Annotated in this window: 199 protein-coding genes, 1 tRNA gene, 1 other RNA gene, 6 pseudogenes, 1 riboswitch and 1 other annotated feature (2 of these 209 cut by a window edge); of the genes and pseudogenes, 88 read left to right on the forward strand and 119 right to left on the reverse strand. The window is 50.9% G+C overall.

The window, feature by feature from the left end; all coding sequences use genetic code 11:
• Positions 1-1691 carry the 3' portion of a DNA topoisomerase III gene (locus H4F65_RS02380; protein ID WP_010275359.1) on the forward strand. 235 nt of this gene lie to the left of the window's left edge, so the window shows 1691 of its 1926 coding nt (coding positions 236-1926); its start codon lies off the left edge, out of view; it ends in the stop codon at positions 1689-1691.
• Complete coding sequence (locus H4F65_RS02385; protein ID WP_010275356.1) at positions 1688-1975, forward strand: YnjH family protein; 288 nt, start codon at positions 1688-1690, stop codon at positions 1973-1975. Before H4F65_RS02380 ends, H4F65_RS02385 begins: the two co-directional genes overlap by 4 nt.
• Positions 1976-2103: 128 nt before the next feature.
• Here the strand turns inward: H4F65_RS02385 and xthA are convergent, their stop codons facing one another.
• Positions 2104-2910 (reverse strand): exodeoxyribonuclease III, encoded by an 807-nt coding sequence (gene xthA, locus H4F65_RS02390; protein WP_010275354.1) that lies wholly within the window; start codon positions 2908-2910, stop codon positions 2104-2106.
• Positions 2911-3211: 301 nt separating this feature from the next.
• Positions 3212-3307: riboswitch (glycine riboswitch) on the forward strand.
• 21 nt (positions 3308-3328) lie between these two features.
• Here xthA and H4F65_RS02395 point away from each other — a divergent pair.
• On the forward strand, positions 3329-3955 hold the full coding sequence (locus H4F65_RS02395) for a trimeric intracellular cation channel family protein (protein WP_010275350.1): 627 nt from the start codon (positions 3329-3331) through the stop codon (positions 3953-3955).
• A gap of 183 nt (positions 3956-4138) precedes the next feature.
• Here the strand turns inward: H4F65_RS02395 and H4F65_RS02400 are convergent.
• From H4F65_RS02400 to H4F65_RS02415, 4 genes are all read right to left on the reverse strand, one after another.
• Positions 4139-4268, reverse strand: a non-coding RNA gene (locus tag H4F65_RS02400) — RtT sRNA.
• A gap of 47 nt (positions 4269-4315) precedes the next feature.
• Positions 4316-4400, reverse strand: a tRNA-Tyr gene (locus tag H4F65_RS02405).
• Between the two features lie 154 nt (positions 4401-4554).
• Complete coding sequence (gene purU, locus H4F65_RS02410) at positions 4555-5403, reverse strand: formyltetrahydrofolate deformylase (RefSeq protein WP_010275347.1); 849 nt, start codon at positions 5401-5403, stop codon at positions 4555-4557.
• A gap of 82 nt (positions 5404-5485) precedes the next feature.
• Positions 5486-5953 (reverse strand): YchJ family protein, encoded by a 468-nt coding sequence (locus H4F65_RS02415; protein WP_010275345.1) that lies wholly within the window; start codon positions 5951-5953, stop codon positions 5486-5488.
• Between the two features lie 132 nt (positions 5954-6085).
• Between H4F65_RS02415 and rssA the strand changes: the two genes are divergently transcribed.
• From rssA to galU, 3 genes are all read left to right on the forward strand, one after another.
• Positions 6086-6991, forward strand: coding sequence for a patatin-like phospholipase RssA (gene rssA / locus H4F65_RS02420; protein WP_010275342.1), 906 nt, complete (start codon positions 6086-6088; stop codon positions 6989-6991).
• Between the two features lie 118 nt (positions 6992-7109).
• Complete coding sequence (gene rssB, locus H4F65_RS02425) at positions 7110-8126, forward strand: two-component system response regulator RssB (protein WP_010275338.1); 1017 nt, start codon at positions 7110-7112, stop codon at positions 8124-8126.
• A 205-nt stretch (positions 8127-8331) separates the two neighbouring features.
• Positions 8332-9243: a UTP--glucose-1-phosphate uridylyltransferase GalU gene (gene galU, locus H4F65_RS02430; protein ID WP_010275334.1), complete on the forward strand. Its 912-nt coding sequence runs from the start codon at positions 8332-8334 to the stop codon at positions 9241-9243.
• 146 nt (positions 9244-9389) lie between these two features.
• On the opposite strand, the gene hns is transcribed toward galU, so the two are convergent.
• On the reverse strand, positions 9390-9797 hold the full coding sequence (hns, locus tag H4F65_RS02435; protein ID WP_010275331.1) for a histone-like nucleoid-structuring protein H-NS: 408 nt from the start codon (positions 9795-9797) through the stop codon (positions 9390-9392).
• A 663-nt stretch (positions 9798-10460) separates the two neighbouring features.
• Between hns and H4F65_RS02440 the strand changes: the two genes are divergently transcribed.
• Complete coding sequence (locus H4F65_RS02440) at positions 10461-11057, forward strand: thymidine kinase (RefSeq protein ID WP_039319566.1); 597 nt, start codon at positions 10461-10463, stop codon at positions 11055-11057.
• Between the two features lie 154 nt (positions 11058-11211).
• Here H4F65_RS02440 and adhE read toward each other — a convergent pair whose 3' ends face one another.
• The gene (gene adhE, locus H4F65_RS02445; RefSeq protein ID WP_010275324.1) at positions 11212-13887 is read right to left on the reverse strand and encodes a bifunctional acetaldehyde-CoA/alcohol dehydrogenase; all 2676 of its coding nucleotides are present in this window, start codon (positions 13885-13887) and stop codon (positions 11212-11214) included.
• A 1008-nt stretch (positions 13888-14895) separates the two neighbouring features.
• Between adhE and oppA (H4F65_RS02450) the strand changes: the two genes are divergently transcribed.
• The 6 genes from oppA (H4F65_RS02450) to oppF all read left to right on the forward strand — a co-directional run bounded on the left by oppA (H4F65_RS02450) (position 14896) and on the right by oppF (position 22327).
• Entirely contained in the window at positions 14896-16566 is a 1671-nt protein-coding gene (gene oppA, locus H4F65_RS02450) for an oligopeptide ABC transporter substrate-binding protein OppA (protein WP_010275320.1), read from the forward strand.
• A 191-nt stretch (positions 16567-16757) separates the two neighbouring features.
• Positions 16758-18395, forward strand: coding sequence for an oligopeptide ABC transporter substrate-binding protein OppA (gene oppA, locus H4F65_RS02455; protein ID WP_010275315.1), 1638 nt, complete (start codon positions 16758-16760; stop codon positions 18393-18395).
• Between the two features lie 53 nt (positions 18396-18448).
• Positions 18449-19369, forward strand: a complete 921-nt coding sequence (gene oppB, locus H4F65_RS02460; RefSeq protein ID WP_010275310.1) for an oligopeptide ABC transporter permease OppB — start codon at positions 18449-18451, stop codon at positions 19367-19369.
• 11 nt (positions 19370-19380) lie between these two features.
• On the forward strand, positions 19381-20289 hold the full coding sequence (oppC, locus tag H4F65_RS02465) for an oligopeptide ABC transporter permease OppC (protein WP_010275308.1): 909 nt from the start codon (positions 19381-19383) through the stop codon (positions 20287-20289).
• A gap of 11 nt (positions 20290-20300) precedes the next feature.
• Positions 20301-21296 (forward strand): ABC transporter ATP-binding protein, encoded by a 996-nt coding sequence (gene oppD, locus H4F65_RS02470; protein ID WP_010275307.1) that lies wholly within the window; start codon positions 20301-20303, stop codon positions 21294-21296.
• On the forward strand, positions 21293-22327 hold the full coding sequence (gene oppF / locus H4F65_RS02475; protein ID WP_010275305.1) for a murein tripeptide/oligopeptide ABC transporter ATP binding protein OppF: 1035 nt from the start codon (positions 21293-21295) through the stop codon (positions 22325-22327). Before oppD ends, oppF begins: the two co-directional genes overlap by 4 nt.
• Before the next feature lie 71 nt (positions 22328-22398).
• Here the strand turns inward: oppF and H4F65_RS02480 are convergent, their stop codons facing one another.
• Both H4F65_RS02480 and cls read right to left on the reverse strand, forming a co-directional pair.
• Entirely contained in the window at positions 22399-22722 is a 324-nt protein-coding gene (locus H4F65_RS02480) for an HI1450 family dsDNA-mimic protein (protein ID WP_010275303.1), read from the reverse strand.
• Between the two features lie 55 nt (positions 22723-22777).
• The gene (cls, locus tag H4F65_RS02485; RefSeq protein ID WP_010275301.1) at positions 22778-24238 is read right to left on the reverse strand and encodes a cardiolipin synthase; all 1461 of its coding nucleotides are present in this window, start codon (positions 24236-24238) and stop codon (positions 22778-22780) included.
• Between the two features lie 240 nt (positions 24239-24478).
• Here cls and H4F65_RS02490 point away from each other — a divergent pair, with 240 nt between their 5' ends.
• Entirely contained in the window at positions 24479-24655 is a 177-nt protein-coding gene (locus H4F65_RS02490) for a YciY family protein (RefSeq protein ID WP_085996914.1), read from the forward strand.
• 87 nt (positions 24656-24742) lie between these two features.
• Here the strand turns inward: H4F65_RS02490 and H4F65_RS02495 are convergent, their stop codons facing one another.
• Both H4F65_RS02495 and H4F65_RS02500 read right to left on the reverse strand, forming a co-directional pair.
• Complete coding sequence (locus H4F65_RS02495) at positions 24743-26416, reverse strand: Tar ligand binding domain-containing protein (protein WP_010275299.1); 1674 nt, start codon at positions 26414-26416, stop codon at positions 24743-24745.
• A gap of 131 nt (positions 26417-26547) precedes the next feature.
• On the reverse strand, positions 26548-26844 hold the full coding sequence (locus tag H4F65_RS02500) for a YciI family protein (RefSeq protein ID WP_010275292.1): 297 nt from the start codon (positions 26842-26844) through the stop codon (positions 26548-26550).
• Positions 26845-27110: 266 nt separating this feature from the next.
• Here H4F65_RS02500 and tonB point away from each other — a divergent pair, with 266 nt between their 5' ends.
• Positions 27111-27869: a TonB system transport protein TonB gene (gene tonB, locus H4F65_RS02505; protein ID WP_010275290.1), complete on the forward strand. Its 759-nt coding sequence runs from the start codon at positions 27111-27113 to the stop codon at positions 27867-27869.
• A gap of 102 nt (positions 27870-27971) precedes the next feature.
• Here the strand turns inward: tonB and yciA are convergent, their stop codons facing one another.
• The 3 genes from yciA to H4F65_RS02520 form a co-directional block, all read right to left on the reverse strand.
• Entirely contained in the window at positions 27972-28394 is a 423-nt protein-coding gene (gene yciA / locus H4F65_RS02510; protein ID WP_010275288.1) for an acyl-CoA thioester hydrolase YciA, read from the reverse strand.
• A 19-nt stretch (positions 28395-28413) separates the two neighbouring features.
• On the reverse strand, positions 28414-28983 hold the full coding sequence (locus tag H4F65_RS02515) for a septation protein A (protein WP_010275285.1): 570 nt from the start codon (positions 28981-28983) through the stop codon (positions 28414-28416).
• A 199-nt stretch (positions 28984-29182) separates the two neighbouring features.
• Positions 29183-29935: a YciC family protein gene (locus H4F65_RS02520; protein ID WP_010275282.1), complete on the reverse strand. Its 753-nt coding sequence runs from the start codon at positions 29933-29935 to the stop codon at positions 29183-29185.
• A gap of 349 nt (positions 29936-30284) precedes the next feature.
• Here H4F65_RS02520 and ompW point away from each other — a divergent pair, with 349 nt between their 5' ends.
• Complete coding sequence (gene ompW / locus H4F65_RS02525; RefSeq protein ID WP_010275279.1) at positions 30285-30917, forward strand: outer membrane protein OmpW; 633 nt, start codon at positions 30285-30287, stop codon at positions 30915-30917.
• A 209-nt stretch (positions 30918-31126) separates the two neighbouring features.
• Here ompW and H4F65_RS02530 read toward each other — a convergent pair whose 3' ends face one another.
• The 7 genes from H4F65_RS02530 to H4F65_RS02560 all read right to left on the reverse strand — a co-directional run bounded on the left by H4F65_RS02530 (position 31127) and on the right by H4F65_RS02560 (position 38854).
• A complete protein-coding gene (locus tag H4F65_RS02530) occupies positions 31127-31858 on the reverse strand; it encodes an oligogalacturonate-specific porin KdgM family protein (protein ID WP_010275276.1) in 732 nt (243 codons plus the stop codon).
• 385 nt (positions 31859-32243) lie between these two features.
• On the reverse strand, positions 32244-33050 hold the full coding sequence (gene trpA / locus H4F65_RS02535) for a tryptophan synthase subunit alpha (protein WP_010275272.1): 807 nt from the start codon (positions 33048-33050) through the stop codon (positions 32244-32246).
• The gene (trpB, locus tag H4F65_RS02540) at positions 33050-34243 is read right to left on the reverse strand and encodes a tryptophan synthase subunit beta (protein WP_172644790.1); all 1194 of its coding nucleotides are present in this window, start codon (positions 34241-34243) and stop codon (positions 33050-33052) included. Before trpB ends, trpA begins: the two co-directional genes overlap by 1 nt.
• Before the next feature lie 13 nt (positions 34244-34256).
• Positions 34257-35624: a bifunctional indole-3-glycerol-phosphate synthase TrpC/phosphoribosylanthranilate isomerase TrpF gene (trpCF, locus tag H4F65_RS02545; RefSeq protein WP_010275266.1), complete on the reverse strand. Its 1368-nt coding sequence runs from the start codon at positions 35622-35624 to the stop codon at positions 34257-34259.
• A gap of 7 nt (positions 35625-35631) precedes the next feature.
• Positions 35632-36630 (reverse strand): anthranilate phosphoribosyltransferase, encoded by a 999-nt coding sequence (gene trpD / locus H4F65_RS02550; protein ID WP_010275263.1) that lies wholly within the window; start codon positions 36628-36630, stop codon positions 35632-35634.
• A gap of 83 nt (positions 36631-36713) precedes the next feature.
• Positions 36714-37292, reverse strand: coding sequence for a glutamine amidotransferase-related protein (locus H4F65_RS02555; protein ID WP_010275261.1), 579 nt, complete (start codon positions 37290-37292; stop codon positions 36714-36716).
• Positions 37292-38854 (reverse strand): anthranilate synthase component 1, encoded by a 1563-nt coding sequence (locus tag H4F65_RS02560; protein WP_010275252.1) that lies wholly within the window; start codon positions 38852-38854, stop codon positions 37292-37294. Before H4F65_RS02560 ends, H4F65_RS02555 begins: the two co-directional genes overlap by 1 nt.
• A 31-nt stretch (positions 38855-38885) precedes the next feature.
• Positions 38886-38990: a sequence feature (Trp leader region), on the reverse strand.
• A 220-nt stretch (positions 38991-39210) separates the two neighbouring features.
• Here H4F65_RS02560 and rnm point away from each other — a divergent pair.
• The 3 genes from rnm (at position 39211) to rluB (ending at position 41912) form a co-directional block, all read left to right on the forward strand.
• Positions 39211-40095, forward strand: a complete 885-nt coding sequence (gene rnm / locus H4F65_RS02565) for an RNase RNM (RefSeq protein WP_010275248.1) — start codon at positions 39211-39213, stop codon at positions 40093-40095.
• 150 nt (positions 40096-40245) lie between these two features.
• The gene (locus H4F65_RS02570) at positions 40246-40866 is read left to right on the forward strand and encodes an L-threonylcarbamoyladenylate synthase (RefSeq protein WP_010275245.1); all 621 of its coding nucleotides are present in this window, start codon (positions 40246-40248) and stop codon (positions 40864-40866) included.
• Between the two features lie 161 nt (positions 40867-41027).
• Complete coding sequence (gene rluB / locus H4F65_RS02575) at positions 41028-41912, forward strand: 23S rRNA pseudouridine(2605) synthase RluB (protein WP_010275242.1); 885 nt, start codon at positions 41028-41030, stop codon at positions 41910-41912.
• 217 nt (positions 41913-42129) lie between these two features.
• On the opposite strand, the gene cobO is transcribed toward rluB, so the two are convergent.
• Both cobO and H4F65_RS02585 read right to left on the reverse strand, forming a co-directional pair.
• The gene (cobO, locus tag H4F65_RS02580) at positions 42130-42720 is read right to left on the reverse strand and encodes a cob(I)yrinic acid a,c-diamide adenosyltransferase (RefSeq protein WP_010275240.1); all 591 of its coding nucleotides are present in this window, start codon (positions 42718-42720) and stop codon (positions 42130-42132) included.
• 17 nt (positions 42721-42737) lie between these two features.
• On the reverse strand, positions 42738-43499 hold the full coding sequence (locus H4F65_RS02585; protein ID WP_010275238.1) for a YciK family oxidoreductase: 762 nt from the start codon (positions 43497-43499) through the stop codon (positions 42738-42740).
• Between the two features lie 353 nt (positions 43500-43852).
• Between H4F65_RS02585 and sohB the strand changes: the two genes are divergently transcribed.
• Complete coding sequence (gene sohB, locus H4F65_RS02590) at positions 43853-44899, forward strand: protease SohB (protein ID WP_010275234.1); 1047 nt, start codon at positions 43853-43855, stop codon at positions 44897-44899.
• 58 nt (positions 44900-44957) lie between these two features.
• Here the strand turns inward: sohB and H4F65_RS02595 are convergent, their stop codons facing one another.
• A complete protein-coding gene (locus tag H4F65_RS02595; protein ID WP_010275230.1) occupies positions 44958-45227 on the reverse strand; it encodes a YciN family protein in 270 nt (89 codons plus the stop codon).
• 369 nt (positions 45228-45596) lie between these two features.
• Between H4F65_RS02595 and topA the strand changes: the two genes are divergently transcribed.
• Both topA and cysB read left to right on the forward strand, forming a co-directional pair.
• Positions 45597-48197: a type I DNA topoisomerase gene (gene topA, locus H4F65_RS02600; protein ID WP_010275225.1), complete on the forward strand. Its 2601-nt coding sequence runs from the start codon at positions 45597-45599 to the stop codon at positions 48195-48197.
• A 379-nt stretch (positions 48198-48576) separates the two neighbouring features.
• Positions 48577-49551, forward strand: a complete 975-nt coding sequence (gene cysB, locus H4F65_RS02605) for an HTH-type transcriptional regulator CysB (protein WP_005968651.1) — start codon at positions 48577-48579, stop codon at positions 49549-49551.
• Between the two features lie 131 nt (positions 49552-49682).
• Here cysB and dtpA read toward each other — a convergent pair whose 3' ends face one another.
• From dtpA to H4F65_RS02660, 11 genes are all read right to left on the reverse strand, one after another.
• Positions 49683-51200, reverse strand: coding sequence for a dipeptide/tripeptide permease DtpA (gene dtpA / locus H4F65_RS02610; protein ID WP_072013581.1), 1518 nt, complete (start codon positions 51198-51200; stop codon positions 49683-49685).
• A 688-nt stretch (positions 51201-51888) separates the two neighbouring features.
• Positions 51889-52524, reverse strand: a complete 636-nt coding sequence (nth, locus tag H4F65_RS02615) for an endonuclease III (RefSeq protein WP_010275207.1) — start codon at positions 52522-52524, stop codon at positions 51889-51891.
• Positions 52521-53228 (reverse strand): electron transport complex subunit E, encoded by a 708-nt coding sequence (locus H4F65_RS02620; protein ID WP_010275205.1) that lies wholly within the window; start codon positions 53226-53228, stop codon positions 52521-52523. The genes nth and H4F65_RS02620 overlap by 4 nt, the downstream gene beginning before the upstream one ends.
• Entirely contained in the window at positions 53225-53854 is a 630-nt protein-coding gene (gene rsxG, locus H4F65_RS02625) for an electron transport complex subunit RsxG (RefSeq protein WP_010275201.1), read from the reverse strand. The genes H4F65_RS02620 and rsxG overlap by 4 nt, the downstream gene beginning before the upstream one ends.
• A gap of 10 nt (positions 53855-53864) precedes the next feature.
• Positions 53865-54920, reverse strand: coding sequence for an electron transport complex subunit RsxD (gene rsxD, locus H4F65_RS02630; RefSeq protein WP_010275198.1), 1056 nt, complete (start codon positions 54918-54920; stop codon positions 53865-53867).
• Positions 54921-57182: an electron transport complex subunit RsxC gene (gene rsxC / locus H4F65_RS02635; protein WP_010275195.1), complete on the reverse strand. Its 2262-nt coding sequence runs from the start codon at positions 57180-57182 to the stop codon at positions 54921-54923.
• On the reverse strand, positions 57175-57753 hold the full coding sequence (gene rsxB, locus H4F65_RS02640) for an electron transport complex subunit RsxB (protein WP_010275193.1): 579 nt from the start codon (positions 57751-57753) through the stop codon (positions 57175-57177). Before rsxB ends, rsxC begins: the two co-directional genes overlap by 8 nt.
• Positions 57753-58334 (reverse strand): electron transport complex subunit RsxA, encoded by a 582-nt coding sequence (gene rsxA, locus H4F65_RS02645; RefSeq protein WP_010275190.1) that lies wholly within the window; start codon positions 58332-58334, stop codon positions 57753-57755. The genes rsxB and rsxA overlap by 1 nt, the downstream gene beginning before the upstream one ends.
• A 216-nt stretch (positions 58335-58550) precedes the next feature.
• Positions 58551-58766, reverse strand: coding sequence for a transcription modulator YdgT (gene ydgT / locus H4F65_RS02650; protein WP_010275188.1), 216 nt, complete (start codon positions 58764-58766; stop codon positions 58551-58553).
• A gap of 289 nt (positions 58767-59055) precedes the next feature.
• Positions 59056-60561 carry an L-arabinose isomerase gene (gene araA, locus H4F65_RS02655; RefSeq protein ID WP_010275186.1) on the reverse strand — a complete coding sequence of 502 codons (1506 nt, stop codon included), beginning with the start codon at positions 60559-60561 and terminating at the stop codon, positions 59056-59058.
• A 36-nt stretch (positions 60562-60597) separates the two neighbouring features.
• The gene (locus tag H4F65_RS02660; RefSeq protein ID WP_010275183.1) at positions 60598-62283 is read right to left on the reverse strand and encodes a ribulokinase; all 1686 of its coding nucleotides are present in this window, start codon (positions 62281-62283) and stop codon (positions 60598-60600) included.
• Between the two features lie 372 nt (positions 62284-62655).
• Between H4F65_RS02660 and H4F65_RS02665 the strand changes: the two genes are divergently transcribed.
• The 7 genes from H4F65_RS02665 (at position 62656) to H4F65_RS02695 (ending at position 70466) form a co-directional block, all read left to right on the forward strand.
• Positions 62656-63639 (forward strand): arabinose ABC transporter substrate-binding protein, encoded by a 984-nt coding sequence (locus tag H4F65_RS02665; protein WP_010275180.1) that lies wholly within the window; start codon positions 62656-62658, stop codon positions 63637-63639.
• Between the two features lie 111 nt (positions 63640-63750).
• The gene (araG, locus tag H4F65_RS02670) at positions 63751-65274 is read left to right on the forward strand and encodes an L-arabinose ABC transporter ATP-binding protein AraG (protein ID WP_010275178.1); all 1524 of its coding nucleotides are present in this window, start codon (positions 63751-63753) and stop codon (positions 65272-65274) included.
• 18 nt (positions 65275-65292) lie between these two features.
• The gene (araH, locus tag H4F65_RS02675; RefSeq protein ID WP_039319560.1) at positions 65293-66279 is read left to right on the forward strand and encodes an L-arabinose ABC transporter permease AraH; all 987 of its coding nucleotides are present in this window, start codon (positions 65293-65295) and stop codon (positions 66277-66279) included.
• Positions 66280-66343: 64 nt separating this feature from the next.
• Positions 66344-67276, forward strand: a complete 933-nt coding sequence (araC, locus tag H4F65_RS02680) for an arabinose operon transcriptional regulator AraC (protein WP_010275170.1) — start codon at positions 66344-66346, stop codon at positions 67274-67276.
• A gap of 114 nt (positions 67277-67390) precedes the next feature.
• On the forward strand, positions 67391-68437 hold the full coding sequence (locus tag H4F65_RS02685; RefSeq protein WP_010275168.1) for an oxidoreductase: 1047 nt from the start codon (positions 67391-67393) through the stop codon (positions 68435-68437).
• A gap of 329 nt (positions 68438-68766) precedes the next feature.
• The gene (locus H4F65_RS02690) at positions 68767-69759 is read left to right on the forward strand and encodes a bile acid:sodium symporter family protein (protein WP_010275165.1); all 993 of its coding nucleotides are present in this window, start codon (positions 68767-68769) and stop codon (positions 69757-69759) included.
• 242 nt (positions 69760-70001) lie between these two features.
• Entirely contained in the window at positions 70002-70466 is a 465-nt protein-coding gene (locus tag H4F65_RS02695) for an SgcJ/EcaC family oxidoreductase (protein ID WP_010275161.1), read from the forward strand.
• Between the two features lie 79 nt (positions 70467-70545).
• Here H4F65_RS02695 and add read toward each other — a convergent pair whose 3' ends face one another.
• The 4 genes from add to manA all read right to left on the reverse strand — a co-directional run bounded on the left by add (position 70546) and on the right by manA (position 75576).
• Entirely contained in the window at positions 70546-71562 is a 1017-nt protein-coding gene (gene add, locus H4F65_RS02700) for an adenosine deaminase (RefSeq protein WP_010275157.1), read from the reverse strand.
• Between the two features lie 121 nt (positions 71563-71683).
• Entirely contained in the window at positions 71684-72661 is a 978-nt protein-coding gene (locus tag H4F65_RS02705) for an arsenic resistance protein (protein ID WP_010275153.1), read from the reverse strand.
• A 94-nt stretch (positions 72662-72755) separates the two neighbouring features.
• Positions 72756-74315, reverse strand: coding sequence for a YdgA family protein (locus tag H4F65_RS02710; protein ID WP_010275151.1), 1560 nt, complete (start codon positions 74313-74315; stop codon positions 72756-72758).
• A gap of 88 nt (positions 74316-74403) precedes the next feature.
• A complete protein-coding gene (gene manA / locus H4F65_RS02715; protein WP_010275148.1) occupies positions 74404-75576 on the reverse strand; it encodes a mannose-6-phosphate isomerase in 1173 nt (390 codons plus the stop codon).
• Between the two features lie 239 nt (positions 75577-75815).
• Here manA and fumC point away from each other — a divergent pair, with 239 nt between their 5' ends.
• The gene (gene fumC, locus H4F65_RS02720; RefSeq protein WP_010275145.1) at positions 75816-77213 is read left to right on the forward strand and encodes a class II fumarate hydratase; all 1398 of its coding nucleotides are present in this window, start codon (positions 75816-75818) and stop codon (positions 77211-77213) included.
• Between the two features lie 63 nt (positions 77214-77276).
• On the opposite strand, the gene tus is transcribed toward fumC, so the two are convergent.
• Together tus and H4F65_RS02730 are read right to left on the reverse strand one after the other, a co-directional pair.
• On the reverse strand, positions 77277-78212 hold the full coding sequence (tus, locus tag H4F65_RS02725; RefSeq protein ID WP_039319556.1) for a DNA replication terminus site-binding protein: 936 nt from the start codon (positions 78210-78212) through the stop codon (positions 77277-77279).
• Between the two features lie 166 nt (positions 78213-78378).
• Complete coding sequence (locus H4F65_RS02730; protein WP_010275138.1) at positions 78379-79647, reverse strand: MFS transporter; 1269 nt, start codon at positions 79645-79647, stop codon at positions 78379-78381.
• Between the two features lie 114 nt (positions 79648-79761).
• On the opposite strand from H4F65_RS02730, the gene H4F65_RS02735 reads away from it, so the two are divergent.
• The 4 genes from H4F65_RS02735 to H4F65_RS02750 all read left to right on the forward strand — a co-directional run bounded on the left by H4F65_RS02735 (position 79762) and on the right by H4F65_RS02750 (position 84446).
• A complete protein-coding gene (locus tag H4F65_RS02735; RefSeq protein ID WP_010275135.1) occupies positions 79762-80658 on the forward strand; it encodes a LysR family transcriptional regulator in 897 nt (298 codons plus the stop codon).
• A gap of 181 nt (positions 80659-80839) precedes the next feature.
• Positions 80840-82057, forward strand: coding sequence for a sugar metabolism global transcriptional regulator Mlc (gene mlc, locus H4F65_RS02740; protein ID WP_010275132.1), 1218 nt, complete (start codon positions 80840-80842; stop codon positions 82055-82057).
• A gap of 133 nt (positions 82058-82190) precedes the next feature.
• Positions 82191-82856: a dethiobiotin synthase gene (bioD, locus tag H4F65_RS02745; protein WP_010275130.1), complete on the forward strand. Its 666-nt coding sequence runs from the start codon at positions 82191-82193 to the stop codon at positions 82854-82856.
• A gap of 102 nt (positions 82857-82958) precedes the next feature.
• Positions 82959-84446 (forward strand): MDR family MFS transporter, encoded by a 1488-nt coding sequence (locus H4F65_RS02750; RefSeq protein WP_010275129.1) that lies wholly within the window; start codon positions 82959-82961, stop codon positions 84444-84446.
• Positions 84447-84494: 48 nt separating this feature from the next.
• On the opposite strand, the gene H4F65_RS02755 is transcribed toward H4F65_RS02750, so the two are convergent.
• The 10 genes from H4F65_RS02755 to H4F65_RS02800 all read right to left on the reverse strand — a co-directional run bounded on the left by H4F65_RS02755 (position 84495) and on the right by H4F65_RS02800 (position 94241).
• Positions 84495-84794, reverse strand: coding sequence for a DUF1161 domain-containing protein (locus H4F65_RS02755; RefSeq protein WP_010275127.1), 300 nt, complete (start codon positions 84792-84794; stop codon positions 84495-84497).
• Positions 84795-84898: 104 nt separating this feature from the next.
• Positions 84899-85516: a hypothetical protein gene (locus H4F65_RS02760; protein ID WP_010275125.1), complete on the reverse strand. Its 618-nt coding sequence runs from the start codon at positions 85514-85516 to the stop codon at positions 84899-84901.
• Positions 85517-85695: 179 nt separating this feature from the next.
• A complete protein-coding gene (locus tag H4F65_RS02765; protein WP_010275123.1) occupies positions 85696-86046 on the reverse strand; it encodes a DUF1283 family protein in 351 nt (116 codons plus the stop codon).
• A 288-nt stretch (positions 86047-86334) separates the two neighbouring features.
• Complete coding sequence (gene ydfG, locus H4F65_RS02770; protein ID WP_010275120.1) at positions 86335-87084, reverse strand: bifunctional NADP-dependent 3-hydroxy acid dehydrogenase/3-hydroxypropionate dehydrogenase YdfG; 750 nt, start codon at positions 87082-87084, stop codon at positions 86335-86337.
• 207 nt (positions 87085-87291) lie between these two features.
• Positions 87292-88476 (reverse strand): pyridoxal phosphate-dependent aminotransferase, encoded by a 1185-nt coding sequence (locus H4F65_RS02775; RefSeq protein ID WP_010275117.1) that lies wholly within the window; start codon positions 88474-88476, stop codon positions 87292-87294.
• A 309-nt stretch (positions 88477-88785) separates the two neighbouring features.
• Complete coding sequence (locus H4F65_RS02780) at positions 88786-90003, reverse strand: glycosyltransferase family protein (protein ID WP_010275113.1); 1218 nt, start codon at positions 90001-90003, stop codon at positions 88786-88788.
• 1 nt (position 90004) lies between these two features.
• Positions 90005-90859, reverse strand: a complete 855-nt coding sequence (locus H4F65_RS02785; RefSeq protein WP_010275110.1) for a mannosyl-3-phosphoglycerate phosphatase-related protein — start codon at positions 90857-90859, stop codon at positions 90005-90007.
• Between the two features lie 297 nt (positions 90860-91156).
• Complete coding sequence (locus H4F65_RS02790; protein ID WP_010275107.1) at positions 91157-91417, reverse strand: hypothetical protein; 261 nt, start codon at positions 91415-91417, stop codon at positions 91157-91159.
• Between the two features lie 66 nt (positions 91418-91483).
• Entirely contained in the window at positions 91484-93322 is a 1839-nt protein-coding gene (locus H4F65_RS02795; protein WP_010275102.1) for a coiled-coil domain-containing protein, read from the reverse strand.
• A gap of 28 nt (positions 93323-93350) precedes the next feature.
• Positions 93351-94241: a hypothetical protein gene (locus H4F65_RS02800; protein ID WP_010275099.1), complete on the reverse strand. Its 891-nt coding sequence runs from the start codon at positions 94239-94241 to the stop codon at positions 93351-93353.
• A gap of 239 nt (positions 94242-94480) precedes the next feature.
• Between H4F65_RS02800 and pptA the strand changes: the two genes are divergently transcribed.
• Entirely contained in the window at positions 94481-94711 is a 231-nt protein-coding gene (pptA, locus tag H4F65_RS02805; protein WP_010275095.1) for a tautomerase PptA, read from the forward strand.
• Positions 94712-94732: 21 nt separating this feature from the next.
• Here the strand turns inward: pptA and yddG are convergent, their stop codons facing one another.
• The 3 genes from yddG to H4F65_RS02820 form a co-directional block, all read right to left on the reverse strand.
• A complete protein-coding gene (yddG, locus tag H4F65_RS02810; RefSeq protein WP_010275091.1) occupies positions 94733-95644 on the reverse strand; it encodes an aromatic amino acid DMT transporter YddG in 912 nt (303 codons plus the stop codon).
• 131 nt (positions 95645-95775) lie between these two features.
• Positions 95776-97272, reverse strand: coding sequence for a pyridoxal phosphate-dependent decarboxylase family protein (locus H4F65_RS02815; protein WP_010275088.1), 1497 nt, complete (start codon positions 97270-97272; stop codon positions 95776-95778).
• A gap of 9 nt (positions 97273-97281) precedes the next feature.
• Positions 97282-98667: a diaminobutyrate--2-oxoglutarate transaminase gene (locus tag H4F65_RS02820; protein WP_085996913.1), complete on the reverse strand. Its 1386-nt coding sequence runs from the start codon at positions 98665-98667 to the stop codon at positions 97282-97284.
• Positions 98668-99076: 409 nt separating this feature from the next.
• Between H4F65_RS02820 and H4F65_RS02825 the strand changes: the two genes are divergently transcribed.
• A complete protein-coding gene (locus H4F65_RS02825; protein ID WP_010275082.1) occupies positions 99077-99310 on the forward strand; it encodes a type II toxin-antitoxin system Phd/YefM family antitoxin in 234 nt (77 codons plus the stop codon).
• 30 nt (positions 99311-99340) lie between these two features.
• Positions 99341-99676 carry a type II toxin-antitoxin system RelE/ParE family toxin gene (locus tag H4F65_RS02830; protein ID WP_010275079.1) on the forward strand — a complete coding sequence of 112 codons (336 nt, stop codon included), beginning with the start codon at positions 99341-99343 and terminating at the stop codon, positions 99674-99676.
• 48 nt (positions 99677-99724) lie between these two features.
• Here the strand turns inward: H4F65_RS02830 and H4F65_RS02835 are convergent, their stop codons facing one another.
• Positions 99725-101020: a glycoside hydrolase family 10-like protein gene (locus tag H4F65_RS02835; protein WP_039315001.1), complete on the reverse strand. Its 1296-nt coding sequence runs from the start codon at positions 101018-101020 to the stop codon at positions 99725-99727.
• Positions 101021-101025: 5 nt separating this feature from the next.
• A complete protein-coding gene (locus H4F65_RS02840) occupies positions 101026-101313 on the reverse strand; it encodes a VF530 family protein (protein WP_010275074.1) in 288 nt (95 codons plus the stop codon).
• 280 nt (positions 101314-101593) lie between these two features.
• Here H4F65_RS02840 and H4F65_RS02845 point away from each other — a divergent pair, with 280 nt between their 5' ends.
• The gene (locus H4F65_RS02845; protein ID WP_039319548.1) at positions 101594-102379 is read left to right on the forward strand and encodes a hypothetical protein; all 786 of its coding nucleotides are present in this window, start codon (positions 101594-101596) and stop codon (positions 102377-102379) included.
• On the opposite strand, the gene H4F65_RS02850 is transcribed toward H4F65_RS02845, so the two are convergent.
• Positions 102287-102967, reverse strand: coding sequence for a transglycosylase domain-containing protein (locus H4F65_RS02850; protein ID WP_146235394.1), 681 nt, complete (start codon positions 102965-102967; stop codon positions 102287-102289). The genes H4F65_RS02845 and H4F65_RS02850 overlap by 93 nt on opposite strands.
• Before the next feature lie 232 nt (positions 102968-103199).
• On the opposite strand from H4F65_RS02850, the pseudogene H4F65_RS02855 reads away from it, so the two are divergent.
• The 6 genes and pseudogenes from H4F65_RS02855 to H4F65_RS02880 all read left to right on the forward strand — a co-directional run.
• Positions 103200-103493, forward strand: a pseudogene (locus tag H4F65_RS02855) (transposase); the annotation flags it as partial.
• 1032 nt (positions 103494-104525) lie between these two features.
• The gene (locus tag H4F65_RS02860; protein ID WP_010275061.1) at positions 104526-105554 is read left to right on the forward strand and encodes an SMEK domain-containing protein; all 1029 of its coding nucleotides are present in this window, start codon (positions 104526-104528) and stop codon (positions 105552-105554) included.
• 288 nt (positions 105555-105842) lie between these two features.
• On the forward strand, positions 105843-106793 hold the full coding sequence (locus tag H4F65_RS02865) for an FRG domain-containing protein (RefSeq protein WP_010275054.1): 951 nt from the start codon (positions 105843-105845) through the stop codon (positions 106791-106793).
• Between the two features lie 142 nt (positions 106794-106935).
• On the forward strand, positions 106936-107649 hold the full coding sequence (locus tag H4F65_RS02870; protein WP_010275052.1) for a hypothetical protein: 714 nt from the start codon (positions 106936-106938) through the stop codon (positions 107647-107649).
• 773 nt (positions 107650-108422) lie between these two features.
• Positions 108423-108578: pseudogene (locus tag H4F65_RS02875) on the forward strand (transposase); the annotation flags it as partial.
• Between the two features lie 90 nt (positions 108579-108668).
• Positions 108669-112796: an NACHT domain-containing protein gene (locus tag H4F65_RS02880; RefSeq protein WP_010275047.1), complete on the forward strand. Its 4128-nt coding sequence runs from the start codon at positions 108669-108671 to the stop codon at positions 112794-112796.
• A gap of 201 nt (positions 112797-112997) precedes the next feature.
• Here the strand turns inward: H4F65_RS02880 and H4F65_RS02885 are convergent.
• The 4 genes and pseudogenes from H4F65_RS02885 to H4F65_RS02900 all read right to left on the reverse strand — a co-directional run.
• Positions 112998-113597: pseudogene (locus tag H4F65_RS02885) on the reverse strand (site-specific integrase); the annotation flags it as partial.
• Positions 113584-114978: a site-specific integrase gene (locus tag H4F65_RS02890; protein WP_010275043.1), complete on the reverse strand. Its 1395-nt coding sequence runs from the start codon at positions 114976-114978 to the stop codon at positions 113584-113586. The gene H4F65_RS02890 and the pseudogene H4F65_RS02885, both read right to left, overlap by 14 nt.
• A 252-nt stretch (positions 114979-115230) precedes the next feature.
• Entirely contained in the window at positions 115231-115638 is a 408-nt protein-coding gene (locus H4F65_RS02895) for a nuclear transport factor 2 family protein (protein WP_236146230.1), read from the reverse strand.
• 10 nt (positions 115639-115648) lie between these two features.
• The gene (locus H4F65_RS02900) at positions 115649-115984 is read right to left on the reverse strand and encodes a nuclear transport factor 2 family protein (protein WP_010275035.1); all 336 of its coding nucleotides are present in this window, start codon (positions 115982-115984) and stop codon (positions 115649-115651) included.
• A gap of 155 nt (positions 115985-116139) precedes the next feature.
• Between H4F65_RS02900 and H4F65_RS02905 the strand changes: the two genes are divergently transcribed.
• Entirely contained in the window at positions 116140-116406 is a 267-nt protein-coding gene (locus H4F65_RS02905) for a YjbD family protein (protein WP_010275031.1), read from the forward strand.
• Positions 116407-116447: 41 nt separating this feature from the next.
• Here H4F65_RS02905 and H4F65_RS02910 read toward each other — a convergent pair whose 3' ends face one another.
• The 7 genes from H4F65_RS02910 to H4F65_RS02940 form a co-directional block, all read right to left on the reverse strand.
• Positions 116448-117329, reverse strand: a complete 882-nt coding sequence (locus tag H4F65_RS02910; RefSeq protein WP_010275029.1) for an HTH-type transcriptional regulator ArgP — start codon at positions 117327-117329, stop codon at positions 116448-116450.
• Positions 117330-117513: 184 nt separating this feature from the next.
• Complete coding sequence (locus tag H4F65_RS02915) at positions 117514-119487, reverse strand: methyl-accepting chemotaxis protein (RefSeq protein WP_010275026.1); 1974 nt, start codon at positions 119485-119487, stop codon at positions 117514-117516.
• 156 nt (positions 119488-119643) lie between these two features.
• The gene (locus H4F65_RS02920) at positions 119644-120144 is read right to left on the reverse strand and encodes a GNAT family N-acetyltransferase (RefSeq protein WP_010275024.1); all 501 of its coding nucleotides are present in this window, start codon (positions 120142-120144) and stop codon (positions 119644-119646) included.
• A 137-nt stretch (positions 120145-120281) separates the two neighbouring features.
• Positions 120282-121478, reverse strand: a complete 1197-nt coding sequence (locus H4F65_RS02925) for an MFS transporter (protein ID WP_010275020.1) — start codon at positions 121476-121478, stop codon at positions 120282-120284.
• Between the two features lie 136 nt (positions 121479-121614).
• Positions 121615-122169 (reverse strand): TetR/AcrR family transcriptional regulator, encoded by a 555-nt coding sequence (locus tag H4F65_RS02930; protein WP_010275016.1) that lies wholly within the window; start codon positions 122167-122169, stop codon positions 121615-121617.
• Between the two features lie 106 nt (positions 122170-122275).
• Complete coding sequence (locus H4F65_RS02935) at positions 122276-122671, reverse strand: cytochrome b562 (protein ID WP_010275013.1); 396 nt, start codon at positions 122669-122671, stop codon at positions 122276-122278.
• A 306-nt stretch (positions 122672-122977) separates the two neighbouring features.
• Positions 122978-123406, reverse strand: coding sequence for an OsmC family protein (locus H4F65_RS02940; RefSeq protein ID WP_010275011.1), 429 nt, complete (start codon positions 123404-123406; stop codon positions 122978-122980).
• 319 nt (positions 123407-123725) lie between these two features.
• On the opposite strand from H4F65_RS02940, the gene H4F65_RS02945 reads away from it, so the two are divergent.
• The 9 genes and pseudogenes from H4F65_RS02945 to sodC all read left to right on the forward strand — a co-directional run bounded on the left by H4F65_RS02945 (position 123726) and on the right by sodC (position 134965).
• Positions 123726-124415, forward strand: coding sequence for an expansin EXLX1 family cellulose-binding protein (locus tag H4F65_RS02945; protein WP_010275007.1), 690 nt, complete (start codon positions 123726-123728; stop codon positions 124413-124415).
• 288 nt (positions 124416-124703) lie between these two features.
• Positions 124704-126110 (forward strand): SrfA family protein, encoded by a 1407-nt coding sequence (locus H4F65_RS02950; protein WP_039319543.1) that lies wholly within the window; start codon positions 124704-124706, stop codon positions 126108-126110.
• A 2-nt stretch (positions 126111-126112) separates the two neighbouring features.
• A complete protein-coding gene (locus H4F65_RS02955; protein ID WP_010275001.1) occupies positions 126113-129100 on the forward strand; it encodes a virulence factor SrfB in 2988 nt (995 codons plus the stop codon).
• Entirely contained in the window at positions 129097-131559 is a 2463-nt protein-coding gene (locus H4F65_RS02960; protein WP_010274999.1) for a putative virulence factor, read from the forward strand. Before H4F65_RS02955 ends, H4F65_RS02960 begins: the two co-directional genes overlap by 4 nt.
• Before the next feature lie 255 nt (positions 131560-131814).
• Positions 131815-132294 (forward strand): nuclear transport factor 2 family protein, encoded by a 480-nt coding sequence (locus tag H4F65_RS02965; protein WP_010274996.1) that lies wholly within the window; start codon positions 131815-131817, stop codon positions 132292-132294.
• Between the two features lie 29 nt (positions 132295-132323).
• Positions 132324-132443, forward strand: a pseudogene (locus H4F65_RS02970) (FAD-dependent oxidoreductase); the annotation flags it as partial.
• Positions 132436-133161, forward strand: a complete 726-nt coding sequence (locus tag H4F65_RS02975) for a DUF1365 domain-containing protein (RefSeq protein ID WP_010274988.1) — start codon at positions 132436-132438, stop codon at positions 133159-133161. The pseudogene H4F65_RS02970 and the gene H4F65_RS02975, both read left to right, overlap by 8 nt.
• Positions 133158-134387 (forward strand): SAM-dependent methyltransferase, encoded by a 1230-nt coding sequence (locus tag H4F65_RS02980; RefSeq protein ID WP_010274984.1) that lies wholly within the window; start codon positions 133158-133160, stop codon positions 134385-134387. Before H4F65_RS02975 ends, H4F65_RS02980 begins: the two co-directional genes overlap by 4 nt.
• A gap of 53 nt (positions 134388-134440) precedes the next feature.
• Positions 134441-134965 carry a superoxide dismutase family protein gene (gene sodC, locus H4F65_RS02985; protein WP_010274980.1) on the forward strand — a complete coding sequence of 175 codons (525 nt, stop codon included), beginning with the start codon at positions 134441-134443 and terminating at the stop codon, positions 134963-134965.
• 66 nt (positions 134966-135031) lie between these two features.
• On the opposite strand, the gene H4F65_RS02990 is transcribed toward sodC, so the two are convergent.
• Positions 135032-136351 (reverse strand): ABC transporter substrate-binding protein, encoded by a 1320-nt coding sequence (locus H4F65_RS02990; RefSeq protein ID WP_010274977.1) that lies wholly within the window; start codon positions 136349-136351, stop codon positions 135032-135034.
• A gap of 111 nt (positions 136352-136462) precedes the next feature.
• Positions 136463-137758, reverse strand: a complete 1296-nt coding sequence (locus H4F65_RS02995) for a Gfo/Idh/MocA family oxidoreductase (protein WP_010274975.1) — start codon at positions 137756-137758, stop codon at positions 136463-136465.
• Positions 137759-138303: 545 nt separating this feature from the next.
• On the opposite strand from H4F65_RS02995, the gene ogt reads away from it, so the two are divergent.
• The 3 genes from ogt (at position 138304) to uspE (ending at position 141011) form a co-directional block, all read left to right on the forward strand.
• Positions 138304-138831 (forward strand): methylated-DNA--[protein]-cysteine S-methyltransferase, encoded by a 528-nt coding sequence (gene ogt, locus H4F65_RS03000; protein ID WP_010274973.1) that lies wholly within the window; start codon positions 138304-138306, stop codon positions 138829-138831.
• A 289-nt stretch (positions 138832-139120) separates the two neighbouring features.
• On the forward strand, positions 139121-139867 hold the full coding sequence (gene fnr, locus H4F65_RS03005; protein ID WP_010274971.1) for a fumarate/nitrate reduction transcriptional regulator Fnr: 747 nt from the start codon (positions 139121-139123) through the stop codon (positions 139865-139867).
• 190 nt (positions 139868-140057) lie between these two features.
• Complete coding sequence (gene uspE, locus H4F65_RS03010; protein WP_010274968.1) at positions 140058-141011, forward strand: universal stress protein UspE; 954 nt, start codon at positions 140058-140060, stop codon at positions 141009-141011.
• A gap of 138 nt (positions 141012-141149) precedes the next feature.
• Here the strand turns inward: uspE and pntB are convergent, their stop codons facing one another.
• Complete coding sequence (pntB, locus tag H4F65_RS03015) at positions 141150-142538, reverse strand: Re/Si-specific NAD(P)(+) transhydrogenase subunit beta (RefSeq protein WP_010274967.1); 1389 nt, start codon at positions 142536-142538, stop codon at positions 141150-141152.
• Between the two features lie 10 nt (positions 142539-142548).
• Positions 142549-144078, reverse strand: a complete 1530-nt coding sequence (gene pntA, locus H4F65_RS03020; RefSeq protein ID WP_010274963.1) for a Re/Si-specific NAD(P)(+) transhydrogenase subunit alpha — start codon at positions 144076-144078, stop codon at positions 142549-142551.
• A 579-nt stretch (positions 144079-144657) separates the two neighbouring features.
• Between pntA and ydgH the strand changes: the two genes are divergently transcribed.
• Positions 144658-145611, forward strand: a complete 954-nt coding sequence (ydgH, locus tag H4F65_RS03025; RefSeq protein ID WP_010274959.1) for a DUF1471 family protein YdgH — start codon at positions 144658-144660, stop codon at positions 145609-145611.
• A 37-nt stretch (positions 145612-145648) separates the two neighbouring features.
• Here ydgH and H4F65_RS03030 read toward each other — a convergent pair whose 3' ends face one another.
• The 8 genes from H4F65_RS03030 to hemA all read right to left on the reverse strand — a co-directional run bounded on the left by H4F65_RS03030 (position 145649) and on the right by hemA (position 153539).
• On the reverse strand, positions 145649-146191 hold the full coding sequence (locus tag H4F65_RS03030) for an ankyrin repeat domain-containing protein (RefSeq protein WP_010274956.1): 543 nt from the start codon (positions 146189-146191) through the stop codon (positions 145649-145651).
• Positions 146192-146251: 60 nt separating this feature from the next.
• The gene (locus tag H4F65_RS03035; protein WP_199559761.1) at positions 146252-147745 is read right to left on the reverse strand and encodes a catalase; all 1494 of its coding nucleotides are present in this window, start codon (positions 147743-147745) and stop codon (positions 146252-146254) included.
• A gap of 427 nt (positions 147746-148172) precedes the next feature.
• Positions 148173-149027: a 3-deoxy-8-phosphooctulonate synthase gene (gene kdsA / locus H4F65_RS03040; protein ID WP_010274945.1), complete on the reverse strand. Its 855-nt coding sequence runs from the start codon at positions 149025-149027 to the stop codon at positions 148173-148175.
• A gap of 75 nt (positions 149028-149102) precedes the next feature.
• A complete protein-coding gene (gene sirB1, locus H4F65_RS03045) occupies positions 149103-149912 on the reverse strand; it encodes an invasion regulator SirB1 (RefSeq protein ID WP_010274939.1) in 810 nt (269 codons plus the stop codon).
• Between the two features lie 2 nt (positions 149913-149914).
• Positions 149915-150316, reverse strand: a complete 402-nt coding sequence (locus H4F65_RS03050) for a SirB2 family protein (protein WP_010274936.1) — start codon at positions 150314-150316, stop codon at positions 149915-149917.
• A gap of 5 nt (positions 150317-150321) precedes the next feature.
• Entirely contained in the window at positions 150322-151167 is an 846-nt protein-coding gene (prmC, locus tag H4F65_RS03055; protein ID WP_010274933.1) for a peptide chain release factor N(5)-glutamine methyltransferase, read from the reverse strand.
• Positions 151167-152249, reverse strand: coding sequence for a peptide chain release factor 1 (gene prfA, locus H4F65_RS03060; protein ID WP_010274927.1), 1083 nt, complete (start codon positions 152247-152249; stop codon positions 151167-151169). The genes prmC and prfA overlap by 1 nt, the downstream gene beginning before the upstream one ends.
• A 33-nt stretch (positions 152250-152282) precedes the next feature.
• Positions 152283-153539: a glutamyl-tRNA reductase gene (hemA, locus tag H4F65_RS03065; protein WP_010274925.1), complete on the reverse strand. Its 1257-nt coding sequence runs from the start codon at positions 153537-153539 to the stop codon at positions 152283-152285.
• Between the two features lie 232 nt (positions 153540-153771).
• On the opposite strand from hemA, the gene lolB reads away from it, so the two are divergent.
• The 3 genes from lolB to prs all read left to right on the forward strand — a co-directional run bounded on the left by lolB (position 153772) and on the right by prs (position 156356).
• Positions 153772-154395, forward strand: coding sequence for a lipoprotein insertase outer membrane protein LolB (gene lolB / locus H4F65_RS03070; RefSeq protein WP_039319536.1), 624 nt, complete (start codon positions 153772-153774; stop codon positions 154393-154395).
• Between the two features lie 3 nt (positions 154396-154398).
• Positions 154399-155271, forward strand: a complete 873-nt coding sequence (gene ispE / locus H4F65_RS03075; protein ID WP_010274919.1) for a 4-(cytidine 5'-diphospho)-2-C-methyl-D-erythritol kinase — start codon at positions 154399-154401, stop codon at positions 155269-155271.
• Between the two features lie 137 nt (positions 155272-155408).
• Complete coding sequence (gene prs / locus H4F65_RS03080) at positions 155409-156356, forward strand: ribose-phosphate diphosphokinase (RefSeq protein ID WP_010274915.1); 948 nt, start codon at positions 155409-155411, stop codon at positions 156354-156356.
• A 176-nt stretch (positions 156357-156532) separates the two neighbouring features.
• Here the strand turns inward: prs and ychH are convergent, their stop codons facing one another.
• On the reverse strand, positions 156533-156802 hold the full coding sequence (gene ychH, locus H4F65_RS03085) for a stress-induced protein YchH (RefSeq protein WP_010274900.1): 270 nt from the start codon (positions 156800-156802) through the stop codon (positions 156533-156535).
• A gap of 512 nt (positions 156803-157314) precedes the next feature.
• Between ychH and pth the strand changes: the two genes are divergently transcribed.
• Both pth and ychF read left to right on the forward strand, forming a co-directional pair.
• Positions 157315-157902, forward strand: coding sequence for an aminoacyl-tRNA hydrolase (gene pth, locus H4F65_RS03090; protein ID WP_010274897.1), 588 nt, complete (start codon positions 157315-157317; stop codon positions 157900-157902).
• Positions 157903-158031: 129 nt separating this feature from the next.
• Positions 158032-159123 (forward strand): redox-regulated ATPase YchF, encoded by a 1092-nt coding sequence (gene ychF, locus H4F65_RS03095; RefSeq protein ID WP_039314921.1) that lies wholly within the window; start codon positions 158032-158034, stop codon positions 159121-159123.
• Between the two features lie 181 nt (positions 159124-159304).
• Here the strand turns inward: ychF and H4F65_RS03100 are convergent, their stop codons facing one another.
• The 3 genes from H4F65_RS03100 to ycgZ all read right to left on the reverse strand — a co-directional run bounded on the left by H4F65_RS03100 (position 159305) and on the right by ycgZ (position 160331).
• Positions 159305-159583, reverse strand: coding sequence for a biofilm development regulator YmgB/AriR family protein (locus H4F65_RS03100; RefSeq protein WP_010274885.1), 279 nt, complete (start codon positions 159581-159583; stop codon positions 159305-159307).
• 39 nt (positions 159584-159622) lie between these two features.
• Positions 159623-159934, reverse strand: a complete 312-nt coding sequence (locus H4F65_RS03105) for a hypothetical protein (RefSeq protein WP_039319533.1) — start codon at positions 159932-159934, stop codon at positions 159623-159625.
• A gap of 157 nt (positions 159935-160091) precedes the next feature.
• Positions 160092-160331 (reverse strand): regulatory protein YcgZ, encoded by a 240-nt coding sequence (gene ycgZ, locus H4F65_RS03110; RefSeq protein WP_010274878.1) that lies wholly within the window; start codon positions 160329-160331, stop codon positions 160092-160094.
• 355 nt (positions 160332-160686) lie between these two features.
• Here ycgZ and H4F65_RS03115 point away from each other — a divergent pair, with 355 nt between their 5' ends.
• The 4 genes from H4F65_RS03115 (at position 160687) to H4F65_RS03130 (ending at position 165627) form a co-directional block, all read left to right on the forward strand.
• The gene (locus H4F65_RS03115; RefSeq protein WP_010274875.1) at positions 160687-161907 is read left to right on the forward strand and encodes a diguanylate phosphodiesterase; all 1221 of its coding nucleotides are present in this window, start codon (positions 160687-160689) and stop codon (positions 161905-161907) included.
• A 122-nt stretch (positions 161908-162029) separates the two neighbouring features.
• A complete protein-coding gene (locus tag H4F65_RS03120; protein WP_010274872.1) occupies positions 162030-162764 on the forward strand; it encodes a MerR family transcriptional regulator in 735 nt (244 codons plus the stop codon).
• Positions 162765-163264: 500 nt separating this feature from the next.
• Positions 163265-164464: an MFS transporter gene (locus tag H4F65_RS03125; protein ID WP_010274869.1), complete on the forward strand. Its 1200-nt coding sequence runs from the start codon at positions 163265-163267 to the stop codon at positions 164462-164464.
• A gap of 62 nt (positions 164465-164526) precedes the next feature.
• A complete protein-coding gene (locus tag H4F65_RS03130) occupies positions 164527-165627 on the forward strand; it encodes an SLC13 family permease (protein ID WP_010274864.1) in 1101 nt (366 codons plus the stop codon).
• A 215-nt stretch (positions 165628-165842) separates the two neighbouring features.
• Here H4F65_RS03130 and H4F65_RS03135 read toward each other — a convergent pair whose 3' ends face one another.
• Both H4F65_RS03135 and H4F65_RS03140 read right to left on the reverse strand, forming a co-directional pair.
• Complete coding sequence (locus H4F65_RS03135; protein WP_010274861.1) at positions 165843-166907, reverse strand: MBL fold metallo-hydrolase; 1065 nt, start codon at positions 166905-166907, stop codon at positions 165843-165845.
• A gap of 244 nt (positions 166908-167151) precedes the next feature.
• A complete protein-coding gene (locus H4F65_RS03140) occupies positions 167152-167745 on the reverse strand; it encodes a hypothetical protein (RefSeq protein ID WP_010274858.1) in 594 nt (197 codons plus the stop codon).
• A gap of 499 nt (positions 167746-168244) precedes the next feature.
• On the opposite strand from H4F65_RS03140, the gene H4F65_RS03145 reads away from it, so the two are divergent.
• Positions 168245-169129, forward strand: a complete 885-nt coding sequence (locus H4F65_RS03145; RefSeq protein ID WP_010274855.1) for an RNA ligase family protein — start codon at positions 168245-168247, stop codon at positions 169127-169129.
• Between the two features lie 5 nt (positions 169130-169134).
• A complete protein-coding gene (locus H4F65_RS03150) occupies positions 169135-170280 on the forward strand; it encodes an AAA family ATPase (protein WP_010274852.1) in 1146 nt (381 codons plus the stop codon).
• Here the strand turns inward: H4F65_RS03150 and H4F65_RS03155 are convergent.
• Positions 170277-170693 (reverse strand): hypothetical protein, encoded by a 417-nt coding sequence (locus H4F65_RS03155; protein WP_039319682.1) that lies wholly within the window; start codon positions 170691-170693, stop codon positions 170277-170279. The genes H4F65_RS03150 and H4F65_RS03155 overlap by 4 nt on opposite strands.
• A gap of 304 nt (positions 170694-170997) precedes the next feature.
• Between H4F65_RS03155 and aztA the strand changes: the two genes are divergently transcribed.
• The 4 genes from aztA to aztD are packed head-to-tail and all read left to right on the forward strand — an operon-like array spanning position 170998 to position 174833.
• Complete coding sequence (gene aztA, locus H4F65_RS03160) at positions 170998-171723, forward strand: zinc ABC transporter ATP-binding protein AztA (protein WP_010274845.1); 726 nt, start codon at positions 170998-171000, stop codon at positions 171721-171723.
• Positions 171723-172613, forward strand: coding sequence for a zinc ABC transporter permease AztB (gene aztB / locus H4F65_RS03165; RefSeq protein WP_010274842.1), 891 nt, complete (start codon positions 171723-171725; stop codon positions 172611-172613). The genes aztA and aztB overlap by 1 nt, the downstream gene beginning before the upstream one ends.
• 6 nt (positions 172614-172619) lie before the next feature.
• On the forward strand, positions 172620-173549 hold the full coding sequence (gene aztC / locus H4F65_RS03170; protein ID WP_010274839.1) for a zinc ABC transporter substrate-binding protein AztC: 930 nt from the start codon (positions 172620-172622) through the stop codon (positions 173547-173549).
• Between the two features lie 39 nt (positions 173550-173588).
• Positions 173589-174833 carry a zinc metallochaperone AztD gene (gene aztD, locus H4F65_RS03175; RefSeq protein ID WP_039319526.1) on the forward strand — a complete coding sequence of 415 codons (1245 nt, stop codon included), beginning with the start codon at positions 173589-173591 and terminating at the stop codon, positions 174831-174833.
• A gap of 52 nt (positions 174834-174885) precedes the next feature.
• Here aztD and zigA read toward each other — a convergent pair whose 3' ends face one another.
• Positions 174886-176109, reverse strand: coding sequence for a zinc metallochaperone GTPase ZigA (gene zigA / locus H4F65_RS03180; protein ID WP_010286368.1), 1224 nt, complete (start codon positions 176107-176109; stop codon positions 174886-174888).
• Positions 176110-176273: 164 nt separating this feature from the next.
• Between zigA and zinT the strand changes: the two genes are divergently transcribed.
• Entirely contained in the window at positions 176274-176960 is a 687-nt protein-coding gene (gene zinT / locus H4F65_RS03185; protein ID WP_039319679.1) for a metal-binding protein ZinT, read from the forward strand.
• A 109-nt stretch (positions 176961-177069) separates the two neighbouring features.
• On the opposite strand, the gene H4F65_RS03190 is transcribed toward zinT, so the two are convergent.
• The 4 genes from H4F65_RS03190 to ascF all read right to left on the reverse strand — a co-directional run bounded on the left by H4F65_RS03190 (position 177070) and on the right by ascF (position 181460).
• Positions 177070-177456 carry a VOC family protein gene (locus H4F65_RS03190; RefSeq protein ID WP_010286363.1) on the reverse strand — a complete coding sequence of 129 codons (387 nt, stop codon included), beginning with the start codon at positions 177454-177456 and terminating at the stop codon, positions 177070-177072.
• Positions 177457-177505: 49 nt separating this feature from the next.
• A complete protein-coding gene (gene hisN, locus H4F65_RS03195; protein WP_010286361.1) occupies positions 177506-178306 on the reverse strand; it encodes a histidinol-phosphatase in 801 nt (266 codons plus the stop codon).
• Between the two features lie 222 nt (positions 178307-178528).
• Positions 178529-179959 (reverse strand): 6-phospho-beta-glucosidase, encoded by a 1431-nt coding sequence (locus H4F65_RS03200; RefSeq protein WP_010286360.1) that lies wholly within the window; start codon positions 179957-179959, stop codon positions 178529-178531.
• Between the two features lie 40 nt (positions 179960-179999).
• A complete protein-coding gene (gene ascF, locus H4F65_RS03205) occupies positions 180000-181460 on the reverse strand; it encodes a PTS cellobiose/arbutin/salicin transporter subunit IIBC (RefSeq protein WP_010286358.1) in 1461 nt (486 codons plus the stop codon).
• Positions 181461-181832: 372 nt separating this feature from the next.
• On the opposite strand from ascF, the gene H4F65_RS03210 reads away from it, so the two are divergent.
• Both H4F65_RS03210 and H4F65_RS03215 read left to right on the forward strand, forming a co-directional pair.
• The gene (locus H4F65_RS03210) at positions 181833-182858 is read left to right on the forward strand and encodes a LacI family DNA-binding transcriptional regulator (RefSeq protein WP_039319522.1); all 1026 of its coding nucleotides are present in this window, start codon (positions 181833-181835) and stop codon (positions 182856-182858) included.
• Positions 182859-182967: 109 nt separating this feature from the next.
• Positions 182968-183291, forward strand: a complete 324-nt coding sequence (locus H4F65_RS03215; protein WP_010286351.1) for an NIPSNAP family protein — start codon at positions 182968-182970, stop codon at positions 183289-183291.
• Positions 183292-183425: 134 nt separating this feature from the next.
• On the opposite strand, the gene H4F65_RS03220 is transcribed toward H4F65_RS03215, so the two are convergent.
• The 4 genes from H4F65_RS03220 to H4F65_RS03235 all read right to left on the reverse strand — a co-directional run bounded on the left by H4F65_RS03220 (position 183426) and on the right by H4F65_RS03235 (position 186383).
• On the reverse strand, positions 183426-184046 hold the full coding sequence (locus tag H4F65_RS03220) for a DJ-1/PfpI family protein (RefSeq protein ID WP_010286349.1): 621 nt from the start codon (positions 184044-184046) through the stop codon (positions 183426-183428).
• Positions 184047-184405: 359 nt separating this feature from the next.
• Complete coding sequence (locus H4F65_RS03225; protein ID WP_072014200.1) at positions 184406-184633, reverse strand: hypothetical protein; 228 nt, start codon at positions 184631-184633, stop codon at positions 184406-184408.
• 182 nt (positions 184634-184815) lie between these two features.
• A complete protein-coding gene (locus H4F65_RS03230; RefSeq protein ID WP_010286347.1) occupies positions 184816-185322 on the reverse strand; it encodes a ClbS/DfsB family four-helix bundle protein in 507 nt (168 codons plus the stop codon).
• An 80-nt stretch (positions 185323-185402) separates the two neighbouring features.
• Positions 185403-186383, reverse strand: a complete 981-nt coding sequence (locus H4F65_RS03235; protein WP_010286345.1) for an LLM class flavin-dependent oxidoreductase — start codon at positions 186381-186383, stop codon at positions 185403-185405.
• Positions 186384-186809: 426 nt separating this feature from the next.
• On the opposite strand from H4F65_RS03235, the gene H4F65_RS03240 reads away from it, so the two are divergent.
• Positions 186810-188006: a M20 peptidase aminoacylase family protein gene (locus H4F65_RS03240; RefSeq protein WP_010286343.1), complete on the forward strand. Its 1197-nt coding sequence runs from the start codon at positions 186810-186812 to the stop codon at positions 188004-188006.
• Positions 188007-188342: 336 nt separating this feature from the next.
• On the opposite strand, the gene H4F65_RS03245 is transcribed toward H4F65_RS03240, so the two are convergent.
• The gene (locus H4F65_RS03245; protein WP_010286337.1) at positions 188343-188888 is read right to left on the reverse strand and encodes a flavin reductase; all 546 of its coding nucleotides are present in this window, start codon (positions 188886-188888) and stop codon (positions 188343-188345) included.
• 319 nt (positions 188889-189207) lie between these two features.
• Here H4F65_RS03245 and H4F65_RS03250 point away from each other — a divergent pair, with 319 nt between their 5' ends.
• The 6 genes from H4F65_RS03250 to H4F65_RS03275 all read left to right on the forward strand — a co-directional run bounded on the left by H4F65_RS03250 (position 189208) and on the right by H4F65_RS03275 (position 195062).
• Positions 189208-190536, forward strand: a complete 1329-nt coding sequence (locus tag H4F65_RS03250) for an LLM class flavin-dependent oxidoreductase (protein ID WP_039319517.1) — start codon at positions 189208-189210, stop codon at positions 190534-190536.
• Between the two features lie 22 nt (positions 190537-190558).
• Positions 190559-191494: an ABC transporter substrate-binding protein gene (locus tag H4F65_RS03255; RefSeq protein WP_010285693.1), complete on the forward strand. Its 936-nt coding sequence runs from the start codon at positions 190559-190561 to the stop codon at positions 191492-191494.
• A gap of 69 nt (positions 191495-191563) precedes the next feature.
• The gene (locus tag H4F65_RS03260) at positions 191564-192547 is read left to right on the forward strand and encodes an ABC transporter substrate-binding protein (protein WP_010285689.1); all 984 of its coding nucleotides are present in this window, start codon (positions 191564-191566) and stop codon (positions 192545-192547) included.
• 84 nt (positions 192548-192631) lie between these two features.
• Positions 192632-193186 carry a GNAT family N-acetyltransferase gene (locus H4F65_RS03265; RefSeq protein WP_010285686.1) on the forward strand — a complete coding sequence of 185 codons (555 nt, stop codon included), beginning with the start codon at positions 192632-192634 and terminating at the stop codon, positions 193184-193186.
• 82 nt (positions 193187-193268) lie between these two features.
• The gene (locus H4F65_RS03270; RefSeq protein ID WP_010285685.1) at positions 193269-194213 is read left to right on the forward strand and encodes an amino acid ABC transporter permease; all 945 of its coding nucleotides are present in this window, start codon (positions 193269-193271) and stop codon (positions 194211-194213) included.
• Positions 194214-194237: 24 nt separating this feature from the next.
• Positions 194238-195062 carry an amino acid ABC transporter ATP-binding protein gene (locus H4F65_RS03275; protein ID WP_010285684.1) on the forward strand — a complete coding sequence of 275 codons (825 nt, stop codon included), beginning with the start codon at positions 194238-194240 and terminating at the stop codon, positions 195060-195062.
• A gap of 79 nt (positions 195063-195141) precedes the next feature.
• Here H4F65_RS03275 and H4F65_RS03280 read toward each other — a convergent pair whose 3' ends face one another.
• The 10 genes from H4F65_RS03280 to H4F65_RS03325 all read right to left on the reverse strand — a co-directional run bounded on the left by H4F65_RS03280 (position 195142) and on the right by H4F65_RS03325 (position 208654).
• Positions 195142-195591: a hypothetical protein gene (locus H4F65_RS03280; RefSeq protein WP_010285680.1), complete on the reverse strand. Its 450-nt coding sequence runs from the start codon at positions 195589-195591 to the stop codon at positions 195142-195144.
• A gap of 73 nt (positions 195592-195664) precedes the next feature.
• The gene (gene urtE, locus H4F65_RS03285) at positions 195665-196363 is read right to left on the reverse strand and encodes an urea ABC transporter ATP-binding subunit UrtE (protein WP_010285678.1); all 699 of its coding nucleotides are present in this window, start codon (positions 196361-196363) and stop codon (positions 195665-195667) included.
• A 1-nt stretch (position 196364) separates the two neighbouring features.
• Positions 196365-197153, reverse strand: a complete 789-nt coding sequence (gene urtD, locus H4F65_RS03290; RefSeq protein ID WP_199559760.1) for an urea ABC transporter ATP-binding protein UrtD — start codon at positions 197151-197153, stop codon at positions 196365-196367.
• A gap of 76 nt (positions 197154-197229) precedes the next feature.
• The gene (gene urtC / locus H4F65_RS03295) at positions 197230-198306 is read right to left on the reverse strand and encodes an urea ABC transporter permease subunit UrtC (protein ID WP_039319674.1); all 1077 of its coding nucleotides are present in this window, start codon (positions 198304-198306) and stop codon (positions 197230-197232) included.
• An 11-nt stretch (positions 198307-198317) separates the two neighbouring features.
• Positions 198318-199907: an urea ABC transporter permease subunit UrtB gene (gene urtB / locus H4F65_RS03300; RefSeq protein ID WP_010285673.1), complete on the reverse strand. Its 1590-nt coding sequence runs from the start codon at positions 199905-199907 to the stop codon at positions 198318-198320.
• A 56-nt stretch (positions 199908-199963) separates the two neighbouring features.
• Positions 199964-201232: an urea ABC transporter substrate-binding protein gene (gene urtA, locus H4F65_RS03305; RefSeq protein WP_010285671.1), complete on the reverse strand. Its 1269-nt coding sequence runs from the start codon at positions 201230-201232 to the stop codon at positions 199964-199966.
• On the reverse strand, positions 201229-202002 hold the full coding sequence (locus tag H4F65_RS03310) for a GntR family transcriptional regulator (protein ID WP_010285670.1): 774 nt from the start codon (positions 202000-202002) through the stop codon (positions 201229-201231). Before H4F65_RS03310 ends, urtA begins: the two co-directional genes overlap by 4 nt.
• A 53-nt stretch (positions 202003-202055) precedes the next feature.
• Positions 202056-205670 (reverse strand): urea carboxylase, encoded by a 3615-nt coding sequence (gene uca, locus H4F65_RS03315; protein WP_010285669.1) that lies wholly within the window; start codon positions 205668-205670, stop codon positions 202056-202058.
• Positions 205663-207465, reverse strand: a complete 1803-nt coding sequence (gene atzF / locus H4F65_RS03320) for an allophanate hydrolase (protein WP_039319512.1) — start codon at positions 207463-207465, stop codon at positions 205663-205665. The genes uca and atzF overlap by 8 nt, the downstream gene beginning before the upstream one ends.
• Positions 207466-207646: 181 nt before the next feature.
• Positions 207647-208654, reverse strand: a complete 1008-nt coding sequence (locus H4F65_RS03325; protein WP_010285666.1) for a Gfo/Idh/MocA family protein — start codon at positions 208652-208654, stop codon at positions 207647-207649.
• 145 nt (positions 208655-208799) lie between these two features.
• On the opposite strand from H4F65_RS03325, the gene H4F65_RS03330 reads away from it, so the two are divergent.
• On the forward strand, positions 208800-208976 hold the full coding sequence (locus H4F65_RS03330) for a hypothetical protein (protein ID WP_010285665.1): 177 nt from the start codon (positions 208800-208802) through the stop codon (positions 208974-208976).
• Positions 208977-208985: 9 nt separating this feature from the next.
• Here the strand turns inward: H4F65_RS03330 and H4F65_RS03335 are convergent, their stop codons facing one another.
• Positions 208986-210746 (reverse strand): type III effector HrpK domain-containing protein, encoded by a 1761-nt coding sequence (locus H4F65_RS03335; protein ID WP_039319509.1) that lies wholly within the window; start codon positions 210744-210746, stop codon positions 208986-208988.
• Between the two features lie 768 nt (positions 210747-211514).
• Between H4F65_RS03335 and H4F65_RS03340 the strand changes: the two genes are divergently transcribed.
• From H4F65_RS03340 to H4F65_RS03350, 3 genes are all read left to right on the forward strand, one after another.
• On the forward strand, positions 211515-212333 hold the full coding sequence (locus tag H4F65_RS03340; protein ID WP_039319506.1) for an oligogalacturonate-specific porin KdgM family protein: 819 nt from the start codon (positions 211515-211517) through the stop codon (positions 212331-212333).
• Between the two features lie 132 nt (positions 212334-212465).
• Complete coding sequence (locus tag H4F65_RS03345; RefSeq protein WP_010285659.1) at positions 212466-213218, forward strand: oligogalacturonate-specific porin KdgM family protein; 753 nt, start codon at positions 212466-212468, stop codon at positions 213216-213218.
• 244 nt (positions 213219-213462) lie between these two features.
• On the forward strand, positions 213463-215169 hold the full coding sequence (locus tag H4F65_RS03350) for a pectate lyase (RefSeq protein WP_039319668.1): 1707 nt from the start codon (positions 213463-213465) through the stop codon (positions 215167-215169).
• 201 nt (positions 215170-215370) lie between these two features.
• Here the strand turns inward: H4F65_RS03350 and H4F65_RS03355 are convergent, their stop codons facing one another.
• The 7 genes and pseudogenes from H4F65_RS03355 to H4F65_RS22105 all read right to left on the reverse strand — a co-directional run.
• Positions 215371-216492, reverse strand: coding sequence for an ABC transporter substrate-binding protein (locus H4F65_RS03355; protein ID WP_010285654.1), 1122 nt, complete (start codon positions 216490-216492; stop codon positions 215371-215373).
• Positions 216493-216914: 422 nt separating this feature from the next.
• Positions 216915-217298 carry a hypothetical protein gene (locus tag H4F65_RS03360; RefSeq protein WP_010285653.1) on the reverse strand — a complete coding sequence of 128 codons (384 nt, stop codon included), beginning with the start codon at positions 217296-217298 and terminating at the stop codon, positions 216915-216917.
• Positions 217299-217347: 49 nt separating this feature from the next.
• A complete protein-coding gene (locus H4F65_RS03365; RefSeq protein WP_010285646.1) occupies positions 217348-217899 on the reverse strand; it encodes a hypothetical protein in 552 nt (183 codons plus the stop codon).
• Positions 217900-218032: 133 nt separating this feature from the next.
• The gene (locus H4F65_RS03370) at positions 218033-218452 is read right to left on the reverse strand and encodes an Imm63 family immunity protein (protein WP_010285643.1); all 420 of its coding nucleotides are present in this window, start codon (positions 218450-218452) and stop codon (positions 218033-218035) included.
• A 1-nt stretch (position 218453) separates the two neighbouring features.
• The gene (locus tag H4F65_RS22040; RefSeq protein WP_057295753.1) at positions 218454-220130 is read right to left on the reverse strand and encodes a glycohydrolase toxin TNT-related protein; all 1677 of its coding nucleotides are present in this window, start codon (positions 220128-220130) and stop codon (positions 218454-218456) included.
• A gap of 171 nt (positions 220131-220301) precedes the next feature.
• A complete protein-coding gene (locus tag H4F65_RS03380) occupies positions 220302-220607 on the reverse strand; it encodes an LSm family protein (RefSeq protein WP_010287179.1) in 306 nt (101 codons plus the stop codon).
• A 163-nt stretch (positions 220608-220770) separates the two neighbouring features.
• Positions 220771-220848: pseudogene (locus tag H4F65_RS22105) on the reverse strand (hemolysin); the annotation flags it as partial.
• Positions 220849-220883: 35 nt separating this feature from the next.
• Here H4F65_RS22105 and H4F65_RS03385 point away from each other — a divergent pair.
• A complete protein-coding gene (locus H4F65_RS03385; protein ID WP_010287166.1) occupies positions 220884-221000 on the forward strand; it encodes a SymE family type I addiction module toxin in 117 nt (38 codons plus the stop codon).
• Positions 221001-221067: 67 nt separating this feature from the next.
• On the opposite strand, the gene H4F65_RS03390 is transcribed toward H4F65_RS03385, so the two are convergent.
• From H4F65_RS03390 to H4F65_RS21980, 4 genes and pseudogenes are all read right to left on the reverse strand, one after another.
• Positions 221068-221325 (reverse strand): hypothetical protein, encoded by a 258-nt coding sequence (locus H4F65_RS03390; RefSeq protein ID WP_010287160.1) that lies wholly within the window; start codon positions 221323-221325, stop codon positions 221068-221070.
• A pseudogene (locus tag H4F65_RS22110) lies at positions 221312-222336 on the reverse strand (VENN motif pre-toxin domain-containing protein); the annotation flags it as partial. The pseudogene H4F65_RS22110 and the gene H4F65_RS03390, both read right to left, overlap by 14 nt.
• Positions 222337-222419: 83 nt before the next feature.
• Positions 222420-222917: a hypothetical protein gene (locus tag H4F65_RS03400; RefSeq protein ID WP_010287151.1), complete on the reverse strand. Its 498-nt coding sequence runs from the start codon at positions 222915-222917 to the stop codon at positions 222420-222422.
• A protein-coding gene (locus H4F65_RS21980; RefSeq protein WP_275899373.1) for a hemagglutinin repeat-containing protein crosses the window boundary here: on the reverse strand, positions 222914-230686 show its end. The gene runs 11682 nt beyond the window's last position; only the last 7773 of its 19455 coding nucleotides appear in the window; the start codon falls outside the window, past its right edge — the gene reads right to left on this strand; the stop codon is at positions 222914-222916. The genes H4F65_RS03400 and H4F65_RS21980 overlap by 4 nt, the downstream gene beginning before the upstream one ends.

Consider the following 230686-nt stretch of genomic DNA (forward strand, 5'->3'; position numbering starts at 1 on the left):
CCTCGGTCAGTAAGCAGCTCAACACCATAAAAAAGCTCCTGAATGATGCTACCGAAGTGATTCACGCGGGAGACCCCGATCGTGAAGGACAACTGCTGGTGGATGAGGTGCTGGAATATCTTTCCTTGCCGGAAGAAAAACGCCAGCAGGTGCGTCGTTGCCTGGTTAACGATCTCAATCCACAGGCGGTAGAACGTGCCGTTTCTCGTCTTCGCGAGAACCGAGAGTTCATCCCTTTGTGCGTGTCGGCGCTGGCGCGTTCCCGTGCAGATTGGCTCTACGGCATTAACATGACCCGTGCCTATACGATATTAGGGCGGAATGCGGGCTATGACGGCGTGCTGTCGGTTGGCCGCGTGCAGACGCCGGTGCTGGGGCTGGTGGTGCGACGAGATGAAGAGATAGAAAACTTCGTTTCCAAAGATTACTTTGAAGTGAAAGCCCATATTGTGACGCCTGCCGATGAGCGTTTTGTCGCGCTATGGCAGCCCAGCGAGTCCTGTGAACCTTATCAGGATGAGGAAGGGCGATTGCTGCATCGCTCGTTGGCGGAACATGTCGTCAAGCGTATCGAAGGCCAGCCTGCGATTGTCACCAGCTATAATGATAAACGGGAATCAGAAACCGCGCCGTTGCCTTATTCGCTGTCGACGTTACAGATCGAAGCCGCAAAGCGTTTCGGGCTTAGCGCGCAGCAGGTGCTGGACGTGTGCCAGAAGCTCTATGAAACCCATAAGCTGATTACGTACCCACGTTCTGACTGCCGCTATCTGCCAGAGGAGCATTTTGCCGGGCGTCATGCCGTCTTGAATGCCATATCCGTACACCAGCCCGATCTGCTGCCACAGCCGGTAATGGATGTTGATCGACGTAATCGCTGCTGGGACGATGGTAAGGTCGATGCTCACCACGCGATTATTCCCACCGCCCGCAGTGCAAGTGCCTCGCTGACGGAGAATGAGCGCAAGGTGTATGGTCTAGTCGCGCGGCAGTACTTTATGCAGTTCTGCCCGGACGCCGTGTTTCGCAAGTGCGTCATTGAACTGGATATCGCGGGGGGTAAGTTTATTGCCAAAGCGCGGTTCCTGGCCGAAGCCGGGTGGCGCACGTTGTTAGGCGGCAAAGAGCGGGACGAAGAAAACGAAGGTATGCCGTTGCCCGTGGTGGCAAAAGGTGATGAATTACTGTGTGAGCGCGGCGAGGTCGTTGAGCGCCAAACACAGCCGCCGCGGCCGTTTACCGATGCCACGCTGTTATCGGCGATGACGGGCATCGCGCGTTTTGTGCAGGATAAAGAACTGAAGAAAATCCTGCGGGCGACCGATGGTTTAGGAACTGAAGCGACGCGCGCGGGTATTATCGAGTTATTGTTTAAACGGACATTTCTGTTTAAGAAAGCCCGCTATATTCACGCGAGTGAAGCGGGGCGGGCGTTGATTCACTCACTGCCTGCGAGCGCGGCGCATCCTGACATGACAGCACATTGGGAAGCTACGTTGACGCAAATCAGCGAGAAGAAATGTCGCTATCAGGATTTTATGCAACCGTTGACCTACTCCTTGCAGGAGCTGATTCAGCAAGCGAAACAGAACGGCGCGGTGAGAGCGTTTAAAGGACTTTCTGCACCACCGTCAGGTGCTTCAAAACGGCGTAAGCCTCAGACTAAAAAAGCGAAGGAGCAGGAGCAATGAAATCGTTAGTGTCTTTGTGTTTCGCCAGTGTGATGCTGGTGCTGCCCACGCTGGCGCAGGCTAATCGTGGCGGAACAGATATTGTGGTTCCTGTTCCACCGGAAGTGTGGGGCGCAGGGACGACGGTGCGTGAGCAAAATAACACCTGCCTGCGCTGCTGCGTATATGAAAATCGGAACTATTCTGAGGGCGCGGTGGTAAAGGTCGAAGGGGTGATTCTGCAATGCGTGCGGGACAAGCAAACGCTGGGAACGAATAACCTGATATGGCAGTTGGTTAAGTAATAACTGTGCGTTAAAAAGCACGACTACTTCTGCGAATTTTAATCACCGCTGTGACTTTGATGCGCAGCGGTGATGTTATTTTTACTACGCATTACGTCTACAACGCATTGCCTTTACAGCGAAAATCGCTACAACGAAAACTGTGCCCAGATCGGTGCATGGTCGGACGGTTTTTCCATTCCTCGAATATCGTAATCAATACCGGTAGCGACGCAGCGTTCGGCCAGGAATGTACTGGCGAGAATCAGGTCAATACGCAGACCGCGGTTGTCATCGAACCCGGCAGAACGGTAGTCAAACCACGAAAAACGATCGTTGCTGTCTGGGTTCGCGGCACGGAAGGTGTCGATAAGCCCCCAGCGTTGCAAACGCGCCATCCATTCACGCTCTTCCGGCAGGAAAGAACATTTACCCGTACGCAACCAGCGCTTACGGTTCTCTTCGCCGATGCCGATATCCAGATCGGTGGGGCTAATATTGACATCACCCATCACAATCAGCGGTTGTGTCGCGCTGTGGTGTTGTTCCAGATAGGTTTGTAGATCCTGATAAAAGCGCGTCTTCGCGGGGAATTTCACCGGATGATCGCGGCTTTCTCCCTGTGGGAAATATCCGTTAACGACCGTAAGCGTGCCGTGCTCGGTGGCAAAGTCTGCCATGATGATCCGGCGCTGCGCATCGTCTTCATCCGTTGGGAAACCGCGACGAACCGCAATGGGTTGCGTTTTACACAGCAGCGCGACGCCGTAGTGACCTTTTTGTCCGTGGTAATAAACGTGGTAGCCGTATTGGCTGACATCCTCTAACGGAAACATGTCATCGTGGACTTTGGTTTCCTGCAACCCGATCACATCCGGCTGGTGTTGTTCGATAATGGCGGCCAACTGATGAGGGCGCGCCCGCAGGCCATTGATATTAAAAGATACAACTTTCATGTTCGCTGCCATTCGCTAAAAAATGTGACCAGATGGTAGCAGAAAATGAGGGGGGCCGTCACGGTGAGGCTGTGCTTTCTAACGGCGTTGATGGGCTTCTTGCTGTGGCTCCATAGACGGTTGGCGCAGATGAGAATCGTTAAAAATAAGATTCACTTATATTCAGTTGAACACGAGGCTTGTCGACCGTTATACTCCGCACCTCGCAGGAGAGAGGGCGTATAGTATCAGTAATACTATGGCGCTCCGCCGAAGGCGCAAACTCCCATAATCGCTCAGGCTACCCTAACTGCGAATTCCATAGAAGCCAACTGGAGAGAGGTTGCCATGCAACCCACCGAAGGGGCAAGCAGCCTTGCTGCGTAAACTCTCAGGTAAAGCGGACAGAGGGAGTGGCACATTTCACAGGATAACTTGTGTGCTGATTTACATCTATCTGATCGCGATTACGGCAGAGGGGATGTCCGGGGCGCTGGCCGCTGGGCGTCGTAATATGGATATTTTTGGTGTAGGCATGATTGCCTTTATCACCGCGCTTGGCGGTGGCACCGTCCGCGATATTCTTCTTGGTAATTATCCCATCGGCTGGACGCAGCATCCCGGTTATATCTACCTCACCATTGGTGCGGGTCTTTTCACGATTATCATTGCGCGCTTCATGCATCATCTGCACCGGCTCTTTCTGGTGCTGGATGCGATGGGGCTGATTGCCTTTACGGTCATTGGTTGCAACGTCGCACTGCAACTGAATTATTCAACGACGGTGGTGGTTATGGCGGGTATCGTAACCGGAATTTTCGGTGGGATATTGCGTGATATTTTCTGTAACCGTACGCCAATGGTGCTGAAAAAAGAGCTGTACGCTAGCGTCTCGCTTTTAGTCGCACTTCTCTATCTTGGGCTAAAGTCGCTTAACGTTAATCACGATATTAACCTGCTGGCGTCATTCAGCATTGGCTTGGCCGTGCGTCTGGCGGCAATCCGCTGGTCGTGGCAGCTCCCTGTGTTCTCTTATGTTCCTGGGCGCTGGAAAGGGAAGGCGTAAGGCTATTTTTCCCCATTCGATATAGCGTGCTGATATTGGTGCGAGTGAAGGTGGGGAAATAACGCTGTGCGTTGCTCAAAACCGTGCCGGTTTTGTCGAACCTTGGTCGAAGGTTCTCACCTTCCCCTAACAGGGATTTGATACTTTGGCGTTGGGATGTAATTCAGAAGTGCTGCTGTGAAATGGTGGTGGGGGAAGGATAACTCGGTGCTTCGCACCTCACCCTGCGGGTCAACGCTGTGCGTTGCTCAAAACCGTACCGGTTTTGTCGAACCTGGGTCGAAGGTTCTCACCTTCCCCTGACAGGGATTTGATACTTTGGCGTTGGGATGTATGTAATTCAGAAGTGTTGCTGTGAAATGGTGGTGGGGGAAGGATTCGAACCTTCGAAGTCTGTGACGGCAGATTTACAGTCTGCTCCCTTTGGCCGCTCGGGAACCCCACCACTGGCCTTGCTGCAAGACGCTTTCGCTTCAAGCGGGGCGCATCATATCAAATGACGCGCCCCTGTAAAGCGGTATATATCAAAAATAAATACGGTTGCGGTTTTTTTATTCCGTTCGGCGCATCCTTATACAAACAGATGTCCGATCAGCCAATTACAGAATAATGGTACGGTTACCGTAGACAAAAACACGCTGTCCGAGCACACGATACAGCGCACGACTCAGGACATTTTTCTCAACGTCGCGGCCTGCACGCATCATGTCATCTGCTGAGTACGTATGGTCGACGTGAATAACGTCCTGCATGATGATCGGGCCTTCATCCAGATTATCGTTGACGTAGTGTGCCGTCGCGCCAATGATTTTTACTCCGCGCTCATAAGCCTGATGGTATGGGCGAGCCCCGATAAAGGCGGGTAAGAACGAATGGTGAATGTTGATCACCTGATTCGGGTAGTGCTGAACAAACGCAGGTGTCAGAACTCGCATATATTTCGCCAGCACGACGTAATCGGGTTTGTATTGATCGATCTGCGCGATCATCTTTTGATCGTGCTCTTCGCGAGTCAGTCCTTCATGGCTGACCAAATGGAAAGGAATATCAAATCGTTCAACCAGCGTCTGCAAGGTATCGTGGTTGCCGATGACGGCAGAGATTTCTACGTCCAGACCACCGTAGGCGCTTTTCATCAACAGATCGCCCAGACAGTGGGCTTCTTTCGTCACTAGAACGACAATGCGACGACGTCCTGCTGCGGTTAATTCGCGAGAAGAGCCTTCGGGAAGCGCGCTATCCAGATCGGCTAATAGCGTGGTGTCGTTGAAAATCCCTTCCAACTCGGTCCGCATGAAAAAACGACCGGTGCGATGATCGACAAACTCATTGTTTTGCACGATGTTCAGTTCGTGCTTATAACAAATATTCGTAATTTTTGCGATGAGCCCTTTTGCGTCGGGGCAAATGGTTCGTAATACTTTTCTTTGTATATTTTGGGATTGCATGAGCGTGTGGATCCTGTCCAAAACGAAAATAACGATCTTATGGTAACGCAGCAATAAGGCCGCGTGGGCGACTGCCTGTGTTCTATTGTCCGCAACACTTTTTGTATTTTTTGCCGGAACCACACGGGCAAGGTTCATTTCTGCCCGTCTGCAAATGAACGCCGTCTATATAGTACCAGCGATTATGCTGGCGAAGGAAGCGTGAGCGCTCTCGCATCACTTCTGTTCGCTGGTTGTCGCTTTCAGATATATAACGTGCGGCGAATTCCACATAGCCCTCATCGGGCGTTTTTCCGGGAGACGTTGCCAGTATAGTAAGGCCGAGCCATTGTGAGTTCTGGCAGCTTTCCGCGAGAGATCCGCGCCATTTTTCGGGCTGAAGGTCGGGATGCCAGGTGGCGATAAGGTACTCGACATCGTGTTTGACATAGGCGGTATAGCGCGATCGCATTAATATGGCGGGCTCAGCCGCTGTTGCGGCATGCGTGAGGTAGGGTTGACAGCATGCGTTATACTGCAATCCACTGCAACAGGGGCAAGATTCTGACACGACATCTCCTGAAGAAAATTTAAGATAAAAACTGATAGATAATAAACAGATCACTATGCAGGATGCCGATATGTTACCTAAGAAACTCTACGTGTAGCAATGTGCGCTAAAATGAAGACAGGTGGATCGATCATGCAGCGGAAAAAAATTGGAATAGCCTTGGGATCAGGGGCAGCGAAAGGATGGGCGCATATTGGTGTGTTTAATGCGTTAACCGAAATGGGAGTAAAGGTTGATATTGTGGCTGGTTGTTCTATCGGTGCGCTGGTTGGTGCGGCGTATGCCACAAACAATCTATCTTCGATGGAGCGCTGGGTGAGGGCGTTTGGTTACTGGGACGTGGTTCGACTGATGGATCTCTCTTGGCAGCGCGGTAGTTTGTTGCGTGGCGATCGTGTTTTTAATAGTGTGAAGCACTTGTTACATACAACACAGATTGAAGACTGCGATATCAAATACGGCGTAGTGACGACAAACCTCAGTACAGGGCGGGAACTCTGGCTGACGGAAGGCGACTTGCATCAGGCTATGCGTGCGTCTTGCAGTATGCCAGGCCTGCTATCCCCCGTTCGATTTAACGATTACTGGCTGGTGGATGGTGCGGTGGTTAACCCTGTTCCCGTTTCTCTGGCGAGGGCAATGGGAGCCGATATCGTGATCGCAGTTGATCTCCAGCACGACGCTAGCCTTAATCATCAGGATTTGCTGTCGATCAAACCGACGGCGTCAGACATTGATGTGGAGAATGTTCCGCAAGATTGGCGTAGCAGAATTCGGGAACGCTTACTGCGAGGTCGCCGTCAACCAGCGGAAAGTTCGCCAACGGCGATGGAGATAATGAGTACGTCGATCCAGATTCTGGAAAATCGGTTGAAAATGACGCGGATGGCAGGCGATCCGCCTGATGTGTTGCTGCAACCGCATTGTCCCCAGATTGCTACCTTAGATTTTCATCGGGCGCAGGAAGGGATTGAGGCGGGTTATAAGGCGGTCAAAAAGATGCGTGATGAATTGTTGCCGCTAGTGAAAGAGACATAGTGAAGCGCGCTGCATGCAGTTAGAACACATGCAGTGAAGAATACAGGGTGTGCCGTCTATCCGGCACACTGGCGCTAAAGCAGGTGTGATTATTCGGTGTTTGAAGTAAGGGGTACTGATGGAACAACCACTAGCGGGTAAGCATATTTTAGTCATTGATGACGAGGCCGTTTTTCGATCTGTGCTCGCTGGTTATCTGACTTCTCTTGGGGCTTCAGTTCAGGAAGCCATTAATGGATTAGATGCGCTGAGTACTCTTGAACATTACCAACCCGATTTAATGATTTGCGATCTGAATATGCCGACGATGGGAGGAATCGAGTTCCTTGAACGTCTGCGCCTGAAAGACAACGACACGCCAATACTGATCATTTCTGCAACCAGCCAGATGGCGGACATTGCCAAAGTCTTGCGGCTCGGTGTTCAGGATGTGTTGCTAAAACCGATTCGTGATTATGCACGTTTGCGTGAAGCCGTGATGTCCTGCCTGTATCCCGATATGTTCACCTCACAGTTGAATGAGATGGATCAGCTCATGCAGGACATGGACTCCCTGAATCAATCTCCTGAAGCGGTCACCAAACTGCTTGCTCAGCTACAGCCGCCCGTTCAGCAAACGCTTGCTCGCTGCCGTGTTAACTATCGTCAGTTAACGGCGGCGGAACAACCGGGGCTGGTGCTGGATATTGCCGCGCTTTCGGAGACTGAGTTAGCGTTCTATTGCCTTGATGTTACTCAGGGCGTCAATAATAGTGGGACGCTGGCAGCCTTACTGCTTCGAACCTTGTTCAATGGGGTGCTTCAAGAGCATTTGGCCGATCAACAACACCGTTTGCCGTATCTTCCAACGCTGTTAAAGCAGGTAAATCAGTTGTTGCGGCAGGCAAGCCTAGACGGTCGTTTTCCTTTGCTCGTAGGGTATTACCACCAGCAGTTAAAACAACTGATACTCATTTCCGCCGGGCTAAACGCGACGCTGAATGTTAACGAACAGCAGATAGCGTTGAATAGCGGCGTTCCTTTAGGCACGCTTGAAGGCGCTTATCTCAACCAGCTGAATTATCAGTGTGAAGCATGGCAATGCCAGATATGGGGCGGCGGCGGTCGTTTACGACTGATGTTGACTACAGAATAGTCTGATAGCGCGAGAGGGTACGGATTTCAGGTAATACCCATCTTTCGGTATTATTTTTTATTTCCTACTATGTAGGGAGTTATCTTATTTTTATTGAACGGTAACGTTGGGACAAGCGTGCTCTTGTTAAAGTCGTTATACTCTTGCGGTTATCTTGATTAGATAAATAAAGTTCATTATTTGAACGGTATATAAGAGGCTGTTTATGTCTATTGTGAATAAAAAAGTAAAAAAAGCGGTCATACCGGTTGCTGGATTAGGGACGCGTATGCTGCCAGCCACCAAAGCCATTCCTAAAGAAATGCTGCCGTTGGTAGATAAGCCGCTGATCCAATATGTTGTTAATGAGTGTATCGCAGCAGGGATTAATGAAATTATTCTCGTTACACACTCTTCTAAGAATTCTATCGAAAACCATTTCGATACCAGTTTTGAATTGGAAGCCATACTGGAAAAACGCGTTAAACGTCAGCTGTTGGAAGAGATTCAATCTATCTGTCCTAAGCACGTCACCATTATGCAAGTGCGTCAGGGGTTAGCCAAAGGGCTAGGCCATGCCGTATTGTGCGCACATCCGTTAGTCGGGGATGAGCCTGTCGCGGTTATTCTGCCGGATGTGATTATTGATGAATATGAATCCGATCTGAAGAAAGATAACCTGAGCGAAATGCTGCAGCGCTTTTCTACGACAGGCCATAGCCAGATTATGGTTGAGCCCGTTGAAAATGTAAGTAGCTATGGTGTGGTTGATTGCAAAGGCGTGGAATTAAAAGCAGGGGATAGCGCACCGATGGTTGGTGTGGTTGAAAAACCTAAAGCTTCCGAAGCACCGTCTAATTTAGCCGTCGTTGGCCGTTATGTCCTTTCTGCGGATATTTGGTCTCTGCTGGAAAAAACACCGCCAGGCGCAGGTAATGAAATTCAGTTAACCGATGCTATTGCGATGTTGATGGAAAAAGAAACAGTAGAAGCGTATCACTTGAAAGGTGTGAGCCATGACTGTGGTAATAAATTAGGTTATATGCAGGCATTCGTGGAATATGGTTTACGCCATGATGGTTTAGGCCAGGAATTTGCGCAGTGGTTGCAGGAAACGATTGAAGCAGAAGAAAAATAACAGAGAGTAATGATTGCTCTCTGTTTACAAAAAACAGAGAGCAGCCAAAATGGCGACATATCTGTTTTCTCTTTACAATATTCGTTACCAAAGAAAAACCCCCGATAGTTATCGGGGGTTTTTTCGTATTCAATACTTATAAACGATTACAGCAGGAAATCGTCTAAAGATTTGCCTTGCTCTTCGATTGCTTTCTTGATTACTGCCGGTGTACGACCCTGGCCAGTCCAGGTTTTAAGTTCGCCGTTTTCGTCAGTGTATTGATATTTTGCCGGACGGGCAGCGCGCTTGCTTTTACCTGCAACCTTAACTGAACCTAAAGATTGCAATAATTCGTTAGGGTCAATACCGTCTGCAATCAGCATATCGCGGTATTGCTGCAATTTACGCGCACGTTCTTCAACTTCAGCCTGAACCTGGCTATCTTCTTCGCGGCGTTCATTAACCACGACTTCCAGTTTTTCCAGCATTTCTTCCAAAGTATCCAGGGTGCATTCTCTTGCCTGGGCACGCAGAGTACGGATGTTGTTAAGAATCTTTAGTGCTTCGCTCATTGTGATAATCTCAAATAATATTATTGGTGGCGTGTAGTGAGATAATAGAGTGCTATTTTCCTTTCTGCAATAGTCAAATTTGTAAGTTTGTTAAAAAACATCATTTTTAAAACAGATCTCACATCGTATGTTACATAAATATAAATACTTTCCTGTTATCAGAAAAATACATTTGGTATGCCGTTTTTCTACCTCAAACGGTAGAGAATGACTTATTGATGCGCGCCGTTGTTATAAGGAACGTTTATATCTTTTATCATAACAGACCGTCGCTGGAGGATGTATGGACAAAATGTGGCCGAGGAATAGCCCATTGCGCAGCGTGAAGACGAGTTGTTACAATAAGTGTTTACGACACGAAGATCATATACTCCAAATAATTCGAGTTTCAGGCAGGCGACATAGAGAAGGACAAATTCGTTGGGAACGAATTTGATCAGCCAACGGCTGGCCTCCGGTGAGAGACAAGATGTCTCTCATTTAATCCTTATGTGCTTACACAGGTAAGTGATTCGGGGGACAAATCTGCCGGGAGCAGATTTGAACGCTGCTTGCAGCGGTCCTTTAGGGCGAGGCCCACGACGGGCCGAGTATTTAAACGTCACCAACGCACATGCAACTTGAAGTATTATGAGTATATAGCCTGCCTTTTGGAGTAACCGAGTGGCCCAACTTTATTTTTATTATTCTGCAATGAATGCAGGGAAATCGACGGCGCTATTGCAATCGTCATATAACTACCAGGAACGTGGGATGCGCACGCTGGTGTTCACTGCAGAAATAGATAATCGGCATGGTGTGGGGATAGTAAGTTCACGGATTGGCCTGTCTTCTCCAGCATTATTGTTTAATCCGCAGACACCGTTATTTGGATTGCTGGAGAAAGAGCACCGCGCTCAGCCCGTAGATTGTGTATTAATTGATGAATGTCAATTTTTAACCCGTGAGCAGGTGAGTGAGCTTTCCGATGTCGTGGACCAATTAGATATCCCGGTATTGTGCTACGGGTTGCGTACTGATTTTCGTGGCGATTTGTTTTCCGGAAGTCACTATTTATTAGCGTGGGCAGATAAGCTGATCGAGTTAAAAACGGTCTGTCATTGCGGCCGTAAAGCCAACTGTGTATTGCGGTTAGATGCGCAAGGTAATGCCGTTCACGAAGGTGAGCAGGTCGTTATTGGCGGCAATGAGAGCTATGTTTCCGTGTGCCGTAAACATTATAAAATTGCGCTGGGATTAACCCGTAAAGAAAGCGAGTAAGTCGATTAAATATCCGACAGGCAGGGCGATGAATAAATGGCGTATTGATGCGTGTCTATGCTGAGTTCGAGTAATAAAAATGCCCAACCTTAAAAGGGTTGGGCATCGTTGAAAGATAAACCGCCTTTAGGCTAAGGCGGTAACAGCAAGAGCGTTAGTGTGCGGCTTTCTTGCTGGTTTTAGCGGCTTTTGCTACAGGCTCAACCGCTTCCGTTTTTTCTTCTTCAGAGAACTTACGACCGTAGTAAGTATCCAGCAGAATCTGTTTCAGTTCGGAAATCAGCGGGTAACGCGGGTTAGCGCCAGTACACTGATCGTCGAACGCATCTTCTGACAGCTTATCGACCTTAGCCAGGAAATCGGCTTCCTGTACGCCCGCTTCGCGAATGGACGTTGGGATCCCCAGCTCGGTCTTCATTTCTTCCAGCCAGTTCAGCAATTTCTCGATTTTCTGCGCGGTACGATCGCTTGGCGCCGTCAAACGCAGGTGGTCGGCTATTTCCGCATAACGACGGCGAGCCTGCGGACGGTCATACTGGCTGAACGTCGTCTGCTTGGTCGGGTTGTCGTTCGCGTTATAGCGAATCACGTTTGAGATCAGCAGGGCGTTAGCCAGACCATGCGGAATATGGAACTCCGAGCCCAGCTTATGCGCCATGGAGTGACAAACGCCGAGGAAGGCGTTGGCAAACGCAATCCCTGCAATCGTCGCGGCATTGTGCACACGCTCACGGGCAACCGGGTTTTTTGCCCCGTCGCGGTAGCTGTCTGGCAGGTTTTCCTTCAGCAGTTTCAGCGCTTGTAACGCCTGTCCATCTGAATATTCGTTTGCCAGTACAGAAACATAGGCTTCCAGCGAGTGGGTTACCGCATCAAGCCCGCCAAATGCACACAGCGATTTCGGCATATTCATGACCAGATTGGCATCAACAATTGCCATATCTGGCGTCAGCGCGTAGTCCGCTAGCGGATATTTCTGCCCGGTGGCATCGTCGGTCACCACGGCAAACGGCGTCACTTCGGAACCGGTGCCGGAAGTGGTGGTAATTGCCACCATCTTGGCTTTGACGCCCATTTTCGGGAACTTGTAGATACGCTTACGGATATCCATAAAGCGCAGCGCCAGCTCTTCGAAGTGCGTCGTAGGATGCTCATACATCACCCACATGATTTTCGCGGCATCCATAGGAGAACCGCCACCCAGCGCAATAATCACGTCCGGTTTGAAGGAGTGCATTTGTTCCGCGCCTTTGCGCACGATGCTCAGCGTAGGGTCTGCTTCAACCTCGAAGAATACCTCGGTTTCCAGCCCGTGCTGTTTCAAGACGGACGTCACTTGATCGACATAGCCATTGTTGAACAAGAAGCGGTCGGTCACGATAAATGCACGTTTTGCGCCATCGGAAGCGACTTCTTCAAGAGCGATAGGCAATGAGCCGCGACGGAAATAAATGGATTTAGGAAGTTTATGCCACAACATATTCTCTGCTCGCTTGGCTACCGTTTTCTTGTTGATCAAGTGCTTCGGACCGACGTTTTCGGAGATGGAGTTTCCGCCCCAGGAGCCACAGCCCAGCGTCAGAGACGGAGCGAGTTTGAAGTTGTAGAGATCGCCGATACCCCCCTGAGATGCTGGGGTGTTAATCAGGATACGCGCCGTTTTCATCATATTACCGAAATGATTTACGCGCTCTGGCTGATTGTCCTGATCGGTATACAGGCAGGATGTGTGACCGATGCCACCCATTGCGACCAGTTTTTCCGCTTTAATGACGGCATCGTTGAAGTCTTTCGCACGATACATCGCCAGCGTTGGAGACAGTTTTTCATGGGCAAACGGTTCGGATTCATCGACGACCGTCACTTCACCAATCAGCACTTTGGTATTCGCAGGGACAGTGATACCCGCCATTTCTGCGATCTTCGGTGCAGGCTGGCCCACAATGTCGGCGTTCAGTGAACCGTTTTTCAGCAAGATACCCTGTACGGCATGCAGTTCTTTGCCTTTCAGCATGTAGCCGCCGTGGGTAGCAAAACGTTCACGTACAGCATCATAAACGCTGTCTACCACGATGACGGACTGTTCTGACGCACAAATTACGCCGTTATCGAAGGTTTTCGACATCAGAATAGACGCCACGGCACGCTTGATATCCGCGGTTTCGTCAACGACAACTGGCGTGTTACCGGCACCTACGCCGATCGCTGGTTTACCAGAACTGTATGCGGCTTTCACCATGCCCGGGCCGCCAGTCGCCAGAATCAGGTTGATATCGGGGTGGTGCATAAGCTGGTTGGACAGGTCGACAGAAGGCTGATCGATCCAGCCGATGATGTCTTTCGGTGCTCCTGCTGCAATTGCCGCTTGCAGCACAATGTCAGCGGCTTTATTGGTCGCATTTTTTGCACGTGGATGGGGAGAGAAGATAATCCCATTACGGGTCTTCAGGCTGATCAACGCTTTAAAAATTGCGGTAGAAGTGGGGTTGGTGGTGGGAACAATACCGCAAATCAGGCCAATCGGCTCGGCAATCGTAATGGTACCAAAAGTGTCATCAGTAGAGAGGATGCCGCAGGTTTTTTCATCCTGGTAGGCGTTATAAATGTACTCGGATGCGAAGTGGTTTTTGATGACTTTGTCTTCCACGATCCCCATGCCAGATTCGGCAACTGCCATTTTTGCCAGCGGGATACGGGCATCTGATGCAGCGAGTGCGGCAGCTCGGAAGATTTTGTCCACTTGTTCCTGAGTGTAAGTGGCAAATTCCTGCTGTGCCTTTTTCACTCTTTCGACCAAGGCGTTAAGTTCAGCAACGTTGGTTACGGCCATAATGCTCTCCTGATAAATGTTAAACTCTTTCAGTCAATTGTTCGCCGGATAGAACAGTATAGATAAACAAGCGAGGGGCGTTTTCGTTACCTTGCTATCTTGTCTGCCTATTTCGCATTAATTGACTCAAAGAGCTTGTCAGCCGCCGTTGTGGCGCGATTGTTGCTTTTTAAAATACTGTAACCGCCGATATCGTAAATTTTTGAAATATTGTTTTGAAATTACGTAAAAATTAAGAAGATCTGCGTGTCCGTTACGATATGGGATGAGCATACCCATTTATGGGTGCTTTTTTTGTGATCAATATCGAATTTTCTTTAAGCTGACACCATTCAGCAGCTCTGTGTTGATAGCAATTATCATTAACCGCACACAATTAGCGGTTTTTCTACCCAAAAGGGATTGTAAGGAATGGGGCGGGTATCGGAGCGAGACATTGTTAGGAGGACATTCCGGGCACGACGTTGTGCACATCGTGGAAATGACCTGTTCGTATAAAACGTGTTCGTATAAACGATGCTTATATCTTAATCGAGTGAGCTATTTGACTCGCCGCTTACGGTAAGGGAATCGTGCGCTATTGTCGTGCAAGATGAGTAACTGAATTGTTAAAATAATAACATTACGGCCAGGTAATGACGCGGACAGGTAAGCGTGCATCATCATTTTTGTGCTGTGAAAATGATAAAACCCACTACGATGTTTTTTTGTTCAAAATATATAAATTGCTGAATATTTAAAAAATATCTGCAAATAAATAGGAAAAACATTGTTTATCATGAGGTTAATGATTGTGTCGAATGATTGAAATAAAACGTTTATCGGGCTGTAGTAAAGAAAATTAAGCAACATCAATGTAAAGATATTGGCGAATGTGTCTGCTTTTGATAGCTTCGAGTGTCGACCTGCTATTCGTTATTCACCCATAAATTAATTTTATGATTTATTTGGATAATGGGCGATCTTTTCTGCTCTATGTGACGGCGATTTTTACGCATGGAGTCCGGTATGGCGTTGTATCAAGACAGGGGCGTTTATAAAGTGAAAACTCGCAAAACAAAACGATGCTTTGTTACCAGTATGATTGCCGCAGCAGTGATGGCGTCATGCGTGAATGTTCAGGCTGCTACTGTACCTGCCGGTGTTGAGCTGGCGAAAGAGCAGGTTCTGGTGAGAAACAATGGCGCTGAGGTGTCATCGCTGGATCCGCATAAAATAGAAGGTGTACCGGAATCCAACGTCGCGCGTGATTTATATGAAGGGTTGGTGATTTCCGATCCTGATGGACACCCGATTCCTGGCGTCGCTGAACGGTGGGAAAGCAGCGATTTTAAAGTCTGGACATTCCATTTACGCAAAGACGCCAAGTGGTCAAATGGCGAACCGGTTACTGCACAAGATTTCGTTTATAGCTGGCAGCGTCTGGCCGATCCGAAAACCGTTTCTCCTTACGCTAGCTATTTACAATATGGTCATCTGCTGAATATCGATGACATTATCGCCAGCAAAAAATCTCCCGATACGCTGGGCGTAAAAGCCCTCGACGACCATACGCTGGAAGTCACATTAAGCGAACCGATCCCTTACTTTTATAAATTACTGAATCACTCATCGATGTCCCCGGTCAATAAAGCGGCGGTGGAAAAATTTGGTGATAAATGGACTCAGCCTGAAAACTGGGTAGGAAATGGTGCTTACCGTCTTAAATCCTGGGTCGTGAATGAGCGGCTTGTGCTGGAGCGTAATACCCAATATTGGGATAACGCCAAGACCGTGATTAATCAGGTCACCTATCTGCCGATTGCGTCTGAAGTGACGGATGTTAACCGCTATCGCGCGGGTGAAATTGATGTCACAAATAATAAATTGCCCATCGAGCTATTTCAGAAGCTAAAAAAAGAAATCCCACAAGAAGTTAACATTAATCCCTATCTCTGCACCTATTATTACGAAATCAATAATCAGAAACCGCCATTTAACGATGTCCGGGTGCGCACCGCTCTGCGCATGGGGCTTGATCAAGACATACTGACCAATAAAGTTAAAAATCAGGGCGATATTCCTGCCTATGGCTATATTCCTCCGTTTACGGACGGCCTGAAAGCGCATACGCCAGAGTGGGTTACCTGGCCTCAGGCGAAACGTAATGAAGAAGCAAAAAAACTGCTGGCAGAAGCGGGCTATACCGCAGAGAAACCGCTGACATTTAATTTGCTCTATAACTCATCAGATTTGCATAAAAAAATGGCGATCGCAGCGGCATCGATCTGGAGACAGAATCTGGGCGTTGACGCGAAGTTGGAAAACCAGGAATGGAAAACCTATCTCAGCACGCGTCATCAGGGCAATTATGACGTTGCGCGTGCCGGATGGTGTGCGGACTATAACGAACCGACATCGTTCCTGAACAGCATGCTGTCAGACAGTAGCAACAACACGGCGCATTATAAGAGCGCGGCGTTCGACAAGCTAATGGCGCAGGCGGTTCAGGCGAAAACGGACGATGAACGTGCGCAAGTTTATCAGCAAGCAGAATCGCAGTTGGATAAAGACGCGGCCATTGTACCGGTCTATTACTACGCGAATGCCAGACTGATAAAACCTTATGTCGGTGGCATTACCGGCAAGGATCCGTTGGATAATATACGGGTGAAGGATCTCTATATCATTAAGCATTAATCCGCAGCTGTTTACGGTTTGATGCAAATGAAGTGAGCAAGCAGTGATTAATTTGGTGTTTAATCTCTGGTTACCCATTCCTGCCATGTGGGAATGGGTCGTGAGTCGAATCGATTAATCGTTTTCTCACCGGGCTCTAATTCAGGAATCGTGCTGGGATAACTAGCACGACAACATTACAGGAGAAAATAATGACACACATCACAACTAAAAAAAGAGTAGCTGCCGCTATTATCGCGGCATTAAGTAGCACGATGGCTGTTTCTGCCTTCGCCGCGACCGTTCCCGCAGGCGTTCAGTTAGCAGAAAAACAGGAATTGGTTCGTAATAACGGTGCTGAAGTTTCCTCCCTTGACCCGCATAAAATCGAAGGCGTACCGGAATCCAACGTGTCGCGCGATCTGCTGGAAGGGTTGGTTATTTCCGATGTTAACGGTAAAACCAGTCCCGGCGTAGCAGAAAGCTGGGATAATAAAGATTTTAAAGTGTGGACGTTCCACCTGCGTAAAGATGCCAAATGGTCCAACGGTGAGCCGGTTACCGCACAAGATTTCGTCTATAGCTGGCAACGTCTGGCTGATCCAAAGACAGCATCGCCTTACGCCAGCTATCTGCAATATGGTCATCTGCTGAATATCGATGACATCATCGCCGGCAAGAAATCTCCGGATACGCTGGGCGTGAAAGCGATCGACGATCATACTTTTGAGGTTACGCTTTCTGAAGCGGTGCCTTACTTCTATAAGCTGCCTGTTTACGTAGCCATGTCACCGGTGAATAAAGCGGCAATCGAAAAATTCGGTGAAAAATGGACGCAGCCGCAAAACTGGGTCGGCAACGGTGCCTACAAGCTGAAAAGCTGGGTCGTAAACGAAAAAATGGTGCTGGAACGTAACCCTCAATATTGGGATAACGCCCACACCGTGATTAATCAGGTGACGTATCTGCCGATTGCGTCTGAAGTAACGGACGTTAACCGCTACCGCAGCGGTGAAATCGACATGACGTACAACAACCTGCCCATCGAACTCTTCCAAAAGCTGAAGAAAGAAATCCCGGATGAAGTGAAGGTTAACCCGTACCTGTGCACCTATTATTATGAAGTGAACAACCAGAAGCCGCCGTTTAACGATGTACGCGTTCGTACCGCGCTGCGTCTGGGTCTGAGCCAGGATATTCTGACCAACAAGGTGAAAAATCAGGGCGATATTCCTGCCTATGGTTTTGTTCCACCGTATATCGATGGCCTGAAAGCGTCAGTTCCAGAGTGGTTCACCTGGCCACAGGCGAAACGTAATGAAGAAGCGAAAAAGCTGCTGGCAGAAGCGGGCTATACCGCAGACAAACCGCTGACGCTGAGCCTGCTGTACAACACCTCCGATCTGCACAAGAAAATGGCGATCGCAGCGGCTTCTATCTGGAAACAGAATATCGGTGTGGACGTTAAGCTGGAAAATCAGGAATGGAAAACCTTCCTCAGCACGCGTCATCAGGGAACCTATGATGTTGCCCGCGCCGGATGGTGTGCAGACTATAACGAACCTTCAACCTTCCTGAACAGCATGCTGTCAGACAGCAGCAGTAACACCTCGCACTATAAGAGCAAAGAGTTTGATGCACTGGTGGCGAAATCCTTGCAGGTGAAAACCGATGAGGAGCGCGCTGCGATTTACCAGCAGGCGGAATCGCAGCTGGATAAAGACGCTGTCACCATACCGGTCTATTACTATGCGAATACCCGACTGGTGAAACCTTATGTTGGTGGATTAACCGGTAAAGATCCGCAGGATAATGTTTACGTGAAAGATCTTTATATCATCAAGCACTAATAATAATGGCTGGCACACGCTGTTGTGCTGCCAGCCTTTTATAGGTACGAGCAATGTTAAAATTTATTCTTCGCCGCTGTTTAGAGGCGATTCCGACACTATTTATCCTGATCACCATCTCGTTTTTCATGATGCGATTGGCACCCGGCAGCCCTTTTACCGGTGAACGTAATTTACCGCCGGAAGTAATGGCGAATATTGAAGCCAAATACCATCTGAACGACCCCATTATGACGCAGTACGGCAACTACTTGCTGCAATTGGTGCAGGGTGATTTCGGTCCTTCATTTAAATACAAAGACTATTCCGTGAACGATCTGGTCGCGACGTCTTTCCCTGTTTCTGCAAAACTGGGGGCTGCGGCATTCGTTCTGGCCGTTGTTTTTGGCGTGAGTGCCGGCGTGATCGCCGCGCTGAATCAGAATACGAAATGGGACTATACCGTGATGGGCTTTGCCATGACGGGGGTGGTGATACCCAGCTTTGTCGTCGCGCCGTTGCTGGTGCTGATTTTCGCCATTACGCTGCGGTGGCTGCCCGGCGGTGGGTGGAACGGCGGGGCACCCAAATACATGATTTTACCGATGGTGGCACTGTCTTTGTCTTATATCGCCAGCATCGCGCGTATTACCCGAGGATCGATGATCGAAGTTTTACACTCTAACTTTATTCGCACCGCGCGCGCCAAAGGGCTGCCGATGCGTCGCATCGTCCTGCGCCATGCGTTAAAGCCTGCGCTGCTGCCTGTTCTCTCTTATATGGGGCCGGCGTTTGTGGGGATTATTACCGGTTCGATGGTCATTGAAACCATTTTTGGTTTACCGGGTATTGGGCAACTGTTCGTAAACGGTGCACTGAACCGCGACTACTCACTAGTACTGAGCCTGACGATTCTGGTCGGCGGCTTAACCATTTTATTTAATGCGATCATTGACGTGCTCTACGCTGTTATCGATCCGAAAATTCGCTATTAATTGGGGGCGTTATGTTTTGGAATCGAAAAAACGTTGAAGCGTTAGAGAACTTCACCGAGCAGGCCGAGATTGAAGGGCGCAGTTTGTGGCAGGATGCGCGTCTGCGCTTTATCCACAACCGTGCGGCGCTGGCCAGTCTGCTTGTTTTGGCCGTGATTACCCTGTTCGTAATCTTCGCCCCGATGTTGTCTGCATTTGACTACGCGGATACGGACTGGGGAATGATGTCAGCGGCACCGGATATGACGTCTGGACACTATTTTGGTACGGATTCCTCCGGTCGTGATCTGCTGGTCCGTGTTGCCATCGGGGGCCGCGTCTCGCTGATGGTTGGCGTCGCGGCGGCGCTGGTTGCGGTGATCGTCGGAACGCTGTACGGCGCGATGTCCGGTTATCTGGGCGGGAAAGTGGATTCGGTAATGATGCGTCTGCTGGAAATCCTCAACTCATTCCCGTTCATGTTCTTCGTTATTCTGCTGGTGACGTTCTTCGGGCAGAACATGCTGCTGATCTTCGTGGCTATCGGCATGGTGTCCTGGCTGGATATGGCGCGTATCGTGCGCGGCCAGACGCTGAGCCTGAAACGTAAAGAGTTCATCGAAGCGGCGATGGTTTCCGGTGTGTCCACGCGCGGTATCGTATTACGCCACGTTGTGCCTAACGTGCTGGGTGTGGTGGTCGTTTACGCCTCTCTGCTGGTGCCAAGTATGATCCTGTTCGAATCCTTCCTGAGCTTCCTGGGTCTGGGAACGCAGGAACCGTTAAGCAGCTGGGGCGCCTTGCTGAATGATGGTGCGAACTCAATGGAAGTGTCGCCGTGGTTACTGTTCTATCCGGCGGCGTTTCTGGTTGTCACGCTGTTTTGTTTTAACTTTATCGGCGATGGCCTGCGTGATGCCCTCGACCCGAAAGATCGCTGAGGAATATCGACATGAGCAAGATTGAGTTAACTGGCGCGCACGACGCGCTGCTACATGTTCAGGATCTCCGGGTAACGTTCAACACGCAGGATGGCGACGTGACGGCGGTTAACGACCTGAACTTCACGCTTAACGCGGGTGAAACACTGGGGATTGTTGGTGAATCCGGTTCCGGTAAATCACAAACTGCGTTTGCGTTGATGGGGCTGCTGGCTCGCAATGGGCGTATCGGCGGCTCGGCACGTTTTCGTGGCAAAGAAATTCTCAATTTGCCTGAAAGCCAGCTGAATAAGCTGCGTGCTGAAGAAATCAGTATGATCTTCCAGGACCCGATGACGTCGCTGAACCCTTACATGCGCGTCGGCGAACAACTGATGGAAGTGCTGATGTTGCACAAACGCCTGAGCAAAAGCGAAGCGTTTGAAGAATCCGTCAAAATGCTGGATGCGGTCAAAATGCCGGAAGCGCGCAAGCGTATGAAGATGTATCCGCATGAGTTTTCCGGCGGGATGCGTCAGCGTGTGATGATAGCAATGGCGCTGCTGTGCCGTCCGAAGCTGCTGATTGCCGATGAACCGACAACGGCACTGGATGTGACGGTTCAGGCGCAGATTATGACGTTGCTGAACGAGCTGAAGCGCGAGTTTAATACCGCCATCATCATGATTACCCATGATCTGGGGGTTGTTGCCGGTATTTGTGACAAAGTGCTGGTGATGTACGCCGGGCGTACGATGGAATACGGCGTTGCACGCGATGTCTTTTATCATCCGAGCCATCCGTATTCCGTCGGTCTACTCAATGCCGTGCCGCGTCTGGATGCGGAAGATGACGTGCTGGCGACCATTCCGGGTAATCCGCCTAACTTACTACGTTTGCCGAAAGGATGTCCGTTCCAACCACGCTGCCCATATGCGATGGATGTTTGCCATAGCGCACCGGCGCTGGAATCTTTTGGTGATGGCCGCTTGCGCGCCTGCTTTAGAGCGATTGAGGAGGTGGTATGAACAACGCGGACGAGAAGAAGGTGTTGTTAGAAGTGGACGATCTGAAAGTCCATTTTGATGTCAGAGATGATAAGCAGTGGTTCTGGCAGCCACCGAAAAAATTGAAAGCGGTCGATGGTGTGACGCTGCGTTTATATGAAGGCGAAACGCTGGGCGTGGTGGGGGAATCCGGCTGCGGCAAGTCTACGCTGGCGCGTGCCATTATCGGGCTGGTAAAAGCGACGGACGGACGCGTCACCTGGCTGGGAAAAGATCTGCTGGGTATGAGCGCCGATGAATGGCGCGCCGCGCGGAGTGACATTCAGATGATATTCCAGGATCCACTGGCGTCGCTGAACCCGCGTATGACCATCGGCGAGATTATTGCCGAGCCGTTAAAGGTTTATCATCCAGAGCTGGATCGACAGACGGTGAAAGATCGTGTGAAAGCGATGATGCTGAAAGTTGGGCTGCTGCCGAACCTGATCAACCGCTATCCGCATGAGTTCTCTGGCGGGCAGTGTCAGCGTATCGGCATCGCGCGTGCGCTGATTCTGGAACCGAAGCTGATTATCTGTGACGAACCGGTTTCCGCGCTGGATGTGTCGATTCAGGCACAGGTGGTTAACCTGCTGCGTCAGTTACAGCGTGAAATGCGCCTGTCGCTGATTTTTATCGCCCATGACCTATCGGTCGTGAAGCACATTTCCGATCGCGTGTTGGTGATGTATCTGGGTCATGCGGTAGAGCTGGGAACCTACGATCAGGTCTATCAAAACCCGCAGCACCCGTATACGCGCGCGCTGATGTCTGCTGTGCCGATTCCCGATCCCGATCAGGAACGGAACAAGAAGATACAGTTGCTGGAAGGGGATTTGCCTTCACCGATCAATCCCCCATCGGGCTGTGTGTTCTGCACGCGCTGTCCGATTGTCGGTCCTGAGTGTTCGAAAACCCGGCCATTGCTGGAAGGGAGCTTTACGCACGCGGTTTCGTGTTTGAAGGTCGATCCGCAGGCGCTGTTACCGGTGGCAGAAGCTGAATCACAGTAATCCGTTTTATCGGCTACTGATGTAAAAAAGGCGTCTCCTGCGGGAGACGCCTTACGTTTAAGCAAGAGAAATTATTCTTTCCACAAAATGTGGCAAAGTTTGTGGTCTTTTTCCCGGCAAATCAGCACGCGGGCAAAAATATCCGTGATCTCTTCACCATCTTCTTCGGCCAGCCCAATGACGACTTCGGCAAAAAAGTCAGGATTCAGGTCGAAATCAACATGCTCTGCCCAGTCTTCAGCAGGGTCGAATAACTCTGCGCCGCCGCGCTCTTCGAATTGCAGGTTGAACAGCAGAATATCTGCCGGATCGAGGTTATCAGCCGCGAGTTCCAAAAAGATGTCGTAGGCCTGTTCCAGTGCTTCGTCTTCGGTCAGGCGATTATTCAAATCCATAACGTAATTCCTGTTAATTCCCAATAGCCTTATTAGAACACGGGAAAACGCGTATTTATAGCAGGGGGCTGAAAAAGTAGAACAGCCGCTCGACGATGCGTTGCCAGTAAGGGCGGTTTTGCCACTGCGTCGCGTTTAACAGACGTGAACGGGCGATATAGTCTTCCTGTACGCAGGCTAAATCGCTGCCGAATCCGGCATCGTCAATCACCAGCGTAATTTCAAAATTCAGCCACAGACTACGCATATCCAGATTCACCGTACCAACCAGACTGAGCTGCCCATCAACCAGTACGCTTTTAGTGTGCAGCAGTCCGTCTTTGAACTGATAAATTTTTACGCCAGCGGCCAGCAGTTCCGTGAAGAACGCGCGACTGGCCCAGCCGACCAGCACGGAGTCATTCTTGTGCGGAACAATAATGCTGACATCGACTCCACGCTGAGCGGCGGTACAGATGGCATGCAGCAAATCGTCGCTGGGTACGAAATAGGGGGTTGTCATGATCAATTGCTTACGTGCCGAATAGACGGACGTCAGCAGCGCCTGATGAATCATTTCTTCCGGGTAACCGGGGCCGGAGGCAATAACCTGAATGGTATGGCCGCTCTCCTGTTCGAACGGCATAACGTTAACATCCGGCGGCGGCGGAAGCAGGCGCTTGCCCGTCTCCATTTCCCAGTCGCAGCAGTAAATAATCCCCAGCGTGGTCGCCACCGGGCCTTCAATACGCGCCATCAGGTCGATCCATTGCCCAACACCGGCATCTTGTTTGAATAAACGGGGATCGACCATATTCATGCTGCCGGTATAAGCGATACGGTTGTCGATCAGGATGATTTTACGGTGCTGTCGCAAATCCATGCGGCGAAGGAAAGCACGGAACAGATTCACTTTCAGGGCTTCGACCACTTCGATCCCGGCGGTGCGCATCAATTCGGGGTGATGCTGGCGGAAAAATTGTACGCTGCCGGCAGAGTCCAGCAGAATGCGGCAGTGTACCCCGCGTCGTGCCGCGGCGATAAGGGAAGAGGAGACTTGCTCAACCAGGCCGCCGGGTTGCCAGATGTAGAACACCATTTCGATGTTGCTGCGTGCGAGTTCAATATCACGCAATAGCGCTTTAATGGTGTCATCAAACGTGGTCATCAACTGCAACTGATTGCCTTTAACGCCGCCAACACCTTGCCGTCTTTCACACAGCTGAAATAACGCGCTGGCGACTTCACTATTTTCCGTCGCGAAAATACGGCGATATTCTTTTAATTCGCGTAGCCATTTTGCCGTTGATGGCCACATTTTGCTGGCACGTTCGGCTCGACGTTTGCCGAGATGGAGCTCGCCAAACGAAAGATAAGCGACAATACCGACAAGTGGCAGAATATAAATTACCAATAGCCAAGCCATCGCAGAAGGCACAGCCCGACGTTTCATCAGAATACGCAGGGTCACACCTGCAATCAGCAACCAGTAGCTAAAAACCAGTAACCAACTTATTACGGTATAAAATGTCGACATAAAAGCAGCATAGTTCCCTTCTGCAAAGAATTAACAAAGTGTACTCATAGATTTATGAAAGGGGAAATGCCTTTCCTCTGAATATCCCCGTCATACTTCAAGTTGCCTGTGCGACTCGAATTATTTAGGGAATAAAAGTGATGAGTAAGAAGATAATAGTTGAGAAAGGGATTCACTGATTGTCGCCGCGTATTAGGGGGGTATAATGCCCAGCGCGAGTGTATTAACAAGAGTCGCATAATGAAACGCAGTCGGAATGAAGTGGGTCGCTGGCGGATGTTACGTCAGGTCCAGCGCAGAAGAAGTCGCTGGTTGGAGGCTCAATCACGTACGTATCGTCATATTCGCTCTGCCCGTTATCTGCAACAAAAGCAGCAACGACGCGCATTGCTCTATGCGGTAACCTACGACTGGTAAGCCAGTGAGGAAAATAGCGACCCGATGTCTGGTCGCTATTTTTTTATCACACGGTTTACTACTCGCGGGGTTTATTTCCTCATCGGCTCATCCCATGACTGGAATGCGCTGCGCCATTGTTCTCTGATCGATCATCGGGTTAATGTCATCTTCCGTCGAGGGCAGGATAAACAGCGATACCGACGTATTTAAGCGTTCCGTTTGCTCCAGCAGTGAGGCGAAGGTGTGTGCGGAGGCTTCAACCTGTCCCGCATTTTCCCTGACGGTGTCGTTCAGCGTGCTGAGGCGGGCGGTGACTTCATGAATGCTCTCGTTCTGCTGGTGCGATATCTCCGAAATCTCACTCAGAAACGCGCCCGTGCCTTTCGCGGTCTGAATGATGTGTTGCAGGCTGTCATTCAGTTTGTTCACCAGTCGTGTTCCTGCGGTTACGCTGTTATCTGAATCACGAATCAGCACATTAATATTTTGTGCAGAATGGCTGCTTTGCGAAGCCAGCGTGCCGACTTCCCGTGCGACAACGGCAAAACCTCGTCCCATCGTTCCAGCTCGTGCGGCTTCAATGGCGGCGTTCAATGACAAGATATGCGTCTGAAACGCGACGTTCTCTATCATCCCAATGGCTTCTGTCATCTCACGCGTTCTGCCTGCAATGTCTGACATCGCCACCTTGACGTCATTCATCATCGTCTCACCCTGTGCGGCGATCTTGCTGGTATCTTCCGCGTGCAAATTAGCCTGTTGGGTATGCTGGGTATTTTGTTCCAGATGCTGGCTAAGCTGAATAATATGTTCTGTGGTGACTTTGAGCTCGTGGGATTGGCGGTTTGCCTGTTCGGAAAGCCGATGGTTATCTGCCGCGACCCGATCGACCTGCGTCACCATGTGGTCAACGCCCTGACGAACCTGATTGACCAGGTTCACGAGACCTTCCTGCATTTGAATGACGCTGGTATTAAGCTGTTCAACTTCTCGTGTACCGCGCGTCTTTGTATTGACCGCGTGCGAAAGGTCGCCCGCTGCGATCAATTTTAAATGAGCAATAATATGCGTCAGCGGACGAATAATGATCCGATTCACGCCAATCCACACGGCGATGGCGATCGCCAGCAAGAGCCCCAGAACCGTAATGAAAATCGTTTTTGCGTTATCGAGAGAGGATAAAAATTGTTGTCCATGTTGTTTTTGCAGCGCATCGGTATCTTGCAGATAGTGTGAATACTTCTGGGTAAAATCGCTTTGGTAAGCCTGCACCGGAACGGCAAAGAAAATATCGATCTGATTAGTGGTCTTTATTCCCTCGGCCAGCTCGACAAGCCCGGAATAAAGCTGGCTGTAGCTCTTTTTCAAATCGATAAACGCCGTGGTGTCGGCTTCAGCCGTCGTGACCGTCCCTAGTAATTGGTAGTGCTCCTGTGCCTGTTTGAGAGACACTTCCGCTTCATCCATCAGGCTGTGCCAGCTACCTTCAGACCCCGTTTCTTTGTCTACCAACAAATAAATGCCCGCGCGGTTGAGCTTGTCGCTGGCATTCATTACTTCCATCCGTGCTTTATCCATTAAGGCTTGCTGCTGGCGAAGGCTCTCGTTAGCGGAAATATCCTGCCGAACCTGAGTCATCGTTTGAGAAATGACGCCGACGGAAACCAATTGCAGTAAAGAAAATAACCCAATGATCAATAACAATCCGGCGAGAATACTGAGGCGATGACGGCGGCGGATACGTGCAACTCCGTTTCGCAAAATCGCAGGCATTAACATGATTGTTGACCCTCTATAGATGAATAGCGGTCAAACTATCACGGTTAAATGACTAAAATATTTCAGCTTTTGACGGGGGCGAAAAGGGCCATGGCTTTTTCATGCAACCATGACCTGTATCAATTGAACCCTTAAAACACTTTCTTGAATGGCTTCACGCTGACGTGTTTATAGACATCTGCCGCGAGGTAGGGGTCGGCGTTGGCCCATGCTGTTGCCTCATCCAGCGATGTGAATTCGGCGATAATCACGGAGCCGCTAAAGCCAGCCTGACCGGGATCCTCGCTGTCGATAGCAGGCAAAGGACCTGCGGTAATCAGTCGGCCTTGATCGCGCAATGCCTGTAAACGGGCAAGGTGGTCTGGTCTGACCGACAGGCGTTTTGCTAATGAATCAACATTATCTTCAGCATAAATGACGTAGAGCATAGCGACCTCATTGGTGGGAAGGTACCCTTTATCGTTTGGGGGGCCGGGTTTGAGGTCCCCAACGGTCAAACGCTATCGGGTAAGAGAAACGAGTTTCTATCATCATACGTGATGTTGTTTAAAGACAATAGTGCGAGGACAATAGGTTGATTTGCCAGAGTAATCCCCCCACGACTTCGGTTTTTTTAACAATTCCACGGGTTGTTATTGAATATGATTGCTATTTGCATTTAAACTTGGGCGGCATAAGAGGATAAAGACAGACTATGCCGCAAAAAAAGTTTTTTTTGACCCGCCGTTACTCATGGCCATTTATACTTTCAGTCGGTTTTCACGGTTCACTGATTGCAGGTTTGTTGTACGCATCATTTAATAATTCAATCGAATTACCGCAGGAATCTAAGCCCATCAGCGTTGTGATGGTGAACCCTGCGGCCTATGAAGCGGCACCTGCTGCGAAATCTGCCCCGGAGCCAGAACCGGTAAAGCAGCCCGAACCAGAGCCGGAACCCATTCCAGAACCGGAGCCATTGCCGCAGCCGGTTCCTATGCCATTACCTGAACCAAAGCCCAAGCCGCCGAAACCTAAACCGGAGCCTAAGCCGGTGAAGAAGGTTGAGCAACCGAAACCGGTTAAACGTGAACCGACGGTTGAAAAACAGCCGCCTTCGCCGTTTACCAGCACAGAGCCAACGCGCAATGTGACTAATGCGCCAGTGAAGCAGGCACCAGCACCCGCAGCAAGCACGCAGTCAAGCGGGCCACGTCCGTTGAGCCGTGCACAGCCTCAGTATCCGGCTCGTGCGTTTTCTCTGCGCGTTGAAGGGCGGGTAAAAATGCAGTTTGATGTGGACGAGTCAGGACGTGTTGACAACGTGCGCGTGCTTTCTGCTGAACCGCGCAATATGTTCGAACGTGATATCAAACAGGCCATGCGTAAATGGCGTTATGAAGCGGGTAAACCGGGCAAAGATTTGGTTGTGACCATCGTATTTAAAATTGACGGCGGGGCGGCAGTCGAATAATTCACGCCAGTACAAAGAAACGGGACGCCATCTTTAGCAGATGACGTCCCGTTTTCGTATCAATCGCTATTCAAGGCAGCTTACGCCGATGAACGCTAAACGTTACTCGCTTGGCGTGAAGTTGCTTTTACCTGCGGGCAGTTCGCGCGGATGGCCTTCTTCATCTACGGCAACGTAGGTGAATAACGCTTCGGTAGCCCGATAGCGCTGACCAATCGGCTCAGAGGAGACTTTCTTCACCCACACTTCAACGTTGACGTTGATAGAGCTACGGCCAGTGCGTAAACAACGTGCATAGCAGCAAACCACATCGCCGACGGCGACAGGTTTTAAGAATGACATCCCATCAACCCGTACGGTAACGACACGTCCCTCGGCAATTTCTTTCGCCAAAATCGCGCCGCCGATGTCCATTTGCGACATCAACCAACCGCCAAAAATATCGCCGTTCGCATTGGTATCGGCTGGCATTGCCAGCGTGCGGAGAACCAGTTCGCCCTGTGGTAACACGTTTTGTGTGCTCATTGTGTCTATCTCGCTTTGGCTATTGCTGTTGCTCGCTTTTTTCTTCTTCTGATTTTTCCTGATCGTTAGGCAAGTGACGATAGATATAAACGCCACAAATCAGCGTAAACAGCAGCGTCACACCGGTCAGACCAAAGACTTTGAAATTAACCCAAACGTTTTGCGGTAACCAGAAGGCAATATAGATGTTAACCAGTCCACACACCAGAAAGAACATGGCCCAGGCGAAATTCAGTTTCCCCCAGACGGGCTGCGGCAAGGTTAACTCTTTACCCAGCATTTTTTGAATCAGGGTCTGTTTCATCACAAACTGGCTAACCAGCAGAGCGGCAGCAAATAACGCATAGATGATGGTGACTTTCCACTTGATAAACAAATCGTTATGGAACACCAGCGTAAGCGAACCGAAAACGACGACCATGGCAAAGGTGACCAGCGTCATTTTCTCTATTTTACGATACATCACCCAGGTGACCACGAGTGACAGTGCCGTTGCGGCAATCAGTGCACCCGATGCGATATAGATGTCATAAAGTTTATAGGCCGCAAAAAAAACGACCAACGGTATAAAATCAAGAAGTTGCTTCATTATGTCAATCCATCACTCAACAGTGTCGTAATTATAACCCGCGAGAGTTATCTGATAGCTCATGCCATTATCCTTTATTGTGGAACACCATTCCCGAGATATTGTAATAATTTGCAGAAAATTACGATTGGGTAGATAGCGAACGGAGATTTGGCAGAACCTATGCCACCAGAGCGATGGCATAGGCAAAGAGCGGTAATTAAGCGCGCAGCAGCATATAAAGGCGGAACAGATAAATGAGCAGGATCGCGGAGATCAGATTGCCCAAGCCATTCAGAACCACGCCGAGCACGGTCGGTGAGGAAATCGGTAACTTCGATACGATCAGCAAAATAGCGATTTTAGCCAGTAGCCACATCACGATGGCAGGCGCGGTTGCACGCAAGTTACCGTAAGCCAGTTTGGTACTCACTTTAATGGCGTTGAAAATCCCGCTTTTTTCCGTGACGACAATCACGGGGGACAAACTCAGCGCAATAGCGAGCAGCACGCCAGGAATGACCAGAAGCATCATGCCAAGCTGGATGAGCAGGGTGCACAGCAGGATCAGGATAAGCAGACGCAGTAAAAAAGGTGCAGAGGCACCAATTGCTCGCAGTGCACTGGTGCGCTGTCCGTCAGAAACCAGCTGGATCAGCATCAGAACCCCGCCCGTCAGCAGCGCATTGCCCACTAACGCAGCAAAGGTGCCTGCTGCCGACATTTTCAGTAACACGGTTTGTTGTTCCGGTGTCATCTGCTGAATCATATCCATCAAGCCAGCTTCGACAGAAGATGACAGATCGCTGCTGGAACTGCTCAGAATCTGTAACTCGTCTCCAGAAGGCGATAGTGCATGATTCAGTATGACAGTAATGAATGCCGTCAACAGTGACATCATTAAGATGCTGATGAACTGGTTGCGGGTGAAATTCATTGTGTCACGGTACAACGTGTTAGCCGTGATAGGCATGCAGGCTCCTTGAAAAAGATAAATCGACAGAGAGAACTTAACTCCCAATTGTAACCTGTTAATTCGCGCTGTGGCACCCCGTCAACGATGCAATGCTGCTTTTCCCCTCACTATGAGGTCAGTGTGGCATGGCTACTCATCGTGGCGCTTATCGCCACCTGCGGCATATTCGACATCCTCACACTACTATTGATCTAGATCAATTTCATGGATTTTAATGAGTTAGCGATAAATGATTCAGTTCAATTTGGGCGTAAAATCTTTAAAAGATGTGATCTGGCTTAAAACAAGAATACCTACTTAGGGGTATATTTCGCTCGAAATTTAAACCCTATAAATGGAGTGGGTAATGAAAAAGACATCTTTCTTATTGTTGGCAGCGGCGCTCATGCCTGCATTGGCACAGGCTCATCAAGCGGGTGATTTCATTGTTCGGGCAGGTTCAGCAACCGTACGCCCTGCTGAAAGTTCGGATAACGTACTGGGTTTAGGTGAGTTTCAGGTTAGTAACAATACGCAACTGGGGCTGACTTTTAGCTACATGGTGACGGACAATATTGGGGTTGAATTACTTGCCGCCACGCCGTTCAAACATAAAGTCGGAACACCGGGAACGGGGACTATTGCGGAGGTTAAACACCTGCCGCCTTCACTGGTTGCGCAGTACTATTTTGGTGATACTCAAGATAAATTACGTCCTTACTTGGGCGTTGGTTTGAATTACACGATGTTCTTCGATGAGAAATTTAATGATACGGGGACAAGTGCGGGTCTGAGCGATCTGAGCCTGAAGAATTCCTGGGGCCTTGCTGCACAGGCTGGGTTGGATTACAACCTGGATAAAAACTGGCTACTTAATATGTCTGTATGGTGGATGGATATTGATACCGATGTGAAGTTTAAAGCCGGTAACGATCAGCAAAGCATCCATACCAAACTTGATCCCTGGGCCTTTATGTTTGGTGTAGGTTATCGCTTCTGATTGTTAATTTAGTTTGATGTGAAGAATAAATAATTTCCGGGAGAAATTTTTAACGTTGCGTTAGCAACGACCCGGAAGAGGGGCCAAGGATGGCACGCCATAAAAAAACGGCGACGTAAGTAACGTCGCCGTTTTTATAGACAGGAAATAACAAACCAATAAAGAAAACGCTATTTTTATTACAGCAATTATCTAGCTGGCGTTAGCCATTAGAAATTGTATTGTACACCAACGCGGTAGCGAGTTTGACGCTCATCCGTTGTTGTGCTGCCTTTGACGTTACCGATCTGAGCGTAAGGCGTCCAGTTTTTGTCGAATTTATAAGCCAGTTTAATGTCGTGGCTCATTTCATAATTTTCGTTATCAGCCAGATACCACTGAGCGCCTGCTTTGTTGTTCTTGTTGTATTCAAATTCGTATTCAACCACAAAGTTGGCTGGCAGTTTATAACCCAGCGTACTGGTGATGGTGTAGCCAGTGATAGCAGTAGGGTTTGTAGCAGAATTCGGGTTACCGATGTTATTGCTGTTACGCAGATAGGAGGCACGGTAACGCAGACCATAGTACAGGGAATCGGTGATGTTGGCCGTTCCTTTGATATATGGACGATAGTTATTGTTATTGGAAGTGGAAACCATGTTTAAACCACCTTCCAGCCCGAAAGTTTTATCAAATTTGTACAGGTAGCTGGCAGTGACTTCGGTACCGTTGCTGACTGATTCGTTAAACGGTTTATTTGGCGTCTTGTCGCTGCCAGATTGCGCCCATTTGGCTTCCATTGACAGGCCAAAACCGTTGTCAAAACGGTGGGACATCAGCAGGCGATCTTTATGATCGTTCTTTACCGTATCCTGCATTTCATGACGATAGTCAATCGTCACCGCCATGGAGCTTAAGCTGATTAAGGAGGTTACCACCATCGTCAATATTTTAACTTTCATTTTATTATCCCAAGTCAAAGAGAATTATTATTTAAAAACGCGCTGCTACTTTTGTTCAGCGGTTCCATTCTATTTATTATTTCTTACAGTAATGTGAACAAGATCGTTAAAAAGAGAAAATTTAAAATGATCTCAGTTATGTGATTTTCTTCGTATTTTATTCGTGGGATTTATGCGGTTTCAAAATTAAGAGGTAATTAATTTATTTTTCTGGCGTGGAATTAAATAATTATTTCAATCTGAAAACCTTTCTTACAATTATAATAAAATGGAAACTAAATAATAATTGAAGATGTTTCGCGTTAAATAAACAAGAAATAATTTGAAACATTATTCGGCGCGCGATAGGACTTGTGTGAAGCACAAATCGCGCGCCTAAAAAGTGTTATGAACGCGTAGCAGCTTTCATTTCACTCACAAAGGCGTGTAACTCGGACAGCATAACGTCAGGCTGGTTCAGATTTTTTTCGATAATCCGTACGATCGCGGAGCCAGAAATGGCACCCGCTGCGCCTGAGGCTAACGTTTCCTGTACTTGAGCGGGATCGGAAATGCCAAATCCTTGTAACGGCGGGGCAGCATGATACGTGTTCAGTTTGGCAACCAGATGATTCAGCGGCAGTTGCGCGCGCTTTTCTGCCCCGGTCACGCCTGCACGTGACACCAAATAGGTATAGCCACGACCATAAGAGGCGATTTCGCGCAGCAGTTCATCGTCAGCATTAGGCGGACAGATAAAAATGGGGGCGATACCGTGCCGCAGGGCAGCCGCACGGAAAGGCGCAGATTCCACCACCGGAACATCCGCCACCAAAACCGAATCGACGCCAACCTGCGCGCAACGCTGATAAAATTCATCAATACCGTTGCTGAAAACCAGGTTGGCATACATCAGCAGGCCAATCGGGATTTCCGGGTATTTCTGGCGTATGGTCGCCAGCATTTCGAAGCATTGGTCCGGCGTGACGCCTGCGGCAAACGCGCGCAGATTGGCATCCTGAATGGTCGGGCCATCCGCCAACGGGTCAGAGAAGGGCACGCCCAGCTCCAACGCATCGGCACCGGCGGCAATCAGCGTGTCGATAATTTTCAGGGACTGCTCGGGAGAGGGATCGCCCAGCGTAACAAATGGAACGAACGCGCCTTCCTTTTTCTCTGACAGGCGGTTAAATAACTGTTGATAGCGTTCCATTAGATTTCTCCCCGATCTTTCAAAATATCGTGCACGGTAAAGATGTCTTTATCACCACGGCCGGACAGGTTGACCACCAGCAGTTGCTCCTTCTCTGGCTCCGCTTTGATCATCTTCAAGGCGTGTGCCAGCGCGTGGGAGGATTCCAGCGCGGGAATAATCCCTTCACCGCGGCAGAGTGCTTTGAAAGCATCCAACGCTTCATCATCGGTAATCGAGACATAGTCGGCACGGCCAATGCTGTTCAGATGGGCGTGCTGCGGCCCTACGGACGGGAAATCCAGCCCGGCAGAAATCGAGTAAGATTCTTCAATTTGCCCGTCGGACGTTTGCATCATCGGAGATTTCATGCCGAAATAAATACCAACGCGGCCGTGTTTTAACGGCGCGCCATGCTGTCCGCTTTCAATGCCCAAGCCGCCAGGTTCAACGCCGATCAGACGGACGGTAGTATCATCGATGAAATCAGCGAACATCCCAATCGCGTTAGAGCCACCGCCAACACAGGCCAGTACCGCATCCGGCAAGCGACCTTCTTTTTCCAGAATCTGCGCTTTGGTTTCCTCACCAATCATGCGTTGAAACTCACGCACGATAGTCGGATAAGGATGCGGGCCAGCCGCTGTTCCCAGCAGATAGTGTGCCGTTTCATAGCTGCCGGACCAGTCACGTAGCGCTTCGTTGCAGGCATCTTTCAGCGTGGAAGAACCGCTGTGAACCGGAATCACTTCTGCACCCATCAAACGCATACGGAAAACGTTCGGCGACTGGCGCTCAACGTCTTTTGCTCCCATATAAACGCGGCATTTCAGGCCAAGCAGGGCGCAAGCCAGCGCCGTCGCGACGCCATGTTGGCCCGCACCGGTTTCGGCGATGATTTCACTTTTACCCATACGCTTAGCCAGCAGAGCTTGTCCGAGTACCTGATTGGTTTTGTGCGCACCGCCGTGCAGCAGATCTTCGCGTTTCAGGTACAGCTTGGTTTTTGTCCCGGCAGTCAGGTTTTGACACAAGGTTAACGCGGTCGGACGACCCGCGTAGTTTTTCAGCAGATCGGTAAATTCGGCCTGAAATTCAGGATCTTTTTGTGCGCTGACGAAAGCCTCTTCCAGCTGGCGTAACGCCGGGATGAGGATCTGCGGAACAAATTGTCCGCCGAATTCACCGAAGTAAGGGTTGAGTAATGTCATAATTTTCCCGTCTGTTTTAGTGTTGCGGCTGACGTAATGTCGCAAAAACCGCAGCAATTTTATGTGAGTCTTTTTTTCCCGGTTCGCTTTCTACCCCGGAATTGAAATCCAGTCCTGCGCAACCTTGCTGTGCCGCCAGAGCGCAGTTATCGCTATTCAGGCCGCCGGCTAACAGCACGTTATTCAATGACTGATTCGCCAGCAGCGACCAGTTGAAGGTTTTACCGCTGCCGCCCTGACCGTTGTCAAACACGTAGCGATCGACGTGGGTGAGATTGCGTTCTGGCAGGGTATCCGTGATGCTTAGCGCTTTCCAAATCTGGCAGGCCGCTGGTAATTGCTGGCGTAGCTTGTCGATGATCTGTTGATCTTCATCGCCGTGTAACTGAACGGCTGCTAATCCCAACTGCGTTGTGATCGCAACGATGTGTTCAACGGGCGCATTGCGAAAAACACCGACATAGCGCAGTGGGGCTCCTGTCATCACCTCGGCGGCTTGTTTGGCGTCAACATAGCGTGGAGAACTGGCGACGAAGATTAAACCGCCGTAGAGCGCACCCGCTTGATAGGCGGCCTGTGCATCCGTTGCGCGCGTCAGGCCGCAGACCTTGTTTTCTCCCAAAATAACGCGACGTACTGCGCCGTTCAGATCCGGCTCAGACATCAGTGAACTGCCGATCAGGAAGCCCTGAGCAAAGGCGCTGAGTTCACGAATCTGTGCCTGGCAGTTGATACCGGATTCGCTGATCACGGTGACGCCAGCAGGCAGACGCGGTGCGAGCGTTCGGGTTCGGTTGAGGTCAATGGAGAGATCGCGCAGGTCGCGGTTGTTGATCCCAACGACGCGTGCTTCGAGCTGAATGGCTCGCAGCAGCTCTTCTTCATTACTGACTTCTGTCAACACGCCCAGCTTCAGACTATGCGCGACTTCAGCCAGTTGCTGATATTGCTCGTCGTCCAGCACGGATAGCATCAGCAGAATGGCATCGGCCTGATAGTAGCGTGCCAGATAGATCTGGTAAGGCGAAATAATAAAGTCTTTGCACAACACTGGCTGATGGACTGCCGCGCTAACCTGCGGCAGGAAGGCAAAATCGCCCTGAAAATATTGTTCGTCAGTCAAAACGGAAATAGCAGACGCGTAATCTTTATAGACCTGAGCTATCGCTACCGGGTCGAAATCATCGCGAATCAATCCCTTCGACGGTGACGCCTTTTTGCATTCAAGAATAAAGGCGGGCTTGTCCTGTTTCAGCGCCTGATAAAAATCACGCTGGCTGGGAACGATCTCATGCTGAAAAGAGGCCAGCGGCTGTGCTTTTTCTCGTTCCGCAACCCAGAGCGCTTTATCACGCACAATTTTATGTAATACGGTTTCCTGCATGGTTCCATTATCCTCTGGCGGACAGGGCGATAACGCGCTGATAAGCCTGTCCACTATGAATGACTTCAAGCGCCTGTTGCGCATTCTGGCGCAGATCTTCTTGTCCGAATAACCTCAGGAGCAGCGCAACGTTGGCGGCAACCGCGGCGGCGTGCGCACGTTCACCTTTACCTTGTAGCAGTGACGCGAGAATGTCACGATTTTCTTCTGGCGTACCGCCTTGTAATGCCGATAGCGGATACGCATCCAGCCCGAAATCGCGGTGCGTCAGTTCGTAGGTTGCGATCTCGCCATGGTTCAACTCGGCAACCTGCGTTGGCGCATGAATCGCGACTTCATCCATTCCGCCACCGTGTACAACGGCGGCACGCTGGTAGCCCAGTACCTTCAGCGTTTCGGCGATAGGACGAACCAATTCGGGGCTATATACGCCAATCAGCGCCAGCGGTGGACGAGCGGGGTTAACCAACGGCCCCAGCACGTTGAAGACGGTGCGCGTTTTGAGCTGCTGGCGTACCGGCATGGCATGACGGAAGCCCAGGTGATATTGCGGAGCAAACAGGAAACACACACCCAGGTCGTCCAGCGCCTGACGGGAATCCTGCGCGCTCATATCCAGCTTAATGCCGAAAGCGGAGAGTAAGTCAGAGGAACCGGAACGGCTGGATACGCTGCGGTTGCCGTGCTTGGCGATTTTCAGACCACAACTGGCGGCAACGAAGGCACTGGCCGTTGAAATGTTGATGCTGTTGGTGCCGTCACCGCCTGTGCCGACGATATCGGCAAATAAATAGTCAGGGCGCGGGAACGGCTGCGCATCGGCCAGCAGAGCCGTGGCAGCACCGGCGATCTCATCGGGATGTTCGCCGCGCACTTTCATGCTAATCAACGCCGCTGCCAGCTGGCTGGCTTCCAGTTCACCACGAATAATGGCACCAAACAGCGCCTGACTTTCCTGACGGCTGATAGGATTCGCGCCGTATAATTTTTCCAGTATGTGTTGCATGGTAATGACATCCTGAGCAGTAGACGGTTCCCGGGTCTTAGGAGACTGTTGTGTAGAAGACAGTTGCATAATCGTATCCCTCGTTAAGCCAGCGCCCAATCCAGCGTTTGTTCCAGCAGTCGAGCGCCGTGCGTGGTCAGGATCGACTCAGGATGGAATTGAAAACCGCAGACGCGATCGGCATCGTTCCGCACGGCCATGACCATCGTGTTGAAGTGTGCGTTGACGGTCAGCGTCGACGGAATATTGCTGCCGACCAGCGAATGGTAGCGAGCGACGGGCAATGGATGCGGTAAACCGCTAAACATGCCGCTGGCATCGTGGTCGATGGCAGACGCTTTGCCGTGCAGGATTTCACCCGCCTGACCAACATGGCCGCCATAGGCTTCCACGATGGCCTGATGACCGAGGCAAATGCCGATAATCGGTAACTGACCGCGCAGACGCTGCAGCAGTTCCGGCATACAGCCCGCCTCGGCTGGCGTGCCGGGGCCGGGGGAGAGCATCAGGATCGGTTTTTCCATTTGCTGTAACCGCGCGATGATGACGTCGGCAGGCAGATGGTTACGGTAAATCACGACCTGATGACCGCTGGCACGCAGCTGATCCACCAGGTTGTAGGTGAATGAATCGATGTTATCGAGCAGCAGGATATCGGCCATCAGAAAATCTCCTTTGCATGGTGCGCGCTGGCAATGGCTCGCAGTACGGCCCGGGCTTTATTGCGTGTTTCGTCGGCTTCGGCCTGAGGGTTAGAATCCAGCACCACGCCCGCACCGGCCTGAACGGTGGCAATACCGTCTTCGACATAGGCGGAACGGATAACGATGCAGGTGTCCAGATCGCCGTGAGCGGTGAAGTAGCCCACCGCGCCGCCGTAGCTGCCGCGTCGGGTTTTCTCACTTTCGGCAATCAGCTGCATGGCCCGGACTTTCGGCGCACCGCTCAGCGTGCCCATATTCATGCAGGCGCGGTAGGCGTGCAGTACATCTAAATCTTCACGCAATGTACCCACTACGCGGGAGACCAGATGCATGACAAAGGAATAGCGGTCAACTTTGGTCAAGTCAGCAACGTAACGGCTACCCGGCTGACAGATGCGCGCCAGATCGTTACGCGCTAAATCTACCAGCATCAAATGCTCAGCCAGCTCTTTATGGTCAGTACGCATTTCCAACTCAATACGACTATCGAGATCGCGATCCAGCGTGCCATCGGCACGGCGACCGCGCGGGCGAGTACCGGCAATGGGATAGATTTCGATTTGGCGGCTGTCGGCATCGTATTTCAGCGAGCTTTCCGGCGAGGCACCGAACAACGTGAAGTCCTGATCCTGCATGTAAAACATGTAAGGACTGGGATTGTTATCCTTCAGCGTTTGGTAGGCGGCCAGCGGTGAAGGACACGGCAGAGAGAAACGACGTGACGGCACGACCTGGAAAATTTCACCGATGCGAATAGCTTCCTGCATCTGGCTGACGACTTCCCCGAAGGCCTCATCGCTCTGGTTGCAGCTCAGCGTCATGTCTTCGATGGACTGACGCGGCAGCGAAGGCGCTGGCTGGGTGAGCTGAAGCTGTAGCTGTTCCAGACGCTGTTGCAGACGCTGCTTTTCGCTATGGTTCGGTGTAAACAGGCTGGCTTGCAGAGCGGTTACACGTTTTTGGTGGTCAAGCACCAGCAGCGTTTCTGCCAGATAGAAGCAAAAATCCGGGCAACGCTGCTGCTGGCTCAGCGCGGGTAATTCTTCAAACCCTGCGACCAAATCGTAGGCGAAGAGGCCGCCGAGAAACATGGCTTCACGCTCATCTGTCGGGCAGGCGACCAGCGTCAGAATCTGACGTAAGGCATCAAACACGGACAGCGAACGCAGGCGAGCATCTTCGTCCTGCATGGCGTCTGCCAGTGGGAACGTGAGTTCACGGCCGTTCGGACGCGGTTGGTTGATAATCTCTACTGGCAGCGCGGCATCCAGAAGCGGCAGGAGGCTGGCGCCGTTTGCCGTCAGTGCCTGAATGGAAACGTGCTGACCCAGTGCGGTGATGCGCAGTGCGCTATCTACGATCAACAGGCTTTTCAGGTTTTCCTTGCTGTCGATTTCAGCCGACTCTAACAACAGCGTTGCCGGTCTGGCACCGCAGAGCTGATGGAAGATAGCGCTGGGGTCGTTACGGTAAACGGCCTCAATACGCAGCAGTTCCAGTTTAGGTTGTGTTGTTTGCATTCTTGCTACCCGTTTAATGTTGTGCCCATCAAATAAAAAGCCCGCTTGGTTAAGCGGGCCTGGGAATATCTGCATGTGTGATAACAGCGATGCGTGATTAGTCCACCCGCGAGAGGGAAGAGCGCCACCAACCATGCTTCATCATTTTCTGCGTTGCCATTATCATCATCTCACTGTTTGTATACTGATTACCGTCTGCGCACTGCGCTTGTGTACTAGTTAACTGGTTCGGCGATAAAATGTCAACACCTTCAATAGGATTATTTTATTACTCAGGGAAACGGCGGGCATTACCATTTACGCCCTATTGATGGCATCATGCGCTCTTCGCATTATTCTTGTTAATGGATAGGCTTGTGCCAGAAGATTCTCAACCGATATCGTCGTTCCCACTTTATGATTTGCATAGCCATACCACGGCATCTGATGGCCTTTTAACGCCGACGGCGCTGGTCAGTCGCGCGGTAGACATGCGGGTGAGCGTGCTGGCGATTACCGATCACGACACGACGGCTGGGCTTGACGAAGCGCAGGATGCGATTGCACAACAGGATCTGCCGCTGAGATTGATTCCCGGCGTGGAGATCTCCACGCTGTGGGAAAACCATGAGATCCATATTGTTGGGCTGGGGATGGATAGTGCACACCCAGCGTTGACGAGGCTGTTGCAACAGCAGGCGGCGTGTCGGCAGAGCCGGGCGGAGCAGATCGCGGCTCGTCTGGAAAAAAACCGCATTCCTGATGCGCTGGCTGGCGCACAGCGTCTTGCGACGGGCGGACAGATTACACGCGCGCATTTTGCACGTTATCTGATGGAACTGGGTATCGCGGCGAATATGAATCAGGTGTTCAAAAAATATCTGGCAAAAGGCAAAATCGGCTATGTGCCACCGCAGTGGTGCACTATCCCTCAAGCGGTCGAGGCGATTCATCAATCCGGCGGTGTATCGGTGTTGGCGCATCCGGGGCGCTACGATTTGACGGCCAAATGGCTGAAGCGTCTGTTAGTTACCTTCGCAGAAAGCGGCGGGATTGCGATGGAAGTGGCGCAATGCCAACAGGCACCGGATGAACGGATGCAGTTGGGACGCTATGCGCGTGACTACAACCTGATGGCGTCGCAAGGATCGGATTTTCACCTGCCGTGTGCCTGGATTGAGCTGGGCCGCAAATTGTGGCTACCTGCCGATGTCGAACCCGTTTGGCACCATCCACTATTGGTGGAAGCTGGCAGCGCATAGCCTCGTTGATGCAATGGATCTCTTTTTGAAATAACAAATTCATGGAATAACAATCTTTTACCGCCAACACGTTCTATAATAATCCTATTGCACGATGACGCGGGTTGAAATGCACAACGCCGCGCAATGTCAGACGTATGAGGTAGGGTCATGAGCCAGTTTTTCTATATTCACCCGCAAAATCCGCAGCCGCGATTGATCAATCAGTCAGTGGAGTTTTTGCATAAAGGTGGGGTGATTGTTTATCCAACGGATTCCGGTTACGCGTTGGGCTGTATGTTGGGCGAAAAGAACGCGCTGGAACGCATCTGCCGGATTCGCGATCTGGGGAGCGATCATAACTTCACGCTAATGTGTCGCGATCTGTCCGAACTGTCGACGTATGCCCATGTTGATAACTCGGCTTTTCGGTTGATAAAAAATAACACACCCGGTAATTACACGTTTATTCTGAAAGCGACGAAAGAGGTTCCTCGCCGCTTAATGAATGAAAAGCGTAAAACCATTGGCCTGCGCGTGCCGTCCAATCCTATCGCACTGGAGCTGCTGGCTGCGCTGAATGAACCGTTGATGTCGACGACGCTGATGCTGCCGGGAAATGATTTCGCCGAATCCGATCCAGAAGAAATTCAGGACAGATTGGGAAAACAGGTGGATTTGATTATTCATGGCGGTTCGCTGGGCCAGCAGCCGACGACGGTTATCGACTTGACCGAGTCCGCGCCACGCGTCGCGCGTGAAGGCACCGGTGATGTCACTCCGTTCTTATAAGTGCAGCGAAGAGCGGTAACAATGGGAATACAAATGGCGCGAAGATCGGTATAATCGCGCCAGTTTTTGATACGACGAACAATTTTTACGTAACCTGCTGAATTTTATAAGCAGTTATGACTCCCCCCGACGCCTGGGAAGGCGACACTAGAGGTTGCTCAATGAGCGAAAAGTTACAAAAAGTTCTGGCGCGTGCCGGACATGGCTCACGCCGCGAAATTGAAGGTATCATTCAGGCTGGACGCGTCAGCGTTGACGGTAAGATTGCCACTCTGGGCGATCGCGTTGAAGTGACGAAAGCCACCAAAATCCGTATCGATGGTCATGTGGTTACCGTTAAGGAAACCGAAGAGTCCGTGTGCCGCGTACTGATGTACTACAAACCGGAAGGTGAGTTGTGCACCCGTAACGATCCTGATGGCCGCCCGACAGTATTTGACCGTCTACCAAAAATTCAGGGTTCTCGCTGGGTTGCTGTAGGGCGTCTGGACGTGAACACCTCAGGCCTGCTGCTGTTCACGACCGACGGTGAGTTAGCCAACCGCCTGATGCACCCCAGCCGTGAGGTTGAGCGTGAATACGCCGTGCGTGTTTTCGGTGAAGTTGACGACGAAAAGATCAAACAGCTGAGCAAAGGCGTACAGCTGGATGACGGCCCGGCATCATTCCGCACTATCCGCTATCAGGGCGGTGAAGGTTTGAACCAGTGGTATAACGTGACGCTGACTGAAGGGCGCAACCGTGAAGTTCGCCGTCTGTGGGAAGCGGTTGGCGTGCAGGTTAGTCGCCTGATTCGCGTGCGCTACGGCGACATTACGCTGCCGAAAGGTATTCCTCGCGGTGGCTGGACAGAAATGCCACTGGAGCAGCTGAACTATCTGCGTGAATTAGTGCAGCTTCCGGCAGAAACGGTATCGAAACTGCCGGTTGAGCGCGAACGCCGCCGAGTGAAGGCGAACCAGATCCGCCGTGCGGTAAAACGTCACAGCCAGATCAACACTGCTCCGGCGCGCCGTACCTCGCCAAAACCCAAGCGCAACGGGTAATATCGTTATCCCTACGCTTCACGGGCAGCTTTCGCTGCCCGCAATAGGTTGTTGACAAACCTATTTGTCGAACGAAAACGGGCGTAACGGAATAGAAGAGTAAAGCGTTTGCGCCAGGGATGGCGCAATCCGAGCTTACAATGGAGGTACTTGCAGCGTCTTTACGATCTATCCGTTACTCCCGCGCACCAGCCTTTGTCAGCAATAAGGCTAACGGCTACCAGTCAATGCCTTGTTGAGCCTGAATTCCGCTATCAAACGCATGTTTTACCGGGCGCATTTCCGTCACGGTATCGGCCATTTCCAGTAAGTCACGATGGCAACCGCGGCCGGTAATAATGACCGTCTGTCCGGCAGGGCGCTGCTTTAGTGCAGTGACAATGTCACTTAAATCTAAATAATCATAGCTAATCATATACGTCAGTTCGTCCAACACAACGAGGTCGAGCTGTGGATCGGCCAGCATGCGTTTGCCATGCTGCCAGACGAGCTGTGCCGCTTCGGTATCCGTCTGACGATTCTGCGTATCCCAGGTAAAGCCCGTCGCCATGACCTGAAATTCCACGCCGTGCTGTTGTAGCAAATTCTTCTCACCGTTAGGCCATTCACCTTTAATAAACTGGATCACGCCCGCCCGCAATCCGTGGCCTATCGCTCGTGTGACGGTGCCAAAGGCCGCCGTGGTTTTTCCTTTCCCGTTACCGGTGAAGACGATCAGGATACCGCGTGTTTCATTCGCGGCGGCAATGCGGGCGTCGACCTTTTCTTTCAGGCGCTGTTGGCGTTGCCGGTGGCGTTCATCGCTCATCGTGCGTGCTCTTTCTATTATTCGGCTGGACCGGCTTTTCTGCCCGGCTGTGCATCAAAACTCATCCCCGTCTTACGGCGGCTGTCATCGCCCATCAGGTAGAGATACAGCGGCATAATATCTGCTGGCGTTTTCAGTCTCATTGGATCTTCGTTGGGGAAGGCTGATGCACGCATTCCTGTACGCGTCCCGCCAGGATTGATGCAGTTCACGCGCAGATTGTGTGAACGATACTCTTCTGCCAGCACTTGCATCAGGCCTTCTGTCGCAAATTTGGATACGGAATAGGCTCCCCAGCCGGCACGACCTTCGCGGCCCACGCTGGAACTGGTGAAAACCAGAGAAGCGCAAGGTGATTTCAATAACAGAGGCAACAGCGCCTGTGTCAGCATAAAGGTCGCGTTGACGTTGACCTGCATAACCTGATGCCAGACCTCAGGTGTTTGCTGTTTGATAGGGGTGATTTCCCCGAGCAATCCGGCGTTGTGGAGAACCCCATCCAAGTGCGGCACAACCTGTGCCAGTTCGTCAGCCAATTGGAAGCACTGCGCGGAGGATAAGGCCAGCATATCGCAGACAACCACGTGCGCTGGCGTACCGTGTTCTTGCTCGATCTGCTGTTTAACCGACTGAAGTTTACTTTCTGTCCGCCCTAATAAGATGATGTGCGCGCCGTAGCGAGCGTAGGTCAGCGCGGCTTCCCGGCCAATGCCGTCGCCAGCACCGGTAACCAGAATGATGCGGTTTTGCAGTAAATCGATTTTAGGCTGGTAATGCACAATGAATTCCTCTTGCCGTGGCGCAAAACAGCCACGCTTCAGATATATAGACCTGCCATCGCGTGTCGGCACGACGAGATGCGTCGTGCCGCTCGGAACGTCAGTTAACGGCGCATCCGGGCAGGATGAATGGGGGTGTTATGCCTCAAATGTCGACTGTTTTCAATGAGACTGCCTCTATTTATCCCTGTGCTGTTGTAAAAAGCAGCAACAGGCGTAAAAACCGCAGGAATAACATCGCCATATTGCGTGCCATCAGTTAGGTTATAGGAAGGGAATGGCGCACGACGTCAACGCCATGGTTGGTGAGTAAACCAACATTAATTAATACGCAGTCAATGAGGACGGTGTTTGTGGAATTACTTTCTCTGTACGGTTTATTCCTGGCTAAGGTACTCACCATCGTGGTGGCGATTGGTGCGTTAGTCGTTCTGGCATTCGGGATGACGCAGCGTAAGCGCCCGCATAAAGGTGAGTTGCAGGTCACGAATCTGGGTGAACAATATCAGGAAATGCAGCGTGAAATGCAGACCGCCTGTATGAGTGACACCGAGCGTAAGCTGTTATCTAAGCAAGAAAAGAAGAAAGAAAAAGAAACCGCGAAGCAAGATAAACAGCGTGCCAAACGTGGCGAAGAGAAGAGTGTTAAACCGTGTCTGTACGTGCTCGATTTCAACGGCAGTATGGATGCGGGCGAAGTCAGTTCGCTGCGTGAAGAGATCTCCGCCGTGCTCGCCGTGGCGAAACCGAAAGATGAGGTATTGCTGCGTCTGGAAAGTCCAGGCGGTGTGGTGCACGGTTATGGTTTGGCGGCCTCGCAATTGCAGCGTTTACGCCAGGGCGGCGTACGTTTGACGGTCTCCGTGGATAAAGTGGCTGCCAGCGGCGGGTATATGATGGCCTGCGTGGCTGACCGCATCGTAGCGGCACCGTTTGCGATTGTAGGGTCTATTGGCGTTGTGGCACAAATCCCCAACTTCCACCGTTTGCTGAAAAACAAAGACATTGATGTTGAGCTGCACACGGCGGGCGAATTCAAGCGTACGCTGACGCTGTTTGGTGAGAACACAGAGCAGGGGCGTGAGAAATTCCGTGAAGATCTGAATGTCACGCACACGCTGTTTAAGGATTTTGTACAGCAGATGCGTCCTTCGCTGGATATTGATTCGGTGGCGACGGGAGAGCATTGGTTCGGCACTCAGGCGAAAGATCTGGGGTTGATTGACGCTATCGGTACCAGTGACGACCTGCTGATTGCTGAAATGGCTAGCCATGAAGTGTTAAGCGTTCGCTATACGCGGCGTAAACGCCTGCTGGATCGTCTGACGGGCAGCGCTGGCGATACCGCAGAACGACTGATGTTGCGCTGGTGGCAACGTGGTTCAAAGCCTCTACTGTAATTAATAAAATAGTAAGCCGTACACAATCAAATGCCCGCGAATTTGCGGGCATTTGCATTTAATCGATCAAGTCGTATTTTTCGGATAAAACATGCGCAAGATGCTTGAACATGTTAAATACCGCGGTGCTTTTTAAGGTCGGTATTCCGTTCTCATCGAGAAAAAACTCACCGCGAAAAACCAGCACGCCGTTTTTTTGTTCTACGCTATCAGCGACCATACCATGCAAATAATCATCGTGATGCTTAATGATGTCATTGGCTTCAATTAATAAGCTCTGGCGGTCAATAGGATGCTTCTCTTCGTTTACCTGATGTTCAGGTGACATGATTGTTACTCCTGTACTCACCCTTGAAAAAAGGGGGCGTTGCACTATATCAACAAGGCTATTTCTAAAATCAACACGGCGCTTTCAACACGCAATGCGGTTATTTCAAAAGTCGCATCAATAGGAAGGGTACTGCGATACGGTTTCAGCGTAAAGCGTAGATTATGACGCAAATGGACTACATTTTAGGCGCTTACCTGCCGATATTCAGTATGGCGGGAAGCGGATAAAACAGGTTTCCCATGCTAATTAGGTTGCGTGGCAATATTTATCAGGTAGAGTGTGGGATTTTGCGCAGTCAGTAGAATCCGCTCTGAATGCCCCGAAAAATATCTGATTTTCAGAAGAATTCAGCAGGTAATAGTACATATGGGTAAAGCTCTCGTTATCGTCGAGTCCCCGGCAAAAGCCAAAACGATCAATAAGTATTTAGGCAATGACTACGTGGTGAAATCCAGCGTCGGTCATGTGCGCGATCTGCCGACGAGTGGCTCAGTCAGTAAAAAGAGCGCGGACTCAACGACTAAAGATAAAACGAAAAAGAAAGTCAAAAAGGATGAGAAATCCGCGCTAGTTAATCGTATGGGCGTCGACCCTTATCATGGCTGGAAAGCCAACTACGAAATACTGCCGGGTAAGGAGAAGGTTGTCTCCGAATTAAAAACGCTGGCGGAAAATGCCGACCACATCTATCTCGCAACCGACCTTGACCGCGAAGGGGAAGCCATTGCCTGGCACCTGCGGGAAATCATTGGTGGTGACGATCAACGCTTCAGTCGCGTGGTGTTTAACGAAATCACGAAAAATGCCATTAAACAGGCGTTTGAAAAACCCGATACGTTGAATATTGACCGCGTGAATGCCCAGCAGGCGCGTCGGTTTATGGATCGCGTGGTGGGTTACATGGTTTCCCCGCTGCTGTGGAAAAAAATTGCCCGTGGCCTGTCCGCTGGGCGCGTACAGTCGGTTGCCGTGCGTCTGATTGTCGATCGTGAGCGCGAAATCAAAGCGTTCGTGCCGGAAGAATATTGGGAACTGCACGCTGATTTGCTGGCAGGAAGTGATATTCAACTGCAAATGCAGGTGACGCACCACAACGGCAAGCCGTTTAAACCGGTTAATAAAGAGCAAACGCATGCGGCGGTCAGCCTACTTGAGCACGCGCGTTATGTGGTTGCCGATCGTGAAGACAAGCCGACCAGCAGCAAACCGGGCGCACCGTTCATCACCTCCACGCTGCAACAGGCCGCCAGTACGCGTCTTGGCTTTGGCGTGAAAAAGACCATGATGATGGCGCAGCGTCTGTACGAAGCGGGCTACATTACCTACATGCGTACCGACTCAACGAACCTCAGTCAGGATGCCTTGACGATGGTGCGTGGCTATATTGGCGAAGAGTTCGGCAAGCGCTATCTGCCGGAGTCAGCGAACCTTTACAGCAGCAAAGAAAACTCGCAGGAAGCGCACGAAGCGATTCGTCCTTCCGATGTTGGCGTGCTGGCTGACAACCTGAAAGATATGGAAGCCGATGCGCAGAAGCTGTATCAGCTGATCTGGCGTCAGTTCGTCGCCTGCCAAATGACGCCTGCGCAATACGATTCTACCACGCTCATCGTGGAAGCTGCTGATTATCAACTGCGTGCCAAAGGCCGTACGTTGCGTTTCGATGGCTGGACGAAAGTCATGCCTGCGCTGCGTAAAAATGATGAAGATCGCACGTTGCCGACCGTGGCAGTGGGTGAACCTCTGTCGCTGCAGAAGCTGCTGCCAGGGCAACACTTCACTAAACCACCGGCTCGTTACAGCGATGCTTCTCTGGTTAAAGAGCTGGAAAAACGTGGGATTGGCCGTCCGTCTACCTATGCTTCTATTATTTCCACCATTCAGGATCGCGGCTACGTTCGAGTGGAAAACCGCCGTTTCTATGCTGAGAAAATGGGTGAAATCGTTACCGATCGACTGGAAGAAAACTTCCGCGAACTGATGAATTACGATTTCACCGCACGGATGGAAAGCCGCCTCGATCAGGTCGCCAATAATCAGGCGGAATGGAAAGCGGTACTGGATGAATTCTTCAACGAATTTAGTCAGCAGTTGGAAAAAGCAGAGCAGGATCCTGAAGAAGGCGGTATGCGCCCCAATGCGATGGTGTTAACCAGCATTGATTGCCCGACCTGCTCTCGTCAAATGGGTATTCGTACTGCCAGTACCGGGGTGTTCCTGGGCTGCTCCGGCTATGCACTGCCACCGAAAGAGCGCTGTAAGACCACGATCAACCTGATACCGGAAACTGAAGTACTGAACGTGTTGGAAGGCGACGATGCCGAAACCAACGCGTTGCGTGCCCGCCGTCGCTGCGAAAAATGTGGTACGGCGATGGACAGCTACCTGATCGATAATCAGCGCAAGCTGCACGTTTGTGGGAATAACCCAGCCTGCGACGGGTATGAGATCGAAGCCGGTGAGTTCCGCATCAAGGGCTATGATGGCCCGATTGTTGAGTGCGAGAAATGTGGCTCCGAAATGCACCTCAAAATGGGACGCTTCGGTAAATACATGGCGTGCACCAGCGAGACCTGTAGTAACACGCGTAAGATCCTGCGTAATGGCGATGTTGCGCCACCGAAAGAAGATCCGGTGCCGTTGCCTGAGCTGCCTTGCGAGAAGTCTGATGCCTATTTCGTCTTGCGTGATGGCGCAGCAGGGGTCTTCCTTGCGGCTAATACGTTCCCGAAATCTCGCGAAACGCGGGCACCGTTGGTAGAAGAACTGGTGCGATTCAAAGATCGTTTACCGGAAAAACTGCGCTATCTGGCGGAAGCACCAGTGGTCGATAAAGACGGCAACAAAACGCAGGTGCGTTTCAGCCGTAAGACCAAACAGCAATATGTCTCGTCAGAGAAAGACGGCAAGGCAACAGGCTGGTCAGCGTTTTACATCGATGGAAAATGGGTTGAAGGGAAGAAGTAACCTCTTTCAGTTACCCTGCGCATAACTGAGTTATGTGTAAAACATCGCTAAATCAAGCCAGCCGTAAGGCTGGCTTTTTTGATCGCAGAAAATAGCTCGATAAAACAGGTGTATGAAGATTGTCCTGCGGTAGCATGAAGATTGTTGATCCGTGATAGAGAATGATGCGGTTTACCTCTGTGATAATCGCATTCACTGCGTTCTTTATTGCTGCACCATGCAGAAATGGTTATATAAAAATAGTTTTTATGATTAAATGACATTAATTGATGGAAATATGCGCCAGATGGTTAAGGTGCAATCAAAATCAATAAAACGGAACGTCGTCAGAACGTTGTGAGATGCCACGCGCACACTTCAATTGGGAATGGGATAAATTATGAAACTACAACAGCTTCGTTATATTGTTGAAGTTGTTAATCACAACCTGAATGTGTCTTCTACCGCAGAAGGGTTGTACACCTCCCAGCCGGGGATCAGTAAACAGGTCCGCATGCTGGAGGATGAGTTGGGCATTCAGATTTTTGCCCGTAGTGGAAAACACCTGACACAGGTGACACCAGCCGGACAGGAAGTCATCCGTATCGCGCGTGAAGTGTTGTCGAAAGTCGATGCCATCAAAGCGGTTGCCGGAGAGCACACCTATCCCGATAAAGGGTCGTTGTATGTCGCGACCACGCACACGCAGGCGCGCTACGCGCTGCCAAGCGTCATTAAAGGTTTCATCGATCGCTATCCTCGCGTGTCGCTGCACATGCATCAGGGCTCACCGACGCAGATTGCCGAAGCCGTTGCGAAAGGCTCTGCGGATTTTGCTATTGCGACCGAAGCGCTGCATTTGTACGACGATCTGATCATGCTGCCGTGCTACCACTGGAATCGCGCGGTGGTGGTAAAACCCGATCACCCGCTGGCGTCTAAGACCGATATCACCATCGAAGAACTGGCTGCTTATCCTATCGTCACCTATACCTTTGGTTTTACCGGACGCTCCGAGCTGGATACCGCGTTTAACCGCGCGGGCCTCACGCCGCGCATCGTCTTTACCGCAACGGATGCCGATGTGATTAAGACCTACGTGCGTTTAGGATTGGGTGTCGGGGTTATTGCGAATATGGCGGTCGATCCGCAGACGGAAACCGATCTGGTGACCATCAACGCGAACAGCATCTTCAGCTACAGCACGACGAAAATTGGTTTCCGCCGCAGCACGTTCCTACGCAGTTACATGTACGACTTCATCCAGCGCTTTGCCCCACATTTAACGCGTGATGTCGTCGATTCTGCCGTTGCGCTGCGTTCGAATGATGAAATTGAAGCGATGTTCAAAGATGTGACGCTGCCCGTGAAGTAAATGTCATTCAGGACGGATCAACCAACGTAAAAAAGCCAGACAGTGTCTGGCTTTTTATCATCTGGTTATCACCTAACGCTTCACCAGTAACACGTCATACCGTCATTGGCGTGGCGTGTTCTGGCGGATTATCAGGCAGAGGCTGTCGTCGTGACGGCGTCTGCAGGGGCGTCGGTGACATCCTGCGTCATACGCGTCAGTTTCGGCGCAGTCAGCAGCATCAGAACGGCGATGATGCCGGTGACGATACCAATCTGCATGAAGACATTGCTATAAATCTCAAGAGACGCGTGAGGGTCTACGACGTTCTCAGGCACGGCCATCATATTAGCAACGTAGCCTGCGATAATGGCGGCACCGGCTGACGTCAGGAACCAGGCACCCATAATGAAGCCCATCAGGCGCTGTGGTACCAGTTGAGCGACCATCGCCAGACCCAGACCGGAAATCATCAACTCTCCGATACTTTGCAAGCCATAGCAGAGGATCAGCCAGTTGACGGACACAATACCTTGTTCGTTTGCCATGCTGGCACCCCACGGCAGCACCAGGAACGCGCCAGAGCACAGCACCATACCAACCGCAAACTTGTGCGCCATCGGCAACTGGTCGCCCATTTTGTTGTAAACCGCAGCCAGAATCGGGCTGGCAACCATAATCCAGAACGGGTTGAGCGCCTGATACTGCTCTGGCTCAAAGGTAAAGCCTAAAATCGAGTGTTCAACGTTGCGAATAGCAAAGAAGTTCAGCGAGGTTGGCATCTGGTTGTACAGCACAAAGAAGACCACTGCTTCCAGCATCAGCAGGAGCGCGACAATCATTTTCCGGCGTTCTGCTCCAGTTACCGCCAGCATCTCTTTGATAAAGATGGCAACAACGGCCAGTGAAATAAGCGTCAGAATCCAACGTGCGATGCTCTGGTTGTGCAGCAGCCAGGTGGAAAGTGCGACCAGCGCGACAATACCTGCGAGCGTGACTGCGAGCTTCTGCAGATTGATCGGTTGGAAATCTGGCTGAGAACCTTGTGTGCTGACCCACTTGCGGCAGAACATAAAGTTAACCAGCGTCAGAATCATACCCACGACGCTCAGGGAGAAGGCCACGCTCCAGCCATAGTTCGCGGCCAGTACCGGTGTAGCCAGCATAGAAAAGAAGGAGCCGATGTTCACCGCCATGTAGTACATGGTGAAAGCACCGTCCAGGCGCGGATCGTCTTTCGCATAGCTGGTAGACAGCAGGGCTGACGGATTGGCTTTAAACAATCCGTTACCGACGGCAATGGTCGCCATGCCGATATACACCCACGTCACGCTGTGGCCTGAGTAGGCAATCATGGTGTAACCGATCGCCAACACGATGGCACCCAGCACGATCACACGTTTAGTGCCGAGGACTTTATCACCCAGCCAGCCGCCAATGGCGACGAAACCGTATACCAGTGCACTGAATGAGGAGAAAAGGGTAATGGAGTCGGTTTCGGACATGCCCAGCATTTTGACCAGATAAACCGCCATAATGCCTTGCAGACCGTAGTAACCAAAACGCTCCCACAGCTCGATGCTGAAGATGAGATAAAACGCTTTTGGTTGTTTGAAAGCGTTCATGCTGACGCTTTCAGGGGATTCGTTGTTGTTGTTTGCTGTTGACACAAAGACCTCTGATTTTACCTATCTCGTTTTTTTTAACGAGAAAATAACAAGAGTGAAACAGTGAAACTGCCACCTCTTTTGACTAGTTATGGGGAGGAAAAACGGCGCTATATTGACGTGATTTTACGGACAGGCAAGTCATTTGACATGTTTTGTTACAAGTGGTTTTGGTTGTTGGATAAAACTAGAAATTAAATGTTATGCAGAGTTTAATTTCATAACTTTCTTTTGCTTCAAATGATTATATTGGTTTAACCTATTTATTTTTTATAAAAGGGATATAATCTGCCTTTTACTTAAAATCAAGACAATATCATTAACTATGAATGAATATGCGGTTTAATGTTTTGCATATCACTAAATATGCAGTGAGTATAAAAATGCATCAATAGCAGGCAATAAGATAAATATCGATATAGTCACTCAAAGTGACTTTCAATCACTAAATTTTCTATTAAAAATAACTTATTAGCCTTAAATAGTGGTTACTTGTACTTTTATACAGGCTTTTTGATAGAGGAATACGCTGCAGTGCACCGAATAAACCGCCTGAGAGCATGGTTGTCTGAGCCGTAAGATGCAGAGAACACGCGGCTCGCTTTGCTAGTGAGAGAACGAATGACGAGGCGGAGTGTGGAATAACGGAGAGAAGGCCTGGCGAGAGGGGATTCCACCAGACCACAGCAGATTAGGCGTCGACCTTTTCGCCAAATTCACATAAATCTTCAATCAGGCAGGAACCACAGCGCGGTTTACGGGCAATACAGGTGTAACGACCATGCAGGATTAGCCAGTGATGGCAGTCGACTTTAAATTCTGCCGGAACCACTTTTAGCAGCTTTTCCTCTACCTGTTCGACATTTTTACCCGGAGCGAATCCTGTCCGGTTACTGACGCGAAAGATGTGCGTATCAACGGCAATCGTTGGCCAGCCAAACGCGGTGTTCAGGACGACGTTTGCCGTTTTTCGCCCTACGCCGGGTAAGGCTTCCAGCGCGGCACGATCTTCGGGAACCTGTCCCTGATGCTTTTCCAGCAACAAACGGCAGGTTTTGATGACGTTTTCCGCTTTGCTGTTAAACAGGCCGATCGTCTTGATGTAGTCTTTCACGCCGTCTACACCGAGCTCAAGCAGGGCTTCGGGCGTGTTAGCGACAGGGTAGAGTTTTGCCGTTGCCTTGTTCACGCTGACATCGGTTGCCTGCGCGGAAAGCAGCACGGCGATGAGCAGCTCAAACGGCGTGCTGAACTGCAATTCAGTGGTCGGATGGGGATTGTTGTCGCGTAAACGCGTTAAGATCTCAATCCGCTTAGCCTTATTCACAGCGATTCCCCTACGGTGCTGGTTGCCGGTGCCGTTTTTCCTTCGGCAGAAGCCGCGCGAGCTCGTCGTTGTTTCATTTTCTCATCGATCAAATATTTCACAGCTAGCAGCAATCCCAGACCGATAAATGCGCCCGGTGGCAGCATCGCCAGTAGGAAAGGGGAATCGAGGTGAACCACCTCAATGCGCAGCGCTTTAGCCCAACTGCCCAGCAGCAAATCCGCGCCGTCGAATAGCGTACCGTTACCCAGAATTTCACGTAGAGAACCGAGCACCACCAGTGCGCTGGTTGCTCCTAACCCCATAGCCAGACCGTCAATGGCGGAAGGGAAAACCGCATTCTTGGAGGCGAAGGCTTCGGCGCGACCAATAACGATACAGTTCGTCACGATCAGCGGGATAAAAATCCCCAGCGATTGATATAGGCCATAGGCATAGGCGTTGATCAACATCTGCACGGTGCTGACCACCGAGGCGATGATCATGACGTAAATGGGAATACGGATTTCCGCTGGCACCCAGCGACGCAGCGCGGAGACGGCCATGTTGGTACAGGTAAGAACCAGCGTGGTTGCCAGCCCTAATCCCAGTGCGTTAGTTGCGGTGGATGACACGGCCAGCAGAGGGCAAAGGCCTAGCAATTGAACCAGTGCCGAGTTGTTCTTCCATAACCCTTCAACGAAAAGTGCTTTGGTCTGACTCATTGGTTCTCTCCACAGGCGGACAGCGTGTTGATTTGTGGCGGTAGCGTTTGCAGGTAAAGGGCACTGCGTTTTACGCTGTTAATGACGGCGCGTGGCGTAATGGTGGCGCCGGTAAATTGATCAAACATTCCGCCTTCTTTCTTCACTGCCCAGCGGGCATCCTGCTCGTTCTGTACCGTTTGTCCGCTGAATCGGGTGATCCAGTCAGAAATTCGTACTTCGATTTTATCACCCAATCCCGGCGTTTCATGATGCTCGGTAACGCGAACGCCGAGTACCTTACCGTGAAAATCGGCACCAACCAGCAGTCGAATGGCACCAGAATAGCCATCCGGCGCGGTACTTTCCAGTGCGGCAGCAACCGGTTCACCGTTCTGGCGGGCGATGAACACGCGGTGTGGCGCTGACGATCCTAGTGCCGGGTTAGTGACAATGTAACACTCTTTTTGCATGTCACTATTGTATAACTCGGCGGGAACGACCTGATCCAACAGCATTTTTTGCTGTAGCATGGCCTGATGCGAGATCGTCGGTTCCGTCAGCATGTTTACCACGGCAGTGACTGCGGTAGTGGACGCGGCGAACAGGGCCAGTGTTGTCGCGTGGCGGCGCATTGTTGTTATCATGGGCGTCTCCTCAGCGATGGTGGCCGTAAGCGCGTGGCTTAGTGTAATAGTCGATCAGCGGCACGGTGATGTTTGCCAGCAGAACGGCAAACGCGACGCCGTCCGGATAGCCACCGTAGGTACGAATCAGCCAGACCAGTAGCCCAATCAGTGCCCCAAAAATCAGACGTCCCCGGTTGGTGGTTGACGCGGTAACAGGATCGGTCGCAATGAAAAAGGCACCGAGCATCGTCGCCCCGGACAGCAGGTGTAGCATCGGTGGCGCGAATTTCTCCGGCGAAATGATCCAGCTTAGTGAGGCGCAGAACATGAGCGACAGCAGGAAACTGACCGGAATATGCCAGCGAATGGTGCCGCGCATCAGCAAAAACAGTCCGCCGATAAGAAAACCGATATTCACCCATTGCCAGCCAATGCCAGACAGCGATTGGGCAAACATCGGCTGTTGCAGAATGTCCTGCGGCGTTTGGCCGGAGCGCAGGCTGGTTTTAAACGTGTCCAGCGGGGTAGCCTGACTGACGCCATCAACGTTGTGCATCAGCTGCTGCATGGTGTACCCGTCAGGCGTGTGTCCGGTAAAGATGATAACTAACGCATCATGGAAACCGACGGGAATGGTTTGCAGCGGCGCGGGCGGTAGCCAGCTCGTCATCTGGACTGGGAAAGAGATCAGCAGCACCACATAGCCAATCATCGCGGGGTTAAAAGGGTTTTGCCCTAAGCCGCCATACAGCTGTTTAGCGATAATAATGGCGAAGACGGTTGCCATGACCACCATCCACCAGGGGGCAAGCGGTGGCAGACTGATGCCGAGCAGCACGGCGGTCAATAGTGCAGAGTTGTCTGCCAACGTGGTGCGCACGGCGAACTTTCTCAGTGACAGTGTCACACCTTCTGCAATAAGCGCGGTAGCGGACGCCAGCCCAACCTGAATCAGGTTACCGTAGCCAAAGAAGTAATACTGCGCCAGCATACCCGGCAGACAGGCCAAAATGACCAGCAGCATGATGCGCTGTGTGCGCTGCTGGTTATGTGTGAACGGTGAACTCGCAATTCTAAAAGCCATTTATTCCTCTTGATATGACGATGCCTGCGCGGCTTTACGGGCTTTAACGCGCGCGATAGCGGCAGCAACGGCAGCCTTACGTGGATCTTCTGGCTCTTGTACTTCAACAACGGCGCTAGGCTCTGCCACCACGTCAGGAGCAGCCGACGGAACAGGCTCTTCCACGGTTGTTGCAGATTGCTGTGCAGCTTTACGGGCTTTAACGCGAGCGATAGCGGCAGCAACGGCAGCCTTACGTGGATCTTCTGGCTCTTGTACTTCAACAACGGCGCTTGGCTCTGCCACCACGTCAGGAGCAGCCGACGGAACAGGCTCTTCCGTGTTTGTTGCAGGCTTCTGCGCGGCTTTACGGGCTTTAACGCGCGCGATAGCGGCGGCCACGGCAGCCTTACGCGGATCTTCTGGCTCTTGCATTTCAACAACGGCAATCGGTTCTGCCGCCACGTTGGAAACCGCAGGCGTCGCCGCTTCTTCCGTGCTTCCTACCTCAGACTGCTGTGCAGCCTTACGCGCTTTAACACGTGCAAGGGCGGCGGCCACGGCTGCTTTGCGTGGATCGTCAAGCTCGGCAGAGGGAACCTCGACCGTAGGCGCTTCTTGTTGCGCCTGTCGTTCACGTAACTGTTCTTCACGTGACCGTTCTTCACGTACTAATGCCTTACGGGCAGCCCGTGCGGCGATGGCGGCACTGTTATCCGGCTCTGCATCAGGGATTACCTCGATTGGCGAACCGACCTCGGTTGCGGCGGTTTGCTTACGGCGTACGCGCTCCAGCGCGGCCTGAACGGCATCTTTATCCGTGGTGGATACGCCAGCCGCCGCCTTTTTATGACGCAGTTCGCGTGCCGCTTTTTCCCGCTCCAGACGAGCCTGTTTAGCATCAAAGCGCACTTTGGCCTGTGCGGCACGCTGAGCCTCTTCGTCGATGGCCCGAATTTCGGCTTTTTCCTGACGGTAGTACTGCACTAGCGGAATATTGCTGGGACAGACGTAAGCGCAGGCACCGCATTCAATGCAGTCAAACAGATGGTGATTGCGGGCTTTTTCGTGTTCTTGTCCGCGGCTGAACCAGTAAAGCTGCTGCGGTAAAAGGCCTGCCGGACAGGCATCGGCACATTTGCTACAGCGAATGCAGGATTGTTCTTCAGCAACCGGCTCCATTTCCGTATGTGACGGCGCGAGCAGGCAGTTGCTGATTTTAACGATAGGGACATCCAGCGACGGCAGGGTAAAGCCCATCAGCGGACCGCCCATCACCACCATCGGTTGCTTATTGACGTGGAAGCCACCCTGTTTGAGCAGGTGGCGCACTGGTGTCCCCAGTCGTGCCCAGACGTTACCAGGCTGGCGCAAGGCTTCACCGGTCAGCGTCACCACGCGTTCGGTGAGCGGCTCGCCGTCGATCACGGCACGTTTGATGGCGAAAGCCGTTCCAACGTTCTGCATCAGTACGCCAATGGCGGCGGAGTGTTTACCGAACGGGACTTCCTTGCCAGTCAGAATCTTGGTGAGCTGCTTGGCACCGCCTGACGGATACTTGGTTGGGATGACGCGTAGCTGCATATCGCTACGGTTACCCAGGGCCAGCCGCAGGGCGCTGATGGCTTCCGGTTTGTTATCTTCGATCCCAATCAAAATGCGTTTCGGCTGCAACAGGAATGACAGGATCTCGACGCCCTGAATAATCTCCTCGGCGCACTCTTGCATGAGTCGATCGTCAGCGGTGATATAGGGTTCACACTCTGCGCCGTTGATAATCAGGGTTTCAATCCCGCGCATCCCGCCTTGTAACTTGGCGGCGGTAGGGAAGCCAGCGCCGCCCAAGCCCGCAATGCCCGCCTGATGCAGATGGGCAAGCAGGGTATCGACGCTTTGTGCACGGTAATCCGTCAAGGTCTGGCGTTCGCACCAGCGATCTTCGCCATCCGGCACGATGATGATGCTGAGTTCGGACAAGCCAGACGGGTGCGCCGTCGTGTGCTGACGAATCGCGTTCACCGTTCCTGATGTCGGTGCGTGAACGGGCAGCGTGCGGCCTTTTCCCCGCGTTAACGGTTGACCGCGCAGGACTTTATCGCCGACGCTGACGCAGATCTCGCCTTCCGGCCCAAGATGCTGCTTGAGCGGAATAATGAACTGTTCTGGTAGCGGAATCTGGCGCAGCGGCGTCTGGCTGGACTGCATCTTCATTTCCGGCGGATGAATGCCTCCGTCGAAATCCCAGATCCTGTCTTTTTTAAAGGCGGAAAACAGCTTAAGCATGTCGTTCTACTTGAATAACGCGTACTGGAATCGTATCGAGATCCCATTTCCAGTTAGCGGGAGTCGGCGCGATAGGACGTAATTCGATACAGTCCGTCGGGCAAGGGGAGACGCAGAGATCGCAGCCGGTGCACAAGTCGCTGACGACGGTGTGTACCGCTTTGGTACTGCCGATGATGGCATCAACCGGACAGGCCTGAATACACTTGGTGCAGCCAATGCAGTTGCTTTCATCGATCCAGGCAACCTGGCGTGCGGGAGCTTGAACGTCGGCGTCACCTTCCAGCGGCTGCGGATCGACGTTGAGCTTTTCAGCCAGCTTCAGCATCATCGCTTCGCCGCCGGGGCCGCATTTATTAATACTTTCACCATTCAGCGCGACCGCTTCGGCGTAAGGCCGACAGCCGGGGTAGCCGCATTGGCCGCACTGGCTTTGTGGCAGCATGGCTTCCACTTCTTCTACGATCGGATCGTTTTCGACTTCAAACCGACGGGAGGCGTAGCCAAGCACCAGGCCGAATGCCAGCGCGAGGGCGCTGAGTGCCGCAATGGCAATCCAGATAGCGATCATCAGAATTTCACCAGTCCGGTAAAGCCCATAAACGCCAGCGACATCAGGCCTGCGGTGATCAGCGCGATAGATGAACCGCGGAACGGCGCAGGAATATCCGACACGGCGAGACGCTCACGAATGGCGGCAAAAAGCACCATTACCAGCGAGAAGCCAGCCGCGCCGCCGAAACCATAAATCGTCGATTGCAGGAAACCGTGTGACAGGTTGATGTTGAGCAGAACAACGCCAAGCACTGCACAGTTGGTGGTAATCAGCGGCAGGAAGATCCCCAGCAGGCGATACAGCTCAGGGCTGACTTTGCGCACGAACATCTCGGAAAACTGCACCACAACGGCGAGCACCAGAATAAAAGCCATGGTGCGCAAATAGAGAATATCGAGCGGAACGAGAATAAATTCGTTGATCAGCCAAGAGAACATGGAGCCCAGCGTCATAACAAACGTGGTCGCCATGCCCATGCCAATTGCCGCCTCGAGTTTTTTGGACACGCCCATAAAGGGGCACAGCCCAAGAAACTTCACTAAGACGAAATTATTTACCAGAAGGATGCTAACAAAGAGCAATGCGTATTCGGTCATTACGGTGCCTAGAAAACAAAACCGGACTATTATCAGGCATTGTTGGGTTTTCGACAACATACCCAAAGTAGGGTTATCGCCGTCCCCTTCAAGGGGCGGAAGGTCAGATTCGCTTAATAACAGAAGCGCCGGGCTATTATACAGTAACGAGCTGAGCGTTCTGCGTAATAGCCCGGAAGGAAATTATTGCATAACTATTCTTTTTGTTACTAGCAACTACAGAACGTGATGCCAGACGGATTTTGGCACGCAGCCGAGATCGAACAAGCGCCCGCCGGATGCCAACTCAGCCCGTCGATGGTCCGCTGCACGATACATGTTGATGATTTCCTGACTGTCTGTCAGAGAATAATTGAGGTGATCAAAGAGTTTTTCCAGACTTTCTGTTGAGCTGACTTTCCTGAATTTGAGCAAATAGTCATGAACGGTCATGGTGATTGGTCTAATAGTTATGTGGTTGAGATGACTAAGTATATTCAAGCAAGAAAGCCTGTCTAGAGGGGGATGTAATAAAGTACGCTTATTTTTCAACAACAAACAAATGAAAATGAAAAATAATGGATTGACAGAAAAATGTTATGGCGTTTCGGGGAATGTTGGGCGACAGGGCGATGGAAAATCGGAGCGTGAGATGGAAAAGGCGTATAGATAAAAAGTACCGATAAAGGGGGCAGATTGTTCACGGACACTATCCATAGACAACCGGCCCCTGAGTGCGGGCTTAGCGGCTACAAAGTTTGTAATACACCTCGTTCCAGCGCAGCGCATCTTTGAATTCGTGGAGGCGGGTTTCGTTGTCGATCACCAGCAGTTCAATGTTCTGCATCTCGGCGTAGAGCCGCATGTGTTCGAGATCCAACGCCTGACTAAAGACAGTGTGGTGCGCACCGCCAGCCAGAATCCAGGCTTCGGCCGCCACTTCCAGCGACGGTTGGGCTTTCCAGATGGCACGGGCAACCGGCAGTTTCGGCAGCGGGCGCGGCTGTTCGATGGTATCGACCAGATTAACCAGCATTCTGAAACGGTCGCCCATGTCGATCACGCTGGCGTTGAGGGACGGCCCAGCCGGCGTTGAGAAAATCAAACGGGCAGGGTCGGCTTTGCCGCCAATACCAAGGTATTGTGCATCCAGAATCGGTTTCTGTTCTTTCGCAATCGTCGGGCAGACTTCCAGCATGTGGGAACCGACGACCAGATCGTTACCGTTCTGGAAGTTATAGGTGTAGTCCTCCATGAAGGACGTCCCACCCGACAACCCGCCGGCCATCACTTTCATAATGCGCAGCAGCGCGGCGGTTTTCCAGTCGCCTTCGCCACCGAAGCCGTAGCCTTGCTGCATCAGACGCTGTACCGCCAGCCCCGGCAGCTGTTTCAAACCGTACAGGTTTTCAAAATCGGTGGTGAACGCGTGATAGCCGCCTTGTTCCAAAAAGCGCTTCATCCCGAGTTCAATCTGTGCGGCATCCAGCAGGTTCTGACGGTTCGCGCCGTTGAGTTTCACCGCGTCTGTTAACTGGTAGCTGGCTTCGTACTCTTCGACCAGCGCATCGATATCGCCTTTGGATACGGCATCGACCACGGCGGTTAAATCGCCCAGCCCCCAGGCGCTGACGGAATAACCGAATTGGATCTGTGCCCCGACTTTATCGCCTTCGGTGACGGCGACTTCACGCATGTTGTCACCAAAGCGTGCAACCTTCAGCTGTTTGCTTTCCTGAATGGCGGCGGCAACCCGCATCCATTTGCCGATACGGGTATGGGCGTTCTTATCCTGCCAGTGGCCGACGACAACCTGATGCGCCTGCCGCATCCGGGCACCGATGAAGCCAAATTCACGTCCACCGTGCGCGGTTTGGTTCAGGTTCATGAAATCCATGTCCATGGTGTCCCACGGCACTTCGGCGTTGAACTGGGTATGGAATTGCAGCAGTGGTTTACTGAGGACGCTCAGACCGCCAATCCACATTTTGGCCGGAGAGAAGGTGTGCAGCCAGGTCAGCAGGCCAATACAGTTATCCTGATAGTTGGCATCGCGGCACAGTGCCAGAATTTCGTCCGGCGTTTTCACCAGCGGTTTCAGTACCAGTTTAACGGGCAGGTTGGCCTGTTGATTCAATCCGGCGACGACTTTTTCCGCGTTCTCTTTTACCTGACGTAACGTTTCCGGCCCGTAGAGGTGTTGGCTACCGATGACGAACCAGACTTCAAGCTGCTTAAAATGATCCATGATGACTCCTGTAACGTGATCCCCAGAGGGATAAAATTAGTTTTTTGCCGTAGACGTTGGGCTATAGGCCGGTTCCGCTAGGCTGCACCACTGCTGATAGCGCTCATAAAGCTGCTGATAACGGGCGACGCGCTGGCTGTCTGGCATTAAGGTGCGCTCGATGCCGCTGGCCATATGCTGCTGTGCAGTAGGAATATCGCCGTGAACGCCAGCGGCGACGGCGGCAAAGATCGCTGCGCCGAGTGCACAGCACTGATCGGAAGCGACGATCTGCAAGGGACGATTCATCACGTCGGTACACACCTGCATGATGACGGGGGATTTCCGCGCGATGCCGCCCAGCGCCAGCACGTTCTCGACGGGAACGCCCTGATCTTCAAAGCATTCCATAATCGCGCGCGCGCCAAAGGCCGTCGCCGCAATGAAACCGCCGAACAGCGTGGGGGCATCGGTGCCCAGATTGAGATCGGTAATCACGCCTTTCAGGCGCTGATTGGCGAACGGTGTTCGGCGGCCGTTGAACCAGTCCAGCACGACAGGCAGGTGATCCAGCGTCGGATTCTCCGCCCAGCTGTGCGTGAGTCGCTCCAGCAGTTTGCCTTCCATCGCCTGTAATGACGTTTTGAGTTCAGGATGATCTTTCGCTGCTTCCTGTAATGACCAGCCTAGCAGTCGCCCAAACCAGGCATACATGTCGCCGAAGGCGGACTGCCCGGCTTCGAGGCCGATATAGCCGGGAACCACGCTGCCGTCGACTTGCCCACAGATACCCGCGATGGTGCGATCGGCAATGCGTGCGTCGTCGGCGATCAGAATGTCGCAGGTGGACGTGCCAATCACTTTGACCAGCGTATACGGCTGTGCGCCTGCGCCGACGGTGCCGACGTGGCAGTCAAACGCGCCGCCCGAGAGGATAACCGTTTCGGGGATGCCGAGCCGCTGCGCCCACTCGGCGGTGATGGTGCCGACCGGCTGTTCGGCGGTCCAGGTATCGGTAAACAGTGGGTACTGTAATGTCTCCGTCAGGCAGGGATCGAGTGCGTGCAAGAAGTCTTTTGGCGGCAGTCCGCCCCAGCTCGGATGCCAGAGTGATTTGTGCCCGGCACTGCACCGTCCACGGCGAATATCGGCAGGTGCCTGCGTACCGGAAAGCAGGGCAGGCACCCAATCGCACAGTTCGATCCAGGAAACGGCGGCATGACGCACCGCCGCGTCGGCGCGGGAAACATGCAGGATTTTGGCCCAGAACCACTCGGACGAATAAACGCCGCCGATATAGCGGGTGTAATCCGGGAATTGGCCACTCCGGCACAGCGCGTTGATGGCTTCCGCCTCTTCTATTGCCGTGTGGTCTTTCCACAGCACGAACATGGCGTTGGGGTTGTCGGCAAACTCGGGGCGTAGGGCGAGGATCTGACCTTGCTCATCAATCGGTGCGGGGGTTGACCCGGTGGAGTCCACGCCAATACCGATGATGTTCTGCCGCTGTTCGTTCGTCAGGCGTGAAACGACGACCTTAACTGCCTGTTCCAGCGATTCAATATAGTCCAGTGGATGGTGTCGGAACTGGTTGTTGGCAGGCTGACAATATTTCCCCTCGCGCCAGCGGGGGTAGTAGACCACTTCTGTTTCCAGCTCTTGCCCGCTTTGGCAGTCAACGGCTAAGGCGCGTACCGAATCACTGCCGAAGTCGAGACCAATCGTAATAGCGCCCGCACTCATGCTTTGCTCCTCATTAATCCCAGATCGTTGGTGTTTACGATGGCAGGGATAACGAGAGGCGGTGAGGAGCGGTTAGCTGGAAGTATGTATTTTTCTGTCGCCCGCAGCCATTTTGTGAAGCCGGTCAAAGGTTAATGATTGGTTAAATTCGCTAAATGTATGCACAAACCTGTCATTGTTCCGGACTGTGATAAAGCTCTACATTCTTACCGGGAATAACGACTAAAACATAAAGCGTCTGAATGCTACTGAGTAAAGGAATCGTGCTAAGTCTGTGTTTTTCCTTTATCCAGACCGGAAATACCCTACCAGGAACTCGAACTCGTTTCAGCGTTGCTGACGAATGAAAAGATAATTACACCGGAGAACATCATGCATAAATTCACTAAGGCGCTGGCAGCAATCGGGTTGGCTGCTGTTATGTCACAATCAGCTATGGCAGAGAACTTAAAGCTGGGCTTTCTGGTTAAACAACCGGAAGAACCGTGGTTCCAAACGGAATGGAAGTTCGCTGATAAAGCAGGGAAAGACCTTGGTTTTGATGTGATAAAAATTGCGGTTCCCGATGGTGAAAAGACCCTGAACGCGATCGACAGTCTGGCAGCCAGTGGAGCGAAAGGCTTCGTTATCTGTACGCCGGATCCGAAGTTGGGGCCAGCCATTATAGCGAAAGCGCGCAGCTACGATCTGAAAGTGATCGCGGTTGATGACCAGTTCGTGAATGCCAAAGGTCAACCGATGGATACCGTGCCATTGGTGATGATGGCGGCCACCAAAATTGGCGAGCGTCAGGGGCAGGAATTGTATAAAGAGATGACCAAACGCGGCTGGAAAGTAGAGGAAACCGCCGTGATGGCGATTACTGCTGATGAGCTGGATACCGCGCGTCGCCGCACATCCGGCTCCATGGACGCGCTGAAAACCGCAGGGTTCCCGGAAAAACAGATCTACAAAGTGCCAACCAAATCTAACGATATCCCCGGTGCATTCGACGCAGCTAACTCCATGCTGGTTCAGCATCCGGGCGTGAAAAACTGGCTGATTATCGGCATGAACGATAACACCGTGCTGGGTGGCGTGCGTGCAACGGAAGGTCAGGGATTTAAAGCCGCAAACGTCATTGGTATCGGTATCAACGGCGTGGATGCGGTGAGCGAGCTGTCTAAAGGTCAGGCAACGGGCTTCTTTGGTTCACTGCTGCCAAGCCCGGATATCCACGGTTACAAGAGTATCCAGATGCTGAATGACTGGGTGACCAAAGGCGTTGAGCCGGAGAAATTCACCGAAGTGACCGACGTGGTGCTGATCACTCGTGACAACTTTAAGGTCGAACTGGAGAAAAAAGGCCTGATGTAATCACGCCTGATTCCGTAAAGACGCGGATAACGCCGGTCAGCATGACGCAGGTCGACGTTATCCTGATCGAAGTTATCCGCGCTCTACCTGCATCGTTATGAGGAAACAGACATGACAGCACAGTCACCCTATTTGTCGTTTCATGGGATTGGTAAAGAATTTCCCGGTGTTAAGGCGCTTTCGGATATCAGTTTTTCCTGCCATGCCGGCCAGATCCATGCATTGATGGGGGAAAACGGGGCGGGCAAGTCGACGCTGTTAAAGATCCTGAGCGGTAACTATTCACCGTCAGCGGGCGAGATCCATATTCAGGGTAAACCCGTACAGTTCAACAACACGATGGATGCCCTGAATTCGGGTGTTGCCATCATTTATCAGGAACTGCATCTGGTGCCGGAAATGACGGTCGCCGAGAACATCTATTTAGGTCAGCTGCCGCATAAATACGGCATGGTGAACTATTCGCTGCTGCGCTATGAAGCCAAACTTCAGTTGCAGCATTTGGGACTGGATATCGATCCTGATACCCCGCTGAAATACCTCTCTATCGGGCAGTGGCAGATGGTGGAAATCGCCAAGGCGCTGGCCCGTAACGCCAAGGTTATTGCTTTTGATGAGCCGACCAGTTCGCTGTCTGCCCGTGAAATCGAGCAACTTTTCCGTGTGATTACGGAATTGCGCAGTGAAGGCCGGGTCATTTTGTACGTTTCGCACCGGATGGAAGAAATTTTTGCGCTGAGTGATGCCATTACCGTGTTTAAAGATGGCCGCTACGTGCGCACGTTCGACGATATGCAGCAGGTGAACCATGAGTCGCTGGTACAGGCGATGGTAGGGCGTAACCTGGGGGATATCTATGGCTATACGCCGCGTCCGCACGGCGAAGAGCGTCTGACGCTGAAAGACGTAAAAGCGCCGGGCGTGAAATCCACGGTTTCCCTGAACGTGAAGCAGGGGGAAATTGTCGGGCTATTTGGTCTGGTGGGCGCTGGCCGAAGCGAACTGATGAAAGGGCTGTTTGGCGCGACCAAAATCACCAGCGGTCAGGTGCTGCTGGATGGCAAACCGCTGGTGGTGAATTCTCCCATTGATGCGATTCGTCAGGGCGTGATGCTCTGCCCGGAAGATCGCAAGGCGGACGGCATCATTCCGGTGCACTCGGTACGCGACAACATCAATATCAGCGCAAGGCGTAAGAGCCTGAAAGCCGGTTTTATTATTAACAATCAGTGGGAAGTTGATAACGCCTCGAAGCGCATTGCGGCGTTGAACATCAAAACGCCGTCTGATGAACAGCTGATTATGAATCTTTCCGGGGGAAACCAGCAGAAAGCCATTCTTGGCCGCTGGCTGTCCGAAGAGATGAAGGTCATTTTGCTCGATGAACCTACGCGCGGCATCGACGTCGGCGCGAAGCACGAAATTTATCATGTCATCTATGAACTCGCGAATCAGGGGATCGCGGTGCTGTTTGCCTCCAGCGATTTACCAGAAGTGCTTGGGCTGGCCGACCGGATTATCGTCATGCGCGAAGGTGCCGTCTCTGGCGAACTGCTGCATACCGATGCCACAGAGCAGAAGGTGCTCAGTCTGGCTATGTTACGAACCCCCGATATCGAATCTGCGGTTGCCTGACCGCGAAGGAGCAAAATAATGTCAACGGTTAGGTCTACAACCTCAGAAAAGAAGAAAAACGGTATGGGATTGTCCCGCATTTGGGATAACTACGGCATGCTGGTGGTGTTTGCCGTGCTGTTTCTTGGCTGTGCGATTTTCGTCCCGAATTTCGCGACGTTTATCAATATGAAAGGGCTGGGGCTGGCGATCTCCATGTCCGGTATGGTGGCCTGTGGGATGCTGTTCTGTCTGGCTTCCGGAGACTTTGACCTGTCGGTGGCCTCAATCATTGCCTGTGCCGGTGTGGCGACGGCGGTGGTGATCAATATCAGTGAAAGCCTGTGGATCGGTGTCAGCGCTGGGCTGTTGCTTGGCGTGGCGTTCGGTTTGCTCAACGGTTTCGTGATTGCCCGTTTGAAGATTAACGCACTGATCACCACGCTGGCAACGATGCAGATTGCGCGCGGTCTGGCGTACATCATTTCCGATGGTAAAGCGGTAGGGATTGAAGATGAGCGTTTTTTCGAGCTGGGCTATGCCAACTGGCTGGGCTTGCCTGCGCCAATCTGGATCACCATTGGTTGCATGATTCTGTTTGGTCTGTTGCTGAACAAAACCACCTTTGGCCGCAACACGCTGGCGATTGGGGGCAATGAAGAGGCGGCGCGTCTGGCTGGGGTACCAGTGGTACGCACCAAGATCATCATTTTCGCCTTGTCCGGTCTGGTATCGGCGGCGGCGGGTATCATTCTGGCATCGCGCATGACCAGCGGCCAGCCGATGACCTCTATCGGATATGAGCTGATCGTGATTTCCGCCTGTGTGCTGGGTGGCGTGTCGCTGAAAGGCGGGATCGGTAAAATTTCTTACGTGGTAGCTGGCGTGCTGATTTTGGGTACGGTGGAGAACGCGATGAACCTGCTGAACATCTCTCCGTTTGCCCAGTATGTGGTGCGTGGCCTGATTCTGCTGGCGGCGGTTATCTTTGACCGCTACAAACAGCTGGCGAAGAAAACGGTATAAATGCTCGTGCGGCAGGTAAGAGAATCTGCCGCTTTCTCTCTTATTCGCGTGTACCGGAGGCTCGATGTATCACCGTATGGCGCATGAATCTCAGCCTAATCCGCTGCTGCCGGGATATTCGTTCAACGCTTATCTTGTGGCTGGCCTGACGCCGATTCTGGCAGAAGGGCCGCTCGACTTCTTTATCGATCGTCCCGATGGAATGAAAGGCTACATTATTAACCTCACCATGAAAGGACAGGGTCAGGTCTTTGATGGCGATGAGACCTTTTTCTGTAATCCCGGTGACCTGCTGCTGTTCCCGCCGAAATCGAAGCATTTTTATGGCCGTTCGCCGAGCAGCGACTGTTGGTATCACCGCTGGGTCTATTTTCGCCCGCGCGCCTACTGGGCTGACTGGCTGGAATGGCACACCAAAAGCAGCGGCATTGGTCGCATGAGTCTGCCGAATAACCAACTGCTGCTGGAATTCGACAGGCTGTTTGCCAATATCGAACAGACGCAGCGTTCCGGGCGTCGTTTTTCGGAAGAACTGGGTATGAATCTGCTGGAGCGGCTGCTGCTCCGCGCGATGGAAGAAGATCCACAGAGCCCGCAGAAGATCATGGATCCGCGTGTGATAGAAGCCTGCCAGTTTATTACCAGCAATCTGGCCGGAGAACTGCGGATCGACGAAGTCGCGCGGCACGTTTGTCTGTCGCCGTCGCGGCTGGCGCATCTGTTCCGTGAACAGGTAGGCATTAATATTTTGCGCTGGCGTGAAGATCAGCGTGTGATTCGCGCCAAACTGTTACTACAGACGACGCAAGAATCTATCGCCAACATTGGTCGCGTGGTGGGGTATGACGATCAGCTGTATTTCTCACGCGTGTTTCGTAAGCGAGTCGGCGTCAGCCCCAGCGATTTCCGTCGCCGCAGCAGTGAAATCAACTATCCGGCAGCCAAAACGCTGCCCGTGGCGTGGGGAGAGCGGATGCCCAGCGCCGTGAGCGGCTAACGTTCTAAAATGTGACAGATTCCCCTGGCTGTTATCCCTCTCTGCAATCTGGCGGATGACGGGTATATACTGAGTGAGAAATCACAAAGTCAAAATAAGCTAAGGGGAATCGTCATGAGTGAGACCGTTCGTGTTGGACTGCTGGGCTATGGCTATGCCAGTAAGACATTCCACGCGCCGTTGATTGCAGGTACGACGGGTATGGAGCTGGTGGCCGTGTCCAGCAGCAGTGCTGAAAAAGTGCATGCAGATTGGGCAAATCTGCGAGTAGAGAAAGACCCTCAGACGTTATTTAACGATCCCGATATTGACCTCATTGTTATTCCTACCCCCAATGACACGCACTTCCCGCTGGCAAAACAGGCGCTGGAAGCGGGCAAGCATGTCGTTGTCGATAAACCTTTTACAGTGACGTTGTCACAAGCATACGACTTGGGCGCTATAGCCGACCGTGTCGGAAAAATGCTTTCTGTTTTCCATAACCGTCGTTGGGACAGCGATTTTCTGACGCTGAAACAGCTGCTGGCGGCGGGAACGTTAGGAAATGTGGTGTATATGGAATCGCATTTCGATCGCTTCCGCCCCGAGGTTCGCCAGCGCTGGCGTGAAGACGGCAGCGAAGGCAGCGGGATTTGGTACGATCTTGGGCCGCACTTGCTGGATCAAGCACTGGAGCTGTTTGGCTTGCCGGTGGCGATTCAGGTAGATATGGCACGGTTGAGGCCTGGGAGTAAGGCAATCGATTATTTCCACGCGACGCTGATTTACCCACAACGCCGGGTTGTCCTGCACGCCAGCATGCTGGTGGCGGCGGCTTCTGCTCGCTATATCGTGCATGGCACACGCGGCAGCTTTGTAAAATACGGTCTTGATCCACAGGAAGATCGCCTGAAAGCGGGTGAACGTCCACCGCTGGCCGACTGGGGTCAGGATAAACACGATGGTGTGCTGACACTGTCTCGCGATGGCATTACGGCGGAGCAAACGATCGCCACGATTCCGGGTAACTACCCGGCTTACTACGCTGCAGTGCGCGATGCGCTGACGGGTAAAGGCGAAAACCCCGTCAGCGTGCATCAGGCGATTCAGGTGATGGAACTGATCGAGCTTGGGCTGCTTTCCCACGAGCAGAAAAAAGCCGTCACGGTGAAAAATAGCTAGATTTACCGCGTTTTATTCCAGATAGTTAATGGTTTGTTTAAACAGGCGATCTTAGGATCGCTCTAGACTGCTGAGAAAATCAATCGAACGGTGATAATGGTCGAGGGTAAAAATGCAGTACAGGCGTATTTCACGCTCGATTTACAATGTTCGGCAGGCGCTTCTAATGCCTTTATCGCATTACCACCGTTTTCTGTCTGTAAACAGATTTATCGACTCAGATTTCTAGATTCACATTTAGTCATAGATAACTTTGGGCGATCCTCCGATCGCCCGTCTTGTTAGAGTGTTCATTTGGCGGATAACAGACTAGGGGAAAGGTGTCGGGCATGGGGTGGTTACAACGGTTACGTATTGATAAATTCTTATTGGTTCTGATTTTGGTGGTGGTGACGGCGTCGGTTCTTCCTGCTGAAGGCTCCGTGAAGGTTTTCTTTGAGCGCCTAACCACGGCGGCGATTGCTCTGCTGTTCTTTATGCACGGCGCGAAGCTATCGCGTGAAGCGATTAGTGCGGGTATGGGGCACTGGCGGTTGCATCTGGTGGTGTTTGCCAGCACGTTTATTCTGTTCCCGCTGCTGGGAATCGGTATGAGTCTGTTGTCGCCAGTGGTGCTGACGCCGACCCTGTATCTGGGTTTCCTCTATCTGTGTGCGCTACCAGCGACAGTGCAGTCGGCGATTGCTTATACCTCAATGGCTGGTGGTAATGTCGCAGCGGCGATTTGTAGCGCCTCCGCATCCAGTATTCTGGGCGTGTTTCTTTCGCCGATTCTGGTCGGTTTGCTGATGCATACGCAGGGGGGAGAAACGGATACGCTGCACGCGATTGGGTCTATTATCATGCAGTTAATGGTGCCTTTCGTGATTGGTCATCTGTCTCGCCCGCTGATTGCCAAGTGGGTTGAACGTAACCGTAAGCTGATTAATATTACTGACCGGTCATCAATTCTTTTGGTGGTGTATGTTGCTTTCAGCGAGGCGGTTGTGCAGGGGATTTGGGGACAGATCAACGTCTGGTCATTACTGGCCGTCGTCGGTTGTTCGATCGTGCTGCTAGCGATTGTGCTGGTGGTGAATACGCTGGTAGCTCGGAAGATGGGCTTTAATACCGCCGATGAAATCACCATCGTATTCTGCGGTTCGAAGAAGAGCCTGGCGAATGGGATCCCGATGGCAAACGTGCTATTTCCTGCCGCGGCTGTCGGTGCGATGGTGCTGCCGTTGATGATTTTCCACCAAATCCAACTGATGGTCTGCGCTGCGCTGGCTCAGCGTTATGCCAAGCGGATAAGCAAAGAACAGGATACGCCTCGTCAGTAAGCGATTATCGGTCTCTCGCATTATGCAAAACGCCCTCGGTCTTACACAGGCCGAGGGCGTTGTCATTTGTAACAAACACTTGTAACTACACGGAAACACAAAAAATAATCTATTACAGTGATAGTTTCAAGGTGGTGTTACTTTTTTGTTGCGTTACGTTATAACAATACTCGCTCATCGAGATGTGTTGGATAGAGCAAGACACAGTTAATGATAATTATTATTTTGAGATCGAGGGAAATATGTTTAAAAAAACGGTGTTAACTTTAGCGATGTTAGGGACGCTGGCTTCTGCATCTGTGCAGGCTGCTCAGGGTGCACAATGCGTAAAAACTAGTCAAAAAGAGATTGCGTCGTTATTTGACCGTTGGAATGCATCACTGAAAACGGGTGATGCGAAGAAGGTGAATAGGAACTATGCGTCTGATGCCGTACTGCTGCCAACGCTGTCCGATCAACCGCGTACGACTGACGCCGAGCGTATTGATTACTTCGAACATTTCCTGGCGAAAAAGCCGGTTGGCAAGATTGATACCAGCACGATCCGCATCGGCTGTAATAAGGCTGTTGATACCGGAACCTACACCTTCACATTCGGTGACGGTAGCGTAGCCAAGGCACGCTATACCTACACTTATGCCTGGGACGCGAAACAGAAGCAGTGGTTGATTACCACGCACCATTCCTCGGCAAACCCGGCCAGTTGATCTCTGTAATTTATCGGTAATAAACTTGTGTCAAACGGCTAACGGAAGTTAGCCGTTTTTCGTGTGCGGTTGACCCAAATTATTGAACTGCACCGCGCTTACGCAGAACCTTTTCACGCAACTGCTGCTTTTCCTGCTCGCTGATAAACGCAATGTTCAGGCCGTTTTCCTGCGCTTTGCGGGTTTCTACCGCCGTCAGGCCAGCAAGTGGTGCCGCGACCTCGTATTCGTGACGGATCTCTATGCCCTGAACCGCAGGATCGTCCGTGTTGATGGTGGCGGGGATTTCATAACGCAGGAAGTGGATCAGCGGATGTTTATCCAGTGATTCCACGGTGCTGGTTTGAATGTTAGAGGTCAGACAGGATTCGATGCCGATGCCATGCTCCGCCATGTGTGTCATCAGACGCGGATCGATAATCGCGGTTACGCCATGTCCGATGCGCTCGGCACCCAAATGGTTAATCGCCTGCCAGATACTTTCCGGCCCGGCGGCTTCACCCGCGTGAACCGTGATGTGCCAGCCAGCATCGCGAGCTTGTCGGAAATGAGAAGTAAACTGCGCACCGGGGTAACCCAATTCATCACCGGCCAGATCGAGCGCGGCGATGCGATCGCGCTGGGACAGCAGGGCGTCCAGCTCTTGCTGGCAGGCCTCGGTGCCGAATGTCCGACTCATGATGCCAATCAGACGGATATCGGTATCGAAATCACGGCAGCCTGCGGTAATACCGTCGATCACCGCTTCAACAACGCCAGCAATCGGCAGTTTATGATTCATTGCCATATAGTAGGGGGAGAAACGCAGTTCTGCGTAATCCAGCCCGGCTTTCACGGCATCTTCAACGTTCTCGTAAGCCACGCGGCGGCAGGCATCCAGTGAACCAAGTACGGCCACGCCCCAGTCGAGTTTTTGTAAAAAGCTCAGTAAGTCAGGTTCGTTTTTGGTGACCTGAACGTGAGGACGGAGCGCGTCAAGATCGCTGGCGGGTAACGTGATATTGTACTGGTGACCTAGATCCAGAATAGTCTGGGCGCGGATATTACCATCTAAATGGCGGTGGATATCCGTCAACGGCAGGAGTGAATCAATCATAATGTTATTGTCTGATTACTGTTTTTCATACGACGAAGTATAAAAAGAAATCGTGGTAAATAGCCAACGGTTACCGCTGAAATTCAATCACTCTGAACAATCATTGAGCAAAAACAATCTGTTACTGTTTTTCCTGACCGGTAGCACGGGCGTTCAACTTAGGAATAGCTCGGATATAAATGAGTTCGCTGAGCAATTCTACTAACGTTTGGCTGACGATCACGGCCGGAAGGAGCGGCAGTGCGCCGGGTATTGCCAACGCCAGCGGCAGAATCACCAGAGAATTACGCGTGCTGGCGCTGAAGGCCACGGCGCGCCCGCCAGTTGAATCCAACCGGAACACGCGGCCCGTGAACCAGCCGAGCAGCGGGGCCAGCAGCGCGAAGAGTACATAAAATGGCACCGCGAGTAATACCGACGCCCAGGTGGTGCGCAGTTGGGGAATGACCGCCGCAACGACGATAAACAGCACCAGAGCGGTAACCGGAACGGGAAGATAGCTCAATGCATCCGAAAATATTGCCATCGTGCGCTGTCTCGCCGCTAGCCATTGCAGAAGCGCGGCCAGCGCTAAAGGCACGGCAATCAACCAGATAAACGCGTCGATAAAGGGCGCGAAGACGATAAGTTCAGAGGCGTCCTGACCGAGAAATAACGTCAGGTAGAAGGGCAGCGCCAACATTTGCAGTATCAATAAAATGGGCGTTGCGGCCAACAGACGGGCGGCATCTGCACGCCCCAGATGCGCGAATGTCACCACGTAGTCAATACAGGGGGCGAGTAATACCAATATGATACCCAGCTTCACCAGCGGTTCGGTGGGGAGGAAGGGCAACAGCGCCGCGACGAACAACGGAATCACGATGAAGTTGGCAGCAAGCAACGCGCCGATGAATCTGACCTGAGTGAGGCTTTTTCCTATAGTGGTCAGCGGCACTTGCAGGAACGTGACAAACAGCATCAGCGCCAGCGCCGGACTAATCACGATATCCAGTTGCTCTGTTCCCGGCAGCACCAAAGCTGTTGCCACTGCTGCTATCACGGCAACAAAATAGATCGCAGCCTGATGGGCTTCCATGAAGGATTTCAACGCGGACATGGTGTCATCTCAATATGAAGCAGAAAGTGTAGGGCAGAAAAAACGGCGGCTGCAAATGCGGCCACCGTGTGTCTTAGCGCGTAATACTACCGAATTATTGTGCTGGTGGTACGATTGGCTCTTGCGGTGCGCCTGGCAGAGACTCTTCACCTTCTTCCGTTGGAACGGAGAAATACGGTGCGATGAAATCAGCCAGCGATATTTTGTTGCCGTTGAAATCAATTTGGCCATCAGCATAGTTCAGCGAGCTGGTAATCGCGTTGTCTTTCGTGACGCTCAACTGATTCATCTGGCCGATGTCCGCCATCATCTTCGCTTGTTGCTGCGCCATTTCTGTCGCCTGCTTTTGCTCTTCATCGTTGGCCGGTTTCGGCCCCGCCTGCACCATTAATTCTGCCAGCATATCCAGCGGTACATTGAGCTTGGCATCGAGTTTTTTGACCGACTGACGAATGATTTTTTCTTCATCTGACAGGGTGGTATCGTTCGCTTTATCCGTGCTCTGCAACGGATCGGTTAAATCCAGCGCCAGCGTGAACGTGCCTTCGCCTTTGCTGTTTTTCCAACTGATCGGTGAAATAGCAATGCTTGGGTTGCCTTTCAACAGCTGCGGCAGGTATTGCAGAACAGACATGGCGATTTCGTGCTGATAAGTATCGGGATCCATTGCGGCTGGATCCTGCAGCAGTTTCTGCACTTTTTCCTGATAGGCGGTGAAGAACTGTTTGGTACCTGCACCGTCAAGCTGTGAGATAGACATATTCACGTTGCCCGATCCCAGGTTGCGGTCGCCGATAACTAACGAGCCTAGCGTCACAGCCAGTTTGCCTGCCAGATTCTTGTCATCTTCCGTTGCGCTGCTTTGCAAAGAGAAGCCGTTTAAGGTAACCGGTTCTCCGCCTTCTACGGTAAACGTCATCGCTTTAAAGGACAGGTTGCCATCGCCTAAATCAAGATCGAATTTGCCTTTTTGATTGGTTCCCTTGATCGAGAAATCGGTGAGATCGACGTTCTCTGTTTGGCCCCAGGCATTTTTTCTTTCCATCTTCACGCTGCTGATGGTGGTATCCAGCTTGCTGCTGCGCAGGTCGTGCCCAATATCCACCAAGGCTTCCGCGCCGCTGAAGGAAAATTTCTGTTCTGGCGACTGATGATCGATAGGGGCCAGCGTAACGAGTGACTGCGTATCACCGCTGTAAGCGACGCGAGTTTCGGCCGTAAAGAATGGCTTATCTTTCGTCAGCTCAAACCAGTCTTTGACGGCGGGTGTGTTGGCCAACTCGGTATGGACAGACGCCATTGCAGGGACGAGGTTGAACTTCTTAAGCTGTGCCAGCGGGAATGGCCCGTGAGATACGGTTTCGTTGAAGACGAGCTCTTCACCGGGCGCAAGGATCTTCGCGCCTTCTGCTGTGCCTATCGAACCATCTGCTTGCAGCACATAGGATAGCGTGCTGCTGAATACGCCGCCCTTATAGTCGCGATAGACGACTTTCAGGCCCGCGTTCGGGTAGGCTTGCTTGAGCTTGGTATTCAGCGTATCGGTAAAGCCATCAATTTGCTGAGCCACCTGTTTGCCGGTGTACCAGGATGCACCGGTCCAGACGGCACCCAGAGCAACAATAACGCCTACGGCGACTAACGACTTTTTCATTTTTATTCATCCTTTAGTAAAAAAATGCGCGTTTTCAACGCGAAACGCTGGCAACATCCCCATAGGTAACCGCAGCGTATGGAACAAGTTATCGGTTAAATACGCGAGCGAGACGCCCCTGTCCCTCAACCGTTATCGGTGACTCACTAGCGGAAATAAAGCAAGATTCTCCCGGACGTAGCGAGAGCCGCTGCTCATTTTTTTGCAGGACGGCATGGCCGTCAATACAAAATACAATGGCGGCACTATTCTGGCTGAGCGTCTGCGGGCTCTGGCTCAGTTCGTGCAGCGAAAAAGCGAAATCTTCAACAGGAATCGGGAAACTGAGTTCGTTACCCTGACGATGTGGCGTCGTCAGCAACTGGTTTGCAGGTTTGGCTTCGAACACGACATTATCCAGCAGTTCTGGAATATCAATGTATTTCGGCGTTAGCCCGGCACGCAGCACGTTGTCTGAGTTCGCCATGACTTCTAATGCCACGCCTTTCAGATAAGCATGCGGCGTTTGCGCAAACAGGAACATGGCTTCGCCGGGTTGCAGCGTAATGACGTTCAGCAGCAGCGGGGAGAACAATCCGCTGTCATCGGAATAGTATTGTGTGATTGCGCGGATGGTCGCCCACGGCTCGTCATTTTGACTATTTAGCGCGGCCTTCAAAACGCCGAGCGCACGGGATTTTTGCTCACCTTCCATACTTAACAGGTTGGTGAACAGCATAGCGAGATTCTTCGCATCGGGCTGTTGTAAAAACGCGGTGATGGACGGATGTGCGCTGGCAACTGGCTCCAACAACTGCACAATTTCAGATAATTCTCGGAACCCATTCATAGCCTGAAAGGGCGTTAATGCGTAGACCAATTCCGGTTTGTGATTGGCATCTTTGTAGTTTCTTTCGGCCGCATCGAGCGGGATGCCAGCGGCATTCTCTTTCGCAAAGCCTTGTTCTGCCGACGATTTACTGGGGTGAACCTGAATTGAAAGCGGCTGTTCCGCGCACAATACCTTAAACAAAAAGGGCAATTCGCCAAAACGTTGCGCGATCGTTGCGCCAAGATGAGCGTTCGCGTCTTCGGCAATCACTTCTCGCAGGCTGCGGGTGTTGCCTTTTTCATCAATAATCGCCGAACTGCTTTTAGGATGGGCACCCATCCAAAGTTCCGCCATCGGTAAATCGTTAGGGTTATCAATGCCATATAGCTCAGTTAAGGCGTGTTTACTGCCCCAGGCGTAGTGCTGGACGCAATTGAGCATTTTTTGCATGTCGGCTCCCTGCTATTACATTAATTGTTAATTTCTGTGATGCTAGCTGTTAATTACTTGAGTGATTATGAATACACTGCATCTTCTTCGCTTCATGGTAATGTTTTATGTAGCGCGATGCCAGACAGTGTTAGTCGACCAATAAGCGTGATAAGGCCAGTGAGTGTTATCAGAATAGGCCCAGCGATGTGATTCGATGTCTTCTACTATTTGAATGTGTGTTTTAAGGAGGAAAGATAATGAGCACGACGCGTAGTGAAAAAGACTCAATGGGACCGATTGATGTGCCTGCTGAACGTTTATGGGGCGCACAGACACAGCGATCGCTGGAACACTTCCGTATTTCTGAAGAGAAAATGCCCCAGGCGCTGATTTATGCGCTGGCGCAAACCAAGCGTGCGGCGGCGCGCGTCAACATGGATCTCACGCTGCTGCCTGCCGAACGGGGAAATGCGATTATTCAGGCAGCGGATGAAGTGTTGGCTGGCCAGCATGCTGGGGAATTCCCGTTAGCGATCTGGCAGACGGGGTCTGGCACGCAAAGCAACATGAATATGAACGAGGTGTTGGCTAACCGCGCCAGCGAATTACTGGGGGGAGAGCGGGGCAACAATCGTCTGGTTCACCCCAATGACGATGTCAACAAAAGTCAGAGTTCCAACGACGTCTTCCCGACTGCGATGCATGTCGCCGCTGTCGTCGCGATCAACGAACATCTGATTCCTGAACTGAAAGCGCTACATGCCACGTTGGCGTCAAAGGCTGAGCAGTTTAAGGATATCGTCAAGATCGGCCGTACGCATTTACAGGATGCCACGCCGCTGACGCTGGGGCAGGAAATCTCCGGCTGGGCTGCGATGTTGCAGCATAACCTGAAGCATATCGAAAACAGCGTGCCACACATTTGTGAGCTGGCGCTGGGCGGTACGGCGGTTGGAACAGGGCTAAACACGCATCCCGAATATGCGGTGCGCGTGGCAGCAGAACTGGCGAAACTGACCGGTCAACCGTTTGTGACCTCGCCGAATAAATTCGAAGCGCTGGCGACCTGTGATGCGTTGGTTCACGGACACGGTGCCTTGAAGGGGCTGGCCGCATCGTTAATGAAGATTGCTAACGATGTGCGCTGGCTGGCGTCTGGCCCGCGCTGTGGTATCGGCGAACTGAGTATTCCTGAAAACGAACCGGGCAGTTCCATCATGCCAGGCAAGGTCAACCCGACCCAGTGTGAAGCGCTGACGATGCTGTGCTGCCAGGTGATGGGCAACGATGTCGCCGTGAATATCGGCGGGGCATCCGGTAATTTTGAGCTGAACGTGTATCGTCCTATGGTGATTCATAACTTCCTGCAATCAATTCGTCTGTTGGCTGATGGCATGAAGAGCTTCGATGAGCACTGTGCGGTGGGGATCGAACCGAATCGCGATCGCATCAATCAGTTGCTGAACGAATCGCTGATGCTGGTGACGGCGCTGAACACGCACATTGGCTATGACAAAGCGGCAGAAATTGCCAAAAAAGCACATAAAGAAGGGCTGACGCTGAAGGCAGCCGCGCTCAAACTGAACTACCTAACCGAAGCACAGTTTGATGAGTGGGTTCGACCGGAAGAGATGGTCGGTAGCCTGAAAAAGTAATGGCACGATAGTCAGCGTTTTATCCCGTAGCCTGCCGGTGTTTACCCGCAGGCTTTTTCTTTTTTATTCCGGCGCATCGGTATACAGATGCAAACGCGGGATGAGCAGGCGAAGTTCAGCCGCTTTCGGTTTGTGTTTATGCTTGATGTTGTTGGCGTCATAAGGATTGAGTTCACCGATAATGGGGATCTCGCCGCCGGATTCTTGCTGACAAAGCACAAGCAGGGGAGACGGGCAGGGATGCTGAACCTGTTTCTGCTGTTCGGGATACCACACGCGGGCGATAGGCTGTACTTTGACCGGGCGTTTAATTTTCAAAATGGCGTCTTCCTGCAGCGACAATACCGCGTCAATTTCTTGCTCGATATGTTCAACCCACTGAGCTTTGGTATACGGCGTCGTATGCTTTGCCGCATTCAGGCTCTTGGTGAGTTTCTCCAGCAGCTCGACACGCGTCATATTTTTGATGACGTGCTTATTCGCCCAGCCAAAACGGACTGACGCCGGATTCGTTATGAGCGTCAGCGAACGATAAGCGCTAAGCGTGATCAATCCTTTCAAATGCGAGTGGACGAACTCAAAGCGCTGTTCCGGCTCTAGCCCCGACTCGACGGTAATAATCTGTTCCAGCTCTTTTTTCAGTGCGTTAATTTCCGCAATGAGCAACTGTGCTTGCTGATACTGCGCGGCGTTGACGGAAAAACAGAGTGCGCCCGGCAAGCGTATAGCGCTTTTACTGCTGAGCGTTTCCGGGTAGTGGTGAATGAACAGTCGCTGAAAATGCACTAGCCCTTTATCACGCGCCTCTTGTCCAACGTACTGCGTAACGGCGATATGCTCGATAGGATCGTGCTCCGTTCCTTTTTCCACATGGGGAAGGGAATAGACGCGCCCGGCCAGAAGCCGATACTCGGCAAACTGTTGCTGCATCAGCGCAAGTTTCTTCTCTAGCGTTTGGAAGCAGTGGTTCATGCGATCGATTAGCGTATAGCGGTTCATAGCAAAAGCCATTTTAATTACAACATACTTATCTTTATACTGATAAATGAACGCTTCAGCAATCGTGATCGGTATTATTTCAAGCAGGGTTGACGGGGCATGGAGGGTGAGAGTGGAAACAACGCGGAGTTTACCTGATTCAGGCAAACTCCGGTAAGAAAGGCGTTTAAAGGCGATGTTTGAGTATCAGGCTAACTACCAGCGCGAGAAGTAATAGGGCGCTCAGAAACGTTGTAATCCCCATCCAACCGAATGAATGCCAGAAGAATCCCCCCAGCGTGCCGGCCAGACTGGAACCCAGATAGTAAGAAAAGAGATACATGGATGATGCCTGACCTTTCGCGCGCCGCGCCCGTTGGCCAATCCAACTGCTGGCTACCGAATGGGCGGCGAAGAAACCGGCGGTAAAGAGCATCATCCCGCCAAAGATCGCGAAGAGCGGGCTCAGTGCCGTCACCCCCAGTCCCGCTAACATCAGAAGAATCGCAATGCTCAGCACGGGGCCGCGTCCGTAGCGAGCCGTTAATGCTCCGGCTTTTGGCGAGCTGTAACTTCCGGTGAGATAAACCACGGAGAGTAAACCAACCACCGCCTGACTGAGTAAATACGGCGGAGCCAGCAACCGATACCCAATGTAGTTAAACAGGGTAACGAATGCGCCCATTAGCAAAAATCCCTCAAGGAACAGCAGCGGCAAGCCCGCATCGCGCCAGTGCAGTTTGCTATTCAGCAGCAGCGTTTTTGGACGCAGCGAACCGGGTCGGAAATGGCGTGATTCCGGCAGAATACGCCAGAATGTTATCGCGGCAATGAGCGCCAGTACGCCGATCGTACCGATTGAGACTCGCCACGGGAAATAGTCCGTTAAGACCCCGCTGACCAAACGTCCACTCATGCCGCCAATTGAGTTACCGCTGATATATAACCCCATCGAAAATGCCAGCACACTGGGGTGAATTTCTTCACTCAGGTAGCTCATGGCGACAGCCGCGACGCCGCTTAGCGACAGACCCATCATGGCCCGCATGACCAATACGCCGTTCCAACTGGTCATAAATGCGCAAATCACGGTACAGATCGCGGCCAGCATCAAGGATACGACCATGACATTCTTACGGCCGATGGTGTCAGAGAGTGGTCCGGTAAACAGCAGCCCAAACGCCAGCATCACCGTTGAGACAGAAAGCGACAGACTGCTGGTCGCCGGAGAAATCCCGAAATCCTGAGAGAGCACCGGCAGCAGCGGTTGAACGCAATACAGCAGGGCAAACGTTGCTAACCCGGCAGAAAACAGCGCCAGTGTGACGCGCATAAATTGCGGCGTACCACGCGTGATATAAGGCGTTTTACCAGAATGTTTCGGGGCAATATCATCCGCATCGTCGGCCGTAGAAAGAGGCCAGTCGTTCGATGCAGAAGATGGCAGGTTACTCACAATAATTCCTTACCGGAAAGGGTAAATCGGGCGTAAAACAACAATGTGAGGATCATAGAAGAGTGATATTATTTTGTATAATATATTAATAATCATGATTGATATGTTTAAAGTATGAATATCGAACTACGTCACCTTCGTTACTTTATTGCGGTCGCGGAAGAGCTGCATTTTGGCCGAGCCGCAGAACGATTACGCATTTCTCAGCCGCCACTGAGCCAACAGATTCAGATTCTGGAGGAACAGGTGGGGGCGAAATTGTTGGCGCGCAACAACCGAAATGTCCAGCTCACGCCAGCAGGCGAGATGTTCCTGAAAGAGGCCTGGTCGATTATCAGTCAGGTTGATCAGGCGGCGGAACGGGCGTCCCGCATTCAACGCGGCGAAATTGGGGAATTAACCATCGGTTTTACCTCGTCCGCACCGTTTATCAAAAAGATCTCCAGCAGCCTGCTGCGTTTTCGCCAAACATACCCGGAAGTGCATATTCAGATGATGGAGCTTAACACCAAGCAGCAAATTGAACCGCTGCTGAACGGTAAGCTCGATATCGGCATTATGCGCAATAACCCGTTGCCTGACGCGCTTGATCATCAGTTGTTGCTGCGTGAACCGCTGATCGCTGTCGTACAGGAATCCCATCCGTTAGCACAGCAGGACGCAGGACGAGCAATCAACATCACACAGTTGGCAAATGAGCCATTCGTTTTCTTCTCGCGCGCGGTTGGAACGGCGCTGTATGACGATACGCTCACGCTGCTGAAACGCTATGGCATCAGCCCCTACATTACGCAGGAAGTGGGCGAGGCGATGACCATCGTCGGGCTGGTATCCGCGGGATTGGGCGTGTCCATCTTGCCTGCGTCGTTTTTGCGTATTCGGGTCGATGGCGTGAAATATTTGCTGCTTGAAGAAGAGGACGCCACAACGGAAGTTTGGCTGGTGACGGCACGACATCAGCCGCAAAGTGCTGCCGCGAAAGTGCTGATGTCGCTGATGCTGGGCGGATAAGCGTTAAAATATGCGGACTAAATCACATAACGAATCAAATATTTGACGAGTTTAGTGAAAAGCCCCACCATACCCGCAGTTTTTTTATTTTGCAGCGTGAAAAATAGTCATGCCGCAATAATAAAGATAAATTTTTCAACAGCAGTGCCAGCAATAATGCGAATGAGTAGGAGCCAGGTTTGTGATAGCCGACGGTCAACCAGGACACATCGATCAAATCAAACAAATGAATGCCGGTGCAGTGTATCGGTTGATCGATAAGTACGGCCCGATATCACGTATCGAACTGTCCAAACGCGCTCAGCTCGCGCCCGCCAGTATTACTAAAATTGTCCGCGAACTGCTGGAAGCCCATCTGGTGCAGGAAACTGAATACCAGGATGTGGGCAGCAGAGGGCGTCCCGCAATCGGCCTGATTCTGGATACCGAAGCCTGGCACTATCTTTCAGCACGCATCAGCCACAATACTTTGTTATTGGCGCTGCGCGATCTCAGCAGCAAGCTGGTTGTGGAAGAGGAAATCCCGCTTCCCGCTACGTCGTCACAGCCGCTGCTTGAGCGTATTCTGAATGAAATCGACCAGTTTTTTATTCGCCACCAAAAGCGACTGGAGCGACTAACCGCAATCGCCATTACCGCGCCGGGCATGATTGATGCCAGCAAGGGCATCATTCACCGGATGCCGTTTTATGACGTTGAGGAAATGGCGATTGGCCCAGCGCTAGAACAGCGCACGGGGTTGCCCGTGTATTTGCAGCACGATATCTGCGCCTGGACGATGGCCGAAGCGCTATACGGCGCATCGCGCGATTGTCAAAATGTAATTCAGGTGGTGATCGACCATAACGTCGGCGCGGGCGTGATTACTGGTGGCCGTATTCTGCACGCCGGGAGTAGAAATCTGGTCGAGATCGGGCACACGCAGGTCGATCCTTATGGCAAGCGTTGCTATTGCGGCAATCACGGCTGTCTGGAAACCGTCGCCAGCACGGAAAATATGCTGGAGCTGGCGCAACAGCGCATGAATACCTCGATGAGTTCGCTCCTGCACGGTTCACCGCTTAGCGTTGAGAACCTGTGTGACGCCGCGCTCAAGGGCGATCAGTTAGCCAAAGATATCATTAACGATGTCGGCCATAACGTAGGCCGTATAGTCGCCATCATGGTGAATCTCTTTAATCCCGATAAAATTCTGGTGGGCTCCCCTCTGAATAAAGCGGCCAGCATTTTACACCCCGCCATTTTAGGTTGTATTCAACAGCAATCATTCCCCCCCTATAGCCACAACATTCAGGTGGAAGCGACCCAATTCTACAATCAGGGCACGATGCCCGGAGCGGCACTGGTAAAAGACGCGCTCTATAACGGATCGCTGCTGGTTAAACTGCTACAGGGATAACCATAAAGGCGTAGAGCAACAAAACATTGCGCTAACGCAAACTGCCTGAATGAGGCATAGCCTAGACTTTCACGCTTGGAAAGCATTTTAGCTGTGCTTGTTTTTTGGTATTCAGGTGGTCTGGAGTTATCCCATGTTGAAACGTATTTTTGTCACTGGTACTGATACCGCCGTTGGCAAAACGGTGGTATCCAAGGCGCTACTGCAAAAACTGGCGCTGGCGGGCAAATCGGTTGCGGGCTACAAACCGATAGCAAAAGGGTGCGAAGAAACGGAAGCGGGCCTGCGTAATAAAGACGCACTGTTGCTACAGGCGGCCTCGACGCTCGAATTGCCCTATAACATGGTTAACCCTATCGCACTGCGGGAAGATGAAATCAGCGCCAGTGAAGGAACCATTGATTACTGCACGATGACGCAAGGCCTGCGCCACATGGGCGAGACGACGGATATCGTGGTGGTTGAAGGGACAGGCGGATGGCGAACCGTCATGAACGATCTGCGTCCGTATTCCGAATGGGTGGTGCAGGAACAACTGCCCGTCGTGCTGGTTGTTGGCATCAAACTGGGCTGCATCAGCCATGCGCTGCTGACCGCGCAGGCGATCATCAACGATGGCTTGCCGCTGGTCGGCTGGGTCGCTAACCGTATTAACCCCGGACTGGCGAATTACGCAGAAATCATTCACGTTCTGCGGAAAAAAATTCCGGCACCACAGCTGGGTGAACTGCCTTACTTGCCGCGCGCCGAACAGCGTGATCTCTCGTCTTATATCGATCTTTCTGCTGTCAGTTACTAATTTCTTTCGTCTTCTATTCCCGCTTCTCTGCGGGAATAAATTTTCTCCGCCACGCCACCTGTTATACTCACAGGCAGTTTTTCTTCTTATCCTGAAAATATAATGAAAACAGAGAATAACCAGCAGCAAACACCTGTCCCACATCGCCATTGGATTTTAATTGCCTGCATGTTGGCGATGTTCACGGCCGCGATTGAAGTGACGATTGTCGCCACCGCGCTGCCCACCATCATCGCGGATTTAGGCGGATTTTCCCTATTAGGCTGGGTCTTTGCGGGTTATTTGCTGACGCAGTCGATCAGTATTCCAATTTATGGCCGATTAGCCGATCTGTATGGCCGCAAAAGGATATTCTTCTTCGGTATGATCGTGTTCCTGTTAGGGTCGATTTTGTGCGGATTCTCGACGCAGATGGGCTGGTTGATCGTCTTCCGCACCTTGCAAGGGCTGGGTGCGGGCGCGATTACGCCGATTGCCTTCACCATTGTTGCTGATGTGTATAGCTCGACCGAGCGCCCGAAAATACAGGGTTATTTGTCCAGCGTGTGGGGCTTTTCCGCGATTATCGGCCCGCTACTGGGGGCGTTTATCGTGCAACACTTCAACTGGGCGCTGGTTTTCTGGGTCAACGTGCCGATTGGGCTGTTCTCCATCTTCCTGCTGGCGCGTTATCTGCCGACGGTGAATGCCGTGCGCCAGCATCAGTTGGACTGGATGGGGGCGTTCTATCTGATTATATCCGTCGCCAGTTTGCTGATGGCGCTGCTACAGGCTGAGGTGTTTGGCTACTGGGTGATCCCATTGCTTGCGATCTCTGCTGTGGGCGGCATTCTGTTAGTTCGACAGGAAAAGCGCACGCCGGAGCCGCTATTTCCGCTGGCACTGTGGCGCAATCGGGTCATTATTGCCGGTAACCTCGGTGGATTGGTCGTCGGGGCCGCCATGATGGGGGTGAGCGCTTTTTTGCCAACGTTTATCCAGGGCGTTATGGGGAAAACGCCGCTGGAAGCTGGCAGTATACTGGCGATGATGTCGATTGGCTGGCCGCTGGCCAGCACGCTGAGCGGGCGCTTAATGCTGTGGACCTCTTACCGATTTACGGCAATGCTCGGTGGTATTGTGCTGATTATCGGCAGTCTGACGCTGCTAACCGTTCAACCGGACAGCAACCTGATGTGGGCGCGGCTCGCGGCATTTTTGATCGGTTCAGGAATGGGGCTAAGTAGCACAACGTTTCTGGTATCGATACAAAACTCGGTGGACTACTCCATCCGCGGCATTGCAACGGCCTCTGCCATGTTTACCCGCATGCTGGGTTCCGCACTGGGAACGGCAATTCTTGGCGCGACGCTGAACATCGGTCTGCATTGGCGATTGCCGGAAGTGAGCGATCCACTCCAGACGTTGATGGATCCCGCCAAGCGTATCCTGCTGAGCGTAAACCAGCTCGATATGCTGGCATCGCAAGTCGCCTCGTCTATCCACGGCGTATTTATCGTTTCTGCGCTGATCGCGGCTATCACGCTGCTTTCCGCCAGAATGATCCCGGCAAGCCAGCGGCCGGGACAGGCTGAAACCAGACAAAAATAAGGCAAAAGAAAAGGCGCGAAAGCGCCTTTTGAACATCCATAGGAAGCGTTACGGTGTGGTCGTCGGTTGACCTTCTGCTGGCGCTGGCGCACTTTCCGTATTGGCGTCGCCCTCAGCATGGCGGGTGTAAACAATCTTGTGAGTATCACTCTCGCAGTGACCAACCACCTGACCACCGGCCTGATTCACCTGATCGTTAGGAACAACATCCAGCGTAAAACCGGACTCTGGTACACCATTGGCGATGATTTTCTGGGCAATATCTGCTTTCACGCTCTCGCAAGATGCCTGTGCAGCCAACGGAGCAATCAGGAATAATGCGGCACCAAAAATGACGGTTTTTTTCATCTTTTGATCCTTTTCTCTGAAAAAAGTCTCTTTGAGTATATCAAACGATGACGATAACGCGAAAAAGCCGCGAAATCAGGCCATCAACGATGGCCCGGAGAAGGTTAAACGCAGGGCCCGGTAGCGCAGCCATACATCATAAATAGTGGGAAAAGGACAACGGCTGGAATCATGAGGGGAGCAAGCAGCACCTCTTTGCCGGAATTATCACTGCTGTTGATCACCACCGGAATGGGCTGCGGCAGGCGTCCCTGTGTTGTCGGGCTGACCAATGAGCCTTCTTTCTTGCTAAATGTGCCGTTCGCGCTAAATGTGACTTCACCTTTCCCATTTGTCGTGGGAATGTTCGCCGCGTAGAGCTCACGTAAGTCGACTTCCTGCGCATTGGTCAATCGGCGAGTATCAATCACGTTTTTATACCTCGCATAAACCAGGCCATTACGGAGAGAGAAATCGACCCTCACGCCAGTGATGATGTCTTTATAATCACGAAAAAATGCGTAATAGTCCTGATACTCTTTTTGAGCGCGGGCGTCGGAGAATTTATAAACGTAAGTATCGGACTCAGCGATAAGCGTCCCATTGTCATTGGTGATAGCCGTGATGTTATCCGTCTTCGGATAGGTGCTTGCACACGAACTGACCAAGAGGCACATGATAAACACGCCCCACAGTTTGATGTGAAAAGGGCGTGAAAGTAACGGCACGAGATCCATATTCATCCTGATGCACTCCATTTGGATAAAAATGCGTGTTGGTTCGATATAGCGATAATCGTTGAGTTTAACGGTGATGTCAGCCTAGGGTGCAGGCAAATGTGCTGTACTATTTTTTGCTGCACCATTTTTCTGCACTACAAAGAGAAAAGGGGAAACCCACGCCAGAAGGCGTGGGTGAAAAATCAGGGGGTAACGGGGCGGCCACTGCGGCGGTCGAGGCAGCGTTCTGTCGTGTTTTCCCAGTAAGCATTGACGTTATAGCTGGCGTTGCATTTTTCACGCCCATCAATCGCTTTTTCCGTTTTATCGAATTCTTTCTCAACGCGGTTGTTCACTTTATTACGCAGTGAGCGGGTTGAGTCCCATTGCTCTTTGCTTTGACGCGCGGCTTCTTTCGATAACGCGCTGTCGCCGGAATCAACAATGATGTGGCGCGTATCTGCCAGTGCAGCAGGCTGCCATGCAGCGGAAACGATAACCAAAGAAAGCGGGATGAAGGCCCGAATCAAAGAAGAAAAAGAGTAGTGGTTCATGTTTCACCTTGACAGAACGAATGATAAAAACAAACGCCGGTGCCGCAGAACGATAAAGCGCACGGCAAGCGATAGACAACAAAAGATGACCGCCGTTCCCTGTAACCTCCGCGCGTTGTGCAAAAAGGAAGGTTACCTATAACAAGAAGTATACATCCTTCGCTTCAACGGCACTATAACCACTCAGTATCTGGAAACACGCAGTATCTGGCAAACTCCGGTGTGTGACGCTATAGAAAAAGGCATGAAACAGCGTTCATGCCCTTAATTCTGGTGTTTCAGTAATAATTAGCCTTCGCGGTGTACGCTTAACCCAGCAAAAGACTGGCTGACCGGCATCATTTCCAGCGTATTGATATTGACGTGTGCTGGCAGGGTGGCTACCCAGAAAACGGCTTCAGACACATCTTCAGCCGTCAGCGGCGTCGTGTTGTCATAGGTTTTACTGACTTTGTCGTCGTTACCTTTGAAGCGCACGGTCGAGAACTCCGTTCCACCGACCAAGCCCGGTTCGATATTCGTTACGCGGATTCGGGTACCAGACAGATCGGCACGTAATCCCAGGCTAAACTGCTGCACGAACGCTTTGCTGGCACCGTACACGTTACCGCCTGCATATGGCCAGTTTCCTGCGGTAGAACCGATATTGATGACGTGACCGATATTACGTTCCACCATGGCGGGCAGCAGCGCGCGCGTCATGAACACCAGCCCTTTGTTGTTGGTATCGATCATGTTTTCCCAATCGTCTACCGAGGCTTTATGCGCAGGCTCCAGACCCAGCGCCAGTCCGGCGTTGTTCACCAGCACATCAATTGTCCGCCATTCGGCTGGCAGGGCAGCAACAGCTTGTTCAATCGCCTGACGGTCACGCACATCCAGTTTTAACGGATACAGCGCATCGCCCAGTTCGGCCTTTAGCGCATCCAGACGTTCCTGACGGCGGCCGGTCGCGATCACTTTATGGCCTGCACTAATGAATTTACGCGTAATTGACTCACCAAACCCAGCCGTTGCACCGGTAACAAAAATAATCATGCTCTTATTTCTCCCTGACCGTTTTCATATTTTGCTTGTGCCTGATATCAATATAAATAATGAAAGGCATGCGATCATTTAGCCGCGCAATTCCCCGTGGGTCAAGCGTTACTCCGGTTTCAACGATACGGTTCAAACATCATCGCCCCTCAGAACGAGAGGCGAATGTCGGCCACAGCGGTGCGGTAAGGTGGATATGACGAAGGATTAAATCCAGTACTTGTTACGGAATTCGCGCATGGTATCCGCGACCCACTGCATTTCCTGCGGTGTTCCTAACGAGATACGACACCAGTTATCCGCCGGAGGAAACGCGCGGCCAATCAGTACGCCCGCATCTGCCATATGCTTTTGGTAATCCTTCAGCGGCACGACCAACTGGTGGAAAACAAAATTTCCCTCTGACGGTAAGTAAGGCAGTTTCAGGTCATCCAGCGCTTTCAGCAGGATTTGACGTGACACATCATTACTCTTTTTGCTGTAGGTAATGAATGCCGCATCGTCCATGGAGGCCAATGCGGCATCTACGCCGCTAAAGTTGATTTTTTCGCCCGCAACATACCGTCCCATCAGTGCAATAACTTTGGGATGGGCGACGGCATACCCAACGCGCATACCGGCCATAGCATGTATTTTGGAGAACGTTTTGAGCAAAATAATGTTCTCTGCACCCTGCGTGATCATCGGTGAAATTGAGCGAAAGCGCGGGTCATTGACGAACTCGGCATAAGCCTCATCGACGATAAACATCGTATTGGCTGGCTTGCTGGCAATCCACGGTTCGATGAAATCCGCCGGCGTGATTGTTCCCGTTGGGTTATTCGGATTGACCAGATAAACGATGGAAGGACCGCTGTAACCTGCCACGGCGGCTTTTAGTCCTTCAATATCGAAGGCCCAGCCATCGAGCATCTTGACTTTCGTCACCTTGATTCTGGCAATTTTGGCGAAGTGCTCGCCGTCACCGTAGGTTAATTCAGGAATCACCAACTGTGCATCCAGCGATGCGTAGGCTTCGATTGCTGCTCGAATACCTTCGGACGATCCGGCCGTCAACAAGATGGAAGGGGACTCGACCTGATGATGCGCCGCCAGCTTATTGCCAAGCAGTAAAATTTCATTCTTTGCATAGCGGTTGGCTTTCACAACAGCTTCGCGCGCGGCGGCTTGTGCTTTGGGCGACATACCGAGAGGATTTTCATTGAAGTTAATACGGATTGGGTTAGTGGCCGACGGTGCGGTAAATGCAGCGTTCTCCGGTTGAGTCTCGGCAAAAACCCGCGAACTTAACCCTGTTGCTACCGCCGCCGTTCCCAGCAGGGCGCCAGAAAGTTTTAATAATGCTCTGCGTTTTGGGTTTAACACGTCGCTTTCATTGATTAAAAAATTCATCAAAACACTCTCCTTAGTTACATAATGACAGGAGAGCTAAAGCACAAAACGCGCCAACTTCATTAATCGATTGAACGCTAATACCTTGTCAAATAGGTGAAATAATATTTTCTTACGACAGACATGCCCGCCAGGCGGGAAATTCTGCACTTTCTGACGTGCCGATTAAAGGTAAGAAAAATTGGTTGATTTATTGAGTGATTAAATCGAATGATATGAATTACTTATGCAAGCGATCCATCATGACGCAAGTAATGATGCATCATGATGCGTTTGCCCTATGAGATAGCGAGTACACAGCGGAAGGCATCACGTTTCCTGATTGTCGGCTTCTACCGCCGCATACAACCGCTCAAGGATATCGGGAAACGCAGACTGCACGCGGTTCCAGCTCGGCACAAACGGTTTATCACCCAGGACATCGCTATAGGCATGACCAGCAAAAGTGATGACATCAGAAAATAACTCCACCGCCGACTCCTCTTTATGACGGTCGAAAGTCAGGCCGTTCATACGTGCGTCATGCTCGAAAGCATCGATCATATCAAGCGCGGTACGATAGTAGGTCGCCCGCAGGACGCGAAAAGAGTCCGTGGTGATATTCACGCCGAGAATAGCCAGTTTGCGATACAGCGCTTTTGTAATGTCAGCTGCCATACGCTGCAATCCCGCGTTAGGATCGTCTTCAGACATCGGCTGATGTTTATGGTCGTAGCGATCGGCGATATCAACCTGACAAATGCGGCGAGTGGCGGTTCCGCGATAAATTTCTGACAGCACGCCAATTTCCAGTCCCCAATCGCCAGGAATACGCAGGTTGTTCAGAATGGTGGTGCGCATCGCAAACTCGCCGGAAAGCGGATAGCGGTAACTGCGCATGTAATCCAGATAGTCAGAATTGCCGTAGACCTTTTGCAGCGATTTCAGTAACGGATAGACCAGCAGACGCCCCACGCGGCCATTCAGTTTTCCCTCTGCAACACGGGCGTAATAACCTTTGCAGAAGTCGTAATTGAAGTGCGGATTCGCCACGGGATAGAGTAGGCGAGCCAGCATCGCACGGTCATAGGTGACAATGTCACAATCGTGTAGCGCGACACAATCAGAACGACGCGATGCCAGCGTGTAACCGACACAAAACCAGACATTCCGCCCCTTGCCGGGTTCCTCCGGTGCCAGTGACTTTTCTGCCAGCTCGTCGCTGAGCGCTTTCAGGCGCGGGCCATCGTTCCACAAAATGCGATGTCGGTGCGGCAGGCGAGAAAAGAATTTCCGGGCGTAAAGAAACTGCTCCCGATCGGCGCGATCCAACCCAATCACAATTTCGCCAAGGTAAGACACCTGAGACAGCTGATCGACAATGTGGCTCAGCGCGGGGCCTTCCAGCTCAGAGTACAGCGATGGCAGAATCAGCCCTATACTGTTTTGCTCGGAAAATACCTGGAGTTCAGACTCCAACTCTTCCGTGCTTCTCTGAGTGAGATTGTGAAAATTGGTAATGATGCCATCTTGATAAAATTCGCTCATCCTATGCTCCCCATACTCTCTTGTGGCTATGTCGTGCCGAGAAATACTCGTTGCCAATAAAATGATCCAGTCCTTCACTCCAGCCTTGAGGCCCTGACTTCTGCGTGCAATATTGCTCGCCGCTGTACGACTCAGGCAGGTTAACCATTTGATTTCCCTTTCCTTTAATTAATACGGCATAGTCTACTGCGCATAACAGAGATATATCGTTCGGACCGTCGCCCAGCCCAAGCGTTTTGACGTCAGTACCGTATTTCTCGATGTACTGTGTTTTTATCCAGTTAAGCATAAATCCCTTACTCGTTTGGGCACTCATGGCGTGATAAAAGCGACCACCTTGGGTCAGAGCCAGACCCGCCTCTGCCAATAACTGGCAAAAACGCGGTAGGGCATTTTGCTCATCCAACCACAGCAGCGGTTCAGTGGCTTCTCGCTGCTGCGCCCGCTGGGCGTCTTGCGCGTCTAATCCCGTCATCTCTGCTATTTCCGTACTGCTCATATCGCCAAAGCCTTTGAAGCGGAAACCGGATGCGCGCAGCGATTCCAGCTGAGTGCGGATAACGGAATACCCTGCACCAATTCTCTTCCTTGGATAATCAGGATGTGATTGCCATGTTGGCGGCAGCACGGCAATGGCACCGTTTTCCGCAATATAGGGGTACGGTTCCAGCCCGAGCGCACGCCGTAAGGGCTCAACTTCAGCCGCCGTTTTACTGGTGGTGATAATCAACGGAATTGCTTCGTTCGCTAGCAGCGTCAGCCACGGTTGCGCGGCATCCCACCGATAAGTCTCATGATCGAGCAACGATCCATCGAGATCGCTGAAAATAATCAGTTTCGTATTACGCGTTTGCATGGGTTCTCCATGTTCGTGGATAAACATAAACAGAGTGTCACGATGGCGATTAACGTTAGTCAGAAAGGGCGTGTATTTGTCAGTGAGGCGTTGTGTTCGTGGTATTGATGACTGTGACCATAATCACACTTTAAGGATAGGAAGCAATTTGTATCTTCACCAATAATATAATGATCTGGCTATTTTTCGGCAGGCTGATGAACATCAGCGGACGCTGTTTGAACTGCTAACTGAAATACCTGCCTCAGGATGAGGCAGGTATAAGGGCAATGGTTTTGCATCTTCACATTCGCCTAACTACCAATTCGGAATACCCATTTGTTGGGCGGCAGCATGAATCGCATTGTAATGAACCTGCGTCATTTCCGACTGAAGATTAGGTTTGCCTCTGTCTGCAGTACGAAATTCATCTCGTGAGCCTCTCAACAGACTCTGCCCATGGCCATCGGGAGAGCCTGTACCTTGCGTGTGTTTTTCGTGTGAAGCTCGCGCCGAATTACTTCCCGCAGCGATGAGGATCGCGCGAGCCCGGTTATAGTCATTATCGCTAATTGCCATTTATGAACTCCTTCATATTGATATAGATACCGTGTGGACGTACAGTTATCTATCCACTCGGTTGATTTACGCTTTCGACTGTATGCGATCGCGATACCGGTTTAGTTCTTCCAGTTTGGCCGATGCGGCCTGCTTACGTTTGAAGGCGATATCCTCGATCTGGCTTGCCGAGGTACTGAGATAGGATTTCAGTTCATCACCAGTCAGGTACGTGCCGCTCAATTTATTCAGCTTGCTCCAACCGTCTTTGAAGTTATCCACAAACTTGGCTGACACGATGCCAACGGCCTGCCATTCAGCCGTTTGAGTGATGAAGAAATCATTTGTGTTCCGTTTGATGCGCTTAGTGAAACTTTTCGTCGGTTGATTCCGATCGAGCGCTTTCTGGAGCAGGTCTGACTGCTCGGTTGAACTTTCTACGACGCTCTGCATGAAATTCGCAAACGTTTTGAAGAAAAAAGAGATTTCGACAATAATTTCACGCATCCGCTTCAGCGCTTTAAGGCTCAGACCTAGAGACTGGATCGCCAGTTGAATGGTTTCTTCTTCGGTTCGTTGTCCCTTTAGCAGAGCGTTGATTTTTACCAATTCCGCAGCTTGGGTACGTTTCTCTTTTTCATAAGCCTCGACCTTTTCCAGCATTTTCATCTGCATGTCGCGGAGACCCGTCGCCTGTTTTTCTTGTTTCTCTGCCATTCTTCCCATGTTATCGCCAAGGGAATCCAGCGCGGCATTTAAGGCTTTCAGCGCGGTTTCTGCCGCCGAAATCTTGCTGACCTTTTCTTTGATTTCTGCACTGTTGTCTTTGATTCTATTATCGAGAGATTCCAGCTGCACCGCTTTCGCGTCTGCATCGATCTGTTCGTCCTCTTCAATTTTTTCCTTTTCGGCCGTCAGCTCCTGATTCTTCTTCTCCAGCTCAGCTTTTTCACGCTCAGCGGTCGTTTTTTCGGTACGTTTGTCAGCAATTTTTCCCTTAGTTTCTATTGCCTTCGCTGTTGTGTCGTTCTCTTCTGTCGCAGTTTCCGCATTGATCAACTGCCGTGCCGTAGAGTTGACTGAGGCGGCAACCAGCGATGCGCCTCCCGTGGCGACCCCTGTGATGCCAGCGGTAATTGCCGGAACCATGGATGAAATCATCTGTGCGCCGACGCTCACGATAGACATGATAAAAGCGCGATCCTCAGCCGTTTCTGCTTGCGATTTATATTCGTTCGCCATTTTTTCATACTTGGCGATATCGTTTTGCAGGTCTTGTACCAGGCTGTCCAGTTTTTCGCGTTGTGCATTGTTCTCAGCAATTTCTTTTTCTATCTTTTCCTTATTTTTCAAACGCGCAGATAGCGCCAGCTCTCCCTGCTGTGTCGTCTTGGTGGTATCGTCAATAATGCTATCGTAGGTATTCGCGATCTTTGTCAAATCGGCACTGACCCGCTCAGCCCGTTTCTTGATTTCTTTAGCCAGATCCACTAAATCCTCGCCAATGAAATCTTGCAGATCCTGAGGGTCATTGCTGTCACGGGCCTCCGCCCAGTCACTGAACAGGGTGCGTAATAATTTGAGAATCCGTTCAGCATCCGTCGACGCGCCGCGCATTTTCTGTTCGCTTTCCTGCTGAGCCGCAATCAGGCGACTCATCAACTTATCAATCTCAACCCTGATCTTTCCTTCTTCCTGGGGCGTTGTGTTGTAGGCGATATAAAGCAAATCGATAGCGTTATCGGTGTCTTCCTTGGATCGGGAAACGTCATAGGTGCCCTCAATCCTCCTGATGTAATCCTCAACCAGAGGGTGGTTAACATCAGGCAACGCCACATTATTACTGTCCAGAATTTCCTCGACTTGGGCGTCAATACGTTTATTGACATCGAACTCGATACTGATGATTTTATTTTCAGCAGCCATGTTTCTCTCCTCAGATTCAGCAAAAAGGTTAGTTTGTGCAGATACGCTCGCCACCCGGAAGTTGCAGGCCGTTTATGTCGAGCAATTCTTGAGACTTAAGCAGTAAAACATTCAACGATTCAGATTCTTGGCGCAGGCGATTTACAATGAACCGCCGGTCTGAGGCTGGGTCGAGACCGTTAAGTTCCGCAATAGAGTCGGTAAACCTGGCGAGTAGGGTGGCGTTATCCTGTTTGAGCTTTCTGATCTCGGCTAATAAGACTTTGAGCATGCCGATCTTGTTTTCGACTGCCGCAATATCAGCGCTGTTTTGCTCAGACTTCATCTGGTTTTCATGTAACCGTACTTCAGCCTGATTATTTTCATTGCGTGCTGCCTCGTACCGTTCTTTGGCTGCGGAGGCCCGAATGTCGATTTCCTTCCTTGCGCCCTCCAGCCTACGCAAATCCCCGTTCAGGCCCGTAATTTCTCCGGCAAAGTCACACATGAAACCCAAAAAACCAAACTGATGTTTGCAATTGTCAAGTTCAGCCTCTCTTGCATGAATTTGATGCTTGATTTCCTGCATCTGGTTTTCCAGATCATGCCGTTCCCTCGATGCCATTTCGAAACGGTTGGAAAACTCCTTAGCGGCAAATGCTGCACGCTCTAACTCGGTAGCTAATTTCTGTTTCTGGGCGTGCAATTCACCCGCAGTTTCCTGCAATCCATTACTATTAGCCTGAAATTCTGCGTCCTTGTCGGTATAGCACTGTCCTTTGATGGAGAGGGTTGCATCAATACGCTGTGCGTTAGCGATCTGCGTATTGAATGCTTCAATTTCGGATGGCGTCAGCGTTTGAGTTGCCGCTGACAGAGAAAGGGATGTGGCAAAAAATATGGTGAGAAAAGCAACCCAGAGATAGTTCAAGTGCCGCATGTTGGATTCTCCCTATTAATGTTACCCGTGAGGGGCCGTCATTCTATGGGCTACGGTAACAATAGGGTGCATTGCTGCCTATACGGCATTTAGCCGTTTGGCGAATGTCATACGCGCGGAGGTAATATCTGAGAACATGATGTTATTTGTGCGACATACTGTCTTCATGCACACTAGCTATCTTAACTAACTGGCTATCTTAACCAACGTGCTGTTTCATCACTGAAAAGGACCATTCCATGCCCCATATTGATGTCAAACACTTCCCAAGGAATCTGTCTGAAGAAGAGAAGAAAGCCGTCGCGGAAGATCTTGCTTCGGTCCTGAAGAAGCATTTCGGTTCTTCCGACGAATCGCTTTCTGTCGCGTTAAACGAAATCCAGCCGGAGCGCTGGAAAGATGACGTTTACGACCCGTTCATCAAACCGCAGTTGGACACGTTGCCGAAAAAGCCGGGATATTCGTATTAATTTTCCCCGCATCCGGGCGCATTAATTGGCCTGTTCCGAGACGTTTTTCAATGTAGCGGAGCGGGTTGACCACCAACACAGCAGCGATCCCAGACTGACCATTGCCGCACCTTGCCAGAAGGCCACGGTTAACGTCGAGTTGAGAATAAATGCTGCAAGCGCAGCGGAAATAACGGGAATGAAATAAGACGCAGTTGCCAGAACGGTGACATTACCGTGCAGAATACCGATATTCCACGCCGCGTAACCAAACCCCATAGCGCCAGCGGCGAGAATCAAACTGATAATAACGGGTGTGCTGATAATAAATTCAGGTTGAGGAGCGAGTAGATATTTAGCCCATAACGTTAATGCCGTCAGAATAAAGAAGAGGGTAATACCGTTCGCGCCGTTAGCGATTTTCTTTGTCACCGCGCAGTAAATCGCCCAGATAATTGCCCCGCCAAAAGCCAGCCCATAGCTTAATGGATTGCTATAGAGGTTATTCATAATACTGCTCAACGATAAACCTTCATCACCGCCTAATACCCAGCCAATCCCCGTGATGGCAAGCAACATGCCGGGGATAATAACCAGACTGGTTTTTTGCCGATTAACCAATACGGATAATAGGATCGTCAGGCTCGGCCAGAGGTAATTAACCATGCCGACTTCTATTGCCTGCGTGCTGTTGTTGGCATAGCCAAGAGAGAGGGAGAGACACAGTTCGTAGCAGACAAACAGAATACTGCCGGTGATGAGGTAGGATACTGGAAAGGTTTTTATCTTAGGAAAACCCACCGTCATTAATAGCATCACCGAGCTTAACGTATAGATCATCGCCGCGCCGCCGACGGCGCCGAATCCTTCACTCACGCTCCGAATCAGCCCGACAATCGCGCTCCACAGCACGACCGCAATTAACCCTATTAGCGTTGCTTTTTGTGATGTCATTTATTCATCTATCCTAACGTTTCTATTTATTCCGTATGCCGGTGCAATAATTCGGTCAGAAAACTCAGTAATAAAAAAGCCGATAACCTATTATTGTTATCGGCTTTTCACGATGCAGTAAAGCAGAGGAATTACGCGGTCAGCAGAGGCTGTGCCGTGCTTTCAACCAGATCCAGCAGAACTTTAACATCTTCCAGGCTAACCGTTGGGTTCAGCAACGTCAGTTTCAGGCAAGTAACACCGTTAAATTCGGTGACACCTACGTTGGCACGACCTGATTCCAGCAAGGCATCGCCAATACGTTGGTTAAGCAGTGCAATAGTCGCGTCATCCGCTGTCGCCAGCTGTTGCGGGCGGAAGCGGAACAGAACGCTTGCCAGCTGTGGCTGCATCACCAATTCCAGCGAGGCATGTTCATCCACATACTGTGCAACCTGTTGCGCCAGCGTAACGCCGTGATCGATGATTGCCGCGTACTGCTGTTGGCCCAATGCTTCCAGACCCATCCACAGTTTCAGCGCATCAAAACGACGCGTCGTCTGCAATGATTTCGACACCAGGTTAGGGACGCCCTGCGCTTCATCGAACTCAGAGTTCAGGTAAGCTGCCTGATAGCGCATCAGCTCATAGTGACGCGCTTCTTTCAACAAGAAAGCGCCGCAGCTGATGGTCTGGAAGAATTGTTTGTGGAAATCCAACGTAATGGAATCCACCAATTCAATACCGTCGAGATAATCGCGATACTTCTCGGACAGCAGCAGTGCGCCGCCCCAGGCTGCATCAACGTGTACCCAAATCTGATGTTCTGCCGCCAGTGTTGCAATTGCTCGTAAAGGATCGATCGCACCCGCGTCAGTGGTACCGGCCGTCGCCACAATCGCCAGAATCTGTTCGCCGTTAGCCTTGGCCTGCGCCACTTTTTCCGCTAAATCGTTCAGATCCATCCGCGCGAAGCGATCGGTTTTTACCAACGTAACGCATTGATAACCCAGACCCAGTAAAGCCATGTTCTTTTGCACCGAGAAATGGGCATTTTCAGAACAGAACACTTTAATTTTCTTCAGGTTACCAACCAAGCCATCTTGCTGGATCGAATGTCCCTGACGGGCAAAGAAGGCATCACGCGCCAGCATCAGCCCCATCAGGTTACTCTGAGTGCCACCACTGGTGAACACGCCCGCATCGCCAGACTGATAGCCAACCTGAGTACGCAGCCATTCAATCAGCTTCATCTCAATGATGGTCGCTGACGGGCTTTGATCCCAAGAGTCCATGCTCTGGTTCGTGGCATTAATCAAGACTTCCGCCGCCTGACTGACCACCAGACTCGGGCAGTGCAGGTGAGCGACGCACTGTGGGTGATGCACCGACAGGCTGTCTTTCAAAAAGTACTCAATCGCACGTTCGATAGCGGCCTGGTTACCCAGGCCCTGCGGATTAAAATCCAGCGTGATGCGCTCACGCAGTTCAGCAACGGTTTTGCCCTGATACATTTCAGGCTGTTGCAGCCACTGCATGACGGCTTGGCTACTCTGCGTAATCGCTTCCTGATAGGCCTCGATGCTTTGTGTCGAGGAGGCCAGAATCGGGTTGATTTTTGTTTCAACTTGCTTGGACATCGTGGTCATTCGCTCCACTCAGACTGGCTTCACGCCAGCAGACAGCAGGGCGTTTTCAAATTTATCCAGGAAGATTTCCAATTCAGCATTGCTGATCAGCAGGGAAGGCAGCAGACGCAGAACGCAACCATGACGGCCACCGCGCTCCAGAATCAAGCCCGTTTCAAAGCATTTTTTCTGCAACAGGGCAGACAGCTCGCCGTCAGCCGGGTAGCAACCCATGTGATCCTGCGCTTCGTCAGGCTTAACAATCTCAATCCCGATCATTAATCCCAGACCGCGAACATGGCCGATCACCGGATAACGTTTTTGCAGTTCAGCCAGTTTGGCTTTCAACCATTCACCTTGCTCAGCGACTTTGTTTGCAACCAGATTGTCTTTGAGGTGCTTCAGCGTCGTCAGGCCAGTTGCCATCGCCAGTTGGTTACCACGGAAGGTACCGGTATGGTGGCCCGGTGACCAGGCATCGAACTGCTTCTTGATACCCAGTACAGCTAATGGCAGGCCGCCACCTACTGCTTTAGACATCACGATGATATCTGGCTCAATGCCTGCGTGTTCAAAGGCGAAGAATTTACCCGTACGTGCAAAACCAGCCTGAACTTCGTCGATGATCAGCAGAATACCGTGTTCCTGCGTCACTTTACGGATGCGCTGCAGCCACTCGACAGGTGCCGGGTTAACGCCGCCTTCGCCCTGAACGGCTTCCAGAATAACCGCCGCCGGTTTGCGTACGCCACTCTCAACGTCGTTGATCAGGTTTTCAAAGTAGTAGGTCAATGCTTTAACGCCAGCTTCACCGCCAATACCCAGCGGGCAGCGGTACTGATGCGGATAAGGCATAAACTGGACTTCAGGCATCATGCCGTCGACCGCTTCTTTCGGCGACAGGTTACCCGTTACCGACAGCGCGCCATGCGTCATGCCGTGGTAGCCACCGGAAAAGCTGATCACACCAGCACGACCGGTGTATTTTTTTGCCAGCTTCAGCGCAGCTTCAACAGCATCGGCACCAGAAGGGCCTGTAAACTGGAGGCAGTACTCTTTGCCCTGACCAGGCAGTAAGGAAAGCAGATACTCGGAGAACTGATCTTTCAACGGCGTTGTCAGATCAAGGGTATGTAACGGCAAGCCGCTAGTAATGACACGTTGGATGCTTTGCAGCACGTCAGGATGGTTATGTCCAAGCGCCAGCGTTCCCGCTCCGGCCAGACAATCAAGATATTGATTATTCTCAACATCGGTGATCCACACGCCTTCGGCTTTCGCAATTGCCAGAGGCAATTTGCGTGGATAACTCCTCACGTTCGATTCAAATTCAGCTTGTCTTGCCAAATAGGTTTCATTGTTTCCGTTTAATGAATTCGCACCTAAACTGTCAATACGGACTTTATCCGTCATCATATCTCTCCTACAACCGTGGGCTCGCAGGCAACCACAGTTGAATAAATGAATTAAACACATAACGACTATAAGAAAAACGCGGCCAATATAGGTTTTTTCAGTCACCGACTCAATGATTTATTTCGTTTCGAAACTTTTATTTTTTCACATAAAAATCAAGTGGTTGATTGTATTTCTACGAATCATGATGCCATGGCTATTTTACATGCTTATTAAATAAGCAAAAAAAATCCGCCGACCGCAGAATTCTTGAACCGAAAAAGCGGTAATAAGAGGGGAAAACAGCACGTTTAGCTATAGCGTTCAGAGAGAAAACCACAAGAGAAAGGCGTGATGATGCTTTACACATTGCTTTCAGTCTATATAAAGACTAAATTAAGACTGAAATAGATGTCGGGAGGGAAGCATCATGAAGATCGAGACGATTAGCTATATAAAGAAAAATGCAGCCACGCTTGACCTCGCTGAACCCATTCTGGTTACTCAGAATGGCGTTCCTGCCTACGTTATTGAATCCTACGATCAACAACAGGAACGGGAAAATGCCATTGCATTGCTGAAGCTTCTGACGCTGTCTGAGAAAGACAAGTCTGAAGGGAAAGTATTCAGCAGAGAGCAATTGCTGGATAGGCTGGAATTCTGAACTGACGATGTCATCAGGAAGGGACGCTAAATGGAAGAACCGAGAGTAACGATAGAATACACCTCAACGGTCAGAGTCTGTATCAGTGATATTGTCAGCCATCTCCGTCGTGTTGACGTAGAACCCGGCCCGGTGATCCATGAAATTCTGGATCAATTTGAGAGTAAAATCCGGCAGTTTCCTTTGAGCTGTCAGATCTGCCCAGAGCTGTTGAAAATTGGGTGTGGGAAATACAGAGAATATAATGCTTCGGGAGGATACAGAGTCCTCTATTCAATCGAAAATAATCTGGTTACCGTCCATGCTCTTCTTGCTCACCGACAAGATATTCAGCAATTATTATTTAAGCGCTTGATTCAAGCGTGAATCAGCACCCAAAGGAAAGAGCAGAGGTTTTGAAGCCTCTGCAGTCCGTTAAATTGGATTCCAACGGTTTCTGAGGTAATTAACCGCTTCCTGGGTCTGTGGTTGATTGAGATAGTTCTCTCTGAACAGAATCGTCCCGTTGATTTGCGGCATAGACTCGTTCAAGTCGAGCTGCTTTTTCAGCTCCGGCACGCCGCCATTTATCGTCCAGTCAGGCTCATTCTTTGAAGGTTCCCCCACTTTATACAGCGCGACGCCAATATAAAGGCGTGTGTTTGTGGGCTTCACCACATCCGCCCACCATTTTGCCAAGACATCGTAACGCGCTGCGTCACGTGCGAAAGGCCAGTAGATCTGCGGGGCAATGTAATCCAGCAGCCCTTGTTGCACCCACAGGCGGGTATCGGCATAAGCTTCATCGTAGGCGGCCGCGCCTCGCGTGTCGGAACCTGCCGCATCGTGTGACCGGTTGCGCCATACGCCTGCTGGGCTGACGCCAAATTCAACCTCGGGTTTCAACTGCTTGATAGTGCGTGACACCTGCTCAATCAACAGCTGTGTATTGTGCCGCCGCCAGTCCGCCTTTGAGCCAAATCCCTGCCCCTGATTTTTAAAGGTTTCACTATCGTTAAGCATCGAGCCGGATGATTCGGCATAGAAGTAATCATCGAACTGCACGCCGTCAATAGGGTAACGCGCAACGACTTCGGCCACGATACTGGTGATCCAGTTTCGCGCTTCCGGAATACCCGGGTCCAGTACAAAGCGATCGCCGGCGGTGCGGATCCAGTCACGATGCAACACAAATACGCTGGCCGGATTTTGCGACAAGGTGCGATTTAGCTCTGTCACGGTTGACGATTTAGTGTTAACGGAGACGCGATAGGGATTAAACCAGGCATGGACTTTCATACCGCGTTTGTGCGCCTCATCCAGCATGAACTGTAGCGGATCGTAGCCCGGATCCTCACCAATCTTGCCCGTTAACATATCTGACCAGGGCAATATTTTAGAAGGCCAGAGCGCGGTACCATCAGGCTTAACCTGAAAAAATACGGTATTGATGCCGAGACTTTTCAATTTATCCAGCTTACCTGTCAGCGCTTCCTGCTGCTGAGTGATACGTATAGCAGGACTACTGGCATTAACGGATGCCACCGGCGGCCAATCCAAACGGGAAACGGTCGCCAGCCAAACACCGCGCATGGGTTCCTTATTCTGCTGAGATTTCCCTGGAAGCGGCTGTTTAACAGGAGGAAGTGGAGTGACAAGCGAACTCGGAGGTTTAGACGCGCAACTGACAAGTAGAAGCGCAGCGGCAATCAATACGACTGGCTTTTTCACGTTGGTTAGCTCTTATTTCTGCGACTATTAGCCCAGGGATCAACAGCGCTATCATCTGGTTTTACGGGAGCGGAACCGTCCAGAGAATCAAGGTACAGTGCTTCAACTTCCGCACGCGCCCAGGGCGTCCGACGCAGAAACTTTAAACTGGATTTAACGCTTGGATCGCTTTTAAAGCAATTGATGTTGATCCGTTTACCCAACTCAACCCAGCCAAAACGGGCAACCAGTGCATTGACTTGCATTTCAAGCGTGACGCCATGCAAAGGATCTTTAGAAGTATGAGCTGTCATGTAACGTCCAGTAGTTTCAGGTTTTTATGTTCAGGATTCGGCTTGTAGCAAGGGAAGGTTACAAGAAAGCGGGACGGCCAGCAATCTTGGTACAAATAAAACGGGATTCTGTCATGTGAGGAACAGGATGAGTTGACCGTTCTGCCCTTGAGGAGGAAAATCAGTATGGAATCCTTTTCGTTACAGGTCAGGACTGATACTTTTGAGAGCGATGGAATTAGGATTATCAAAAACGTTGTTTAAACAAGCACGCAATAGTACTAAATGAGGGGGGAGAGCGGTGAAAGTATTAAATAAAAAAAAGATATTAAAATATTATTTAATGATTTTGTTTTTCATATTTTCTTTTTTTATATATAAATATTTTTTCATTTCAAATGAGCATGAATTTAGTAACTTCAATAAAGTGGAAGAAGTAAAGGTAACCAATCTAAATATATCGTGGTGGTTTTTTACAGTTGTAATTACTGCTGGAGTCACCTATGCATTTCAGAATAAATTGGCTAAAAATAAATTAAAGCTAGATCGATTGGACAAGAGAGCTTCATTTATAAAAACAATAGCAAAGGATTTAAGTGATTTAGTTAATTATCGATTATATGCAGTTAAAATTTATTGTGAAGGAATCTCGTCTGGCGGAGTGAGTGATTCTACGAGAGAGCATTATCGGAAGTCTGTATCAGAATGGAACAGTAAAATTCATTCAATATATAGTTCACTCAACATGTATGACATTGTAGACCTTTCCACCGAAATCGAGTCTGACATACATAATGAATTTGTAAGAATACATAATTTATTTGTTAAGAACATTGAGAAGAAGTATGTAGATCCAGTTGTTATTTTTGAAATAAAAAAATCAATTCATCAAATTGGTAATAAGTCGTCATTTTATTCTAGAGTTATATCGGAGATGGCTGATGCATCATGGGATAAGACACTAGATAAAACAGAACCTCTCACTCAATATAACTTACCAATCGCTAGTAATCTTACTCTTGTAAAAAGACTCTTTAATTTTAATCGATCTTCTTTGAGTGTGAATCGCTCTATTTATAAGGAGTAAATCTCTTTTTACTGATGGGTTTTTAGGTCTTGGTTGTTGAAGCATGGCTGCTATCATGGAACTTTCAAATATTGTTAGGTCTGCAACATTATATTTATGAAACATGTAGCTCATTGACTCGTGAACACCATTCATATAGGCTCCAAAATAAGCATAATTAAGATAGCAATTTAATATACGTAACTTTGAATATCTTCTATTGATAGCTATAGCTAGAAGTATTTCTTTAATTTTTCTAGATAAAGTTCTATCTTTATATTTCGTTATTGTTCTTACGAGTTGCATCTCTATTGTACTGGCTCCTCCATGGTCTCTAAAAGTAGCCATTTTTATTAAATTTCTCACTATCGATATAATATCAACGCCATAGTGATAGAAAAAACGCCTATCTTCTATTGCTATTACATGAAAATGTAGGTCTGTGTAATCATCTGAAACCCACCAATAGTTATTGAATTTACTTTCTATTTCGTACAAATCATCGTTTATCTTAACAAGATAATCGTGAAGGGCATTTTTTGCTCTTTTTAATGAAATGACTAATTTTTTTAAACTTAAAAAATGCGACATAGGATTATTAGCTGGCACTTTGAGTTGTTTTTTCGTACCGGAGTAACAGAGCGTATAAGACGACTGAAACCAAATTTTATTCTATCAGTTTAGCCTTAATTAAGGTGATCCTTCAAGGGGGCAGTAAAATAATTCAGCATACCCGAACCAAAACTGCTATAGCCTGTGGTGTAAGTATCCCGGTAAACCGAACCATTCACTTTTAGAGATCTTCCGACATACTGATTATGTCTCCATTGAGGAGATCGCTATGTGCAAAGCCCGATTTACCGAGCACCAGATCATCGCCGTGTTGAAGTCCGTTGAAGCCGGACGTACCGTCAAAGACGTTTGTCTCGAAGCGGGGATATCCGAGGCCTCGAACTACAACTGGAAAGCCAAATTTGGTGGTATGGAAGCGTCTGATATCAAAAAGATGAAAGATCTGGAAGACGAAAACCGACGGCTGAAACAGATGTTTGCCGATCTGAGTCTGGAGTGCCGTGCACATCAAAGATGTTATTGAAAAAAAGCTTTAAAACCAGCGATAAAGCGTGAGCTCGTCATATTGATTTGTTAGAAATGGCTCGTGAGATATGAAGTTGTTTGTCGCAGTAGGATATTTAACTTATATTGAGCGAGAATCCAGTTCATAAACCACAGATGACATATCTCTTTGCTTTAAATGAATATTTTTAATAGAAAGATGAATTCACTTCCAGGTAACTTCATGAACTAACAGGAATTATGAGCATTTCTTGGCAGCTTGCTCTACTTCTGTTCATGAACCATTTCCCAACGTAATCGCATAGCCAGGCCCATCAAGCTTTAGGGATTATCTGATTGTCTTCTTGAACAATTAATGAATTTTGGTAACATTTGGATACATCAATACTTAATCAGGGCTGAAGTCTCTGATGGCGGTAGCGTCCTTACCGCGGGCTGGGTTACCTAAATCGTATGTAGCCTTAGATCTCATGCTTAACACCACTATAAAATTTTGCTCTTAATTTAACCGAAACCGGAATTCATGTGGAGGAAGAGAGCAAAGAATCGTATGGCTGTTTTCATCGTACTAATCCAGGCTGACTTGTTTTGCCAGAAGGGTGATAAGTTCAGTCCGTAGTAGCCAGCTAACTGACAAATGAATTTGTCAGTCCCTTACCTGTACTTATATAAACATAATTATATAAGATTGAAAATTCCAAGCATCTGCTTCAAACCAAGTAAAATCAGAAGTGGTCAAGAAAAATAATTATTTGGTATCAGTGCCGTTTTGCGGAAGTTTCTGTATCGCAGAGGTAAATACCGCGCTAATTGATGCTGTACTCAGCGGCTTTCGGGTATGTAGAATCTCGTCAAACACAACATATAGTGGTATATATCACCTAATAAGGCACTACATGTTGCAACTAGAGTGAAAGTGAAGGGCGTGTGGAAGAATAACAGAAGATCCGCACATTCAGACATGTGAACGATAAGGAGGTAAGGGCAGAGACAGAATAAAAATGTTTAACGCAGACGGACACTCAGGGTATGCTGTAAAAAACAGTTCATGTTCGCACTCAAGTAAAATTACATTAAATGGGAAAAGACAATGCTTGATCGCCAGCGTAGGGAATATGACATAACCTATGTATTTTCACTACTCAGTACAAATATTACCTTCAACAGCCAGCAGTCCAAGCTCGATATAAATAAAGTGATGGAAACAGTGTTGACTGGCCTGTTGAATAAGATACTGGGTCTCTCACTGGTAAATCTCAATACAATAAAGCATAACCATCCTGCTATTGATTTAGGAGATTACGCAACAGGATCGGCCATACAGGTAACATCTGACGGTTCAAAAGCAAAGTTTGAAAAAACAATCGATATGTTTATTAAACACAATTTGCAACAATCGTTCAGTAAAATATCGTTTCTCATCATATCTAATGACCCTAAGATTTCTTTTTCACGAAAGCCATTTGATATAGAAGTAAATAATTTATCAGATCTCGCTAAAGAGATATGCGATCTAGAAGACGGGCGTTTTAATGAAGTATATGCTTACTGTGAATCGAACTTTAGCGTATATTTTCCTAATAATAACAGGAGCATGCTTGAGCCAACGTTACGCTCATCAGTTGATCCGTCATCGATCATTGGTTTCTTTTTAAATGCAAATGATATAGTTGTAACAGATGAGCATATAAATTGCTCAGTAGATGACATAAGGGATCAACTGATAAGCTTAAAAGAAAGATTAAGTAAATTTTCTAATGATCAACGTTGGTTTATTTACAGGGTAATGGAATGGACTATGAATGAGTATAAATCTAAGTGGATAGAATATTGCCTCGCCCCTAGAACGGTAATAGAAAGATCAATTGATGATATAGACATAAGAAAACTAAGAGACATAGTTAGTTCTCTTGAGCACTCGGGCGTGGCAGGATATGACGAATGCGACCATAATCTTCAAACTGATGGCTTTTTTATACAATATAAAACAGGTATGCCTGAAGAATTTGACTATTTTGCTGGGATAGTAACCTTTCTTAGAAAGACCGAAGAGGTGCGGAATCGAAATAATAACCTAAAACAGATCATAATCGATTGTGACTTTTCCTGTATTAACTGAATGATTAAATCAGGAAATTATAAAATTTAGGTATTCGTTTACGCATGCGGAAGAATACCGCTTTCTCCGCAGGGATAAGAATGATGAAAAGAGAAGGGGCGAGAAAGTAAAACAGGACGAGGCAACCGCTTCGTCCTGGCTAACCATTCATTATGATGCTTGGGAGGTCGTACACACCATTAAAGACCTGATGAGTTCATTGCCAGACTTCACTAATGTTGATACCGAATTTCTGGCAAAAAAAACGGCTGATAAATCTGTTCGGACTTAATGAGGAAACAGAATAAAATGCGTTACAGGAAACAACCTGAAGAAGCAATTGAGTCTGTCATAGATTTTGTTGAATACGTCAATGGCTGGACACACGGAGGAAAGTTTCCTACAGCTTTCCGGGGGCAAGCTTTCTATGGATGGATTGCGAAGCCTAAGATATTCCGTGGAGAAGGACAAATGTATGAAAATGAGAACAGGGCGATTAGAGATATAGTTTCAATTCACCCCTCTGAATTTGAGTCAGACAAAACAATGTTTGATCGTCTGGTGCGTATGCAACATTTTGGTCTGCCAACAAGACTCATGGACATCACTCTAAACCCGCTTGTCGCATTGTGGTTTGCTACAGAGGATTACGTTTTTACCGATAATAGCAAATCTATAGTTAAAGGTCCGCAGGGAGGGACGGTTACAGCTTATTTTGTCCCTGAATCAAGGCAGCGTTACTATGACAGCGACCGCGTAAGTTGTATGGCGAACGTGGCTAACCTGAGTGGTAAAAGCAAAGAAATGTTATTTAGTTTGGCGCTTAATAGCACTGATTGTGAGACATTCCTAGAAAAGAGTGCGAACGAAAAAAATATTCATGGTTTTAACAAAGATGTGCTGGATGAGCTTTACTATCATATAGGTATGGAAAAACCTCACTTCAGAAAGTTAATGAACCCTCAAGACTTACTCAAACCCATTTATGTGAAACCGAAACTGAGTAATAAAAGAATTATTGCACAGTCTGGCGCATTTATGCTCTATGGTTCGCAAGTTAACACGGTGAAATCAACTGAAGAAGTACTTCCAACAGGCAGGATCTTCATCGCTGCTGAACACAAAGAGCAAATTAGGGTGCAACTTGAGCGTTTAGGAATTTATGAAAGCATTCTCTTCCCTGAAATTGAGAGGTCAGCAAAATTTATTTCTCGTAATTATTCCAGAATGCTTTCGGATGAAGATGAATTATACTTATGAAGCCTAACTATAAAAGGACACTATTGATCTTATCCATCCATAGGATTTTAGGGAGCCATCAATCATATTGATGCAATCTAGAATTCTATAATAATTAACATAAAACATAGTATTCCGATACTTAGTCTAAAGAGGTTTTTCAATGCTTACACACTCTTTCGAAACGCTTGCCCAGTCATTTCGTATAATGATTGAAGCTGACTGGAATTATAAAAGGCTCTTAAATATAGACCGAGCCGAAGCTATTGGAAATCTTGAGTCTGGAATTAACACCCAATTGAATGCATTTCACAGCTTTTATGATCAGATGCTGGCACTTCAATTGCCACCTGATTGGTATCTAACACATGAGTTGCTATCTGTTCTGGTCATTAGGAACGCTCGCCATCACAATAAGGCTAACAGAATCCGCACACTTCCAACTTATCATCGTTATGAAGTTGACCCTCCTGAAAAGGAGAAAACGTATTTTTATGTGGATACGCCAGTAACAGAGGACGGAGGTGATTTTTTTGATGTTCCTATTAGCTGGGCAGATATTGATGAAATGCTTTCATTACCGAGAAGTGAGTCAAGGCTCAAACCTGAAGCAAGAGAAAGAGTAAGAGAGTATCTTAATGCCGAATTATTTGAAACTTCTGCACAGGCCAGTGGATTTGCTAAAGAGGATATTTTTATAAATTACGTGGCCCTTGCTCATAATGCCGGTGTTTCGCTCTACCCCTATATTAATGATAAGGTTTCACCCCATGATGACTCTGTTGAAGCCAAGTATTTCATTAAGCACTTTGAAACTGTCGAATACGGAGATACCCGGAATCCGGTATTCTCCCTTATAAAATTCAAATTTAGATGATAATTTCTTCAGCGCTATTCAAATCATAGCTACCCATTGTAGCCATGGAGGAAGCGCTGCAGGATGCGATCAATAAAGCATCCGCTGCGACAAACTAAAAAGCTAAGCGCGTCCGAGGCTCATCGCGGGCGCGCTGTATTGAAAATGATGCGAGTGTTCACCATCAGCGTGATTATCCACGTTGCAGCAATCTAAGAGGACAGCTGTGCAATGCAGGGTGAGCATGCCTCGCGAGGAGAATTGAAATGTTGCCGGAGTTTACGCCAGATTTCAGTAAGTCCGTATCAGGTTCCTTGATAATTAACGATCATTGACGAGAACAACACAGCAGGGAACGGGTAAGCGGGGCAAAATACCTAACCAGAGCTTTCATTTAACTTATGTTGCGCGAGAATTCAGTTCATGAAAAAAATATCAGTATCATATTGTTTTTAATTATTATTTAAGTTAACAGGCCTATTGGCTGCATAGATGACTTCATGAACTAACAGAAAAAAGGTGATGTTTGTCGGTCTTATCGTTATCTGGTGGCAACATGCTGATACTGGTTTCGGGAAAGGCTATCTACGAGGTTTGCTTACGAAGCGACCATGGGGACGAATAAGAGCCCCTTGAGAAGCGTTGCCATCGTCTACATATTTGAGAGGCACCCCTCAATGTGAACGGAACCTGATTGCAGGCAAATTGCATACAACATCATGATTTGATTAAATGTGGACTGACCCCGCCCCGGTAGACGATCCTGCCCTATAGTTTGAGCATAGGAGGAGCATATGGGCACACCACGATTTACCCCTGAATTTAAGGAAGAAGCCGTCCGTCAGATAACGGAACGCGGTTATTCCGTTGCCGAAGTATCCGACCGTCTTGGCGTTTCTGCGCACAGCCTCTACAAGTGGCTACGGGCTATCAAGCCTGATAATAGCGAACATCTTACCTCGCTTAAATACCAATACATTTTTAATGGGTATAATATGTGACTGCTTTTGCCGCATTATTGACAGGAACAAGGACTGGTGATGAATATTGATTTCAGTTTAATTCGCAGCGCCCCCAAAAGCCGTAACGATAGCTTTGAAGCACTCGCCGTACAGTTATTTAGGAAAACCTGTCGAGTACCGACAAATTCAACATTTATTAGTCTGCGTGGAGATGGTGGAGACGGTGGCGTTGAGGCATATTTCCGCTCACCGGACGGTGCCGTATTCGGTGTTCAGGCAAAATACTTTTTCCAGCTTGCTTCCGCAGAGCTTACACAGATTGATAGTTCCCTTAAAGCCGCGCTAAGCAACCATCCCACACTAACCGAATACTGGATTTATATACCGTTTGACCTGACCGGGCGTGTTGCTGCGGGAAAGCGAGGAAAAAGCCAGGCGGAACGCTTTGAAGAATGGAAAAGTAAAGTCGAATCGGAAGCGTCAGCGAAAGGGAAGTCGCTTTCTATTGTCCTTTGTACCGCTGCTGTTATCTGCAATCAATTACTTGAGATAGACCCTTACGGAGGGATGCGCAGGTATTGGTTTGATGACACGTTGCTGACAGCAGCTCAAATTCAACAATGTCTGGATGACGCCATTGCTTTTGCCGGGCCAAGATATACTTCAATGCTGGATGTGGTGACGAATGCTCATGTCGGCCTGGATTTCTTTGGTGGGAGTGGTGACTTTTGCGAGTGGTACGAAACATCATTAACACCAATCGTTCGAGAGTTCCATTCACTGAATGGATACGGACGCAAATCGCTGGATATACTCGGCGAAACCCGTGCTACATCCGCCACGGCATTGATTGAAGAAATAATTGCCTACTGTGAGAGCATGAGAGATAACAATGTCACGGCCACATCGGTTACAGATCTTTGCGTCGCTCTGTCATCCCTATTGACACTTTTCGCTGATGCCCGCCATGCTCAAGAAGATAAATTTTATGAAAAGCATGGCAAGCATAGTGATACAGAATCGTTCCGACAGTTCCACGCAGAGTATATGTGTGCATTTCCTGCCGGAGATATGGATGCGGCGAGAAAATGGGAAGAGCAGGCGCAGCAACTGCAAAATTTGCTGACTTCTCAGGTCATTGGTGCCGCAACAGCACATTCCTTACTGCTGGTTGGGCCAGCGGGTATCGGCAAAACCCACGCGATTGTCAGCGCAGCATTGCGTCGACTGGAACATGGTGGTTTTTCCCTGGTCGTCTTTGGAGACGACTTTGGCAAAGCAGAGCCTTGGGAAGTGCTACGCAGTAAAATAGGGCTGGGTGCCGCCATCGATCGTTCGACATTATTTGAATGCATACAGGCCTGCGCCGAACATACTGGCTTACCTTTTGTCATTTATATCGATGCCTTGAACGAAAGCCCGCGAGAAGTTCGCTGGAAGGACAAGCTTCCCGAATTGCTCGCTCAATGCAAGTCTTATCCAGACATCAAAATCTGCGTTTCAACCCGAGATACCTATCGCAATCTTGTGGTCGATTCACGCTTTCCAGGGTTTGCTTTCGAACACATCGGTTTTTCAGGACATCAATTCGAAGCGGTACAAGCTTTCGCAGCATACTATGGGCTGGATGCAGAGATTACACCACTTTTTTCACCCGAACTCAGTAATCCTTTATTTTTACACTTGGCCTGTAAAACGCTAAAGAGCGAAGGCCGTGACAGTCTGGATATTTCTTTGCCGGGTTTTACCTCTCTGTTTCAAGGACATCTCAAACATTGCGATGTTTTAATTCGAGAACGCCTCCACTACGCAAACCCTGGCAATCTGGTAAGGGCTGCAATGATGGCACTCGCGAATACCCTGACACATGAGTTGCCGCAGAACCGAACCTGGGAAACCTGTTGCGAAGCACTGAGCAAAATAGTGGGAACTGAGACCACACCTGAATCCTTTTTAAATGCATTGGCGCATGAAGGCCTCATTATCCTTTCTGTTGTAGATGAGGATACCTTCCTGATCCGTCTGGGTTATCAACGCTACGGTGACATACTCCGTGCTATCAGCCTTGTGGAAGCTCTTGATTCGGATACAGCAAAACTAGCGGAGAAAATTGCAGCGTTAACAGAAGAAGATGCTGGATTGCTGGAAGCTCTTGCCGCCGTGCTGCCAGAGAAAACTGCTCTTGAAATTACTGCTGAAGAAGTAGGATTACCATCCGAACAAGCCCATAAGCTGTTCATCCAGTCATTGGTTTGGCGCTCCCGACAAAGTGTAGTGGAAGAAATTGAAGAACACATCCATGCAGCACTGCATACACCTGGATTATGGGAGTCGGTTTATGAAGCGCTGTTTTCACTTAGTCTGGTTCCTGACCATCGTCTAAACGCAACTAACTGGCTGGGGCCATTTTTACGGCAGTCATCCTTAGCTGAACGTGACACCTACTTGTCTTTAGCTGCGCTGGGATCATTTGATAACAAGACTGCTGTCTATTCACTCATCCATGCAGCACTATTTGCTGACATAACCCATTGGCCTGCTGAAAGCCGGAGGCTGGCCAGTCTAACACTTGCCTGGCTCACTTCGTGTGCTGACCGCCGAATCAGGGATTTATCCTCAAAAGGGCTAAGCAGAATCCTGGCAAGCTACCCGGAAAACTGCCAAACAGTAATCAGTGAATTTGCATATTGTGATGATGATTACGTATTAGAGCGTATTAGCCTTGCTATCTACAGTGCATGCTTATTGTCACGCCAACGTAGAAATGCGTTTATGCCAGCGCTCCCTGGTCTATTAAGCATTGCGTCCGAAAGCGAGAATATTCTGCTCCGGGATACGGTTCAGCTATTAGTAAACTTGTTGAAAACAGGAGAATTTCCCACAGCCGTAACAAGCCAATTACAGCATTACCAGACAAACGTATCATTACCATCACGATGGCCTGTACTGGCGGATGTCAAACCCCTCCTAGATCTGGAACATTTACCATCAAACATGGTGCTCTGGGGAGAGTCCATGGCCCCGGATTTCTGGCGTTATCAGGTGGAATCGAAGATTTCCGGCTTTGACTTGGAGAGCGCCAATATCAGCCATGAAAACATTGCCTGTTGGTTAATGCGAGAAGCACTTAATTTAGGATATCCCGGTTATAACCACTGCGCGCTCAATTATGATCGCCATATCGGGAGTCAGTATGGCTCGGGACGGGGTAGAAAAGGGTATGCTGACCGACTCGGTAAAAAATATTACTGGATCGCCTTACATCGACTACTGGGCATTCTGGCCAGTAATGTTCCCGCACTGGAAGACCCATATTCCGACTACGAACCTACAAGTGATCATCTATGGTCAGTCGACGTCCGTAAAGTCGACCTGACCGATGTACGCGACATCACCGCAGAAAGTGTCTATCCAGTACTGATGGAAGAAACAAATTATGCATTTCCTGACCGCAATTCAGATATCAAAGGTTGGGTTCGGACCGATGATTTGTCACCTTATGAAGCTTGTCTGATTCGAACTGACAAGGAAGGGGAACAGTGGGTAGCGCTTTCACACAGCTATTGGGACGAGGATAAAGCGCCGAATGAAAATAGCTGGAATTCACCTTACCTGGCAGTGCGTGCTTATTATTCAAGCGCACTCATAAATGAAAGCATCCAGAACTTTAAACAGAAAAGTGCGCGCGATATTTTCCAATATAATCAGGGGAATAGCTGTTATCGCGGTTATCTTGCTGAATATCCTGACAGCCCAGTGTACAAACAACTTCTTAATAATGAGGAAGATAGTGAAGCATTTAATTTTACAGAAGTCAGTTTACTACGCGGAAGCGAATGGGAATATGACTACTCATATACCACGCCCGAGCGCCAGGATAACCTTATTGCGCCATGCCAGGGAATCATTCAAAAACTCGAACTTTTATGGGATTGTCAAAGCGGTTGGGTTGATCGTTCTGGCAAACTTATCGCCTTCCATCATAAAGGTGTAAGACAAAGCGGACTTTTCATTCATCGTTCGGCGTTGAACGCCTACCTGTCCATAACAGGTGAAGAACTTATATATCGCCGTTTTGCTAACAGGGGATATTTTGATTTAGCTGGCCGTAACGGCTCGCAAATAGACCTGAAAACTTGGCTCCAGTACCGGGCAGACAAGGCGCCAGTAGTTTTACGAGAAGAGGAACTGCCGTTTAACTGCTGACAACGATACTTATTAAGTAATCAACTGGCTGCCCTGGCATCGAATGCCAGAAGAGCCATTTCACACTACCAATTTAAGTAGACTGAAGGAATACTTGGTACAAGCAAACGCACGCCATATCGGATAGAGGGGACTATGAACGAAACCATCGAAAAACTGATTGCCAGTGGAAAGGAAGGACCATGGTGGGACTTTAAACAAACCTACCCGAATCGCTGTGGCCATTTCAAACAGTCCTGCGCTGATCATGTTTTTTTCGAGTGGATCGAGGACATTGTCAACTTCCTGATAGATGCCCCAGTCATTGGAATGTGGGCGTGGAATGAATTCGATCTCTTCGTAATCGTCGAGGGTGAAGCCGGGGAATGCTTCAGCGCAGAGGATTTTTAAGCCGAAAATGATATAGTAAAAATATCGTGGTTCTATTTCCTGTGTTTCAAGGTAATCTTTCAACACTGCAAACGTGAAAGAAGATTTGGTTATGCAATGTTCCGTTGCCAAAGACCATGCATGGAGAACTCCAGGAACCTGGGCTGGACACTTGGCTGACGCATAACGGAAACAAATATATTTGATTAATTGGTTGCTGATTTTATCCTGACGATAGTGGGCATAGCAGCGGCTACCTGAATAATCGAAAACCCAACTATCACTTGTTGAGTTGATATACTTATCATCGAAAAAATCTGCCGACTTGAGATAAATGCTAGCTGGTATATTAACATTTAAAACACGCTCAACAAATACAGATGCGTAAATGCTACTCCTCGGCTCATTTAGCTGTCTATTAATTCGACTCATATACACTCCATTCGTCGCATACATTTGAAAAGGTTGCTCTCAGGGCCTCGTTATCCATCGCAATTCGATGAAGATTGGCCGTATTAGCCTGCTGCGATAGAAATCTTTTGGCATAAATATCAGGCATATGGCTATTGTAACTCCAGCCGCCAAGCAGTCGTAACTCATCCTTGGCCTCATTCATCAATCCAGCGCTAGAAAAATCTATTGCCGCCAAACGTGAGTTGACATTAATCTTTTTAAGTTTTTCACCATAAATGCGTTGAAGTGTCAAATAGGCCCATGTATGTCGTGTTATATGAGGCGAGATGCTTTCAATGGCATCAAAGCATTTATCTGATTTATATTCAGGATGCTGTACGCTAAATGTGTCATCTATCTTGGAAAAAATGTCATAAATAGTGTGGTATGACAGCGGCGGATGTTGTCCCTGAGTCGAAGTGAACAGGAAACTATGCGAGGTTCGATGGCGAACTTTACGGGTATAAAGACTTAGAAAGTGGTAGTCCAGTTTATCTAACGCCAGCACCCGGTTTGCATAGATATTCTTTAATGAAGGCAATCTTTTTCGTGGGTCTGGTATGTCTTCATCCACAGTTGTCACAATTAGGCTGAACTGATCCCCTCGGAGATTGGGTTTAATAGAATGACACTCCAAAAGCAGTAATTCACTGACACGTAATCCATAATTTAAAAGTAATCTGCAAATCAGAAAGTTACGTAATTGTATTTCACCAGCAGGGAAGGGATTAAGTGGGTTTTTCTTTGAAGCTGAATCGGGTGTAATGATTTGGTAAAAAGCTATGATCATATCAGTCGTTAGACTTCGAAAGCGCTGATGGGTAATTTTGTTGTTCATCTGACGAGAATGAGCAAGAGTGCGGAATTCTTCTTTATGTATCGATAACCGACTAGTTAACTGTGTGGCAAGCCGTGTGAGTTCTATAGGCGAGCCATCAACATACCTCGGCGAGACATACGTATTAATCAGATATCTCATAAAGCGAATAACCGCATGTACATATCCAACGTTTGTGCGGCGTGAAGACGTGTTCTGTATAGAGCCGATAGCTAAGATTGGTGCACATGAATGCCCATTTTCCAGATAATGAAAAAAGGCTGTCAGTTCTTCAATGGCGATTAATGGATTGTGGTCCGAGGAATTGAAACTGAAGCAAAACGTCACGCCATATTTCTGGTACCAGAATTCATAGAAAAACTTGATCGCTTGAAGTGAAGCGGATTGGGTAGCTGCTGTACGCAAAGCCAGGTGGTCCACAAGATATTGTAGCGGGTACAAAAGCGGCAGGCATGTATGAGTATCCATCAGTACCCATAGGCGCTGCCGTTGGTTGATATTGAACTGTGCGAGTGCGAACATGCGGCATTTATCCTCACAAGTAATATGTGTATAAAGAAAATAACCGGCAAACATAATGCGTAGCAAGGAGAAGATGAAGTGTAGGGTAAGTGTATGATTGATCGTAGTCTGCAGGTGGTTATGAACTAAAGGGATGGCAGACTAAATTTAACATAATATACATTATGCGAACCAACGGAGATGCTCGCGGGAACTGGCAGCTTTGCTGAGCAAATCCCCATAAGTAAAATGCTTCATGTCAGCCATGGATCCTTAGTTTGCTGTTGGTGTTCCCTGATGAAACCGCATTTGCCAGGCATCGGGATTTGGGCTGTCAGCATTTTTAATCCATAGCGATGTCCGCCATGTTTTACTGACGATGTTATTCTCGTCTGCCTTGTAACTCATGTATGTCAGCAACACACTTTTTTCATCCACCACTGATAACTCGAAGTTATCGGCCTGTATTTGTTGTTCAACCGTTTCAGAAATTAGTGCGTCGATAACCTGCTGTTTGTCGTATCGCATCCCAGAACGGCCAATTTCAAAAAAGTCGCGGTGCAGCAGCTGATCAGTGATGGTCTTCTTGCTGCGCGTTGCCTGGCAATGAAGTTGTCTTTCATAATGTACAATCAGCGACTGTAACTTTTGTCTCTCTGAAATCATGAGTTCTGAGCTCATCCATTGTTTACTAAGAAAAGAAAAACCAAGCTGTATTAATAAGGCCGTTATCTATCTCAAAGACGGCAACACTTTCTATAGGTTCTGCCGCAAGTCCATGTATCAATTCATGGTCAAATACCTTGTTGCCTAACACGGTACGAGATACCAATTCCGCTCTCAGTTTTGGGTTGTTGAATCGGTTATTCACGTAAAACTCTCTCAGCGCTTCTTTTCCTACCATCGACGGCGTTTCTGCTGGCATACGGTACGCTTTGAAATCAGGTGCAAAACATGACACAAATGCATCGATATCATGTTCGTTATAAGCCTTAAACTGTGCCGCTACGGCCGATTCTGGTGACATGGTTTCTCCCTACTATGTGTTTTTCTACTGTGTCTGAATAAATAAATTGTGTGCCAATTATCAAGAAATCAGGAAGGCTCGCGGTAGATTTATCTGGGCCTCAGAGCGTTTTCCTCTACAATGTACTTTCCAGCCCGCTTATCAGGTTCATACCCATGCAAAGACTGACTCAGAAAGACATGACCGAAAGTGAACAACGTCAGCTTAAGACGCTACTCGATCAGGCGCGAAAAAAACAGGGCCGCACGCTGACCAACTCTGAGAGTAATCACATTAAAGATGATTACATCGATAAGCTTATGAAGGAACGTGAAACCGTAGCAAAACAGGTGAAGGCTGATAAGAAGAAAAATAAGTTTAAACCTGATTCCTCAGCAACATATGAATGGTCAGCCAGTACAAACCTACGGGGCCGCCGCTAGCATTTACGTCAATGATTGCTGTATCCCTGGCTTGACACTATTTACCGAAAAAGATGCCGAACAGCCGCAGTTCGCACGCTCTGGCTTAATGCTTCCAGCGATGCAGAACGGATATTCCAACGGTGCCAGTACAGACGAATATCGATAGGATTTCCGGCTTGAAACGGCACTAATTCGCCTTTTTCCGTATGAGATGATGCCATATGTTCTGGGATCATCCCCCACCCTAGCCCTCTGAGAATGGCGCCGACAAAAGCTGCCGTTGAAGGAACGAATTGCTGCGGTGGTTCAATGGTTGCCGGAACCAGCGATGCTATAAATAAGGACTGTAATCTGTCCTTATTGTTAAATATCAGGAGCGGCGCTTTTTGCAAACTGTCCGCATTGATGCCATCCGCAAAGTACGTCTCGTGAAAAATCTGTGAGCAATACGCGCGGTAACGCATCGTTCCTAAATATTCTACGCCACAGCCTTGAATCGGTTCCGGGCTAGCGCTGACCGCTGCCATGACGCGACCTTCACGCAGCAAGGTTGCCGAGTGCTCCTGATCCTCGACGAGGATATCGAGCAAAATACTGGATCGGTGACAGGCATCGTCCATCGCATCCAGAAACCATCCGTCTATTGAATCCGCATTCACCGCCACTGAAAGACTCTGTCTGGCCGGCATTTCAAGCGTGCTGAAAAGCTCACTCTCCAACATATCTATCTGTTCTGCGTGTCGAAGTAACGCTTGCCCCGTCAGCGTTGCTCGACACGGATTGCCCCTTACGATCAGTACCTGACCAAGCTGATCTTCTAACTGTTTGATACGCTGGCTGATGGCAGACGGCGTGACGTGGAGTTTACGAGCCGCAATTTCAAAGCTGCCGCTACGGACAATCTCCATGAAAGCTCTCAGACAGGGGTAATTCAGGTTCATGATTATTTATTCTTAACAATATCAGGATGATTTAATCTGCCTTAATTAAAGGTTCGATACAACTAGTGGTGAATGCCATACGTGATAGTGAGGAAAATTGAGGGGGGAATGTGAGTAAGAATCGCAGAAGGATATCAGAATATTACCCGGCAACCTTTCGGCTGCCGGGTGACAGTGTCACTTTTTATTTTAAGAGCGCACGAGGTGACACGTGCTGCTGTTCCAAACGAAAATGCTCTATCGCCTGCGCTAACGACATGGACTGATCTTCCAGCGAACTGGCTGCAGCCGACATCTGCTGTACCAGTGCGGAGTTTTGCTGCGTGACGCCATCCATTTCATTGACGGCAATCGTGACCTGACTAATGCCTTTCGCCTGCTCATCCGATGCCGTGACAATCTCACCGATGATACTTTGTACCGAGCTGACGGCGTGTGTCATATCCTGCATGGTTTTACCGGCATCGTTCACCAGTTTAACGCCGCTTTCAACACGCTGACTGGATTCCTCAATCAGTGCGGCAATCTCTTTCACCGCGCTGGCGCTGCGCTGTGCCAGACTGCGAACTTCCGATGCCACAACGGCGAATCCTCTTCCCTGCTCGCCCGCTCGCGCCGCTTCTACTGCGGCGTTCAGCGCCAGAATGTTGGTCTGGAAAGCGATGCTGTTAATCATGGCGGTAATATCGCCAATCTTCTTCGCGCTCTCATCAATCTGCGACATCGTCTGAACCACCTGACTGACCAGCGATTCACCGCGCTGAGCAATCTTCGTGGCATTCTCTGTCAGCGTCGTGGCCTGATGAGCATTGTTGGCATTGTGTTTCACCGTTGCAGTGATCTCTTCCATACTCGCCGCGGTTTGCTCCAGCGCAGCAGCCTGCTGCTCCGTACGCGATGCCAGGTTGAGGTTACCGCTGGCAATTTCCGCAGCGCCTTGTCGTACGGAATCACTGGCGTCTTTGATCTGTCCGACCACCTGACGCAGCTGTGACTGCATCGTATTCAGCGCGAAGAACAGGCTGTTACGATCGTTGGGTTGCACGTCAATCACATTACTCAGTCGACCTTCCGCAACAGCCAGCGCAATGTTGGCCGCTTCGCGTGGTTCGCCACCCAGTGGTTTAAGCACTTTACGGCTGAATACCCAGCCCAGCAGCGCGCTCACCAACAGGATACTGATCACCATCATGATGACGGCATTCATTAACTGACGTTCAGACGCCGCCATCACTTGGCTCACAGGGACAACAATGGCCAAATGCCATTTATCTGTGCTGTTGCCGATAGCAATGGGTTGCCAGGTAATCAGCGCTTCTTCACCCAAAATGGCATCGTCGTGTTGTACCACTGAGGACGTGAAGTTGTCCGTCGGCCCTTGCCAGGCTTTGCTCGTCTGGGATTTATCCGGATAAGAGATGACTTTACTCTCACTGGATAGCAGCATTGCGTAGCCGCCGCCTTCCCAAGGCTTAATCTGGTTCACTTTTTGCTGTAATGACGCAAGGGAGATGTCTGACGTAACGACGCCCCACAGTTTCCCCTGACTGACTATCGGTGCGGCGACTGACGTCAGTAGCGTAGGTACGCCGTTGTAAGCATAGGAGTAGGGTTCGATGAGCGTATCTTTCTGGCTCTTTTGCGGCAACAGGTAGTAATCGCCTTGGCCGGGCGTCAGATAGGAAAGCAGCGGATGCATCTTGTAATTGCCAGCCTGATCGCGGTCGACAAACCAGGCATAGCGGCCTTTAGGTGCCTGGCCTGGTTGATCGGCAAACTCGGCGTCGCGACCGTCAAACACATTCTCTTCAAAAATGACTGAAATCGAGAGGTATTCTGGGTTATCCCTTAGGGCATATTCCATCATTTTATCGACCACTGCGCGATCTTTAATGCCTGCAGCGGGCAATGCAGCCAGTCCTTGTCCAAGGTTATGTGCCACATCCCGGGCGTAGTTGAGTTCCTGTTGAATTCTTAATGCTTCGCTTTGGGCTATCTGCTGCAAATAGCGTTCGGCCAGAGACTTTTGTTCCTTACTAGACTGCCAGCTGAGCACCCCTATGGTGACAGCGAAACCGAGTGCGATAGTTAATGCGCCAGTTAGCAGCACTTGAGCGCGGGTACTCATTGTTTTTTTTTGTATTAATTGTTTGGCCATTATGGCTCCCCTAGAGTTGATACTTATCGTAATCAACATTCCGTTGCAATGAGCTCCTACTATTTGTTTATCGGCGTCTTTTTTTTGAACTTTAGTTACACAGATGTAAACAAAATAGTGGCATTGGGGGCCTGTGGTCGTTGAGGTGTACTTGCCCTATTTCATCGGGTTAATTGCGGTCTGATGAGGGTTCGGCTCCAGGTTTTTATGCATGTTGAAACCGGTGATTTGGAAGCCATTTTTTTCATATAACATCTTGGCAACCGGATTATGTGCAGCCACTCTTAGCCCGATTTCGCCAATACCTAATGCCGTGAGCGCGACGTCCATCGCGGCAAGCGAGGCTTTACCGAAACCACGGCCCCGCCACGCGGGCAGAAGGCAAAAATCAGAGACCCAGGCTGCGTGTTCTTTCAGAACTACCCACAAGTAACCAATGATGACGCCTGCATCATCTGAGGAATGAATGCACCATAACTTATTGGCTCTCGTGTGAACGCCCTGCGGTAGCGCAATATCGATCGATTGCGTGGCGATCGCCCTCGCCTTTTCCGCGTCATATCCCCGAGATTCTTGTAGATCCTGAGCATATTCAAGAATAAAAAACTGGCGATATTCGGGGTAATCCCCCTCAGCCATATCCGTTAACTTTACCATTGTGTTCACTTTCCCAGTTCAGAGTCACGGCCAGTCTCGCTGGCCGTGATTTATCACATCACTTATAATCAACGTAATCAATAGCGTGGAACAGATTGCGCGGTTCCGATAACACGAAACGGAACCGCGTAGAAACATCAGGATAGGGTGTCAGATGCCGTTCTGGTCGCACGTTCACGGGCGGAAGACGAACAGATAAATGCCAAAATTACCATGACAAGTACCGGCAGCATGGCGATGCGTAACCCCGCAACCTCGCCAAGGAAGCCCAGTGCAGGTGGGCCGACGAGGAAAGCAAAGTAGCCCAGCGTTGCCGCAATCGTGACGCGAACGGCACTGTTTTCTCCGCTTCCTGCGGCAGAAATAGTGAGCGGAAAACCCAGCGATGCACCGATACCCCAGAAGATAACCGCAGCAGCGGCCAGCAGCGGCGCATTAGAGAAAATGACCAGCGTCAGCCCAAGTGCGGCGGAAGCGGCGCTGAAACGGAGCATATTGACCTTGCCGAAGCGATCGACAAAGTACCCGCCTGCAAAACGCCCTAGCGTCATACCGGCAGTGAAGCCGACATAAACCAGCGTGCCTGACGTGTGACCAAAATTGTGACCATCGATCATCAATAGTGGCAACCAGTCATTGGCAGAACCTTCGGCCAGCGCCATCGCAAGAATAACCACACCGAGAATCAGCAAGCGGCTGTCTTTAAGTTCGTTGAAGACCTGCGTCTTATAGTCGCCCTTTTCCTCTTGCTCAGAACGGGCCAAATCGCTCAGCCACGGCATTTGGCGCATCAGCACAATCGCGGTAAGTATCGACAGTGCTACGGCCACAACAAAATGCAGCGTAGTATTGATGCCAAACGCCGTCATCGCCATTCCTGTCAGCGCACCGACCAGCGTTCCCAAGCTAAAAAAGCCGTGCAGCGTGGTCATCAGGCTTTTATTCAGATGCTGCTCAAACGCCGCCCCTTCAATGTTGATAGCAATATCAACCAGACCGACTCCCGCGCCGAAAATCAACAATCCCATAAAGGCGCTGGGCGTGCTTTGAATCGAAAGCGACGCAGCAAGCATAAGCAGCCCAAGAAGCAGCAGCAGGAATCCTCCGGCCATGGTTTTACGGATGCCGAGGACATTAATGACTTTACCTGCCCCCAATACGCCGAGCATGGAACCACATGAAAAACCAAACAGAATCATGCCCATCGTTTCCGTTGAGGCATTCAGAACGTCACGCATGACAGGGGTTCGGGTCACCCAGGTTGCCCACGTAAAACCGGGAATGAACATCAGCCCGAACAGTGCAAATTTATTGATAGCGGGTTTTGTGGTCATAGCTCTCGTCGTCTTTATCTAAATGAATTCGTACATATGTACGAAAAACTATCGCACGAATATACACCGTTTTGCACCTGTTTCATTAGGTTCTTTTTTAAATCGGAAATGCCTGACAAGATCGCGCCAGGTGGAGTCAGGAGGTCAATTTGATTACCGTATTGAGGATGTCTTCACGGCTGACCGCTTCATTATTGAGATAGTTATGGATCGTATATCCTTCAATTATTGCATCCAGTGAACACGCGGTTGCAATGCTGAAATGGAGGTGAAGCGATTTTCTGCTGCGCGTCATCCACTCCTGCAATATCAGCCGATACTCTTCTTTCCGCGATGCCAGCGCGTACAGTTCAAAACTTAACGTCAGGTGACGCGGCGTTGCCCAGATGTCTCCACAGATCAGGTCAACCACAGCTTCACGCGCGCTGCCGATATCCTTTGCCTGCTTGAGGCGGACGCGGAATGCATGTGAGATACCATCGACCATATAGATGAACGCGCTGCTCAACAGCACTTCAATACTGCTGTAGCGGTAGGTTAACGTCCCCGGTGACAATCCGGCCTGCTGCGCTATTTTTCGGTAGGTTGCCCCTCTCACGCCGTGATCCAGTATGACTTCCAACGCAGCTTCAAGAATTCTGCTTTGTGTATCTTTGCCATCATGCGTTGCATCGTGTGATGGTGACGTCATCCTGTTTCCCCTTAGCTGGCAATCCTGACTGTCATAACGTTTATAATAAAAAAAACCGCCAGTGAATGCGATCCCACTGGCGGCTTTATGGTAAACGAAAAGCGACTTAGCCTCTCAATTTACTGTGGTATTCGCCTTTCAACGTGTTGATTTCAGCTAATACCGCTTTGGCTTCGCTCAATTTACCGGCATCCGCCAGAGCCTGTGCGCTGTCCACTTTTTGCAAAATCTTATCCAAACCTTCCACATAGGCTTTTCTGTCTGGGCCATCGGCAGGCTGTTTGGCGAAATCAGGCGGCACCTGCGTTTTAGCGTGCTCGACGTGCTCACGGAATGTGCTCAGCGCGGTTTTCAGCGCAGCGGCATCGTCCGCTTTAGTGGCGGCGGTATAACTTTTCTGCATACCACGCATGTCTTCCGACGTGGTGGCGTTTGCCAAAACAGGGGTCAGCAAACTACCGGCCAACAGCACAGAAAAACAGATCTTGGTCATTTTATTCATCTTGAACTCTCGCTTGTGTTCCACAGCACGACATACTCAGAGAATCTGACCACCACAAACCGGCCAGCCCAATATTGCTCTTGTTATATTGCGTCCTACGCCATAGCCCGTATCACGCAGCGATGACAATGCTAATTTTATGGTTATTATCGTAAAGATGTTAAATTATTTTTAATCGTTTCGTTGTTTTTAATTGTACAAATGTAAAAAGACTTACCAGCACGACGCCGGTAAGCCTTTTTATCAGCACAATTTTTATCGGAACAGCCTGGCTCAGCAGCGTGTTCTTAGTCCAACTGCTCGTACTTAATTCAACTGATAGGCCAGCGTAATCTCGGCCTTGAGCACTTTGGATACCGGGCAGCCCGCTTTCGCTTTTTGGATGATGCTATCAAACGTTGCTTCATCAATACCCGGTAATTTCACCGTACTGTGCAGTGCGATTTTGGTGATGGCGAACCCGCCATCGACTTTATCCAGCGACACATCCGCCGTGGTATCTATCGACTCAGGTTTATGTCCTTCTTCACCTAACATCAGCGAGAGCGCCATAGAGAAACAGGCCGCATGCGCCGCACCAATCAGTTCTTCCGGGTTTGTGCCGGGCTTACCCTCAAAGCGGGTATTGAAGCCGTAAGGCTGCTGTTGCAATGCACCACTTTCCGTTGAGACGGTACCTTTTCCCTGTTTGATATCCCCTTCCCAATGCGCTTGCCCTTTCTTATGAATGGTCATGCTGTCTCCTCTTCATCATAATAAATTAGCCATTCGCCGTTATCCGCGTTGGTGCGAAATAATATTATCGGCCTACCCTTTAAACCGTAGAACATATTCTGAATAAATCCAAATCAATTATTCATGCACATAATTATTTCACTCTATAGAAATAAACCCAGTGATATATTCACTGCTTTACTTTTTTAAGATAAAACCGATTTACCTTTTTATACAAAAGACCGATTATTCAGGTGCCAAAAAATGGATTTCCGTTTTGGCGTTTTTATTTTTACTACTCACCTATGTTATTAATCTTGAATCATATTGGATGTGAAACATGAATAAAATAACCTCATTAGCCTTGTCTGCATTATGCGTTATTCCCCTAATTAATACCGCTCACGCCCAGTGGGAACTGGACGATATCTGTTACGGCTACGCCACCGCAACAGGCTCTGGCTATCAGGGCGGTGCCCTTTTGCTGGATCCGATCCCGCAGAATATGGAGATCACGGCGTTAAACCGGAACCAACTGGATTACCGTGGCGTGAAGGCGTCGCTGGCTGGGGCCTACCTGAAAGTGAATGGACCAAAAGGCAGTACGGTGGTTTATGTCACTGACCTCTATCCCGAAGGTGGCGATTGTGCATTGGATTTATCGTTTAACGCTTTTGAAAAAATAGGCGATCTGCGAGACGGAAAAATTAATATCGACTGGACGCTGATCGAAGCGCCAGTAAATGGCAACGTTATTTATCGTATAAAGGAAGGTTCAAACCCTTATTGGGCTGCGGTGCAATTCAGGAACGTAAAATATCCCGTTATTGAAATGAAATATATGCGCAATAACCAATGGATTGCTGCACAGAAAACCGATTATAACCACTTTATTGTTGAGCACGTTGGAATGAACGATATTCCGATTGAATTTACCGACGTAAAAGGTAATGTCCTCAGCGATACGCTGCCGCCGATGTCACAAAGCACCTCATCCGCTTACCTGATCACGGGTAACGTCCAGCTTTAATTCTCACGGCCTTGAGGGAGGCTGACGTCGCGCAGCCTCCCTCGTTTCCACAAATCACTACTGAAAGAGAATGCCTCGTTTTTACCAGCGTTTTCATCATATTATCTGGACGTGGTCGGCTGTACGTGCGTACACTTCCCGTTTCCCACTTTTTCTATTGCTCAAATATTTGTTAGTTTTATCACTTCTTTAAGCGTTTGATTCGCCATCATTCGCACTACAGTATACCCTGTCGCAGATTACACTCTATTTTCTGCTTTAGGCATCATTACAAAAGGTCTCTTTTGCGTGGCAAAATTATTTTTACGTAGTGGAAGTTTGGATGATTTTCTGGCGCTGGGTGAGAACGGGCAGCCAGTTTATGCATCAGCACTTCAATTGCGGGAAACGTTACGTCTCAGAAAACAGCAGCAGATTGCCGATTGCCTGGCGATTCCCCAACCCAACGAGCATGGCGACCGCATTGACTGGTATTCGCCGGTTGACGGTAAAGTCACCTCCTGGATTGCCGCGAGCGAAGAAGAACGAGAAAAGGCGCTGGCGTTACTGGAAACCTATCAAGCTGCGGTGGCCGACATCAGCCAGCGTGCGCAAAATGCAGAAAAAGCCGGGCAGAAACTTTTCGGTGTCCTGCTGGCAAAAGCGATACAGTTCCCTGGAGCAAACCACGTCTATCTGGTTGATGGCAAACCCGTCTTAACGTTCTGGGGCTTCGTCAACCTTGATAAAAAATCTCGTCTTGATGCGTTAGACTGCCTGCGACCTGTCATCAGGGAAGCGGAACCGCTTTTTGTTGCACCCGCCCCCGCAGCAAGCGCACCAACACAGCCGTTGGTCGAACCCGTTTCTGAACCTGAGCCACAGCCGGTCAGCCCACCGGAACCCGTCGAGCCAGCGCCAGCCGTCACCGCAGCGGCACCAGCTCGCCCACAGTTCTTCCGCCTGTGGTGGCTGTTACCTGCCGCCGCGCTGTTAGCGATTTTGTCATTGCAGATACGTGGCTGCGTGTCAGGGCAAGACGACAAGCCGACATCCGATTTAGCCGCGACGGTCAAACCAGAAAAACGCGCCCTGCCGTCTTCAACTCCGGCTGAACCTGCGCCGCAGCAAGAAAGCACTCCTGTTCCGCCTGCCGCAGAAAAAGAGGTCGCGAAAGCCGCTGAGCCACCAGTCGCTACGGCCCCGGTTGCTGCTGCGCCAGTAGCAGAAGCGGTCAAACCGGAAGCGCCTGCGGTCACGGAACCAAAAGAGCCTGTTGCGCCGCCAGTTGAGCCCGTTGTTGAGCAAGTGCCAGCGATTCCTGCGGGCAAAGACGATCTCGTCATGCCAGCCGACGCGGTGAAAATCGGCTCCATCAAATTCCTGAACGGCAACTGGCGCGTCATTGTTGATGGCAAAGCGCCGATTACCGGTAGGCCACCTAGTCTGCGCTACCAGATTCAAAATGGAAAAGGCACGGCACGTATCACTCATGGTGACGGTGTCACGTGTCGCGCTAACGTTGAGGCAGGATTAATGAGCTCTGGCAATCTGATCATCAACAGCCGTTCCGGTGCCCGCTGTTCCGATAATTCTCGTTTCCAAATGCCAGAGCTGGTCTGTAAACAAGGCGCTTCCGGCGCCGCTGCGGAGTGTATCGGTCGTTACGACGCAGACACCGTTTTCCCGATGACGATAAAGCGCGAGAGTAAATAATCATGCTGGCGACGATTACCGATTATAAACAACGCATTACGTTGATCCAGGACAGCGGAATTCAGTTTTTGGATTTTGCCTTAAAGCCGCAGTTTTCAGCTGAGCAGCCTAACCGCTATGTGCGTAAAAGTGCCAACGGCCCTCTGTTGCACCTGCTGTACGATGAACACTCGGACAAATTCCTGCTGCCTTCTGCCACCGGTATGCCGCCGGAGGTGGTGAAGCCTGAGCTGAGTATTTCGCTTGAGCAATCGCTGAAGCTGCTGGAGAACATCTGGTTGCCGCTGCCCTTCTTCCGCTTTAATCCGCCTCGCACCTTCATGGGCGGACCGGATAACTGGGCGCGGATGCAGATTCTTGCGTTGGATAAGCCCGATCAGGACGGCAACACGCACCGCATTTGTCTGGCGTTCGATACCAAAACCTACCCAGAAGGTCACGAGTACGAATCGCTGGCACCTAATGCCAATGACATCAAAACCGGCGGGAGCTTCGCGCTGGCTTACCACAGCGACGAACTGGGTGAATTCCTTGATGAAACCTGGGTCGATGGCTGGCTGCGCGAAGTCTTTACTCAGCGGGTTAAAGCGCTGGAAAGCCGCGACAGCCACGATGTAAAAGTGGCGCTCAGAGGGTTTGAATATCAGGCACATTACCTGAATGTGTTGGATATGCTGGGTAACCAGCTCGAAATACCGGAAATCCGCATCAATACCAGCACGTTGCAGGAACCGGCAGTTAACGTTGACCTGATTTTGGACGTCGGTAACTCGCACACCTGCGGCATTCTGGTTGAGGATCATGCAGACGAAAGCAACGGTCTGAAGCAGACCTATGAGCTGCAATTGCGCGATCTGAGTGAGCCACATTATCTGTACAACGAACTGTTCGAGAGTCGCGTTGAGTTTTCACAGGCGAAGTTCGGTAAAGAAAACTTCTCGGTAGAAAGCGGCCGTGATGACGCCTTTATCTGGCCGTCAATCACTCGCGTCGGACGCGAAGCCAGCCACATGGCGCTGCTGCGTCAGGGAACGGAAGGATCGAGCGGTATTTCCAGCCCGCGTCGCTACCTGTGGGACGAAGAAAGTTATGCGCCAGGCTGGCGTTTCAGCCAGACCGACGCACATTCGCAGACCGAACCGCTAGCGACAGCCATGCCATTGACCATCATGCTGAATGATGAAGGTCAGCCGCTCTACAGTCAGCCGCTGGAAGAGCGTTTACCGGTGTTTTCACCGCACTACAGCCGCAGTTCGATCATGACATTCATGCTCTCCGAACTGCTGGCACAGGCGCTGATGCAGATGAACAGCGCCGCTCAGCGTTTGAAGATGATCCACAGCAGCGCGCCGCGTCAGTTGCGAAATATTATTCTGACGCTGCCTTCCGCGATGCCGAAACCCGAGCGTGAAATTTTCCGCCGCCGTATGCATGAAGCGATCGCGCTGGTCTGGAAAGCGATGGACTGGCATCCGATGGATGAGGATTTCACCACGCCAGCCGACAAGCAGCACAGCCGGGTTCCGGTGCCTGACGTGCAAATCGAGTGGGACGAAGCCACATGCGGACAGATGGTTTACCTGTATAACGAAGCGCAGGTGAATTTTGGCGGCCGTGCGGAAGATTTCTTCGCCAGTATGGCGCGCCCCGATAAAGAACTCGATGAGGGCGAACCCGCTGGCAAAACGCTGCGCATTGCCTCAATCGACATCGGCGGCGGCACCACCGACCTCGCCATTACGCAATATCTGCTCGATGACGGCGTCGGCAACAACGTTAAAATCATTCCCCGCCTGCTGTTCCGTGAAGGCTTTAAGGTCGCTGGCGACGATATTCTGCTGGATGTGATTCAGCTTTATATCCTCCCGGCGCTACAGGCCGCGCTGAAAACCGCCGGAATGGCCAGCCCGGATGCGCTGATGGCGAAGTTGTTCGGCAATGAAGGTCGTATGGACGCACAGCTCACGCTGCGCCAGCAGGTGACGTTGCAGGTCTTCATCCCGATCGGCCGGGCGATCCTGGAAGCCTATGAACGCTTTGATCCGCTGGACACCAGCGCCGAGATCGAATCCACCTTCGGCGAATTATTGGAACAGGCACCAACGGAAAAAGTGCTGGAATACATCAATACAGAAGTGCAACGCGAGCTACCCGTCAGCGACAAGGTCTTCGATATTTTGCAGGTGCCGCTGATTCTCAAACTGAGCAAACTGCACGGCGAATTCCTGTCTAACAAGATGAACATCACGCAGAATCTGCGCCTGATGTCTGAAGTGGTGTCGCTGTATTCATGCGATGTGCTGCTGCTGACCGGTCGCCCTTCGCGCTTCCCAGGAATTCAGGCACTGTTCCGCCACCTGCAGCCGCTGCCGATTAATCGGATGCTGTCGCTGGATGGCTATCACACCAATGACTGGTATCCGTTTAACAAACGTGGGCGCATCGATAATCCGAAATCCACTGCCGCCGTCGGCGCGATGCTGTGCCTGCTGGCGCTCGATCTGCGCCTGCCGGGCTTTTACTTTAAGGTCGGTGATTTCCAGCCTTATTCTACGGTGCGCTATCTAGGCATGATGGACAGTAGCAACGCGCTGACGCTGGATAACGTTTACTACAGCGATATCGATCTGGATGCGCCGGATTTCGAGCTCGACCCGACACTCAGTTTCCAGGTACGTGGCTCACTCTGCCTCGGCTTCCGCCAGTTGGACAACGAGCGCTGGCCTGCGTCCTCACTTTATATGCTCTCAATCGTCGATCAGGATTTAGCGCGTAAGGTCGTCGGCGACAGTAAGCTGCGTGTCCGACTGGCCGTAACGAAAAGCGACGATCAAGACAGTCCCGAACGCTTTGAGATTGCCGATGCGGTACTGGAAGACGGCACCCGAGTTCCACCACAGCATTTACGACTCAAATTGAACACATTATCCGCTAACGGCTCAGGTGCGACCCATTATTGGATCGATAGTGGGAGTGTATTTAAAAAATGAAACGATTAACGCCCAAACAGCTTTCTACCCGACTTCACGGCCAGCTACAGGCCGTTGCGCAAGGTGTTGAACAGGCCATCGACTGGGTTGAAAGCACACGCCAGAACGCCCCGCGTCTGGATATCGAAGCCGACCGTCTGATCGTCAAACTGCGCCGTAATCACAATAAAGCGCAACACCTGTCCGACGTGGCGCAAAAAGAGATCGCCATCGGCTTTTTTGGCCTGTCTCAGGCGGGAAAATCTTACCTGATCGCGTCGCTGGCCGGGGGTGAAAACGGCAAGCTGGAAACCGCTTTTGAAGGGCAAGAGCTGGATTTTATCGATCACATTAATCCGTCCGACCGAGCAACCGCGCTCGTCACGCGCTTCAGCCGACAGTCGGGCGTGAAGAACAAATCGTTTCCCGTTCAGTTGCAACTGCTCAACGAATTGGATATCGCTAAGATCATGGCCAACGCGTTTTTAAACGATCTCAATCAAGAGACCACGTTTGAAGAGTTGGACGAACGCCATATTGCCGAACACATTAAAACCCTGGTGATGCACCGTCAGCCAGAACCGGTTGAAGGGATGAGCCGCGATGAAGTCGTCGAACTCTGGGACTATCTGGCACGTCACGATGTTAAACGACAAAAACAGCTGGAAACCCACTTCTGGCCAGTTGCGATTGAATTAGCGCCTTACCTCACCGTTGACGATCGCGCCCAGCTTTTCTCCGTACTGTGGGACGAGTTGAATTCGCTAACCACCGCATATCGTCATTTCAGCCACACGCTGCAACACCTATCCGGTACGCGCAAGCTGTTAGCGCCGCTGCGGATACTGGTGGATGATGAATTAAATCCGGCAGACGGTCTGATCGACGGTTCTGCGCTGGAACGCTTGCACAGTGCTGACGATCCCGGCGTGCTGGTGCGGCCGGTTCAGAATGGCCGTGCAGGGAAAACGACGGAGCTTTCGCTGGCCGAGTTAACGATGCTGACGGCGGAGCTACTTATCCCACTGCATTTGCCGCCTAAAGAAGCGCTGTTCGAGCAGGTTGATGTGCTGGATTTCCCCGGCTTTGGTGAGATTCGCGAAACGCGGAACGAGCCACCAGCAAGACAGCAAAGCACACCGCATCCACTAGCGCACACGCTATTGCGAGCGAAACGCGCCTATCTGCTGGAGCGCTATACCGATAATCAGGAAATGAACGTACTGATGGTATGCAGCGCCGCGGGCAACCGCGCTGACGTTAAAGTGGTCGGCAAGGCGCTGGACCACTGGGTTAAACAGACGCAAGGCGAAAATGCACAGGTTCGTAGCCACCGTAAACCAGGGCTGATTTGGGCGGTCACCCGTCACGATCGCCGTATTACGCACGGGCAAAACTATGATGCCGCGGTACAGCGCTATGTCGGTAATCCGGGCGATGCCTGGGGAACGATGCTGGCGATGGATAAGCGCGGCGTAGCGCGGATGGCAACATGGCTGGGCGCGGAAGTTCACCGGGATGTAAAACTGGGGCGCATCAGCGAACAGCTGAGCGAACTCCAACGAGAACTCAGCGATAACCTGCTGGGTAATTGGTATCTGCCCGTTGATGTTGACGATCCGGCGGAAAAACAGCGCATCGCAGAAACCTTGCTCAAATCGCTCCAGACCCGCACCGGCGTGCACGGTGAACTGCTGGAACGGTTGCTGCCTTCGCGTGATGAACTGCGCCGCCTGTACCTGCAACAGAAAGGGGCAAGCTATGGCGGTTTCCACGCTGATGCCGAAGACCTTTCCGCCCCGTCCGCGCATAGCGATCCGTTTGGTGTCGGGATCGAAATCGATCTGTTTGCTGATGAACCAATCGCTATCGATCAGCCTGCACCGCCGATTTTGACGATCGATCACGGCTATGAGGCAGACTACGCGCACGGCGTTTATCGTTATTGGATTAACTATCTACGTGGCTTGCCGGAAAATGCCCCGCTTCTCGATTTGCTGAACGTGCCGAAAGCGACGATCGAAATGCTGGTTGAAGAATTGATTACCGGCAGCATCCGTTTGCGGATCGAAGAGGCACTGGTCGATATGCTGGTCGACGGTGAGCAGTTGGGCATCAACCGCGAGAATAAAGCTGACCGTCAGGTTTCACGCGTGCTGACCATTCTTGGTGACTTCGTTGCCTGGCTCGGCTTCCAGCAGCTTGATGAATCCCTGCGCCCTGCCAGCCGCATTAATCGCGGTCATAAAATTTTCGCTAAACCCGAAAAGCAGGCCGTCAGCTTTGGGGCTTCACAGCGCTTAACCAAATTGTCGCTCACGCCGACCAACAATACCGCGTTTTATATCTATGACTGGCTGGTGGGTCTGAATGAAATGATCATCCAGAATGCAGGCTATTCCGCTGCGCGAGAAGTCAGCGATGAACAACGTGAACAATTGGGCACGATTCTGACGTTGATTAAGCCTGCTGAGAAATAATATTCAGCCTATTGCTGTCGACCGAGGAAACATGGCGTGACGTTGTCACTATACTTTGCGCTATGTTTCCTTTTTTCCGCCATATTTTCCCTCCACATGTGTTTACCGTCCCCTGTCGTTCTCAAAAATCTTATTGACGAACGGTGGATTCAATCTATACCTAAGTTGATATCTTTCAATTAATAAGCGTTGACGTTCCTCTATCTGTTAGCCATTTCCACCGCGTGGGAGTGGGTGACCTTAACAGGAGTGGTTATGACGATAGAACAAGCGCGCGAGGAAGACGACATCTCGGTAGAGAATGGCGAGCATGAACCTATTCTGCTGAAAATAAGGGCATTTTATCGAGAACTGACAGCCGAGAAATTAACGGAGTTGGGTGATATCTATCACCAGGATATTCACTTTATTGACCCTGTTTCCAGCTATCATGGGCTGAATGCTTTGCATCGCTACTTTTCTCATTCACTCGACAATCTGCGCTACTGTCAGTTCGAGATCGCTGATGTCCATACCTTCCGCGGCGGTGCAACGATGTTCTGGACGATGCACTATGCACACCCGTCGTTAAAGCGTAACGCGCCGCTGACATTAGCAGGCTGTAGCCACCTGCTCTTCGCCGACAACAAAGTGATCTACCACCGTGACTATTACGATATGGGCGAGATGCTTTATCAGCATGTTCCCCTGCTTGGTTCGCTTATCCGCTACCTGAAATCAAGAATTCAGACATGAAACAACACCAACAGCAGCGCGAACGTAGTAATAGGCACAACCGCAGCGGGTTTTGTCGTGCCGATGGGTACAATGGTTTTCACGAAGATGGCATCAGAAGCTCGCTGGATGTCGTCAACTACCTTCATCAGAGTGTGCAAGATGAATAGCGCCTTATATGTCGGCAAGGTTCGTCATCGACGCTTCACGCCCGTCACGCATCGTTTCGACTATGCGTTATTCATGACGTTAATTGATTTAGATGAGATTCCCGCCTTACCGCATGTCGGCATTGCGCTGGAGCGCTTTTCCCCTGCGTCATTTTGTCGCGGCGATTACCTCGGTGGCGGCGATATCAAAACCAAAGCGCAGGATCGGATTGCAGAACTGACCGGAGAACGCCTCACAGGGAAAGTGTTGCTACTGTGCCAGCTACGGTATCTGGGCTGCTATTTCAACCCGGTCAATTTCTATTATTTGTACGATGGGCATAACGAACTACGCTGGTTATTGGCAGAAGTGCGTAATACGCCCTGGAACGAACGCCATACTTATGCCGTCGTCCCCGATGGTTCTACGCCGGTTTCCAAAGCGTTTCATGTGTCGCCTTTTAACCCGATGGATATGGTATATCACTGGCGACTCACGCCGCCAGACGCGCGTCTGCGGGTCCACATCGAGAACCACAGACAAGGACGTGAGTTTGACGCGACGCTGGTGCTGCATCGTCAGCCGCTCACTCGTGCCGCCCTGCGCGCTCAGCTTTGGTCTCTGCCGTTAATGACGATGAAAACCGCCTGCACCATATATTGGCAGGCTTTGAAACTGTGGATTAAACGCTCGCCCATTTATCCTCATCCGCAGTCTGGAAAGAAGGACAACCCATGAGTTCAACGGAAACCCAACTGGTACGTCACCCGAGCAATACCGCTCGCTATACGCGGGCCAGAAAAGTGGTATTTCTTCTGCTTAGTCGAATCGAAGGCGGAGGGTTGCGCCTTCGCGAACCAGAAGGCAATGAAACGTTATTCGGGGATCGGCACGCGGCACTGCAAGGTGACATCACGATACATAACCACCGTGTTTATCGCCGTACCTTGCTGGGTGGCAGCATCGCTGCGGGTGAAAGCTATATCGATGGCGACTGGAGCTCAAGCAACCTCACGCTCGTTCTCCAGCTTTTGGCGCAGAATCAGGCACTAGTCGATACGCTTGAAACGCGCTTTGGCTGGCTGACGGGGCCATTTCATCGTGTCATCCACTGGTGCCGTCGTAATCGTCCGCAGCAGGCACAGAAAAATATTGCCGCCCATTACGATCTGGGCAACCATTTTTACCGCAGCTTTCTCGATAGCGAGATGCTCTACTCCAGCGCCTGGTATCAGCAACCCGAAATGACGCTGGAAGACGCACAGCGCGCCAAGCTGCGTCGCCTCTGCGAACAGTTAGCGCTCTGTGAAACGGATCACTTACTGGAAATTGGCACCGGCTGGGGAGGATTAGCCGAGCTGGCCGCGCGTGAATATGGCTGCCACGTCACCACTACCACGCTGTCGCAACAGCAGTATGACTATGCAGTTGAGCGCATTCAGCACGCCGGACTGAGCCACAAAGTCACGGTACTGCTACAGGATTACCGCGCGTTGACTGGTCAGTATGACAAACTGGTGTCGGTCGAAATGATCGAGGCGGTCGGAAAGGCTTATTTGTCCACCTTCTTCAAGCGCTGCCAGCAACTGCTGCGTCCACAAGGCCGCATGGTGCTTCAGGCAATCACGATTGCCGACCAGCGCTACAGCCACTACAGCCGCAATGTCGATTTTATCCAGCGTTATATTTTCCCCGGCGGTTTTCTGCCCTCGATTACTGCGATGACTACCACCATGACGCGGCATACCGACTTTATCACCCGCGATCTGTTTGATATCGGTCAGGACTATGCCCGTACCCTTAGCGAATGGCGGCAACGATTTTATCAGCAGTGGCATATGCTGGATGCTCAGGGCTTTGATGAAACGTTCCAACGCCTGTGGGTGTTTTACCTTTGCTATTGTGAGGCGGGCTTTCGCGCACGCACTATTAGCACGGTACAGCTCACCGCAGAAAGAGCATGAGCAAAAAGCATCGCGACTGATTCTTTACACTCAACCCTAAGAGGCAAAAGACAATGAAACTGAAGGCACTTATCCTGACAGGCGTGTTCTTTTCCTGTTCCACCTTCGCGGCAAGCACCACGGTGACGCTGAATGAAGCTCTGCCAACAGGCACAGGCGGAAGTATCGGTGAAATATCCATTACGGAAACGCCGTACGGCCTGCTTTTCACGCCGACTCTGAAGGGGCTGGACGCAGGCATTCATGGGTTCCATGTGCATGAAAATGCCAGCTGTGAACCTGCCGAGCAAGACGGTAAATCAGTTCCCGCTCTGGCGGCAGGTGGCCATCTCGATCCGAAAAAAACCGGCAAACACCTTGGCCCTTATAACGACGAAGGACATTTGGGCGATTTACCCGGATTGGTGGCTAATGCCGACGGCACGTCAACCTACCCAATTCTGGCTCCCCGGATAAAATCACTGTCTGAGGTGAAAAATCATGCGTTGATGGTTCACGTCGGCGGGGATAACTACGCGGATACGCCAGCAAAACTGGGCGGTGGCGGAGCCAGAATGGCGTGTGGGGTGATTAAGTAAGGCGTAACATTCGAGACGTGCGATGCCATCTCGTTTCGACATGGCATCGCACATTAACAGCGGTAGTTAGCGGATCGCACGTTTTAATATACGGTTAGCGCTGTTCAGGAAATCATCGGCAACCTTATTCACCTCTCCGTTACCGTAATCCAGTTTTTGCAGACTACTCGTCCACAGCTGAACCAATTCCTGATTTTCCATAAACGGTGAAACAGGTACCTTAGTCGCAGGCTGCTCCGCTGCCGCCCGATAGGCATTCGCTAACAGGTTACCGGGGTTGATCACACCGATATCCTCCAGCAGTTTTTGCGCTTTCGGGTTAGCAGGCATCCCGTTTTGCAATCCTAATGCCTTCACGCCCTCCGGGTTACTCAGCATGAAACTCATCAGCATCGCCGCCTCTTTAGGATGCTTACTGTTCTTGCTGATGGCAAACAGCGAAGACGGTTTGGAGATCAGTCCCGAATCTTTGGCATTGGGCATGGTGAGGAACGGCCCCGTTTCCAACACCGCATCCTTCGGCATATTGCTGGAGTAGGTATAGATGGCCGAATCCCATAAATACATCCCGGCTAACTCGCCGTTAATCCAGGGGCGAATCTCATAGACGTTGGTGCGGCCGAACGAGGAGAAATAACGCTGATCGGGTATCACATGGGAATCAACCAGCTTTTTATAAAAGCCGAAGAGTTCCCGTACCTGATCGCGACTATAGGCAATGCTCTGCTTCTTCTCATCGATCATATCAATGCCGTATTTCTGGGCCATGTAACTACGGCCGAGCGTCAGAATATCCAGCACATCGCTTGAACCTTGAGCAACACCAAGTGGGTAATAATTGTCGCCTAGTTTTTGTTTAAACACCGGACCGGCGGCAAACAGCTCATCCCAGGTTTGCGGATAGGCGATGCCTGCTTTATCCCAGGTGGTTTTATTGTAAATCATACTGCGGGACGTCATCGAAATCGGGAGACCTTGTAGCTTCCCTTTTACGTCTGCCGTTTTCAGGGCACTAGGCGGAAAATCTCCCAGCCCCAGAATATCTTTTTGCTTATTCAAATCATAAAAGCCGTCACCATTGCGGGAAAACTGTGGCAGCCAGTTCCAGTCGATACGAATCACATCTGGCTCTTGCCCCCCTGCCATCTGGGTTGACAGACGGGAAAGGTAGCCATCCCAGCCAGCATATTCGGCTTTGACGGTAATCGTCGGGTTGGCTTTTTGGAACGCGTTAATTGCCGCGAGTGTCGCTTCATGCCGCTGATTGCCCCCCCACCAAGAGATACGGATCTCGGCGGCGTCAGCGGAGTGAGAAAATGCCGCGCCCACGGGCAGCGCAGCACAGAGCAGGAGTAGGTGAGATAATTTGTTCCGTGTTTTCGCCATAATAGAACCCTTATAATAGTATTCGGAGGTTTCCACCTGTCTGCCGGTATGCGGACAGACAGGTACTACGGATGCGGAAGCATTTTCTGCCTGAAATGGCAGGTACTCTGATTAATTCCCTCTTTTCAGGTTAACGGCCAGTTCGCTTATTTTCACTGGCAGTTCGGTGCGTAATGATCGATTGGCAGCGATGCCAGTTAAAATAGACATGGCCCCATCACGATAATCTGCTGCGCGATGTAATGGATCGGGTTCCGGTGTACCAAACAGATCGTTCAACATGACCTGATCGCCGCCGCCGTGTCCGCCCGCTTTAAATTCAACCGGTACGACATAAGGCTCGTCAAACATCGGATAGATCTTTATTTCACATTCATTCAGCGCACCTTCATCCTCTTTTTGTCCGCCTCCGTTTACATAAGATTTTTCTACCAGTTTCATTTCTAACCGGCCCTTGCTGCCATTAAACACCACATTCAGCCCTTCCCAGGGTAAATAGGCGTTTAATGAGTACGTCATGATAGCTTTGCTCTTATAGCGCACCATCACACCCAGTACATCTTCAATATTAATACCGTCATCGAACACGCTTTTATCACGGTAATAGCCGTCTTCATGTTCAGCGTCTAAATATAAGGCGGTCAGCTGTTCGCTTTTATTCATGTGCAGCGCAAACGGGTCGTTTTCTGCCGCCGCGCTATTATGTGAACGGGAATAAAATTCTGTGACACCGCGCGCTTCGGCATTCGCTTTACCGTAAAAACGTAAATCACCCTGCGCATAGACTGTTTCCGGTTCGCTATTCAACCAGAAATTCACCAGATCAAAATGGTGCGTGGATTTATGTACCAACAGCCCGCCGCTATTGCGTTTGTCACGGTGCCAGCGACGGAAATAATCTGCCCCGTGCTCGGTATTCAGCAGCCATTCAAAGTGAACGGAATAGACTTCGCCAATCACTCCAGCGGCAATTAATTCACGGACTTTACTGTGATGCGGGGCGTAACGGTAATTAAAGGTCACGCGCAATTTACGGCCAGTACGGTTAATCGCATCGATAATCGCCTGACATTTCTCTTCATCAATCGTCATCGGTTTTTCACTGATGACATCACAGCCCAATTCCATTGCCCGGATAATATAGTGATGATGCGTCCGATCCAGAGATGTCACAATAACCACATCCGGCTTGGTTTCCGCGATCATCTGTTCGAACTGTTCGGCGCGGTATGTCGGCACATTATCGTGTCCATATTTATGGACAATCTGGTTGGCGTAATTCATTCGCGTCTGGTTTGTATCGCAAAAAGCAACAAACTGTCCCTGATCCTGATAATCCCTGGCGATTGACTCCAGATAAAGGCCCGCACGGCCTCCCGTTCCCACTACGGCATATTTTTTTTTCATTCTGTGCATTTCCTCCAAATAACGTAGGACACATAGCTATTCGTACATAAAAACAGGATGCTAAAACGTTTACCGGATTGACAGGCAAGAGGCTGACTGAGTGATTTTCATTATGACAAGCCATACCCACACGCTGATGCCTTTGCCATAAAAAAATAGAGCATACCAACATCGTTCACCTTCATATTATTGCCATGTGATGATGTTGTCTGGCAGTAGGATGAAGATTGGCATGTTCCATCTCTCATAAATACAAATTGAGTATTTTCCACATTAACGATTGATTTTATTGGCAATGTTAGAAGAAATGCATCCCTATACCTTACGTTGGATGTGCATTGCCTCTCTTACGTGTTCGTACATCAACAGGATTCGCTCTCACGTGGCGCAACCCAACACGAGTGACGAGCGTGACAGTTTTCTCTTTTTTCACCTTACCGCGTGACATATCTCGCATTTTATTTTCAATCCGTCGGAGGATGCCGGATAATCGGCACGTCACCCATGAGAGAAGCAAGAAAGCGATAAGCGCGTAAGGAATCACTATGCAGACTTTTTTTCAGGACACTATGGCAACTCCGCTGGGGGAGTTATTGATTATTGCGGATGAAAATAATCATTTGCGTGCCGTCGAGTGGCGCGAGTATGAAGACGATTTATTTCGCATGCTCAATCGCAGTTATCGAAATGATCCCTTTTCGTTACAGCCGCGCCATAATCCAGGTGGTCTGACAGAGAGCCTGCAACGCTATTTTGATGGTGAATTAGCGATTATTGATACGCTGCCCGTTGCTTCCGTTGGGACCGAATTTCAACAGCAGGTCTGGAAGGAATTACGTCGAATCCCCTGTGGAGAAATTACCACGTACGGCGAACTCGCAACGCTACTGGGACGCACCGGTGCAGCACGTGCAGTCGGGATGGCAAACGGCTCCAACCCTGTCAGCATCGTGGTTCCGTGCCATCGTGTTATCGGCACGGGTGGTGCGCTGACGGGCTATGCAGGCGGCATTCACCGTAAACAGTGGCTGCTCGCTCACGAAGGTTATTTACCTCGACAGCTATTTAGCTAGACTGAATAATTTGCCGTTATAATTTACGTTTCACAACACGCGAACATGCCTTCCGAATTGCTTATCATCGTAAGCAATTCGGATTAATCAATGTGTTAACTGCACTGTAACGTAATAGACAAAAATATGACCTCCGCACGGGCCTTATATATCGGAATATTTCCCAGAAAAATCGAAAAATTATAGTTAGTTCACTATTTATTGGTCTATTCCGGTGATTACCGGTCTTATCAGAGCCGATAAAAGCTGTTAAAATTGACCAATATCAATTATTGCCTGAGCAAAGCCTATGATCCCGGAAAAGCGAATTATCCGACGCATCCAGTCTGGCGGTTGTGCAATCCACTGTCAGGATTGCAGTATCAGTCAGCTATGCATCCCTTTCACCCTGAATGAACACGAGCTCGATCAGCTCGACAACATCATTGAAAGGAAGAAGCCTATCCAGAAGGGGCAGGCGCTGTTTAAGGCTGGCGATGAACTGAGATCGCTGTACGCTATCCGCTCCGGTACGATAAAAAGCTATACCATCACGGAGCAAGGCGACGAGCAAATCACCGGCTTTCATCTGGCAGGTGACCTGGTGGGCTTTGATGCTATCGGTACGGCCCAACACCCGAGCTTCGCTCAGGCACTGGAAACGTCAATGGTCTGCGAAATTCCTTTCGAGACGCTGGACGATCTCTCAGGGAAAATGCCTAACCTGCGTCAGCAAATGATGCGCCTGATGAGCGGCGAAATCCGCGGCGATCAGGACATGATTCTGCTGCTATCGAAGAAGAATGCCGAAGAGCGTCTGGCGGCGTTTGTCTACAACCTTTCCCGCCGTTTCGCTCAGCGTGGTTTCTCGCCGCGTGAGTTCCGTCTGACCATGACGCGCGGTGATATCGGCAACTATCTGGGGCTGACCGTTGAAACCATCAGCCGTCTGCTGGGGCGTTTCCAGAAAAGCGGTACGCTGGCAGTAAAAGGAAAATACATCACGATCGAGAATCTGGATGCGCTTTCCGAATTAGCAGGCTCTTCACGCAAGTAACCTTTCCAGCCTAACTATTTGACGTTGCCGCTCTTTTACTGTGGCAACGTCAATTTTATCCCCCTCTTTTCCTCCCCCTCCGTGATATTTCCTATTTTGTTATTCTGCAGCTTATCTCTGTTGTTCAAAACGATTCCATTGCGGTACTCTTGAAAGACAGGCTGTGGAGTAACAGCTGTTTGGAGGAGCTATGGCAAAGTATCAGAACTTACTGGTAGCTATTGACCCAAATCAGGATGACCAACCAGCGCTGCGTCGGGCGGTTTACCTGGTTCAGCGACTTGGCGGCCGTATCAAGGCATTTCTGCCTATTTATGATTTCTCTTATGAAATGACAACCCTGCTTTCTCCCGATGAACGGGTGGAAATGCGTCAGGGCGTTATTCAGCAACGGACCGAGTGGATTGCAGAACAGTGCAAATACTACATCGAAGCGGGCGTTTCGATAGAAATCAAAGTGGTGTGGCACAACAAGCCCTTTGAAGCCATTATCCGGGAAGTGATTTCCGGTCAGCATGACCTGTTGTTGAAGATGGCGCATCAGCACGATCGGCTGGAAGCCGTTATCTTTACACCAACCGACTGGCAGCTACTGCGCAAGTGCCCTTGCCCCGTGTGGATGGTAAAAGATCAGCCTTGGCCAGTCGAAGGTCGTGCGTTAGTTGCCGTCAATCTGGCTAGCGAAGATCCGTATCACGATCCGCTTAATATCAAACTGGTATCGGAAACGCTGGAACTGGCACAGCATGTTGATCAGACTGAGGTTCATCTGGTCGGTGCCTACCCTGTTACCCCCATCAATATCGCTATTGAACTGCCTGATTTCGATCCCAGCGTCTATAACGATGCAATTCGAGGGCAGCACCTTATCGCCATGAAGTCGCTACGGCAGAAATTCGGCCTGGATGAACGCGTAACGCACGTGGAAAAAGGGTTGCCGGAAGAAGTGATACCCGATCTGGCGGAGCATTTGCAGGCGGGCGTCGTGGTGTTGGGGTCGCTGGGCAGAACTGGCCTTTCCGCTGCCTTTATCGGCAACACCGTCGAGCATGTTATCGATCACTTGAAGTGCGATTTACTTGCGATCAAACCCGATGATTTCGTGTCACCGATTACGCTCGAAGAAGACGGTGATAACAGCTGATTGCTCGTGTCATCATGCTCAACATCAAATAATGCCAGCCTCAGCGCTGGCATTATTTTTAGCGATGCCACGCATCACTATATTTGAGATGTAAAAAAGGGGCGACTCCGCCCCTTTCGTTTTCTACTTCCCCTACGCTTACAGCGCTTTCAGAATCGCCTCAACGCTGTCTTTGGCATCGCCAAACAGCATCTGCGTGTTCTCTTTAAAGAACAGCGGGTTCTGTACGCCAGCGTAACCGGTATTCATGGAACGCTTGAACACGATAACATTCTGCGCTTTCCACACTTCCAGCACTGGCATGCCAGCGATTGGGCTGTGTGGATCTTCTTGCGCCGCTGGGTTAACGGTGTCATTCGCGCCAATGACCAGTACGGTATCGGTATCGGTGAAATCATCATTAATCTCATCCATTTCCAACACGATGTCGTAAGGTACTTTTGCTTCAGCCAACAGCACGTTCATGTGACCAGGCAGACGCCCTGCAACTGGGTGAATACCAAAGCGAACGTTAATGCCACGTGCGCGCAGTTTTGCGGTGATGTCGTGCACAGGATACTGCGCCTGCGCGACGGCCATGCCGTATCCCGGCGTGATGATGACGGAAGTTGAGTTCTTGAGTAAATCAGCCACGTCTTCCGCTGAAGCTTCACGGTATTCACCGACTTCTTCACTCTCACCAGAGGACACGCCATCCGTACCAAAACCACCGGCAATCACGCTGATAAAGGAACGGTTCATCGCTTTACACATGATGTAAGACAGAATCGCACCCGAAGAACCCACCAGAGCACCGGTCACGATCAGCAGGTCATTACTCAGCATGAAGCCCGCTGCCGCTGCCGCCCAACCAGAGTAGGAGTTCAGCATAGAAACGACGACCGGCATGTCCGCACCGCCAATCGATGCAACCAGATGCCAGCCAAATACCAGTGCAATCGCCGTCATCAGGATCAGCGCCAGTACCTGCAATGCAACGCTGCCCGTATTGACGAAAACCAGCAGCAGCAGGAAGGACACAACCAGCGCCGCCAGATTCATTTTATGGCGATGAGGCAGCATCAATGGCTTGGAAGAGATGTTGCCACGCAGTTTGCCGAACGCGATCACTGACCCCGTGAAGGTCACAGCACCGATGAAGATACCCAGAAAAACTTCCGTCAAATGGATATTGACCATCACCGGATCGGTGATTTCACCGTGATCGAGGAAACTGTTAAAGCCAACCAGTACCGCAGCCAAGCCCACAAAGCTGTGAAGAATCGCGACCAGCTCTGGCATCTCGGTCATTTCAACCTTACGCGCCAGATAAATACCGATTGATCCACCGATCGCCATCGCGACGATGATCCAGCCCACGTTGCCAGAATCTGGCCCCAGAATCGTCGCGATCAGCGCAAGCGCCATGCCGCTGATACCAAAGATGTTCCCTTGTTGCGACGTTTCGTGCTTGGACAACCCAGCCAAACTGAAAATAAAGAGAATTGCGGCAACAATGTATGCAGCAGTTACTAATCCACCAGACATGTGTTACCCCTTAGTTTTTACGGAACATTTTCAGCATGCGCTGAGTCACGGTGAAACCACCGAAAATATTGATGCTGGCGATCAATACGGCAATGAATGAAAAGAACGACACCCATCCGCCGTGGCCGATCTGCAACAATGCTCCGACAACGATAATGCCTGATATGGCGTTAGTGACTGACATCAATGGCGTGTGCAATGCGTGGCTGACATTCCAGACAACGTAATAGCCCACCACGCAGGACAGCGCAAAAACGGTAAAGTGAGACAAGAACTCTTTAGGCGCAACATCAGCCAGCCAGCCAAATAGCAGGATGGCGATCACAAGGAACGCATATTTCTTCCACGGCGACGTCGGCTTGGCTTCTTCCTTCACCACGGCAGCGGCAGGTTTTGCCTGCTGTGGCTGTGCGGAAACCTGAATGGGCGGTGCCGGCCAGGTGATCTCACCTTCTTTAATGACGGTCACGCCACGAATCACGGTATCGTCAAAATCGACGTCGATCTCGCCGTCTTTCTCTTTGCAGAGTAATTTCAGCAGGTTAACCAGATTCGTACCATAAAGCTGTGAGGATTGCGTCGGCAGACGGCTAGGTAAATCGGTGTAACCGATAATTTTGACGCCGTTTTCCGTCACGGTGACGCGATCGGCTACGGTCAATTCGCAGTTCCCGCCCGTTTGTGCCGCTAAATCGACAATCACGCTGCCGGGTTTCATGCTCAGCACCATTTCTTTGGTGATCAGGCGCGGGGCCGGTTTTCCAGGGATCAGTGCGGTAGTGACGATAATGTCGACTTCTTTTGCCTGAGCGGCAAACAGTTCCATTTCGGCTTTAATGAAGGCTTCAGACATGACTTTAGCATAGCCGTCGCCGCTGCCAGCTTCTTCTTCAAAGTCGAGTTCGAGGAACTCAGCCCCCATGCTCTTAACCTGCTCTTTTACTTCAGGGCGGGTATCAAAAGCACGAACGATAGCACCTAAGCTACCTGCGGCACCGATCGCAGCCAAACCAGCCACGCCAGCCCCGATAATCATGACCTTAGCGGGCGGGACCTTACCTGCGGCGGTAATCTGTCCGGTAAAGAAGCGGCCAAACTCGTGAGCAGCTTCAACGATGGCACGATAGCCCGCGATGTTAGCCATCGAGCTAAGCGCATCCAGTGATTGCGCGCGCGAAATACGCGGCACGGAATCCATCGCCATCACCGTCACCTGACGGGCAGCCAGCTTCGCCAGCAGTTCCGGGTTCTGCGCTGGCCAGATAAAGCTGACAACCGTACTGCCCGCTCGGGTCAGTTCGATTTCATCATCCTGCGGCGCATTCACCTTCAGGACGATATCGGCTTGCCAGACTTCCGAACTGTCAACAATCGACGCACCGGCTTCTTCGTATGCCGCATCGTCAAAACTTGCCAGTTTTCCCGCTTCACGTTCTATCGAGACCGTAAAGCCCAGTTTCAGCAGCTGTTCAACCGTTTTCGGCGTCGCTGCTACACGGGCTTCATTGGCCAACCGCTCTCTTGGTACACCAATACGCATGCTGATACCCTTTTCGCTTATTTTAACGAAGGTTATTATTCTCACCCTATTCTGTTATACGAATTCGCCGAGACCTACTGCACCCTGTATCCCCGCATTCACGCGGTAGGAAGAGGGTCTTATCATCTTCTTACCACTCGTTTTTTGAGGCGTCTCACTGTAGGCGAATTCATTTATAACGTACTGAAAATGTGATCGATGATCCATAAATAAAATGAATTTCACAGAAAAGCCGAGTTATCACAGGTTCTGTCAGCCTTTCTTGGTCGAAAATCATGCTCTTCTCTGCCTTTTGTAGCATTATTACAGAAGTATTTTTCTGGGCTGTTTCACAAAAACGATGTGTTACAAGGTTGTTAATGCGATAAATTGTATAAATATCCCTTATGATGTCAAAACAATCATTAACCGTTATTATTAGCACTTTTCTTGTTGCAAACCGAAGTATCATGGCTTTTCAGCCCGCTGAAAATGCTAAAGCACAAGAATTTATTCCGTGCGATAATCAGCCCTATTCCGTTACAGGTTGATTGCTATACCTTAAATAATTCGAGTGGCAGGAAGGCGAAAGGATTTTTTATGAAGCTGAAGACTACTGTTATTGCATCTACATTGTTGTTATCACTCTCGGCATTTTCAGCGCAGGCGGCACAGGAACTGACGCCTGAACAGGCAGAATCCCTGCAACCCTTTGAACGAATTACGTTTAAAGGACGTTTTAACGCGATCAATGAAGCGGTAGCCGCAGCCTCAAAACGCGCCGACAAGCTGGGCGCAGAGTCGTTTTATGTACAAGCGATGGATGACGCTAATTCGAGCGGCAACTGGAATGTCACGGTCGACCTGTATCGCAAAGATGCGCCAAAGGCGAACCAGGATGTCCAATTCCGCACCTTCTACGGTGTGAAAGAGCTGCCGAAAGATGTGGCGTACGGGTTGGAACCGTATGACACCGTCACCGTTGGCGGATTCTTCCGCAGCCAACCGGACGTGAACGACGCGATTGCGAAAGCAGCAAAAGAGAAAAATGCCGATTCGTTCTACATCGTTCGTCAGGTTGATGTGAACTCGAATAGCGGCAACCAAAAAATTACTGCCTACATTTATAAAGCCGACGCACCAAAGCGTCAGACCCAGAGCACCGACGTCATCCCTGCGGATTCTGATGCAGGCCGTGCGGCGCTGGCTGCGGGTGGTGCAGAAGCCGCCAAGGTGGAAATCCCTGGTGTTGCCAACTCTGGCAGCCCTAGCCGTAACGTAGGTAATTTCTTCGAAACACAGTCATCAAAAGGTGGACGTTACACGGTAACGTTAGCGGATGGTTCCAAGATTCAGGAACTGAACAATGCTACAGCAGCGCAGATGGTGCCTTTCGATTCGATTAAATTCCGCGGCAACTACACCAACATGACGCAGGTGTCTGAAGCCGTTGCTAAACGCGCAGGCGAGAAAGGTGCCAAGTACTACCACATCACCAGACAGTGGGAAGGTAAAGGCAACAACATCACAATCAGCGCTGACCTTTATAAATAAGTTAAATGAAACGGCCCGCAGCAATGCGGGCTAAACATTATCGGGTAGTAAACTCCCCCTTCTTCAGCGTTTCCACGCTATTGCCATTCGCATCCTTGATCTCAAAATCTGCTCCTTTTTCTTTCAGCGCTTTCAAAAGCTCTGAACGCTGGAACAGCGAGGCGTACATCGCGGCCGTTTGTCCTGCATGATTACGCTCATCAGGGTTGCACTCAGCGGCAATCAATCGGCGGGCGATTTTGATCTCACCTTTAAAAACCGCCCCCATTAACGCAGTATTACCACGTGCATCACGCAGACATGGATCGGCACCTGCTTTTATCAACGCTTCCACCGCAGCATCATGTCCGTGATAAGCCGCAAGGATTACCGCTGTGTAGCCCTTTTCATCAGCTACATTCAGATTGTAGTGTGATGTAATGAAGGTCTGGAGTATTTCAATATCGCCATGCCTGGCTGAATCCCATAAGTACTGATTAAGCGATGAGGTGACGTCGCTTTCTTTTAGACTCGTTTCTTCGCTTTGTGCCACCTGGGGGATAGCGACGAACAATCCTAGAATCAGCAATAGTGTTTTCACTGTCTTTCCTCCTTGAGATAAACGCCCTGCGCCAGTCATGACGTAGGGCTTTTAATACGCTTAGTCAGACAGTTTTTCAGCCAGCTTTTTCACCGTGGCAAGCTCAGCTTTTGCGATCGCAGTCAGACGCGAGCCATACTCCGCATCAGCCTTATAAAAGTACGACAGCATGATGTCGCGGCTTTCTTTATCGGCCGTTGCTAACGCCGTACCCAGGCTATTAACCAGATCGGTCCGCTCTTTATCACTGTAGGAACGATACAGTTCTCCCGTTTGCTTAAAATTCTGCTCTCGCTGGATTTTACTCTGTGTCGTACTGCCCTGTAATGGCAAGTGGCTATAACGTGCGGAAACCAACTCCTCACGAGGATACAATCGACTAGGCTGGTAGTTGACGCCTTTGTCCTGCGTTTTCCCACTGTTCAGGCTACCATCCTGATTACCGTTGTTAACGCCATTTTGCGGCATATTGATTGGCAAGCTGAGTCCGTTGGCTCCGATGCGATACATTTGCGTGTCGGCATAGGCAAAGAGCCGCCCTTGAAGCAATTTATCTTCCGAAGGTTCAATTCCCGGAACCAGATTGGAAGGAGCCATCGCAACCTGTTCTGTTTCCTGAAAAATATTTTCAGGATTGCGATTCAGCACCATTTGTCCAATTTTTCTTTCGGGGACATCAGGCCAGATTTTTGTCGCATCCAGCGGATCGAAATCAAACTTCTTCAAATCCTCCGGCTTGAGGACCTGAATGTAGAGATCCCATTTAGGGAAATCGCCGCGCTTAATTGCCGACACTAAATCGTTGGACATATGGCTGTAATCCTTCCCCTGCACCTGCTCAACCTGTTGCGGATCGAGGTTTTTGATTCCTTGCAGCGTTTTCCAGTGGAATTTGACGTAATGAATCTCGCCCTTACTATTCACTAACTTATAAGCGTGTACGCCATTACCATCCATATTGCGATAAGTGGCAGGCGTGCCTTCATTGGAATAGAGTAGCGTTAGCGTACGAATGGATTCGGGTACGTGGGAAAAGAAATCGAATCGACGGGCGTCGTCATCCAAATTGGTGCGCGGGTCGGGCTTAAACGCATGCACCATATCTGGAAATTTAATCGCATCCCGGATAAAGAATGTGGGGAAATTATTACCGACTAAATCCCAATTTCCCTGAGACGTATAGAATTTGGTCGCGAATCCCCGCGGATCGCGTAGCGTTTCTGGTGAATGATTACCATGAACCACGCTAGAAAAGCGAACGAAAACCGGCGTCGTACTTCCCGCCTTAAACACCTCAGCAATGGTTAAATCGGAAATATCCGCTGTCGCGCTAAATTCGCCATAAGCACCTGTACCACGAGCATGAACAACGCGTTCAGGAATACGCTCACGGTTAAATCGCTGCAATTTTTGCAACAATTGCACATCTTGCAAAAGCACCGGCCCATTATCACCAGCCGTTTGTGAATTTTGATTATCGCCAACTGGCGCGCCATTATCACGCGTCAAGGTCGCCGCGCTAACCGAAGAAGCAAAAAGTCCCAGCAAAACCATTGCCGCACTTTTTTTATAGGAAAAGAGATTGCTCACAAAGGGATAATTCATAACGCAGTCCTCATTATTGTCGTGAAGTCCATTCCCTGCCGCGTTAGCGATGGTGTATTTCCTCGCCTCAGCCCACAAGGCATTCCGAGCCCGTGTCGGAATACCGGATACTCTACCGATGGGAACAGAAAGACGTGAGTACCCGGTACCTATTACATCAATAGCTGTAATCTAATTCCATAGAGAAAAAGCGGGTAAAAGGACGCTAATTAAAGGGAAATAAAAAAATCACGAGGAAAAAAGGAGGGGGGATAACCTGATTAGTATCACATTTTACTATTTTTCATCCAAGTGATGACCGACGACCATCAGTTGGAGATCGTGATCTGCGCGCCCCGCAATATTTCTTCAGCAGCGCACAGATCCACAACTCTTGTTACTTGCTGGTGTCCAGTTCTGGGAAGCTTTTCACCAGATCGTCAATCGCTTTGATCTGCTGCAAGAACGGCTCCAGTTTATCCAGCGGCAACGCAGACGGACCATCACATTTCGCATTCGCAGGATCCGGGTGAGCTTCAATAAATAGCCCTGCCAGACCGACGGCCATACCGGCACGCGCCAGTTCTGTTACCTGTCCACGACGGCCACCGGACGCCGCACCAAACGGGTCGCGGCACTGTAGCGCATGCGTCACGTCAAAAATCACCGGCGCACCGTTAGAAGCATGCTTCATGACATTGAAGCCCAGCATATCGACAACCAGATTGTCGTAACCGAAGTTGCTGCCGCGATCGCACAGAATCACCTGATCGTTGCCACCTTCGATAAATTTATCGACGATGTTCCCCATTTGGCCTGGGCTGACGAACTGCGGTTTTTTCACGTTGATTACCGCACCGGTTTTCGCCATCGCTTCCACCAGATCGGTTTGGCGCGCCAAAAACGCAGGAAGCTGGATCACATCAACCACATCGGCAACGGGCTGAGCCTGATGCGATTCATGCACGTCAGTGATAATTTTTACGCCAAAGGTCTGTTTCAATTCCTGGAAGATTTTCATCCCTTCTTCCAGACCAGGACCACGGTAAGAGTGAATAGAGGAACGATTAGCCTTATCGAATGACGCCTTGAACACGTAAGGAATGCCCAACTTCTGCGTGACCGTGACGTAATGCTCACAAATGCGCATCGCCAGATCGCGTGATTCAAGAACATTCATGCCGCCAAACAGCACAAAAGGCAGATCGTTGGCGACGGGGATATCCCCTATCTTGACCACTTTATTCGTCATACTTTTACCTTCATGTCGGGAAATAAATTAACGTTGCATTACTGCAAAACGGTTTCTTAATGTAAGACTGTTTTTTTAATGCAAGACAATCTGTTTCTGCTCTATCGAGTGAATCTGCACTTTTATCATTTCACTCACAGGATCTTCCGGGCACTGTTCAACGAAATAGTTGAGATCGGACAGCGCAATATGGTCGCAATCCAATTGAGCATAAATCAGGCCGCGGTCGCGAATTTCATAGGGATCGTCCGGGTCAAACTGCAGCACCGCTTCGCTGGCTCTCAACGCCAGCTCCATCTGTTTTTCTTCCATCAGAGCGACTTTCAGCGTATCGAGCATTTTACGCACAATCAGGACGTTTTCAGCTTCATCCAGATCTTCATCGAGCAGGCGGGTTGACGGGCCGATATTACCTTTTAGCCAGACTTCCAGCACATGCTCGCTCAACGTATCGCCATTTAACGGATTGATCAGCCACATCTCTTCGTCGAGCCAGTCGGCACGCAGAATCAGCTGCGTCGGGAAAATCACCGGCATCAGCGGCAGGCCAAGCTCATTGGCGATATGCAGAAAGATGACGCCAAGCGATACAGGCATGCCCTGACGAGATTCAAGCACCTGATCCAGCCACAGCGCATCAGACAGACGATAAACACCGCCCGCACCGCCGAATCCCCAGGTGTGATAAAACAGCTCAATCAGCTTTTCAAGCTGAAGATCTTGCTCAAGGTCGTCAGGAATAGCAGCTCGAGCGTTCTCAACCAGCTGTTGCAGATTTTGCCGCACATCCTGAGCGGGAAAGTCGCGGCGAATCGCCTGTGAAACCAACACGACACCATCACTTAGCAGTGACTGGTTGAATTCAAAATCAGCAATAGCACTCATAATTATTCCATCAGCAACGGTGACTGCGTCAGTGCCAGCAGCACGACCACACCAAAGCATATTAAAGCAGATACAAACGCCAACCAGCGAACGTTCTGGCTACGGGGGCGTTTCCCCAAGGCGATAGCGCCAAGAAGGATATAAATGATAACGCCAAACAGTTTTTCCGTCAGCCAGCTTTGCTCGGGAGTAAACGGATACGTATGGCTAAGCGTGATTAAACCAATACCGCTGATTAATAACAAGGTGTCGTTAATATGCGGCAGGATTTTAACCCAGCGCTGTTGCAGCATAGCGGATTGTCGGCACAGCCAAAAAAAACGAATCACAAACAGGGAAATACTAATGCCAACCGTTGCCAGATGCAGATATATCGTGGCTGGGTAAAGAGTTATCACGTCCATTGCTCCTAATAAATTGGGGCATCCGACCAGCGTCCTAACGACACACGGTCATTGCCACCATAATCCTGACAGGTTTCTATTTGTGTAAATCCTCGGGCATGCAATAGCTGACGCACCGCGTCAGCCTGCTGCCAGCCATGTTCCAGCAGCAGCCAGCCATCGTCGTCCAAATAATGCGGCGCAGATTCAATAATGGTGCGTAAATCCGCCAGGCCATTGTCGGCAGCAATCAGCGCGCTGGCAGGTTCAAACCGGACATCGCCCTGCGACAGATGCACATCATCGGCATCAATATACGGGGGATTACTGGCGATAAGCGCAAAGCGCGTATGATCAAGCGGTGAATACCAGCTTCCGGATAAGAAATGGACATTGCCTAGCCCCAATTGCTGGGCGTTTTTTGTCGCTAACGCAACGGCATCGGGTTGAACATCAACGCCAGTCACCCGACAATCATGCCGTTCACTCGCCAGCGCCAGCGCAATCGCGCCGGTTCCAGTGCCCAGATCCAGCACGGCACACGGCGTTTGAGGCAGGCGTAGCAAGGCTTGTTCGACCAGACATTCGGTATCGGGACGAGGAATCAGCGTGGCGGGCGACACGGCCAGCGGCAGTGACCAGAACTCGCGCACGCCGATCAAATAAGCGATAGGTTCCCCCTGTTCACGACGCAGCAGCAGTTCAGTTAACTGCTGCTGTTCAGCCGTGTTCAGCTCAGTTTCACCAAACGCCAGCAGAAACGTGCGGGACTTGCCAGTCACAAATCCCAGCAAAATCTCCGCATCTCGCTTCGGACTTTCTCCCGCCGCGAGCTGCGCCGCAGCAGAGATTAACCAATCCTGATATGTCATTATTCCTGCTCGGACAACGCAGCAAGTTGATCGGCCTGGTATTCCTGCACAACCGGTTGAATCAGCGTGTCCAGCTTCCCTTCCATGACTTCATCCAGCCGGTAAAGCGTCAGGTTAATGCGGTGATCGGTTACCCTTCCCTGTGGGAAGTTGTAGGTACGAATACGGTCAGAACGATCGCCGCTACCGAGCAGGTTACGACGAGTTGACGCTTCTTCCTGCTGACGTTTCTGCACTTCTGCGGCACGAATACGCGCCCCCAACACCGACAGCGCTTTGGCTTTGTTTTTGTGCTGTGAACGCTCGTCCTGACACTCCACGACAATACCGGTTGGCAAGTGGGTAATACGGATAGCGGAATCGGTGGTGTTAACGTGCTGACCGCCTGCGCCAGAAGAGCGGAAGGTATCGATGCGCAAATCCGCCGGGTTGATGTCCGGCATCTCCGCTTCCGGCACTTCCGCCATCACGGCGACCGTACAGGCCGAAGTATGAATGCGCCCTTGAGATTCCGTCGCGGGAACGCGCTGAACGCGATGACCGCCGGATTCAAATTTAAGCTGGCCGTACACACCGTCACCGGAGATTTTGGCGATAACCTCTTTATAGCCGCCATGTTCGCCATCGCTGGCGCTCACCACCTCAACGCGCCAGCGGCGTGATTCAGCATAACGGCTGTACATGCGGAACAGGTCGCCGGCAAAGATCGCGGCTTCGTCACCGCCCGTTCCGGCGCGAACTTCCAGAAAACAGCCACGCTCATCGTCAGGATCTTTCGGCAACAACAGCACCTGAAGTTGCTGCTCCAGTGCTTCAATTGTCGCTTTGCTTTCTTTCAACTCTTCCTGCGCCATATCGCGCATTTCAGGATCGTCCAGCATCATCTCTGCGGTTTGCTGATCCTCTTGCGCCTGCTGCCATTGCTGGAAACAGCCGGTAATATCAGTGAGCTGCGCATATTCTCGCGACAACGTGCGAAAACGATCCATATCAGCGATGACGCTGGGCTCACCGAGTAACGCCTGGACTTCTTCATGGCGTTCTTGTAACGCTTCCAGTTTAGCAACAATAGAAGGCTTCATGCGGGCGGTTAAATCCTGTAATAGAGATGAATGCTAGTCCAGCCCAAGGCTGTCACGTAAAATTTGTAACCGGTGTTGGTCGCCGTCACGAGCGGCTTGCTGAAGGGATTTGGTCGGCGCGTGAATCAGACGGTTGGTTAAACGGTGTGTCAGTTCCTGAATCACCGCTTCAACGTCATTGCCTTGTTGGATGGCGGCCAGCGCCTTGGCCGTCATTTCCGCCCGCAATTCATCGGCCTGAGCCCGATAATCGCGGATGGTCTCCACCGCGGACTGCGCACGCAGCCACGCCATGAAGTCAGAGCTTTCCTGCTGCACGATAGATTCAGCCTGCACCGCCGCCGCCTTGCGCTGCGCGAGGTTATGCTGAATGATGGCGTGAAGATCGTCCACACTGTAGAGATAAACGTTCGGCAATTTGCCGACTTCCGGCTCAATATCGCGCGGAACCGCAATATCTACCATCAGCATTGGCTGATTCCGTCTCGCCTTCAGCGTCCGTTCCATCATCCCTTTTCCGATAATCGGCAACGTACTTGCCGTTGAACTGATCACGATATCGGCATGAACGAGCTGTTCGTCCAGCTCTGCCAGTGTGATGACTTCTGCGCCCACTTCCGTTGCCAGCGCCTGCGCGCGTTCACGGGTGCGGTTAGCAATCACCATTTTCTGTACTTTGTGCTCGCGAAGATAGCGAGCGACCAGCTCAATGGTTTCTCCGGCACCGACCAGCAGCACCGTGACATCCGACAGTGATTCAAAAATCTGCCGCGCCAGCGTACAGGCTGCAAATGCCACCGACACCGCGCTGGCACCGATATCCGTTTCCGTACGAACCCGCTTGGCCACGGTAAAGGATTTCTGGAACAGCCGTTCCAGTTCGCTGGACAGAGAATGACCACGCTGTGATTCGGCAAACGCCTTCTTCACCTGACCCAAAATCTGCGGTTCGCCTAACACCAGAGAATCCAGACCGCTGGCAACGCGCATCAAATGGCTAACGGCGGCATTATCCTGATGCCAGTACAGGCTGCCGTTGACCTCTTCCGGGCGCAATTGGTGATATTCACACAGCCAGCGAATCAGTTGCTCACGCTGGTTTTCCTGTTCGTCAACGCTAAGATAGAGTTCCGTGCGATTGCAGGTAGACAGCACAACGCCGCCCTGCACCAGCGGTTGCTGTAGCAGACTGTCGAGGGCCACCCCGAGTTTATCTGGTGAGAACACAACACGTTCACGCAGAGAAACCGGTGCGGTTTTGTGATTAATACCAAGCGCAAGCAGGGTCATTAGGCTGTTTCTGAGTAATACCGGTCTTAGTATGGATTTCGTTTGAATCGCATTCTACTTGATGCAGGAGTGCAAGAAAAGCGACAGCACGCGATACACCTCGTCTGAGGTAGTCACTTTTTGACAAAAAACAATAAACGCCATTAACGAATAACAATCATTGACGCTGAGCGGTAAGCCCGTTAGCGTGACGTATTTCACGAACTTCGTTCATTTACAGGATACGACCGACATGCCAACCAAAACCGTCCGATGCCTGCGTTTACTGCCTTTAGCCAGCGTATTGCTTGCCGCCTGTAGCATTAATCAACCCACCCAAACGGGTAAAAGCCCTACCTCGCCAGAGTGGCAACAGCATCAGCAAAAGGTTCAGAAACTCAGCCAATATCAGACTCGCGGCGCTTTTGCCTATATCTCCGATAGCAAAAGAGTATCAGCCAATTTCTTCTGGCAAGACACTCCGCCGCAGCGTTATCGACTGCTGCTGACCAACCCGCTCGGCAGCACCGAATTAGAACTGCGTGCCCAGCCTGACGGCGTGCAAATCACCGACAATCAGGGTAAGCGTTACGTAGGTAAAGATGCCGAATACATGATTCAGCAACTGACCGGCATGGCGATCCCGCTGAATAATTTGCGCCAGTGGATTCTCGGCATCCCAGGTGACGCCACCGAATTCACGTTGGATGAAAGCTATCTGCTGAAAACCATCACCTATCGTCAGGGCAACCAAAACTGGAACGTCAGCTATCAGAGCTACAACACCGAGTTAACGCCTCCTTTGCCAACCAGTCTGGAGCTGGTTCAGGGTGAACAGCGTATTAAGCTGAAGATGAATAACTGGATGGTTAAATAAGCGATGCAGCCGAAGGTTATCGAGACATGGCCTGCCCCCGCCAAACTGAACCTGTTTCTTTATATTACCGGTCAGAGAAAAGACGGGTATCACCTGCTGCAAACGCTATTCCAGTTTCTGGATTACGGTGACACCTTGACGATTCGGCCGCGTGATGACGAGCAGATTAACCTGCTTACCCCTGTTGACGATGTAGAGAACGAGCAAAACCTGATCGTCCGCGCCGCACGCTTATTACAGCAGCACTGCGAACGCTACGATATTCGCCCTGCCCAGTTCGGCGCAGATATCAGTATTGAGAAATGTCTGCCGATGGGCGGCGGGCTGGGCGGTGGTTCATCGAATGCAGCAACCGTTTTGGTCGCCCTCAACCATTTGTGGCAAAGCGGGCTGAGCGTGGATACGTTGGCCGAACTGGGGCTTCAATTAGGTGCAGATGTTCCCGTCTTTGTTCGTGGGCATTCTGCCTTTGCCGAAGGCATTGGCGAGCAGTTAACCCCCGCAAATCCGCCAGAAAAATGGTATCTGGTCGCTCACCCTGGCGTGAGTATTGCCACACCGTTGATTTTCGGCGATCCTGAGTTGACGCGGAATTCGCCAATTCGTGATTTAGAAACTTTATTAAACCAGACCTTCGTCAATGATTGTGAAGCTATCGCAAGAAAACGTTTTCGTGAGGTTGAACAGCTACTTTCATGGCTGCTAGAATATGCCCCGGCGCGCCTGACTGGAACGGGGGCTTGTGTGTTTGCAGAGTTTGACACCGAGTTCGCAGCCCGTCAGGTGCTTGACCAGGCCCCGGAATGGTTAAACGGTTTCGTCGCGAGAGGTGTTAATATCTCTCCGCTACACCGCACGCTTTCTGGGCAACGTTAGGTTTTGCCACACACCGGCTGCCATGCGGCCAGTCTGTAGCAAACTTAATTCATACACCCGTATGCATATTGTACCTGTTGTTCTTCCTTGCTTGGCAGGTGCAATATTTCTCTGGACGCAAGCCTGAGGTTCTTCTCGTGCCTGATATGAAGCTTTTTGCTGGTAACGCCATCCCGGAACTAGCACAACGTATTGCCAACCGTTTGTACACTAGCCTTGGCGACGCCGCTGTCGGTCGTTTTAGCGATGGCGAAGTCAGCGTGCAAATCAATGAAAATGTACGCGGTGGTGATATTTTCATCATCCAGTCCACCTGTGCACCCACCAATGACAACCTGATGGAACTGGTTGTGATGGTCGATGCTCTGCGTCGCGCTTCCGCGGGACGTATTACCGCCGTTATCCCCTACTTCGGCTATGCCCGTCAGGATCGTCGCGTGCGCTCCGCACGTGTGCCAATCACCGCGAAAGTCGTTGCTGACTTCCTGTCCAGCGTGGGTGTTGACCGTGTTCTGACTGTGGATCTGCACGCTGAGCAGATTCAGGGTTTCTTCGATGTCCCGGTAGATAACGTATTCGGTAGCCCGATCCTGCTGGAAGACATGTTGCAACAGAATCTGGAAAACCCGATCGTGGTTTCACCAGATATCGGTGGCGTTGTGCGTGCCCGCGCAATCGCTAAACTGCTGAACGATACCGACATGGCGATCATCGACAAGCGCCGTCCGCGTGCCAACGTTTCTCAGGTGATGCACATCATCGGTGACGTCGCTGGCCGTGACTGTGTGCTGGTTGACGATATGATCGACACCGGCGGCACGCTGTGCAAAGCGGCGGAAGCGCTGAAGGAACGTGGGGCTAAACGTGTATTCGCTTATGCCACACACCCGATCTTCTCAGGCAATGCTTACGAGAACATCAAGAACTCTGTAATTGATGAAGTGATTGTCTGCGATACCATTCCGCTGGCGGAAAACATTCGTTCACTGCCGAATGTTCGTACGTTGACGCTGTCCGGTATGTTGGCCGAAGCGATTCGTCGTATCAGCAACGAAGAATCCATTTCTGCAATGTTTGAACATTAATCGCCGCTGATCGGGTAATCGATCAAAAACGATAATGAAGGAGCCACCTGTAACAAGGTGGCTTTTTTATTTTTATCACGATCAAAAACAAAAAACCGCCATAGCGAGGCTACAGCGGCTCTATTGTTCATTTTATTAATACTTATAGCGTATTAATACTTGTGGGTAATTAACGGTTATTGATGGTGCTGGCGGCGACAACGCTTATCAAAGTGCTTGACCCACCAGTAACGATCCGCGACTTCTTCACGTCCGCTAATACGCGCCCCCGCCAACCAAAATATTGCGCCAGAAAAAATACTGACCAGATCAATGTAAGTCATATATTCAGGAACATTCAGTTTCGGGAACTGGCTGGCAATAGAAAAACCGATGCCGCCAATCATCATGATCATCCCGATACCCATCAATACATTACCTAGTACTGTCACGTTCTTGCGTTTCATCTGCCACCTCCAGATTAATTCTGTGGATGAATCGGAGTGCCATTACTGTTTACTGTCTTATTATTGATGTAATTATAGACAACAATGTACGTAGATGATTGCGGGAGCGATCACAGATAAGGGGAATGATTAATATTTTTTTACGTTTAAACAAACAAATAGACAAAAATCCGAATAATCACGCTACTAAACAAATAACAGTATTTTTACATTCCAACACCGACATACCCTAAATAATTCGAGTTGCAAGAAGGCGGCAACGCAGTGACAAATCGGTTAGAGACCGATTTGAACAGCGCTAACGCTGGCCCGAAGGGTGGACCTCATTTATGAGGTCCATTAATCCCCTGGAGCTTACAGCGGTAAGTGACTGGGGTGAGCGAGGAAAGCCAACGCACGTGCAGCTTGAAGTATGACGGGTATATTTGGCTATACCTCATGCGGTGTGTAAACTAGCGCTTTCGTTATCACACTACCCTGCGTCAGTTTAAGCACGTAATCTGGAATATACCGTGAGCAGCATTAAATTAATTGTCGGCCTGGCGAATCCCGGCGCTGAATACGCCGCCACCCGCCATAATGCGGGCGCCTGGTTTGTCGATCGTCTGGCGGACGCTTACCGTCAGCCGCTGAAAGAAGAAAGCAAATTTTTTGGTTACACCTCCCGCCTGAATCTGGCTGGGCAAGATGTACGTCTGCTGGTTCCCACCACGTTCATGAACCTGAGCGGCAAAGCCGTCGCGGCAATGGCCACCTTCTACCGCATTCAGCCTGATGAAATTCTGGTTGCACACGATGAGCTGGATTTATTACCGGGAATTGCCAAACTTAAGCTGGGCGGCGGACATGGCGGCCATAACGGTCTGAAAGACATCATCAGTAAGTTAGGTAACAACCCGAACTTCCATCGTTTACGTATCGGTATCGGCCATCCGGGCGATAAAAGCAAAGTGACCGGCTTTGTGCTGGGCAAACCGCCGACGAGCGAGCAGACGCTGATCGACGATGCCATTGACGAAGCCGTACGCTGCACAGAAATCCTGATGAAAGAAGACATGATCAAAGCGATGAACCGCTTGCATGCCTTCAAAGCGGCATAATCTGATCAGAATGCGGATGGCAGATCGAGATAAATCGCCATTCCGTGTATAATCGGCCGAAATATTTCCATTCTGACAGGCAAGAGATAGTAATTGCCTGATTAATAAGTTATTTAAGGTGATATAAACATGGGATTCAAATGCGGTATCGTTGGGCTGCCTAACGTCGGTAAATCCACTCTGTTCAATGCGCTGACCAAAGCTGGCATCGAAGCGGCCAACTTCCCGTTTTGTACCATCGAGCCGAACACTGGCGTAGTACCGATGCCCGATCCACGTCTGGACAAACTGGCTGAAATCGTTAAGCCACAGCGTATCCTTCCAACCACCATGGAATTTGTTGATATCGCCGGTCTGGTAAAAGGCGCGTCCAAAGGTGAAGGTTTGGGTAACCAATTCCTGACCAACATTCGTGAAACGGAAGCCATCGGCCACGTTGTACGCTGCTTCGAAAACGACAACATCATCCACGTAAACAACAAGGTTGATCCAGCTGATGATATCGAAGTCATCAATACTGAATTAGCACTGTCTGACCTCGACACCTGTGAACGCGCTATTCATCGCGTGCAGAAGAGAGCCAAAGGCGGCGATAAAGATGCTAAAGCCGAGCTGGCCGCGCTGGAGAAATGTTTACCGCAGTTGGAAAACGCTGGCATGCTGCGCTCGCTGGATTTAAGCGATGAAGATAAAGCCGCCATCCGCTACCTGAGCTTCCTGACGCTGAAACCAACGATGTACATCGCTAACGTCAACGAAGACGGTTTCGAAAACAATCCATACCTCGATAAAGTGCGTGAAATCGCCGCCGCTGAAGGCTCTGTCGTTGTGGCCGTCTGCGCCGCCGTTGAATCAGATATTGCCGAGCTGGACGATGCTGACCGTGAAGAATTCATGGCTGAGTTAGGGTTAGAAGAGCCAGGCCTGAACCGCGTTATCCGTGCGGGCTATGAACTGCTGGACCTGCAAACTTACTTCACCGCTGGCGTGAAAGAAGTTCGTGCCTGGACTATCCCTGTCGGCGCTACCGCTCCGCAGGCAGCCGGTAAGATTCACACCGACTTTGAAAAAGGCTTCATCCGCGCCCAGACTATCGCCTATGAAGACTTCATCACCTACAAAGGTGAACAAGGTGCGAAAGAAGCCGGAAAAATGCGTTCAGAAGGCAAAGAATACATCGTTAAAGATGGCGATGTGATGAACTTCCTGTTCAACGTCTAATCGCTTCTGTTGTCTCATGCGATTTCAGTGAATCGCATGAAGACTAGAAAATCCTCTAAAATCCACGCAGTTGCGTGGATTTTTTATATCCATCAATTCACATAGGAAATTCACTGCTACGAATGTTCAATAGAGAAGAAAGATAAATCGATTACATTAACTGGCGGGTTGCATCAACAGCTCAGATATCATCCGTTGTATGGTCCACAATAATTTCTAGTGTTTTACGAATAACATCGCCCTTAACCACATCATCCGTGGACTCAAGCAGTTCCATCAGTCGCAAGATAATGGTTTTATTGGTCAGAGGTTCACCGCTGGCAAGCATGCTACGGATAACTGCGCCGAGCATTGCAGATTCATCTGCCAGCATATCGCCAGCATTACGAAAGTATTCAGACAATATCGTATCAGGGATATCTGTATAATTTTCTGACTGTTTAAGTGTAGTCTGACTCATGATTCACACCGTTATTGATTTATTTGTCATTAGGTACTGTCAGTGTTTTTTATCGGTACTACCCTGTTGGCGGTCACCAAACAACGGATAGACATTATCCATTTCATCCCTATTCCATTCGCTTTCTTCATGCGTTGGGTTGGTATCCATTGATTTACCATTATTGTGATTCATTTGAGCGATAATTTGTGCCATCGTTTCTCGCCGCTGCACATTGGGCTCATGAATCTTCATTGCTTCCAGCTTCGCGATAAGCGACTGAAGGCTAATGGGACAATGTTCCTTGAGGAGGGACAATACCGCCTCTCCGATTAATTCATCTGTCAGTTGATTAATTTCACTACTTTTCATAACTGCGTCTCTGGTCGCCGCAATGACCGGAGTGGAACGCGGCATTAGTCAGATACTCTGATGGAGGTATCAGTCAAAAGATTATTAGTCCTCTGAGAAACCTTTATTCCAACCAAAATTGACTTTTGTAACGTTTATTACGATTAATCAGGCACTTTTAACGGTCAAAAAGCAAGCCAATCAACGTGTAATAATGTCTTTCCTCTTCTTCATCGCACGCCAGTTCAACTCGGCGAAGCAATTTGTTGCAAAGTGCTTTTCGGCTCAGGTTTTTCCCCTCGCTTAAAATTTCCACGACAATTTGCCCTAACGTTTCCTGCTGGCTAGGCAGGGTTGCCTTATTGAAATACCGGGTAATGGCATTAGCAGTATCTGGAATGTAGCCATTCTGATGCATATGTCACTCCTCTAATTTTTAGTAATCAATGAAATCGCCACTAAAGTTATACAAAAAAATCACATCCGTACATAAAATCTGTACATATTTTTTCAAAAACATAGCTGTATAAAATAAAAACAAATTATTTCAATGGGTTATATAAATTAGGGCAAAATCAATGAGGCGTTTAAGTTGTACAATATTCAGGGGTATAAAATAGGCAGAGATAAAACGTATATGCATCAGAAAAAGTATTGCTATGTCAAGGTGTTATATTCCCCGGCTAACGTTAGCGCAAATGACATTCCTTACAAGACGTGCAGATAAGCATCTGCTAGTGTAGTGGTTCATCCTTTTTTGCTTCAGGACTACCATGCTCACAACCATCATTTACCGTAGCCATATTTGCGACAACATTCCGATTAATACACTGGAAGACATGGTAGCTGCTGCAAATGAAAAAAATAGCCGGGCTAACGTAACAGGAATTTTGCTTTTCAATGGCACCCACTTCTTTCAACTGCTTGAAGGGCCAGAGGAAAATATTATTCCTATCTACCGTCATATCTGCGAAGACTCTCGTCACCATAACGTGGTAGAGCTTTTATGTGACCACGCGCCATCGCGACGGTTTGGTAAGGCAGGGATGGAGCTCTTTGATTTAAGAAAATATGACAGGAATGAAGTGCTCCAGAATGTACTGGATAAAAGCACGTCTAAATATCAGTTGATCTATGATGACCGTGCACTTCAATTCTTCAGAACATTCGTTGAGGACAGAGAAAAAGAGAACTATTTTGAAATCCCCCCGGCTGGCTCATGGGATTTCATTCTTGACGAGAATTCCACTCAATCCAAAACCATTGCCACGGATAAAGCATCGGATTGTAGCTTCGCTTTTCAGCCGATCATCGACCCACTTTCCCGGCAAATTGTGTCGCTGGAGGCATTAATCCGTCCCCCATCAGGTGAACTGCCCCACACTTATTTCGAGGGGCTGACAGATGATGAGGCCTACGAAACGGATCTCAAAAGTAAAAAAGTCGCCTTTGCTATGGCTGCTGCACTACAGCTCGGAGAACAGAGCCTGTCGATTAATCTTAGGCCGATGACGTTGGTTAAGATTCCTCAAGCGGTTAACTTTCTCTTGCAAGAAATTCAGATAAACGGGCTTGTACCAGAGCAGATTATTATTGAATTTACCGAAACTGAGGTTATCTCACGCTTTGACGAATTTACGGACGCGGTCAGGCTTTTGAAAGCCGCGGGCATTCGCGTCGCCATTGATCACTTCGGTGCCGGTTTTGCCGGGTTATTATTGCTCGCTCAGTTTCAACCTGACAGGATAAAAATCAATCGGGACCTGATCAAAGATGTACACAAAAGCGGCTCTCGTCAGGCCATTGTTCAAGCCATTATCAAATGTTGTACCTCACTTGAAATCTCGGTTTCCGCCGTAGGCATTGAGAAACCTGAAGAGTGGATGTGGCTCGAGTCTGCGGGCGTTTCTCTGTTTCAGGGATATTTGTTCGCCAAGCCGGAGATTGGCACAATTCCCGCAGTTGCCTGGCCAGAAAAAAAATCAGATTTTTAAAATCAAAACATTAGCGGGCTAAACACAACCCCCTTACTTGTACAATAAAAAAAAGTTTGTACAACTTATTCTGATTAGTTAACTTTAGTAGCAAGCGTGCGACTTTTAGCATGAGGGTGTCAATGACCTTTTATAGTATTGGTGATGTAGCTGAACGATGTGGAATTAATCCTGTAACACTGCGTGCTTGGCAACGGCGCTATGGGTTGCTGAAACCACAGCGCAGCGAAGGAGGACATCGCCAGTTTGATGAAACTGATATTCAGCGAATCGAAGAAATTAAGCGTTGGGTCGAAAGTGGGGTTCCAGTGGGTAAGGTTAAAGCGCTACTGGAGGAAAGAAGCATGGCGATAGATGATGACTGGTCATCACTTCAGGAAGAGATGATGACCGTGTTACGCCATGTGCGCCCTGCCAAACTGCGAACCATGATCATGGCAATAAACCGCGAGCACTCAGCCGACTCTATCATCGACCACCTTTTTGTCCCCGTCCGTCAACGCCTTGGGCTTGATCAAAATACGTCACGAATTATGTGTAGCATGCTGGATGGCGTTCTTATTGAATACGCTGTCCTGCGCCTTGCAGAGACGCGTAAGAAAAAAGGGGAAGACGCGTTACTGATCGCATGGGATAACGATGACCGCACACGGCTATGGTTAGAAGCGTGGCGACTTTCACAGCAGAACTGGAATATTGAAGTTCTGGCAGAACCGCTCGGTTCCCCACGCCCAGAACTCTTTCCCGGTCAACACATCTTTGTATGGACAGGGAAAGCAACCTTGTCTCACAGCCAAAATGAACAACTCACTCACTGGCAGAAACAAGGCTTTGCCATTGATTTTCATAAAACGTAATGGCTTGTTGAGATAAACTAAAATTCGAGTCGCCGCAGACACCACCACCCGCGTACCTGTTTCAGGGTAAAAAACAGTCTGTACTTCGATATATTCTCGTCATACTTCACATTGCTTGTGCGTTGTCTGCACTACTCAGCCAACTTGCGTGGGCTTCGCCCCGTTGAGGTCGCTGCCTGCCTGAAACTTGAATGATCCAGAGTATAGCGTGCCTTCTTAATACCGCATGGCCTCTTCTTGACGGAAAAGTAGAGATCGGTAGATCAACAGCTTTCTGTTAGTTAAGAATCATTACAATCAGATTGTTGACCCGCTTGTTAAAAATTATATCGTTGAGAACATTACATCATCCCATCCCTTGGTTCTGATTCTGATGGATGAACATTCCAGTAAGAGAGCGAGCTGTGCTATCAGCCTCCTAACATTGAGATAACCGCCACCGGCTTGAACCTGAATTTGTCTTAGCCACGACATAAAATCTCCAGACAGAAAGGAATAGAATGCCACTACGTTCACTGCAAGCGCTTTGCCTGCTAAGTTTTTTTATGGCCGACGTGCGTGACGGGCTCGGGCCTTTTCTCGGCATATTCCTTACACAGCAGCATTGGGCACCGGGGGAAATAGGCTTTATCATGACATTAGGGGGCGTTGCCGGGTTACTTGCTACCATTCCTGCTGGGTTGATCACGGATTTCTCTCACCACAAACGGCAAATGCTATTGTTCGGATGCGTGATGATTACGTCCGCGACCTTACTTTTATGGTTCAATCAAAGTCCCTGGGTTACAGGGATCTCTCAGATAATCAACGGTATTGCAGCAGCATTTATTGGGCCGATTCTCACCGGGTTAACGTTGGGCCTGACCGGGCAAAACGGTTTTAAACAACAAATGGGGAAAAATGAAGCCTTTAATCACGCAGGGAACATGGCTGCCGCAACGATCGCGGGAATTTCTGTCTGGTACTGGGGGATAGGTTCAATATTCATTCTTATGACAGCAATGGCTTTCCTGTCAGCGTTAGCGATAATGGGTATCCGTGAAAATGACATAAACCATAAAGCGGCCCGTGGTATTGATTCCAATGTCACAAGAAAACCGATTTCATGGTCATCCCTATTGATAAATCATTCGTCTCTTATGACAATCGGCGTCACTTTACTTCTTTTTCATCTTGGGAATGCGGCGTTGCTACCCATGCTTAGCATACGTGTCGCTTCAGAACCCAGCTCAGTGAATCCTGGTCTCTATGCAGCGGCGACAGTCATCATCTCTCAGGCTGTCATGATCCCCGTTGCGCTTTGGACGGCCGGTCGCGCAGAAAGATTAAGCTACCGCCAACTTATTATGATCGCATTACTGATACTTCCCATCCGTGCCGCGTTGGCGGCCACCTTCTCATCACCCTATTCCGTCATTCCGGTTCAAATCTTGGATGGTGTCTCTGCGGGTATTCTTGGCGTCGCGGTTCCTGGCTATATCGTGAAAGAACTACAAGGGAGCGGCCATATCAACGCAGGACAGAGTATTGTTATGTTCATGCAGGGTGTTGGTGCGACAGCCAGCCCGGCACTTACCGGTATTATGGTCGGCATGTATTCATACAGCACGGCTTTCTCCGCGTTGGGTGCCGTGGCTCTACTGGCGTTGCTCATCTGGTGGCAGACAAATCGGTCAATAGATTCATCCGTCACCCGTTGATGATAAAAAATTAACAACAGCCACATCGGCTTCCATCTTAATATTTATTCCTGAGAGACATAATGCGCGAATTGCTAACTCCATTTATGCGTGACAAATTTCTTCACGCTCTCGTTGTGCTGGGGATCGTACTCAGTTTTTTTGCAGTATTTCAAACGAACGAATTGACGGCTGCCGTTGACTGGAAAACCATCCTGACGCTGACAACGTTACTTATGCTCACCAAAGGCATTGAACTCAGCGGATATTTTGACAAGATGGGTTTGAAACTGGTGAATAAGTTCAGGAAACAGAAAACGCTGGCATTATTTATCGTGACGTTAGCAGCGTTATTATCAACGTTCCTCACGAATGATGTTGCACTGTTCATTACGGTGCCACTCACGCTTTCATTGTCTAAATCCTCTGAGTTTCCCGTTGGACGATTAATTATTTTTGAAGCCCTCGCCGTTAATGCGGGATCTTTACTCACGCCTATTGGCAACCCACAAAACATTCTTCTCTGGAGCAAGAGCGGATTAAGTTTTATGGAGTTTGTGATGACCATGCTCCCCCTGAGCGCCCTGCTGTTTATTGCATTACTGGTCTTAACCGCGTGCAGTTTCAGTAATAAGGAGATCGCGATACCGGATAGCTCTCTCGGGGGAGATTATCGTCATGGACTGCTTTTAGGTACGCTGGTGTTGTACGTGCTGTTTATCGTGGCACTTGAGTTGGACAGAACCCTACCGATACTGATTCTTGTCCCGCTGTTTTATCTGTTGTGCGCGCGACGCGTACTGCTACAGCTTGACTGGGGATTGCTGGCCGTGTTTGTTTTGATGTTTATTGATGTATTCCTCCTGACGAAATTACCGATCCTTAGCAACCTTATTGCGTTAATACCGCATTGGAGTGATGGAGCGCATTTCCTGCTGGCGATAGGCCTTTCGCAAGTCATCAGTAACGTACCTGCGACCATCTTTCTGCTTCATGCCGTCCCTTCATCGGTTCTACTGACATGGGCTGTGAATATCGGTGGTTTTGGATTACTTCAAGGTTCAATGGCTAACCTTATTGCGTTACGTATGGCAAACGATCGCCGTATTTGGTGGCAATTTCATCTATTTTCGATACCCGCACTTTTTTTCGCGATGATAGCGGGTTGGCTGATGTTGCCTTGATGGCCTACCAAAAACGGCACAAGCTATGCCATTAATACCGCCAAATGGTGAAACCCCACATTACGTCCGCTGCCTGGTACTCACACCTGCTGGCCGTTCACGCAGCAAGACGAATACCGGGCAGGATCGACACGGCGGTATAATGCCGAACATCTCATCCATTCAACCACGCGGCAAACATGTTGATAAACATGCTTAACTCTCGTTCCGCCCCATTACCACCACTGACTAAACGTCTGCTGCGGGTTATCGACCTGAACGCGTTCACCAATGCGAGGCGTCATCAGTCGCCAGTCTTGATTTTCACTCGCCTGAGAAATGCGCTCCAGCGGATCGTTCCAGCGGTGGTGCGCCAGCTTAAATTTGCTGTTATGGCTCGGTAGTACCGCTTTAGCCTGCAAATCACTGGCTGCCTGCGCGCTCTCTTCCGGCGTCATATGAACGTGTGGCCAGTCCCGATCGTACTGCCCGCACTCCAGTATCGCGATATCGAATCCGCCCAGACGCTCGGCGATCGCTTTGTAATGCGCGCCATAGCCGCTGTCCCCGCCGAGATACAGGCGATGTTGTTCCGTGATCAGCGCAAACGAGCCCCACAGCGTTTGATTATGCTTAAGGAGCCGGCCAGAAAAATGCTGTGTCGGAAGCACATGGATGTCGACCCCGTTCTCTTTAAGACAACTGAACCAGCCGCCTTCCGTAATGTCTTTCTGCGGGAACCCCCATTTTACAAAATAGGAACCTACGCCCGTTGGCGTGACAATGCGGCGGATTTTCCCGCGTAACGCATTCAGCGTGGGATAATCCAGATGATCCCAGTGATCGTGGGTGATCAGCAGATAGTCGATGGTGGGCACATCATCCGGTGAATACACATTGCTGCCCTTGAAGGCGACGTTGGTGCGTGGCACTGGCGAAGCGTTATCGCTAAAGACCGGATCCAGCAGGAACGTTTTCCCTTCCAGTTGAATGAAATAGCTGGAATGGCCCATCCAGATGATGACGTTATCCGTTTTACTCAACTGGTGCAGATCGGTTTTGTCCGACGGCAGACGGATATCTGGCAACGCGCCAGCGTCTTTCTCGAAAAGAAAGCGGTACAGCAGCGCGAATCGGTTCTGGCTATCGACCGTCGGGCGAGCCACTGGATTATGAAACGCGCCATCGCGAAAGAGTGGGTTTTCCGGCTGGGGCTTGACCTCTGGTGATACATACTGCGGCTGCTTTAACCAGCCGTAAACGGCGACTACAATCACAGCCAAAACGAGTAACAAAAGCATAGCGTTTATCCGGTGTCGTTTCGTGATGAATATATTTCGTAATGAATGTCGTTTCGTCATACCTGATTTCAGGCATCGACCCTTTGGCATCGGCAGTTATGCACGAACGCTGAGAATCTGGCAAGGGAGAACCGGGGGATTTTTGGTGCAAAAAAAGCGAAGGTGCTCGCCTTCGCTCAGGAATGTTGATGAGAAACCGTGGCGGCCTGTCACCGCTGACGTTTGCCTGCGGCGTCAGTACGGATTACTTTTTAAGCGCCAGCAGCGTTTTTCCCATCCCGATAACAAATTCATTTTGTTGCCCGATGACCTTATTCAGCCCGGCGTCATCCTGAATATTATCGACCGTGTTGATCGCCTGCACTTCCAGCACGCGCCCTTTAATCAGCGTCGAACACAGCGAATGCAGAACCTTGTTATTCAGAATCGTTTGTAAGCAGCGAAAAGGCGTCGCACCGTCAATGTTTCCCGCACGCTGGTCGGGCTTAATGCGCTGGCGCAGCATCTCTTTTTCGGTACTGGCAATCACTGCATCCAGATCGCTGGGTTTGGAGGCAATCGGGACATTGCCATCTCTATCAGGCGGCAGCATAAACAATGAAACCAACGCCTTATTGCCTGTCGTAGGGTCAACATACTCGGTCTGCACCATGTGGTTTGCCGCATCAACCACTTTGTCCCGCTGAATCATATTCAATAGCTCCGCAGGTAATGCATCGGTAAGATCCTGCGTGGTATAGCCGACGAACAAATCCGGATCTTTTGTCTCTGCGACACCGTACAGCGGCAGCACCAGTAACAGACCCGCAATCCCTTTCTTTATCACACTGATTTTCATTATATTCCCCTGCTATTCATTGTATGCATTCCCCTATCCCACCACTCGCTATTCTTATCACGCTGACGTCGATAGCCTCTGGCCTTTTACCACGTTTACATGTGACAGCTACCTCTACAACTACAGGAAAGAATAGCATTTTTTATACAAAAACTTGTTGTCGGAGAATTCCTTCGCTAGAATCGCGCCGTTTACTTACCCCAGTGTGTCATTTGGAGCCCTAAAGTGCCCCGTACGTCAGCCCCCCACTAACCGCCGACGACTGCATTAAGCAGCCTCGATTCGGCGCAGTCTGCGCCAGCGTTGGCTGCGGTACGAGTTCCCTGTTTTCCCCCGCTATTGTGCGGAGCAGAAAACGAACCTCCCGCTTCCTCCCCCGCGACTCTGACCTCTGGAATGCCAGTGGACAGTCTATTGACTCGCGCCAGAATACGTTCGTCGGCCCTCTTTTTTACCGTAGATGGGCCTGGCTGCGCCAATAACGCAGCAGGCGAAAAACATGTATTTACATTCAATACCGTTATTAAAGTATCCACGGACCCCGCATCTGGAAGGTTCGCGTTTACAACCCGGCGATGATGCGTCGGACCAAATTGCACTGAAAGCGCTGGCAGGCCGTTACGTCGTGATCGAAGAAAAGATCGACGGCGCGAACAGCGGCGTGTCCTTCAATGAAACGGCGGAACTCCTGCTCCAGTCGCGCGGCCACTATCTGGCTGGCGGCTCACGGGAACGGCAGTTCAACCAGTTCAAGCTCTGGGCCACCGCGCACGAAATGCGTTTTCTTGAGCTGCTGGAAGACCGTTTCGTGATGTACGGCGAATGGGCTTACAGCAAGCATTCCGTGTTTTACGACCAGTTGCCGCACTATTTTCACGAATTTGATATTTACGATCGTCGTGACGGCATTTTTTTATCGACAGCGCGCCGACACGCGATGCTGGCCGGTTCACCTGTGTTGTCCGTTCCGGTGCTCTATACCGGGGAGATGCCAACGAATCCGGCGTTGCTGTGGAAGTTGGTGTTCCGTTCGCTGGCAAAAAGTCCGAACTGGAAGACTGCGTTTGAATCCACCGTACAGCGTGAAGGCTTACCGCTCTCACTGTGCTGGCAGCAAACCGATAAATCGGACCGTTCGGAAGGCCTTTATTTGAAGGTTGAAGATGATGAACAGGTACTGGCGCGCTACAAGCTGGTACGCCATGACTTCATCCAGACCATTTTGGACAGCGGCTCGCATCATTCCCGACGCCCGATTTTGCCGAACCAACTGGCTGACGGCGCTGATCTGTACGCACCTTGTCCAACCGTATCTTGGGAAATGCTGGGGCTGAATACGTTGCGTTCTTTGGACGCGCTCGCCGCCGCGATGCCCGATAAGTAAGGAGTATGATTATCATGGATTGGAATACCATCAGGGGATTGGTCCCCGCCTCTGGCGCACAGCCAGATTTTGTTGACTGTCTGGACGCGTTTCCGGTGCTTCAATGCGCCAAGGAGACGCCGCAGGAACCGCGTTATCACGGTGAAGGTGATGTCTGGACACACACCATCATGGTGGTCGAGTCGCTCTTGCAGCTTCACGATTACCAGACAGCCACGCGCGAGCAGCAGGAAATTTTGTTTTTTGCCGCGTTGCTGCATGACGTTGCAAAATACCGCACGACAGTGATTGACCCGGTAACGGGTCAGATTGGTCAGCCGGGACACTCGCGCAAAGGTGCTATCGACGCCCGGGTGCTGCTGTGGGATGCAGGCGTTCCGTTTGCGATTCGGGAAGCGATTTGTCGCTTAATTTCGGTGCATCAGGTGCCATTTTACTGCCTTGAGGATGAACGCCGTCGGATGTCGCCGATCTTTACGATTCGCGAACTCTCTTGGCAATTGAGTATTCCGCTGCTGGCAACGCTGGCGGAAGCCGATATGCGCGGGCGCATCTGTCAGGATCAAGCGCGCGTGCTCGACAGTATTGAGCTGTTCCGCGATCTGGCGCGGGAAGAAGGCTGTTACGGCCAACCGAGATCGTTTGTCGATGCTCACACGCGCTTGAGCTATTTTCGCGGAGCCGATGTACATCCAGACTATCCGTTGTTTCAGGAGCCGGGATCGAAAGTCACCGTGATGTGCGGTTTGCCCGCATCGGGAAAAGACACCTGGGTGCGGACGCATCGGCACGATTTACCCGTAGTTTCTTTCGACGATGCGCGAACAGAGCTGGGACTGAAACATGGCGAAAATGAAGGGAAAGCGGTGCATTGGGCGACCGACAAAGCACGCTCACTGCTGCGAACGCATGAACCGTTCGTGTGGAACGCCACACACCTGAGCCAGCAAATGCGCACCCGCACGTTGGATCTGTGCTACGCCTACGGTGCAGAAGTGGAGATTGTCTATCTGGAACGTCCGCGTCAGGAATTACTACGCCGCAACGGGAAACGGGACACCACATTGAGCAATAAAACGCTGCAAGGTATGCTGACGAAATGGGAGCTTCCCGCACCGACGGAAGCGCATGCGGTTAGCTATGAAAGCTAACGCAGCCGCAACGTACTCCAGCGCGAAAGCGCGGTAAATGGGATCTCGTATTCCGTAGTACCGTTTATTTCTGCACCAAGATACTGTTTTTCATAGATCAGTTTATCGTCCTCAAAGCGCATGGGGACGATAAATCCCCCTGCAGCCTGAGAAACCTGACATTGCCTTTCTTCGAGTACATCAACACAGAGTAAAGCCGTTTGCGGGCCGTCGCGTTCCGCCGTAGAGAGCCATTCTTGCACCGCAAGATAACGCGAATCCGGCGACCACAGCATGTCCTTGCCGAAAACACGATCGTCCAGTGCTTTCCCGTCGATGGAGAGCGAAAAATAAGGCGGACCGAACCGAATTTCACCAGCGTAAATCAGCATCGCGGTATGTTGCCGATCAAATGAAGGCAGTTTGTGCAGCATACGAAAATTCATTGTACGCATTCCCCTATCCCAATTCAGGCAACGTCTAATCATTAATAATACGGTTGCTCATATTCAGTCAGTGGCATTTGGTGACGCAAACCATGTCGACATTTACTGTTATAAAACATTTCGATGTAATCAAAAACATCGGCAGGGATTTTTCCGCGCTTAGTAGGTTTTTATTGGGTTAATTTTCATACCGCACTCAGCTTTTGCAGTAAAAGGCGTCGTAGATATTTACATTCATAAATGTAATGTTATAACACTTCAATTATTGATGCTGAAATGGAACATTACTGAGATGACGGATTTTGCAGTACAGATCGAAGCACTAGCCCTCGGCTACGATGGAAATCCAGTATTGAGCGCGGTCAGCGGTTCGTTACACACTGGTTCCCTGACGGCGGTAGTCGGACCAAACGGTTCAGGTAAATCAACACTCCTGAAAGGGATTGCCGGAATACTACAACCCCTATCGGGCTTCTGCCGTATCGCATCGGGTGCACGCATCGCTTATCTGCCACAGCTATCGGAACTGGATCGTAGCTTTCCTGCCAGCGTTCGCGATCTGGTATCGCTGGGGCTCTGGCAGGATCGAGGATTGCTACGCTGGCATCGCCGTGACGATCGAGTGCGCATATCCCAAGCGCTTGCCGCCGTCGGGCTGGCTGGTTTTGATAATAAGCCACTCAGCGCCCTGTCCGGCGGGCAGTTCCAGCGTGCTTTGTTTGCGCGGGTGATCGTCCAGAATGCCAGCATCATTTTGCTCGACGAGCCCTTCAATGCCATTGATACAGCAACCACACAAGAGATGCTGGCGCTGATTAAAAGCTGGCACGCCCAACAACGTACGGTCATCGTGGTGATCCACGATCCTGAACTGGTACTTCGCCATTTTCCTGAGACATTGATGGTCAACGGCACGGTAGTCGCTTGGGGAGAAACCGACTGGGTGATGAAGCATAGCCTGCACTCGCCCGTCTTCTGTCAGCACAATACCGCACGGTACGCGACAGGGGCTCGATAATGCTCTGGCTTTACGATCTGCTCGTTAATCCGTTTGTTGAATTTGGCTTTATGCGTCGAGCGTTGGTGGGCGCATTGCTACTGTCGCTCAGCGCGTGTCCGGTGGGCGTATTCCTGACCCTGCGTCGTATGAGTCTGGTGGGCGATGCCATGTCTCATGCCGTGCTGCCCGGTGCCGCCATTGGTTTTCTGCTCTACGGATTGGAAATCATTCCGATGACACTCGGCGGCATGGTCGCCGGATTAGTGGTAGCAATAGGTGCCGGAGTGGTATCGCGGCTGACGGTACAAAAGGAAGATGCCTCAATGGCGGCGTTTTACCTTATTTCACTGGCGCTCGGGGTACTTATCGTCTCGCTACATGGATCGAGCGTTGACTTGATGCATGTTCTGTTTGGTTCCGTTTTGGCGCTGAATGTGGAAGCACTGGTTCTGATCGCCTCGGTTTCTGCTGTTTCTTTGCTGATGTTGGCTCTGCTGTGGCGTGCACTCATTGCCGAGTGCCTGGATCCGCTGTTCCTACGCGCCGTGTCTCGACTCGGCTCACCGGTCCATTTTCTGTTCCTCACGCTGGTGGTGATAAACCTCGTGGCAGGCTATCAGGCGCTGGGCACGCTGCTGTCGGTAGGTTTGATGATCCTCCCTGCCGTCACCGCTCGCTTCTGGACTCGGCGCGTCATCACTCTTTGTCTGGTTTCGGTGTTGATTGGCATGGTGGCCTGCATTTCCGGCCTGCTGTTCTCCTACCATTATTCGCTACCATCAGGCCCAGCCATTATTCTCGCCAACGGCATTTTCTATCTGATCTCAACCGGCGTAGCGATGATGAAAAACGCCCGACGCCGTCCTCACGCTTCCTTAGTTAACACGCGTCCTTCCCGCACGGAGTAAATCATCATGAGAATTATCACGACGCTTGGCGTTGCCGTTCTGCTTTCCCTGTCGCTACAGGCCAGCGCCAAGCTTAACGTCATCGCCAGCTTTTCCATCCTTGGCGACATGGCGAAGAATATCGGTCAGGATCGTATTGAACTGCGTACCCTCGTCGGCCCCAACAGCGATGCGCATGTCTATGAGCCATCCCCAGCGGATGCGATTGCCATGGCCAAAGCTGACGTGATCTTAATCAACGGATTACAGTTCGAGGGCTTTATCAATCGGCTCATTCAGGCCAGTGAGAGTAAAGCGCCGGTCATTGAAACGACAAACGGCGCGGAAATTATTCGCGACCCCGCCGGTGGTCATTACCATTTCTACAATGGCAAAGCCGTGTTTCACGCTGCGCCTTTCGATCCCCACGCCTGGCAGTCGTTGCCCAATGCGCATATCTACGTGAAAAACATTACTGCCGCGTTTTGCGCAGCGGATAAAAGCGGCTGCGAAACTTATCAGGCGAATGCTAAAACCTATGAGGAAAAACTGACCAAACTTGGCGTAAATATTAATAACGCGCTAGCCCGTATCCCGGAATCACGTCGTACCGTCGTGGTCGGTCACAATGCCTTTCGCTATTTCGAACACGAGCACGGCATTCACTTTTTATCCCCTCAGGGAGTATCGACCGAGTCTGAAGCCTCTGCCGCAGATGTCGCCGGCATTCTGCGCGAGATAAAGAAAAATCATGCCGCTGCGGTCTTCGCGGAGAATATCTCAAACCCACGTCTGGTGGAGCAAATTGCCTCCGAATCCGGTTTATCCGTCGCGGGTGTGCTCTATTCCGACGCACTTTCCGATCCTTCAGGCCCGGCACCGACTTATATCGACATGATGCAGCACAACGTCAACACCATCGTGTCAGCGCTGGCCGACGACAAGCACGTCCCCTAATCTCATCCAAATTCGGACTATTTTATAATGGAGAACTACATGAAAAAGCGTTTATTACCGCTGTCCATTTCAGTGCTTTTGCTGGGCTCAGTTGGCTCGGCAATGGCAGCAGAAGAGGACGTTACCGCCTGGCGCTTGTTCGTCGCCGATCACGATAAGCCCGTAGTGAATGTGATTGACGCACTTGATGGCGACAAACTGACGTCCTTCGATCTGAAAGGGCCCGCGGCACTCTATCGCAGTGAAAGTGGGGCTACGGTATATGCCGTTCAGGGCAGCGCAGGCACTGTATCGATGATCGGCTCTGGGATTTCGTTTCACGATCACGGCGATCACGCTGATATTGACATTGATGAACCCAAGCTACTGAAAACTCAGCTAACTGGCGGCAAACCGGGTCACTTCGTTGAGCGTCAGGGTAAGGTCGCTCAATGGTTTGACGGCGAACGCTACACGATGGTCTATAGCGAAGCCGCCGCGCTGGATGGCGTCAATGACGCGAAACGCGTGTTCGTCAGCGTCCCGCATCATGGTGTTGCCGTGCCGTATGACAACCATGCCGTTGTCTCTGTCCCGAACCCAGAAGACGCGTCCAAACGCCCGATTGGTGCCCGAGTGATTAGCCTGGATAGTAAAACTGTCGGCGACAATGTGGCCTGTCCGGGTCTGCATGGATCTGCCGGTTCCGGTGACACTTACGCCCTGTCCTGCGAAACCGGTCTGCTGCTGATCACTCAGAAAGGTGATACGCCTGAAATACGCCATCTGCCTTACTCCAGCACATTACCGAAAGGCAGCGTCTCCACACTTATCGGTGGCAAAGGTATGCAGTATTTCATCGGTAACTATGGCCCAGATCGCATTGTGCTTATCGACCCAACCGAAGCCCAAAGTTTCCGCCTGGTGCAACTTCCGACCCGCCGCGTACATTTTGCCGTCGATCCGGTACGTCCGAAGTTCGCCTACGTCTTTACGGAAGATGGCAAGTTAAATCAGGTTGATGTGCTGAAGGGGGAAATTACCAAATCAGTGCGCGTCACGGAGCCATACTCTATGGACGGTCACTGGAACGATCCGCGTCCACGTATCGCGGTTGCGGCTGACAATATCTATATTACCGATCCTCTGAAAAGCAAAATTCACATGCTGAACGCCGCGGATTTGAAAGAAACCAGCGCGATTACGGTACAGGGGCAGCCTTTCAATATTGTTGCCGTTGGCGGTTCAGGCAAAGTGCATGAACACGGTCACTCCCACGACCATGACCATGACCATCAGCATTAATAGCTAAAAGAAAAGGCCTGAAAAATCAGGCCTTTTTACATTCGCCACACATTTAAGATGCAAACCAGGGCTCGATCGGGTCTGGATAATCTAACCACATCGCCAGACCTTCTTTCATTTCTTTGTCCGTTAGCAGTGCGGCATTCAGACGGGCTCGCAACGCGTGCTCATCCATATCGATACCGATAAATACCAGTTCCTGCCGCGCATCGCCCACGCCATCTACCCAAATGGAACGAATGTAATCCAGCGATTCGCTATCTGTTGGCCACCTTTCTTTTGGCGCACTGACCCACCATGAACCTGCTAACCCCTGACGCGCTACGCCGCCTGCCTGAGACCACGATCCGGCATATTCCGGGCGACTTGCTAACCAAAAATAGCCTTTAGACCTGACCACACCGGTGAGCGAATTTTCCATGACCTGAGCGAAGCGAGCAGGATGAAACGGCCGGCGCGCGTGGAAAACAAAACTGGTGATGCCATATTCCTCCGTTTCAGGCGTATGCTCGCCACGTAGCTCTTTCAACCATCCGGGAGCCTGCGCCGCTTTGTCGAAATCAAACAATCCCGTGTCGAGCACCTCGTTCAGCGGCACAGCGCCAAATTGTGCATCAAGTATTTTTGCTCCCGGATTCAGTGAACGAATAATCGCAACCAGCTTCTGCTGTTGCGCCGCATCAATCAGGTCGGTTTTGTTGAGGATAATGACATTGCAGAACTCGATCTGGTCGATCAGCAAATCCACGACGCTGCGCTCGTCACCCTCTCCTAACGATTCTCCGCGTGAATGGATGCTGTCCACTGACGTGTAATCTTTTAAGAAGTTATATCCGTCGACAACGGTCACCATCGTATCCAGCCGAGCCACTTCAGAGAGGCTTTCCCCATCGTCACCCGCAAACGTGAATGTCTCTGCCACCGGAAGCGGCTCCGCGATACCGGTTGATTCAATAACCAACTGATCAAAACGCCCCTCTTTCGCTAGCCGATTAACCTCGATCAGGAGATCTTCACGCAGCGTGCAACAGATACAACCGTTACTCATTTCAACCAGCTTTTCGTCCGTCCGTGAAAGCTCAGCGCCGCCGGCTCTCACCAGTGCAGCATCAATATTCACTTCTGACATGTCGTTGACGATCACCGCGACGCGGCGGCCAGCACGATTATTCAGAATATGGTTAAGTAACGTGGTCTTTCCCGCGCCGAGAAAGCCGGATAGTACGGTCACAGGTAGTCTTGCATCTGCTTTCTGTTGAGCTACAACGTCAGCCATATTTCACACTCTCTAATGATTTGCATTGTTACTTTTCTGCTTCGGAATGGTTCATCACCACGAATGTTTCGCTTTTAAACAAGCATTGCGATAATCTTTCCATGTATTATTTGATATGTTATAACATAACAATTCGATCATGGAAAATCATTGAGGGTTTGATTTTGTCTAATAATATTAAGAAACTTGCACTCGTTCTGGGGACACTCTTCGTAACCGGTCAGGTCGCCGCGCATGGCGATCATTCGCATAACCATTCTCATGGCCATACTCACGCTCATTCACATGGTGCGCCCATGACCGACATTGAAAAGAAAGCATCCAATGGCGTTTTCAATGACAGCGATGTAAAAGACAGAGCGATTACCGACTGGGAAGGAATGTGGCAATCGGTCTACCCGATTATGCTATCGGGTGAGATGGATCCCGTGTTCAAAAAGAAAGCTGAAAGCGATAAAAGCAAAACATTTGAACAGGTTAAAGATTATTACCGCAAAGGTTACGCCACCAATGTTTCAGAAATAAAAATTGATAATGGCGTAATGACGTTCTACAAAGATGGCGAAGTGACCTCATGCCATTATGACTATTCTGGACATAAGATCCTGACCTATGTATCGGGTAAAAAAGGCGTTCGCTATCTGTTTGAATGTAAAGATGCCCAGTCAAAAGCACCGAAATACGTTCAGTTCAGCGATCACACCATTGCACCGCGTAAATCCGCCCATTTCCATATCTTTATGGGAAATTCGTCGCAAGAAGAGATTCTCAAAGAAATGGACAACTGGCCAACGTATTACCCGTATCAACTCACCAGCGCTCAGGTTGTTGATGAGCTGCTGCATCATTAACAGGCGTTGAATCCCTTATCAGAAGGCATGGTCTGTTTTCAGGCTATGCCTTCTGACCCGACGCCAGAGGAATGAAGCCAGTTTATACAGCATACGCAAAGGTTCCGGATCAGTCTGAAGTTATCTCAATCAGGTTACCATCTGGGTCGCTGACGATCGCTTCGTAAAATCCGTCCCCCGTCATTCGCGGTTGGGCAACCAGAATGCCGCGTTCTGCCGCTTTGCTGGCTAATGCTTCGACATCCGCTTTGCTCCCGACCGAAATCGCGACGTGCGCCCAGCCGCAGCCTTCTTTATTGGTTAGCGCTTCTGCCAGCACCGGCAGCGTCATCAGCTCAATAGATGCGCCTTCACTCAGTTGAACAAAATGTGATTCAAAACCGGGACGATTCCGGCTCACATACTTTTCCCCCACCTGAGCGGAGAAGAGTTCTTGCCAAAATGCCGCCTGCGCGGCCAGATCGGCTGTCCATAACGCCACGTGTGCCACTTTCATCATGATTCCTTATTAGCCGTTATCTTTTACTGGTTTTACCAACAAGCGGTTATGACCGCGTTCCATTCAGAATGGCTAACACTTGTTGGTGTAGCTCGGGATTACCGGTCGCGACTACCGTGCCGCCCCCTTCCGCTCGTTGTCCGTTGAGATCGGTAATGATGCCGCCCGCCTGCTCAATAATCGGGATCAGCGCAACAATATCGTAAGGCTGTAATGCAAATTCCACGCAGATATCAATCTGGCCTGCTGCCAGCATCGCCATCGCGTAACACTCGCCGCCATAGCGCGTCATGAGCGTACTTTCTGCCAGATCTGCGAAGCAGACCGCGGGGTGCATAGCCAGCGCTTCCGGCGCGGTAGTGTGAAGAATCGCCTGTTCGAGCGACACGCCTTTGCGCGTACTTAAACGCATTTCCCCCTGCCGATCGCTGCGCCACGCCTGTGAACCATCGGCCCAGAAGCGCTCCCCGGTAAACGGCTGGCTCATCATCCCCATCACGGCGCGTTCATGGTGCAGCAGGCCGATGAGCGTTCCCCACACGGGTAGCCCACATAGGAAAGGCCGGGTTCCATCGACGGGATCTAAAACCCAACGCATCGGACCTTCCCCGCTCAGGCCAAATTCTTCGCCCATGATCGCGTGATCGGGGTAATAGCGCGTGATGTGCTCACGAATGACCCGCTCAGCCTCCCGGTCGGCTTCCGTGACCGGATCAAAGCGAAAGCCCTCTTTTGGCTTCGTCTCAATTTGATTGGCGGTAAGGGAACGAAAACGCGGTAACGTTTCCTGACTCGCCAGCGTGGCAAGTTCATGAAAAAAGGCAATATCGGGAAGCGACTGACTCATAGTGTTTTACCTTCCTATCGCGTTGGTCTGACAGCGTTGTTGAGTACTGACGATGATAAACCGCAATGCTCACTATAGCTCGATTATGCATTATTCCGCATAATTAACCCGCTCGATTATGCACAAAGCAGTCAACCACCACTATTCACGTTCTTCGCATTTTTATAAAAAAATAGCCCCCACACGTCTCCGTCAGGGGGCTATAGCAGTAACCTTATTGCCTTAGCTCAGGTCGGCACCGTTGCTGGCAATCACCTTCTTATACCAGTAGAACGATTTCTTTTTCTTTCTGGCTAATGTGCCTTCACCTTGGTCATCGCGATCCACATAGATGAAACCGTAGCGTTTGCTCATTTCACCGGTGGAGGCAGAGACCAAATCGATACAGCCCCATGAGGTATAGCCGATGACCGGAATACCGTCGCCAATGGCGTCCGCCATCGCGCTGATGTGCTCGCGCAGGTAGCTGATGCGATAGTCATCATCAATCTCGCCCTGTGCGTTAATCTCGTCCTTCGCACCCAGCCCGTTTTCTACCAAAAACAGCGGCTTCTGATAGCGGTCATACATCATATTCATGGTGATGCGCAGGCCCAGAGGGTCGATTCCCCAGCCCCATTCACTCGCCTTGATGTGCGGGTTCTTTAACGACTTCACGATGTTCGCCGCGCTGCTGTTGTGCTCGTTCATATCCGCCGAGGCACAGCGGGAGGCGTAATAGCTGAAGGACACAAAGTCCACCGTGTTCTTGAGAATCTCATCATCGCCCGGCTCAGAGGCAATCGTGATGCCCTTCTCTTTAAACAGACGGCCGGTATACGCCGGATAGGTGCCGCGTGCCTGCACATCGATAAAGAACAGGTTTTCCCGATCTTTATTCAGCGCCGCCCAGACATCTTCCGGTTTGCACGACCACGGATAGAAATTGCCACCGGCCAGCATACAGCCGACCTGATTTTCTGGGTTAACCTCATGCGCAATCTTCGTCGCCAGCGCGCTCGCCACCAGTTCATGGTGCGCCGCCTGGTATTTCACCTGCTCCTGGTTTTCCCCTTCGGCAAAAACCAGCCCCGCGCCAGAAAACGGACTATGCAGTAAGATATTGATTTCATTGAACGTCAGCCAGTATTTCACCAGTCCGTCAAAGGCTTCAAAACAGGTGCGAGCATAGCGGGCGAAAAACTCCACCATTTTCCGGTTACGCCATGAACCGTACTCGGTGACCAGATGCATCGGCACATCGAAATGGCACAGCGTCACCAGCGGCTCGATGTTGTACTTCTTGCACTCGGCAAACACATCGCGATAAAAGGCGATGCCGTCTGCGTTGGGCGTCAGCTCATCGCCGTTCGGGTAGAGTCGACTCCAGGCGATGGAGGTACGGAACACCGTGAACCCCATTTCTGCCATCAGCGCGATATCTTCTTTATAGCGATGATAGAAATCGATCGCCTGATGGCTGGGATAAAACTCATCCTCGCGCAGCGCGAAACGCGGTTCTTGCCCCAGTTTCACCGGCAGACGATTCACGCCGTGGGGAATCATATCTACCGTCGTCAGTCCTTTACCGCCTTCAAGGTACGCGCCTTCTGCCTGATTGGCCGCAATCGCGCCCCCCCATAAGAACCCATTGGGAAATATTGATGCAGACATACGCTATTCTCCTTCGTACTTCAGCTAATTAGTGCTTAATTTAATTCGTGTTCACTGCGTGCTGCGGCGCGGAAACCTCATCGCCCTGTACGCGTTTCTCTTCCGGTTTTTCTTCGACTGGGATGTCTTCAAAGCCCAGCAGCAAAGTGACGAAGAAAGAAATCACGACAGATAGAAGCATGACACCGAATACCCAGGCAATACTCATCGGGTTGGTCGGGTCAAAGAACTGCACGCTGGTAAACAGCCCCGGCGACGCCATTGAATGGCTTGCCAGTCCACCAATACCGGCAACGGCACCACAGATAAAACCGGTAATTAAACAGGCGATCAGCGGACGCTTCAGACGCAAAGCCACACCGTACAGCGCCGGTTCAGAGATCCCGGCAACAATGGCCGAGGCTGCCGCCGCCAGCGCCGTCTGGCGCAGTTCCGGGTTTTTGGTGCGCCAGGCAACCGCCAGTGAAGAACCGCCAAGTGACAAGTTTGCGCCGATTTCAGACGGCATTACCATGCCTTCTTTGCCGGTTTCAGCGATGGTTTGAATGATCGTCGGGGTAAACACGCGGTGCATACCAGTCATTACCAGCAGCGGCCAAATAGCGCCCATGATGGCAACGGACAGCCAGCCCAGATAGTCATGCACGGTATACACCACCGCAGAAATGCCGCTACCGATCCAGATCCCAATCGGGCCGATCAGCATGATGGCAATCGGGGAGGCAATCAGCACGATTAGCATCGGTTTCAGGAAGTTTTTGGTCACCGCTGGCGTAATGCGGTCTACCCATTTTTCAATGTAAGACAGAATCCAGGTCATACACAGCGCCGGAATGACGGTGTAGGTATACTTCACCGCCGTAACGGTCAGCCCCATAAACACGACCGGCTGACCCTGCGCCGCTTTTGCCATCAGATCAATAAACGTCGGGTGAACCAGCACCCCGGCGATAGCAATCGCCAGCGACATATTGGTTTTGAATTTTACCGCCGCAGATGCCGCCACCATGATCGGCAGGAAGAAGAACGCGCCATCACCAATCACGTTCAGAATCGTTATCGTCGATGCACCCTTTTCAAACAGCCCGGTCATATCGAGGATCATGGCGAGCAGTTTTACCATCGAGCCGCCGATAATTGCCGGAATGAGCGGTGACATCGTGCCAATCAGCGCATCCAGAATCCCCGCGCCGATGCGTCGCAGCGTAATTTTATTGTTCACCGGTACGGCTTTTTCAGCCCCAGCACCTTCTGGCAGCAGTTTCACCACCTCGGCATACGCCTGAGAAACGGTGTTGCCGATGATGACCTGGCACTGGTTATCATTTTTCACGACACCTAACACGCCGCTTATCGCCTTCAATTCGGCTACATTCGCCGCATCATTATCTTTCAGCACAAAGCGCAGACGGGTCATACAGTGCGTCACGGCAGCGATGTTATCAGTACCACCGATGGCATCGACGATCGAACGGGATACAGCCGCATAATTCTTTGACATGGATAGACAATCTCTCGTAATCGCGCGCGCTACACCCAATTCAACACACCGTTCAACACGTCCAAAACGGGAATATCACTTGATGCACGCACATTTATTATTCAATTTCATACAGTTATGAAAGTATTCATGCCGGTATCCCTGCTCCATGCAACGTGATGAAACGCCGATGGGTAACCGGTTCCACATGATAGTGTTTATATATGAATGCAATTTCAATTATTTTGTTATGAATATTTTTCTTATGTGATCGCGATCGTCATGAATAGCGTGTTACTCCCCTCGATCGCTTCGGTTCTGCACTCATCACCCTGCTGCTACCAGCCTAAAGTGTGTAAAATGATGGGAGTATTCAACGTCTCAGGATGTCCCATGTCGACAATGCAGGAAGTGGCGAAGAAAGCAGGCGTATCGAAAGCGACGGTGTCGCGCGTGCTATCGGGCAAAGGCTATACCAGTGAAGAAACCAAAACGCTGGTCTATCGGGCCATTGAGGAGACGGGATATCGGCCAAATTTACTGGCGCGGAATCTGGCAACCAGCAAATCCGCCTGTATTGGTTTGGTGGTAACCAACACGCTCTATAACGGCAGCTATTTTAACGAACTGCTGTCACAGGCCGCCAAGAAATTGGAAGACAACGGGCGCCAGCTAATTCTGGTCGATGGCAAACACAGCGCCGATGAAGAGCGCGCCGCGATTCAATTCCTGTTGGGGTTACGCTGTGATGCGATCATCATCTATCCCCGTTTTCTCACCGTGGATGAAATGGACGACATCATCGAGAAGCATAAACAGCCGATCATGGTGGTTAACCGTAAGCTGCGTAAACACCAGAGCCACTGTATCTGTTGCGATCACAAAGGTTCCAGCTATAACGCCACGCAGCATCTGATTGCGCGCGGTCATCGAGATATCGCGTTTATCACCGGTTCGCTGGATTCGCCGACCGCTATCGAACGTCTTTCCGGCTATAAAGATGCCCTGACGGCGGCCAATATCGCGGTACGGGATGAGTTGATTGTGAAAGGAAAGTGGACACCGCGCAGCGGATCGCTCGCCATTAACGCCCTACGCGATAACCGGGTATCGTTCAGCGCCGTTCTCGCCAGCAATGACGATATGGCGATTGGCGCGATAAAAGCGCTGGATGACGCTGGCGTTGCCGTACCGCACGACGTTTCTGTCGTCGGGTTCGATGATATTCCCACCGCCCCGTTTTTGAAGCCGTCACTCTCCAGCGTCAAAGATCCGGTGAGCGATATGATCAACGAAGTGATTAACCGCCTGATCGCGATGCTGGACGGCGGCTATTTCTCGAAAGACAATCTGTTCTTGTCGGAGCTACAGGTCAGAGATTCCATTCAGAACGGGCCGTATGGTAATCAGCCCGTTTGAATCCGCTACGAGAAGCGGACAGTTATAGTTTTCACGGCAGATGGGAATTTTACTTACGCTTTGAATAGTGTATAAAAAACAGAATCTTATTTTTACATGAGGGAAAAGAATGATCACTTGTCACGTCAAATATATTATCGATCCCTATCAATTACACGAGTTTGAGAATTATGCTTCGAAATGGATCGAAATTGTGGAGTTGATGGGGGGCATCCATCACGGCTACTTCCTACCATCAGAAGGTGCAAATAACATAGCCTACTGTTTATTCAGCTTCGATAGCCTGACACAGTACGAAGAGTACAGGCTAGCCATTCTCAATAAGGCTGAATGTGTCGAACTGTTCAATGAAGCTAATCAGAAAAAGTTTATCCTTAGCTACGAGCGTAGTTTCATGAAGCCATTACTGTCTGACAATAGCATTCGCATGTAGTGCTGTGAAATGGCCAGCATGCAATGTAATGCAGTGGCTGAATCTGATAAGTCACTGTATTTCAAACAACGTCCGCTATTGGAAAATCCAGATTGAAGCAGTTTTTTGGCCCGTTCTGAACGAACAACGGAAGACTATATTCTTGATGGATGTTTTAACTCAACGCCAGAGTGGGATTCAAATCCCATTCCTTCTTTTATTCGTTCAACATTAGCTATGGATGTCAGTTTCTCTATTAAAGTAAATGCAACATTAATAGCTGTTGCCGGACTTTGGGACGTAATGATATTCCCGTCCACCACAATGGGGCGCTGAACAACGTTGACTCCCATTTCTAGCAACTGAGTTTGACGCTTACTACTCAGATGATAAGTTGTACCCGCTCGTCCTTGAAGAGCGCCACTCTTTGCTATTGCTAAAGCGCCAACGCAGACAGAAGCAATAATTTTGTTTTTGGCGTTAAATTTTCTAATCAGACTTAGAAGCCGTTCATCAAATGCATCTTCATAAAAACCAGCCCGACTCATCCCGCCAGGAATGGCAATTGCGTCAAAGCTATCATCATCAATCTCATGTAGTTGATATTCTGGTTCGATAGTGAAATTCCAGGCACACTTAACTTTTTGACGTAGACCAACTGTCACTAATTCTATGGGTTCTAATCCGTATGTTGTTGTCCAACCGATGGTATCTGTGAATACACTAGCCTCATATTCTTCTAATCCCTGGCAAAGGAATAAGAGCACTTTCTTCATCTTATGATATCCATGATAAGTACACTAATACGCAGTGACGATAGCACAAATGCTCTGCATTTTTAGCCTGTTGTTGGCACAGATCCACCCGTCAGATTACGTTTAGCTCTGCGCAGCAACATTGCCAGATCAGGTCTGAGCTAATAGAGATAAACCAATCGACGTGATTCAATCGTGCGTGTTCGACTGTCATTTTACGCTATTGACGTAACGAACCATGCCCTAACGCAATGACTACTATTAAGAAGATGCTTTTTGAAGAGGGATTTATGCAAATAAAGTGAAAAAAAGAAGACAACCTACGCACCGAAACGATCGTTTACAGCACGCGATTGCCATTTTATCCGTCTGATACCATCTTAAACGTAAACGTTAAGCTGGTTATTTTCCGTTGGGCGATTAACCCCATCGGCTATCGGTGGCTTAAAGACCGACGCGCTATTCTCATACGTCGTCCGAGTTCGGGTAGACGCGTCCTGATTAGAGTAACCAGACAGCTGCGACGAGCGAGAAATGCCCTGAACATGATCAGGTTTGTCAGGCATGGTGCTATATGACACTGGAGAAACCAGGTTAAGACCAATCATTTTTCTTCCCCCTATTCATCTCATCTGTCAGTAAAACTTACCTTGCTTATTACTGAGTATAGAACAGTCAAACAGGGGGAATATGTAAGGTTTTGTCTGAAAAAACACCGCTGACACGACACGAATAAACGCAAAGAGAAGGCAAACTATCAGCCTTTTATTTTTTATTATCTATCAGTTAGTTACTTTATTTTCTCCCACGCACGTAGCCGCCCAGCCGCATTTTTATAAGGCGAGGCGGTATTGAACTGAATCATCCGACCACGCGTCCACTTACCGTACCAGCATTCACCATAGAGCTGTGCATCGGTGTAACGTTCGACCAGCGCGATAAGCGCCAGTTTATTCGCGACAAGCCGAGCGACCAGTTCAGACCAATCGGTAATGTGAGCGAAGTCCTGATAGAATTTTTGCGCCAGTAAACCAAGCTGATTCCACTGGTAGCCCGTTTCTGGAAAATCGATGGCTTTACCCTGCTCTTCATGCTGATGCCATTTCAGCACCAGATTGCCCCAGCCCAGCAAATACGCCACCAGATTTGCCGCGCTCATCTGCGTACCCTGCGCATGCCCTGCCATTTCCGGCGAGAATGCGCGATCGGCGGGAACGGCCTCGATTCGCTTCATTAACAGCGCAAACTGACTGTTGATTGCCTTAATCAAGGCTTCCTTACTTTCCGGTACCGCCATCATCTTTCCCCGACTATTCTGCTACAGGTAAGTTAGGTTACTGATCAAACGGCGGCACCGCCTTGTCATCGCTCACGTTTTCAACGCTGCGCCAGCAGTCGAATCGACGCCTCACGCTCGCGGGGAGATGTCACGGGCGTATGGATGATAAACTCATCCACGCCAAAACGCTGATGGTAACTTTCCAGACGCTGATGAATATGCTCTGGCGTACCGTAAAGCACATTGCGCGGCTCCTGCACAATCCGGAAGTCAGTCGCGCCCGCCTGCCGAACGAAGTTGTCGGCCTGTTCCTGACTGCCTACCGTCAGCGGCGGCTTGTTCTCAATGTAAACTTTATAGTTATGCTGCGTGCTGGCCAGCGCCTCCGCATCCTCATGGCGCTCGGCGGCAATCACCGACAGCGACAGCAGCGTCTGGGCATTGGTGGGTTTCAATTCCCGATAACTCAAGAGAGATTCCGTCAGCAGCGTTTCACTGGCATTGATGAACCCGGCGAAGACAAAACTCCAGCCCAGCGAGGCGGCTAACTGCGCACTCTCCTGACTGGCACCCAACAGAAAGCACTGCGGCGTATGTTCAGGTAATGGCGTCGCATTCAGATGCTCGCCCGTCTCGTCATGACTGTCGAGAAAGCGGTTTAGCTGATGGAGTTTCTCCGTAAAAGCAACCCGCTGCGTCTCACCGATTTCCTGCTGTAGCGCACGCGTCGCCAGCGGCAATCCGCCCGGCGCTTTGCCGATCCCCAAATCCACACGCCCGCCCGCCAGTGCGCTGATCACATGAAAATTCTCCGCGACCTTATACGGGCTGTAGTGCTGCAACATCACGCCGCCGGAGCCAATGCGCAGCGTTGTCGTATGTGCCAGCAACCAGGTGATCAAAACCTCGGGAGACGACCCTGCTAACTCATCGGAATTATGATGTTCGGAAACCCAAAAACGGTAATAGCCGAGCGCTTCTGCCACTTTCGCCAGCGACACGGTTTGCGCCAACGCCTGCGCCGCATTCATTCCTTCGGCGATCGGACTTTGATCTAATAAACTGAGCTTATATCCCACGATGTTTCCTTATTTTCAGCGACTATCCGTTAGCGCTATTTATTGCAAGGCTATGCATGTAAAAACCCGTCATTTCAAAACGCCGTTTAAATAAATGGGGGTAATAAAAACCAGCCAGTGCAAAAGCAGAATAAGAAGAATGTTGCATAATAGTGTGAAATATAAATATCAATAATGGATTTTATTAGCAGATATTTTAATAAAGACGAAATTAACATCACGGTATAAAATAAATGACACCACTACGTCATTCGCGTCCCCTACTGGCGGCGTCACGGCTAACCCAGTAACGTAAAGGTAACAATATGGGACGTTTGAAATATGACGGGATAAAAAGGCATGAAATATAACCAGACGGTATTTATCCGTAGAGTGGCTATCGGCTACCTTTATCGTGTTTAAGTTTTGTTAAGGAGGTGTATTGATATGGCTGAATCTATCCCCTGTTGTGATACGTCATTCGAGCAGCAGTTAATTAACTGGCGACGACACTTGCATCAGTACCCAGAACTATCCAATCAGGAACACCAAACCACCGCGCACATTACCCGCTGGCTACAAGAGAAAAACATCCGCCTGTTGCCCCTTGCCTTAACCACGGGTGTCGTTGCCGAGATCGGTCACGGTACTGGTCCAACGATTGCGCTGCGAGCCGATATTGATGCGCTACCGATTGAAGAGTTGGTCGATGTGCCGTTTCGCTCTCAGCACGCTGGCGTCATGCATGCCTGCGGACACGATTTTCACACCGCCGTAATGTTGGGTACTACCTGTTTGCTGAAAAAACGCGAATCTGTCTTACCGGGTAAAATCAGGGTATTTTTCCAACCCGCAGAAGAAGTTTCTACCGGCGCTAATCAGCTCATCCGCGCCGGCGCACTCGCCGATGTCGCCGCCGTTTTCGGCCTGCACAACGCCCCTGAGCTTCCCACTGGCACCTTCGCGACACGCAGCGGCCCGTTTTATGCCAATGTGGATCGCTTCGCTATTCACATTACGGGCAAAGGCGCACACGCGGCCAAACCCGAACAGGGCATCGACAGCATCGTCACCGCCTGCAATATCGTCAATGCGCTGCAAACATTGCCCAGCCGCAGCTTCAGTTCGCTGGAGTCGCTGGTCATCAGCGTCACGCGCATTCAGGGCGGCAACACCTGGAACGTCCTGCCACAAACAGTAGAATTGGAAGGCACGGTACGCACCTACAATGCCGCGATTCGCGCGGAAATCCCGGAGCGAATTGAGCAGTTGATCGGCGGCATTGCCCTTGCACTGGGCGCAAAAGCGGAGCTGAAATGGTATCCCGGCCCGCCTGCGGTTGTGAACACCAGTGAATGGGCGGATTTCAGCAAGAAAATTGCCAGAGATGCGGGCTATCAGGTAGAAAACGCCGAACTGCAAATGAGCGGCGAGGATTTTGCGCTGTATCTTCAGGAGGTGCCGGGCACGTTCGTCAGCATTGGCTCAAACAGCGAATTTGGCTTGCATCATCCTCAGTTTAACCCGGATGAAAGCGCGATTGCGCCAGCCTCACGCTATTTCGCTCAATTGGCGGAAGCCGCACTGCATCGCCTGCGCACCACGAAAGTGACCCCACCACAGGCAGTGCTTTCTTCATCTTAATAAGTTGATCTACAAATACAATCACCTCCGCGCGATCGATTGGGCGGAGGTAACTATTCCCTAAATCATTCGCGTTGGCAAACTGGTGAAAAACCTATTTTCAGAACGAGAACGGGGGTAATGGAATAGAGGAGTAAAGCGTCCGCGCCAGGGACAAAAACGTCAGGAACGTTTTTGAACGTCGCTTGCGACGGCCCTGAAAGGGGGAATCTCAGGGATGAGATTCCTATCTGCGCGGCTCGAGCTTACAGGGAGGTACTTGCAGCGTCTTTACGATCTATCCATTACCACCACTCAACGCGCGTATATGGTTTAACGTATAGTCAGTGTATTTCATTAACCACGAACGGCATGATAACGGCGGGAAAAATACACCAAACCATCGGTGCTTTCGCCCTGCTTAATCGCTAACACCCGGCAAATGAAGATATCGTGCGTCGCCGCGCTCACCACCTCTTCAATCACGCAGTCAAACGCCACCAGCGCATCCCGCAATACCGGCGAGCCCGTGTGTAACACGTCCCATTCTGCCGCGGCAAACCGTTCTTCGGTAGAAGATCGGCTGCCAAACAGCGATGACAGCGCTTCATGATGAGCGGCCAGCGTATTGATACACAAATGCGTATTCGCCTGAAACGTGGGATATACCGACGATCCGCGATTCAGACACACCAGCAGCGTACCGGGCGTATCGCTGACGCTGGACACGGCGGATGCCGTAAATCCGGCCTTACCTGCCGGGCCATCCGTCGTAACGACATTAACCGCTGCGCTCAGCTTTGCCATCGCATCGCGAAACGCCTGCTGGTCAACGCTGGCAACCGCCGCAGAGAGAGCCGCGTCATTCGCGGTAACGAGTCGTTCAGCAACAAGATCAGACATTAAATGCTTCCTTTAAATACGGCGATAGACACGATCATTAACATTATACTAACAAAATAAGCCGCGTCATCATCTGAAATTTTCGAATTTCATTATCCATTTTTGTTGTTTTACATCACGTCTCGCCTCATCAATAGTGAAAACACGCCATTAACGCCCTATTAACCTTTCATTGAATACGTGAATGCCTATTGATGGCTTGTTGATTGATAGCCGGTTTATTGACGGACTGTTTTCACTTTCATGGAAGTACGACCAATTAATAATAAACATATTCAACTCATAACAAGCACATTCAATTAATAAAAGGTTCCTGATAATGAGTAAACAACAAACATCTTCAAACCGACAATTAAGACTGGGTTTAATATTACAAGGCGCAGCAGGAAATATGTCCGCGTGGCGACATAAAAACGTCGTACCCGACGCCAGCATTAATTTTGGCTTTGTTCTGGATGCGGTAAAAAAAGCCGAACAAGGGAAATTTGATTTTGTCTTCGTGGCCGACGGCCTGTATATCAATGAAAAATCGATCCCCCACTTTCTCAATCGCTTTGAACCTCTGACGTTATTGTCTGCGCTGGCTACCGTCACCACCCATATTGGTCTGGTCGGTACGCTCTCGACGTCGTATTCCGAGCCTTTCACCACCGCCCGGCAGTTCGCCAGCCTTGACCACCTGAGCAACGGTCGCGCAGGCTGGAACGTGGTGACATCGCCGCTGGAAGGATCGGCGAAAAACTTTTCCCGTGCACAGCACCCGGAACACGCGCTGCGCTACCGCATTGCCGATGAATTCCTTCAGGTGGCGAAAGGCCTGTGGGATTCCTGGGAAGACGATGCCTTTATTCGTGACAAAGCCAGCGGACAATTCTTCGATCCCGAAAAGCTGCACACGCTGAACCATAAAGGGGAATTCTTCTCGGTACAGGGGCCGCTGAATATTGGCCGATCCGCGCAGGGTCGCCCTATTGTGTTTCAGGCTGGTGCGTCTGAAGACGGCCAAAAATTGGCCGCCAAACACGCCGATGCCATCTTCACCCATCAACACACGCTGGAAGAATCGCAACGTTATTACCGCGAGGTAAAACAGAAGCTGGAAGAAAACGGTCGCCGGGCCGATCAACTGCATGTTTTTCAGGGCGTAAGCGTGATTGTCGGCAATGACGCGGAGGACGTAGAGCGCCAGTATCAGGAAACCGCACAGCTGGTCACGATTGAAGATGCTCTCAATTATCTGGGACGCTACTTTGAGCACTACGACTTCTCACAGCATCCACTGGATGAACCGTTCCCCGATATCGGCGATCTGGGGAAAAACAGCTTCCGCAGCACCACCGATGAAATCAAACGCAACGCGCAGGAAAAAGGCTTAACGCTGCGTCAGGTCGCGCTGGAAGCGGCGTCGCCGCGCCCCGTATTCAGCGGCACGCCCGAACAGGTGGCGGATGGCTTGCAGCTTTGGTTTGAAAACGGTGCCGCCGACGGCTTCATCATTCAGGGCGGCACGCCGGATACGCTCAACCATTTTGTCGATCGCGTCGTTCCCCTACTGCAACAGCGCGGCCTGTTCCGTCAGGAGTATCCCGGCTACACGCTGCGGGAAAATCTGGCGCTGGATTATCCGGTGAATCAATTCACGCGTTAATTCGCGCAACAGGAGATTCACCGTGAAGCGTTCCCCTTTTATCACCGTGACCGGTCTGGCGACATTATTGAGCGCCACACTGGTAACCCATGCGCAGGCGCAAGATGCGGGATTCGTTAGCCGTATCGACCTGAAAGCCAACCAAACGCCTATTCGTACTGAGAAAAACGCTGAGGCTATCGCGCAGATCCCGGCTAATTTCAAATTCGTGACGCCGGGAAAACTGACGATTGCCGTCTCGGCGCTCAGTTCACCGCCGCTGTCGCTGCTGGCTGACGATAACAAAACGCTTATCGGCAGCGATGCCGATATCGCGCGGCTGGTTGCCGACGGCCTCGGGCTGGAGCTAAAACTGGTGCCCGCCTCTTGGGAAGATTGGCCGCTGGGCATCACTGCGGGGAAATATGACGCCGCCATTTTTAATATCGCGGTGACAAAGCTCCGCAAAGAGAAGTTCGACTTCGCCACGTATCGCATTGATACGCTGGGTTTCTACGTGAAATCGACCAGTAAGATTACGTCGATTAACAAACCGGAGGACGTGGCGGGTCTGAAAGTGATTGTCGGTTCCGGCACCAATCAGGAAAACATTCTGCTGGGCTGGGATCGGCAAAACCGCGCCAACGGCCTTCCTCCCGTACAGCCTGTCTACGTCACCGATGATGCCGCCGCCAACCTGAGCATTCAGTCCGGGCGCGTCGATGCGTTTTTCGGTCCGCACTCAATAGGGGCTTATAAAGCCGCGCTGACGGGGAAAACGCGCATGGTAGGCAAAGGCCCGACGGTCGCTTACGTCGCGGTCACCACGCAGAAAGGTAACGGTCTGGCTCAGCCCATCAGCACCGCCATCAATGGCGCAATCCACAACGGCAGCTATGCGCAAGTGCTGGACCGCTGGGGTGAAGACGATGAAAAAATCACACAGTCCGTCGTAAATCCGCCGGGTATCGGCGATTAAGTAAAAATGGCACACCTAAAAAAGTGACATTGTCACCACTATAAATCATCACCTGCAAGGGAAAGACAGATGCAAAAAGAGCTCGCCTACACCATCGCATATTCATCCAAGACGCATCGTGTACGTCCATCGCTGTTGACAAGGCTACTGACGGGATCGCTGCTACTCGGGTCGCTGTCCGTTACGACTGGCGCGCAGGCGGCTATCGACCTGAAAGCCAATCAGCAGCCGATCCATGCCCCGAAAAATGCGGAAGCTATCGCACAGATTCCGGCTGACTTTACATTCGTCACGCCGGGTAAATTCACCGTGGCGATTGCCTCGCTAGGGTCGTCACCGCCGCTGGCGTTTCTGGCCGATGACAACAAAACCGTAATAGGCAGCGAGCCGGATATCGCCCGGCTGGTGGCAGACAGTCTCGGACTGGAACTGAATATCGTCCCCACTTCGTGGGAAGACTGGCCGCTCGGCGTCGCTTCCGGTAAGTATGACGCCGCCATCATTAACATCACCGTCACCAAAGCGCGTAAGGAAAAATTCGATTTCGCCACCTACCGCATCGACTCGCTCGGCTTCTATGTGAAATCCACCAGTAAGATTCAGTCCATCAAGGAAGCGAAGGACATCGCTGGACTGAAGATTATTGTCGGCTCCGGCACCAATCAGGAAGCAGTGCTGCTGGCGTGGGATAAACAGAATCGCGCTAACGGCCTGCCCGCTTTTCAGCCGATTTATGTCACGGACGATGCGGCCGCCAACCTGAGTCTGCAATCCGGTCGTTCAGATGCCTATTTCGGCCCCAACGTGATTGGTGCCTACAAAGCGGAACTGACTGGCAAAGTTAAACATGTCGGTACAGTCAACGGCGGCTACCCCAATGTCGCGCATATCGCGGTCACCACGCGCAAAGGCAGCGGGCTGGTACAGCCGATTAATACCGCGCTGAACGGCGTAATTAAAAGCGGTGAATACGACAAGGTGCTGAACCGTTGGGGCGAAAGTATCGAACGTATTGACCGTTCAGAAATCAATCCGCCGGGACTGGGCGATTAATATCGCCGATGGCTATCGGGACGCCACGCTCGACACACAATGGTTACCGATAGCTCAAATATGTTAACGAATCAGGAGCATCCCATGTCCGACGACATCTTCATTGTGACCCAGCCCGAGGACCCTATCGTGGCCCCTATTATCGACGGCCTGTTCGCGGAATATGAACAGCGCTATGGCGATTTTTTTGGTGAGCGGGAAAGCGATCCACCGGGAATCTACCAGCAGCCGCACGGCATTTTTATTGCGCTGCTGCGTCGAGGCGTACCGATTGCTACCGGCGCGTTTAAACGCTACGACAGCACCACTGCCGAGATTAAGCGGGTATGGACGGATAGCTCACTGCGTCGTCAGGGGCTGGCAGGAAAAGTGATGCAGGAGTTGGAGCAGCACGCCCGTCGGTTAGGCTATCAGCACTTTTTCCTGACCACGGGTTTCCGCCAGCCAGAAGCGGTGAATCTCTATCTGAGCCACGGCTATACGCCTCAGTTCGATATCCGCGTCGATCCCGCAACCTACAGTATTCCGCCTTACGATGGACGGCTGCCGTTTAAGAAAGCGCTGTTTGACGTAGCAGCGCCTCAGGCTGCCCGCCAAACGGAAGTCGATCTTATCGCTCGCCATTTGAAGGTGTGCTGACCCCAGCACACCGAGACTCACCCTGTGTGGTGATTAAAAGCAAAAGGACGTTTTTCAGAATCACCTTCAAAGGGTATCGATTATGACGCAATCTCTACACACGTCTTCTCAGCAAGCGCCGCTGGGCCAGACGCAGGAACCGCCGTTGCACGTTGTGCCCGCGCGTTATCCCTTTCGTGTTGCCGGTGCACTATTCTCCCTGTTTATTTTTGCCGGGGTTATTCAGTCAATCGCATTGAACCCGCGTTGGGAATGGGCGGTATTTGCCGAGTGGTTTTTCAATCCAGTCATTCTCGCCGGTCTGGGGCAAACGCTGCTGTTGACTGCGCTTGGCACATTATTCAGCATTATTTTCGGCACCGCATTGGCGCTGGCTCGGCTTTCGCCGTCTTATCTGCTGTCCACGCTATCGTGGCTGTATATCTGGCTATTCCGATCGCTGCCGCTGATTCTGGTGCTGATCATTCTCTACAATTTCTCGTATCTCTATGACGAGCTGGCGCTGGGAATTCCGTTTACCTCCGTTGTCTTCCTGCGCTATCCGACAATCGATTTACTGGATCAGTTTTCCGTCGCGGTACTCGGCCTGACGCTGGTGCAGTCCGCCTATACGGCAGAGATTATTCGCGGCGGTATTCTTGGCGTCGATGCCGGACAGTTTGAAGCCTCCGCTGCACTCGGTCTGCCCAGCAGTCGCCGTACGGTGCGCATCATTCTGCCACAGGCGCTGCGTTCGATTCTGCCGACCGGTTTCAATGAGATCATCAGTCTGGCAAAAGGTACGTCGATCGTTTACGTACTGGCGCTGCCAGAGCTGTTTTATACCGTGCAGGTCATTTACAACCGTACGCAGCAGGTTATTCCGCTGCTGATGGTCGCCACCATCTGGTATCTGCTGATCACCACGGTGCTATCCGTCATCCAATACTACGTGGAACGCTATGTGTCCCGCGGTGCCGTGCGTGAAATGCCGCCAACACCGCGCCAGAAACTCATCCGTTTCCTCACGCGCAAGCTCGCACGTTAATCTATCCGATTCAGGAGAGTCACTATGTCTGAAGCTATCGACTACTTTGCTCACGCGCGCACCACCGCACAGCCACAGGTAGAAAGCGCTCGTGGGCTGATTGAGATCCGCAACGTGGCGAAACATTTTGGCCAGCACAAAGCGCTGGAGGATATCAATCTGACGCTGGCACCCGGTTCTGTCACGGTGATCCTGGGGCCGTCCGGTTCGGGGAAATCCACGCTGCTGCGTACCATTAATCACCTTGAGCGCGTGGATGAAGGTTTTATCCGCATCGACGGCGACTACATCGGCTATCGGCGCAAAGGGAATACACTCTATGAATTGAAAGAAAAGGAAGTACTACGCCAGCGCATCAACGTCGGGTATGTGTTCCAGAATTTCAATCTGTTTCCGCACCTTTCCGTGTTGGAAAACATCATTGAAGCCCCGTTGGCGCATAAGCTGTATTCGCGTCAGGAAGCCGAAGACATCGCCTTTACTTTGCTGGAAAGCGTCGGCCTGCGCCATAAAGCCCAGTCTTATCCCCGTCACCTGTCTGGCGGCCAGCAGCAGCGCGTCGCCATCGCCCGTGCGCTGGCACTTAAGCCGAAAGTGATGCTGTTTGATGAACCGACGTCCGCGCTCGATCCCGAGCTGGTCGGGGAAGTGTTGGATGTCATCAAATCACTCGCCCGCTCCGGCGTAACGCTGGTTGTCGTCACGCATGAAATCGGCTTTGCGCGCGAAGTGGCCGACCGCGTCGTGTTCATGGTGGATGGAAAAATCGTCGAAAGCGGCGATTCCTGGCAGGTGCTGAACCACCCTCGCCACCCGCGGACGATCAACTTTTTGAATAAGGTGCTGTGAGGAAAAGAGAAGGTTATTCATCGATGACATACTCATGAGGCTCGCTACAAGTGAGCCTCATGAAATCGTGCGTAAATGATTATTTTGCTGACAATGGCTCAGCATATGGGCTGCTATAAACCTGAACCATCACGCTTTTATCCGTATCAAACGTCGCAACTGTCACAACGTCATGAGTACCCGCCGCTCGCCAACATTCAGCCTCAACATCGCAACGATCCTGCTTCTCATAACCCATCGACGCCAGATAAATATGAACCTTGCTGGTATCTTCAATGCCATAGAAGTTCACCGTCCATACTTTAGCTTCCGGACCGGTTACGTTCGAAAAATTGAAGTCATAGCGTGCGGTAATGCGCGGCATATTTTTCAGAATATCGGGGGTATAGAACGCATATTCCCTTTCATCCTGTTCGCTATAGTGCGCGCTACTGGCAAAATTCATGCTGATATACGGCCATATCGTACCGCTCACAGCCGCAACAACGATGATGCCGATAACAGCAAAAATCTTCAGCGGTTTACTCATCCTTAAGTTCCTTTTCCTTTTAACTCTTGCTCACTCGGCCTGAAACTTTTGTACTCACGGCATGAAGCTAAAGTCAAATCGCGACCAAACCCCGCACGCCGTCCTGCTCCATCGTGTCTCCCCGTCCGCGCTGTATGATTTCCCCGCGTGACATCACCAGATAGCTATCGGCCAGTTCGGCGGCGAAGTCGTAAAATTGCTCAACCAGCAGAATCGCCATATCGCCACGCTGTGCCAATTGGCGGATGACCCCGCCGATCTCTTTGATCACCGACGGCTGTATGCCTTCTGTCGGTTCATCCAGAATCAGCAACTGCGGTTTACAGGCCAGCGCACGTCCAATCGCCAGCTGTTGCTGTTGCCCACCGGACAAATCGCCGCCGCGTCGCTGCTTCATTTCATCCAGCACAGGGAAAAGCTGATAGATTTCATCCGGCACCTCCCGTGCCTGTTTGCCCGGAAAGCGTGACAGCCCCATCAGCAGGTTCTCTTCCACCGTCAGACGAGGAAAAATCTCCCGTCCCTGCGGCACGTAAGCAATGCCAGACTGCACGCGCTGATAGGGTTTACGCGAGTTAATTGTTTCACCCTGCCAGCGGATCGTGCCGGACTTCGCCGGAATCAACCCCATCAGGCATTTCAGCAGCGTGGTTTTCCCCACGCCGTTGCGCCCTAACAGACAGGTAATTTCGCCGGATTTTACCTCAAACGACAGGCCGCGCAGAATGTGGCTGCCGCCGTAATATTGATTCAGTTCAGCAATCTCTAACATGTTAGCGCCCCAGATAAACGTCAATCACCTGCTCATTCGCCTGCACTTCACACAGCGATCCCTCCGCCAGCACCTGCCCTTGATGCAGCACGGTCACACGGTCAGCGATGCTCTCGACAAAGCCCATATCGTGTTCCACCACCATCAGCGAGTGTTTGCCCGCCAGACTGCGAAATAGCTCGGCGGTATAGGCTGTTTCGGCGTCCGTCATCCCCGCCGCAGGTTCATCGAGTAGCAGTAGATGCGGCTCTTGTACCAGCAGCATACCGATTTCCAGAAACTGCTTTTGCCCGTGGGACAACAGCCCAGCAGGTCGCTGACGTTCATGACCGAGCCGCAGCAGCGCCAGCGTCTCATCAATCCGGTCACGCTGCTCGCTGTTCAGTCTGGCACGCAGGCTCGCCCACACCGATTTGTCGGTTTTCAGCGCGATATCGAGGTTTTCGAATACCGTCAGCGCTTCAAACACGGTCGGTTTTTGGAATTTCCGGCCAATTCCCGCACGGGCGATATCTACCGGTGACAGCGTCGTCAGATCGGTGTATTGATCGTAAAATGCCTTGCCGTTATCCGGTCGCGTTTTACCGGTGATGACATCCATCAACGTCGTTTTTCCCGCGCCGTTTGGACCGATGATGCAGCGCAGTTCCCCTACGCCAATCTGCAACGACAGATCGGTAAGCGCACGGAAGCCGTCAAAGCTCACGTTAATCTTGTCGAGTTGCAGCACCGGATCGGTCTGATGCCGATGGCGATCCGACGGGTGCGGCTGCGCGAATTTTGGTTCCATCAATACGGGCTGAGCCGCGACAGTTTGTGAAGGCGCGGTTTGTGAAGGCACAGGAACCGATGGCACAGATAAAGACTCAGTCATGTTTCTTCCTCGTCAGTAATCCAATCACACCACGCGGTAAAAACAGCGTGACGAGAATAAACATCAGCCCCAAAAAGAACAGCCAGTATTCGGGAAAAGCGACGGTAAACCAGCTTTTCGCCCCGTTGACGATGCCCGCGCCGAGCAGCGGCCCAATCAGCGTGCCGCGCCCACCCAACGCCACCCAAATGGCGGCTTCAATGGAGTTGGTCGGCGACATTTCGCCAGGATTGATAATACCGACCTGCGGCACATAGAGTGCGCCCGCCAGCCCACACAGCACGGCGGAAAGTGTCCAGACGAACAGCTTGAAGCCTTTCGGATCGTAGCCGCAGAACATCAGACGATTTTCCGCATCACGCACCGCTGTGAGTACACGGCCAAATTTACTGCGCGCCAGCGCAAATCCCACCAGCAGGCTGGCAATCAACAGCAGCACGGTAGCGACAAACAGCCCAATGCGCGTACCGGTGGCCGTAATAGGGAAACCGAGCAGCGTCGTAAAACCGGTAAATCCGTTATTGCCGCCAAAGCCGGTTTCGTTACGGAAGAACAGCAGCATCCCAGCGTAGGTCAGCGCCTGCGTCATGATTGAGAAATACACGCCTTTGATTTTAGAACGGAACGCGAACCAGCCGAACACAAACGCCAGCACGCCAGGCACCAGCACAATCAGGCACAGCGCCCAGACGAAATACTGGGTTCCCGCCCAGAACCACGGTAGTTCCGTCCACGACAGAAATGACATAAACGCAGGCATGCCCTCGCCAGCCGCCTGCCGCATCAGGTACATGCCCATCGCGTAGCCACCCAGCGCGAAAAACAGGCCGTGACCGAGCGACAGCAGACCGGCGTATCCCCACACCAGATCCAGCGCGATGGCGACAATCGCATAGCATAGAATTTTGCCGATCAGCGTCAGCGTATAGGTCGAAATCGCCAGCGGATTCTCTGTGGGCAATAGTGCGAGAAACGGCAGGATCAGCAAAGCCAGAAAAGTGATCGAGCCAAGGCCAAGCATGAGTCGCGGCGCGCGCTGCGTCAGAGTTATCGTCATGGGTTGCGTAATAGGTTGCGTCATCAGTCAATCACCCGTCCTTTGAATGCAAACAGCCCCTGTGGCCGTTTCTGAATAAACAGCACGATCAATATCAGAATGACGATTTTTCCCAGCACGGCACCCATCTGCGGTTCGAGCACTTTGTTGAGAATGCCGAGGCTGAACGCAGCAACCACCGTCCCTGCCAGTTGTCCAACCCCACCCAACACGACGACGAGGAAGGAATCGATGATGTAACCTTGCCCTAATTCCGGCCCGACGTTGCCCAGTTGCGACAGCGCTACGCCACCCAGCCCGGCGATGCCGGAACCCAGCCCAAAGGCCAGCATATCGACACGCCCGGTCGGCACGCCGCAGCAGTCCGCCATCGCCCGGTTTTGTGTCACCGCACGCACATTCATGCCAAGACGAGTTTTATTGAGGATTAACCAGGTAAGCAGCAGTACACCGAGGACGAACACAATCACCGCGATGCGGTTATACGGCAGCACCAGATTCGGCAACACACGCAGCCCACCAGACAGCCACGCGGGGTTTGCGACTTCCAAATTTTGCGTACCGAACAGCATCCGCACCAGTTGGATCAGCATCAGGCTGATACCCCAGGTCGCCAGCAGCGTTTCCAGCGGTCGGCCATAAAGATGACGAATCACCGTACGCTCCAGAACCATACCGATGCCAGCGGTGATAAAGAAGGCGACAGGCAACGCCAGCAGCGGATAATACGCCAGCCAGCTCGGCGCAAATTGCTGACACAGCGACTGTACCAGCCAGGTCGCGTACGCGCCCAGCATCAGCATTTCGCCGTGCGCCATGTTGATAACGCCCAGTAGCCCGTACGTGATCGCCAGTCCCAGCGCCGCCAGCAGCAAGATAGAGCCGAGCGATAGCCCGGTAAACGCCTGCCCCAACAGATCGCCCACGATCAAACTTTGCTTAATCTGATCCAGACTCTCCTGCGCCGCCGCCCGCACGCCGGTATCCGGTTCGTTCTGCGCCTGCGTTAGCGGCTGTAAGCGCGCCTGCATCTGCGGGTCACCGGTCTGCCCTAAGCGTTTGACCGCCTCAAGACGCACCAGCGAATTGGCATCGCTTAACTGCCGAGTCGCAATAGCGGTATTCAGCGCCTCATGTACCTGCGCATCTTTCTCTACCCCAAGACGCTGCACCAACAGCGGCAGTTGTTCCGCACTGCTGTCGCTCTGTAGCTGTCGTACGGCATTCAGGCGCGTTGCGGCATCATCGCTGACGAGTTGATGCGAAGCCAGCGCGGTGGCAACCAGCCCACGCAGACGGTTATTCATAAACAGTTTTTTGGTCGTGCCCATCGGTTCCGCGCGCCCTTCCAGCGGAGTTAACGTGCCCTGCACGTCCATAAACGGCTGCTGGTTCCGATCAAGCACGACCGACTCGTCGCTCAGCGCCTGTAACAGCGGCAAGCGTGCGGGTTCCGGCGCAGCGGCCCATTGTTGCAACAGTTCAGCCTGCTGTGTGCGGCTGGCGGCGGCGAAATCGGCCGCAGGTCCGGCCTGCGCGAACAGGGGAAACATCAGACACAGCGACAGCACAAACGTAGATAATCGATGACTCATCATCGCAATGTCCGCCATATAAGAGAGGGAATATCCCCGTCCGACATACTGGACGGGGCGTATAGGACCGATACTTACTGCGCGGCTTTAATTGGGTGATCGGGCTTCTTATCATTGCCGGCGATGTACGGGCTCCACGGCTGGGCACGAACCGGCTGATCGGTTTGCCAGACCACGTTGAACTGACCATTTTCCTCAATCTCACCAATCATCACCGGCTTGTGCAGGTGGTGGTTGGTCTTGTCCATCGTCAGCGTAAAGCCATCCGGTGCGGCAAAGGTCTGTCCCGCCATCGCGGCGCGGACTTTATCTACGTCCGTGGTGCCCGCTTTCTCTACCGCCTGCGCCCACATATGAATGCCGACATACGTGGCTTCCATCGGATCGTTAGTCACCACCGTACCCGCGTTCGGCAGGTTTTTCGCTTTGGCATAGGCTTTGTAGGCTTCCACGAAGTCGGCATTGGTTGGGTTATCGACCGACTCGAAATAGTTCCACGCGGCTAAATGGCCGACCAGCGGTTTAGTATCGATTCCACGCAGTTCTTCTTCACCGACAGAGAACGCGACAACCAGCACATCGGTAGATTTGATTCCCTGATTCGCCAGCTCTTTATAGAACGGCACGTTGGAATCGCCGTTGATGGTGGAAACTACCGCCGTCTTACCCCCCGTCGAGAACTTCTTGATGTTAGAAACGATGGTCTGATAATCGCTGTGGCCAAACGGCGTATACACTTCCTCAATATCCTTGTCCTGCACGCCTTTGGAATGCAGGAACGCGCGCAGGATCTTGTTGGTGGTACGCGGATACACATAGTCCGTACCCAGCAGGAAGAAACGCTTCGCCGCCCCGCCGTCTTCACTCATCAGGTATTCCACGGCCGGGATAGCCTGCTGATTCGGTGCCGCGCCGGTGTAGAACACGTTCGGCGACATCTCTTCGCCTTCATACTGTACCGGGTAGAACAGCAGCCCGTTCAATTCCTCAAATACTGGCAGGACCGACTTGCGCGACACCGATGTCCAACAGCCGAACACCACCGCCGCTTTATCCTGCGTCAGCAGTTGGCGCGCCTTTTCAGCGAACAGCGGCCAGTTTGACGCTGGATCGACCACCACCGGCTCCAGCTTTTTACCCAACACGCCGCCTTTAGCATTGATTTCATCAATGGTCATCAGCGCCACATCCTTCAGCGGCGTTTCCGAAATCGCCATCGTTCCAGACAGCGAATGCATAATGCCGACTTTGATGGTGTCCGCCGCCTGAACACTCCAGGTCAACCCCATACCAACCACTGTCGCAGAAAGCGCAAAAACTTTTAGCAATGAACGTCTTTTCATTTATTAGCCCTTAAGTCGTGTTGAGTGAGAATGGAATCGTGTGAGGCGTCAGGTGAAACAGATGCGGTTGAAACCGATTGAGGCCGCGCCTGCTGTAGCATGTGTAAGGTGATCTTTCTGACTTCGGCCTTACTGACGGCGATGTGGTCGGTCAGAATGCGCTGCGCCTCCTCGGTGTGCTGTTGCAGTATCGCCAGCAGAATGCGGGCATGTTCTTTATAGGTCGCGTCGATACGATCCTCGCGGGTGAAATCGAGACGGCGAATAATACGGATTTTCTCCGTCAGTTCGCCGTGAACCCGCGCCATTTCGCTGTTGCCCGCCGCTGTCACCAGCCCACGGTGAAACCCTTCGTCGTAGCGGGAGACGATCTTACCGTCGTCCAGACGCGGAGCCTCAATCCAGAAGCGTTTCAGGTCCGCCAATAGCTCGGTGCAGCGCCCCGGCGGCATCCCGCACAGCCGCCGAATGGCTTCGCGCTCCAGCACGATGCGAAAGTCATACAGTTCTTCAAAATAGGCGAAATCAAACGGACGAACCTGCCAGCCGCTGCGGAAATAGACTTCGACATAGCCTTCCCGTTCCAGCCAGAACAGTGCCTGGCGCACCGGCGTGCGGCTGACCGACATCCGTTCGGCAATTTCATTTTCACTAAAGCGGTCACCGGGCATCAGACGAAAGTCGAAAATGTCGTTTTTCAGCGTTTGATACACCCGCTCCGCCAGCGCTTCCGGGCGATCTTTACTGCTCTTTTGTGTGCCTGTTCGCATCGTGTTCTCCGTCTCGCCGTTTATTCAGGTTCGTGCCTTATTCCAGCCGTTGCCTACTCCAACCACAGCAAGGCATCGCCGGGGCTGACCGGTCGTCCCGGCTGGCAACCAATGCGTTTCACCCGACCGGACTGCGGCGCGCTAATCGTCAGTTCCATCTTCATCGCTTCGACGATAATCAACGGCTGTCCGGCTTCGATGACATCCCCCACGTTCACCAACACCTTCCAGATGTTGCCGTTCATATCTGCGCTGACCTGAAACGCGCTCTCGTCGTTCTCCACGGGCGCGGCCGAAACCACGTCCTGAGGCGTGCTGTCATCCTCCTGCTGCCACAGCGCCACTTCCGTTTCAAACGCCGTGGCCTGACGTTGGCGGAACGCGGCAATATCGTCGGCCTGCGCCGTCAGGAAGCGTGAGTGCTCGGCAAAATCAAACTCGGTTTCTTCGATGCGGATTGCCGCACGTCCTTCGCGGAAGTCATCACGCAGCGACGTCAGTTCGGCTTCGCTGACCGGATAAAACCGCACCTGATCGAAGAAACGCAGCAGCCACGGTTCACCCGCAATGAATTGATCGTTTTTGAGGAATTTGTTCCAGATAGGCAGCGTGCGCCCCACCAGTTGATAGCCGCCCGGCGAATCCATGCCATAGATGCACATGTACATCCCGCCGATACCGACGGTGCCTTCGGCGGTGAAAGTACGCGCCGGATTGTATTTGGAACTCAGCAGACGGTGGCGCGGATCGACTGGCACCGCACAGGGGGCGCCAAGATAAACGTCACCCAGCCCCAGAATCAGGTAGCTGGCATCGAAAATGATGTCGCGCACGTCATTACGGCTCGGCAAACCGTTAATGCGCTGAATGAAATCGACGTTATTCGGCAGCCAGGGTGCGCTGGCGCGTACGGTTTCACGGTAGCGTTCCACCGCGCCGAGCGTGGCACTGTCTTCAAACGCCATCGGCAAATAGACGATGCGCGACGGCACTTTCATCTGGCTCACGTCGCCAAGCTGACTTTCCAGATGCAGCAACACGTCCAGCAGCTCACGCTGGCGGAGAACCCGGCTGTCGTAGCGCACCTGTAGCGACCGCACGCCGGGCGACAGTTCTTCGATCCCCGCCGTTTCTGAGGTACGGATCGCTACCATTAGCAGGTGAATACGCAGCCGTAGTGCCAGATCCAGCACATTCTCGCCGTATTCAATCAGAATGTAGTTATCCCCCGCCTGACGATACACGGCAGTGGGTGTCGTCGCGGTGGCGGGTACCGCAGCCAACACCGTGGCGGAACCGTACTCCGTTGTCGCCAACGAGGGCACATCAAACGTGGGAGAATGCGCCGTACCCAGCGTGGACACGCAGGCAGACTGCGCCTGTTCCAGCGCCAGCGCTTCGTCCGCGCTAATGGGATGGAAACGGATACTGTCGCCCGGCTTAACCTGACCGACTTTCCACAGTTCCGCTTTGGCGATGGTGACCGGACAGACAAATCCGCCCAGACTCGGCCCGTCCCGCGTGAGGATCACCGGGAAATCGCCGGTAAAATTCACGGCGCCAATGGCGTATTCACAGTCGTGAACGTTGGAAGGATGCAGGCCAGCCTCGCCGCCGTTAGCCCGCGTCCAGGTGGGTTTCGGCCCGACCAGACGCACGCCCAGCCGGTTTGAGTTGTAGTGCACCTGCCATTCCGCTGCGAAGAATTCATCAATCGCCGCATGGGTAAAGAAATCCGGTGCGCCGTGTGGACCATAGAGCACGCCAATGCGCCACTCATCGCCGTACTGCGGAATCAGTGCGGCGTCCACGGCCTGCGGCGCGCTCACTGGCGCGGGCGTGGTGCAGGCGGGCAAGTCAGGTTGAGAAATCGCCAGCATATCCGCCACGCGCAGCGTTCGTCCGGCGTGACCGCCAAACTCCCCGAGCGCGAACGTCGAGCGGCTGCCGAGATACTGCGGCACATCAATGCCGTTACGCACCGCCAGATAGGTGCGACAGCCGGACTGCGCGCGCCCCAGCGTCAGCGTTTGCCCGGCCGTTACCGTCACCGGTTGCCAATACGGCACCGTTTCACCATCCAGCGTCGCCGGACAGTCTGCTCCCGTCAGCGCAATCACCGCCTCGCGGTGAAAACGCAGCGTCGGGCCTTGCAGCGTAAACTCCAGCCCTGCCGCGGCTTCATCGTTACCGACAATACGGTTCGCCAGCCGGAACGCGAAGTCGTCCATCGGGCCAGACGGCGGCACGCCGATATCCCAATAGCCAAGGCGTCCGGGATAGTCCTGCACGCTACTCCAGGTACCGGGTTGAATCACTTCAATCACAGACGCAGACGGCGTAAAGCCGTCGAGCATTCTCGTCCATACCGTCCCATTGCGGAATGCGTCGGTAGCGACAATCTGGCGCAGGTAATCCAGATTGGTGGCAATACCGTGCAAACGCGTGGCATTCAGCGCCTGCTGCATCTTCTCCAGCGCCAGCTCACGGGTTTCCGCGTGAACGATCAGCTTGGCGATCATCGGATCGTAATACGACGATACTTCGGTGCCGGTGCTAACCCAGCCGTCAACCCGCACGCCATCAGGAAACGCTACTTCGGTCAGCACGCCGGGGCTAGGCTGGAAGTTTTTCAGCGGATCTTCCGCGTAAATACGCACCTCAATCGCGGCGCCACGCGGTGCCTGCGTCAGTGACGTCCAGTCCAGCGCTTCATCCGCCGCGACGCGCAGCATGCATTCGACCAGATCCAGCCCGGTGACACACTCCGTTACCGGATGCTCCACCTGTAAACGGGTATTCACTTCGAGGAAAAAGAACGCATCGCGTTCGGCGTCGTAGATAAATTCCACCGTTCCCGCACTACGATAGTTAACCAGCTCGCCGAGCTTCACCGCCGAGGCCAGCAGCGCCGCGCGCGTGGCATCCGGCAAATGCGGTGCGGGGGTTTCTTCCACAACTTTCTGATTACGGCGTTGCAGTGAACAATCGCGCTCGCCCAGCGCGACCACGCGGCCTTTGCCATCGCCAAAAATCTGTACTTCGACGTGACGCGCCCGATCGATACAGCGTTCGAGAAAAACGCCTGCATCGCTGAAAAATTGCTCGCCCAACCGGCGCACGCTTTCCCACGCAGCCTGTAGCGCTTCTGCATTCGCGCAGCGCGTCAGGCCAATGCCTCCGCCCCCCGCGGTACTTTTCAGCATCACCGGATAGCCGATATCTTCGGCAGCGACCAGCGCGTCCTCCAGCGAGGCCAGCAGCGGCGTTCCCGGCGTCATCGGCACACCGGCAGCGGCGGCCAATTCACGGGCGCGGTGTTTCAGGCCAAACTCGCCAATTTGCTGCGCGGTTGGCCCGACAAACGCGATGCCGGCCTTTTCACACGCAGCGGCAAACGGCAGGCTCTCTGACAGAAAACCGTAGCCCGGCCAGACAGCCTCAGCCCCTGTCTGCTGTGCGGCAGCCAGTACCTTATCAATACACAGATAGCTGTCGCTGGCCTTCTCGCCGCCAATCGGTACGGCGATGTCTGCGTCTTTCACATGCTGCGCGTTTTTATCCGCATCGGAATAGATCGCCACGCTGGTTATTCCCAGGCGTTTCAGCGTGCGTATGGCGCGACAGGCAATTTCACCCCGGTTAGCAATCAATACCGTCTTAAACATGGGACGCCTCCTGACGGGCAAACCAGTGACGCCAGCCGCCGAATTCGGTGATATCCACGGCATCGCTCAGCGCAGCCGGTTCGCAGATAAAGCCTTTAACCTGTCGCCCGTCGATTAACGTCAGCGTACCAATGCCTAAAGGCGCGGGAATTTCTGCGACAAACTCACCAAAGCGTGCCAGCGGGATGTCCCACAGCTCGACGATAATCGCCGCGCCGTCGGTGCTTTTCGCTAAACCGGGCTTGGCCGGTTGCGTGTTCGCCAGCGCATAAAGGCGATAGTTCTCCGCTGTGCGCGTCTCTTCTACCCGCACGGCATCGCGGCTGGTCAGTTGGTGATTTAGCGGCATGCCCGTCAGGTGTGCGCCAACAACGGCGAGGCGAACGTGCAATGCCGAAGGCGGCAAGGTGGCTGGTCCCGCAGACAGCGATTTTCCCGTTGCCCCCAGCGTGAGTGCCTGCTGTGCCTGCCAGCGCAGACCAAAACTCGCCAATGCACGGTCGTGCCAGGCAGGCGCAATCAGCGTGATTCCCGCAGGCAAACCATCCGTGCGGAAAGGTGCCGGCAGAGCCAGTGCCGAGAGATCGGCCAGATTGGTAAAGTTGGTGTAGGCGCCCAACTGGGAGTTGTAGCGCACCGGTTCTTGTTTCATCGCTTCGCGCGTGTGGATGGTCGGTGAGGTCGGTACGACTAATGCATCGAACGACGCCAGCGTCTGCTGAATCTGACGCGCCAGTTCAGCACGCAGGTACTCGGCTTTAAAGGCCTCTACCGCACTGAAACGTTCACCGCTCGCCACAATGCCGTGCACTACCGGATCCATGTTTTCTGGCTGTTGCAGCATGTCGCCCACCGCGACCGTGCGTTCCGCTACCCAAGGGCCTTGATAAAGTTGATCGGCTAGCTGCGTGAAGATACTGAAATCGATGGGATGCAGCGTCGCGCCCGCCTCTTCCAATTCAACCAGCGCGTGCTGCCATGCCGCCTGCGCGACAGCATCAGAAAAGAAAGTGGGATCGCTGGGAATAGCAAAGCGCGGATTCACTGGCAGCGCCGCAGGCGTACTGGCGGGATGACTGCGCGAATAGGCATCCGCCGCATCGTACCCGCTAGCCAGCTCGGCGACGGTAAATGCATCTTCGACGGTCAGCGCAAACACGGAAATCGTATCATTCAGGCGACAGGCCGGTACGACACCGCTTGCCGATAGCCACCCTTTCGTCGGTTTCAGGCCAACAATATTGTTAAACCCGGCAGGAACGCGCCCCGACCCAGCGGTATCGGTGCCTAATGAAAACGCAACCAGCCCGCGCGCCAGTACCGAAGCCGATCCTGAACTGGAACCGCCGCTGATGTATTCCGCATTAAAGGTATTTGGCACCTCACCGAACGGTGAGCGCGTGCCGACCAGACCGGTCGCAAACTGGTCGAGGTTGGTTTTACCAATGACAATTGCCCCTGCCGCTTTCAGTTTGGCAACGGCAGTCGCGTCCTTATCAGCCAGATAGGTAAATGCCGGACAAGCCGCACTTGTTGGAAAGCCCGCAACATCAATATTGTCTTTGACGGCAAAAGGAACGCCGAACAGCGGCAGCGCGTCTGGATTTTCACAGTACCGAGGCAACAGCGCCGCGATCTGTGCGTGAAGCAATTCAGGGGTCGCGAGCGCGATCCACGCAGGATCGTCCGTCGATAAGCTGGCGAGCAGTTCACCTAGCGTTTCACCAACGCTATCAGCCTGCTGTTGGTAATGCTGTTTCCATTCCTGAAGCGTGAGCCCTGTCATTCTTGGCATGATGTGAATCCCATCTGGTATACAAGATTGAATTCACTAAAGCGAAAACCATGCCAGTTTTCACAACATTGATTTATATGGAATTAAATGAGTTCATTTGATTATCATGCACAGAAAAGGAACAACCGTGCGCCATCGCGGAGCACGGTTGCTGTGGTTAATGCGCAGGGAAAGCGTTCGCTTAAACGATCTTCTTCGCGGCCTGCTGCGCCAGAATCGACAGTTCCGTCGCTTTGAAGATATGCGCTTGCGACATCGCACTTTCGGTGCGTTCACGACAGTCACGAAGGAAATCCGCGAAAAAGATGCGTTCGACGCTGCCTGCGGGGGTAAAGCGCTGTTCGCCCTCGCCATTCACCAGATAAACGACGTTGCCTTCGCCACGCGTTAGATCGACATATTTCCTGATTTCGATATAGCCTTCCGTCCCCAGTATCGTCAGGCGACCGTCGCCCCAGACGCTTAGCCCATCCGGCGTAAACCAGTCACAGCGGAAATAGCCGGTTGCCCCATTGTCGCCCAGCAGCATGGCATCGCCAAAATCCTCAAACTCTGGCTGGTGCGGGTGGTGATAATTCGCCGTCTGGCTAGTCACCACTCGCGCGTTGGTATTGCCGGTAAAATAGAGAAACTGTTCGATCTGGTGGATGCCGATATCGCAGAGGATCCCGCCGTAGCGCCGCTTTTGATAAAACCAGTCGGGCCGCGCGCCACGTTCACGATGGGGACCCACGCCAATCGTCTGAATCACCCGACCGATCTCGCCCCGTTGCACCAGTTCACCGGCAAACAGCGCGCTATCCACATTGATGCGCTCATTAAAGTACACGGCAAATTTACGGCCGGTTTCGGCAACCCGACGCTGGACGGCATCCAACTGCTCCAGCGTGGTTAGCGGCGGTTTGGCGGTGAAGAAATCTTTACCGGCATCCAGCGTGAGCAGCGCCAGTTCGGCTCGGTCACAGGGAACAACCGCACAGGCAATAAGATCGATAGACGCATCGGCAATCAGCTGTTCCGCAGAGTCAGCAAAAGGAACGGAGGGGAACAGTGAGATGAATTTTTCCCGATTATTTGGATCGAACTCGAACACGCCGACCAGTTCCGCGCCCGCATCAACCAGTTGCCGACACATGTCATAAATGTGGTTATGCGCTAATCCAATCGCCGCAAATCGAATCTTTTTCATCTTCACCTCTGCCGATATCGTCATGCCGAGCCACTACAATAAGGCGGAAACCGAGCGGGCTAAAGACAAAAGCCGGGTAACGCGTTAGAATTTTCCCTGTTTTTTTAACATATCCACATTTTCCGCAACGCAACTAAAGATAACCATGAAAAGAAAACGTATTCTGATCCCTCTCATTATTCTGATCCTGTTTGTGCTCTATCTGAATCGCGATGCGCTGAATCCTTTTGCGCCTGACTGTAAAAACCTTCCGGCGAATCAACCCAAGCCCGAAGAGTGTAAAAAACCAGTGAAAGAAGTCGCCCCAGGCTTTGAAATTTAAGCAGGCGTATTAGCGCGGCTTGGGAATATTGAACTGTTCCAATGCGGGATTCACCGTTTTGGCAAAATCTTCCCGTCGGTTCTGGAGCTTGCTTTTGGCATTGAAGAAATTCACCAGCTCCGCAATCCCCATACCGATGCTTAGCGCCCCACTTACCGCCCAACCCACCGGACCTGCGGCCGCGCCAACGGCAGAGGCAGCCGCCGCACCGGCGGCCTCACCCGCAATGGCACCCACCACTTTTCCGGCAATCGCTGCGCCCGCTTTACCCGCCAGCCCAATGGCCGTTTTGCTCCCCGCTGCCTTGGTTAAGTCCTCTGCATGTAGCGACGATTTGGCAAAATTCATTACGCTGCGTCCGGCCTCTTTCACCGCTTGCGCATCGCTTTTTTCTCCGGCTCCCGAATGTGTCGCAGCCGAGAGCGAGGCATCCAGCCCAACAGACCGCGGTGTGGTCGGTGACGCCGTAGAGAAACGTTGGTTCATCGCCGCCTGCGCCAGCGACGGATCGGACAGCAAAATGGTGTTTATCTCGCGCGGTACCGTCTGCTCAAAATGTTGAATCACATCCCCGTCTTTCTGTAACGCTTCAATATGTTGATTCAGCACCTTTTCCGTTTCTTCGGTATTCCGATACTCACGCCCCGCGACCACCTGTTCCAGCGTCTGTTGCAGTTTGACCAGCGCCGCCGACTTTTGCGCCCCGCTGTACTGCTGCGGTTGAGTAAAAACCGCTTCATTAAGCTTGCTGATATCGGTTTTCGCTGCCAGCCCCAATGCTGCCGCGTTATGTAGCGTATCCGCCGCGTCCTGACTGTTCGTCGGTGCCTGCTCGCGAATCCAACTTTTCATATCTTTCATCATCAGTTTGCCATCATGCGGGACTCGTGCCAGCTTCTCCCCTTTGACATCCGCATGTTCCAGAATCCCAAATAATCCAGGATGCGACCAGATCCTCGCTGCCGCTTTTAGCTGGGGCGCTAGCGTCGGGTTATCGGTGACGATCGCATTCAGATCGATCAGGGTACTGGTGCGATCGTTCTTTTGCGGCGGAGAATGCGTATAGGATTTTTTGGCATCGGCAGCATTAAGCAGCGGCTCGTTAGCCAGCAAAATTGCGGATGATTGCACTAACCGCAACGACTGTGCATCGGCTGCTGGATTTTTCTCTCTATAGATCTTCACGGCGTGGCTGGCATCGCTGGCACGTCGCTCCATATTTTTAATAAAGGATTTGGTATCGCGATTCGAGATATGTCCGTCTGCTCTACCACCGTCTTTTGCCGTATCCATCGCCGTATAGATCGCAGGATTGTCACGCAGATAGACAAGCGCTTTTTCCGCGTTCGTCCCGCCATCCTGTAGCATTTTCGCCGCCGCCAACGGGCGATTCAGCGCCTTTGCCGCCTTCTCGCGTTCATTTTCCGGTAGATCGCTTAATAGCGGCGACCACTTTTCCAATGCTCTGGCATTACTGTGCTCCGAGCTATCGATCGCCTGAAGATCGACGATCGGTTTCGGCTCCGCAATCAGCGAACTGTCTGCAATCTGCATGGTTGGCAGCGCGCGCGTGGGTGCCATCGTTCTTGAATCAGAGGGAACCCGTGATATGTTCGACGATGCGGCACCAAAATCGATTGAACGTGAACCCGACCGCATAACTGGCGATGCTGCCAGCTGTCCACCCGGACTGCTAGCCTCTGTATTATGTTGCGCAGGCAAAGGCGCGGTGCTTCCCCAACGGTTTCCGCCCTCAATACGATTGATCATTCACGTCCCCATTCTGCTGTCGTCAGGATTAACAAGCGAATCTCCCGCGTCATGCAAACACAAAAAGGCCTGCAAACGTGCCGATCGCAGCATGACGGAGATAACTAAGCGTTGAGTGGCGTAAAACTACGATAAGTTCCTGACGATATTCAGGGGCGTTTGATGGCTATTAGTCGCTTATTCATTTTTATGGAAATCGATTTCCACAGAATATTCTCGGAATGATGGCGGGGAAATAAGGCAGGTCACAGATTAAGTGTTGTTCAATTACATATCACTATCATCATTAACATTCAAGAGATACCTCCCATTCTCTGGCAACCATTTCCTCCGTTACGTCTATTCCTAACGCTTACAATAATCAGACCAAATGATTACAAAAAATTTCAAAGAGTAACCAAATGTGTGATCCATATAAATGAAACAACGTTTCCTTTTCACCATAATGCCACTCATCCTAATTATCAAGTCTGCTGATAATTAGATTAACCGGTAACCGGTGGGAATTATCAACATTCACTCATCAGCCTAAGCCATTTCGCTGATTGAAATACGCATAAGCTACGTCGCATATAAGGAGTCATCAATGCATTGATAGCAACCTGATTTACCAGGGAGAAAGCCCTGTCTGACATTATAAATGGCGTCATCATCATTTCTGGTGATTCTATTTTTACGCCCAAAAAATGACATCAACTGTCTGGTTTTAAAGATAGAGACTGCGCTCGACAATAATATTATTTATTCATCAAAAAAGAGAAAGACAGAATGAAAATATACACACGTAACCTACTCATCGTTTGTGCCGGATTCATGCCGTTCCTCGTCCAGGCAGAAACCGACGGTAAAACCACCTTCCAATATGAACACAACTGGAAGACGGAAGACCGCCGCCACTCAGACTCTATCAAGCTGATTCATAAGAAAACTAACGGTTGGTCGTACGAAGTCAAATTCAGTACATCGGCAGGTGGAAACAGTAACTACGACGTTGCCTATGACGATATGCAGGGCGGCTCTGGCGGCATGGTGATCGGCAAAGACTTCAAGTTAAGCAAGGCCGCAACCTTAACGCCTACCTTTGAATTCTCCATCGGCAATTCAACCATGATGTATCAGCCGGGGTTGAAATATGGCTACCGAATTAACAGCGACTGGTCCACTTATGGCCGCTACCGCTATGAATATAAAAAGCCCTCTCGCAGTTCGCGTTATTCGACCATTTCCGCATCTGACAAATATGGTTACGCAGGGGAATCTTATTTGTCAAAATCCGACACCGGACGTCATCGTCTCGATGCAGGGGTAACGTATTCCGGTTTGGATAAAATTAATCTGACTTACGTCTTTAACTACTACATCGGTGATAACACCACGAAATCGTATAAATACAGCAAGGGTGAATTCACGGAAAGAGAATACGCAGTTTATGATAATGGGAAAACGGATTATGAACATCAGTTCAAAGTTCAATATAAGTTAAACAAACAGCTAACTCCTTACATTGAGTATGATGATATTAGCCAATCCAGCACATCCTCAAGCCGTCAGGGGAAAATTAAAGTTGGTTTCAACTACGTTTTCTAACAAACACAGAATTTTATAAAGGAAATACGCCGTATTTCGTGCCGTGTTGATGAAGAAAATGAATTCATGAATGAATTTTGTCTATCAGCGCACAATTTTCATAATTAACGATCAATATTAATGGTGCCCATAATGAAAAAACGCTACCTTGTGGCCGGTATTCTCTTTGCCCAAATTTATGCTATTTCCGCGTCTGCCTCTGATACCAAACTTAGCTATGAACATAGCTGGGGAACAATGAATCGCTATCACGGTGATGAAATCGGTATGCGGCATTTTATGGATAATGGCCTGTACGTTGGTGTTGAGCTGAATTTTTATAATAAGAATAAAGATCTGACCATCGATGATGTCGTCTCGAATTCTTATGCTTTTTATACCGGCTATGCCTACAACTTAACGCCTGAGTTAACCCTGACGCCGAATCTGGAAGCGCGCTTCTATTCCGGCGGCACCAGCGGCGAAGGTGCCGTGGGTGATATCGGCGCGAGCCAGAGTTCCGGCGCGCGCTATACGCCAGGTTTGAAACTGACCTGGTCGGTGACTGACAAGACGGATCTTCATGCGCAATATCGCTATGACCTCAGAAAAATCACCCGCAGCAAACGTACCAGCACGGATGATGACACTCACCGTCACCGCTATGAAGCGGGCGTGGCCTACAAAGGTTTCGACAATTTCACGCTGGCGTACACCGCTTATTACTATCACGCGGATTACGTGCTGCAAAACAACAAAAAACATGACTACCAGCAGGATTTCGACGTGTCTTACACCATCAACGACAACTGGACCGCACACGTTGGCGTTGAAGATGTCGCCAGCGGACGCGATGTGAAATCGCGTGAAGGGAAAGGAAAAGTCGGCTTCACCTATACGTTCTAACCACGGCTTACCTTTCTAACAACAGCTTACTGCTCTGCCATCTTTCTCGGGGGTCCTGTTCATCAAGCGGGATCCCTTTATTACAAGCCATGCACTAAATAATTCGAGTTGCAAGAAGGCGGCAAGTGAAGGAATCCCGATGAGCTTACTCAGGTAAGTGATTCGGGTGAGTGAACGTAGCCAACGCACATGCAGCTTGAAGTATGACGAGCATATGGATGAATCATCGTTACAGGTAGATAAAATGAAAAGATTTGCGCTGTCGCTCCTTGCGGGTCTGGTTGCTTTACAGGCCAGCGCCGCTACGCCTGACCGTCTCACCATCGTCAATCAGTATGTTGATAACGTGCTGACCAAAGCTGGCGACCACTATCACGGTCAGTCGCCAACGCCATTACTTGCGGATGGTGTCGATCCGCGTACGGGCAAACAGATGGAGTGGATTTTCCCTGATGGTCGTCAGGCCGTGCTCTCCAACTTCTCCGCACAACAGAACCTAATGCGCGTACTGGTCGGGCTCAGCAACCTGAGCGGCAACCCTAGCTATAAGCAGCGTGCCGAAGCGATAGTGAAGTATCACTTTCAGCACTATCAAGATGAGAGCGGCCTGCTGATTTGGGGCGGCCACCGTTTTGTGGATCTAAAAACGCTACAGCCGGAAGGCCCGAGCGAAAAAGAGATGGTGCATGAGCTGAAAAATGCCTATCCCTACTACGATTTGATGTTCAGCGTCGATAAAGATGCAACCGCACGCTTTATTCGCGGTTTCTGGAATGCACACGTTTATGACTGGAAGATCATGGAAACCAGTCGCCACGGTAAATACGGACAAAAAATGGGTGCGCTCTGGCAAAGCCCGTTTGAGCAACAGCCGCCCTTCTTCGCCACCAAAGGCCTCAGCTTCCTGAATGCGGGTAACGATCTGATCTATTCCGCCTCGCTGCTGTACAAATACAATAAAGAAGACGGCGCGCTGGTCTGGGCAAAACGTCTGGCACAGCAGTATGTGCTGCCGCGGGATAAAGCGACTGGACTCGGCGTGTATCAGTTTACGCAGGCGCTGAAGCGCGATGAAACCACCGACGATACCGATACGCATTCCAAATATGGCGATCGCGCCCAGCGTCAGTTTGGCCCAGAGTTCGGCCCTACCGCGCTGGAAGGCAATATGATGCTGAAAGGACGCACCAGCACGATCTATTCCGAAAATGCGATCATGCAGCTCCAATTGGGTAAAGATTTAGGTTCGGAAGGCAAGGAACTTCTGACGTGGACAACCGATGGCCTGAAAGCCTTTGCCAAGTATGCCTACAACGAGTCCGATAATACGTTCCGCCCGATGCTCGCTAACGGCAAAGATCTCTCCAATTACGTTCTGCCGCGTGATGGCTACTACGGCAAAAAAGGCACTGTGATCAAGCCTTATCCTGCGGATAATTCATTCCTGCTTTCGTATTCTCGTGCCTATACCGTTTCACCGGACGCCGAACTGTGGCGTGTCGCACGCGGCATCGCTCGCGCACAGGGACTGGGTGAGTTAGGTTCAGCGCCGGGTAAAGACGTCAAAGTGGATCTCGCTACCAAGAACAACGATCCTTACGCCCTGTTCGCGCTGCTGGATCTGTATCAGGCGAGTAAAGTGAAAGACTATCTGTCGCTGGCGGAAAAAGTGGGCGATAACATTATCAGTACGCGTTATCAAAACGGCTTCTTTATGGCCGATCCCAACAGACAATATGCCGATGTCGATACCATCGAACCTTACGCTTTGTTAGCGCTGGAAGCGGCGGTACGCAATCAGCCACAATCCGTTGCACCGTTCCTGAATGGTGCGGGCTTCACCGAAGGCGGCTACCGTATGGAAGATGGTTCAACTCGCGTGTCCACTCGCGATAACGAGATCTTCCTGTTGAACGTTGGCGAAACCTTGAAACCCAACAACAAGAAGTAAGCGTTAATCCTCAACATGCCAATGGTGGTTCGCTGCCATTGGCAATCCCCTCTTGTTATCCTGCTCAATTATTCACCGAACAAGACCGCCATTATCAGGTGTGATTCTTAATCATATGCTGCTTAACATGTGGAGTTTACAGAACACAATGCCGGCCACGGTGAACGTGACCAGCATGAAGTAATGCAATAATTTCAAGCGTTAGTTAACCAGAGGGACTTCCGGGTGCACGCCGATCCATCCCGGAGTCGGTTCGCCTTTCGCTTCCCCCACATACAAACTCAGCTGTGAGCGAAAACGTTCGACCGCACCGCGATCGTACATGAAATCAGCAAATGCCTGAGGGCGAGTGTTACGGTATTCCCAGATATGTTTGTAGCCCACTGGCGGCTCAACATCGGTACGTACCGACCACATACGTGAGACCTGAGTTTGCGTTTGCGGATCCAGCACCCAGCTTAGGTACAGCTTGGCGCTTTCCGGGTGTTTAGCCTGTTTGAAGATAGCGGCACGTTGCGCCCAGGAAACAAAAGGATCGGACTTCGGCAGAACAAAGCGTGTCACCGCATCGGCTGCCGGAACGAGCGCACCGGAACTGGTAAACGTCGCACTATATTTTCCTGTCGCGATCTCAGCACCGGGTACGTTAGTTCCGCGCACATAGACAGGATCCTGCTCCTGCAATTTTTTAACAAAATCCCAGCCGTATTTATCCACGGCCAGTTTGTACCAGAACAGTACTGCATCGTCGTCGTTCGGATAGGCCAGAATCAAATTACCTCTCAGATTGGGACGAAGGTAATCATTAACTTCACGCGGCCAGGATTTTTCATCGAGAAGCTGGGTGTTGACCAAATTACTGAATGCGATGACATAGGCACCAGTCCAGGCACCATCTGCATCACGAAATTCCGGGTAGATTTTGTCCCAGCCACGCGCTTTGTAGTTCAGCAGCACGCCTTCTTTTTTCCAGCGCGGGAAATTCTGCACCGTTTGCAGTTGCACCACATCAGGAATCAGGGTGCCGGTCGCCAGTTGGTTATCGATACGGGCATCATGGTATTTGCTGTAATCGACAATCACATTCAGCTTCATGCCAGGAAAACGCGTCTCAAATGCCCGCTTGAAGCCAGCCTGCTGTGACTGCACATCGCCACCGGCATACACGGTGACCGTACCGCCTTCTCTCAACGCACTCTGATAGATTTGATCCAGCGAACGCGTCTCAATTTCGACGCCCGCCTGACTTTGCCCGACGCTGAGACCGGCCATCATGGCTAGCATCAGCACTGTTTTCTTCAGGTACTTCCCAGTGTATTGCATTGTGATTTCCTTCACTTAATGAATAAAACCCGCACCGACAAACGACAGATAGCAGCCGTTAAAACGGCAACGGTCTAACCAGCGGATCGCGAGTCAGCGACGCGCAGGATTGGAGCGACGTTAGAGGATCGTCAAACGTAAATAAGAATATAAAGCGTATAATCCTTCATTGATATATCTCCCATCCGAGGATCATCTCCCCGTTTCCATTAGGATAATTCGCATCGAGTTTACAGGATTAAATAAAAACACATACCAAGAAAAAGCGAACAATATAGTTAAAAATATTGAATGGCTAAAATTAGGTCACGCTTTCATGTGGGATAAATGCAGTATCGAGAAAAGATAGGATGGGGTTATTTATCTTATGAAATCATTCCAATTTTAATGATATTACTTAATACCATACCAAAATGAGAATATTAGGATTGCAATTTATTTTTAACAGAGGGAAAAACATCACCGGAGAATACATTTTCTGGCATAACGTCAAGATAATCCGGGAGCAGACCATATTCATCCAGAAACACCCGATGCTGCGCAATAATTGCAAACGCTTGCTGCAACGGCACTTTTATTTTTTCTGCACCGGCAATCCACTGCTGGTTATACCGTAAAAACTCCGCCACTTTTTCCAGTTCCGCTAACGACCATTGATCGATGGGATCGTAAGCCAGTTCAAGCTCGGCGATATAGGTTCGAAGTTCAGATAAATAATGCTGAAACAGATCAAAATCAGCCACGGTGGCACAGGCAGCTCGATTAAAAAAAGCGTTAAATGCCTGCTGAACCAATCCCCTATTCATATAATGCACATCCCTAACCTGTCTGATTTTCGCCATATTCTATATCAACTTATTGCGCGTACGGCACCGAATACACTGCAAATATTCTGCATGGGCCAGGTTCACAGCCGTAAAAAACGCCACTTTCCAGATGCCTTTTCGCCTCATCAAAAGACGCCAGCAGGCAATGCTCATTAACATCCAGCTCTTGCGCCATATGGTTGCAGGATAAATAGGAACACTCTGGTGATTGCTCAAGGTGGAAAGAGACAATATCAAAACCCTGCAACACTTTTTGCTGTGGTATCTTCACATCGGTATCAAAAGATGCTTCCGGCTCGAACAGGCTCCATTCTACTGTATCTTCATCATACTGATACTCGTATGCCTCGTAATAAAACATCGTAGTATCGGCCAGATCAATTCCTTGTTCTTTTGCCAGAGAATAAATTACCTCCGGCGAATCAAACAGCCAGTAGCCGTTATGACGCCAAAACGGAATATATTCACAAAAGGCATCAGAGACACAGCAGCTCACCGAGTAAATGTCTTTTACCTGATCGGCGTTAAGCCAGTCAGGTTTTAGTGCGACTCTTTTAGCTAAGTATCCGATGGGGATCATCTGTTGTTCTCCTTCGTGTTTCTGGTGAGCGTTATTGTAACCGTTGAGCAGGGTAAACTGGTGATTGAGACTGAGCTGGAATTTTGACCGGTAAATGTAAAAACCCCAGCCTGTTTTAGGGGCCGGGATTTTGTTACTTTAACTTAAGAGTATCTGTATACGGATTTTTAGCGAGGATATCATCAATTTCATTCTGAGCCTTCAATCTCCACTCATCACTAATAATCCCCATAAGAGAAAGTGCTTTACTAAATGCAATTCGCCTTCCATCCCTGTTCTCAACACGATTTTCCAGTTCATATTGAAAAGCAACCTTATAAACAAAATCAGACATAATCCAATAAAACAACTCATCTTTTGAACTCGTTGTTTTTCTAAAAAACTCCACACCTCTCTCTGAGTATATATAATTGTACAACCCACTATCATAGGAAATGTGTGGTCTACCATCACCAGGTGATGATGAGAAAATGTGTAAATCACTTTCAGGAATCCCCACACGCTTACCTAGATCATTAACTTTTTTTTGTATCTCAGAAAAAGAAAGCAGCATATTACTTTATCTCCCGTAGATATCCATTTTTCACCAACCAGTTAACATTCACTCGTTCTTGCATATTGGGTAATATTTGGATACCGCCACCTGGTTGACCAAAAGCAGAGGCTATTTCTCCTTGTATAGCAGGCAAGGGTTTTATTACCTCATACTCATAATAGCTTTCAGCTTTAGAGCCCGGAGCAAGGGCTCGTTGTTCGTAAGGAGTCCCTTTCGGTGCAAGGAAAGAACCGTCAGGATCTCCATATCTATCCAAACGAGTGCCTACTGGTATTGTAGTTTTGGCAGGATCGCCTTCAAATCCCAAATTCTTAGGCCAATCCCACCCCCCATTAGCATTCTTGAATTGGTCATAGTAAGAATACCCGCCAGCCTCAACATCGGTAACTGCACTTAAACTATTAGGGTTACCAGATGGTGTTTTAAGGTTTGGTGATTCAACTTTGCCCACCACTTTCGCTGCGATTTTTTCTGTTAGTGCTGTACCCGCCTTCGCAACACCAACTCCACCAGCAACAGCACCAATCAGATCAGACACAAGTTTACCAGCTTCAACACCGGCATTGTACGCACCACTTGCGCCAGCCTTCTGATACTCAGACTCCATCAGATTGATACGGTCAATGTAGCTTTGCTTAACCGCATCCGACATCGTACTAAAAATGTCATCGCTCGTTATCAATTGCTTGATTGCATCATAAGCCGCAGCAGGATCACTGATGGATTTCGATAAGCTCTCGACTGAGTCGTAAATCCCTTGAGGAACACCAACCAGCATACCTGTACCATAGGCAGCATCTTGCCCCAGACTGATGGCATCCCATTTTGCACCCACTTGCAATTGGCAGGACATATTGCCTTTACAGGCATCAAACTCTTTATCTCGTTCTGAGCGCTGCTGATTGCTCAGATAATTATTCTCCACCGCATTACGCCCGGACTGTGCGCCGCTGGCGGCGGAAGCAGTGCTGTTGCTCGCCAGGCCGGATACCAGCCCGGAGGCCAGCGTGGAAAGCGCACTGACTGACTGTTTTTCCTCTTCCGTCAGGTCGTTTGCCGTCTTGCCGGGGTATTGATCGGCCATGATAACGTGGGCGATCAGTTCGCCACTGGAGGCACCAATCGCCCCCGCTGCCGCATCCTGACCAGACAGCTGCGCGACTACTGCACCCACCACGGCGTGCGCCATCGCGTTTGCTGCGATATCCGACGCCGTGATTTTGCTTTCGTCCTTCGGTAGCGTGACGTCTTTCACCAGTTGCGTCAGATACGGCGATGCGCCGCTGGCAATCGCTTTCTGGATATCTCCGCCCGCCAGTGCCTGAATTGCCGCCGTGGCCGCCTGTGCCGCACGCTGGAAATCACTGCCTGTACCGTATTTCTGCATCTCGGCCTTGTAGGTCGGCGATTCCGTCAGCGCCTTTTTATAGGTCTCCCATTCCTGCGCCGAATCACCGTCCTGCGGACGTTTGACTTTGGAATCTCCCTTGGCCTCTGCGGCTTTCTGCGCTTTCAGCTCGCCTTCCGTGCGTACGACATCCATCACCTGCGCGCCGATTTCACCAATCAGCTGTGCCTGTTTCAGGCGTTTTTGCTCTTTCTCTTTGTTAAAGATCGGGCTGAGCGCGTTGTTCGCATGCTCAACGTCACGACTCAGCGTGACGATATCCTGCACCTGCTTCGCCTTATTCCGCAGCAATAAGGTACAACTCACCCAGGAACTGGCTGGAAGCGGTAGGATTACCTGTAGTTGTCATCGTTGAGCATAATCAACTACTGAACCGTATTATGGTTGAATGACAGACAAAAAAAATCCCAACCTTTTTAGGGGCTAGGATCCTCATTTTTAAAACCCATTTAATACAACTTCACCGTAATCAAAGCACTTCGCCGCTTGCCCATAGACCTCGAACCTACATTCGATATAATTACTTATCAATAGATTACATCCTTCATCTACTATTTTTAATTCACCAATAAAAGATAAAACAATGTCACCGTCAAACTGGATTACCAGATAATCGTCAACCGATTCCACTTTTTTTACAGCGTATTGGTTATCAAAGGGGCGCCCATAAGGAGCGTCGGGTAAAAAGAAGTAGAATGACTCTTTCCCTGCGATCCATATTTTGATTAATTCATTGACACTCATTTTTTGATGATCCACTCATTCTTTGGATTAGGTAAAAATATTTGCGTACCGCCACCGTGGCCACCAGTGCCGCGCGCTGGAAGTCACTGCCTGTGCCATATTTCTGCATCTCGGATTTGTAGATCGGCGATTCCGTCAGCGCCTTTTTATAAACTTCCCATTCCTGCGCCTGTTTCAGGCGTTTCTGTTCTTTCTCTTTGTTAAAGATCGGGCTGAGCGCATTATTCGCGTACTCAACATCATTATGTCAGCCGCCGTCACGCCGACCGCAATGACATGACCCGCTATTACAGTTGCAGCTCCAGCCTGCACCTTCATGGCAACTGGCTGGAAGCAGCAGGATTTGCGACCGATACCCCGATCGTTATCACCGTTGAACAGGGCAACTGGTGATATGTATTGTGGCTGAATGATAGACAAAAAAATCCCAGCCGCTGAGGGCTGGGATTACATTATAGGGTTATTTGGCTGACTCTCTTCGGGTCTTACGCTCTTCTAGCGTGACCTTTATCCATATTCCGACACCTAAAATAACGCCTCCAACATATCCTGATTCAAAGAAGGATGAAAAAACATCCTGCCAACTGAATGGGAAAAAACCCTTTTTAAAATAAATAATCACTGACGCAAGAAGCACTGATACCGCATCAGCAACTAAAAATAAAGCCAAGCAACATACTATCAACTTAGATAATCTGATAAGGCTATTTTTTAGCATTAGCATCGTCCTTTTTATCGAGAGTATCTTTTACTGCATTTCCTGTTTTCTCACTGATGTAGCCCCCGATAATTGTACCTGTTAAATCAGATATGGCATCTTTTCCAATTTTTGAAGTGGCAACTTTTATTACTTCACCTCCGACACCGCCAATACAATAACAGTACCCGCTCCAGCACCTGCAACAGCGTTAGTCGGATCTTCCCCCTTAATACTGCTGCCAATTGCTGCACCGCCCATATTGATGGGTGTTGAGGCTATAATACCTTTCCCCGTCGTTGCTGCTGCTGTGACCCCAGCCATAATCGCATCAACGTAACTGAACGGATCTTTTCCGGTGAGCTGAACACCGGTATTAACCCCCACACCAATCGCTGCATTAGCCGCCATACCTTTCACAGTAACCCCCAGCACACTGCCTACAAGTATAGTAGGCGCATCGCCTATACTGGCATTAGATTTGTGATAGCCCCAAGTGTTCATGATTGTCTTAGCCTTAGACATGGCTTCGGAGTCAGGGTTACGTTTCATGTAATCCTGTCCAGAGAGCAAACCTTTGACCAGTTCCTGCGAAACAGCGGAACCGTACTACTTCTCCATCTCAGACGCATAAACACGCAGATAACCCGCCAGTTCAGCCTGCTCAGCACTACTCATCTGTGAAGGGTCTCTGGTAAATTTATCCACCAGTGCATCACTACGTTTATCGGCGTTTTCCAGCTTAATCAGCTCATTAGCGGTCGCTAATGTCTTATCACCGTTCTTAATTTTCTCAACAGCCTTGTCGAGTTTGTCTGAAGATGTTGCACCGAGGAAATTATTCTCAACCGCATTACGCCCGGACTGTGCGCCGCTGGCAGCGGAGGCCGTGCTGTTGCTCGCCAGGCCGGATACCAGCCCGGAGGCCAGCGTGGAAAGCGCGCTGACTGACTGCTTTTCCTCTTCCGTCAGGTCGTTCGCCGTCTTGCCGGGGTATTGAGCGGCCATGATGGCACGGGCGATCAGTTCGCCTCACCGTTGAGCACGGCCAGTTGCTGATACGCATTGTGGCTGAATGAAAGACAAAAAACCAGCCGCCGAGGGCTGGTTTTTTTCTAATTATTCAATGAGTAAGCTTTTAAAAAATCGTTGTACGTTTCATGAAGATGATAAATTTTTGCATCAGGATCATCTTTCAGTTCTTCATATCTTTCCATTAGTTTTTTGAATAAACGCTCTGGTACGGGATAAGGATCTGTCTCATTTTTTGCACAGTAAAAATAGAATAGAGCCTCTTTCAGAGACGGAACTGATAAAACTTTACTATTTTCAAGAAAAAATGAAAAAGCATATTGCCAACCACTATCTGACAATAGTAAATACGATAAACAAGTCGCTCTCAGGAAGTCATTATATAATATTTCTGACTCCAAGATTAACTTGCAAAAAACGAGTCCTTCATGTTGATTAGCTAAGTAAAGAGCATTGAGATAATCAAATGCATCTTTCGCAGGATCTTCGGGCGAAAGTTCATTAACATAACCATGTGATAGGTAACTATTTAGCCCATCAAATAGTTCTTTTAGCTCTGGTTTATTTGGGCTCATCATCATTTGAATGCTCCCGTATTGACAGTTGAAAGCCTTTTTGTGCCATCAGGTAATATTGTCCATGTAGCATAAACCCTTACGCTACCGTTAGGCCCTGAGACAACAACAGATGTTTGTCTGCTTGAAGGTGTAGCACTCTGTGCTGAGTCCAATAATTTATCCATTATCATACTGTTATTTGCCGATGTATTAGATATACCTGCATTATTGAGAACACGATTCATATCGCGCGATCTTTCTATATTATGAATTTGGTCCGATAGTTGCTTCAGTTTAACTGCATTACTTGGATCTTTTGCAAATTCTTTTTGGCTGCTAATTTTTGCATCTTTTAACAAATTATATTCTTTTTGCAAAAACTCAAGATCACCAGATGCCTTACCACGCATATAGAGTTCAATTTTATCTACCGGTATTTTTGCGTCACCTTTCACTGCTGTTGAATGATTTTTCCCGTTAGCATCTGGTAACTGCTTAATATCAAAACCATTAGCAAAATTCTGAGCAGTATTAGCCGCCGCAGATTCAGCTTTACCCACCACTTTCGCTGCGATTTTCTCTGTTAGTGCCGTGCCCGCCTTCGCAACACCAACTCCACCAGCAACAGCACCAATCAGATCAGACACAAGTTTACCAGCTTCAACACCGGCATTGTACGCACCGCTTGCGCCAGCCTTCTGATACTCAGACTCCATCAGATTGATACGGTCAATGTAGCTTTGCTTAACCGCATCCGACATCGTACTAAAAATGTCATCGCTCGTTATCAATTGCTTGATTGCATCATAAGTCGCAGCAGGATCACTGATGGATTTCGATAAGCTCTCAACTGAGTCGTAAATCCCTTGAGGAACACCAACCAGCATACCTGCACCATAGGCAGCATCTTGCCCCAAACTGATAGCATCCCATTTGGCACCTACTTGCAACTGGCAGGAAACATTACCTTTACAGGCATCAAACTCTTTATCTCGCTCTGAGCGCTGCTGATTGCTCAGATAGTTATTCTCCACCGCATTACGCCCGGACTGCGCGCCGCTGGCGGCGGAGGCGGTGCTGTTGCCTGCCAGACCGGATATCAGCCCAGAGGCCAGCGTGGAAAGCGCGCTGACTGACTGCTTTTCCTCTTCCGTCAGATCATTCGCTGTCTTGCCAGGATATTGATCGGCCATGATGGCGCGGGCGATCAGTTCGCCACTGGAGGCACCAATTGCCCCTGCAGCCGCATCCTGACCCGACAGCTGCGCGACTACTGCACCCACCACCGCATGCGCCATCGCGTTTGCCGCAATATCCGACACCGTGATTTTGCTTTCATCCTTCGGTATCGTGACGTCTTTCACCAACTGCGCCAGATACGGCGATGCGCCGCTGGCAATCGCTTTCTGGATGTCCCCGCCCGCCAGTGCCTGAATCGCCGCAGTGGCCGCCTGTGCCGCGCGCTGGAAGTCACTGCCTGTGCCGTATTTCTGCATCTCGGCCTTGTAGGTCGGTGATTCCGTCAGCGCCTTTTTATAGGCTTCCCATTCCTGCGCCGAATCACCGTCTTGCGGACGTTTGACTTTGGAATCTCCCTTGGCCTCCGCAGCTTTCTGCGCTTTCAGCTCGCCTTCCGTGCGTACGACATCCATTACCTGCGCGCCGATTTCACCAATCAGCTGCGCCTGTTTCAGGCGTTTTTGCTCTTTCTCTTTGTTAAAGATCGGGCTGAGCGCGTTGTTCGCGTGCTCAACGTCACGGCTCAGCGTAGCGATATCCTGCACCTGCTTCGCCGTATCCCGCAACAACAAGGTGCCATCGCTCACCGCCGCATAGGTGGTGCTGGCGGCACTGCCGCTATTACCCAGCGACATCAGCGCCGACGGGGCCGTCATCGCCAGCGTCGAGAGCATACTGCCACTCATTGAGGGGCTGGCGCTGAGGCCGATGCCACTGTGCTCCACCTTGAACTCGGCTTTGTTGTTGAGCCCGCTCCAGCCGAGCGTCCCCGTTTCCAGCCGGTTTTTCTCTGCGCTGGCGGTTGAGCCAATTACCGCGGCGTCAAGCTGGGTGTGTTCACCGGTTTTTATACCAAATCCGTCTTTACCGGCAAAGAATCCCGTCTGCTGCTGCACGCTGTCATAGTTGCTGTGGATCTTGTCTTTGCTGGCACTAAGGTAACCACTACCACTCATCGATCCCCAGGTAAAGCTGCCGCCGGCGGCTACACTGGTCTGTTTGGAATCATAACGCTCGCTGTCCTGTTGACTTTGCAGCAGCAGATTACGTCCGGCATCAACATCAATGCGCTCACCGTTCACCTGCGCCCCTATCAGTCGGGTATCGCGCTCGCTTTTCAGCGTGACGTGGTTACCCGCATCCACCGTCGTTTCTGACCAGCTATTGCCCGTACCGGTTTCGCGCCCTTTCGCCGCATTAACGTTGGCGAAAATGCTGAGCCCCGCGCTCCCGTTGCTTAAGCCCAGGCTGATGCCGATATTCCCGCCGCTGCTACTGTTTTTACCGCTGATTTCCTCGCTGTTACGCGCAGAGAGCAGGTGAATATCCTGCGCCGCGTTCATCAGGACATCGCCGCCCGCTTTAAGCTGGCTACCCGCGACCGTGATATCCCCGGTGCGTGATTCAATGCCAATATCCCCCGCCGCATTGAGCGTCGAGCCAAAGCTCTGCTTCTGCTCGCTGGTCTGGCTGGAGCGTGAGTTTTGTGCCCCGAGAGAAATACTGACGCCAACAAAAGACGCTTCCCCCTTGTTGTTCAGTTCAGACTGGCTGCCCTGATAGGCCTGATACCCGGACAGCCCAGCCTTCATTCCCTGAAGCAGCGCCAGTCGGCCATCGCTTTCATTTTTTGCCGCCTGAATGCTCTGGACCGCGCTATTGAGCGCCGAGCCCACCACGCCGGACAGCGCCACTGTCAGACCTGCGCTTTTCTGCTCAAATTCCTGCTGCTGTTTGCGCGTATCATAGCCCGGATCGATTGTGACATTGTTGCCTTGCAGGAAGATGTCTTTTCCGGCCACCATATCGGTGCCGCTGATTGTTACATCGTTCCCAGCCTTCACCGTCACCGAGTCGGTCGTACTGCCGAGGGTGCTAATGCTCTGGCTTTGTGTCGCGGCCTGATCGCGCAGTTTTTGGCTCGTCGAGGTTGAACCGATGGTAAAACCAATGCCGCCACCGCTGAACAGGCCGCTTTTTTTCTTGCTGTGCTCTTCATAGTTCTGGTAGTTCTCGATGCTGGCAGCGGTGTTAACGTCATTATCCGCCAGCAGCGTGACCTGTTTGTCACCGACCACGGAGGAGCCTTGCAGATTGATATCCTGATTGGCCGCCATCGTGACACTGTCACCCGACAACAGACTGCCTTTTTCATCGGTCTGCAACGTTTCCCGCAGTGTGTGCGTCACCGTCTTCGAAAATCGCTTCTTCTTGACCTGGGTTTCTTCAAAGAAAGTATGCTGCGTCTCCGTCGCCGACAGCAGATTGATATTGTTGCCCGCCTGCGCCGTCACCGCGCCGCTCGCCACGCCCTGTGCCGCCTGCAGGTTGATGTCTCTGCCTGCCTGCAGGTTCAGACCTTTTCCAGCCGTCAGCTCAGTACTCTGCTGGGTGATATTTTGTTGCCAGTCGGCGTGACGATTCCACCAGTTGCCGCTGTAGGTTTCTTCGGTTTCAGACAGTAGATTCAGGTCACGTCCGGCGGCCAGTGTCGCTGTGCCTTTGGCATTCAGGCTGGCGGCTTCGGACAGCACATCTCGTCCCGCCACCAGATTCAGATCGCCTCCGCTCAGCAGCTGGCTGTTTGCCACCTCCTGCGTGCGACGCTGCGCGGTGCTGCCGCCCTGATAGAACGTTTCTTTCAGCGTATCCTGTGCGGTCAGGCGGATATCGTTACCCGCTGCCAGCGCCAGCGCCGTGCCGCCGGAAAGCGCGCTGGCATCAATCTGAATATCCTGCCCCGCGACGGCTTTCAGCGTACCGCCCGCCGTGACGGTGCTGCCCTGCACGGCCGTATTCAGCGCGGTATTGCTGCTGCCCCAGCCGATATCGACACGGTTGTTGGTCAACGTCAGCGCCTCAATCGCCACGTTACCCTTGGCGTTCAGCGCCATGTCCTGCCCGGCGTTCAGCGTAGCCGCCACGTTGCGGATATCCTTGCCCGCACTGAGTGTCAGGCTGTTGCCCGCGACGATTTCAGCGGTTTTGCCCAGTTCGGTGAACGTGAGCGAGCCAGTACCGCTGCGCGACGATGTGGGTTGCGCGGTCTGGAAGTTGCGACTTTCGGTGCGGTTGATGATATCGCCGTTAATGCTGGCGAGCTGCAGCGTATTGCCCTCAATCCGGCTGCCGCTGTTGGTGATATTGTTGAGCGCCACCAGATTCAGGCCGCCGTCTGACTTAATCAGGCCGCCTTCGTGGTTATCAATTTTATCGCCGCTGGCAATTGCCAGCACGTCGACCGCCCTGAGCGTGCCGCTGTTGGTGATGCTGCCGCCGGCGTTCAGCTCGACCTTATTCGCAACAATCGCGCTGCCCTGCAGGTTGCTTTTATCCGCCTGCGCCAGATACAGCTTCGGTGCCAATACGGTCTGCCCGTTGACCTCGATATTTTCCCACCAGACCAGGCTCTGGCTGAGGTTTGCGACCTGATCCGGCGTCAGGCTGACGCCCAGTTGCAGGTTCATGCCTGTCTGCGCCGCCGCCGCGTTATCCAGGAGCTTCTGCATTTGTTGCAGATCGGAGCCGGTGCCGTTCAGGTAACGCTGCCCGCTCTGTTTTAATACCGCCTGGCTGATATAGCGGGTATCAAACTCCGCATCCCCGAGGAAGCGGTAATCGTGATCTGCATCCAGATTCAGCTTATCCAGCAGATAGGACGAGCCCAGCACCCGGTCGGCCTGCGTCCACTGCGAACGCGTCTCAACCGGCACCACCGTTGACGGTTGTTGCCCCAGCAGCGTTTGCAGATCGCTGAACAGCGCATTGTCGACCTGTCCCAGCTGTTCCAGTTTCGGGTTAGTGTGGATCAGGTAGCGGCTGTCGGCATTCGGGTCGACAACCAGCAGCCCGCTATTGCCGGTCGGCAGCGGGTACTCGGCAAGCGGGTTGGTGCTCAGGTTTTGCAGCCCGTTGCCGATGGCGCTCAGCAAATCTGCGGCAGAAAGTTGTGGTGGCGCAGAAGGCGTCGCCCCGCCCGGCAGGGTGTCTGCACTGACCGTCGGCTTCGGTTCGTCAATCGCGGCCATGCCCGGTGTTGCTAACGCAGCAGGCGTGTCCACCGTGCCCGCTATCGTGATGCCCGTTGCGGTATTGTCCACGTTAACCGGCGTCAGGCTCTTGCCGCCATCGGGCCGCTGGCCTGTCGACGACAGCGCAACGGCATCAGGGTTGCTGACATGGCCGGAGGTTGAGGGTTGTAATGCCACCGCGTCGCCGGTATTCAGCGTCAGTGGCCCGGCGGCATTCGGTGTCGTAATCGTCGCCGTGATGTTGTCAGCCTGCGCACCCGCGTGCAGCGCAGTGCTGGCCTGCGGCGTCAGCGTGACCGTATCAGGATGGCTGACGTGACCGGAGGCAGAAGGCGATAACACCACTGCGTCACCGGTGTTGAGCGTCAGCGGGCCTGTGGCAGTCGGTGCTGCTATCACCGCGCTGATGTTATCCGCCTGCGCACCCGCGTGCAGCGCAGTACCGGCCTGTGGCGTCAGCGTGACCGCATCAGGATTACTGACGTGGCCGGAAGCAGAAGGCGATAGCACCACTGCGTCACCGGTGTTGAGCGTCAGCGGGCCTGTGGCATTCGGGGTCGCTATCGCTGCGGTGATGTTGTCCGCCTGTGCGCCCGCTTGCAGCGCAGAGCCAGACTGCTGTGTCAGCGTCACGGTTTTACCCGTCGCATTCACGCCTGCAGCATTGCCTGACAATGCAGCCGGTCCGCTCCCTGCTTTGGTGACGTCTACCGCCCCCGCGTTAAACGACGAATCCTGACTGACCATCTGACGCGTAGTCTGCTTCTGCAACGGTGACAGCGTGGCGATGGCATCCAGCACCGGCTTGGTGGTCGCCGGCATAAATCCGTCACTGCCCGGCTGCAGCGTGGTATTACTGATATCCTGTTTAACATCGACAGTAATGGTGCCGCCCGCCTGAATTAACGCGTTATAGCTTTCGCCAACGGTTTTTTCGGTGGTTGGGGTGCCGACTAGGATGTACCATATTTTATTGTCTGATATATCCACCGCATATCTGTATTTTCCGCTCGCCACATCATTATCGCCAGTCGGAAAAGCAACGGGGCCAGGGTTGATCCCCCTTTCTACATATATGGCGTCATAATATCTATAAGTAAGATATTCATTTAATGAACCAGTATGATATGAAGTGTTATTTAATATTTCTCCTTCAATAGAAATATCGTTATTTGCAACTATCTGAGATGCATTGTTAATTAAATTTTGAGTGACAATTGATATGTTACCAAAAGCTTTTAACTCTCCTTCTCTACCTTGAGAGACTACTTTTTCTTCTTTGCTCTGGGTTACTACTTTTATATATTCTAAATGTTCATAGGGCGCATACATAAACCAGTATTGAGAACCAGGGAGGGTCTCCCACCACCCACTCACATAAACGCCATAGTCTTCCTTGTTAAACCAATCAATGGGAATATAAGCATCTGTTTTCCCGACCCAATCCGGCACCGATTCCGTTGTAGATTCACTTTCCGTCACCACCAACCCCTCACGCTGATTGGTCAGCGTGCCGGTATTAATAGTGATATCGCCAGACTGGGTTTCGATGGTGCCGGAGCTGTTGAGCAGCGAGGTGCTGGCATTACCCTGATCATCACGCTGAATCCGCAGGTTATTGCCCGCCAGAATGGTGCCAAAGACGTTGGTCAGGGAGTCCGACAGCAGGCGTATATTGCCGCCCGCATAGAGCATGCTGCTGTTGTGTAACACACCGCCGGCCTGCACCAGCAGGTCACCCGTGGTGCCAATCAGCCCTTTGTTATTCAGCGTATTGTCGCTTATCAGCGTCAGGTTACCGCCCGCCTGCACGCTGCCCGCTTCCAGCTGTACAATATCTTTGGCACTTAGGCGCGATTCCCCGCCACCCGCCAGAATGCGGCCCTGATGGGTCAGCGTGCCGGTACTGGTCAACTGGACGGATTGCCCCTGCAAGGTGCCGCGCTGGTCGAGGTCGCCCGCCACGTTCAGCGCCAGCTGTTTCCCGGCGGCCATGCTTTGCGTAAAGACCAGCGACCCGGTAATGTCGGCGCTCAGGTTGCCCAGCGCCACCAGTTGTCCGTTCTGCTGCAGTTCTTGCGTTTTCAGGCGCAAATCCTGTGCGCTGTAGAGTTTCGCCCCCTGACGGTTAATCAGCCGCTGCGTCTGCAGCGCCAGCTGCGTTAAGCCCAGCAGCGTGCCATGGTTGTCCAGTTCATCGGCGATAATCTCCAGTTCGCCCGCCTGTACCAGCCCGTTATTCACCCACTGCGGGATTTTCAGCGTCAGTTTATCCTGCGCCATCAGGCTGCCCTGCTGGGTCAGCTGTGTGGTGTTCACCACCAGTCCGCGCCCCTGCAGCCAGCCGAGGTTGTCGACCGCCACCGCATTTAACGTCGTGGTGCCGTCGGACAACAGCTGGCCAGCCTGCTGGTTGACAATCCTGTCTGTCGCGTCCAGTTGCAAGGCCGCGATGCCCTGCACCGTGCCGCCGTTGGTTACTGTATGTCCCGTCAGCGTGGTAGTGCCAGCTTTGATGTCGCC

It is taken from the genome of Pectobacterium brasiliense, assembly GCF_016950255.1.
In the GTDB taxonomy this organism is placed as follows: Bacteria; Pseudomonadota; Gammaproteobacteria; order Enterobacterales; family Enterobacteriaceae; genus Pectobacterium; species Pectobacterium brasiliense.

Bases quoted from the DNA above. Each gene is read 5' to 3' on its own strand.
- H4F65_RS02940 (WP_010275011.1), bottom strand. From the start codon at position 123,406: ATGACCATTCATAAGAAAGGGCAAGCGCATTGGGAAGGGGATATCAAA.
- zigA (WP_010286368.1), bottom strand. From the start codon at position 176,109: ATGGCTGACGTTGTAGCTCAACAGAAAGCAGATGCAAGACTACCTGTG.
- H4F65_RS02570 (WP_010275245.1), top strand. From the start codon at position 40,246: ATGAGCCAGTTTTTCTATATTCACCCGCAAAATCCGCAGCCGCGATTG.
- H4F65_RS02955 (WP_010275001.1), top strand. From the start codon at position 126,113: ATGCTGGCGACGATTACCGATTATAAACAACGCATTACGTTGATCCAG.
- H4F65_RS03200 (WP_010286360.1), bottom strand. From the start codon at position 179,959: ATGTCTGCATCAATATTTCCCAATGGGTTCTTATGGGGGGGCGCGATT.
- H4F65_RS02880 (WP_010275047.1), top strand. From the start codon at position 108,669: ATGAATATTGATTTCAGTTTAATTCGCAGCGCCCCCAAAAGCCGTAAC.
- araG (WP_010275178.1), top strand. From the start codon at position 63,751: ATGACAGCACAGTCACCCTATTTGTCGTTTCATGGGATTGGTAAAGAA.
- H4F65_RS03140 (WP_010274858.1), bottom strand. From the start codon at position 167,745: ATGAAAATCAGTGTGATAAAGAAAGGGATTGCGGGTCTGTTACTGGTG.
- aztC (WP_010274839.1), top strand. From the start codon at position 172,620: ATGAGAATTATCACGACGCTTGGCGTTGCCGTTCTGCTTTCCCTGTCG.
- galU (WP_010275334.1), top strand. From the start codon at position 8,332: ATGTCTATTGTGAATAAAAAAGTAAAAAAAGCGGTCATACCGGTTGCT.
- ydgH (WP_010274959.1), top strand. From the start codon at position 144,658: ATGAAGCTGAAGACTACTGTTATTGCATCTACATTGTTGTTATCACTC.
- H4F65_RS02840 (WP_010275074.1), bottom strand. From the start codon at position 101,313: ATGACAGCTCATACTTCTAAAGATCCTTTGCATGGCGTCACGCTTGAA.
- kdsA (WP_010274945.1), bottom strand. From the start codon at position 149,027: ATGACGAATAAAGTGGTCAAGATAGGGGATATCCCCGTCGCCAACGAT.
- fnr (WP_010274971.1), top strand. From the start codon at position 139,121: ATGATCCCGGAAAAGCGAATTATCCGACGCATCCAGTCTGGCGGTTGT.
- hisN (WP_010286361.1), bottom strand. From the start codon at position 178,306: ATGAGTCAGTCGCTTCCCGATATTGCCTTTTTTCATGAACTTGCCACG.
- H4F65_RS02820 (WP_085996913.1), bottom strand. From the start codon at position 98,667: ATGATGACGGATAAAGTCCGTATTGACAGTTTAGGTGCGAATTCATTA.
- H4F65_RS02775 (WP_010275117.1), bottom strand. From the start codon at position 88,476: ATGAATTTTTTAATCAATGAAAGCGACGTGTTAAACCCAAAACGCAGA.
- urtE (WP_010285678.1), bottom strand. From the start codon at position 196,363: ATGTTAGAGATTGCTGAACTGAATCAATATTACGGCGGCAGCCACATT.
- H4F65_RS02925 (WP_010275020.1), bottom strand. From the start codon at position 121,478: ATGACCACAAAACCCGCTATCAATAAATTTGCACTGTTCGGGCTGATG.
- araA (WP_010275186.1), bottom strand. From the start codon at position 60,561: ATGGATCATTTTAAGCAGCTTGAAGTCTGGTTCGTCATCGGTAGCCAA.
- H4F65_RS02785 (WP_010275110.1), bottom strand. From the start codon at position 90,859: ATGCAAACGCGTAATACGAAACTGATTATTTTCAGCGATCTCGATGGA.
- H4F65_RS02520 (WP_010275282.1), bottom strand. From the start codon at position 29,935: ATGCCTATCACGGCTAACACGTTGTACCGTGACACAATGAATTTCACC.
- H4F65_RS02750 (WP_010275129.1), top strand. From the start codon at position 82,959: ATGAAAACAGAGAATAACCAGCAGCAAACACCTGTCCCACATCGCCAT.
- H4F65_RS02480 (WP_010275303.1), bottom strand. From the start codon at position 22,722: ATGGATTTGAATAATCGCCTGACCGAAGACGAAGCACTGGAACAGGCC.
- adhE (WP_010275324.1), bottom strand. From the start codon at position 13,887: ATGGCCGTAACCAACGTTGCTGAACTTAACGCCTTGGTCGAAAGAGTG.
- H4F65_RS03365 (WP_010285646.1), bottom strand. From the start codon at position 217,899: ATGATCCCCATCGGATACTTAGCTAAAAGAGTCGCACTAAAACCTGAC.
- H4F65_RS03330 (WP_010285665.1), top strand. From the start codon at position 208,800: ATGAAAAGAAAACGTATTCTGATCCCTCTCATTATTCTGATCCTGTTT.
- trpD (WP_010275263.1), bottom strand. From the start codon at position 36,630: ATGCAACACATACTGGAAAAATTATACGGCGCGAATCCTATCAGCCGT.
- H4F65_RS02960 (WP_010274999.1), top strand. From the start codon at position 129,097: ATGAAACGATTAACGCCCAAACAGCTTTCTACCCGACTTCACGGCCAG.
- fumC (WP_010275145.1), top strand. From the start codon at position 75,816: ATGAGCACGACGCGTAGTGAAAAAGACTCAATGGGACCGATTGATGTG.
- H4F65_RS02930 (WP_010275016.1), bottom strand. From the start codon at position 122,169: ATGACGTCACCATCACACGATGCAACGCATGATGGCAAAGATACACAA.
- rsxD (WP_010275198.1), bottom strand. From the start codon at position 54,920: ATGGCTTTTAGAATTGCGAGTTCACCGTTCACACATAACCAGCAGCGC.
- tonB (WP_010275290.1), top strand. From the start codon at position 27,111: ATGCCGCAAAAAAAGTTTTTTTTGACCCGCCGTTACTCATGGCCATTT.
- add (WP_010275157.1), bottom strand. From the start codon at position 71,562: ATGATTGATTCACTCCTGCCGTTGACGGATATCCACCGCCATTTAGAT.
- H4F65_RS02865 (WP_010275054.1), top strand. From the start codon at position 105,843: ATGCGTTACAGGAAACAACCTGAAGAAGCAATTGAGTCTGTCATAGAT.
- ycgZ (WP_010274878.1), bottom strand. From the start codon at position 160,331: ATGCATCAGAATGGCTACATTCCAGATACTGCTAATGCCATTACCCGG.
- H4F65_RS02900 (WP_010275035.1), bottom strand. From the start codon at position 115,984: ATGTCACCAGAATCGGCCGTAGCGGCACAGTTTAAGGCTTATAACGAA.
- H4F65_RS03230 (WP_010286347.1), bottom strand. From the start codon at position 185,322: ATGGCGGTACCGGAAAGTAAGGAAGCCTTGATTAAGGCAATCAACAGT.
- H4F65_RS03270 (WP_010285685.1), top strand. From the start codon at position 193,269: ATGACGCAATCTCTACACACGTCTTCTCAGCAAGCGCCGCTGGGCCAG.
- ascF (WP_010286358.1), bottom strand. From the start codon at position 181,460: ATGTCAAAGAATTATGCGGCTGTATCCCGTTCGATCGTCGATGCCATC.
- H4F65_RS02795 (WP_010275102.1), bottom strand. From the start codon at position 93,322: ATGGCTGCTGAAAATAAAATCATCAGTATCGAGTTCGATGTCAATAAA.
- H4F65_RS02945 (WP_010275007.1), top strand. From the start codon at position 123,726: ATGAATAAAATAACCTCATTAGCCTTGTCTGCATTATGCGTTATTCCC.
- tus (WP_039319556.1), bottom strand. From the start codon at position 78,212: ATGAACCGCTATACGCTAATCGATCGCATGAACCACTGCTTCCAAACG.
- sirB1 (WP_010274939.1), bottom strand. From the start codon at position 149,912: ATGAGTGCTATTGCTGATTTTGAATTCAACCAGTCACTGCTAAGTGAT.
- ogt (WP_010274973.1), top strand. From the start codon at position 138,304: ATGCAGACTTTTTTTCAGGACACTATGGCAACTCCGCTGGGGGAGTTA.
- sodC (WP_010274980.1), top strand. From the start codon at position 134,441: ATGAAACTGAAGGCACTTATCCTGACAGGCGTGTTCTTTTCCTGTTCC.
- H4F65_RS02735 (WP_010275135.1), top strand. From the start codon at position 79,762: ATGAATATCGAACTACGTCACCTTCGTTACTTTATTGCGGTCGCGGAA.
- H4F65_RS03380 (WP_010287179.1), bottom strand. From the start codon at position 220,607: ATGAGTGTCAATGAATTAATCAAAATATGGATCGCAGGGAAAGAGTCA.
- H4F65_RS02555 (WP_010275261.1), bottom strand. From the start codon at position 37,292: ATGGCCGATATCCTGCTGCTCGATAACATCGATTCATTCACCTACAAC.
- H4F65_RS03120 (WP_010274872.1), top strand. From the start codon at position 162,030: ATGACCTTTTATAGTATTGGTGATGTAGCTGAACGATGTGGAATTAAT.
- prfA (WP_010274927.1), bottom strand. From the start codon at position 152,249: ATGAAGCCTTCTATTGTTGCTAAACTGGAAGCGTTACAAGAACGCCAT.
- aztA (WP_010274845.1), top strand. From the start codon at position 170,998: ATGACGGATTTTGCAGTACAGATCGAAGCACTAGCCCTCGGCTACGAT.
- H4F65_RS02660 (WP_010275183.1), bottom strand. From the start codon at position 62,283: ATGAGTGCGGGCGCTATTACGATTGGTCTCGACTTCGGCAGTGATTCG.
- aztB (WP_010274842.1), top strand. From the start codon at position 171,723: ATGCTCTGGCTTTACGATCTGCTCGTTAATCCGTTTGTTGAATTTGGC.
- cysB (WP_005968651.1), top strand. From the start codon at position 48,577: ATGAAACTACAACAGCTTCGTTATATTGTTGAAGTTGTTAATCACAAC.
- H4F65_RS02595 (WP_010275230.1), bottom strand. From the start codon at position 45,227: ATGTCACCTGAACATCAGGTAAACGAAGAGAAGCATCCTATTGACCGC.
- H4F65_RS02515 (WP_010275285.1), bottom strand. From the start codon at position 28,983: ATGAAGCAACTTCTTGATTTTATACCGTTGGTCGTTTTTTTTGCGGCC.
- H4F65_RS03035 (WP_199559761.1), bottom strand. From the start codon at position 147,745: ATGGTTTTGCTGGGACTTTTTGCTTCTTCGGTTAGCGCGGCGACCTTG.
- rluB (WP_010275242.1), top strand. From the start codon at position 41,028: ATGAGCGAAAAGTTACAAAAAGTTCTGGCGCGTGCCGGACATGGCTCA.
- rsxA (WP_010275190.1), bottom strand. From the start codon at position 58,334: ATGACCGAATACGCATTGCTCTTTGTTAGCATCCTTCTGGTAAATAAT.
- H4F65_RS02665 (WP_010275180.1), top strand. From the start codon at position 62,656: ATGCATAAATTCACTAAGGCGCTGGCAGCAATCGGGTTGGCTGCTGTT.
- xthA (WP_010275354.1), bottom strand. From the start codon at position 2,910: ATGAAAGTTGTATCTTTTAATATCAATGGCCTGCGGGCGCGCCCTCAT.
- H4F65_RS02830 (WP_010275079.1), top strand. From the start codon at position 99,341: ATGGAAGAACCGAGAGTAACGATAGAATACACCTCAACGGTCAGAGTC.
- H4F65_RS02495 (WP_010275299.1), bottom strand. From the start codon at position 26,416: ATGTTAATGCCTGCGATTTTGCGAAACGGAGTTGCACGTATCCGCCGC.
- H4F65_RS02685 (WP_010275168.1), top strand. From the start codon at position 67,391: ATGAGTGAGACCGTTCGTGTTGGACTGCTGGGCTATGGCTATGCCAGT.
- H4F65_RS02500 (WP_010275292.1), bottom strand. From the start codon at position 26,844: ATGCTCTACGTCATTTATGCTGAAGATAATGTTGATTCATTAGCAAAA.
- H4F65_RS02710 (WP_010275151.1), bottom strand. From the start codon at position 74,315: ATGAAAAAGTCGTTAGTCGCCGTAGGCGTTATTGTTGCTCTGGGTGCC.
- H4F65_RS03325 (WP_010285666.1), bottom strand. From the start codon at position 208,654: ATGAAAAAGATTCGATTTGCGGCGATTGGATTAGCGCATAACCACATT.
- H4F65_RS03335 (WP_039319509.1), bottom strand. From the start codon at position 210,746: ATGATCAATCGTATTGAGGGCGGAAACCGTTGGGGAAGCACCGCGCCT.
- yciA (WP_010275288.1), bottom strand. From the start codon at position 28,394: ATGAGCACACAAAACGTGTTACCACAGGGCGAACTGGTTCTCCGCACG.
- pptA (WP_010275095.1), top strand. From the start codon at position 94,481: ATGCCCCATATTGATGTCAAACACTTCCCAAGGAATCTGTCTGAAGAA.
- rssB (WP_010275338.1), top strand. From the start codon at position 7,110: ATGGAACAACCACTAGCGGGTAAGCATATTTTAGTCATTGATGACGAG.
- rsxG (WP_010275201.1), bottom strand. From the start codon at position 53,854: ATGATAACAACAATGCGCCGCCACGCGACAACACTGGCCCTGTTCGCC.
- H4F65_RS03240 (WP_010286343.1), top strand. From the start codon at position 186,810: ATGGCTGAATCTATCCCCTGTTGTGATACGTCATTCGAGCAGCAGTTA.
- H4F65_RS03265 (WP_010285686.1), top strand. From the start codon at position 192,632: ATGTCCGACGACATCTTCATTGTGACCCAGCCCGAGGACCCTATCGTG.
- rssA (WP_010275342.1), top strand. From the start codon at position 6,086: ATGCAGCGGAAAAAAATTGGAATAGCCTTGGGATCAGGGGCAGCGAAA.
- H4F65_RS03150 (WP_010274852.1), top strand. From the start codon at position 169,135: ATGATTATCATGGATTGGAATACCATCAGGGGATTGGTCCCCGCCTCT.
- urtA (WP_010285671.1), bottom strand. From the start codon at position 201,232: ATGAAAAGACGTTCATTGCTAAAAGTTTTTGCGCTTTCTGCGACAGTG.
- ispE (WP_010274919.1), top strand. From the start codon at position 154,399: ATGCAGCCGAAGGTTATCGAGACATGGCCTGCCCCCGCCAAACTGAAC.
- H4F65_RS02690 (WP_010275165.1), top strand. From the start codon at position 68,767: ATGGGGTGGTTACAACGGTTACGTATTGATAAATTCTTATTGGTTCTG.
- urtB (WP_010285673.1), bottom strand. From the start codon at position 199,907: ATGGCGGACATTGCGATGATGAGTCATCGATTATCTACGTTTGTGCTG.
- H4F65_RS03355 (WP_010285654.1), bottom strand. From the start codon at position 216,492: ATGCAATACACTGGGAAGTACCTGAAGAAAACAGTGCTGATGCTAGCC.
- H4F65_RS03215 (WP_010286351.1), top strand. From the start codon at position 182,968: ATGATCACTTGTCACGTCAAATATATTATCGATCCCTATCAATTACAC.
- trpCF (WP_010275266.1), bottom strand. From the start codon at position 35,624: ATGCAGGAAACCGTATTACATAAAATTGTGCGTGATAAAGCGCTCTGG.
- H4F65_RS03275 (WP_010285684.1), top strand. From the start codon at position 194,238: ATGTCTGAAGCTATCGACTACTTTGCTCACGCGCGCACCACCGCACAG.
- H4F65_RS03145 (WP_010274855.1), top strand. From the start codon at position 168,245: ATGTATTTACATTCAATACCGTTATTAAAGTATCCACGGACCCCGCAT.
- H4F65_RS02935 (WP_010275013.1), bottom strand. From the start codon at position 122,671: ATGAATAAAATGACCAAGATCTGTTTTTCTGTGCTGTTGGCCGGTAGT.
- H4F65_RS02975 (WP_010274988.1), top strand. From the start codon at position 132,436: ATGAATAGCGCCTTATATGTCGGCAAGGTTCGTCATCGACGCTTCACG.
- H4F65_RS03050 (WP_010274936.1), bottom strand. From the start codon at position 150,316: ATGGACGTGATAACTCTTTACCCAGCCACGATATATCTGCATCTGGCA.
- hemA (WP_010274925.1), bottom strand. From the start codon at position 153,539: ATGACCCTGCTTGCGCTTGGTATTAATCACAAAACCGCACCGGTTTCT.
- rsxB (WP_010275193.1), bottom strand. From the start codon at position 57,753: ATGATCGCTATCTGGATTGCCATTGCGGCACTCAGCGCCCTCGCGCTG.
- H4F65_RS02965 (WP_010274996.1), top strand. From the start codon at position 131,815: ATGACGATAGAACAAGCGCGCGAGGAAGACGACATCTCGGTAGAGAAT.
- H4F65_RS03225 (WP_072014200.1), bottom strand. From the start codon at position 184,633: ATGATTGGTCTTAACCTGGTTTCTCCAGTGTCATATAGCACCATGCCT.
- H4F65_RS02790 (WP_010275107.1), bottom strand. From the start codon at position 91,417: ATGGCAATTAGCGATAATGACTATAACCGGGCTCGCGCGATCCTCATC.
- H4F65_RS02815 (WP_010275088.1), bottom strand. From the start codon at position 97,272: ATGACCACGATGTCCAAGCAAGTTGAAACAAAAATCAACCCGATTCTG.
- H4F65_RS03385 (WP_010287166.1), top strand. From the start codon at position 220,884: ATGACCCGCTATTACAGTTGCAGCTCCAGCCTGCACCTTCATGGCAAC.
- H4F65_RS02760 (WP_010275125.1), bottom strand. From the start codon at position 85,516: ATGAATATGGATCTCGTGCCGTTACTTTCACGCCCTTTTCACATCAAA.
- H4F65_RS03310 (WP_010285670.1), bottom strand. From the start codon at position 202,002: ATGCGAACAGGCACACAAAAGAGCAGTAAAGATCGCCCGGAAGCGCTG.
- H4F65_RS03245 (WP_010286337.1), bottom strand. From the start codon at position 188,888: ATGTCTGATCTTGTTGCTGAACGACTCGTTACCGCGAATGACGCGGCT.
- H4F65_RS02895 (WP_236146230.1), bottom strand. From the start codon at position 115,638: ATGAGCTCAGAACTCATGATTTCAGAGAGACAAAAGTTACAGTCGCTG.
- H4F65_RS03135 (WP_010274861.1), bottom strand. From the start codon at position 166,907: ATGCTTTTGTTACTCGTTTTGGCTGTGATTGTAGTCGCCGTTTACGGC.
- uspE (WP_010274968.1), top strand. From the start codon at position 140,058: ATGGCAAAGTATCAGAACTTACTGGTAGCTATTGACCCAAATCAGGAT.
- lolB (WP_039319536.1), top strand. From the start codon at position 153,772: ATGCCAACCAAAACCGTCCGATGCCTGCGTTTACTGCCTTTAGCCAGC.
- H4F65_RS02860 (WP_010275061.1), top strand. From the start codon at position 104,526: ATGCTTGATCGCCAGCGTAGGGAATATGACATAACCTATGTATTTTCA.
- ydfG (WP_010275120.1), bottom strand. From the start codon at position 87,084: ATGATTATTTTTGTTACCGGTGCAACGGCTGGGTTTGGTGAGTCAATT.
- yddG (WP_010275091.1), bottom strand. From the start codon at position 95,644: ATGACATCACAAAAAGCAACGCTAATAGGGTTAATTGCGGTCGTGCTG.
- topA (WP_010275225.1), top strand. From the start codon at position 45,597: ATGGGTAAAGCTCTCGTTATCGTCGAGTCCCCGGCAAAAGCCAAAACG.
- H4F65_RS03115 (WP_010274875.1), top strand. From the start codon at position 160,687: ATGCTCACAACCATCATTTACCGTAGCCATATTTGCGACAACATTCCG.
- oppA (WP_010275315.1), top strand. From the start codon at position 16,758: ATGACACACATCACAACTAAAAAAAGAGTAGCTGCCGCTATTATCGCG.
- ydgT (WP_010275188.1), bottom strand. From the start codon at position 58,766: ATGACCGTTCATGACTATTTGCTCAAATTCAGGAAAGTCAGCTCAACA.
- pntB (WP_010274967.1), bottom strand. From the start codon at position 142,538: ATGTCTGGTGGATTAGTAACTGCTGCATACATTGTTGCCGCAATTCTC.
- ychF (WP_039314921.1), top strand. From the start codon at position 158,032: ATGGGATTCAAATGCGGTATCGTTGGGCTGCCTAACGTCGGTAAATCC.
- urtD (WP_199559760.1), bottom strand. From the start codon at position 197,153: ATGGAACCAAAATTCGCGCAGCCGCACCCGTCGGATCGCCATCGGCAT.
- H4F65_RS03370 (WP_010285643.1), bottom strand. From the start codon at position 218,452: ATGCTGCTTTCTTTTTCTGAGATACAAAAAAAAGTTAATGATCTAGGT.
- oppC (WP_010275308.1), top strand. From the start codon at position 19,381: ATGTTTTGGAATCGAAAAAACGTTGAAGCGTTAGAGAACTTCACCGAG.
- H4F65_RS02870 (WP_010275052.1), top strand. From the start codon at position 106,936: ATGCTTACACACTCTTTCGAAACGCTTGCCCAGTCATTTCGTATAATG.
- H4F65_RS03210 (WP_039319522.1), top strand. From the start codon at position 181,833: ATGTCGACAATGCAGGAAGTGGCGAAGAAAGCAGGCGTATCGAAAGCG.
- H4F65_RS02800 (WP_010275099.1), bottom strand. From the start codon at position 94,241: ATGCGGCACTTGAACTATCTCTGGGTTGCTTTTCTCACCATATTTTTT.
- H4F65_RS02920 (WP_010275024.1), bottom strand. From the start codon at position 120,144: ATGGTAAAGTTAACGGATATGGCTGAGGGGGATTACCCCGAATATCGC.
- oppD (WP_010275307.1), top strand. From the start codon at position 20,301: ATGAGCAAGATTGAGTTAACTGGCGCGCACGACGCGCTGCTACATGTT.
- H4F65_RS03100 (WP_010274885.1), bottom strand. From the start codon at position 159,583: ATGAGTCAGACTACACTTAAACAGTCAGAAAATTATACAGATATCCCT.
- H4F65_RS02980 (WP_010274984.1), top strand. From the start codon at position 133,158: ATGAGTTCAACGGAAACCCAACTGGTACGTCACCCGAGCAATACCGCT.
- prmC (WP_010274933.1), bottom strand. From the start codon at position 151,167: ATGACATATCAGGATTGGTTAATCTCTGCTGCGGCGCAGCTCGCGGCG.
- H4F65_RS02780 (WP_010275113.1), bottom strand. From the start codon at position 90,003: ATGAGCGAATTTTATCAAGATGGCATCATTACCAATTTTCACAATCTC.
- cobO (WP_010275240.1), bottom strand. From the start codon at position 42,720: ATGAGCGATGAACGCCACCGGCAACGCCAACAGCGCCTGAAAGAAAAG.
- H4F65_RS02755 (WP_010275127.1), bottom strand. From the start codon at position 84,794: ATGAAAAAAACCGTCATTTTTGGTGCCGCATTATTCCTGATTGCTCCG.
- aztD (WP_039319526.1), top strand. From the start codon at position 173,589: ATGAAAAAGCGTTTATTACCGCTGTCCATTTCAGTGCTTTTGCTGGGC.
- trpA (WP_010275272.1), bottom strand. From the start codon at position 33,050: ATGGAACGCTATCAACAGTTATTTAACCGCCTGTCAGAGAAAAAGGAA.
- H4F65_RS03280 (WP_010285680.1), bottom strand. From the start codon at position 195,591: ATGAGTAAACCGCTGAAGATTTTTGCTGTTATCGGCATCATCGTTGTT.
- H4F65_RS02705 (WP_010275153.1), bottom strand. From the start codon at position 72,661: ATGTCCGCGTTGAAATCCTTCATGGAAGCCCATCAGGCTGCGATCTAT.
- ychH (WP_010274900.1), bottom strand. From the start codon at position 156,802: ATGAAACGCAAGAACGTGACAGTACTAGGTAATGTATTGATGGGTATC.
- H4F65_RS03350 (WP_039319668.1), top strand. From the start codon at position 213,463: ATGAAAAGATTTGCGCTGTCGCTCCTTGCGGGTCTGGTTGCTTTACAG.
- bioD (WP_010275130.1), top strand. From the start codon at position 82,191: ATGTTGAAACGTATTTTTGTCACTGGTACTGATACCGCCGTTGGCAAA.
- H4F65_RS02765 (WP_010275123.1), bottom strand. From the start codon at position 86,046: ATGAACCACTACTCTTTTTCTTCTTTGATTCGGGCCTTCATCCCGCTT.
- H4F65_RS03190 (WP_010286363.1), bottom strand. From the start codon at position 177,456: ATGAAAGTGGCACACGTGGCGTTATGGACAGCCGATCTGGCCGCGCAG.
- hns (WP_010275331.1), bottom strand. From the start codon at position 9,797: ATGAGCGAAGCACTAAAGATTCTTAACAACATCCGTACTCTGCGTGCC.
- pntA (WP_010274963.1), bottom strand. From the start codon at position 144,078: ATGCGTATTGGTGTACCAAGAGAGCGGTTGGCCAATGAAGCCCGTGTA.
- H4F65_RS02490 (WP_085996914.1), top strand. From the start codon at position 24,479: ATGAAACGCAGTCGGAATGAAGTGGGTCGCTGGCGGATGTTACGTCAG.
- H4F65_RS02695 (WP_010275161.1), top strand. From the start codon at position 70,002: ATGTTTAAAAAAACGGTGTTAACTTTAGCGATGTTAGGGACGCTGGCT.
- H4F65_RS02890 (WP_010275043.1), bottom strand. From the start codon at position 114,978: ATGTTCGCACTCGCACAGTTCAATATCAACCAACGGCAGCGCCTATGG.
- H4F65_RS03250 (WP_039319517.1), top strand. From the start codon at position 189,208: ATGAGTAAACAACAAACATCTTCAAACCGACAATTAAGACTGGGTTTA.
- cls (WP_010275301.1), bottom strand. From the start codon at position 24,238: ATGTCGACATTTTATACCGTAATAAGTTGGTTACTGGTTTTTAGCTAC.
- H4F65_RS02560 (WP_010275252.1), bottom strand. From the start codon at position 38,854: ATGCAAACAACACAACCTAAACTGGAACTGCTGCGTATTGAGGCCGTT.
- H4F65_RS03155 (WP_039319682.1), bottom strand. From the start codon at position 170,693: ATGCTGCACAAACTGCCTTCATTTGATCGGCAACATACCGCGATGCTG.
- oppB (WP_010275310.1), top strand. From the start codon at position 18,449: ATGTTAAAATTTATTCTTCGCCGCTGTTTAGAGGCGATTCCGACACTA.
- araC (WP_010275170.1), top strand. From the start codon at position 66,344: ATGTATCACCGTATGGCGCATGAATCTCAGCCTAATCCGCTGCTGCCG.
- H4F65_RS02910 (WP_010275029.1), bottom strand. From the start codon at position 117,329: ATGAACCTGAATTACCCCTGTCTGAGAGCTTTCATGGAGATTGTCCGT.
- H4F65_RS03360 (WP_010285653.1), bottom strand. From the start codon at position 217,298: ATGAATAGGGGATTGGTTCAGCAGGCATTTAACGCTTTTTTTAATCGA.
- atzF (WP_039319512.1), bottom strand. From the start codon at position 207,465: ATGCCAAGAATGACAGGGCTCACGCTTCAGGAATGGAAACAGCATTAC.
- oppA (WP_010275320.1), top strand. From the start codon at position 14,896: ATGGCGTTGTATCAAGACAGGGGCGTTTATAAAGTGAAAACTCGCAAA.
- H4F65_RS02995 (WP_010274975.1), bottom strand. From the start codon at position 137,758: ATGAAAAAAAAATATGCCGTAGTGGGAACGGGAGGCCGTGCGGGCCTT.
- H4F65_RS02385 (WP_010275356.1), top strand. From the start codon at position 1,688: ATGAAATCGTTAGTGTCTTTGTGTTTCGCCAGTGTGATGCTGGTGCTG.
- H4F65_RS02990 (WP_010274977.1), bottom strand. From the start codon at position 136,351: ATGGCGAAAACACGGAACAAATTATCTCACCTACTCCTGCTCTGTGCT.
- araH (WP_039319560.1), top strand. From the start codon at position 65,293: ATGTCAACGGTTAGGTCTACAACCTCAGAAAAGAAGAAAAACGGTATG.
- uca (WP_010285669.1), bottom strand. From the start codon at position 205,670: ATGTTTAAGACGGTATTGATTGCTAACCGGGGTGAAATTGCCTGTCGC.
- H4F65_RS02825 (WP_010275082.1), top strand. From the start codon at position 99,077: ATGAAGATCGAGACGATTAGCTATATAAAGAAAAATGCAGCCACGCTT.
- H4F65_RS03260 (WP_010285689.1), top strand. From the start codon at position 191,564: ATGCAAAAAGAGCTCGCCTACACCATCGCATATTCATCCAAGACGCAT.
- H4F65_RS02530 (WP_010275276.1), bottom strand. From the start codon at position 31,858: ATGAAAGTTAAAATATTGACGATGGTGGTAACCTCCTTAATCAGCTTA.
- H4F65_RS03400 (WP_010287151.1), bottom strand. From the start codon at position 222,917: ATGATGATGAGCCCAAATAAACCAGAGCTAAAAGAACTATTTGATGGG.
- H4F65_RS03345 (WP_010285659.1), top strand. From the start codon at position 212,466: ATGAAAAAACGCTACCTTGTGGCCGGTATTCTCTTTGCCCAAATTTAT.
- H4F65_RS02915 (WP_010275026.1), bottom strand. From the start codon at position 119,487: ATGGCCAAACAATTAATACAAAAAAAAACAATGAGTACCCGCGCTCAA.
- H4F65_RS03390 (WP_010287160.1), bottom strand. From the start codon at position 221,325: ATGCTAAAAAATAGCCTTATCAGATTATCTAAGTTGATAGTATGTTGC.
- purU (WP_010275347.1), bottom strand. From the start codon at position 5,403: ATGCAATCCCAAAATATACAAAGAAAAGTATTACGAACCATTTGCCCC.
- H4F65_RS03125 (WP_010274869.1), top strand. From the start codon at position 163,265: ATGCCACTACGTTCACTGCAAGCGCTTTGCCTGCTAAGTTTTTTTATG.
- manA (WP_010275148.1), bottom strand. From the start codon at position 75,576: ATGCAAAAAATGCTCAATTGCGTCCAGCACTACGCCTGGGGCAGTAAA.
- H4F65_RS03105 (WP_039319533.1), bottom strand. From the start codon at position 159,934: ATGAAAAGTAGTGAAATTAATCAACTGACAGATGAATTAATCGGAGAG.
- rsxC (WP_010275195.1), bottom strand. From the start codon at position 57,182: ATGCTTAAGCTGTTTTCCGCCTTTAAAAAAGACAGGATCTGGGATTTC.
- H4F65_RS02905 (WP_010275031.1), top strand. From the start codon at position 116,140: ATGCAAAGACTGACTCAGAAAGACATGACCGAAAGTGAACAACGTCAG.
- H4F65_RS02620 (WP_010275205.1), bottom strand. From the start codon at position 53,228: ATGAGTCAGACCAAAGCACTTTTCGTTGAAGGGTTATGGAAGAACAAC.
- oppF (WP_010275305.1), top strand. From the start codon at position 21,293: ATGAACAACGCGGACGAGAAGAAGGTGTTGTTAGAAGTGGACGATCTG.
- H4F65_RS03220 (WP_010286349.1), bottom strand. From the start codon at position 184,046: ATGAAGAAAGTGCTCTTATTCCTTTGCCAGGGATTAGAAGAATATGAG.
- H4F65_RS03130 (WP_010274864.1), top strand. From the start codon at position 164,527: ATGCGCGAATTGCTAACTCCATTTATGCGTGACAAATTTCTTCACGCT.
- ompW (WP_010275279.1), top strand. From the start codon at position 30,285: ATGAAAAAGACATCTTTCTTATTGTTGGCAGCGGCGCTCATGCCTGCA.
- H4F65_RS03340 (WP_039319506.1), top strand. From the start codon at position 211,515: ATGAAAATATACACACGTAACCTACTCATCGTTTGTGCCGGATTCATG.